General features: G+C 52.7%; 205 protein-coding genes and 2 tRNA genes (2 of these 207 cut by a window edge). 87 read left to right on the forward strand and 120 right to left on the reverse strand.

All coding sequences use genetic code 11. The features are described 5' to 3' along the window. From E0F26_RS00525 to E0F26_RS00600, 16 genes are all read right to left on the reverse strand, one after another. A protein-coding gene (locus E0F26_RS00525; protein ID WP_279242089.1) for an acetyl-CoA acetyltransferase crosses the window boundary here: on the reverse strand, positions 1 to 762 show its 5' portion. The gene continues 474 nt to the left of window position 1, outside the view; the window shows 762 of its 1,236 coding nt (coding positions 1–762); the start codon lies at positions 760 to 762; its stop codon lies beyond the left edge, outside the window. Between the two features lie 220 nt (positions 763 to 982). Beyond that, positions 983 to 1,058 (reverse strand) — tRNA-Lys (locus E0F26_RS00530). Between the two features lie 62 nt (positions 1,059 to 1,120). Next, positions 1,121 to 1,792 carry a 7-cyano-7-deazaguanine synthase QueC gene (gene queC / locus E0F26_RS00535; RefSeq protein WP_279242090.1) on the reverse strand — a complete coding sequence of 224 codons (672 nt, stop codon included), beginning with the start codon at positions 1,790 to 1,792 and terminating at the stop codon, positions 1,121 to 1,123. 8 nt (positions 1,793 to 1,800) lie between these two features. Then, complete coding sequence (gene queE, locus E0F26_RS00540; protein ID WP_279242091.1) at positions 1,801 to 2,445, reverse strand: 7-carboxy-7-deazaguanine synthase QueE; 645 nt, start codon at positions 2,443 to 2,445, stop codon at positions 1,801 to 1,803. 29 nt (positions 2,446 to 2,474) lie between these two features. After that, entirely contained in the window at positions 2,475 to 3,302 is an 828-nt protein-coding gene (gene ybgF / locus E0F26_RS00545) for a tol-pal system protein YbgF (protein ID WP_279242092.1), read from the reverse strand. Positions 3,303 to 3,308: 6 nt separating this feature from the next. Continuing rightward, entirely contained in the window at positions 3,309 to 3,875 is a 567-nt protein-coding gene (gene pal, locus E0F26_RS00550) for a peptidoglycan-associated lipoprotein Pal (protein WP_279242093.1), read from the reverse strand. Positions 3,876 to 3,963: 88 nt separating this feature from the next. After that, the gene (tolB, locus tag E0F26_RS00555) at positions 3,964 to 5,256 is read right to left on the reverse strand and encodes a Tol-Pal system beta propeller repeat protein TolB (protein ID WP_279242094.1); all 1,293 of its coding nucleotides are present in this window, start codon (positions 5,254 to 5,256) and stop codon (positions 3,964 to 3,966) included. Between the two features lie 2 nt (positions 5,257 to 5,258). Beyond that, on the reverse strand, positions 5,259 to 5,981 hold the full coding sequence (locus E0F26_RS00560) for an energy transducer TonB (protein WP_279242095.1): 723 nt from the start codon (positions 5,979 to 5,981) through the stop codon (positions 5,259 to 5,261). Further along, on the reverse strand, positions 5,978 to 6,397 hold the full coding sequence (gene tolR / locus E0F26_RS00565) for a protein TolR (protein ID WP_279242096.1): 420 nt from the start codon (positions 6,395 to 6,397) through the stop codon (positions 5,978 to 5,980). The genes E0F26_RS00560 and tolR overlap by 4 nt, the downstream gene beginning before the upstream one ends. Beyond that, entirely contained in the window at positions 6,394 to 7,098 is a 705-nt protein-coding gene (gene tolQ / locus E0F26_RS00570; RefSeq protein ID WP_279242097.1) for a protein TolQ, read from the reverse strand. Before tolQ ends, tolR begins: the two co-directional genes overlap by 4 nt. Further along, positions 7,088 to 7,516, reverse strand: coding sequence for a YbgC/FadM family acyl-CoA thioesterase (locus E0F26_RS00575; protein ID WP_279242098.1), 429 nt, complete (start codon positions 7,514 to 7,516; stop codon positions 7,088 to 7,090). The genes tolQ and E0F26_RS00575 overlap by 11 nt, the downstream gene beginning before the upstream one ends. Next, complete coding sequence (ruvB, locus tag E0F26_RS00580; protein ID WP_279242099.1) at positions 7,509 to 8,594, reverse strand: Holliday junction branch migration DNA helicase RuvB; 1,086 nt, start codon at positions 8,592 to 8,594, stop codon at positions 7,509 to 7,511. The genes E0F26_RS00575 and ruvB overlap by 8 nt, the downstream gene beginning before the upstream one ends. 27 nt (positions 8,595 to 8,621) lie before the next feature. Beyond that, a complete protein-coding gene (ruvA, locus tag E0F26_RS00585; RefSeq protein ID WP_279242100.1) occupies positions 8,622 to 9,230 on the reverse strand; it encodes a Holliday junction branch migration protein RuvA in 609 nt (202 codons plus the stop codon). Positions 9,231 to 9,252: 22 nt separating this feature from the next. Further along, positions 9,253 to 9,771, reverse strand: a complete 519-nt coding sequence (ruvC, locus tag E0F26_RS00590; RefSeq protein ID WP_279242101.1) for a crossover junction endodeoxyribonuclease RuvC — start codon at positions 9,769 to 9,771, stop codon at positions 9,253 to 9,255. Between the two features lie 65 nt (positions 9,772 to 9,836). Next, positions 9,837 to 11,603 (reverse strand): aspartate--tRNA ligase, encoded by a 1,767-nt coding sequence (aspS, locus tag E0F26_RS00595; RefSeq protein ID WP_279242102.1) that lies wholly within the window; start codon positions 11,601 to 11,603, stop codon positions 9,837 to 9,839. Positions 11,604 to 11,632: 29 nt separating this feature from the next. After that, the gene (locus tag E0F26_RS00600) at positions 11,633 to 11,929 is read right to left on the reverse strand and encodes an FmdB family zinc ribbon protein (protein ID WP_279242103.1); all 297 of its coding nucleotides are present in this window, start codon (positions 11,927 to 11,929) and stop codon (positions 11,633 to 11,635) included. Between the two features lie 279 nt (positions 11,930 to 12,208). On the opposite strand from E0F26_RS00600, the gene E0F26_RS00605 reads away from it, so the two are divergent. The 4 genes from E0F26_RS00605 (at position 12,209) to E0F26_RS00620 (ending at position 16,958) form a co-directional block, all read left to right on the forward strand. Then, entirely contained in the window at positions 12,209 to 13,912 is a 1,704-nt protein-coding gene (locus E0F26_RS00605) for a proline--tRNA ligase (RefSeq protein WP_279242104.1), read from the forward strand. A 106-nt stretch (positions 13,913 to 14,018) separates the two neighbouring features. Further along, complete coding sequence (locus E0F26_RS00610; protein ID WP_279242105.1) at positions 14,019 to 14,855, forward strand: helix-turn-helix transcriptional regulator; 837 nt, start codon at positions 14,019 to 14,021, stop codon at positions 14,853 to 14,855. Between the two features lie 247 nt (positions 14,856 to 15,102). Continuing rightward, the gene (locus tag E0F26_RS00615) at positions 15,103 to 16,443 is read left to right on the forward strand and encodes a glutamine synthetase family protein (protein ID WP_279242106.1); all 1,341 of its coding nucleotides are present in this window, start codon (positions 15,103 to 15,105) and stop codon (positions 16,441 to 16,443) included. 35 nt (positions 16,444 to 16,478) lie between these two features. Next, a complete protein-coding gene (locus E0F26_RS00620; protein WP_279242107.1) occupies positions 16,479 to 16,958 on the forward strand; it encodes a glutathione peroxidase in 480 nt (159 codons plus the stop codon). 80 nt (positions 16,959 to 17,038) lie between these two features. Here E0F26_RS00620 and E0F26_RS00625 read toward each other — a convergent pair whose 3' ends face one another. The 12 genes from E0F26_RS00625 to E0F26_RS00680 all read right to left on the reverse strand — a co-directional run bounded on the left by E0F26_RS00625 (position 17,039) and on the right by E0F26_RS00680 (position 28,386). Next, on the reverse strand, positions 17,039 to 18,616 hold the full coding sequence (locus E0F26_RS00625) for a peptide chain release factor 3 (RefSeq protein ID WP_279242108.1): 1,578 nt from the start codon (positions 18,614 to 18,616) through the stop codon (positions 17,039 to 17,041). 49 nt (positions 18,617 to 18,665) lie between these two features. Beyond that, on the reverse strand, positions 18,666 to 19,277 hold the full coding sequence (gene lipB, locus E0F26_RS00630; protein ID WP_279242109.1) for a lipoyl(octanoyl) transferase LipB: 612 nt from the start codon (positions 19,275 to 19,277) through the stop codon (positions 18,666 to 18,668). Positions 19,278 to 19,281: 4 nt separating this feature from the next. Beyond that, on the reverse strand, positions 19,282 to 19,551 hold the full coding sequence (locus E0F26_RS00635; RefSeq protein ID WP_279242110.1) for an HP0495 family protein: 270 nt from the start codon (positions 19,549 to 19,551) through the stop codon (positions 19,282 to 19,284). Between the two features lie 3 nt (positions 19,552 to 19,554). Then, on the reverse strand, positions 19,555 to 20,652 hold the full coding sequence (locus E0F26_RS00640; RefSeq protein WP_279242111.1) for a D-alanyl-D-alanine carboxypeptidase family protein: 1,098 nt from the start codon (positions 20,650 to 20,652) through the stop codon (positions 19,555 to 19,557). Between the two features lie 128 nt (positions 20,653 to 20,780). Then, a complete protein-coding gene (locus E0F26_RS00645; protein WP_279242112.1) occupies positions 20,781 to 21,563 on the reverse strand; it encodes a septal ring lytic transglycosylase RlpA family protein in 783 nt (260 codons plus the stop codon). After that, positions 21,560 to 22,540 (reverse strand): lytic murein transglycosylase B, encoded by a 981-nt coding sequence (mltB, locus tag E0F26_RS00650; protein ID WP_279242113.1) that lies wholly within the window; start codon positions 22,538 to 22,540, stop codon positions 21,560 to 21,562. Before mltB ends, E0F26_RS00645 begins: the two co-directional genes overlap by 4 nt. A gap of 66 nt (positions 22,541 to 22,606) precedes the next feature. Next, positions 22,607 to 23,755 carry a rod shape-determining protein RodA gene (rodA, locus tag E0F26_RS00655; RefSeq protein ID WP_279242114.1) on the reverse strand — a complete coding sequence of 383 codons (1,149 nt, stop codon included), beginning with the start codon at positions 23,753 to 23,755 and terminating at the stop codon, positions 22,607 to 22,609. Next, on the reverse strand, positions 23,745 to 25,589 hold the full coding sequence (mrdA, locus tag E0F26_RS00660; protein ID WP_279242115.1) for a penicillin-binding protein 2: 1,845 nt from the start codon (positions 25,587 to 25,589) through the stop codon (positions 23,745 to 23,747). Before mrdA ends, rodA begins: the two co-directional genes overlap by 11 nt. Before the next feature lie 46 nt (positions 25,590 to 25,635). After that, entirely contained in the window at positions 25,636 to 26,097 is a 462-nt protein-coding gene (gene rlmH / locus E0F26_RS00665) for a 23S rRNA (pseudouridine(1915)-N(3))-methyltransferase RlmH (protein ID WP_279242116.1), read from the reverse strand. A gap of 2 nt (positions 26,098 to 26,099) precedes the next feature. Then, entirely contained in the window at positions 26,100 to 26,453 is a 354-nt protein-coding gene (gene rsfS / locus E0F26_RS00670; RefSeq protein WP_279243238.1) for a ribosome silencing factor, read from the reverse strand. 45 nt (positions 26,454 to 26,498) lie between these two features. Next, positions 26,499 to 27,149, reverse strand: coding sequence for a nicotinate-nucleotide adenylyltransferase (gene nadD, locus E0F26_RS00675; protein WP_279242117.1), 651 nt, complete (start codon positions 27,147 to 27,149; stop codon positions 26,499 to 26,501). Beyond that, a complete protein-coding gene (locus E0F26_RS00680) occupies positions 27,130 to 28,386 on the reverse strand; it encodes a glutamate-5-semialdehyde dehydrogenase (RefSeq protein ID WP_279242118.1) in 1,257 nt (418 codons plus the stop codon). The genes nadD and E0F26_RS00680 overlap by 20 nt, the downstream gene beginning before the upstream one ends. A 90-nt stretch (positions 28,387 to 28,476) precedes the next feature. On the opposite strand from E0F26_RS00680, the gene E0F26_RS00685 reads away from it, so the two are divergent. Together E0F26_RS00685 and bfr are read left to right on the forward strand one after the other, a co-directional pair. After that, a complete protein-coding gene (locus E0F26_RS00685; RefSeq protein ID WP_279242119.1) occupies positions 28,477 to 28,674 on the forward strand; it encodes a (2Fe-2S)-binding protein in 198 nt (65 codons plus the stop codon). 136 nt (positions 28,675 to 28,810) lie between these two features. After that, positions 28,811 to 29,299, forward strand: coding sequence for a bacterioferritin (bfr, locus tag E0F26_RS00690; RefSeq protein WP_279242120.1), 489 nt, complete (start codon positions 28,811 to 28,813; stop codon positions 29,297 to 29,299). Between the two features lie 19 nt (positions 29,300 to 29,318). On the opposite strand, the gene grxD is transcribed toward bfr, so the two are convergent. Next, positions 29,319 to 29,642, reverse strand: coding sequence for a Grx4 family monothiol glutaredoxin (gene grxD, locus E0F26_RS00695; RefSeq protein WP_279242121.1), 324 nt, complete (start codon positions 29,640 to 29,642; stop codon positions 29,319 to 29,321). Positions 29,643 to 29,737: 95 nt separating this feature from the next. On the opposite strand from grxD, the gene E0F26_RS00700 reads away from it, so the two are divergent. The 4 genes from E0F26_RS00700 to E0F26_RS00715 all read left to right on the forward strand — a co-directional run bounded on the left by E0F26_RS00700 (position 29,738) and on the right by E0F26_RS00715 (position 36,327). Continuing rightward, positions 29,738 to 30,925, forward strand: coding sequence for an aspartate aminotransferase family protein (locus tag E0F26_RS00700; RefSeq protein ID WP_279242122.1), 1,188 nt, complete (start codon positions 29,738 to 29,740; stop codon positions 30,923 to 30,925). An 11-nt stretch (positions 30,926 to 30,936) separates the two neighbouring features. Beyond that, positions 30,937 to 31,842 carry an ornithine carbamoyltransferase gene (gene argF / locus E0F26_RS00705; RefSeq protein ID WP_279242123.1) on the forward strand — a complete coding sequence of 302 codons (906 nt, stop codon included), beginning with the start codon at positions 30,937 to 30,939 and terminating at the stop codon, positions 31,840 to 31,842. 333 nt (positions 31,843 to 32,175) lie between these two features. After that, on the forward strand, positions 32,176 to 35,064 hold the full coding sequence (locus E0F26_RS00710; protein ID WP_279242124.1) for a ribonucleoside-diphosphate reductase subunit alpha: 2,889 nt from the start codon (positions 32,176 to 32,178) through the stop codon (positions 35,062 to 35,064). A 24-nt stretch (positions 35,065 to 35,088) separates the two neighbouring features. Beyond that, positions 35,089 to 36,327 (forward strand): ribonucleotide-diphosphate reductase subunit beta, encoded by a 1,239-nt coding sequence (locus E0F26_RS00715; RefSeq protein WP_279243239.1) that lies wholly within the window; start codon positions 35,089 to 35,091, stop codon positions 36,325 to 36,327. A 331-nt stretch (positions 36,328 to 36,658) separates the two neighbouring features. On the opposite strand, the gene dinG is transcribed toward E0F26_RS00715, so the two are convergent. Both dinG and E0F26_RS00725 read right to left on the reverse strand, forming a co-directional pair. Beyond that, positions 36,659 to 38,740, reverse strand: coding sequence for an ATP-dependent DNA helicase DinG (gene dinG, locus E0F26_RS00720; RefSeq protein WP_279242125.1), 2,082 nt, complete (start codon positions 38,738 to 38,740; stop codon positions 36,659 to 36,661). 6 nt (positions 38,741 to 38,746) lie between these two features. Further along, on the reverse strand, positions 38,747 to 39,880 hold the full coding sequence (locus E0F26_RS00725) for a 1-acyl-sn-glycerol-3-phosphate acyltransferase (protein WP_279242126.1): 1,134 nt from the start codon (positions 39,878 to 39,880) through the stop codon (positions 38,747 to 38,749). A 138-nt stretch (positions 39,881 to 40,018) separates the two neighbouring features. Between E0F26_RS00725 and E0F26_RS00730 the strand changes: the two genes are divergently transcribed. The 4 genes from E0F26_RS00730 (at position 40,019) to E0F26_RS00745 (ending at position 43,167) form a co-directional block, all read left to right on the forward strand. After that, on the forward strand, positions 40,019 to 40,243 hold the full coding sequence (locus tag E0F26_RS00730) for a hypothetical protein (protein ID WP_279242127.1): 225 nt from the start codon (positions 40,019 to 40,021) through the stop codon (positions 40,241 to 40,243). A 91-nt stretch (positions 40,244 to 40,334) separates the two neighbouring features. Then, positions 40,335 to 40,598: a 30S ribosomal protein S20 gene (gene rpsT / locus E0F26_RS00735; RefSeq protein ID WP_279242128.1), complete on the forward strand. Its 264-nt coding sequence runs from the start codon at positions 40,335 to 40,337 to the stop codon at positions 40,596 to 40,598. Between the two features lie 95 nt (positions 40,599 to 40,693). After that, entirely contained in the window at positions 40,694 to 41,563 is an 870-nt protein-coding gene (hslO, locus tag E0F26_RS00740; RefSeq protein WP_279242129.1) for an Hsp33 family molecular chaperone HslO, read from the forward strand. Between the two features lie 44 nt (positions 41,564 to 41,607). Further along, positions 41,608 to 43,167 (forward strand): phosphoenolpyruvate carboxykinase, encoded by a 1,560-nt coding sequence (locus E0F26_RS00745; RefSeq protein ID WP_279242130.1) that lies wholly within the window; start codon positions 41,608 to 41,610, stop codon positions 43,165 to 43,167. A gap of 92 nt (positions 43,168 to 43,259) precedes the next feature. Here E0F26_RS00745 and E0F26_RS00750 read toward each other — a convergent pair whose 3' ends face one another. Both E0F26_RS00750 and E0F26_RS00755 read right to left on the reverse strand, forming a co-directional pair. Next, positions 43,260 to 46,364, reverse strand: a complete 3,105-nt coding sequence (locus tag E0F26_RS00750; protein WP_279242131.1) for an efflux RND transporter permease subunit — start codon at positions 46,362 to 46,364, stop codon at positions 43,260 to 43,262. A gap of 1 nt (position 46,365) precedes the next feature. Next, complete coding sequence (locus tag E0F26_RS00755) at positions 46,366 to 47,556, reverse strand: efflux RND transporter periplasmic adaptor subunit (RefSeq protein ID WP_279242132.1); 1,191 nt, start codon at positions 47,554 to 47,556, stop codon at positions 46,366 to 46,368. Between the two features lie 288 nt (positions 47,557 to 47,844). Here E0F26_RS00755 and E0F26_RS00760 point away from each other — a divergent pair, with 288 nt between their 5' ends. After that, entirely contained in the window at positions 47,845 to 48,324 is a 480-nt protein-coding gene (locus tag E0F26_RS00760; protein ID WP_279242133.1) for a peroxiredoxin, read from the forward strand. A 54-nt stretch (positions 48,325 to 48,378) separates the two neighbouring features. On the opposite strand, the gene E0F26_RS00765 is transcribed toward E0F26_RS00760, so the two are convergent. Continuing rightward, a complete protein-coding gene (locus tag E0F26_RS00765; RefSeq protein WP_279242134.1) occupies positions 48,379 to 49,776 on the reverse strand; it encodes an SLC13 family permease in 1,398 nt (465 codons plus the stop codon). A gap of 36 nt (positions 49,777 to 49,812) precedes the next feature. On the opposite strand from E0F26_RS00765, the gene moaA reads away from it, so the two are divergent. The 4 genes from moaA (at position 49,813) to gshA (ending at position 54,950) form a co-directional block, all read left to right on the forward strand. Further along, positions 49,813 to 50,814, forward strand: coding sequence for a GTP 3',8-cyclase MoaA (moaA, locus tag E0F26_RS00770; RefSeq protein WP_279242135.1), 1,002 nt, complete (start codon positions 49,813 to 49,815; stop codon positions 50,812 to 50,814). 19 nt (positions 50,815 to 50,833) lie between these two features. Continuing rightward, positions 50,834 to 51,784 carry an AAA family ATPase gene (locus E0F26_RS00775; protein WP_279242136.1) on the forward strand — a complete coding sequence of 317 codons (951 nt, stop codon included), beginning with the start codon at positions 50,834 to 50,836 and terminating at the stop codon, positions 51,782 to 51,784. A gap of 4 nt (positions 51,785 to 51,788) precedes the next feature. Further along, positions 51,789 to 53,216 (forward strand): VWA domain-containing protein, encoded by a 1,428-nt coding sequence (locus E0F26_RS00780; protein ID WP_279242137.1) that lies wholly within the window; start codon positions 51,789 to 51,791, stop codon positions 53,214 to 53,216. Between the two features lie 162 nt (positions 53,217 to 53,378). Continuing rightward, positions 53,379 to 54,950 (forward strand): glutamate--cysteine ligase, encoded by a 1,572-nt coding sequence (gene gshA / locus E0F26_RS00785; protein ID WP_279242138.1) that lies wholly within the window; start codon positions 53,379 to 53,381, stop codon positions 54,948 to 54,950. A gap of 75 nt (positions 54,951 to 55,025) precedes the next feature. On the opposite strand, the gene E0F26_RS00790 is transcribed toward gshA, so the two are convergent. From E0F26_RS00790 to E0F26_RS00800, 3 genes are all read right to left on the reverse strand, one after another. Next, the gene (locus E0F26_RS00790) at positions 55,026 to 55,766 is read right to left on the reverse strand and encodes a BamJ family beta-barrel-assembly machinery protein (protein ID WP_279242139.1); all 741 of its coding nucleotides are present in this window, start codon (positions 55,764 to 55,766) and stop codon (positions 55,026 to 55,028) included. 62 nt (positions 55,767 to 55,828) lie between these two features. After that, a complete protein-coding gene (locus tag E0F26_RS00795; protein ID WP_279242140.1) occupies positions 55,829 to 56,287 on the reverse strand; it encodes a TIGR02444 family protein in 459 nt (152 codons plus the stop codon). Further along, a complete protein-coding gene (locus E0F26_RS00800) occupies positions 56,280 to 56,552 on the reverse strand; it encodes a GIY-YIG nuclease family protein (protein WP_279242141.1) in 273 nt (90 codons plus the stop codon). Before E0F26_RS00800 ends, E0F26_RS00795 begins: the two co-directional genes overlap by 8 nt. A gap of 67 nt (positions 56,553 to 56,619) precedes the next feature. On the opposite strand from E0F26_RS00800, the gene trxA reads away from it, so the two are divergent. The 3 genes from trxA to ubiD all read left to right on the forward strand — a co-directional run bounded on the left by trxA (position 56,620) and on the right by ubiD (position 60,414). Further along, positions 56,620 to 56,946 carry a thioredoxin TrxA gene (gene trxA, locus E0F26_RS00805; RefSeq protein ID WP_279242142.1) on the forward strand — a complete coding sequence of 109 codons (327 nt, stop codon included), beginning with the start codon at positions 56,620 to 56,622 and terminating at the stop codon, positions 56,944 to 56,946. A gap of 570 nt (positions 56,947 to 57,516) precedes the next feature. Beyond that, positions 57,517 to 58,785 (forward strand): transcription termination factor Rho, encoded by a 1,269-nt coding sequence (gene rho, locus E0F26_RS00810; protein ID WP_279243240.1) that lies wholly within the window; start codon positions 57,517 to 57,519, stop codon positions 58,783 to 58,785. A 129-nt stretch (positions 58,786 to 58,914) separates the two neighbouring features. Beyond that, positions 58,915 to 60,414, forward strand: coding sequence for a 4-hydroxy-3-polyprenylbenzoate decarboxylase (gene ubiD / locus E0F26_RS00815; RefSeq protein WP_279242143.1), 1,500 nt, complete (start codon positions 58,915 to 58,917; stop codon positions 60,412 to 60,414). A 42-nt stretch (positions 60,415 to 60,456) separates the two neighbouring features. Here the strand turns inward: ubiD and E0F26_RS00820 are convergent, their stop codons facing one another. The 4 genes from E0F26_RS00820 to hemC are packed head-to-tail and all read right to left on the reverse strand — an operon-like array spanning position 60,457 to position 64,109. After that, complete coding sequence (locus E0F26_RS00820; protein ID WP_279242144.1) at positions 60,457 to 61,269, reverse strand: heme biosynthesis HemY N-terminal domain-containing protein; 813 nt, start codon at positions 61,267 to 61,269, stop codon at positions 60,457 to 60,459. Beyond that, positions 61,266 to 62,438, reverse strand: coding sequence for a uroporphyrinogen-III C-methyltransferase (locus tag E0F26_RS00825; protein ID WP_279242145.1), 1,173 nt, complete (start codon positions 62,436 to 62,438; stop codon positions 61,266 to 61,268). Before E0F26_RS00825 ends, E0F26_RS00820 begins: the two co-directional genes overlap by 4 nt. Positions 62,439 to 62,463: 25 nt before the next feature. Beyond that, the gene (locus E0F26_RS00830; protein WP_279242146.1) at positions 62,464 to 63,204 is read right to left on the reverse strand and encodes a uroporphyrinogen-III synthase; all 741 of its coding nucleotides are present in this window, start codon (positions 63,202 to 63,204) and stop codon (positions 62,464 to 62,466) included. Beyond that, the gene (hemC, locus tag E0F26_RS00835; protein ID WP_279242147.1) at positions 63,201 to 64,109 is read right to left on the reverse strand and encodes a hydroxymethylbilane synthase; all 909 of its coding nucleotides are present in this window, start codon (positions 64,107 to 64,109) and stop codon (positions 63,201 to 63,203) included. Before hemC ends, E0F26_RS00830 begins: the two co-directional genes overlap by 4 nt. A 111-nt stretch (positions 64,110 to 64,220) precedes the next feature. On the opposite strand from hemC, the gene argH reads away from it, so the two are divergent. Next, positions 64,221 to 65,624: an argininosuccinate lyase gene (argH, locus tag E0F26_RS00840; protein ID WP_279242148.1), complete on the forward strand. Its 1,404-nt coding sequence runs from the start codon at positions 64,221 to 64,223 to the stop codon at positions 65,622 to 65,624. A gap of 242 nt (positions 65,625 to 65,866) precedes the next feature. Here argH and E0F26_RS00845 read toward each other — a convergent pair whose 3' ends face one another. Both E0F26_RS00845 and cyaY read right to left on the reverse strand, forming a co-directional pair. Beyond that, positions 65,867 to 66,847, reverse strand: a complete 981-nt coding sequence (locus tag E0F26_RS00845; protein WP_279242149.1) for a DUF3187 family protein — start codon at positions 66,845 to 66,847, stop codon at positions 65,867 to 65,869. Then, positions 66,841 to 67,161 (reverse strand): iron donor protein CyaY, encoded by a 321-nt coding sequence (cyaY, locus tag E0F26_RS00850; protein WP_279242150.1) that lies wholly within the window; start codon positions 67,159 to 67,161, stop codon positions 66,841 to 66,843. Before cyaY ends, E0F26_RS00845 begins: the two co-directional genes overlap by 7 nt. A 245-nt stretch (positions 67,162 to 67,406) precedes the next feature. Here cyaY and lysA point away from each other — a divergent pair, with 245 nt between their 5' ends. The 5 genes from lysA to E0F26_RS00875 are packed head-to-tail and all read left to right on the forward strand — an operon-like array spanning position 67,407 to position 71,841. Beyond that, positions 67,407 to 68,684, forward strand: coding sequence for a diaminopimelate decarboxylase (gene lysA / locus E0F26_RS00855; RefSeq protein ID WP_279242151.1), 1,278 nt, complete (start codon positions 67,407 to 67,409; stop codon positions 68,682 to 68,684). Beyond that, positions 68,681 to 69,511 (forward strand): diaminopimelate epimerase, encoded by an 831-nt coding sequence (dapF, locus tag E0F26_RS00860; RefSeq protein ID WP_279242152.1) that lies wholly within the window; start codon positions 68,681 to 68,683, stop codon positions 69,509 to 69,511. The genes lysA and dapF overlap by 4 nt, the downstream gene beginning before the upstream one ends. A 5-nt stretch (positions 69,512 to 69,516) precedes the next feature. Next, positions 69,517 to 70,188, forward strand: a complete 672-nt coding sequence (locus tag E0F26_RS00865; RefSeq protein WP_279242153.1) for a DUF484 family protein — start codon at positions 69,517 to 69,519, stop codon at positions 70,186 to 70,188. 5 nt (positions 70,189 to 70,193) lie between these two features. Then, complete coding sequence (xerC, locus tag E0F26_RS00870; protein WP_279242154.1) at positions 70,194 to 71,117, forward strand: tyrosine recombinase XerC; 924 nt, start codon at positions 70,194 to 70,196, stop codon at positions 71,115 to 71,117. Positions 71,118 to 71,148: 31 nt separating this feature from the next. Continuing rightward, a complete protein-coding gene (locus E0F26_RS00875; RefSeq protein ID WP_279242155.1) occupies positions 71,149 to 71,841 on the forward strand; it encodes an HAD family hydrolase in 693 nt (230 codons plus the stop codon). On the opposite strand, the gene glnK is transcribed toward E0F26_RS00875, so the two are convergent. From glnK to E0F26_RS00895, 4 genes are all read right to left on the reverse strand, one after another. Next, a complete protein-coding gene (gene glnK, locus E0F26_RS00880) occupies positions 71,838 to 72,176 on the reverse strand; it encodes a P-II family nitrogen regulator (protein WP_279242156.1) in 339 nt (112 codons plus the stop codon). The genes E0F26_RS00875 and glnK overlap by 4 nt on opposite strands. A 146-nt stretch (positions 72,177 to 72,322) precedes the next feature. Next, on the reverse strand, positions 72,323 to 74,575 hold the full coding sequence (gene katG / locus E0F26_RS00885) for a catalase/peroxidase HPI (protein ID WP_279242157.1): 2,253 nt from the start codon (positions 74,573 to 74,575) through the stop codon (positions 72,323 to 72,325). Positions 74,576 to 74,880: 305 nt separating this feature from the next. Next, positions 74,881 to 76,107, reverse strand: coding sequence for an ammonium transporter family protein (locus E0F26_RS00890; RefSeq protein ID WP_279242158.1), 1,227 nt, complete (start codon positions 76,105 to 76,107; stop codon positions 74,881 to 74,883). An 18-nt stretch (positions 76,108 to 76,125) separates the two neighbouring features. Further along, entirely contained in the window at positions 76,126 to 76,464 is a 339-nt protein-coding gene (locus E0F26_RS00895; RefSeq protein WP_279242159.1) for a P-II family nitrogen regulator, read from the reverse strand. A 374-nt stretch (positions 76,465 to 76,838) separates the two neighbouring features. Between E0F26_RS00895 and E0F26_RS00900 the strand changes: the two genes are divergently transcribed. Both E0F26_RS00900 and E0F26_RS00905 read left to right on the forward strand, forming a co-directional pair. Beyond that, the gene (locus E0F26_RS00900; RefSeq protein WP_279242160.1) at positions 76,839 to 77,111 is read left to right on the forward strand and encodes an accessory factor UbiK family protein; all 273 of its coding nucleotides are present in this window, start codon (positions 76,839 to 76,841) and stop codon (positions 77,109 to 77,111) included. A gap of 43 nt (positions 77,112 to 77,154) precedes the next feature. Then, positions 77,155 to 78,639 (forward strand): YifB family Mg chelatase-like AAA ATPase, encoded by a 1,485-nt coding sequence (locus tag E0F26_RS00905; RefSeq protein ID WP_279242161.1) that lies wholly within the window; start codon positions 77,155 to 77,157, stop codon positions 78,637 to 78,639. A 38-nt stretch (positions 78,640 to 78,677) separates the two neighbouring features. On the opposite strand, the gene E0F26_RS00910 is transcribed toward E0F26_RS00905, so the two are convergent. Next, positions 78,678 to 79,076 carry a c-type cytochrome gene (locus tag E0F26_RS00910; RefSeq protein WP_279242162.1) on the reverse strand — a complete coding sequence of 133 codons (399 nt, stop codon included), beginning with the start codon at positions 79,074 to 79,076 and terminating at the stop codon, positions 78,678 to 78,680. 209 nt (positions 79,077 to 79,285) lie between these two features. On the opposite strand from E0F26_RS00910, the gene E0F26_RS00915 reads away from it, so the two are divergent. The 4 genes from E0F26_RS00915 (at position 79,286) to E0F26_RS00930 (ending at position 83,059) form a co-directional block, all read left to right on the forward strand. Then, positions 79,286 to 79,927 carry a glutathione S-transferase family protein gene (locus E0F26_RS00915; RefSeq protein WP_279242163.1) on the forward strand — a complete coding sequence of 214 codons (642 nt, stop codon included), beginning with the start codon at positions 79,286 to 79,288 and terminating at the stop codon, positions 79,925 to 79,927. Continuing rightward, positions 79,924 to 80,955 carry a DUF3080 family protein gene (locus E0F26_RS00920; RefSeq protein ID WP_279242164.1) on the forward strand — a complete coding sequence of 344 codons (1,032 nt, stop codon included), beginning with the start codon at positions 79,924 to 79,926 and terminating at the stop codon, positions 80,953 to 80,955. Before E0F26_RS00915 ends, E0F26_RS00920 begins: the two co-directional genes overlap by 4 nt. Before the next feature lie 85 nt (positions 80,956 to 81,040). After that, on the forward strand, positions 81,041 to 82,042 hold the full coding sequence (locus E0F26_RS00925; RefSeq protein WP_279242165.1) for a nitrilase-related carbon-nitrogen hydrolase: 1,002 nt from the start codon (positions 81,041 to 81,043) through the stop codon (positions 82,040 to 82,042). A gap of 15 nt (positions 82,043 to 82,057) precedes the next feature. Beyond that, positions 82,058 to 83,059 carry an agmatine deiminase family protein gene (locus E0F26_RS00930; protein WP_279242166.1) on the forward strand — a complete coding sequence of 334 codons (1,002 nt, stop codon included), beginning with the start codon at positions 82,058 to 82,060 and terminating at the stop codon, positions 83,057 to 83,059. Between the two features lie 88 nt (positions 83,060 to 83,147). Here E0F26_RS00930 and E0F26_RS00935 read toward each other — a convergent pair whose 3' ends face one another. Together E0F26_RS00935 and E0F26_RS00940 are read right to left on the reverse strand one after the other, a co-directional pair. After that, positions 83,148 to 83,468 (reverse strand): DUF6482 family protein, encoded by a 321-nt coding sequence (locus E0F26_RS00935; protein ID WP_279242167.1) that lies wholly within the window; start codon positions 83,466 to 83,468, stop codon positions 83,148 to 83,150. Between the two features lie 50 nt (positions 83,469 to 83,518). Further along, positions 83,519 to 84,367 (reverse strand): heme-dependent oxidative N-demethylase family protein, encoded by an 849-nt coding sequence (locus tag E0F26_RS00940; RefSeq protein ID WP_279242168.1) that lies wholly within the window; start codon positions 84,365 to 84,367, stop codon positions 83,519 to 83,521. Positions 84,368 to 84,373: 6 nt separating this feature from the next. Between E0F26_RS00940 and E0F26_RS00945 the strand changes: the two genes are divergently transcribed. From E0F26_RS00945 to E0F26_RS00970, 6 genes are all read left to right on the forward strand, one after another. After that, positions 84,374 to 85,288 (forward strand): GIY-YIG nuclease family protein, encoded by a 915-nt coding sequence (locus E0F26_RS00945; protein ID WP_279242169.1) that lies wholly within the window; start codon positions 84,374 to 84,376, stop codon positions 85,286 to 85,288. After that, positions 85,288 to 86,766: a cryptochrome/deoxyribodipyrimidine photo-lyase family protein gene (locus E0F26_RS00950; protein ID WP_279242170.1), complete on the forward strand. Its 1,479-nt coding sequence runs from the start codon at positions 85,288 to 85,290 to the stop codon at positions 86,764 to 86,766. The genes E0F26_RS00945 and E0F26_RS00950 overlap by 1 nt, the downstream gene beginning before the upstream one ends. 204 nt (positions 86,767 to 86,970) lie before the next feature. Next, positions 86,971 to 88,464 carry a protein adenylyltransferase SelO gene (locus E0F26_RS00955; RefSeq protein WP_279242171.1) on the forward strand — a complete coding sequence of 498 codons (1,494 nt, stop codon included), beginning with the start codon at positions 86,971 to 86,973 and terminating at the stop codon, positions 88,462 to 88,464. A 91-nt stretch (positions 88,465 to 88,555) separates the two neighbouring features. Continuing rightward, positions 88,556 to 90,190, forward strand: coding sequence for a tRNA-dihydrouridine synthase (locus E0F26_RS00960; RefSeq protein ID WP_279242172.1), 1,635 nt, complete (start codon positions 88,556 to 88,558; stop codon positions 90,188 to 90,190). Between the two features lie 132 nt (positions 90,191 to 90,322). After that, entirely contained in the window at positions 90,323 to 93,694 is a 3,372-nt protein-coding gene (locus E0F26_RS00965) for a beta propeller repeat protein (protein ID WP_279242173.1), read from the forward strand. A 144-nt stretch (positions 93,695 to 93,838) separates the two neighbouring features. Then, on the forward strand, positions 93,839 to 94,699 hold the full coding sequence (locus tag E0F26_RS00970) for a DUF1295 domain-containing protein (protein WP_279242174.1): 861 nt from the start codon (positions 93,839 to 93,841) through the stop codon (positions 94,697 to 94,699). A 100-nt stretch (positions 94,700 to 94,799) separates the two neighbouring features. Here the strand turns inward: E0F26_RS00970 and E0F26_RS00975 are convergent, their stop codons facing one another. The 5 genes from E0F26_RS00975 to E0F26_RS00995 form a co-directional block, all read right to left on the reverse strand. Further along, entirely contained in the window at positions 94,800 to 95,744 is a 945-nt protein-coding gene (locus E0F26_RS00975; RefSeq protein WP_279242175.1) for an NAD(P)H-dependent flavin oxidoreductase, read from the reverse strand. A gap of 260 nt (positions 95,745 to 96,004) precedes the next feature. Next, positions 96,005 to 96,976: a zinc metalloprotease gene (locus E0F26_RS00980; protein ID WP_279242176.1), complete on the reverse strand. Its 972-nt coding sequence runs from the start codon at positions 96,974 to 96,976 to the stop codon at positions 96,005 to 96,007. A gap of 174 nt (positions 96,977 to 97,150) precedes the next feature. Beyond that, positions 97,151 to 97,759: a 2-hydroxychromene-2-carboxylate isomerase gene (locus tag E0F26_RS00985; protein WP_279242177.1), complete on the reverse strand. Its 609-nt coding sequence runs from the start codon at positions 97,757 to 97,759 to the stop codon at positions 97,151 to 97,153. A gap of 203 nt (positions 97,760 to 97,962) precedes the next feature. Further along, entirely contained in the window at positions 97,963 to 98,376 is a 414-nt protein-coding gene (locus tag E0F26_RS00990) for a DUF4149 domain-containing protein (protein ID WP_279242178.1), read from the reverse strand. A 15-nt stretch (positions 98,377 to 98,391) separates the two neighbouring features. Next, entirely contained in the window at positions 98,392 to 98,568 is a 177-nt protein-coding gene (locus tag E0F26_RS00995; RefSeq protein ID WP_420887710.1) for a TIGR03643 family protein, read from the reverse strand. Between E0F26_RS00995 and E0F26_RS12510 the strand changes: the two genes are divergently transcribed. Then, the gene (locus E0F26_RS12510; RefSeq protein WP_420887711.1) at positions 98,522 to 98,668 is read left to right on the forward strand and encodes a hypothetical protein; all 147 of its coding nucleotides are present in this window, start codon (positions 98,522 to 98,524) and stop codon (positions 98,666 to 98,668) included. The two genes, E0F26_RS00995 and E0F26_RS12510, sit on opposite strands and share 47 nt — an antisense overlap. Before the next feature lie 108 nt (positions 98,669 to 98,776). Here E0F26_RS12510 and E0F26_RS01000 read toward each other — a convergent pair whose 3' ends face one another. After that, positions 98,777 to 100,561: a chorismate-binding protein gene (locus tag E0F26_RS01000; RefSeq protein ID WP_279242180.1), complete on the reverse strand. Its 1,785-nt coding sequence runs from the start codon at positions 100,559 to 100,561 to the stop codon at positions 98,777 to 98,779. A gap of 297 nt (positions 100,562 to 100,858) precedes the next feature. On the opposite strand from E0F26_RS01000, the gene E0F26_RS01005 reads away from it, so the two are divergent. Then, positions 100,859 to 101,305: a hypothetical protein gene (locus tag E0F26_RS01005; RefSeq protein ID WP_279242181.1), complete on the forward strand. Its 447-nt coding sequence runs from the start codon at positions 100,859 to 100,861 to the stop codon at positions 101,303 to 101,305. Positions 101,306 to 101,348: 43 nt separating this feature from the next. Here the strand turns inward: E0F26_RS01005 and E0F26_RS01010 are convergent, their stop codons facing one another. Continuing rightward, on the reverse strand, positions 101,349 to 102,410 hold the full coding sequence (locus tag E0F26_RS01010; protein ID WP_279242182.1) for a patatin-like phospholipase family protein: 1,062 nt from the start codon (positions 102,408 to 102,410) through the stop codon (positions 101,349 to 101,351). A gap of 154 nt (positions 102,411 to 102,564) precedes the next feature. Here E0F26_RS01010 and E0F26_RS01015 point away from each other — a divergent pair, with 154 nt between their 5' ends. After that, the gene (locus E0F26_RS01015; protein WP_279242183.1) at positions 102,565 to 103,743 is read left to right on the forward strand and encodes a M48 family metalloprotease; all 1,179 of its coding nucleotides are present in this window, start codon (positions 102,565 to 102,567) and stop codon (positions 103,741 to 103,743) included. Positions 103,744 to 103,746: 3 nt separating this feature from the next. Here E0F26_RS01015 and E0F26_RS01020 read toward each other — a convergent pair whose 3' ends face one another. Then, entirely contained in the window at positions 103,747 to 104,040 is a 294-nt protein-coding gene (locus E0F26_RS01020; protein ID WP_279242184.1) for a putative quinol monooxygenase, read from the reverse strand. Between the two features lie 347 nt (positions 104,041 to 104,387). Between E0F26_RS01020 and E0F26_RS01025 the strand changes: the two genes are divergently transcribed. The 5 genes from E0F26_RS01025 (at position 104,388) to E0F26_RS01045 (ending at position 108,276) form a co-directional block, all read left to right on the forward strand. Next, positions 104,388 to 105,062 carry a CvfB family protein gene (locus E0F26_RS01025; RefSeq protein ID WP_279242185.1) on the forward strand — a complete coding sequence of 225 codons (675 nt, stop codon included), beginning with the start codon at positions 104,388 to 104,390 and terminating at the stop codon, positions 105,060 to 105,062. Between the two features lie 157 nt (positions 105,063 to 105,219). After that, positions 105,220 to 106,782, forward strand: a complete 1,563-nt coding sequence (locus E0F26_RS01030) for a sulfatase family protein (protein WP_279242186.1) — start codon at positions 105,220 to 105,222, stop codon at positions 106,780 to 106,782. A 45-nt stretch (positions 106,783 to 106,827) separates the two neighbouring features. Beyond that, positions 106,828 to 107,220, forward strand: a complete 393-nt coding sequence (locus E0F26_RS01035) for a RidA family protein (RefSeq protein ID WP_279242187.1) — start codon at positions 106,828 to 106,830, stop codon at positions 107,218 to 107,220. A 13-nt stretch (positions 107,221 to 107,233) separates the two neighbouring features. Then, on the forward strand, positions 107,234 to 108,124 hold the full coding sequence (locus E0F26_RS01040; protein ID WP_279242188.1) for a phytanoyl-CoA dioxygenase family protein: 891 nt from the start codon (positions 107,234 to 107,236) through the stop codon (positions 108,122 to 108,124). 75 nt (positions 108,125 to 108,199) lie between these two features. Next, positions 108,200 to 108,276 (forward strand) — tRNA-Val (locus E0F26_RS01045). Between the two features lie 279 nt (positions 108,277 to 108,555). Here E0F26_RS01045 and E0F26_RS01050 read toward each other — a convergent pair. The 7 genes from E0F26_RS01050 to E0F26_RS01080 form a co-directional block, all read right to left on the reverse strand. Then, the gene (locus E0F26_RS01050) at positions 108,556 to 109,452 is read right to left on the reverse strand and encodes a hypothetical protein (RefSeq protein WP_279242189.1); all 897 of its coding nucleotides are present in this window, start codon (positions 109,450 to 109,452) and stop codon (positions 108,556 to 108,558) included. 475 nt (positions 109,453 to 109,927) lie between these two features. Beyond that, entirely contained in the window at positions 109,928 to 110,347 is a 420-nt protein-coding gene (locus tag E0F26_RS01055; protein WP_279242190.1) for a cupin domain-containing protein, read from the reverse strand. Between the two features lie 89 nt (positions 110,348 to 110,436). Then, positions 110,437 to 111,963 (reverse strand): class I adenylate-forming enzyme family protein, encoded by a 1,527-nt coding sequence (locus tag E0F26_RS01060; protein ID WP_279242191.1) that lies wholly within the window; start codon positions 111,961 to 111,963, stop codon positions 110,437 to 110,439. A gap of 97 nt (positions 111,964 to 112,060) precedes the next feature. Then, a complete protein-coding gene (locus tag E0F26_RS01065) occupies positions 112,061 to 113,941 on the reverse strand; it encodes an NAD(P)-binding protein (RefSeq protein WP_279242192.1) in 1,881 nt (626 codons plus the stop codon). Between the two features lie 20 nt (positions 113,942 to 113,961). After that, the gene (locus tag E0F26_RS01070) at positions 113,962 to 114,831 is read right to left on the reverse strand and encodes a cupin domain-containing protein (RefSeq protein ID WP_279242193.1); all 870 of its coding nucleotides are present in this window, start codon (positions 114,829 to 114,831) and stop codon (positions 113,962 to 113,964) included. 33 nt (positions 114,832 to 114,864) lie between these two features. Then, complete coding sequence (locus tag E0F26_RS01075; protein WP_279242194.1) at positions 114,865 to 117,009, reverse strand: TonB-dependent receptor; 2,145 nt, start codon at positions 117,007 to 117,009, stop codon at positions 114,865 to 114,867. Between the two features lie 85 nt (positions 117,010 to 117,094). After that, the gene (locus tag E0F26_RS01080) at positions 117,095 to 117,838 is read right to left on the reverse strand and encodes a hypothetical protein (RefSeq protein WP_279242195.1); all 744 of its coding nucleotides are present in this window, start codon (positions 117,836 to 117,838) and stop codon (positions 117,095 to 117,097) included. A gap of 111 nt (positions 117,839 to 117,949) precedes the next feature. On the opposite strand from E0F26_RS01080, the gene E0F26_RS01085 reads away from it, so the two are divergent. Further along, positions 117,950 to 119,869 carry an NAD(P)-binding protein gene (locus E0F26_RS01085; RefSeq protein WP_279242196.1) on the forward strand — a complete coding sequence of 640 codons (1,920 nt, stop codon included), beginning with the start codon at positions 117,950 to 117,952 and terminating at the stop codon, positions 119,867 to 119,869. A gap of 39 nt (positions 119,870 to 119,908) precedes the next feature. Here the strand turns inward: E0F26_RS01085 and E0F26_RS01090 are convergent, their stop codons facing one another. From E0F26_RS01090 to E0F26_RS01130, 9 genes are all read right to left on the reverse strand, one after another. Further along, positions 119,909 to 120,478, reverse strand: coding sequence for a TetR/AcrR family transcriptional regulator (locus E0F26_RS01090; protein ID WP_279242197.1), 570 nt, complete (start codon positions 120,476 to 120,478; stop codon positions 119,909 to 119,911). A 5-nt stretch (positions 120,479 to 120,483) separates the two neighbouring features. Next, the gene (locus E0F26_RS01095; RefSeq protein WP_279242198.1) at positions 120,484 to 120,654 is read right to left on the reverse strand and encodes a hypothetical protein; all 171 of its coding nucleotides are present in this window, start codon (positions 120,652 to 120,654) and stop codon (positions 120,484 to 120,486) included. Positions 120,655 to 120,733: 79 nt separating this feature from the next. After that, a complete protein-coding gene (locus tag E0F26_RS01100; RefSeq protein WP_279242199.1) occupies positions 120,734 to 121,744 on the reverse strand; it encodes an NADP-dependent oxidoreductase in 1,011 nt (336 codons plus the stop codon). A gap of 165 nt (positions 121,745 to 121,909) precedes the next feature. After that, positions 121,910 to 123,364: a coniferyl aldehyde dehydrogenase gene (locus E0F26_RS01105; RefSeq protein ID WP_279242200.1), complete on the reverse strand. Its 1,455-nt coding sequence runs from the start codon at positions 123,362 to 123,364 to the stop codon at positions 121,910 to 121,912. An 87-nt stretch (positions 123,365 to 123,451) separates the two neighbouring features. After that, positions 123,452 to 124,120 (reverse strand): TetR/AcrR family transcriptional regulator, encoded by a 669-nt coding sequence (locus tag E0F26_RS01110; protein ID WP_279242201.1) that lies wholly within the window; start codon positions 124,118 to 124,120, stop codon positions 123,452 to 123,454. Between the two features lie 451 nt (positions 124,121 to 124,571). Continuing rightward, positions 124,572 to 128,102, reverse strand: coding sequence for an indolepyruvate ferredoxin oxidoreductase family protein (locus tag E0F26_RS01115; RefSeq protein ID WP_279242202.1), 3,531 nt, complete (start codon positions 128,100 to 128,102; stop codon positions 124,572 to 124,574). Between the two features lie 292 nt (positions 128,103 to 128,394). After that, a complete protein-coding gene (locus E0F26_RS01120; RefSeq protein WP_279242203.1) occupies positions 128,395 to 130,020 on the reverse strand; it encodes an NHL repeat-containing protein in 1,626 nt (541 codons plus the stop codon). 57 nt (positions 130,021 to 130,077) lie between these two features. After that, positions 130,078 to 131,448, reverse strand: a complete 1,371-nt coding sequence (locus E0F26_RS01125; protein WP_279242204.1) for a serine hydrolase domain-containing protein — start codon at positions 131,446 to 131,448, stop codon at positions 130,078 to 130,080. Positions 131,449 to 131,759: 311 nt separating this feature from the next. Continuing rightward, on the reverse strand, positions 131,760 to 132,461 hold the full coding sequence (locus E0F26_RS01130; RefSeq protein WP_279242205.1) for a hypothetical protein: 702 nt from the start codon (positions 132,459 to 132,461) through the stop codon (positions 131,760 to 131,762). Positions 132,462 to 132,707: 246 nt separating this feature from the next. Here E0F26_RS01130 and E0F26_RS01135 point away from each other — a divergent pair, with 246 nt between their 5' ends. Then, positions 132,708 to 133,127 (forward strand): hypothetical protein, encoded by a 420-nt coding sequence (locus tag E0F26_RS01135; RefSeq protein WP_279242206.1) that lies wholly within the window; start codon positions 132,708 to 132,710, stop codon positions 133,125 to 133,127. A 51-nt stretch (positions 133,128 to 133,178) separates the two neighbouring features. Continuing rightward, positions 133,179 to 133,649 carry a nuclear transport factor 2 family protein gene (locus tag E0F26_RS01140; RefSeq protein ID WP_279242207.1) on the forward strand — a complete coding sequence of 157 codons (471 nt, stop codon included), beginning with the start codon at positions 133,179 to 133,181 and terminating at the stop codon, positions 133,647 to 133,649. A 155-nt stretch (positions 133,650 to 133,804) separates the two neighbouring features. Here E0F26_RS01140 and E0F26_RS01145 read toward each other — a convergent pair whose 3' ends face one another. The 5 genes from E0F26_RS01145 to E0F26_RS01165 form a co-directional block, all read right to left on the reverse strand. Further along, positions 133,805 to 134,254, reverse strand: coding sequence for a hypothetical protein (locus E0F26_RS01145; protein WP_279242208.1), 450 nt, complete (start codon positions 134,252 to 134,254; stop codon positions 133,805 to 133,807). A gap of 239 nt (positions 134,255 to 134,493) precedes the next feature. Further along, positions 134,494 to 136,323, reverse strand: a complete 1,830-nt coding sequence (gene sppA / locus E0F26_RS01150) for a signal peptide peptidase SppA (protein ID WP_279242209.1) — start codon at positions 136,321 to 136,323, stop codon at positions 134,494 to 134,496. 374 nt (positions 136,324 to 136,697) lie between these two features. Beyond that, positions 136,698 to 137,657 carry a glutathione S-transferase family protein gene (locus tag E0F26_RS01155; RefSeq protein ID WP_279242210.1) on the reverse strand — a complete coding sequence of 320 codons (960 nt, stop codon included), beginning with the start codon at positions 137,655 to 137,657 and terminating at the stop codon, positions 136,698 to 136,700. Beyond that, positions 137,650 to 138,045, reverse strand: a complete 396-nt coding sequence (locus tag E0F26_RS01160) for a DUF805 domain-containing protein (protein ID WP_279242211.1) — start codon at positions 138,043 to 138,045, stop codon at positions 137,650 to 137,652. The genes E0F26_RS01155 and E0F26_RS01160 overlap by 8 nt, the downstream gene beginning before the upstream one ends. Positions 138,046 to 138,228: 183 nt before the next feature. Continuing rightward, complete coding sequence (locus E0F26_RS01165) at positions 138,229 to 139,227, reverse strand: NADP-dependent oxidoreductase (RefSeq protein ID WP_279242212.1); 999 nt, start codon at positions 139,225 to 139,227, stop codon at positions 138,229 to 138,231. Positions 139,228 to 139,359: 132 nt separating this feature from the next. On the opposite strand from E0F26_RS01165, the gene E0F26_RS01170 reads away from it, so the two are divergent. From E0F26_RS01170 to yghU, 3 genes are all read left to right on the forward strand, one after another. After that, on the forward strand, positions 139,360 to 140,259 hold the full coding sequence (locus E0F26_RS01170) for a LysR family transcriptional regulator (protein WP_279242213.1): 900 nt from the start codon (positions 139,360 to 139,362) through the stop codon (positions 140,257 to 140,259). A gap of 368 nt (positions 140,260 to 140,627) precedes the next feature. Then, positions 140,628 to 140,960, forward strand: a complete 333-nt coding sequence (locus E0F26_RS01175; RefSeq protein ID WP_279242214.1) for a hypothetical protein — start codon at positions 140,628 to 140,630, stop codon at positions 140,958 to 140,960. A 313-nt stretch (positions 140,961 to 141,273) separates the two neighbouring features. After that, positions 141,274 to 142,155 (forward strand): glutathione-dependent disulfide-bond oxidoreductase, encoded by an 882-nt coding sequence (gene yghU, locus E0F26_RS01180; RefSeq protein ID WP_279242215.1) that lies wholly within the window; start codon positions 141,274 to 141,276, stop codon positions 142,153 to 142,155. A 64-nt stretch (positions 142,156 to 142,219) separates the two neighbouring features. Here yghU and E0F26_RS01185 read toward each other — a convergent pair whose 3' ends face one another. From E0F26_RS01185 to E0F26_RS01195, 3 genes are all read right to left on the reverse strand, one after another. Next, the gene (locus E0F26_RS01185) at positions 142,220 to 143,692 is read right to left on the reverse strand and encodes a flavin-containing monooxygenase (RefSeq protein WP_279242216.1); all 1,473 of its coding nucleotides are present in this window, start codon (positions 143,690 to 143,692) and stop codon (positions 142,220 to 142,222) included. 146 nt (positions 143,693 to 143,838) lie between these two features. Beyond that, complete coding sequence (locus tag E0F26_RS01190; RefSeq protein WP_279242217.1) at positions 143,839 to 144,939, reverse strand: zinc-dependent alcohol dehydrogenase family protein; 1,101 nt, start codon at positions 144,937 to 144,939, stop codon at positions 143,839 to 143,841. Positions 144,940 to 145,024: 85 nt separating this feature from the next. Beyond that, the gene (locus E0F26_RS01195; RefSeq protein ID WP_279242218.1) at positions 145,025 to 146,362 is read right to left on the reverse strand and encodes an NTP/NDP exchange transporter; all 1,338 of its coding nucleotides are present in this window, start codon (positions 146,360 to 146,362) and stop codon (positions 145,025 to 145,027) included. Between the two features lie 284 nt (positions 146,363 to 146,646). On the opposite strand from E0F26_RS01195, the gene E0F26_RS01200 reads away from it, so the two are divergent. From E0F26_RS01200 to E0F26_RS01210, 3 genes are all read left to right on the forward strand, one after another. Further along, positions 146,647 to 147,759 (forward strand): hypothetical protein, encoded by a 1,113-nt coding sequence (locus E0F26_RS01200; RefSeq protein ID WP_279242219.1) that lies wholly within the window; start codon positions 146,647 to 146,649, stop codon positions 147,757 to 147,759. A 319-nt stretch (positions 147,760 to 148,078) separates the two neighbouring features. Continuing rightward, positions 148,079 to 148,912, forward strand: coding sequence for an enoyl-CoA hydratase/isomerase family protein (locus E0F26_RS01205; protein ID WP_279242220.1), 834 nt, complete (start codon positions 148,079 to 148,081; stop codon positions 148,910 to 148,912). Positions 148,913 to 149,017: 105 nt separating this feature from the next. Further along, a complete protein-coding gene (locus E0F26_RS01210; RefSeq protein ID WP_279242221.1) occupies positions 149,018 to 150,649 on the forward strand; it encodes an acetate--CoA ligase in 1,632 nt (543 codons plus the stop codon). A gap of 46 nt (positions 150,650 to 150,695) precedes the next feature. Here E0F26_RS01210 and E0F26_RS01215 read toward each other — a convergent pair whose 3' ends face one another. The 5 genes from E0F26_RS01215 to E0F26_RS01235 form a co-directional block, all read right to left on the reverse strand. After that, a complete protein-coding gene (locus E0F26_RS01215; RefSeq protein WP_279242222.1) occupies positions 150,696 to 151,910 on the reverse strand; it encodes an alpha/beta fold hydrolase in 1,215 nt (404 codons plus the stop codon). Between the two features lie 346 nt (positions 151,911 to 152,256). After that, positions 152,257 to 152,649: a carboxymuconolactone decarboxylase family protein gene (locus E0F26_RS01220; RefSeq protein ID WP_279242223.1), complete on the reverse strand. Its 393-nt coding sequence runs from the start codon at positions 152,647 to 152,649 to the stop codon at positions 152,257 to 152,259. A gap of 77 nt (positions 152,650 to 152,726) precedes the next feature. Beyond that, on the reverse strand, positions 152,727 to 153,413 hold the full coding sequence (locus E0F26_RS01225; protein ID WP_279242224.1) for a hypothetical protein: 687 nt from the start codon (positions 153,411 to 153,413) through the stop codon (positions 152,727 to 152,729). Between the two features lie 18 nt (positions 153,414 to 153,431). Continuing rightward, positions 153,432 to 153,860 carry a hypothetical protein gene (locus E0F26_RS01230; RefSeq protein WP_279242225.1) on the reverse strand — a complete coding sequence of 143 codons (429 nt, stop codon included), beginning with the start codon at positions 153,858 to 153,860 and terminating at the stop codon, positions 153,432 to 153,434. A gap of 206 nt (positions 153,861 to 154,066) precedes the next feature. Continuing rightward, complete coding sequence (locus E0F26_RS01235; protein ID WP_279242226.1) at positions 154,067 to 154,804, reverse strand: PDZ domain-containing protein; 738 nt, start codon at positions 154,802 to 154,804, stop codon at positions 154,067 to 154,069. Positions 154,805 to 155,273: 469 nt separating this feature from the next. Here E0F26_RS01235 and E0F26_RS01240 point away from each other — a divergent pair, with 469 nt between their 5' ends. Then, positions 155,274 to 156,551, forward strand: a complete 1,278-nt coding sequence (locus E0F26_RS01240; RefSeq protein WP_279242227.1) for an inorganic phosphate transporter — start codon at positions 155,274 to 155,276, stop codon at positions 156,549 to 156,551. An 89-nt stretch (positions 156,552 to 156,640) separates the two neighbouring features. Here the strand turns inward: E0F26_RS01240 and E0F26_RS01245 are convergent, their stop codons facing one another. Beyond that, positions 156,641 to 157,480 (reverse strand): 2OG-Fe(II) oxygenase family protein, encoded by an 840-nt coding sequence (locus tag E0F26_RS01245; protein WP_279242228.1) that lies wholly within the window; start codon positions 157,478 to 157,480, stop codon positions 156,641 to 156,643. A 453-nt stretch (positions 157,481 to 157,933) separates the two neighbouring features. Between E0F26_RS01245 and E0F26_RS01250 the strand changes: the two genes are divergently transcribed. The 4 genes from E0F26_RS01250 to E0F26_RS01265 all read left to right on the forward strand — a co-directional run bounded on the left by E0F26_RS01250 (position 157,934) and on the right by E0F26_RS01265 (position 162,052). Then, complete coding sequence (locus tag E0F26_RS01250; RefSeq protein ID WP_279242229.1) at positions 157,934 to 159,061, forward strand: aminotransferase; 1,128 nt, start codon at positions 157,934 to 157,936, stop codon at positions 159,059 to 159,061. Positions 159,062 to 159,267: 206 nt separating this feature from the next. Further along, positions 159,268 to 160,443: an acetyl-CoA C-acetyltransferase gene (locus E0F26_RS01255; RefSeq protein WP_279242230.1), complete on the forward strand. Its 1,176-nt coding sequence runs from the start codon at positions 159,268 to 159,270 to the stop codon at positions 160,441 to 160,443. 93 nt (positions 160,444 to 160,536) lie between these two features. Next, entirely contained in the window at positions 160,537 to 160,707 is a 171-nt protein-coding gene (locus E0F26_RS01260; protein WP_279242231.1) for a hypothetical protein, read from the forward strand. A 304-nt stretch (positions 160,708 to 161,011) separates the two neighbouring features. Next, positions 161,012 to 162,052 (forward strand): endonuclease/exonuclease/phosphatase family protein, encoded by a 1,041-nt coding sequence (locus tag E0F26_RS01265; RefSeq protein ID WP_279242232.1) that lies wholly within the window; start codon positions 161,012 to 161,014, stop codon positions 162,050 to 162,052. 76 nt (positions 162,053 to 162,128) lie between these two features. Here E0F26_RS01265 and E0F26_RS01270 read toward each other — a convergent pair whose 3' ends face one another. Together E0F26_RS01270 and E0F26_RS01275 are read right to left on the reverse strand one after the other, a co-directional pair. Further along, the gene (locus tag E0F26_RS01270) at positions 162,129 to 163,664 is read right to left on the reverse strand and encodes a M20/M25/M40 family metallo-hydrolase (RefSeq protein ID WP_279242233.1); all 1,536 of its coding nucleotides are present in this window, start codon (positions 163,662 to 163,664) and stop codon (positions 162,129 to 162,131) included. Between the two features lie 144 nt (positions 163,665 to 163,808). Continuing rightward, positions 163,809 to 165,128 carry a malonyl-CoA decarboxylase gene (locus E0F26_RS01275; protein WP_279242234.1) on the reverse strand — a complete coding sequence of 440 codons (1,320 nt, stop codon included), beginning with the start codon at positions 165,126 to 165,128 and terminating at the stop codon, positions 163,809 to 163,811. 279 nt (positions 165,129 to 165,407) lie between these two features. Here E0F26_RS01275 and E0F26_RS01280 point away from each other — a divergent pair, with 279 nt between their 5' ends. The 11 genes from E0F26_RS01280 (at position 165,408) to E0F26_RS01330 (ending at position 178,854) form a co-directional block, all read left to right on the forward strand. Beyond that, complete coding sequence (locus tag E0F26_RS01280) at positions 165,408 to 167,078, forward strand: family 16 glycosylhydrolase (RefSeq protein ID WP_279242235.1); 1,671 nt, start codon at positions 165,408 to 165,410, stop codon at positions 167,076 to 167,078. Between the two features lie 155 nt (positions 167,079 to 167,233). Further along, entirely contained in the window at positions 167,234 to 169,348 is a 2,115-nt protein-coding gene (locus E0F26_RS01285) for a TonB-dependent receptor plug domain-containing protein (RefSeq protein ID WP_279242236.1), read from the forward strand. 113 nt (positions 169,349 to 169,461) lie between these two features. Continuing rightward, positions 169,462 to 170,172: an NUDIX hydrolase gene (locus E0F26_RS01290; protein WP_279242237.1), complete on the forward strand. Its 711-nt coding sequence runs from the start codon at positions 169,462 to 169,464 to the stop codon at positions 170,170 to 170,172. 155 nt (positions 170,173 to 170,327) lie between these two features. After that, a complete protein-coding gene (locus E0F26_RS01295) occupies positions 170,328 to 170,915 on the forward strand; it encodes a TetR/AcrR family transcriptional regulator (RefSeq protein WP_279242238.1) in 588 nt (195 codons plus the stop codon). 15 nt (positions 170,916 to 170,930) lie between these two features. Further along, positions 170,931 to 171,950 carry an NADP-dependent oxidoreductase gene (locus tag E0F26_RS01300; RefSeq protein WP_279242239.1) on the forward strand — a complete coding sequence of 340 codons (1,020 nt, stop codon included), beginning with the start codon at positions 170,931 to 170,933 and terminating at the stop codon, positions 171,948 to 171,950. 205 nt (positions 171,951 to 172,155) lie between these two features. Then, positions 172,156 to 173,289: an aromatic ring-hydroxylating oxygenase subunit alpha gene (locus E0F26_RS01305; RefSeq protein ID WP_279242240.1), complete on the forward strand. Its 1,134-nt coding sequence runs from the start codon at positions 172,156 to 172,158 to the stop codon at positions 173,287 to 173,289. Positions 173,290 to 173,372: 83 nt separating this feature from the next. After that, a complete protein-coding gene (locus E0F26_RS01310) occupies positions 173,373 to 174,542 on the forward strand; it encodes a phytanoyl-CoA dioxygenase family protein (protein ID WP_279242241.1) in 1,170 nt (389 codons plus the stop codon). Positions 174,543 to 174,851: 309 nt separating this feature from the next. Then, entirely contained in the window at positions 174,852 to 175,760 is a 909-nt protein-coding gene (locus E0F26_RS01315; RefSeq protein ID WP_279242242.1) for a DMT family transporter, read from the forward strand. 144 nt (positions 175,761 to 175,904) lie between these two features. Then, positions 175,905 to 176,888 carry an alpha/beta fold hydrolase gene (locus E0F26_RS01320; RefSeq protein WP_279242243.1) on the forward strand — a complete coding sequence of 328 codons (984 nt, stop codon included), beginning with the start codon at positions 175,905 to 175,907 and terminating at the stop codon, positions 176,886 to 176,888. A 208-nt stretch (positions 176,889 to 177,096) separates the two neighbouring features. Next, complete coding sequence (locus tag E0F26_RS01325) at positions 177,097 to 178,197, forward strand: DUF2891 domain-containing protein (RefSeq protein ID WP_279242244.1); 1,101 nt, start codon at positions 177,097 to 177,099, stop codon at positions 178,195 to 178,197. A 177-nt stretch (positions 178,198 to 178,374) separates the two neighbouring features. Continuing rightward, positions 178,375 to 178,854 carry a hypothetical protein gene (locus tag E0F26_RS01330; protein WP_279242245.1) on the forward strand — a complete coding sequence of 160 codons (480 nt, stop codon included), beginning with the start codon at positions 178,375 to 178,377 and terminating at the stop codon, positions 178,852 to 178,854. An 84-nt stretch (positions 178,855 to 178,938) separates the two neighbouring features. On the opposite strand, the gene thrS is transcribed toward E0F26_RS01330, so the two are convergent. Beyond that, positions 178,939 to 180,858: a threonine--tRNA ligase gene (thrS, locus tag E0F26_RS01335; RefSeq protein ID WP_279242246.1), complete on the reverse strand. Its 1,920-nt coding sequence runs from the start codon at positions 180,856 to 180,858 to the stop codon at positions 178,939 to 178,941. A gap of 303 nt (positions 180,859 to 181,161) precedes the next feature. Here thrS and E0F26_RS01340 point away from each other — a divergent pair, with 303 nt between their 5' ends. From E0F26_RS01340 to E0F26_RS01355, 4 genes are all read left to right on the forward strand, one after another. Then, positions 181,162 to 183,273: a prolyl oligopeptidase family serine peptidase gene (locus E0F26_RS01340; protein ID WP_279242247.1), complete on the forward strand. Its 2,112-nt coding sequence runs from the start codon at positions 181,162 to 181,164 to the stop codon at positions 183,271 to 183,273. A 167-nt stretch (positions 183,274 to 183,440) separates the two neighbouring features. After that, entirely contained in the window at positions 183,441 to 184,139 is a 699-nt protein-coding gene (locus E0F26_RS01345; RefSeq protein ID WP_279242248.1) for a DNA-3-methyladenine glycosylase I, read from the forward strand. 68 nt (positions 184,140 to 184,207) lie between these two features. After that, positions 184,208 to 186,229, forward strand: coding sequence for a copper amine oxidase (locus E0F26_RS01350; protein WP_279242249.1), 2,022 nt, complete (start codon positions 184,208 to 184,210; stop codon positions 186,227 to 186,229). Positions 186,230 to 186,348: 119 nt separating this feature from the next. Beyond that, positions 186,349 to 187,188, forward strand: coding sequence for an MOSC domain-containing protein (locus E0F26_RS01355; RefSeq protein WP_279242250.1), 840 nt, complete (start codon positions 186,349 to 186,351; stop codon positions 187,186 to 187,188). Between the two features lie 23 nt (positions 187,189 to 187,211). On the opposite strand, the gene E0F26_RS01360 is transcribed toward E0F26_RS01355, so the two are convergent. The 9 genes from E0F26_RS01360 to E0F26_RS01400 all read right to left on the reverse strand — a co-directional run bounded on the left by E0F26_RS01360 (position 187,212) and on the right by E0F26_RS01400 (position 195,730). Next, positions 187,212 to 188,525, reverse strand: coding sequence for an alkaline phosphatase PhoX (locus tag E0F26_RS01360; RefSeq protein ID WP_279242251.1), 1,314 nt, complete (start codon positions 188,523 to 188,525; stop codon positions 187,212 to 187,214). A gap of 116 nt (positions 188,526 to 188,641) precedes the next feature. Then, positions 188,642 to 189,535: a LysR family transcriptional regulator gene (locus E0F26_RS01365; protein WP_279242252.1), complete on the reverse strand. Its 894-nt coding sequence runs from the start codon at positions 189,533 to 189,535 to the stop codon at positions 188,642 to 188,644. A gap of 12 nt (positions 189,536 to 189,547) precedes the next feature. Beyond that, a complete protein-coding gene (locus E0F26_RS01370; RefSeq protein WP_279242253.1) occupies positions 189,548 to 189,838 on the reverse strand; it encodes a hypothetical protein in 291 nt (96 codons plus the stop codon). Between the two features lie 242 nt (positions 189,839 to 190,080). Continuing rightward, positions 190,081 to 190,770, reverse strand: coding sequence for a DUF1826 domain-containing protein (locus tag E0F26_RS01375; RefSeq protein ID WP_279242254.1), 690 nt, complete (start codon positions 190,768 to 190,770; stop codon positions 190,081 to 190,083). Beyond that, on the reverse strand, positions 190,770 to 191,969 hold the full coding sequence (gene zigA, locus E0F26_RS01380) for a zinc metallochaperone GTPase ZigA (protein WP_279243241.1): 1,200 nt from the start codon (positions 191,967 to 191,969) through the stop codon (positions 190,770 to 190,772). The genes E0F26_RS01375 and zigA overlap by 1 nt, the downstream gene beginning before the upstream one ends. A gap of 95 nt (positions 191,970 to 192,064) precedes the next feature. Further along, positions 192,065 to 192,466, reverse strand: a complete 402-nt coding sequence (locus E0F26_RS01385) for a MerC domain-containing protein (RefSeq protein WP_279242255.1) — start codon at positions 192,464 to 192,466, stop codon at positions 192,065 to 192,067. Between the two features lie 21 nt (positions 192,467 to 192,487). Beyond that, on the reverse strand, positions 192,488 to 192,946 hold the full coding sequence (locus E0F26_RS01390; protein ID WP_279242256.1) for a Fur family transcriptional regulator: 459 nt from the start codon (positions 192,944 to 192,946) through the stop codon (positions 192,488 to 192,490). Between the two features lie 161 nt (positions 192,947 to 193,107). Further along, positions 193,108 to 194,055, reverse strand: a complete 948-nt coding sequence (locus E0F26_RS01395) for an alpha/beta fold hydrolase (RefSeq protein ID WP_279242257.1) — start codon at positions 194,053 to 194,055, stop codon at positions 193,108 to 193,110. A 34-nt stretch (positions 194,056 to 194,089) separates the two neighbouring features. Next, on the reverse strand, positions 194,090 to 195,730 hold the full coding sequence (locus E0F26_RS01400) for a tetratricopeptide repeat protein (protein ID WP_279242258.1): 1,641 nt from the start codon (positions 195,728 to 195,730) through the stop codon (positions 194,090 to 194,092). Between the two features lie 433 nt (positions 195,731 to 196,163). Between E0F26_RS01400 and E0F26_RS01405 the strand changes: the two genes are divergently transcribed. Then, positions 196,164 to 197,507 (forward strand): oxygenase MpaB family protein, encoded by a 1,344-nt coding sequence (locus E0F26_RS01405; RefSeq protein ID WP_279242259.1) that lies wholly within the window; start codon positions 196,164 to 196,166, stop codon positions 197,505 to 197,507. Between the two features lie 44 nt (positions 197,508 to 197,551). On the opposite strand, the gene E0F26_RS01410 is transcribed toward E0F26_RS01405, so the two are convergent. The 3 genes from E0F26_RS01410 to E0F26_RS01420 form a co-directional block, all read right to left on the reverse strand. Further along, positions 197,552 to 198,379 carry an enoyl-CoA hydratase gene (locus tag E0F26_RS01410; RefSeq protein ID WP_279242260.1) on the reverse strand — a complete coding sequence of 276 codons (828 nt, stop codon included), beginning with the start codon at positions 198,377 to 198,379 and terminating at the stop codon, positions 197,552 to 197,554. 27 nt (positions 198,380 to 198,406) lie between these two features. Next, a complete protein-coding gene (locus E0F26_RS01415; protein WP_279242261.1) occupies positions 198,407 to 199,147 on the reverse strand; it encodes a VOC family protein in 741 nt (246 codons plus the stop codon). A gap of 148 nt (positions 199,148 to 199,295) precedes the next feature. Further along, positions 199,296 to 200,186 (reverse strand): aldo/keto reductase, encoded by an 891-nt coding sequence (locus tag E0F26_RS01420; protein ID WP_279242262.1) that lies wholly within the window; start codon positions 200,184 to 200,186, stop codon positions 199,296 to 199,298. A gap of 146 nt (positions 200,187 to 200,332) precedes the next feature. On the opposite strand from E0F26_RS01420, the gene E0F26_RS12495 reads away from it, so the two are divergent. Continuing rightward, positions 200,333 to 200,869 (forward strand): UGSC family (seleno)protein, encoded by a 537-nt coding sequence (locus E0F26_RS12495; RefSeq protein ID WP_320416192.1) that lies wholly within the window; start codon positions 200,333 to 200,335, stop codon positions 200,867 to 200,869. After that, positions 200,862 to 201,932, forward strand: a complete 1,071-nt coding sequence (locus E0F26_RS01435; protein ID WP_279242265.1) for a hypothetical protein — start codon at positions 200,862 to 200,864, stop codon at positions 201,930 to 201,932. The genes E0F26_RS12495 and E0F26_RS01435 overlap by 8 nt, the downstream gene beginning before the upstream one ends. 31 nt (positions 201,933 to 201,963) lie before the next feature. Here the strand turns inward: E0F26_RS01435 and E0F26_RS01440 are convergent, their stop codons facing one another. After that, positions 201,964 to 203,124: a galactokinase gene (locus tag E0F26_RS01440; RefSeq protein WP_279242266.1), complete on the reverse strand. Its 1,161-nt coding sequence runs from the start codon at positions 203,122 to 203,124 to the stop codon at positions 201,964 to 201,966. An 82-nt stretch (positions 203,125 to 203,206) separates the two neighbouring features. On the opposite strand from E0F26_RS01440, the gene E0F26_RS01445 reads away from it, so the two are divergent. After that, positions 203,207 to 204,265: an MBL fold metallo-hydrolase gene (locus E0F26_RS01445; RefSeq protein WP_279242267.1), complete on the forward strand. Its 1,059-nt coding sequence runs from the start codon at positions 203,207 to 203,209 to the stop codon at positions 204,263 to 204,265. Between the two features lie 43 nt (positions 204,266 to 204,308). On the opposite strand, the gene E0F26_RS01450 is transcribed toward E0F26_RS01445, so the two are convergent. The 6 genes from E0F26_RS01450 to E0F26_RS01475 form a co-directional block, all read right to left on the reverse strand. After that, positions 204,309 to 205,355: a UDP-glucose--hexose-1-phosphate uridylyltransferase gene (locus tag E0F26_RS01450; RefSeq protein WP_279242268.1), complete on the reverse strand. Its 1,047-nt coding sequence runs from the start codon at positions 205,353 to 205,355 to the stop codon at positions 204,309 to 204,311. Positions 205,356 to 205,365: 10 nt separating this feature from the next. Continuing rightward, positions 205,366 to 207,015, reverse strand: a complete 1,650-nt coding sequence (locus E0F26_RS01455) for a phosphodiesterase (RefSeq protein ID WP_279242269.1) — start codon at positions 207,013 to 207,015, stop codon at positions 205,366 to 205,368. A 73-nt stretch (positions 207,016 to 207,088) separates the two neighbouring features. Next, on the reverse strand, positions 207,089 to 209,335 hold the full coding sequence (locus E0F26_RS01460) for a molybdopterin-dependent oxidoreductase (RefSeq protein ID WP_279242270.1): 2,247 nt from the start codon (positions 209,333 to 209,335) through the stop codon (positions 207,089 to 207,091). A gap of 346 nt (positions 209,336 to 209,681) precedes the next feature. After that, positions 209,682 to 210,929, reverse strand: coding sequence for a glycine/sarcosine/betaine reductase selenoprotein B family protein (locus E0F26_RS01465; RefSeq protein WP_279242271.1), 1,248 nt, complete (start codon positions 210,927 to 210,929; stop codon positions 209,682 to 209,684). Between the two features lie 18 nt (positions 210,930 to 210,947). Then, a complete protein-coding gene (locus tag E0F26_RS01470; RefSeq protein ID WP_279242272.1) occupies positions 210,948 to 211,616 on the reverse strand; it encodes a TVP38/TMEM64 family protein in 669 nt (222 codons plus the stop codon). A 39-nt stretch (positions 211,617 to 211,655) separates the two neighbouring features. Further along, a complete protein-coding gene (locus tag E0F26_RS01475; protein ID WP_279242273.1) occupies positions 211,656 to 212,516 on the reverse strand; it encodes a TauD/TfdA dioxygenase family protein in 861 nt (286 codons plus the stop codon). A 160-nt stretch (positions 212,517 to 212,676) separates the two neighbouring features. Here E0F26_RS01475 and E0F26_RS01480 point away from each other — a divergent pair, with 160 nt between their 5' ends. Continuing rightward, positions 212,677 to 213,078, forward strand: coding sequence for a GFA family protein (locus E0F26_RS01480; RefSeq protein ID WP_279242274.1), 402 nt, complete (start codon positions 212,677 to 212,679; stop codon positions 213,076 to 213,078). Positions 213,079 to 213,099: 21 nt separating this feature from the next. Here the strand turns inward: E0F26_RS01480 and E0F26_RS01485 are convergent, their stop codons facing one another. From E0F26_RS01485 to E0F26_RS01500, 4 genes are all read right to left on the reverse strand, one after another. Then, entirely contained in the window at positions 213,100 to 213,573 is a 474-nt protein-coding gene (locus tag E0F26_RS01485; RefSeq protein ID WP_279242275.1) for a tRNA (cytidine(34)-2'-O)-methyltransferase, read from the reverse strand. A 73-nt stretch (positions 213,574 to 213,646) separates the two neighbouring features. Further along, a complete protein-coding gene (locus E0F26_RS01490; RefSeq protein WP_279242276.1) occupies positions 213,647 to 213,952 on the reverse strand; it encodes a putative quinol monooxygenase in 306 nt (101 codons plus the stop codon). Positions 213,953 to 214,009: 57 nt separating this feature from the next. Further along, the gene (locus E0F26_RS01495) at positions 214,010 to 215,650 is read right to left on the reverse strand and encodes a sulfatase-like hydrolase/transferase (RefSeq protein WP_279242277.1); all 1,641 of its coding nucleotides are present in this window, start codon (positions 215,648 to 215,650) and stop codon (positions 214,010 to 214,012) included. A gap of 121 nt (positions 215,651 to 215,771) precedes the next feature. Next, a complete protein-coding gene (locus tag E0F26_RS01500; RefSeq protein ID WP_279242278.1) occupies positions 215,772 to 217,511 on the reverse strand; it encodes a hypothetical protein in 1,740 nt (579 codons plus the stop codon). 140 nt (positions 217,512 to 217,651) lie between these two features. On the opposite strand from E0F26_RS01500, the gene E0F26_RS01505 reads away from it, so the two are divergent. Further along, positions 217,652 to 218,533, forward strand: a complete 882-nt coding sequence (locus tag E0F26_RS01505; protein ID WP_279242279.1) for an alpha/beta fold hydrolase — start codon at positions 217,652 to 217,654, stop codon at positions 218,531 to 218,533. Positions 218,534 to 218,591: 58 nt separating this feature from the next. After that, positions 218,592 to 219,272: an SDR family NAD(P)-dependent oxidoreductase gene (locus tag E0F26_RS01510; protein WP_279242280.1), complete on the forward strand. Its 681-nt coding sequence runs from the start codon at positions 218,592 to 218,594 to the stop codon at positions 219,270 to 219,272. 124 nt (positions 219,273 to 219,396) lie between these two features. On the opposite strand, the gene E0F26_RS01515 is transcribed toward E0F26_RS01510, so the two are convergent. Continuing rightward, positions 219,397 to 219,807, reverse strand: coding sequence for a GFA family protein (locus tag E0F26_RS01515; RefSeq protein WP_279242281.1), 411 nt, complete (start codon positions 219,805 to 219,807; stop codon positions 219,397 to 219,399). Between the two features lie 40 nt (positions 219,808 to 219,847). Then, positions 219,848 to 221,533, reverse strand: coding sequence for a formate--tetrahydrofolate ligase (locus E0F26_RS01520; protein WP_279242282.1), 1,686 nt, complete (start codon positions 221,531 to 221,533; stop codon positions 219,848 to 219,850). A gap of 238 nt (positions 221,534 to 221,771) precedes the next feature. On the opposite strand from E0F26_RS01520, the gene E0F26_RS01525 reads away from it, so the two are divergent. Then, complete coding sequence (locus tag E0F26_RS01525) at positions 221,772 to 223,058, forward strand: D-arabinono-1,4-lactone oxidase (protein WP_279242283.1); 1,287 nt, start codon at positions 221,772 to 221,774, stop codon at positions 223,056 to 223,058. After that, entirely contained in the window at positions 223,055 to 224,254 is a 1,200-nt protein-coding gene (locus E0F26_RS01530) for an alanine racemase (protein ID WP_279242284.1), read from the forward strand. The genes E0F26_RS01525 and E0F26_RS01530 overlap by 4 nt, the downstream gene beginning before the upstream one ends. Before the next feature lie 236 nt (positions 224,255 to 224,490). On the opposite strand, the gene E0F26_RS01535 is transcribed toward E0F26_RS01530, so the two are convergent. Together E0F26_RS01535 and E0F26_RS01540 are read right to left on the reverse strand one after the other, a co-directional pair. Beyond that, on the reverse strand, positions 224,491 to 226,065 hold the full coding sequence (locus E0F26_RS01535; protein WP_279242285.1) for an AbgT family transporter: 1,575 nt from the start codon (positions 226,063 to 226,065) through the stop codon (positions 224,491 to 224,493). A gap of 131 nt (positions 226,066 to 226,196) precedes the next feature. Then, positions 226,197 to 227,645 carry an amidase gene (locus E0F26_RS01540; RefSeq protein WP_279242286.1) on the reverse strand — a complete coding sequence of 483 codons (1,449 nt, stop codon included), beginning with the start codon at positions 227,643 to 227,645 and terminating at the stop codon, positions 226,197 to 226,199. A gap of 109 nt (positions 227,646 to 227,754) precedes the next feature. Between E0F26_RS01540 and E0F26_RS01545 the strand changes: the two genes are divergently transcribed. Then, positions 227,755 to 229,692, forward strand: a complete 1,938-nt coding sequence (locus tag E0F26_RS01545) for a glycoside hydrolase family 3 protein (protein WP_279242287.1) — start codon at positions 227,755 to 227,757, stop codon at positions 229,690 to 229,692. Positions 229,693 to 229,698: 6 nt separating this feature from the next. On the opposite strand, the gene E0F26_RS01550 is transcribed toward E0F26_RS01545, so the two are convergent. Together E0F26_RS01550 and E0F26_RS01555 are read right to left on the reverse strand one after the other, a co-directional pair. Beyond that, on the reverse strand, positions 229,699 to 229,911 hold the full coding sequence (locus E0F26_RS01550; RefSeq protein ID WP_279242288.1) for an acyl-CoA carboxylase biotin carboxyl carrier protein subunit: 213 nt from the start codon (positions 229,909 to 229,911) through the stop codon (positions 229,699 to 229,701). Positions 229,912 to 229,929: 18 nt separating this feature from the next. Further along, on the reverse strand, positions 229,930 to 230,686 hold the 3' portion of the coding sequence (locus E0F26_RS01555; RefSeq protein ID WP_279242289.1) for an acyl-CoA carboxylase subunit beta. The gene runs 797 nt beyond the window's last position; only the last 757 of its 1,554 coding nucleotides appear in the window; its start codon lies off the right edge, out of view; its stop codon occupies positions 229,930 to 229,932.

Raw genomic sequence — 230,686 nt, forward strand, 5'->3', positions numbered from 1 at the left:
TATGCGAGGGATATCCGCAAGCTTCAGACCCTGCTTCTCAGCGTGCGCCTTTGCGACATCCTCGTTGGCCAGAATGATACACGCGGCACCATCCGTAATTTGGCCACAATCGAGCTTGCGGACACGCCCTTCAATCACCGGATTGAGGGTGTCATCAGCGCTAAAGCTACCGTCGGCAAACTGCCACCCTCGAGTCTGAGCGTTGGGATTTAACTTAGCGTTGGCAAAATTTATTTCAGCAATGCGCGTCAAGTGCTCATCACGAATACCGTGTCGCATGTCGTACTCACGCGTTATGAGATCAAACATATAGGGCCACGGAAAGTCGCAGACTTGCGCCTCATGCCCCTTCCACGTCGCCGCGCCGAGATACTCTGCACCGGTCTTACCGTTAACATTTCGCATAAGCTCAAGGCCTAGAACGCAGGCGGTGGAGTAGTGGCCCGCTTCAATATCGCGCATGGCCCCCAATATGGCCATTGACCCTGATGCGCAAGCCGCCTCATGACGCGAGGTGGGGAGCATTGCGAGCTCTGGATAAACCTGTCCAAAGAAGCCGCCGATGAGCCCTTGTCCCGCAAACAAGTCAGCAACAAAATTCCCGACGTGACCTACTTCGATTTGACCTGGCTCGATGGCGGCATCCGAAATCGCGTCGCGCAGGACCTCAGAAAACATATCGTAGACTTCGAGATCCTCACGGGCCCAGTTTCTGGAAAAGTCAGTCTGGCTACCACCCAGTATGTAGACGGCCGTTCCCATTATTATGTCCTTCGATTCCCATCTATTCCTGTCACTTTAACCAGAGATGTGACCTGATGCGAACTTGCGGTCGACGAAGGAGAAATTGGCGAACAAACACGGGGCTTGCGCAACTGCGGGCTATTGATGGGTCAGATAGCGTTGATGCAAGCGCCTGATGCGCAAAGCATTCGTGCCGCTGCGCAAAAAAAAGCCACCCAATGGGTGGCTTTTTTAAAAATGGTGGGTCGTGCTGGGTTCGAACCAGCGACCAATTGGTTAAAAGCCAACTGCTCTACCGACTGAGCTAACGACCCGAAAACTGCTTCAAGAGGGCGCGAATCTTACGACTTACAGACAAAAAAGCAAGCCCTGAAAATTACCGATACCGTGTCGGGTCAACGACACCTGCATCCGAGAAGCCAGCGGCTCTAATACGACAACTATCGCAAACACCGCAGGCCCGTCCCTGCTCATCAGCTTGATAACAGGAAACGGTCATGGCGTAGTCAACCCCGTGCGCTATACCCCTTCTAATGATGTCCGATTTACTCAAGTGAATTAGCGGTGTTTTCAGCTCAATAGACGCGCCCTCTACACCCGCTTTAGTGGCTACACCTATAAGGTTTTGATACGCGGCAATGAATTCGGGACGACAATCTGGATAACCTGAGTAATCCACGGCGTTAACACCGATGTAAATCTCTGTGGCTTCAAGTACCTCTGCCCAACCCAGCGCAAGTGACAGAAAAACAGTATTGCGTGCCGGAACATAGGTGACAGGAATACCCTCCTGAGGGGTTGTTGGCACGTCAATATCCATATCGGTCAATGCCGATCCACCGATCGCGGACAGGTCCAGGGAGATCACTCGATGCACGACATCACCGTAGCTCGCCGCTATCGCTTTGGCCGCATTAAGCTCTGCACGATGACGCTGCCCATAATCAAAACTTAAGCTGTAGCACTCTCGAGACTGGCTGTGGGCCATCGCAAGCAGCGTCGCTGAGTCCAACCCCCCTGACGTTAAGATCACCGCCTTCGTCGTCATATCAGCTCCTAACGCCCCGGCTCATCGTTCCAGAGAATTTTATGCAATTGCATTTGGAAACGGACCGGAAGTCTGTCGGCTACAATCCAGTCAGCCAAATCTGACGCGGCGATATCATGATGCGAAGGAGAGAAGAGCACATCCGAAACGCGGCTAACAAGTGCGTACTCGTCGAGCTTGAACCTCGCCCACTCGTAATCCTCCCGGCTACAGATAACGAACTTCACTTGGTCGTTGGGCGTCAGCAACGCCACATTGCTCCAAAGATTCCGATGCGACTCTTTCGAGTCCGGCGTCTTGATATCCACGACACGACTGACCGTCGTTGGCGTGTCTTCAATCGACATGGCACCACTGGTCTCCAGTGACACATCAAAGCCCGCGTCGCAAAGCACGTTTAAAAGGTCATTGCAGGCGACTTGCGCCAGAGGCTCACCCCCGGTCACACAAATCGTCTTGCAATCGAAACCGCCAACGCTCTCTAGAATACTGTCAAAGGACATCATTGCGCCTCCCGAGAAGGCGTATTCCGTATCGCAATACTGGCAACGTAGGGGACAGCCGGTCAAACGCACGAACACCGTTGGCAAACCCGCAGAACGAGCCTCGCCCTGTAGCGAGTGAAATATTTCAGTGATGCGTAACTGAGACAAAATTAAGGACCCGCGAACTTATTTGGTAGCTACTGACTATCGAGGAAGTCTTTGGCGAGCTGCGCCGCTGGATGCCCGTCTGCACCGTATTCTGAAATGACGCGCTGCAAATACTCTCGTGAGCGCTCTTGATTCCCCTTAAGGGCATGCACCCGTCCCAACTTGTAAAGTGCATCGGGCACTTTGCGATCATTGGGGTACTGGTCTAGTAACACCTGAAAGTTTTGTCTGGCTGACTCTGGATCCACGGGCTCCACAACAAGGTACAGCTCACCCAACCAATAGTGCGCGTTGGGCGCAAAACGTCCAAACGGGTACTCACCAAGAAAAGCTGCAAAAGCCGTCAAGGCATCACTAAATTGACGCTCGCGCACCAATCCGTAAGCCGCTTGGTAGGCCTCCTGCTCGCCCATCTGGGGTGCCTTAAGGGGTTCCTCAGATCCCACATTGGAATCTCCCACCGCGACCGTGTCAGCCGGTGATATTGGATCGTCCGTGGCATTGATGCCCTCTCCCGACGCAATAGTTGCAAGGCGTCGATCGACTTCAACGTAACGCTCGAGCGACTGATCCTGCAAACGCGTAAGCAAACTCGCTTGCTCCTCGACCAAACCGTTAAGACGCCGGATCTCCTCTTCAAGTTGTTGGACCCGGAGCGCAAGCGAACGCGCATCTGAGCTCATGTCCGCTAACGGCTCTGGAGTGAGCGGTACGCCTGACGTGTCTGCCTGCACATAGGGCACGACGCTCGACGGGGCCTGAGCTCCCTGAAGCTCGAAACTCTGCGCAGCAACCTGATGGGTAAAAATAAAAAAGCCGGCGACCAGCGCCGGCTTTGTCAAACGTCTAGAGATCATAAAGCCTTACTTGATCTCCACGCGTCGATTCTTGCTCCAGCTCGACTCGCCCGAGCCGTAGGCAACCGGGTTTTCTTCGCCATAACTGATCGTTTCAATTCGGTATCCTGGTACACCACTCGCAACCATGTAGTCACGGACCGCATTGGCACGACGCTCACCCAACGCGAGGTTGTACTCGCGTGTTCCCCGCTCATCCGTGTGGCCTTCCAAACGAACGTTACCGCCATCAGCCATCATTAATGCAACGTGCGCATCAATGGCCGCGCGTGAGTCATCGGTCAACGATGAGCTATCGTAATCAAAGTAGAAAACGCTACCGACTGCAGAGGCTGCATCCATAAGGCGACGTTTTTCTTCACGCTTCTCAGCCATCGCCATGGCTTTCTGCTTTTCAACGGCGCGCTGCTCTGCGGCTGCCGCCTCCGCTGCTGCAACCTGCTCCGCCGCCGCACGTTCAGCCGCTGCCTGAGCTGCCGCCTCCTCTTTCGCCGCGTTACTTGAGCATGCGCTCACTAAAGCGGCCATCAAAACAACTGCAGCTGCTTTCCCCAAAGTGTTTTTCGTTGTCATGGCGTGTTTCCTACACAAAGTCTGGTTTTGTATTGCATATAATGTAGCGCATATATGTCTATTTGTTGAACGAAAGTGACGATTTTTCTTACCAACTAAACAACATTGGAGACCACGCGGGCTCTTGCACACTGCCGGAGCGAGCAGGAAGGCTAAATTTCACCCCTCCGTCAACGGCAACAGCACCTAACACGCTTCGTTCTCCTCGCTTTGTCGCGTAAATAACGAGAGATCCATTGGGCGCGATACTTGGACTCTCATCGAGTGACGTCTCCGTCAAAACAGTCATTCGCTCTGTAATCAAGTCAAAGACCCCGATATGAAAACGACCATCTCTCTGGTGAACGAGCGCAACGTTACGTCCATCCTCTGCGACGCGCGCACGCGCGTTGTAACGCCCTTCGAACGTTACACGTTCAACTTTCCCGGTGGCTAAGGTATATCGATAAATTTGAGGACGCCCTCCCCGGTCAGACGTGAAGAGCAGGGATTTTCCATCCGGCATCCAAGTCGGTTCGGTATCAATCGCATAATGACGCGTTAGTCGCGTCAGCTGCTTTGTTTCGAGATCAAGAAGGTATATGTCGGGGCTGCCGTCTTTGGACAACACAAGCGCCATTGATCTGCCGTCGGGTGACCATACGGGGGAGTTATTCAGGCCTCGGAAATTCGTAAGCTGTTCACGCGCCCCCGTCGCGAGCACTTGCCGATAAATCGCAGGCCGCGATGACTCAAACGAGACGTAAGCGACTTCCTTACCGTCAGGTGACCAACTCGGCGCCAAAATAGGATCTCGCCCTTCGAGTAGCACGATGGGACGCTGACCGTCGGCATCAGCAACCGTCAAGCGATAAAAGTCTTTTCCCTCAGGATTTCGGGTTACCGACACATAAATTAAGCGCGTCGCAAAGGCGCCTTGAATGCCCGTTAACTTCTCGTAAATAGCATCCGCAACACGGTGTGCCACCATTCTCGCCTCCGACTCGGGACCGGCCACCTGGGATGAGAAAAGCTCAGTCCCCCGATCGACATCGTAAAGTGCGAATTCAATACGCAGTTGCACACCTTTACTGACGCGGCCGATAACCAGATAACGCGCCGCAATGGCCCGCCAATCACGGTAGAAAATGTCTTCGGTACGTGTAGGCAAGCTCAACATATCGCGGCGACTAACAGGGCTGAACTGGCCGCTTCTGGCCAAGTCAGAGTCAATAATTTGAGCGAAGTCCACGGGCGCCGCGCCCAAACCGTCCCAAGCAAAGGGTGCCACTGCAATCGAGGTGGGGTTGTCGATGCCACGCGTCACCTGGATTTCGAGTTGTGCAACGGACGCGCCGCTAAAACAAAGAGCGCAGACAGTCAGGAAAATACGCAACAACATGATCAATACCTCAAATCCTCAGGACGGAACCGCAACGGGAAACGGCGAAAGTATCGCTCGAAATCAGAAATAGATAAAACCGCCACTTCGGGAAATTGACCCACGCGCTCAACAGCGGCAATCGCGCTGCGATCAAAGGCGTTACTCCCGCTTCCGGTCGCAACAGTAATACCCACCACCTCACCCGTGGGAACGAGGCTTATTGTCAGCAAGGCCTCCATGCCATTTCTTGCAGAAGCTGGACGCCGCCAATTTTGCGTGATGCGGGCTTGCATCAAAGCGGCCACCTGCTGAACTTCGTCAAGCGCATCCCCCTGATCAATAGACGCCATCTGAGGGAGTTCATCTAGCCCGGCCATCAACTCCTTCTGTAGCTCAGCGAGCCGGTCCTCTTGCAGCGAGTCAGGTGTGATCTCTTCGATCGGCTCCTTTGGTGGCTCAACGAGCGCCGGGACGACTGGCTTTGGCTCGAGCGGGGCAGGTTTTGGCTTGGGCTTGGGCTTGGGCTTGGGCTTCGGTTTGGGCTTTGGTTTGGGCTTTGGTTTGGGCGGGGACTTCTTGGGCGCTTTCAACGACACCAGCGATGCCTGAACCACTTGCGCTTTCGCGACGACCGTTGCCTCACTCGTGTTCCACTCTCCCTCTATGGCGACTAAAAAGGCCACGTGAACAAGGACAGCAACAAATAAAGGGACGGCGATAATGAGGACGCGATCAGAATTCACTGTCTTCTCGCCGGCGCCTCGGTGACCAACCCCACTGATGGCGCGCCCGCAGCCTGTAACTCTGACATAAGCGAGACCACTTCTCCGTAGGGTACTCTCGCATCACCCCACACCATCACTGCTTTATCAGGGTTGCGTTTTAGCACAGTGGCAACACGCTGGCGCACTGTCTCAATACTCAGTGCCTGGTCATCACTCGCGCCTAAATTGAGATACAGCTTCGCTTCGGCATCGATCGAGACAATCAAAGGCTCAGCATCACTGTCAGAGACCGGCGTTGAATTGGCTTTAGGCAAATCAACTTCCACGCCTTGCATCAATAACGGTGCCGTCGCCATAAAAATGACCAGCAACACCAGCATGACATCGATGTAAGGTACAACATTGATTTCAGCAACGGCGCGACGCGGTCTCACTGCCCACTCCCGCCTTTTTGCGCGTAGCTTTGCCGCTGCAGTAGGCCCGAGAACTCATCGACAAAGGCATCATAACGGTTGAGTAGCGCATCCACTCTTGCTGCAAACCGGTTGTAGGCCAATACAGCAGGAATGGCGGCAAAAAGCCCCATTGCCGTCGCGATGAGTGCTTCAGAAATGCCCGGTGCAACCGCAGCAAGCGTTGCTTGTGAGCTTGTCGCTAACCCTCTGAAGGAGTGCATAATCCCCCAAACAGTGCCAAATAGACCGATGTAGGGACTTGTAGATCCGACGGACGCCAAAAAGGGCAAATTGTGTTCCAGCCGATCGCTCTCTCGGGTAAGCGCCACGCGCATCGCGCGTCGTGATCCCTCGACAATCGCCTCGGCGTCCATGCTGGGTTGACGCGATAGCTTTGAAAACTCCTTGAAACCGGCACGAAATAGGGCTTCACCACCGGTGATATCAGCGCCCTCATCGATCGCATTAGAGCCCTCTCGATAGAGCTGTGCGAGATCCATTCCCGACCAAAATCTATCTTCAAAATCGAGGAGCTCTGCATCCGCACGACGTAAAATGATGACCCGCTGCACGATCATGAACCAGGATGTCACTGACGCAGCCACCAGAATGGCCATCACGAGCTTGACCGTGAAGCTAGCCCCTACTATTAGCTCGATTACACTCAGTTCATCTGTCATCTGTTACCTCTTTTGGTATTAGCGCCCCTTTGAGCACCTTCCTCAACCCGATCGGCATTCGCTTAGGCTTTCCGGTCTTTCCATCTGTTAACGCTGCGGTAACCTGACCGCGGGCCAACACCTGCTCCCCTCGAAGTACAGCTTGCTCAAAGACAATCGATGCACCACCTGCAGCGATGACTTTTGCGTTCGCGACCACCTCATCATCGAGCCTCGCAGGCAACAAATAATCAATGCTCGCGGAGGTCACTACAAATACTGATCCGTCCTCCATCACAGCGGTTTTATCGACTCCCATAGAACGGATAAGCTCTGTGCGAGCGCGTTCAAAATACTTTAAATAATTCACGTAGTAGACGATACCACCGGCATCCGTATCCTCGATGTAAATACGGATTGGCAAAGCAAACTCAAGCACCCTCTTTATCTCCAAGGTCCAACGCTAAATTGGTTGAGGCGGGCTCCGAGGTTTTGCCCAAGGACTCGCCCGACCTCGGCGCTGGTAACCCAAAATGTCGATAGGCCGCGTTCGTCGCTATGCGTCCGCGTGGCGTGCGAATAATGAGCCCCTGTTGAATCAAATAGGGCTCGATAACATCCTCGAGCGTCCCTCGCTCTTCAGATAGCGCAGCGGCCAAGCTGTCGATGCCAACTGGACCACCCTCAAACTTCTCAATGAGCGCCAGTAAAAAACGCCGGTCCAAATGATCGAAACCTTGATCATCAACACTCAGCATGTCGAGGGCCTGCTCCGCCATTTGCTTAGAAATTAGCCCGTCGCCTTTAACCTGAGCGTAATCTCGCACCCTTCGCATTAGACGATTCGCGATTCGAGGGGTACCTCTCGATCGCTTCGCGATTTCCAGTGCCCCGGCATCATCGGCCTCAACACCCAAGATCGATGCAGCGCGAGTAACGATATGCTTTAAATCTCCCACCTCGTAAAACTCTAAACGCTGCACGATGCCAAAGCGATCTCTAAGCGGTGACGTGAGAAGACCGGCTCGTGTCGTGGCGCCCACCAGCGTAAACGGCGGCAAATCGAGTTTAATAGAGCGTGCGGCGGGCCCCTCACCAATCATGATATCAAGCTGAAAATCCTCCATCGCGGGGTAGAGAATCTCCTCAACATAAGGACTCAAACGGTGAATCTCGTCGATGAACAAAACATCGTTAGGTTCGAGATTCGTCATGATAGCGGCAATGTCTCCGGCCTTCTCAAGCACGGGACCACTGGTCGTTTTCAGCTGCACGCCCATCTCATTTGCGACAATACTGGCCAGCGTGGTCTTGCCGAGGCCGGGGGGGCCAAATATGAGCGTATGGTCTAGTGGTTCTCCTCGCCCTTTAGCCGCTGACAGGAAGATTTCCATCTGTTCCTTGACAGCTGTCTGCCCAATGTAATCGTTTAATGTTTGCGGCCGAACCGCACGATCAAGTGCCGTTTCGCGATTGTCGGCGGTGTCACCCGCTACTAGTCGATCTGTCTCTATCACTATGACTTCCTCGCTAACGCCATTTCCTCACCGCATAGCTGACTGTAATGCAGCACGAATCAAACCCTCGCTCGTTTCGACATCCTCGGACTCGACAGCCGAAATGAGCCGCGAGGCTTCTGTCGGTTTGTATCCCAGTGCCACCAAGGCTTGCTCCGCTTCGCCACGGATATCCAATTTAGTATCTGAGGCAGGGGAAGCGACACCCTGAGTTGGCAATACATCCGAAAGCCACTGCCCAGCCTTGTCACGCATTTCAACAAGCAGCCGCTCGCCCGTTTTCTTACCTACACCAGGCAACGCCACCAGCGCATCGACATCATTTCGATTGAGACAAGCCGCAAACTGCTCGGTATCCATGCCAGAGAGTATCGCGAGCGCCAGCTTTGGACCTACGCCGTTTACTTTAATGAGATCTCGAAATAAACGCCGGTCAATCTCTCTGACAAAGCCGAAGAGCTGCTGTGCATCCTCCCGCACAACAAAATGGGTCAATAAAATGCATTCCTCGCCAACGCCCGGCAACTGATAGATCGTTGTCATGGGGACTCTGACTTCATAGCCAACGCCTCCGACGTCGATGATGACCTCTGGCGCTTGCTTGGCAATAATGATGCCGCGTAGTCGTTCGATCATGTGCTGTAAAACTCCTTGAGAACTACTTGAGCCGTCGCATCGCGAACGCCTGAGCTCCGGTCGCGCGTCGCACAGCCTCTCCGCTAATATGGCAAAGCGCCGCCGCAAGCGCGTCACTCGCATCCTCACCGGGCGTCGCAGGCAGTCGCAGCAGCCGCGTCACCATGTGCTGGACTTGGTCCTTTGTTGCGCCCCCAGTACCCACGACCGCCTGCTTTATTTGACGCGTTGCGTACTCAAAAACTTCTAGCTCACGGGTAGCGCAAATCACCATGGCGGCACCGCGTGCCTGCCCAAGCTTCAGGGCAGATCCGGCACTTTTATTCATGAAAACTTCTTCGATCGCAGCAACCGTTGGAGAAAACTCGTCAATAATCTCGTTGAGCGCTTGAGCCAACACTTTAAGGCGCAATGCTAAGGGCTCATCGACAGGCAACTTGATCACGCCACTACTGACGTACCGGTTACCCGCCTGTGTTACTTCGACAAGACCGAATCCCGTTTTACGGGATCCGGGATCGATACCAAGAATGACTGTCACCGATGACCTCCGCTCATAGCCTGATTGTGCGGCAAACAAGCAATAGAGTCATGTCATGGCAACAATTACTTTTCGGGGGTACGCAACCGTATACTGAGATCACGAAGCTGCTGCTCCGATACTTCTCCCGGTGCATCGGTCATGACGCACTGCGCTGACTGAGTCTTGGGGAAGGCAATCACGTCGCGAATGGATTGACCGTCAACCATGAGCATGACCAAGCGGTCCAAACCAAAGGCTAGTCCGCCATGAGGTGGTGCACCGTGTTTGAGTGCTGCCAACAAAAAGCCAAACTTGGCCTCCGCTTCCTCAGAGGAGATACCCAGCACATCGAACACCGCTTTCTGCATATCTTGGCGGTGTATTCGGATCGAGCCACCTCCAATTTCGCTGCCATTGAGCACCATGTCGTAAGCACGCGATAGCGCTTGCTGGGGTGCAGCTGTTAGTTCACCGACATCACACGAGGGTGCTGTAAACGGGTGGTGGATCGCCGTAAGCGAGCCATCGCCAGTCTCTTCAAACATAGGAAAATCGACAACCCACAGAGGCGCCCAGCCACTCCCAACAAGGCCCATCATTTCCGCGACCTTGAGTCTTAGAGCGCCCAAGGCATCGTTCACCACTTGGCGCTTATCAGCGCCAAAGAACACGATATCACCGTCTTCGAGGGCCAATCGCTCCACCAACTGATGGACTGTTGCTTCGGGCATAAATTTAAGGATCGGCGACTGCAAGCCTTCTACACCTGCGGCCTTGTCGTTCACTTTTATCCAAGCGAGACCGCGCGCACCGTAGTTGCCGACGTACTTAGTGAGCTCATCAATTTCTTTGCGGCTAATGGTGGAACCACCCGGCACACGGAGCGCGGCCACACGGCCTTTTACATCGTTTGCAGGCCCAGAGAACACCTTAAACTCAACGTCTTGCATTAAATCATCGATGGAGATGAGTTCCAGATCGATTCGCAGGTCGGGCTTGTCCGATCCAAACCGCTCCATGGCCTCGTGCCAAGTCATTTGCGGGAAATCACCTAAGTCCACATTTAAATGCTGCTTAAACAGGGTCTGAACCATGCCTTCGGTGAGCCGCATAACCTCACTCTCGTCGGTAAACGAGAGCTCTATATCAATTTGAGTAAATTCGGGTTGGCGATCTGCTCGAAGGTCCTCGTCGCGAAAACAACGCGCAATTTGGTAGTAACGATCAAAGCCAGAGACCATCAAAAGCTGCTTAAACAACTGCGGAGATTGTGGCAGCGCAAAGAATTTTGATGCATTCGTTCTACTGGGCACCAAATAATCGCGGGCACCCTCAGGTGTGGCGCGAGTCAATACGGGGGTTTCAATATCAAGGAACCCAGCAGACTCCAGGTAGCTTCTAATCGTTGACGTAATCTGAGATCGGCTAATTAAATTACGTTGCATCGACTCACGGCGAAGATCCATAAACCGGTAACGCAAACGGACATCTTCACCCACTGTTTGGTGCGCATCGAGTGGAAAAGGTGGTGGCGCTGATTCATTGAGTATGACCAGCTCTTTGCCCAGAATCTCAATATGCCCTGTCGCCATTGCGGGATTAACGGTCTCCGCCGAGCGCTCTCGAATTCGCCCCGTGATCTGAAGTACGTATTCACTACGAACTTTATCCGCCAGTGCGAAATGCTCCTTGGTATCGGGATCGAAGACCACCTGAACAATGCCGTCGCGATCACGCATATCCAAAAAGATGACCCCGCCGTGATCTCGACGCCGGTCAACCCAGCCACAAATTGTGACCGTCTCCCCGACAGAAACGTCTTTTGTTGCACCGCAATAATGTGTTCGCATGGTCATTCTCTAATTCACTTCCGGTCGGCCTAGTCCGCCGAGCTTTTCGTTGTGCTGGTCGCACTGCTAGATGAGGTGGCAGATGTACTGGAGCTCCCTGAATCAGATGTAGTGCTCGAGTCATTCACAAGATTCTTTTTCGCGCCGGTTTTAAAGTCGGTTTCATACCAACCCGATCCGGCCAGCCGAAAAGCCGGCGCCGATACTTTTTTCTTCAAAGACGCCGCACCGCATTCCGGACAGTCGGTCAACGGGGCATCCGATATTTTCTGCAATGCCTCCAGCGCGTTACCGCAGGCACCACATACGTATTCGTAAATTGGCATGCGAAGGTCTCTAAGAAATAAAACAGGACCGCTTTGTTGCGGCGGGCGCAAGATTACACTAATCGGCCGCCGAGGTTAATGGGAATACTGACCGTATGGTGCATCGCGCCGCAAAGCCCCATGAAAATCTTGATGCTTAAACCAAAGTATCAACAGGCAAAGGCGTTTTCTGGTGGCATTTATCATCGTCGTCCCGATCTATAGTGAAGAGAGGTTTGATACACTTCGCTCAGCCGTTGCCAATGAGACGGCGAGCACGCTTTTAAGAAGGTTCCCGCAATGCGATTTTCCCAATTCCCCATATCAACGACAAAAGAGACGCCCGCCGATGCCGAGGTTATCAGTCATCAACTGATGCTGCGCGCTGGACTCATCAAGCGCATTGCCGCCGGCATCTATACTTGGATGCCCTTGGGACTCAAGGTCGTTCGCAATGTTGAACGCGTCGTGCGAGAAGAAATGGAGAATGCCGGTGCCGTTGAGCTATCGATGCCGGTCGTTCAGCCCGCGGAGTTGTGGGAGGAATCGGGTCGATGGGAGCAATACGGACCCGAGCTTTGCCGACTCAAAGATCGTCACGATCGCGACTTCTGTCTTGGCCCGACTCACGAGGAAGTGATTACGGATCTCGCCAAAACCGAAATCAAAAGCTATAAGCGGCTGCCTTTAAATTTCTTTCAAATTCAAACGAAGTTTCGCGATGAGATTCGACCTCGTTTTGGTGTCATGCGCTCGCGCGAGTTTGTCATGAAAGACGCCTATTCATTTCACGAAAATCAAGACTCTCTCGAACAGACTTACTGGCGAATGCACGAAGCCTACTCCACTATTTTTGACCGACTTGGACTCGATTATCGTCCCGTAGAGGCCGACACGGGCTCCATCGGTGGCAGTCACTCCCACGAATTCCATATGTTGGCCGACTCAGGTGAAGACGATATTGCCTTTTCAACAGAGAGTGATTTCGCCGCCAACGTAGAACTTGCCGAAGCCTTGCTACCCGAACAAGTAAAGACTGATTTTGAGCCGCTAGAGTGCTTTGATACACCCGGCGCCAAAACCATCGAGGCCCTGGAGAAGCGCTACGGCGTTCCCGCAACCCATTCACTTAAGACGTTATTTGTCGAAGACGCGCAAGGCGAGCTCGTCGCACTCGTTTTACGGGGTGATCATCAGCTCAATGAAATTAAAGCCGAAAAAATCGATGGTCTGAGTCAGCCGCTTCGCATGGCGCAAGAGACTGCAGTAAAAACGGCCACCGGTGCATCCTTTGGCTCACTCGGACCTGTGAACCTCAACGCGCGAGTTGTGGTGGATCGCGCTGCATCGGTGCTCGTCAACTTCGTCTGCGGTGCCAACGAGGATGATAAACATTTGAAGAACGTCAACTGGGGTCGCGATATCGAACATTACGAAGTTGCTGACTTGCGGACCGTTGTGGCAGGTGACCCCAGCCCCTGTGGAGCGGGCGTACTCGAAATTAAACGCGGCATCGAAGTGGGCCACATTTTCCAGCTAGGAACAAAATACTCGGAAGCCATGAACGCCACGGTTCTCGATCAAAACGGCAAGTCAGTGCCTATGACAATGGGTTGCTATGGCATTGGGATTACGCGAATAGTCGCCGCCGCAATTGAGCAAAACCACGATGCCAACGGCATTATTTGGCCGGCGGCCATGGCGCCCTTTTCAGTCGTGCTGATTCCATTGGGTATGGAAAAGTCGGAAACGGTCGCCGCCGCCGCCCAAGCGCTTTATGCAGACCTGAAAGCTGCGGGTATCAACGTGGCGATGGATGATCGCAAGGAACGACCCGGGGTCAAATTCGCGGATTGCGAGCTCATTGGCATACCACTTCGGGTAACGATTGGTGAACGCTCCCTCAATGAAGGCGTTGTTGAAGTCCAGGGTCGGCGAGACAGCGAAGCCACAAACGTTACGATTGACGCTGCGGTGGCCTACGTGGTGGACGCGGTATCATAGTTTGGTGCGCAGACTTACGCTGTGACCGAGTTGGCAATCGCAACGACCGCGGTTGACCGCGGCTGATTAAGCTCTCAGTGTGAAGCCTAAGCAAAGGAGGACTCACGTGGACAGTAATGCATTTCAGCGCTGGAATAGCGACCTTGCTAATGTCATTGCCCATGTTGGAGACCCTATTTTCTTTCAGCAAGTATTTGCTGCGATCGAGGCGCAAGTGCCCGTGGCTTACCCTCAGGCATGGCTTTATCACAAGGATCTACCGCCTCAGTTGCTCGATCACAAAATTCCGAAGGACGCCTACGATTCTCAAGTGGACGAATATTTGGAGGGGCCTTATCGGGAAGACCCGTTTTTCAAAATCTCACTGAGCGCACCACGCAACAACTGTTATCGCTTGTCACGGCTTGTCACTGGGGACTTCGAGCAAAGCAGCTATCACAAAGACTATTACGCAAGCACAGGCACGGTCGACGAAGCCATTATCGTGACGCGTCTCACAGACGGTAGTGTTATCAACATCAGTCTAATGCGGCTGTTAAATCAGGGTGAATTCAGTGAGGACGAATACAATTGGTTGTGCAGCGTGAGTCAATGTCTTGCTGAGCTAATTGACTTGCATACACGCCGAGAAGAATTCGTCGAGAGTAACCTCCTACAACCTGGCGTCGACTACCACATTCAGCAGGGGTATGAGACGTTTGGAACAAGCTATGTCAGTGACCGGGAGCAAGAGGTCCTTGAGTTACTCCTGCGCGGGTACGGTGCAGATACGAGCGCCGAGAAACTTGATATCTCGCTTGAGACAGTGCGCAGACATCGTAAATCCATCTACAAAAAGCTCGATGTGAACAGCCAGGCCGACCTTTTCGCTCTGTTTATCAATGTCATTCCATACGTTGCAAAATCAAAAGGTGAGGATCCGCTGAAGGCCTACATGGGCTGACCAGCAGGGGCTAACAGACGGGAGAGCCGTGCCCCCTGGGCTGCCCTATTGCTCGCTCATCGCTTACTCAAGGTCCTTCATCGACACCCCCTTTATGGATAACACTGGCGTACCCAAACCCTGAGTGTGGCGAGCGGGCCCGTATTACGCCCCTTACCCAGCTTAGGTAGCAACTGCCCCAACTAGGGCATTGTCGCCACCGTCTCAAACACGCACCCTTTCGCCTTACTCACAGCAGGTGCGTCCTGTGTACACAACAAAACAATTTTTAAAGGCCTATCCCGATATCACCATGATTGAGGCGCTCATTACCGACTGCAATGGCATTGCACGGGGTAAATGGCTGCCCGTACAAAAGATGGTGGCGATAGAAAATCAAGGGCTTAAGTTGCCCAAGTCAGCCCTTGGGCTGGATGTCTGGGGCCGTGACATTCCCGAACTTGCACATGCTAATGGCGATATCGACGGCTACTGTCACCTCGTTGAAGGGTCATTGAGACCGCTACTTACCGAGCGAGGCGTGGACCAAGCACAAGTCATACTCACCATGTCGGATAAAGACGGCTCTCCGTTCATGGGAGATCCCCGGCAAGTGCTCGATGCCCTTGTTGGGCGCTTTACCGACAAGTCACTTAAACCCTGCATGGCGGTAGAGCTCGAATTCAGTCTACTGCCTCGACCAGAAACCAATGACTCGGTGGGCAGCGCGCTACGCGATCAAAATAGCGTTGGCGGCAACCTTTATGCGCTAAGCGAACTTGATTACCACGCGCCCCTGCTGGAAGCGCTGCGACAGGCGTTCGAAACGCAGGACCTCCCCTACGAGGGCATTATTAAAGAGTCGGCCCCCAGTCAGTTCGAGATCAACGTTGCACACAGTGATGATGTGATGCTACTCGCCGATCAAGTCGTTCGAATGCAGCGAACAATACGTTCCGTCGCAGCGCGACATGGCTTTATTGCCAGTTTCATGCCCAAGCCCATCGACAACGAGGCCGGGAACGGTCTCCACGTCCACTGCAGCCTCCTTGAAGAGAACGGTGTTAACGTCTTTGACAATGGGGAAGAAGAGGGCTCTGAGCTATTACACTATGCGGTAGCTGGATGCTTGGAGTTACTGCCCGCATCAATTCTGCTATTCGCACCGAGCTTTAATGCCTATCGCCGCTTTCAGCCCGGAAATCACGCGCCAACAGAGGCGACTTGGGGCTACGACAACCGGACAACAGCGCTCAGAATTCCCGAAAGCCCGGCACCAGCACGCCGAATTGAACACCGCGTAGCAGGGGCAGATGCAAACCCCTATCTCGTTCTCGCCGCTGTATTGGCAGGCATATGGCATGGTATCGAGAATAAGCTAAAGCCTCCGACAGCTATTGAGGGCAATGCCTGGGATCAGGCGATTGATGCACCCAAGCTCGCCACAACGATGGATCAAGCCATCGACGTCTTCCGCACAGAAAATCAATTGGCAGACTATTTAAGCGCCGAGTTTAAAACCCTGTTTTTAGCAACCAAGCAACAGGAGTGGGATGAGTTTTCTCGACGCGTCACCGAATTTGAACTGGAAACTTATTTGCGAATGTAGTTTGCTTTGCGCCTTCTGAATCAAAGGATAAAGCTATGACCAGCGTTTATGACTTCTCCGCCACCTTGGCTAACGGAAATGAAACATCATTAGCGGACTTTAAAGGCCAGGTGCTTTTGGTAGTAAACACAGCGTCAAAGTGTGGTTTCACACCCCAATACGAAGGCCTTGAAAAGCTCTACGCCGACCATAAGGACGCGGGCTTTTCCATTCTTGCGTTTCCGTGCAATCAGTTTGGCTCACAGGAGCCCGGCAGCACCGAGGAGATCGTCGAATTTTGCGAAACACGTTTCAGCACCAGCTTCCCGCTTTTCGAAAAAATCGAAGTCAACGGTAGTGGTGCGCATCCGCTATACAAGCACCTAAAGTCTGAAGTTAAAGGCATCATGGGAACTGCGGGCATCAAATGGAACTTCACGAAGTTCCTGATCAACCGTGACGGCGAGGTGGTTGCAAGATTCGGCTCACAGAAAAAACCTGCCGACATCGAAAAAGCGATCAAAGCGCTTCTGTGAAAAGCGGCGCGGGTACGGCGTCGGTCAGTAAGCCGACGTCGCCTTTCGTCAGCGAAAGCCGGAGCGCTTCCCTCTAGCCTTTAGTGTTCACGGGTTTCTCTGAATTTAATATCCGGCCATCGCTCCTGCATGAGGTTTAAGTTCACGCGTGTTGGGGCAAGGTAAGTAAGGTAACCGCCACCGTCCTCCGACAAGTGGTCCGACGCCTTTCTACGAAACTCCTCGAGCTTGCGGGGCTCATCTGCATCAAGCCATCGCGCCGTGTAAATATTGACAGGCTCATACAACGCATCGACCTTGTATTCGTCTTTCAGGCGGTGCGCCACTACATCGAACTGCAACTGCCCCACGGCACCGACGATCAAATCGGTCGAGTTCAACGGGGCAAAGACCTGCGTTGATCCCTCTTCTGACAACTGCTGCAAACCTTTTTGAAGCGCCTTCATTTTCATCGGGTCGGCGAGACGAATCTTACGGAAGAGCTCCGGGGCAAAATGCGGGATGCCGGTAAACTGAAGTGCTTCTCCTGACGTGAAGGTATCGCCAATTTGGATAGTACCGTGGTTGTGAAGCCCGATTATGTCCCCAGCCACTGCCAACTCGACCAGTTCACGCTCTCCAGCTTTAAACGAGACCGCGTCAGCAATGCGAATATCTTTTTCTATCCGCACATGCCGCATCTTCATTCCCTTTTCGTAGCGGCCTGAGCACACCCGCACAAAGGCAATACGATCTCTGTGCTTGGGATCCATGTTTGCCTGGATCTTAAATACAAAGCCTGAAAATGCACCCTCGGTGGGCGATACATCACGTGACTGAGTCATCCGGTGCTGTGGCTTAGGCGCCCATTCGACAAAGTCATCGAGCATTTCTCTTACCCCGAAATTACCCAGCGCCGTGCCAAAAAAGACGGGGGTTTGCTGACCTGCAAGGTAACGGTCTTTGTCAAAGGTATGACTTGCACCTCGCACCAACTCTATCTCGTCGCAAAAGTCGTCATACTCGTCATCCAGCAAGGCTCTCGCCTCGTCTGAATCCAAGCCATTAATCCGGGTGTCAGGTGGCAGCGTCTGCCCGTTACCCTGCTCGAAACAATGAATAGTGTCGGTGTACAGGTTGTAAACACCCTTGAAGAACTTTCCCATGCCAATGGGCCAGTTAATGGGCGCCGCCTCTATTTTCAAGACCTCTTCAATCTCATCCAGTAGCTCGATCGCATCGCGGATGTCGCGATCCAGCTTGTTAACAAAGCCGATAATTGGGGTATCGCGTAACCGACACACATTCATAAGTTTGATGGTTCGGTCTTCCACCCCCTTCGCGCCATCAACCACCATTAAAGCTGAATCGACAGCCGTTAGCGTGCGGTAGGTATCTTCGGAAAAGTCTTCGTGCCCTGGTGTGTCAAGCAGATTCACGGTGCGCGCTTTGTACGGAAACTGCATCACCGATGAGGTCACTGAAATACCACGCTCCTTCTCCATCGCCATCCAATCTGATGTCGCATGCGGACCGCGCTTCCCCTTAACAGACCCCGCCACCTGAATGGCGGACCCAAGCAATAACAGCTTCTCCGTGATGGTCGTCTTGCCCGCATCGGGGTGCGAGATAATAGCGAAGGTACGACGAGCGTTAATGGCGTTAGCGGTTTCTGACATGGGTCCTCCAATGACGCGACGGATTATGCCAGCTTCAACCTGAGAGTGTTTAACGCAGTGAGAGTTTTGACTGTAAATGCTGCACTAATCGTGTCGCCGCGTAAGACTGTTCGGGACAGACATCACCCAAAAGCCTTTTCAATGACGTCACTTGAAGTCCCGCGTAGCCGCACGGATTAATGCGTCCAAAATGGCTTAAATCAGGATCCACGTTCAACGAAAGTCCGTGATAACTGCATCCGCGACTGATCTTCAGCCCAAGCGCAGCGATTTTTTCCCCATCGACGTAAACACCAGGCGCCTTCGGGTCAGCAATAGCTTCAATTTTCAACTCCGCGAGATAGCTAACAATAGCGTTCTCAAGTGCTGTGACTAAATCGCGAACACCGAGCTTGGCACGTCGAATGTCGCACAGTACATAGATAACGATCTGCCCAGGGCCATGATAGGTCACTTGGCCACCACGATCTGTTTGAATGACCTCGATATCACCCGGCGCAAGAAGGTGTTCTGATTTACCTGAAATGCCTTGCGTAAAGATCGGTGGGTGCTCAAGAATCCAGAGCTCGTCAGGCGTGTCGGTACCACGCGCCTTGGTAAAGGCTTTCATCGCCTCTATGGTGGCGAGATACGGTACCTGACCTAATTCCCGGATCTGCATAGGATTAGATCACCATGGACACACGGCCCGAGGCAACTAATTCTGCATGGAGGGCTGAAAGCTGATCCTCCCCGGTCGCGATAATGTTGAACGTTATGGAGTCGAAAGTACCTGACCGACTACTCTTCGTAACGATATCGTCGTCAGTCAGGTCTGACGCGTGGCGCTCGACGATGGCACGAATCGCTGTTGCGTAGTCCGCCGTGGCCCTTCCGACAACCTTTACGGGATAGCGACAGGGGAACTCTATTTTGGGGGCTTGGGGTTCAGACACGCTTCAACCTACCAAGTTTTGAAACCACAACATCAGGGCATCGATAAGACGCTTAAAAAAGCTTCCGCTTTCAACGTCATCGAGCACCAGTAGCGGCGTTTCAAACAGCACTTCACCGTCGCGCGTGACGGTGACGCGGCCCATTTCATCTCCGCGCTTTAGGGGTGCTTCAAGCTGCTCATTGACCACAACCTCGATCGTTGCTTGTGAGCGCTCACGCGGAACCGTAAGAACAACCGACTCCAGAACGCCCCCGTGCACGGAGTCTGCGGCACCCTTCCAAACCTTGGGTTCTGCCAAGGTAACCTCAGCAGATAAAGGCCTCAGGTTCTGAAAGAATCGGAACCCATAATTAAGAAGACTCGCATTTTCAGACGTTCGTGTCCTCCGTGTGGCACTCCCCAAGACCACAGAAACCAAGCGCATATCATCGCGTTTTGCCGAGGCGACAAGCCCGTAACCAGCCTCGCTGGTATAGCCGGTTTTCAAGCCATCTACCGTGCTGTCGGTGCGCAGTAAACCGTTTCGGTTGTATTGCTTGATACCGTTATAGGTAAAGCTTTTTTCTTTATAAATTTTGTAGTGGTCAGGGTGATTATTGATCAGAGCAACTGAGAGCTTCGCGAGATCTCTCGCGGTGGTCCGATGCTCAGGATGAGGTAAACCGTGCGGGTTCCGATAGGTGGTGTTATCCAAGCCCAAATCCGCGGCGATCTGATTCATGACATCCACAAAGCTGGACTCCGTACCCGCAAGGTGCTCAGCCACAGCGACAGACGCGTCGTTACCTGACGAAATCACAACGCCGCGCTCTAGATCCTCAAGACTTACCGGCTTTCCAGGCTCAATCCACATCAGTGAGGACCCCTGAAACGTCGGATTTTGCGACCACGCGTTGCGACTAACTGTAATGATATCGTCTAACGATGCGCGGGCTGAGTCGACCTCCTCCGCCAGGACATACGACGTCATAATTTTGGTCAGACTCGCAGGAGGGAGCGAGAGGTCACCTTGATAATCGACAAGCACCTGTCCCGTTGTCGCATCCATCAAAAAATAGGCGTCAGCTGGCAGTTTCGGTGCGGGCGGTACCGCCGCCATGCCTGGACTCGCCAGTCCGAGACTTAACAGAACCAAAAAATGCCTTAGATGACAAAACCGCATCGTTTCCCTACCTTTTATCTGCACCCAGTTGCGGCGCTAGTGTATCAACTCAATCCAACAATAGCTCAAGGCAATCGCTGCCCCTCTGGTAATCCATTATTCCGGAGCGTCGATTGGATAAGACTGAGTTGCTCGGCGCTGTCAGTGCCTGTGACCGGACCCAAGCGCACTCTATAAATAAACCTTTGCCCGGAGGAGACTTCGGATACAGTCAATGCCACAGAGGAGCCCAAAACCTCACTCACAGCGGTGGCCATTGCCTCGGCAGACGCTCGAGTTTCGTAGGCGCCCAGTTGCAAGCGTCGGTAATCTGCGGACTCAGTCTCTCGCCAGTCATCCGTGCCCGACACATCAATAACGTCGATACGGACGCGAGTAGTGCCCTGATCCGCAAAGCCCAAACGCACGGCGACGCCGTAAGACACATCGATCAGTCTGTCATCAACAAAAGGGCCTCGATCATTGACACGCACAATCATCGACGCCTGATTATCGAGGTTAGTAATCCGCACAAAACTTGGAAGCGGCAGGGATTTGTGAGCCGCTGTCGCCCTGTAAACGTCGAAAACCTCTCCGTTTGACGTGAGCCTGCCCTGGAATTTCATACCGTACCAAGACGCAATGCCCTCCTCACTGTAGCCTTTGGCAGAGGACATAACCTCATATTGCTTGCCCAGCACCGTGTAGGGGCTTTTGTTCCCAGTCCTTGACACGGGATCAGCCGAGGGTATGGCCTCAATAACGGCACCTGCTGATATGGGAGGTGGCTCGTAATCCGAAGTGCGTGGCTCAGTACCGGCGCAGCTCGCAAGTACAGCGATTAAGGCAATTGCCCCAAAGCGCTTCACAGCATTTGCGCTCGCAGGGACTGACTCAGTTGGTAAACGGCCATGGCATACATCGCACTGTGGTTATAGCGAGTGATGACATAGAAGTTGTGAAGACCTATCCAATACTCGTCACCTTGTTTACCCTCAAACTCGATGGGCGTCCCCAAGGCTGTGGGCGTGGCCGCAACTCGGGCGTTTAAACCCAGCTCGGCCAATTCAGATAGTGTTTTCTTGGGTTTTAAACCTGCCTCAAAAATGACCGCGTCGCCGGAAAAGTCAGCTGCAGCGATCACCTCGCCTCCCGGTCGCCAACCGTGCGCGACAAAATAATTGGCTACACTCATGACGGCATCATTTGGATTGCGCCAAATATCAATCACACCGTCACCCTCAAAATCCTTTGCGTAGGCGGTGTAGCTCGAGGGCATAAATTGTCCCAACCCCATCGCACCTGCATAAGAGCCCTTCATTTCGGTGAGTGGGAGACCAGACTCGTAAGCCAACGTCAAAAATACTTCGAGCTCTTTGGTAAAGAACGGAGAACGCCTGGGATAGTCAAAGGCCAATGTTGTTAGGGCATCGATGACCCGGTAGCCGCCGGTGATCCGTCCGTAGTACGTCTCTACACCGATGATTGCTACGATGATTTCCGCGGGGACACCCGTTTCAGCACTCACTCGATCCAGTGCCTGACGATTTTCCCGCCAAAAGTTCAGGCCTTCTTTCGTCCGACGATCGGTGAGGAAGATATCCTGATACTCGGACCAAGGCTTACTTTTCTCGGCAGGACGAGAAATCGCTTTCAGAATGCTGTCTTGCTTGCTTGCCTCAGCCAGTGCCGCCTCCAACCATGCTCTGTCCACACCCTTAGCGGCTACCCGCTCGATCAAGACCGATGCATTAGGGTGATCTCGGTAATCCGCAAGAGCGCCAATCGAGTTCACGAAAAACACAAGGGCGACGGCGCCTCTTAACCAGCTATTTATCATCTGCATTCTTCGCTCCTGCACATCGTTGGATACATATCTTTTTTACTCTCATTCAATTGGCCAGGGCACCTATCATCGCATTGTGCGTGTCACAGGCTTATCCGTTGAAATTGCCATCAGAATGCCGAACGCCACCATCATAGACACCATAGCGGTCCCACCATAGCTCACCATGGGGAGAGGAACGCCGACCACAGGTAAGAGTCCGGAAACCATACCAAGGTTCACTACAAGACCAAAAAAGAAGGTCGTTACAAGCGCGCCGGCCAAAAGCCTTGCGAAACTCGACTGGGCATTCCAAGTGATAGCAAGCCCTCGAAGAAGAATCGCCGCGTAAAGTAAAAACAGCAGGCTAACGCCTCTAAAACCAAATTCTTCGGCCAAGACCGCGATAATGAAATCGGTGTGTCCCTCTGGCAGGAAATCGAGCTGAGCCTGACTCCCTCGTGTCCAACCCAAGCCTTCCCAACCACCAGAGCCAATCGCAGTCTTGGACTGGATGATATTCCACCCCGCGCCCAGACGATCGGACTCGGGGTTAAACAATGTCAGCACTCGTTGCTTTTGGTAGTCCTTTAAAACAAACACCCAGGCCGGCCAAATTGACAATACCGCGGCGATCAGTAACGACAGAATGTATCGCCATTGAATGCCTGCCATGTAAATGACGGCCAGACCACTACTCGCAACCAGTAATGAGGTTCCTAAATCGGGCTGTCGAAGAATCAGTAGCGAGGGCACCGCAACCATCAGTGCCGCGATCACAAGTGGCTTGGCACTCGGTGGTAACGCTTTTTTCGATAGCCACCAAGCAACAGCGAGGGGCATAGCAACCTTCATAATTTCTGACGGCTGAAATCGAATAAACCCAAGATTGAGCCATCGCTGAGCCCCCTTTGCACCAACCCCGAAAAAGGCCACGCCAATGAGAAGTGCGACGCCAATGGCAAAAATATAAGGCGACACTATTTTCAGTGTCTCGACACGAAGTTGCGCGGTGAGCAAGAGTACAAAGAACGCCACAAACAGGTTGCGGATTTGAGCTGTCATCATGACTTCTGATTGACCGCTTGCGCTGTAAAGCACGACCAAACCCGCCATACTTAAAGCAGCGAGCGGGATGAATAACCAAAGGTCGATGTGTAAAAATCGCAGGACTGCGATTCGCGACCCAAGGTCTCGCGAAGATACCTGTGACACCCGCTCGAAATCATGACTCATGGCGCGTCATCCAATAATCCAGCATGGATCGGGCAACGGGATAGGCGGAGCTACCACCGCCACTGTTTTCCGTTAGGACAGCAATTGCTATCTCTGGCGACTCAACGGGCGCAAACGCGATAAACCAACCATGGTTTCGTTGATACTCAGACAAGCTCTCCTCATCATACGTGGCGTCTTGGGCGATACCTACGACCTGAGCGGTGCCAGTCTTCCCGGCAACCGTATAGTCCAAACCTCGCCGCATCCCCGCCGCCGTTCCCCTGGGAGCAAATATGGTATCTACCATGCCTGCGACGATCTCATCCCAATATTCAGTCGGTGCCGATACCGACAACAGTGGCTCGGGAATCACCACCTCACCCGCAATCGACGCCACCAACTGGGGCTTGTATGCCGTACCACGCATTGCCACTGCGCTCGTCGCGACGGCCAACTGTAGCGGCGTCGCCAGCATATATCCCTGTCCGATTCCAACAATGAGGGTCTCTCCACCATACCAACTGCTGCCAATCGCCTCTCTTTTCCACTGAGCTGAAGGCAAGATACCCCGCTTTTCGCTGGGAAGGTCTACACCCGTTAGCGATCCGATCCCGAACTCGTAGAGCGAATCAGACAAGGCGTCGATACCCAGTCGGTTCGCCAACTCATAGAAGTAAACGTCACAGGATTGTGCGATAGAGTCCCGCAAGTTCATAAAGTCCGCATGACCCGTACCGCGAATACGCAGAATCCAGTCCCTATAGCGCCTATCATCACCCGGCAGCGTGTAGTAGCCGGGATCAGCGACTAGGGTATCAACGTCGATCACCCCTCTATTCAAACCCGCTAGACCAAGCATTGGTTTGATCGTCGAGGCTGGCGGGTATTGGCCTTGAATCACCCTGTTTAAAAGTGGTGCGTCACGCGAATCGCGAAGCAAGGCGTAGTCGCCGAAGCTTATGCCGTTGACAAACTTATTGGGGTCATAACCGGGATTGGAAAATGCTGCCAGAACGCCTCCAGAGCGGGTATCGATAGCGACGACCGCACCCCGCATATCACCAAGCGCCTCAGCTGCCACGCGCTGCAGCGCCACATCGAGGTGCAGCGCTAACTGAGACCCTGGCGTGGGCTCAATACGATCAACAACCTCAAGCTCTACCCCTCTCGCATTCGTTTCAATCCGACTGACACCAAGTTCACCACGGAGCCACTGCTCGTAATAAGCCTCAAGGCCCACCTTCCCAATGTGTGTAATACCTCGGTATTGCTCGGTGTCCGAAGGTGCGATGTCATCCTTACCAATACGCCCCACATAACCTAAGGCATGCCCAAGAAGGGGGCCCTCGGGATAATGGCGAGTAAGTTCTGAAAGAATAGACACACCTTCAAAGCGATGTTTGTTCACCGCTAAGAGGGCGCGCTCCGACTCATTGAGACGGTATTTAAGCGGTACCGGACTGAGAGGCCGTGTTCGTTTTCGGGTCTCTGAAAATAACGCGAGGTTATCTGGGGTCAGGGCAAGTAACTCGCTCAACGCGTCCAACGTGCCATCGAGATCGGTAATGCGCTCAGGGGTCAAAGCCAGTGTAAAGGAAGGCAAATTCTCCGCTACAAGGCGCCCCTCGCGATCGACAATAACGCCGCGCGTGGGCGCGACAGCGCGCACCGCAATTCGGTTCCGATCCGACTGCGCGCGAAACGTCTCGTTTTGGATTATCTGAAGATAAAAATACCGGTAAAGAAGCCCGGCCATAACCGCCAGCATAAGGACCGTGAGCACCACAATGCGCCCGTGTGTAAGGCGCGTCTCGCGCGCCCAGTCCTGCATCTGATTAAGCTGGCGTGCCATTTTGTGTCACCCCCCCCTCTGATCAAAGCTTACCGCAAGTAAACAACTATGCGCGATGGTAAGGATGCCCCGCATTAATCGACCATGCTCGATACAGTTGCTCAGCCAAAACCACCCGAACAAGCGGGTGAGGCAGCGTGATTCGTCCGAGTGACCACCGGGCAATGGCTTTCGCTTTGAGCTGTGGGTGAACCCCATCGGGTCCACCGATAACAAACGCCGTTTTCACCCCTTGATCCTGCCAAGATGCCATCGATTCAGCCATGAATTCTGTGGATATCGCCTTTCCGTCAACATCGAGGACAACGATTGACTCTTGGTCTTTTAGGCGACGCTCGATAGCCTGATACTCTTCGAGCATTCGGCTATCTGCCGTGTCTCTTGAGCGCTTGGAAGCCGGAATCTCACACCACTCAACGGAGAATTCGCGAGGCATCCGCTTGGCATATTCGTCCACTGCGCAACTCACCCAGTCAGGCATACGAGTGCCTACGGTGAGCACGCGCATACTTAATTCCGGGTGTCTGAGTGGGCTTCGTTCATTGGAACTGGAACTTCCTCGCCCGACCACAATCGCTCTAAGTCGTAAAAGCTTCGCGCCGCTGGTTGCATGACATGCACCACGACATCGCCTAAGTCTACGAGCACCCAGTCCGCGGCGTTCTCCCCCTCCACGCCGATAGGGGGCCAACCCGCTTCTTTTGCCTTAATGACAACATTATCGGCAAGCGACTTGACGTGGCGCGAAGAGTTTCCGCTCGCAACAACTAAATAATCCATTACCGAGCTAATACTGCGCACATCCAAGATTTTTGGATCAACAGCTTTTAGGTCTTCGAGTGCATCGACCACGAGGTCGGTCATAGGAGTGCTAGCGTGCGACAAAGATAAAGCCTCTTGGGAAAATGATTAGCGGTATAACCGGTGGTGCCTAATATACTCTATTACGGGCTCTGGGATCACCTGATTCAGCGCGTCGTGACCCTCTAGCCCACTGCGAAGCTGCGTTGACGATATATCGAGGAGTGCGCAATCCATGCGGGCAACCCCACCGCTGGGCATCGAGCCGACGATATCGCAATCTACTTGCGTCGATTTCAGCCACGCTTCCACCTCATGTTCAGGGGGCGGAAATGACCCTGGTCGTTTCGCAATAATAAGGTTGGTAAAAGAAACTATGTCCTTCCATCGCCGCCACTGATGGAGCGATGCCAAGCAATCGTCGCCAATAACAAAGTAGAGCCTCGCCTCACTACCAAACTCTCTACGTAAGGCCGAGAGGCTATCTACGGTGAATGATCGCCCCGCGCGATTAACTTCTCTTAAATCAAGCTCGAGTTCGGGAAACGCCTCAATTGCGAGCTCCAACATCGCCACCCGGTGACGGGCACTCACCGAATGCTGGGCCTTAAGGGGCGACTGCCCTGCCGGCATGAGGAACATATGATCCAGTTCAAGTCGTTGTTTCACGTCACGCGCTACGCGCAAGTGCCCGCAGTGCACAGGGTTGAAACTCCCACCCATGACACCAATACGACGCTTAGGCTCGGATATGACCATCACCTAACACTATGTATTTCTGACTGGTGAGTCCTTCCAAACCAACGGGACCTCGCGCGTGAATTTTATCGGTCGAGATGCCAATTTCAGCGCCCAATCCGTATTCAAAGCCGTCGGCAAATCGAGTCGACGCATTGACCATCACCGAGCTTGAATCGACCGCCCGGAGAAAACGCATGGCGCTCTGATGGCAGCTCGTGACGATGCCATCCGTGTGACCAGACCCATGTCTGGCTATGTGGGAAATGGCCTCCTCAACACCGCTAACAACTTTGACTGCCAAAATAGGGGCTAAGTACTCTTCGTCCCAGTCGTGCGCCGATGCCCGTGAGCAGCGCTCAGCTAATACCTTGTGTGTCGCCTCGCAGCCTCGCAATTCCACACCTTTTGCCAACAGCGGTTGTGCAATCGCCTCGAGCGTGTCGATCATTTTTTCGTCAACCAACAAGGTTTCCATCGTGTTGCAGGTGCCATATCGATGCGTTTTCGCATTTAACGCCAAAGCAATGGCCATCTCGGGATCGGCCTGAGCGTGAATGTAAAGATGACAGACGCCGTCGAGATGTTTGAGCACGGGCACCTTAGCTTCTCGGGCCACTCGCTCAATCAACCCCTTCCCGCCACGGGGAACGACCATATCAACGAGGCCCTCAAGACTCACTAAAGCAGAGACCGCACTTCGGTCTGTTGTATCGACAACTTGAACCGCCGCCTCTGGCAAACCTGCGGCTTTGAGACCGCTTTTTATACAGTCCGACAAAACCAGGTTTGAACGAATCGCCTCAGACCCTCCCCGCAACATCACCGCGTTGCCCGATTTCAGGCACAGGCTCGCCGCGTCTATGGTGACATTGGGTCGCGACTCGTAAATGATCCCGATCAACCCCAGAGGCACGCGCATCTTGCCAACTTGTATTCCCGATGTCATCGACTTGAGGTCTTCAATACCACCGATCGGGTCGGGCAACGAACGCACAATACTCAATGCATCCAACATACCGTCAATGCGGGCGTCATTGAGCTCGAGCCGATCGACGAGTGCAGCATCCAGCCCAGCGTCCGCGGCAGATTCAAGGTCAAGCTCATTCGCTTTGAGTAGCGCGGCCCTCGACGTTTCAAGCGCTTCAGCAATTTTGGTGAGCGCCTCATTTCGCTGAGACACAGGCGAATTGGCGATCGTTGGGCACGCAGCCTTTGCGGATGTTGCAAGATTTATTATGTGCTGCTGTACCGTCAATCCACCGCTCCGAAACCGAAAACGCAGAAGTATACGCTAGACTGACGATGCATTGTTGACAATAGTTCTCATTAGCATTACGTTTATCAAATGTATGTATGTATCTGCAAAGGCGTTACCGACCGAGCCATCCGCGAGCAAGTGGCGGCGGGTGCGCGTTCGTTCGCTGAGGTAAGCCGAGCCACCGGCTGCTCGACACAGTGCGGCAAGTGCTCTTGCTTTGCTGAGTCACTGGTGGATGAGGCAATGAGTCGCGGTGTTCAGATCCAAGCGGTACGGCAGAGCTAACTGCAAGCCTAAATACGACTGCGTTTGCGAATCGTTTCCATTATCTTTTCGTTATAAATCAACAAGTTAAGCTTTTAATGCGACCCCTCGTAGGGTATAGTCGGGCCTTTAAGAAAGCCACATTAGGACACAACGCATGAAAGGCAACGCAGACGTCATTCGTCATCTCAATAAAATTCTGTACAACGAGCTTGTCGCGATTAATCAATATTTCTTGCACGCTAAAATGTACAAAGACATGGGTCTTGTTGAGCTGGCAGAGCATGAGTATCACGAGTCAATCGATGAGATGAAGCACGCTGACGAGCTCGTCGAGAGAATTTTATTTCTCGAAGGCATTCCCAATTTGCAGGATCTTGGAAAGCTCCGAATCGGAGAAACACCGCGAGAGATGCTCGAATGTGATCTCCAGCTGGAACACGTAGCACACGAAGATCTCAAGGCAACCGTAAAGTGTTGCGAAGATGTGGGTGATTATGTGTCTCGCGATTTGGCTAAGCGTATTTTAGACGCCGAGGAAGAGCACATTGACTGGCTGGAAACACAGCTGTCCCTCATGGATCGCGTCGGCGAACAAAACTACCTGCAGACAGCAATGAAGACGGTTAAGCCCTCTGAGGGATAAGACCTGAGGGGCTCCGAGCTCAGGCTTCGGAGCCGCCCTCACCTACCACAACGTCTTTCAGCTCTCCGCTTGCGCCCATATCGCACACAATATCGCAACCGCCGATCAACTCACCGTCAACCCATAGCTGCGGAAATGTGGGCCAATTTCCGTAGGTGGGTAAATTCGCGCGAATTTCAGGATTACTTAAGACGTCAACGTACGCAAATTTCTCACCGCAACTCATCAAAGCCTGGACGGTTCTTGCAGAAAATCCACATTGGGGCTGATTTGGGGAACCTTTCATGTACAGAATCACTCGATTGCTCTCGATCTGATCCTTAATGGTCTCCATAATGTCCATTTACGCTCTCCGCGACGTCGTAGTGAAATGTTGTGGCCGACATCCTACCAGAAACTACTGGGTCATCGAGAGCAAAACCAACTTGGAATTCTGACATGTCTGCCATTATGTCTACCTACGGTCGCCTGCCTGTGGCGTTCGCATCGGGATCCGGCGCTGAGCTGTACGATCAAAATGGACACGCCTTTCTCGATGCGCTGTCGGGAATCGCCGTGACCAACTTGGGGCACTGCCACCCGAATGTCACGAGGGCCATCAAAGAACAAGCCGAAACGCTCCTACACACCTCAAATTTGTATGGCATTTCACAGCAGGAAAGACTGGCCACCGAACTCACTCAGCTGACGGGCATGAAGAAAGTATTCTTTTGCAACTCGGGCGCCGAAGCGAACGAAACAGCCATCAAGGTCGCGAGACGACACGGCGCGAATCAGGGAATAAAAGATCCGAAGATTGTGGTCATAGAAGGCGCGTTTCATGGCCGAACTATGGGCGCACTGTCTGCAACCGGAAGCGCTGCGATTCAAGAGGCATTTAAGCCCCTACTCCCTGGCTTTATTCGCATCGGACGAAACGACATTGAAGCTTTGGAAAACATTGCTAAAAACCACCGGGATGTCGTCGCGGTTCACCTTGAACCTATTCAAGGGGAGAGTGGTATTTGGCCGCTTAACACCGACTTTTTAAAGCGCGCTCGCACGCTGTGTGACGAGCACAACTGGCTTCTTAGTTTCGATGAAGTGCAATCAGGTAATGGACGCTGCGGTGCGCTTTATGTCTTTCAACGCCTGGGTGTCACCCCCGATGTACTTGCAACCGCAAAAGGACTTGGCAACGGTCTCCCGATTGGCGCGTGTATGACGAACGAGCGCGCAAGCGAGTTGCTCATCGCCGGCGACCACGGAACGACCTACGGGGGCAACCCAATCTGCTGTGCCGCAGCGAGCGCTGTCATCAATACACTCAGCGCGGAGCAATTATGGGACCAGGCCGACATTATCCGAGACGCGATTTTGAATGGCCTCTATGGCGAGCTACATGACGAAACGCTAGTAAAGGACGTTCGTGGATGCGGCCTTATGATCGGCATTGAACCGCGTACGCCAACGGCCGACATCGTACGCATGGCCTTGGACAGACGGATTTTACTCAACGTCGCCGGCGGTAATACGATTCGGTTACTACCACCTTTGGTCATGAACGCGGATCAAGCCAAGCGCGTAGGTGAGAATGTCGCTGATATTCTCAATACACTGGGTAACAACCCTCAAAGCAATTCTTAGGAGCCCGAACAATGAGCCGCATTCGTCATTTCCTCACATTGAATGATCTCTCTCGCGAAGAGCTCTTGGCATTGCTTAAGCGCGCGTCGGAACTAAAGGTTCTGCAGCGCAATGGCACGGCGCATGGCGCGTTAACCGGCAAAGTAATGGCGATGATCTTTGCAAAATCGTCTACGCGCACCCGTGTTTCATTTGAAGCGGGCATGACACAGCTGGGCGGTAGTGCCATGTTTCTGTCGCCAAATGACACGCAAATGGGGCGCGGTGAACCGATCAGTGACACGGCTAAGGTGATTTCATCGATGGTCGATATTGTCATGATCCGCACATTTGCCCACGCCGATGTTGAGCTATTTGCAAATCATTCCAGCGTTCCTGTGATCAACGCCCTCACCGACGACTATCACCCGTGTCAGCTTTTGGCAGACATGCAAACGTGGATAGAGCACCGCGGCGACGTTCAGGGGAAAACGGTTTGTTGGCTGGGGGATGGCAATAATATGTGTCAGTCCTATATCAATGCCGCCAAAATTTTGGGGTTTCACCTGAAGATCGCCTGCCCCGAGGGCTTTGAACCATCAGCCAAATTGATGGATAAGGCGCAAGGATACGCCACCATTGAGCACGACCCACGACGTGCGAGTGAAGGTGCACATTTATTGGTGACCGATGTCTGGGCTTCAATGGGTCAAGAGGACGAGGCGCGAATGCGCGAGCAAGCCTTATCGAATTATCAATTGAATCAAGACCTCTTAGATCTGGCAGACACCGAAGCGCTGTATTTTCACTGCCTGCCCGCGCATCGCGGCGAGGAGATCACAGCAGACCTCATGGATAATCCAAAATCTGTCATATGGGATGAAGCCGAAAATAGACTCCACGCACAAAAGGCATTGATCGAGTTTCTGCTGAGCTGACCCCCTCCCCTAGAAGATTCGCGCGAGAGCCCGCGCACCAACACATCAGTCCGCCATCATTCGATTAAGCAATAATTCGCGCCGGATACATCACTAATCCTTATGCAATAACGGGTGAAAGCTGGGCGCTTTGTGAGTTAGTACTAACTTTGATCGGCAGCACATCTTATCCACAGGAAATTCGCAGCTTATGGGGCTTGCATTCCACCCCTCTCCGCCCTATCTTGGGGGTGCAATTAAGAACGACCCCAAGATGTGGTGAAAATCAGTAAAACAGACACCACGTATCGAGCGGCCGTTTAACCACAGAAACGCACGTGAGGTTACAGCAGCATGCAGACAGGCAGTGAATCCGTAGGCAATCAAACGCCCGCAACCCCGCCCGTAACGGGCACACCAAGTCAGACACGGCTTGCAGCAACGGCTCCAGGACAAATGCGCGTCATAAAACGCAATGGAACCGTGGTCTCCTTCGAGGACAGCAAAATATCAGTAGCCATCACGAAAGCATTTCTCGCAGTAGAAGGCGGCACCGCAGCGGCGAGCTCGCGAATACACGAGACCGTTGCAAAACTGACCGAACAAGTTGTCGGAACATTTAAGCGTCGCATGCCCTCAGGTGGCACCATCCACATTGAGGACATTCAGGATCAAGTGGAACTCGCACTCATGCGAGCAGGCGAGCACCTAATTGCGCGCGATTACGTTATTTACCGCGAGTCACGCCGCCAAGCGCGCGTCGAGAAGGAAGCATTATCACCCGAGTCAGAGGCGGCAGCGGGCGCCATCAACGTTGTAGGCGCTGACGGCAATTCAAAGCCACTGGATATCGAGCGCATCCGCACCATTGTTGCTGAAGCCTGCATGGATCTCTCCGATGTAAGCGAAGCGGCGATTATCGATGAGGCGCTAAAAAACTTGTACAACGGTGTCACAGAGCACGAGCTCAGCACATCGCTCGTCATCACTGCTCGCACTATGATCGAGCAAGAGCCTAACTACTCCAGTGCCGCCGCGCGCTTACTGTTGGATAACTTGCGCGCCGAGGGCCTGAGCTTCCTCAACGTTGCGGACTCAGCAACACAAGGGGATATGGAAACCTATTACCCACAAGCGCTTAAGTCGTTTATCAGCCGTGGCATCGAGCTTGAGCTTCTAGCACCGAACCTCGCTGAATACGATCTCGACATGCTGGGTGAGGCTTTGTTGCCAGAGCGTGACCTACAATTTAGCTATCTGGGCCTTCAAACGCTCTACGATCGCTACTTTATTCACAGCGACGAGACGCGCTTCGAGCTCCCTCAGTTATTTTTCATGCGCGTCGCAATGGGTCTCGCAACGCGTGAAGAAGACAAGAACGCACGCGCCATCGAGTTCTATCAGCTTCTCTCTTCGTTCGATTACATGAGCTCAACACCTACGTTATTTAATTCGGGCACGCTTCGCCCGCAGCTCAGCTCTTGCTACCTCACGACCGTGCCTGATGACCTCCACGGGATCTACGGTGCGATTCAGGACAACGCAATGCTGTCCAAGTTTGCAGGCGGCCTCGGTAACGACTGGACCCCGGTGAGAGCGCTAGGCGCTTACATCAAGGGCACCAATGGTAAGAGTCAGGGTGTCGTTCCCTTCCTCAAGGTCGTCAACGATACGGCAGTGGCCGTCAATCAGGGCGGAAAGCGAAAGGGCGCGGTCTGTGCTTACCTCGAAACTTGGCACATGGATATCGAGGAATTCCTCGAACTTCGCAAAAACACGGGTGATGACCGTCGTCGTACGCACGATATGAATACGGCAAACTGGGTACCCGATCTATTCATGAAGCGTGTGTTCGAGGACGGTGATTGGACGCTCTTTTCACCCAACGACGTACCGGACCTGCACGACTTGTATGGCAGCGCGTTTGAAGAGCGCTATGCACAGTACGAAGAGCAGACGCGTAACGGTGAGTTAAAGCTATACAAGACGATGAAAGCACAAGCGCTATGGCGCAAGATGCTGGGTATGATCTTTGAGACAGGCCATCCGTGGATTACCTTCAAAGATCCGTGCAACATTCGCTCGCCACAGCAACATTGCGGTGTGGTCCACTCCTCGAACCTCTGCACAGAGATCACGCTCAATACGAGCAAGGATGAAATTGCAGTGTGTAACTTGGGGTCAGTCAACCTGCCGCAACATATTGAGAACGGCGAGCTCAATATCGATAAACTGCGAAAGACCGTTACGACGGCAATCCGCATGCTCGATAACGTGATCGATATTAATTATTACTCCGTCGAAACGTCAGAAAACTCCAATATGAAGCACCGACCCATTGGACTCGGTCTCATGGGTTTCCAGGACGCGCTGTACAAGACGGATATCTCCTACGCATCGGAGCAGGCCGTTGAATTCGCCGATAAATCGATGGAAGCCATCAGCTATTTTGCGATCAGTGCATCCACGGATCTTGCGGCTGAACGCGGCGCTTACTCAAGCTACGAAGGCTCGCTATGGAGCCAAGGTATTTTCCCCATTGATTCGCTCAACATGTTGGTCGAGCAACGAGGTTCGGAGTACATCTCGGTCAACCAAGACAGCAGTATGGATTGGGATGCACTGCGAGGTAAGGTAGCTCAGCAAGGTATGCGCAATTCAAACGTGATGGCCATTGCACCAACCGCCACCATTGCCAACATTACCGGCGTGTCGCAGTCTATTGAGCCGACCTACCAAAACCTGTACGTGAAGTCGAATCTGTCCGGCGAATTCACCGTGGTCAATCCCTATCTTGTGCGCGATTTAAAGGAACGCGGCTTGTGGGACAAAGTGATGGTCAATGACCTCAAATACTTCGATGGAAGCGTACAAGCCGTCGATCGAATCCCGGCTGATTTGAAAGCAAAGTACTCCACCGCATTTGAGATTGAGCCTCGGTGGTTGGTAGATAGCGCAAGTCGACGCCAGAAGTGGATCGATCAAGCCCAATCGCTCAACTTATACATCAATAATGCGAGTGGTAAAAAGCTGGACGTTACGTACCGAATGGCTTGGTTCAGCGGTTTAAAAACAACATACTATTTGCGCTCGTTAGCGGCGACCGGCACCGAGAAGTCGACGGTGAATACAGGGCAGTTGAATGCTGTATCACAGCAAGCAGCCGAGGCCGCCCCTGTTCAACCGGCGCCAGTACCAAAGGCGTGTTCGCTTGACGATCCAGATTGTGAAGCTTGTCAGTAACCAAATAAGGCAAAGGAGTTAATGATGCTTAATTGGGATGATTACAACGTAGCAGAGGGCGAAGCCCCTACTGCGGCACCACAACAACAAGCACCAGTGCAACCCGAGGTGGTCAACAAGGCGCTTGAAACACTTAACGAGCAGCCAGCCGAGTCGACAGCTGCAACAGATCAGGTAAAGGCTGCAGCCGACGCGATTGCTAACCTCGACGCAACCCGAGGGCTCGAAGAGCTCGAGATGGGCGCATCGCGCATCTCTGTTGATGAGAAAGCCATGATTAACTGTCGTGCGGACCTCAACCAACTGGTGCCTTTTAAGTATGACTGGGCGTGGCAGAAGTACTTGGATGGCTGCGCCAACCACTGGATGCCGCAAGAAATCAACATGACGGCTGACGTAGCAACGTGGAAAAGTGAAGACGGCTTAACAGAAGACGAGCGACGTATTGTCATGCGTTCGCTGGGGTACTTTTCTACCGCAGACTCACTAGTGGCTAACAACCTCGTGCTGGGTATTTATCGGCTAATCACTAATCCAGAGTGTCGGCAGTATCTGCTTCGGCAGGCGTTTGAAGAAGCGATCCATACTCACGCTTACCAATACTGTATCGAGTCACTCGGCATGGACGAAGGCGAAGTCTTTAACATGTACCGAGAGGTTCCTTCTGTCGCTAAAAAAGCGTCATGGTCGCTCGACAAAACCCAGGCCCTCTCTGACCCCAACTTCAACACGGGAACCACAGAGGATGATCAGCAAGTGCTGAGAAACCTCATTGGCTTCTACGGTGTAACCGAAGGCATTTTCTTCTACTGCGGCTTTACTCAAATTCTATCGATGGGTCGTCGCAATAAGATGACAGGCGTGGCGGAGCAGTTCCAATACATCCTGCGTGATGAATCAATGCACTTAAACTTTGGCATCGATGTGATCAATCAAATTAAGCTCGAAAATCCGCACTTGTGGACAGAAGAGTTTCAGCAAGAAGCGATTCAAATGATTCTTGAGGGCACGGCGCTTGAGATTGAATACGCCAGAGACACCATGCCACGTGGCGTACTTGGAATGAACGCAAGCATGATGGAAGAGTACCTGCAGTTCATTGCAAACCGCCGTCTCACTCAGCTAGGTCTTCCAGAGCAATTCCCTGGAGCACAGAATCCCTTCCCGTGGATGTCTGAGATCATGGACCTTCGCAAAGAGAAGAACTTCTTTGAAACACGCGTTATCGAGTACCAAACGGGTGGCGCACTCAGCTGGGACTAAAACAGCGGAATGTCTCTCTAAGCCCCACAACGAGTGGGGCTTTTTTTTGCCCAGAATTTGACCCCTCGTCAGTTCGGCTTCAGCCGAATACTCTTTGAGTGGATGATGAGCCGCAAAGCGCCTCACCGCTTGAGGCTTACGAGCCCTCTATAAACGTGCCTACTACAGCCCCGGAAATGGGTAACGGGACAGGGGCAACGGGAAAGGGGCAGCTAACTACGATACGTCAGGGCATCATGCGATAAGACACCGGTTTAACGAACCCCAAAGCCGCCTCACCAACAGCGCCTGCTTGATCAAAGCGGCGGTGAAAATAGGTGGACCCCCTTGCCTACCCCTGAATATCGAATGTAAAACGCGGAAGTGTCTCTAAGATAGCGCGACCGTACCGTTTATTTGCGATCCGGGTATCTAGAAGCGTTATGATCCCCTCGTCGGTTTCGGTCCTAAGTAACCTACCGCAAGCCTGAAGCAATCGTAACGAAGCGCTAGGCACCGTAAGCTCCATAAAGGAGTTCCTTCCCTCCGCCTCGAGCAGTTCGGCATGCGCCGCATCGATTGGGTTATCTGGCGCCGCAAATGGTAACTTCGCAATAATGACATGCTCGCAATACTCTCCGGGAAGATCGACGCCCTCCGCAAAACTCGCAAGACCAAAAATGACGGAGGGTAAGTTGTTATCAATGCGCTTTCGATGCTCAGCTATGATCTCTGCTTTGCTCATTACCCCCTGAATCAACAGTGAGTCACCAAACTTGGATTCGAGTGCCTCATGAACCTCTTGCAATTGACGCCTCGAGCTAAAAAGAACGAGGGTGCCCAGTCGCTCTTCGAGCAACAGAGGTAAGCGCTCAATTAGCTCGTCGGTGTGTTCGCCCGGGTTACTCGGATTACTGCGCATATCGGGGACGACAAACCGTCCACGTGAGGCGTCAAACGGACTCTCTACCCGCGCAAGTTTCGTGTCCTCTGGGAGGCCTGTCTGCTGCATTAGGTGCTCAAACGAGCCCAGAGCCGTCAGGGTTGCTGACGTCATAACCGCACCTGAGACACGATCCCACACGTGTTCTGACAAAATATCCCTTGCGTAAATGGGGCTTGCAAAACACTCAATGGAGCTCTCGTCTCCATAATGACGCATCCAGCGCGCCCAAGGTGTTCCATCCTGCGCTGCAGATTCTGCATAGCTGTCCCAGAGAGCAATTTGGCCCTCCGCGCGGGCAACCATAACCTGTAGATCATTAAGACTCGCTTCCCACGTTTCCCTGTCGTCAGCGTCCGCTTCCTCGAGTAGGGCTTCAACAAGACCCGCAAATGGGTTTAGCCGCTGACGATTGACTCGCCATAGATCGCGGAGGGCTGTCGCGCCCTCTCTGAGTTCACTTTGAACCACGCCAAACTCGAATCGCAAATCTGAGCGGGTATCAGTCCGGTCGTTCAAAAGCGACCAGCACAAACCAAACGTGTCGCGAGTCAACTGCAGTAAATCAGTCTGGTTCGCCGTGATAGCCGCGAGCGACTCAGGCCGAACATCATTCTCTACGAAAAACGTGTGCTTGCTCTCGAACCACTGTTGACTCTCCGCCAGATTATTCAGTGTTCTCCCACTGCGGGCGAAGCAAGCGAAGTGCTGTAAGCACTTCTCGGCAAGTTGATGTCCCTCATCAAAAATGTAAAAGCTGTCTTCCGGCGCTGACAGAATGAGTCCACCGCCCAAGCGAAAATCTGACAGCACAAGATCGTGATTGGTCACGATGACATCCGCCTCTTCCAACCCCTCTCTGGCACGAAAGAAACTGCAGCCCGTAATATGAGGGCAGCGACGACCCAAACACTGCGAGTGATCAGTCGTCACTGAGCGGATAACACTGGGCTCTAAGGCATCAGGCCAACTATCAAGGTCACCATCCCAACTGTCGTCACTTACTGCCATTAACATGGCGTCGTAAGTCCCCTGAGCCTCCTCGCCTTCGGGCAATTCTGCCTCATCTGGATACATCGACAACATAGGGGTATCCGGTGAACCCTGAATGAGCTGATCTAACTTGTACAAGCAGAGATAGCGACTTCTACCCTTCGCCAACTGGTAACTGAAGTTGATGCCACTATGGCGCTTTATCTCCGGGAGATCCTTGAGTATGAGCTGCTCCTGAAGTGCTATGGTCGCCGTCGCAATCACCAGCGTCTTAGCTTGCGCTTTTGCTACAGGCAATGCCGCTATAGTGTAAGCGATGGTTTTACCTGTACCCGTGCCAGCCTCTATCGCTAAAAACGGCGATCGCTCCGTGTCGCCCAAGGTGTTCGCAACCTCAGCAATCATTTGTCGCTGTCCCCAGCGTGGCTTTAGAGCCTTGGCTTGAGTGAGGTTGGAAAACGCATCACGGACAGATTGTCGTAGGTCTTCACTGAGCAAAGCTAATCAACTCTTCGCTAAATGATGAAGCCAATTGAAAACCGGCTTGGCGTACGCCGAAAGCGCCAGATTCCGTTCCAGAGGGGTCAGGCCGTCGAACCGCGCCATAAACTGAGCGTGAGAAATGGTGGCGGTAGGTACATCAGGACATTGAGTCATATTATCCCCACCCAATGCCTCGTAGGCCCAGATATTGGTTTGAAAGAGACGGTAGTTCTCGACCATTTGTTTGTCGATCGCCTCCACTGCCGCGGCAACTGATAACGTATCTTGGGTAAGCGGCGTCCCGAACTGCAGGTGCACACGCCCTTTCTCGTCGGTAATACCCGCTGCAATACTCTCAAGATCCTCAAATTGACGCTTTTGGTAGTTGTCACCTACTGCCAACTCCTGAGCCTTTCGAACATCGCAAGGATCAAGTTCGTAGGAAATAGTAATCGGCACAATATTGAGTTTTCCCAACACATCATCCGGCGACTCAAGTGGCTTATCACGCGACAGTGTCAGCATTTTTAGCACTGCGGCCTCGGTTCTGTCATTGCCATCTTTCGCGCGCCCTTCTCGGTGCGCAATCCAGAGTGAACCTCTGTTTTCCTCGATGGCACTGCGCATGAAGCTTGCTAGCTCCTTAGACGCTGCCAATTGTTGCTTAGGACCACTTAAATTACGTTTAACAATAAAGCTTTTATTAATTCGCATAAGGTGGGACACCCAAGGCTTCTGCAGTAGGTTGTCGCCAATTGCGATTTGCGCGGTTCGGTGGCCCTGTTCTACCAGCACGATATTGGCATAGGCGGAGTCCATGACAATGTCTCTGTGATTACTGATAAACAAATAAGAGCTCTCGGCAGACAGTTGCTCAATTCCGTCGCTGGTAAACACTGAAGTTGACGCCACAACTTTGTCTAGACGAGGTTTAACCAAACCCTGAAATGCCTCGACCGTGTCAACGCCCACCAACTGCTTTCTCAAGAAACGTCGAGCAAACAACCGCGCGACACCGGGAAGCCATTGAGCAACTTTATTGCCTCTCAACGCCATGAGCGTGTCGATGAATTCATTGTCTGATAAGAGCGCATCAACCACCGCACTGACTTCGGCATCTCGGTAAGGTCTTATCTCGCTGTAGAGGTCTGCCATTTAATTACTGCCGATATCGAATCAACCAATAAAGATTGATCGCTTTGAATCCCATTATTAACGCATTTGGCCTTTTCTAGCCTGCATATTCTGGTAGCATCGCCACCCGTCGTGAACCCTACCTGCGGAGAAGAAGAGATGGAAGCATCTAGCGCATATTTGATGTTTTTGGGAGTGTCCTGCTTGCTATTGAGTTGGGCGTTACTCCTCATAACAGCATGGAAAGAAGACTATGCATGGGGCATGTTCTCGCTCCTGTTGCCACCTGTTGGCTATGGCTACGCACTTTTCCGTTTTGCAGAAGCCAAAGAGACCCTTTTACTTGCCAGTGTTGGCTGGTTATTAGTCATCCTAGGGCTCTAACTTAGACATTATTACCGTATGGGCGCTGAGCGGTTGACATAGACATCGACCTCACCCAATATCTGCGCCCTTTGAATTCCGGAGAGATTTCGTGGCGAACTCACCACAGGCTCGTAAAAGAGCAAAACAGAACGACAAGCAACGCGCTCATAATGCAAGCCTACGCTCGCTCGTTCGCACCAAGATGAAGCAGGTTCTCGCTGCTGTAAGCGCTGGCGAACACGGCCCTGCGCAGGAAGCGTACAACAGTGCGGTCCCTGTCATTGACCGTATGGCCAACAAGGGCATCATCAAAAAGAATAAAGCGGCACGTCACAAGAGTCGTTTAAATGCAAAAGTTAAGGCGCTGGCATAACACCAACGCCTCGAGCCGTCATACAGCGGCTCGATTGTGAATATTCTACGCTAGTTTCCACGCTCCCCACTAAGCGAGCTTGTTAAACTAGCGGCATGTCTACTACAACCATCACCGACAACAGTTTCCGCTTCTTATTTGAAGACGCGGATGTGCGTGGTGAGACGGTTACCCTGCACCATGTTCTCAACGATCTTTACGCGGCCCATCCTTATGGAGACGGCGTTAAGCGTTTGCTCGGTGAGTTCGCTGCAGCGACAGTTGTCATCAGCAATAACCTGAAATTTAGAGGGCGCGTTGTGCTTCAAGGGCGCAGCGACGGACCGGTCTCACTTGTCATGGTTGAATGCTCCTCGGAGGGCCAAGTCAGAGGTCTGGCCAAGGGCCAACTAGACGCGCCACAAGGCCCCTTAAGTTCACTTCTGCCAAGCGGCGTTTTGACCCTGACGATCGAGCCTGAAACAGGACAGCGTTACCAAGGCGTCATCGCTGCACAACGCGACGAGCTGTGCGATGTGCTCAGCGATTACTTTGAGCAGAGCGAGCAGTTAGCCACCAAATTTTGGCTATCAACCGAGAACGGTGTCGCCGCGGCGCTGATGCTACAGCAGCTTCCAAAGCAAGTCGTTTCGGATGAGACGGTGCGGTTTGACCAGTGGCAGACGCTCTGCGCACTCGCTGACACCGTGACGGGGCGCGAACTCATAGCCGTGGGGACTGACCAACTTCTCTACCGACTTTTTAATGAATGGACAGTTAAGCGTTTCGAGCCCAAGGGGATCGTTTTCGAATGTAACTGCTCGAGTGAGCGAAGCTTAAATGCCATCCGCTTACTACCGAAACATGAGATCACTGAGCTCTTTGAGGAGCAAGAAACAGTGACGATGAACTGCGAAATGTGCAGCAAAAGCTACTCATATTCGTTATCCGACGTTAGACCAGAAGAGGAGCCTACTCTCCACTGATCTGGCACACGTTTTCTTCACACTCACACTGGAAGTAGACATAAATGACCGTTGAACAGAGTGCACAAGCACCGATCAAACACACAGACAACAATGCCGCTCAACTCATTGAAATGGCTTTGGACCGCAAAGAGGGCTGCTTAACCGACACCGGTGCGCTCCGGGTTGAAACGGGCCACAGAACGGGACGATCACCCGCTGATCGATTCATCGTCCGTGAGCCGTCTAGCGAAGACGCTGTTGAATGGGGCAGCGTGAATCGCGAGTTCTGCTCGGATAAATTTGACGCGCTGTGGGACCGGGTTAAGGCTCACGTCGCCAACAACGAACAGTGGGTACAGCACCTGCATGTCGGTGAGCATTCCGACCATTACCTTCCGGTAAGGGTTACGACGGGAACCGCATGGCAAAGCCTGTTCGGTCGCAATATGTTCATTCGTCCCGAAAACTACAACCCGTCAGATAAGGCCGAGTGGAAGATCTTAAATGTCGCAGATTTTGTCTGCGTGCCGGAGCGTGACGGTACAAATTCTGATGGTGTTGTGATCATTAACTTTGGTCAGCGCAAAGTGCTCATTGCGGGTATGCGCTATGCCGGCGAAATGAAAAAAGCCATGTTCTCGGTTCAGAATTTCCTGCTACCAGAAAAAGACGTTCTCCCAATGCACTGCTCAGCAAACATTGGCGATGAAGGTGACACCACGCTATTTTTCGGGCTATCCGGCACAGGAAAAACAACGCTTTCCGCCGATCCCGCACGCTATCTCATTGGCGACGATGAGCATGGCTGGTCCACGGGTTCCGTCTTTAATATCGAAGGTGGATGCTATGCCAAGACTATCGACCTAAGTCAGAAAAATGAGCCCATCATTTGGGATGCTATTCGCTTTGGTGCCATCGTTGAAAACGTGGCGCTCAATGAAGCCCGCCATGCGGACTATTCCAATACGTCGCTCACTGAGAACGGCCGATGTTGTTACCCGCTTTATCACGTCGAGAAACGCTCTGCGACTAACATGGGTGGCGAACCCAAATGCGTTATCTTCTTAACCTGCGATGTCTCCGGCGTCCTGCCGCCCGTTAGCTTATTATCAAAAGAAGCTGCCGCCTTTCACTTCTTGTCGGGCTACACCGCTCGCGTCGGCTCAACCGAATTGGGTGCTGAAGCGGGAATCCATCCGACGTTTAGTACCTGTTTTGGCGCACCGTTTATGCCAAGACCCGCCCAGGACTACGCCGATTTGTTGATGAAACGCATCGAAGATTTTGGGTCTCAGGTGTACTTGATTAACACCGGCTGGACCGGTGGATCAGGTGGCGCTAACGGCAAAGGCAGTCGCTTCCCCATCCCGGTGACCCGAGCCGTTGTAGCCGCAGCGCAAAGTGGCGCCCTTCTTGATGTCGAGACCAAACACATCGATGCGCTGAATCTTGATTTCCCAGTGAGCATTCCGGGCGTGACGGAGGAGTTCATTGACCCCAGAGCAAGCTGGGGTGATGACGCCGCCTACGATGCGCAAGCTAAGCAATTGGCCGGGTTGTTCACGGCGAATATTCAAAAATTTGATATCAGCGAGGCGATTATTGCGGCAGGTCCGAAATGAGGCCCGCTTGGGAAGACTGATGTTTTAAAAAGAAAAGGGGCCCAAGAGGCCCCTTTTTTTAACTCTTTTGTTCACTTCGCTGAGCTAGGCTCTCACGATGCCAGCGCCTTCGACCCTCTACGCGACAAGGTCCCGAACAGCCGGCCAAGATCGTCACCCAACAGATACAGCGCAGGGACCAGAACAAGTGTTACGCCCGTTGCAAACATAACGCCAAAGGACAAAGAGACAACCATAGGAATGAGGAACTGCGCCTGAACGCTTGTCTCCAACATGATAGGAACAAGCCCAACAAAGGTCGTTACCGACGTTAGAATAATCGGGCGAAAGCGGTCGGTGGCGCCCTGTAACAACGCACTCTCAAGGTCCATCCCCTCGGCTCGTAGATTGTTAATGCGGTCGATCAAAACGAGGTTGTCATTGACCACAACGCCTGCGCACGCGATCACACCCATGATGGAAAACATACTGACCTGCCATCCCAGCATCCAGTGCCCGAAGATGGCGCCCATCAATCCAAAGGGGACTGCAGTGAGAACGAGAAAGGGCTGCCAATACGATTTAAACGCAATCGCCATCAGTCCGAAAATAACGAGCATCGACAACATGCCCAGGTAAACCATGGCTTGCTGGAACTCTATTTCCTCCTGTAACTCCCCATCCATATTGATCGAGAGCCCCGGATACATCTGTAACCACATCGGCCCGTCGTTCTGCAAAATAGACTCAACGATGGCACGAGGCGCTGCCCCGTCATCAGCGACATCCGCCGCAACCTCGAGCGTCCTGAGGCGATTAACACGCTCTATCGATTGATAGCCCGTCTCGACGCGATAAGTCGCCACTGTCGAAAACGGCACCTCCCTACCACTACTGGTGCGAATGTACATCGAATTAATATTGGCGATGGCTCTGCGTTCGGACTCTGGGTATCGCACCATCACCCGCACATCTTCACCATCACGGGGAATACGCTGCACTTCCTCCCCATAAAATGCCTGCCGAATTTGTGTTGCCACATCAGCCAGGGTAATCCCCAAGTTTTCGGCCGCAGGCTTTAAGGAGAGAACAAGCTCCTCAAGCGGCGCATCGAAACTGTCGCTGATATCAAACACCCCAGGGTACCGCTCAAGCGATGATCGAACTTCTCCGGCCAGCAACTCCAAGTCAGCAATACTGTCTGACGCGAACTGCAATGTAATCGGCTTTCCCGGATCACGAATAGTGAAGTCAAAGCGAACATCCTTGGCCTCAGAAAGATCACCGAGTCGCTCACGCAAGCGCTTTGCAACCTCCTCTGTATCAAGGTCGTCGCTAACCGTTTGCATGACCAAATCGATTTTGTTGCCGCCCGCGACACCTAAAATATTATCGATCGCACCTGTTTCAGCAAATCGTGGCTGCGTGTTGTAGCTTGCTTTGATTTCCTCTGCCGCGTTAATCATTCGATCGCGCATCGCCTGCGTATCGCTAAATGCGCCGCCCTGTGGCATCTCAACATTGCCCACCACAAAGTCAGAATTAACACGCGGGAAAAAGGCGCTCTTTAGATAGCCGCCACCAAACAGCGCCAAGCTTAGGCACAGCATAACCAGGAAGAAACCGCCCACCATGGCATGGTTACGCAGGCATTTCTCAAGAAATGGCCGATAGCGATCGTTCGCAAACCACGACAAGCCATCAGCGCAGGCTCTGCGCGTTCGTCCGAGCCAGCTAGTGGGTGGCGTATCCGGTTCAGGCTTCATGTGCGCCAAGTGTGACGGCAAAATCAATAAACTCTCGATGAGTGAAAACGCCAAAGCCAGACAAACAACGACCGGAATACCCATCGAAGCGGGTCCCCACTCTCCAGGCAAAAAGAACATGGGTGCGAAAAAAACCATGGTGCTAATCACAGCGAAGACCACGGGTTTTACAACCTGCCTCGCGCCAACTAATGCCCCATGCTCACCGCTCAATCCACGACTTTGTGCTGAGTGCACCGACTCACCGACAATAATCGCATCGTCAACCACAATGCCTAACGTCAGTAAGAAGGCAAAGAGGGAGATCATATTCAGCCCCTGACCTGTATAGGGGAGCACAAACAAGGTCCCCATGTAGGCCACGACAATGCCGACCGAGACCCAAAATGCCAGCATCGGCCGCAAGAACAACATGAGAACGACAATAACGAGCACCAGCCCGCCCAAGCCATTCGATACTAGGGTTCTGACGCGCTCCTTGAACGACTTAGACGGATCCTGCCAGAACTCGAGCGAAACGCCTTCGGGTAGGGTCTGCGACCGCTCGGCAACCCATGCCTTAACCGTATCGGTTGTCAGGATAACGTCGGGGGAAGTCGTGACATAGACGTTCAAGCCAAGGGAGCGCTGACCGTTAAACTCAATGTCGACGTCAATATCTTCAAAGGTGTCCCTAATTGTGGCGACATCACTGAGTAAAAGCTCTTGTCCGGAGAGGTCACTGCGCAAAACAATCGACTCAAAATCAGCACGATCGTAGGCCTGACCACGAGTCTGGATAAGCAAATCGCCGCTCTCTCGCTTGACCGACCCTGCAGGCAGGTTGATCGATGCTCGCCTCACCGCATTGGCGAGCTGATCAAACGTAATCTGGTAGCGCTGAAGGCTCTCCTCGGCGACCTCAATTGACACTTCGTAGGGACGCGCGGTTTGAAGCTCAACAATCGAGACCCACGGCTGACGTACTAGCTCATCTCGCAACGTCTCGCCCAGCTGCTTCATCTCCCGCTCGCTGAGATCACCGTAAATTTGAACGCGACCCATTTGATGCCGGTAAGTCAATTCAGTGACGGTAGGTCGTTCTGCATCAGACGGAAACGTGCGGATTGCATCAACGCGGGTGTTGATATCGTTGGTTAGCTTTTGTGTTGGGTAGTCGCTCTCGACTTCCACCATAACGATAGCCAGTCCCTCTCGCGAGACGGAGCGAAGCTCTTCGATCCCATTTAGATCATGAACCGCCTCTTCTATCCTGACTGAGATTTGTTCCTCAACTTCACTCGGGCTTGCGCCGCGAAACTCCATTCGAATCTCGATCTGGTTTATTTCGGGCGTAGGGAAAAACTGCTTATCCAGCTTGGGGATACTGGCAAACCCGCCGATGATTAGAAGCACCATCAGTAAGTTCCCAGCGATAGGGTTTTTAATAAACCAAGTAACGGGCCCGTTCATATCAGTTAACCGCCATCACTTGAACGCGCAAACCTGGAAACAAGGTATTGTTCAGTTCTGCGACAACCACGTCACCCGAGGCAACACCCGACACCCAGACACGATCGCTGTCTCGATTAACAACGGAGACATCCTTGCGCTCCAAGGTGGATTGCTCGTTGACGACCAAAATATGCCCATCGGGACTCAGCGCCGTGTTTGAGAGCTCAATAACCTGCGGTACGGGACGACCTAAAATTTCAGCACTCGCGAAGACACCCGGTGTGAGCGCCGGTCTACCTGAGGCAAGCGCCGGGCTTCCACTAAACTCAACGATGAGATTCGCGACGCGACTGCGTCGATCGATTTCAGCTTCTGAGCGGACGATAGGTGCCGAGAAATTCCAAACCTTGTCACCAATATTGACCGTCACCGCTGCAGATGACCCCACCAAACCACCCGATGACGTAAGAAGTCTCTCCGGTAATAGCGCCAACTGCGCATCGGAAATGGGTAAGCGCAACTCCAATGCATCAATTGCATACACTTGCGCCAGCGGCGTCCCATTACCAACAAACTGCCCCACATCTGCGCGCTTTTGTAGGACGCGCCCATCGAAAGGCGCTCGAATAATGGTCCTCTCAAGTGCCAGTTGAGAGGCCGCAACATCGGCCTTGGCCGCGGTAACCGCCAGTTCCGCAGCTCTGAGCTGTGGCTTTCGTAAAAAGAGATCGTTAGCCTCAGCCGTGCCCAATTCCCGCCACTCTCTCGCAGCCTGCCGGCTCCTCCCGCGCTCCTCTGCTAGGCGCTGCTCTGCCTGAGCCAGTGAGGCCTGTGTTCTCGCGAGCGCGAATTCGTAGTCATCGGGTTCAATCGTGAGCAAAATATCGCCCGTCTGGAAGAATCCACCATCGGCAAAACTTTCACTCACCTCAACTACTTTGCCCGCAACTTGGGCGGCGAGGTCTACCTGCGTTTTTGCACTAATGGTGCCCTGCGTTCTCACGCGCAACTGATGCACAGCGGGCGCAGCGTCGATCACCTCAACCATCGGCGCAGGGCGCTCTGGAGGCGCACCCGCCTGGGGCTCGGACTTCGCCGTCAGCACTACCCAAGTCGCGACTAAACCAGCGAGCGTTGCAAGCACCGCAATCGCAATTTTTCGAATCGAAAGCCGCGAGACCACTGCGATTCCTTCGGCGGTGTCAGACATAGTTCATTCCAATATTAGTGAGAGCGTAGATTTGGGGACAAGACCACGTAAAAACAAGTGTGGCGTCTAGCTTTTGTCCCTTAGGTGTTACGACAATATACGCGAGAGATTGAAAGACCCGTCGCACGCTTAATACGAAAAAAATACAAGCGCAGATCCGCGTCTTGACCGCGTTAGATCCCCAGAAAAATAGTCTGAGGCCTTGCCTACCGGCACCGTTTTCGCTGACTATGGTGGATATCAACTATTACACACCATCTTCACTTTCTAACCTTTACGGAGACTCCAATGGCTCTTTCTTCTGGGGATAACGTCCCATCTTGTACGCTCTCGGTTATGGGCGATTCAGGCCCTACACCGCTCACCACAGACGATCTTTTCAACGGTAAGCGCGTTTTGCTGTTTGCTCTTCCAGGCGCCTTTACACCGGGCTGCTCAATGGCGCACCTGCCTGGCTACGTCGCTACAGCGGACAAAATTAAAGCGGCTGGCGTCGATACCATTGCATGCCTGTCGGTCAACGATGCCTTTGTTATGGGCGCATGGGGCGAGGCTCAGAACGCCAGTGAGATCGTTATGGTGGCTGACGGAAACTGCCAATTTACCGATGCGATGGGTCTGACACTGGACGGAACTGGCTTTGGAATGGGTAAGCGTAGCCAGCGGTATGCAATGATCGTAGACAACGGTGTTATCTCGCACATCAATGTCGAGGATGGGCCCGGTGTTGACGCAAGCTCCGCTGAGACAATGATGGCTTTACTCTAATTTTCCATTAGAGACAGTCCAAGGTGGTGAGGGCGTCACGTTAAAAAATTTCGGTTAGCGTGCCGCCGTCACCCCAAACACAACCGCACTGATTACCACAACACCCAGCACATTCACCCAAATGCCCCATCGCACCATGGTTTGAATGCCAATCTGCCCTGTCCCGAACACCACAGCATTCGGTGCTGTTGCAACAGGCAGCATGAAAGCGCAACTGGCGCTCATGGCTGCAGGAACCATCAAAATTAATGGATCAATCTGAGCCGCCATCGAAGCCGCCGCCAATATCGGCATTAGCAGCGCTGTGGTTGCGGTATTTGAGGTCGCCTCCGTAAGCGCGGTCACAAGAATCGCCACCATGACAATCGCAAAGAGCGTGGGGACTAACGCCAAGTTCGCGAGTAGCTCTCCTACCTGAGTACTCAATCCGGACGCAACAAACCCCTTAGCAAGCGTAATACCCCCGGCAAATAGCAACAGTACGCCCCAGGGTATCGCACTCGCTTGTTCCCAGCTGATAAGGGGTTCACCGGTCTTATCTCGGCTTACAAACATAGCAATCACAGCACAAAATGCGACCGCCGCATCATTGGCCATGGGCATATCAAGCCACTCGCGCCAGCCTCCAAAAGGCTCTGTACGTGTCATCCAGGCCAAGGCTGTGAGGGCGAATATAACGAGCACACGCTTCTCTGCGCTGCGCCACTCACCAATGTCAGGAAGCGCCACTGTGAGGTCATTGGGAACTTGCCGAGCGAGAAATAGCGCAATAGTTGGAACCATCAAAGCGACCACTGGAATTCCCCAAGTCATCCACTCGCTAAAGGAGACAGCCGTCCCGGTAGTCTCCTCGTAAACTTGCATAAAAATAAGCGTTGGCGGTGTCCCAATCGGCGTTCCTAGGCCACCAATGCTGCATGCCCATGCCAAACCTAATAACAGTGGTGGTGCGAGCGCCTTAGGGGCACTCGACGACGCGATAACGGCCAACGCTACCGGTAACAGCATCAAAACCGTCGCCGTATTCGAAATCCACATGCTGAGCAACGCGGCCGCCAACATAAAGCCTAGTATCAGCCTCCGCGGTTCGTTCGCACCCACAAGACGCACCACAGTCAGCGCTATACGCGTGTGTGCGCCCGTTGACTCCATTCCCTTTGACAAGAGAAAGCCGCCCATGAGAAGCAAAATGAGCGGCGACCCGTATGCTGCGCCGACATCTGCTGGACTAATCACACCCAGCAAGGGTAAGAGCGCCATGGGTACGAGTGATGTCACTGGAATGGGGATTGGCTCAAAAATCCACCAAAAAACGCAAAGTATTGCCACTGCGCTGGTCATAGAGGCCGCGTGTGACTGATCAAAGAGGTGGGATAGCAGACCTACCGTCACCGCGGCTACTAAACCGGGGATTATTGATGTACTCAAATTATACGAATTCGACTTCGGCATTGCGCACTACCCATACTTGTTCGTTACACTATCGGCATGAAATCTCAGCTGTCTCCCCTTGTCGATACCTTCGACCGTCGCATTCGTTATCTCAGATTATCCGTAACGGATCGTTGTGACTTCCGATGCCAGTATTGCATGACCGAGGAGATGCGTTTTTTACCACGCAAATCGGTGCTGTCCGAGGACGAGGTTATCCGACTAGCCACCTTATTTGTTGAGTTGGGTGTCGAAAAAATTCGTCTGACAGGCGGTGAGCCTCTGATCCGCCCCGACATCGTTGGTATTGCACGCAGGCTCAATACTATCGACGGACTCAAAGAACTCGTACTCACTACTAACGGCAGTCAACTGACGACTTTAGCCAAACCACTGGTGGACGCGGGCGTTTCACGGATCAACGTCAGCCTCGATACGCTTTGCGAACGACAATTCGCGGAACTCTCTCGCACGGGCCACCTTGATAAGGTTCTGCGTGGCATTGATGCTGCCATTGAGGCCGGATTTCAGCGGATCAGACTCAATACCGTGTTGTTAACCGGTCAGAACGAGCAACAAATTGAGCCGCTTCTCGACTATGCCTTGAAAAAGGGTATTGATATTGCCTTTATCGAAGAAATGCCAATGGGCCACATTACTCAAACTGAGCGCGAACTCAGTCTCGTACCCTCGGCTCAAGTGCTTGAAACAATTAAATCACGATTTTCTCTGTTGCCCATCGTTGGTGGCGCGGCGGACGGTCCTGCAAGGCGCTATGCCATTGAAGGGACCTCCACTGAGGTGGGCGTTATTTCCCCCATCACTCATAACTTTTGCGACTCTTGCAACCGGCTTCGAGTGACGCCTGACGGTAGACTCGTTTTGTGTCTAGGGCACGAAAACGCGCTAGATTTGCGGCAAATGCTCAGAAGCGACATGGATTCGTCCAGCTTGAAACGTGCAATTGTTGCCGCGCTTGCGTATAAACCCGAACGTCACGTGTTCGATCAACCAGACGAGCCTCAAGTTGTTCGCTTAATGAACGTCACGGGCGGTTGATCACAAACTAGGATTTTCTATGTCACACTCGTTTCCAAAGCTGGGGAGCGTCGAGAGTATTATCGAATCGCTTGCCGCCGAGGGCTATATCTGCAACGAACAGATAGCCACCGTCGTCTACTTAGCCGCCGCACTCGAAAAACCTATTCTGGTAGAGGGCCCCCCAGGCGTGGGTAAGACCGAACTTGCCAAAAGTTGTGCCGAACTTACCGGGGCTCCCCTGGTTAGACTGCAGTGCTACGAAGGTCTCGACGAGTCGAAAGCAATTTACGAGTGGAAGTACGGCAAGCAACTTCTCTACACCCAGCTGCTGAAAACGCAGTTAGCTGAAGTCATGGAGGGCGCTACAGGGCTCCGTGAGTCGATAGAGCGACTGCACAGTTTCGATGACGTTTTCTTCTCCAAAGAATTTTTGGAACCAAGACCCTTATTTCGAGCAATCGATGCCGATGACGGTGTTGTTCTACTGGTCGATGAGATTGACAAGGCTGACTTTGAATTTGAGTCGCTGTTACTAGAGGTGCTCTCGGACTTCCAAGTCTCTATTCCTGAGCTAGGCACCGTAAAAGGCCGCTCCAAGCCACTGGTCTTTTTAACCAGTAACGACACGCGCGATCTATCCGACGCCTTAAAACGGCGCTGTCTGCACCTCCATATCGACTTCCCCACCACAGAGCTGGAAGGGAAAATTGTCCGAGCGCGAGTACCGCAAATTACCGAAGCTATGACCGACCATCTCACATCCTTTGTGAGCAAAGTACGTGAACTCGATCTGAAGAAACTCCCTTCGGTTTCTGAGACCATCGATTGGGCGAAGAGCTTGGTCTTATTGCATGCTGATTCGCTAGATGAAGAACTTGTCCGCAGTTCCTTAAACGCACTCCTCAAATACGAGGACGATTTGAGTACCGTGGTAGACAATCTCACCGAATTACTTAGCCAAGACGTTAAGGCCTCCCAGGCCAGCTAACGCCATGAATGCGCCTCGAGGTCTCAGTCAAGACGCCCCTACCGACCGGCTATTAGCGTTTATTGAGTTTCTGAGAGGTCGAGACATCTTCATTTCACCGGCTGATTCCTTGGTCGCTATGGAAGTTGCAGGACTGGTGGGCTACGCCGATCGCAGACTGCTCAAGAACGGCTTGGGCAGTGCACTTGCGAAGTCCAAATTCGAGATAGAAATCTTCAACGAGGCTTTTGAGCAGTATTTTGGTGCGCCAGAAAATGACAAAAACACCGCGTCAAATAGGGACTCAAAAGAGGACGCAGAGAGCGAGCCGGCAAGCCCCGAACAACTAGGACAGCAACTTGCCCAGGCGCTTGAAGCGCAACCCGAGCTCTCAAAGAACTTATCAAGCGATCTTGTAGAAGCCTTAAAAAGCGGTGACGAAGCGGCTATTGCCATTGCCGTCGAAACCGCCGCGCAACAAGTTGATGTCTCGGCAATAAAACTCTTAACTCAGCGGGGGCAATACATCCGGAAAATGCTGGATGCACTGGGAGAACAAGCCTTAAGAGACGCGGCAGTTGAGTTAGAGAGTACCGAGCCTGCCGCCTTCGAGGCCGTGCAGGCACTTCGTGAGCAACTGCGAAACAAGGTCCGAGATCGTGTGGATCGCGCCTATATGGTCCACGCCAGTGGCGACGCTGAAGACATGCTCGATGAGGCGCTAAGCAACATGTCTCTGGGTAACGTTGACCAGCACCATCGAGCCCGACTTAAGCGTCTGCTTGAGAAGATGACACGCAAACTTGCAGCCAGGCACGGACGCATTCGAAAACGCGTTAAACGTGGACAACTCGCGATTGCACCCACACTTCGCAAAGCCATGGCGACCGACGGCGTCCCCTTCCAGCCTCAATGGCGGAAGAGCCTACGCAGAAAGCCTCAGATATTGATCCTCTGTGATGTCAGTGGCTCTGTCGCAGCCTACGCGAAGTTTCTACTGCTCTTTGTCCACTCGCTACAAGATATCCTGCCAAGGACGCGCAGCTTTGCGTTCTCATCAAACCTTGGTGAAGTGACCGACACGTTGCGCTCTCTGCCTGTTGAAATTGCCATCGAGCGTGTCAATTTGAAGTACGGCGGCGCCACCGACTACGCACGAGCCTTTGAGGACTTCGCCGCTCTGGCCATGGCGGATATCAATCGAGTCACCACCGTCATCGTTCTCGGTGACGCGCGGAACAACAACACCGATCCGCGACTGGACTTACTCGCCGAAATACGCGCTAAGTGTCGACAGCTGATTTGGCTCAACCCTGAGAGTCAGCGGAGCTGGAGCACAGGCGATTCGGAGATGGCGGGCGTTATGAAAAACTGCGACGTCACCGCGGAGTGCAGCACACTAAAGCAACTGGAGCGCGTCATCGACACGCTCTTGACCGAGCTGAATAGCTAAAAGATCGACGGTCATAAAGGTGTGCTCTACATGTCGGGCGATTCGTAGCTTATTGCTGTACCAACTCGCCTCATTGAGCGTACACTGCCGTGCGTCTTGTAGTGTGGATCCAAACACCTCGGAAAACGTACAAGACTCCAGTGGTAATGAAGGTACTGCAGCATGACGGCCGACGCGTTCAGAAACTTGATAGCGCAAACACGAGACAAGTCGTTTCTCGTCGCCCGGCGCGGCATCGAAAAAGAAGGTTTGCGCGTCTCGCGCGATACCCACCGTATTTCACAGCTACCCCATCCGACGGCGTTGGGCTCAGCGCTTACCCACAGCGCCATCACGACGGACTATTCCGAAGCATTGCTCGAGTTTATTACCGGCGTTCACGCGACACCCGAGTCAGCCCTCGAAGAGTTGTTTCATTTACATGCTTACACATCGCAGTCGCTGCCCGATGAAATTATCTGGAGCGCGAGCATGCCCGGTGAGCTAGAGGGCGAGGCGGATATCCCCATCGCGCACTACGGATCATCCAACATTGGGACAATGAAGCGCGTCTATCGAAATGGATTAGGGGCCCGCTACGGCAGAGCAATGCAAGCCATTGCAGGCATCCACTACAATTTCTCCCTGCCTGAGACGTTTTGGGAACTATCGCTCGCTCATTCTGAAACGACGTTATCGATTAAAGATTGGCGAACCCAAGGCTACCTCGCACTGATTAGAAACTTCCAGCGTCGTTTATGGCTCCTTAACTTTCTAACCGGGAGCTCTCCCGCGGTTAGCCGGTCTTTTCTCGCAGGCCAGGCACCAAAGCACCTGGTAGAAGGGCAGTCCAAAACCCTGATGAGTCGACACGCCACCTCGCTTCGTATGGGCGACTTGGGCTACACCAGCTCGGCACAGGACGGCTTGCAGATCTGTTACAACCAGCTTGAGACCTATATTCAAACGCTGACTGACGCCATCGTAGAACCCCATGAGCACTATGCTTCCTTGCCCCCTACGAGTCAGGGTGAGTTATTGCAGCTAAATCACGGCCTACTTCAAATTGAAAACGAGTTTTACAGTGCAATCCGACCCAAACGCGTGACCCAGTCTGGTGAGGCGCCGGTGCGAGCACTTAGAGCCCGGGGGATTGAGTACGTCGAAGTTCGTTGCCTTGACGTCAATCCATTTACCCCGCTGGGGATCGATGTGGACACAACGGCCCTTGTTGATACGTTCGTCCTGAGCTGCCTGCTTGAGGACAGTCCACTGTGTACTTCGCACTCTCGCAAGATCGACAACGAGAATAATCAGAGAGCACTCAATCAGGGTCGAAGTCCATCGCTTCGTTTACTTGACGACGCAGGCAATGAACAAACAGTGGTGGAAGCCTCCGCATCGATATTGATGTCGATGGAAGCCACAGCAGAGCTTCTCGATAGCGCTAATCAAACATCACGACATGTAGAAGCTGTAAACGCCGCTAGATCAAAAATCGTGGGTGATGAGGAGACGTACTCGGCGCGCGTGGTTCGTGAATTGGATGAGCAATCCGTCGATTACTCCACCTTGATGGGCGAGTATTCGAAGCGTTGGAATCGAATCTTCCAGGACTTCGCGCTACCGCTTAATGCAAGGACACAGCTAGCCGATGAAGCCATTGCTTCACTGCGCAAACAACGTGAAATAGAAAAGAGCGATACATCGACATTTGACGCCTTTTTGCAGGCTTTCTACACGCAATATCACTAATGCCTTTTGCGCAACGGCTTTTGGGGTAAGTCGAGCAGCGAGGGGCGGACCCCCCCGCTGCTCTCGTGTCACAACTTAGCTGCCAGCACCAACGACTGAAAGCAATTCAACTTTGAAGATCAAAACTTCATTGGGGCCGATTGCACCACCAGCACCGCCCGCACCATAAGCCAGCTCAGAAGGAATAGTGAGCTCGTACTCAGCTCCCTCACTCATCAATTGCAACGCCTCAGTCCAGCCGGGAATAACTTGTGTAACACCAAAAGTTACAGGCTGCCCTCGGCTGTAGCTGCTATCAAAGACCGTACCGTTAATCAGGCGCCCCTCGTAATGCACTTCGACAGAGTCTGCGGAGGTAGGCTTGGCGCCCGTGCCCGCTTTGACAACTCGGTACTGCAAGCCACTCTCTGTGACCTGTACACCCTCAGCGCTTGCGTTCTCTGCAAGAAACGCTTGACCCACCTCGAGATTACCCGACGCGGCAGCCTGCATCTCAGCTTCTTGCTCAGCCTGCATCTTCTCCTGCATGGCCATCATTTCAGCGTTAATTTCTTCATCGGTCATTTGTGCTTCTGCACCCGAGATAGCGTCTCGAATACCCTGCGCAAACGCATCTGCATCCAGCGGAACGCCTTCTGCCTTCATTCTACGTCCCATATTCAAGGCAATGCCGTAGCTAATGCGCTGATCCTGACTTTCTAAACTCATTTCAGTCGACTCCGTGGTTTGATCACAAGCGACCAAGCCCACGCCAATCAAAATGGCTAGCGCTGCGAATCGAAATTTAACTCCCGAGAAAAAACTCGCTTTAAACATGGCAGGTTGTCCTGTGTGTTGGTGAAAGAGAAACGCATACTACGCGCCTGAAAACGGCGTGGCTACTGCCCAAAAGCTGCAATCAAGCTGTCCAGGTCATCAGGGGCTGACAATGCTGTTATGAGACAAAGATTGGATTCAACAGAAATTGAGACTGACACCGAATACGAAAGCGTGAGGCAGTCGCACAAGAGCTTGGCTAAGGCCTTCTCTGCCTCCAGCTCCAATTGCAGCGCCTCAGTGTACAGTCGCGTGTATTCTTCGCCATCACGCCACACCACGCGCTGACGTCTAAGGGGCTGCAATATGTGCGCCACCCACGGCGCCATCGTGTGCTCCAACGTCTTCACTTCATCTGAGGTGAGTTGCCGCCCTCGCTCTGCTAACCAGGCGTAAAGCAGGGCTTGTACAACGACCAAGCCACTTGAATCCTGCAATGCAAGCAAACAATCACGTAAGGCGCGTGTCTCGTAGCGATTCAGTGCCCACGCCCAAAAGGTCTCATGCAAGCTGTCATCCATGGTTGGCCTCCAATCTTAATTTCGTGGATCGAGGACTTCTTCGCACAACATACTCACGCCGCTGAGCATGGGACCGATCGACACAGGCCTCAGACCAAACAAGACAGACAGGGCGTCGCCCACGGGTATAACCGGCGCCCCCTGCAATCTCGCCATTATGCTGGCGCAGTCTGCGAGGCAAATCTGTAGTCACCCCAGTGTAAAACGAGCCATCAGCGCAACGAACCAGATAAACGAACCATGTAGTAACATCTTCACCCGACATTCGACTCCAGCACTGTCATCCAAAGAAATTTTTTGAGAGTATATGTCGCGAAGCATTCGGAGGCACCATGAGCGAAAACATTACACACGTCAGTGACGCTGACTTTCAAAACGAAGTTCTATCTTCAGACGTCCCTGTCCTCGTTGATTTTTGGGCGGAATGGTGCGGGCCCTGCAAGATGATTGCACCCGTCCTAGAAGAAATCGCCAACGAGTACGGCGACAAACTCAAAGTCTGTAAAGTCGATGTTGACGCGAACCCTGACTTACCCGGTAAATTTGGTATTCGCGGTATTCCCACACTCATCGTATTCAAAGGCGGTAGTGCGGTGGAAACAAAGGTCGGTGCCCTCTCAAAGGCCCAACTTGCTGAGTTTGTAGACGGCTGCCTGTAAACCAGACTGCATCAGTTAAAATTCCTTTCAGATTCGGTAGACGCATCGCTTAAGCGGTGCTACCTTTCGTTTGTGGGCGATCTCTTCGCCCCTACCTTCCCCAGAAACGCCACTTTTAAAGATCAAATCTGCGTCGCTTGGGGTGTGCTCATTGGCAAATCATTTCCTTGGCCATAGCAAAAATAACCATTTACCCATTTCCCAAAGCCACAGGTAAAACCAGTGCAAGAAGAAGAAAACGTTAATCCCGAACTAGTCGCAGCGGTCGAATCGAATGCCACAGCTGAACCAACCGCTGAGTCTGTGACGCCGGAAGCTCCAGCCCAAAAGAGTCCAGCTCAAGAAGCCGCCGACGGCGAAGAGAAAGCTTCACGAACACTCAAGCTGAATCGATCTGCTGAGAGCGCAGCTGAGACTGCGAGCACAGATCAGGCTGCAGCTTCAGAGTCGGCAACCAACTCGGAAGCGGCCCCTGCTCAAGAAGACGGTGAGAATCAAGGCGGTGGACGTAACCGCAGGAACCGGAATCGCCGGAACCGTCGCGAGCCACATGTTCCCTCTGAAAACCCCATGAGCCTGACCGAGCTTAAGACGAAGTCGACACAAGAATTAATCGACATGGCGGCAGAGATGGGCATCGAGAACATGGCCCGGTCTCGCAAGCAAGACATTATTTTCTCGTTACTGAAGCGACATGCGAAGAGTGGCGAAGATATTTTCGGTGACGGCGTACTCGAAATCCTATCGGACGGCTTTGGTTTCTTAAGATCGGCAGACAGCTCCTTCCTCGCCGGGCCCGACGATATTTACGTAAGTCCAAGTCAAATTCGCCGCTTTAATTTGCGGACCGGTGACACGGTCACGGGGATGATTAGACCCCCAAAGGACTCCGAGCGTTATTTTGCCCTGTTGAAAGTCAGCGAAGTTAACTTTGAGTCGCCCGAGACGGCGAAGGCAAAAATTCTATTTGAGAACCTCACCCCATTGTTCCCCGACGAGCGCCTGACGCTGGAAAAAGGCAATGGCTCAACAGAGGATCTAACAGGTCGAATCATCGACTTGTGCTCGCCAATTGGTAAGGGGCAACGAGGCCTGCTCGTGGCACCGCCAAAGGCGGGTAAAACAATCATGATGCAAAGTGTTGCCCAGGCGATCATCAGCAATAACCCCGAGTGCTACATCATCGTTTTGCTGATCGACGAACGTCCTGAAGAAGTAACTGAAATGCAGCGCTCCGTTGGCGCTCGAGGCGCCGAAGTGGTTGCCTCTACGTTTGACGAGCCGCCTTCACGACACGTTCAAGTGGCTGATATGGTCATTGAGAAAGCAAAGCGCTTAGTTGAGCACAAGCGCGATGTCGTAATCTTACTCGACTCGATTACACGTCTGGCGCGCGCCTACAACACGGTCGTACCCAGCTCAGGAAAGGTCTTAACCGGTGGTGTTGACGCGCACGCGCTCGAGCGCCCGAAGCGTTTCTTTGGTGCAGCGCGTAATATCGAGGAAGGCGGCAGCCTCTCAATTATCGCAACAGCGCTCACTGAGACCGGCTCTAAGATGGATGAAGTTATCTACGAGGAGTTCAAAGGTACCGGTAACATGGAGCTGCACCTAGATCGCAAGATCTCGGAGAAGCGTGTGTACCCCGCTATTAATATTAGACGCTCAGGCACGCGCCGCGAGGAACTCCTGACGGGAGAAGACGAATTGCAGCGTATGTGGATTTTACGAAAGCTTCTCCATGGTATGGAGGACCTCCCCGCTATTGAGTTCCTGCAAGACAAACTCCGGGACACTAAGTCCAACGATGAGTTCTTCCGCTCTATGAAGCGGAAGTAAGTAGAGGGCGCCGTAAGGCGCCTTTTTGCTTTCTAAGCCCACCTTATTGCATGGCAGTTTTACGACGCCGCATCCACAGCCGTCTCTACTGTGTCATGCTAGGTACCGAAGGATATGTGAGATAACACTATGAAGTTTCGGGACCTCCGAGAGTTTCTTTCCATGCTGGAAGCCAGCGGTGATCTGGTGCGCATCAAAGAAGAAATTGACCCTAATCTGGAAATGACAGAAATAGCGGATCGCACCTTGCGAGGTGGTGGTCCTGCCCTGCTCTTTGAGAACCCCAAGGGTTACGACATGCCACTTCTCGCCAATCTATTTGGGACAGAGAAACGAGTGGCACAAGGAATGGGCGCAGACTCCATTGAAGCCCTCAGAGAAATCGGTGAGCTACTGGCCTATTTACGCCAACCCGATCCGCCGAAGGGAATGCGCGACCTAATTGACAAAGCGCCGCTGCTAAAGAAAGTTTTGAATATGGGGCCCAAGACAATCAGTCGCCCGCCCTGCCAAGACGTCGTTATCGACACAGACGCCATCGATCTAAACAAACTACCGATTCAAACTTGCTGGCCGGGCGATGTTGGTCCGCTGGTTACTTGGCCACTCGTTATCACGCGCGGACCCGAGAAACCACGCATGAACCTTGGCATTTACCGCATGCAACTGATTGGTCGCAACAAATTGATCATGCGCTGGCTGTCGCATCGAGGTGGTGCGCTTGATTTCAGAGACTGGTGTCTTAAGCGACCGGGCGAGCCTTATCCGGTTGCCATTGCGCTTGGTGCTGACCCTGCGACAACACTTGGCGCGGTAACGCCCGTTCCAGATGCGCTCTCCGAATATGCCTTCGCCGGCTTACTTCGCGGTGGCAAGACCGAGCTCGCAAATTGCCTGACGCAGCGTTGTAAAGATAACGAACTGCTCGTTCCCGCTAATTCTGAGATTATCTTAGAAGGCTACATTGACCCCGAGGAAATGGCTGACGAAGGCCCCTTTGGCGATCACACCGGTTATTACAACGAGGTAGAGAGCTTCCCTGTATTTACCGTAGAAAAAATGACAACACGGAAGAACCCCATATATCACAGCACCTACACTGGGCGTCCACCGGATGAGCCCGCGATCCTTGGCGTCGCGCTCAATGAGGTGTTTGTCCCATTACTACAAAAACAGTTCCCTGAGATTGTCGATTTTTATCTGCCACCCGAGGGCTGCTCATACCGAATGGCGGTTGTAAGCATGCGCAAAGAATATCCGGGACATGCTAAACGGGTGATGCTCGGCATATGGTCATTTTTGCGGCAGTTTATGTACACCAAGTTCATCATCGTCACCGATGAGGACGTCGATGTGCGCAACTGGGAAGACGTGGTTTGGGCGATGACGACGCGTATGGACCCACGCCGCGATTCCGTCTTTATCGACAATACACCCATTGATTACCTAGATTTTGCATCGCCCGTTGCCGGACTGGGCTCAAAAGTGGGCATGGATGCAACCAACAAATGGGAAGGTGAGACCGACCGTGAGTGGGGTAGCTCGATTCAAATGAGCGACGAGGTGAAAGCAAAAGTCGATGACTTGTGGGACTCCTTAGGCATTACGCTACCGGGTCGTCGAAAATAAGGCCCGCTGGCTTAAGATCAAAAGCCGTCGCCCTCGAGTCGCTTAAGCCCCACGCCGAAGTCTGCGAGCACCTAATGCCGTAATTAAGTGCTCCGACGCCTGCTTCTTATGCGCGTCGATTAACAGGTTATCGCCCGCGTCACCGGCTAGCGCATGAGCCTTCAGTAGCGTAAGCGCCAAGGACGCGGCCCCTCTGTCGTCAGTGGCTGCAATATTCGTAAGACGCTCCGCCAGTTGTTCTGCACTATTGGGCTGGTGAACGGCAAGGACGCCGTTCAAGGCATCGTACCAAGAGGCCCCGGCCGTCTCTAAAAGCACCACATCGACATCCTTTGTTGCACCCAGCTGATAAAGCCGCGAGACGTATTCAACCCTTAAGGCCTCATCAGCCTTGTCTGAGACCGCAACGCTGCTCCATACCTTGTTAAGTTGGCTGGGCTTTTGGCTCGCACGAATTTGCCGCACCAAAAGCCAGTGTCTTAACTGCTTGGTGCGCGACTCAGACTGCCAAGATGACTTCTCCAACTTACCCGCTTTACCTAACAGGCCTGCCGTATTTTCACTCAAAACATCGTCGAGGCTGGAGTGGATGAGTTCCAGATTCTGCTCCTCTTTGCGCCTGCCCAGCCAACGGCCAAACCCAGGGACAACTCCCAGTATGATCCTCACTAATTGTCCAACGAGACGTAAGAGAATCAATAGCCCTACAACAGCAAGGAACAAAGCCACCAAGCTTGTCTCAAGGCGGTAGCCACCCACTTGAAGCAACACATAACCTGGGTCCCGGGATACAAAAGACGCAAGCGCAACGCCCACGATTAACCCCGTGGCGATCAGCCACAACCACCGCTTCATTCGGGAACGCTCGCTGGCGCGTTATCGCCGAAATCAGTGCTAAAGAGCGCACTCGAATTTGTCGTGTCGGCACCATCAACGCGCTCGTTATTGATCACCCTGAGTGTCTCAAGTTCTGGCAATTCCAGCCTCAAAGACAGTGAGCTCAGAGCTGCTAACTCGTCGATAACGGCAACCACAGCGGGATCATCATTTGACGACAGAAGTTCTACCAGAATCACTTCGGCTCGCGCTAGGGAGTCTGCAAAGCTCACTGAATCTCTGATGAGCAAGGCCACTCGCGCCTGTTCAAGGTTGAGCTTTATGGAAAGGGCCGCAAAACGAGACCAATCCGAGGTGCTCGGCTTTTGCTGGGGCGATTCAAGCTCAGTGATAACAAAGTACGAAGCGAGCGTGTCAATCGCCTGCTCCCAGAGGGTCAGCGATACGCTTGTGTCGGCCGAAGTCTCGTCAGCATCGATAGGTGAAATAGCGTCCGATTCGGTCTCGCGGACCGAGGGGTCAAGGGCGCTTAAATCCAAGGTTAGAATTTGTCTATCCAGCGCTGACAGACGCCCCATCAATCCCACCATATCGAGCTTTTCAACCGCCCTTAACTGCGTTCGATCAAATGCAATGGCCGATCGAATAGCGCCCACATCGTCACCAGAATCGCTCTTTAGCAAACTGTCTGCTTGAGACAGCAGCGTCAAGGCACCACGCACATCCCCCGCGAACCGTAAGCGCTGACCTGAGAGGCGAATATTGAAAGTGGCCTCAGCACGCCTCCAAGTACTCTGATCGATTTTCGACATTCGATAGAGAAGATGATTCGCCTCATTAAGCTTACCTGCTGCACGCTGCTCAATATCGCGAATGGAATCCAGCTCTGCCGAGAGCCTCGTGGTGGCCGACTGTAAAGCCGCGGACGTGGCGTTTTCGCTCATCTTAATTTTAGTGTCGATAAGCGCCGTTAAATCGTTGGCTAAGGACTGATCTGCCTTTGCCAGGGAAGCGAGGTTTTGCTCCACCTCCGCTTGTTTAGCTTGGAAGGCTGCCACCTCCGGCCATACATAGATGTAACCCGCCGCACCACTGCCAATCAGTACAAGTAAAACCAGTAAGCGAACTAACCTACTCACCAATGATGGCGCTGGAGCTGGTTTATTGCGGGCGGTTTGCTCGCTCATGAAAATGTCCCTTTAAAAACATGACTTAGGACAGTGTAGACAATACCTCGAGTAACGCATCATCACTGGCCCCTGCCGCTACTATACGCGATTGCCAGCCCAGCTCTCGAGCCTGACTTTCAACGCGACCTGAAGGCAGTATGACCGTATGCTTCTCATGCGCGCTTACCCCATAAAGCGCGCAAAGTTCCTCGAGGCGCGAAAGCGTTTCACCGCTGGCAATATGAATATACCTTGGCTCTTGGCTTTCCAGCGCCTGCAAAACTGTACTCTGTGAGACGGATGGCCACACCCGCCGATAGCAATTCACCTCCACGACAGACAAGCCCTGTTCGTTAAGGGACGTACTTAGCAAGTCGCGCCCCCCTTCTCCCTTTATTAAGGCAATGCGATTAGGTAACTGCGATGAATCACTCTGTGTTGAGGCAAGCAGCTCGAGTAGCCCTTCGGAATCCTCGCGATCTGGACTGCTAGCGTCTATGCCTTGGTCAGCGAGCTGTTCTCGGGTCTTTCTCCCAACGGCCAGTACCTTGGTTGATGCCCTTTGGCACGCGCTCAGAACAAAACTGAGCCCGTGAGTCACAGCATTTGCTGATGTAAAGATGAAGACAGTGCTGTGCTCGAGCTCAGCTTCAACTGCAGACGCTATCGCCAACGGCTCTATCTTGAGTAATGGCAAGGCGGTGGCCGCGAAGCCCCTCTCTAAGAGGAGATCTAGTAGCCGTTTCGCATCAGGCTCGGCGCGTGTCAGAACTACATGGGTCACGATCTTGCTGCGGTAAGGATCTCTGCTGCGCCCATGTTCAGAAGCGATTCAGCCACTTCTAACCCCAATGCTTCTGGCTCCGTACCGCGCGCTTCTGCAGCGATAACGTTTGTACCATCGGGGGAACCGACGCGCGCGCGAAGCCACAGGCTATCGCCCTCAGTTACCGCAAAGCTGGCAATCGGCACGTCACAGCCTCCGTTCAACTTACGAACCACGGTTCGCTCAGCGATAACGCGCCGCGCTGTCTCGTTGTGCGCTAGCGGCGCAAGCAACTCAGCCACCCTCGAGTCCGAGGAACGGTACTCGATCCCAACAGCGCCCTGACCCCCAGCCGGGAGCAGGAAATCCTCATCGATTGCAGCGCCAATGCGCTCATCAAAGCCCAGTCGCTTAAGTCCCGCACAGGCCAAGATGATCGCATCGAACTCGCCGGCGTCGAGTTTGGCGAGCCGCGTATTGACGTTGCCTCTCAGGAAGCCAATATCGAGATCCGGGCGTCGCTGCATTACCTGACATGAACGGCGCAGACTCGAAGTGCCTAACTTCGCGCCATGCGGGAGCGCATCGAAACTATCAACACCAACCAGCGCATCGCGCGGATCCTCACGCTCGCAAATAACGCCCAGTGTTAGACCAGGTGGGAGCTCCATGGGAACATCTTTCATTGAGTGAACGGCAATATCGGCTCGCTCGTCCATCAAGGCTGTCTCCAACTCTTTAACGAACAGGCCTTTACCACCCACCTTATAAAGTGGCTTATCGAGCAGCTGATCGCCTCGTGACGTCATTCCCAAAAGCTTTACGTCGATACCGGGATGGTGACGCTTTAACTCTGCCTCAACAAAGTGCGCCTGCCATAGCGCGAGTGGACTTTCGCGCGTCGCGATCGTAATTGAGTTCATGCATCCCCCTGATGTTTTTATTTGCTGCTTTTGTTTTCAGCGTAACGCTTACACAAGCTGTCACCTGTACCTGATACAATAGCATTGTGTAAATTACGAGAAGTTTATCGCGTGTCCAGTTCTTTAGACAGTCATACTAGCCAAACTTGGGGCGGCAGATTCAGCGAGGCAACCGATGCCTTCGTGCAGGAATTTACCGCCTCGTATTCGTTTGATCACATTCTTGCGCACTACGACATACAAGGATCACGTGCGCATGCCGACATGTTAGCGGCCAGCGGCATTTTGAGCAGCGATGATCTGAAGGACATTCACCGAGGTCTCGATCAAGTGCTCACCGAGATCGACGCCGGTGAATTCCATTGGCAGGTAGCACTTGAAGATGTGCACATGAACATCGAGGCTCGACTCACTGAGATCATCGGTGATGCGGGCAAGCGGCTTCATACTGGGCGATCGCGTAACGATCAAGTTGCAACGGATATTCGACTGTATCTTCGTGCGGCAATTAACAGTATCCAAGGACAGCTGCGGCGTCTCAGAGCGGGATTAATTGATCAGGCTGAGACATATGCCGATACCGTTATGCCGGGCTTTACACACCTGCAGGTTGCTCAGCCCGTGACATTTGGCCACCACTTACTGGCGTGGAATGAGATGCTCGCGCGTGATGATGGACGGCTTACCGACTGCGCCGAACGCATGAATCAGTGTCCCCTAGGGGCCGCCGCGTTAGCGGGCACTTCTTACCCGATTAATCGACAGATGACCGCAGAGGCACTGGGCTTTACTGCGCCCACTGAAAATTCGCTGGACTCAGTCAGTGACAGAGACTTTGCGATCGAGTTCACCGCCGCCGCCGCTATCACCATGATGCACCTGTCGCGCATGGCTGAGGAGATGATTATTTGGACGAGTGCTCAATTCGCATTCGTCGATTTACCTGATCGCTTTTGCACCGGCTCCTCGATCATGCCTCAGAAGAAAAATCCTGATGTCCCAGAGTTAATTCGGGGGAAAGCTGGGCGAGTACAAGGTCATTTGGTCGCTTTAATTACGCTCATGAAAGGCCAACCACTCGCCTACAACAAGGACAACCAGGAAGACAAAGAACCGCTCTTTGATGCAGTAAAAACGCTTCACGATTCCCTGTTGGCGTTTGCCGACCTCGTGCCAGCAATGAAAGCCAAACCCGATTCAATGCGTCGTGCCGCCAGTTTGGGGCACCCGACGGCTACCGACCTCGCTGATTATCTTGTGCGCAAGGGCGTCGCTTTCCGAGACGCACACGAAATAGTGGGAACGGCTGTCGGAATGGCTGAAACACAGGGCAAAGATGTTGGTGAGCTGTCATTGGAAGAGCTGCAATCGCTCAGCGGTCTTATCGAGAGCGATGTATTTGAGGTGCTGACGCTTGAGGGCTCGGTGGCTGCTCGAGATCACATAGGGGGAACCGCGCCACGTCAGGTACGCGCCGCGGCTGAACGCGCTCGGGCAAAGCTGAGCGCGGTGTAGCCTGCGCTTTTTGGATAATCTCAAAGAATGGATTGTCCATTGCGGGTCGCCGGTGCTGCCATGACAAGTTGCGACCCTCACCGCTTCAGCTTTCAGCACAATTGAGCCGCTACTCTTACAGCGTCCGCATGGACATCATTTCGGGTCTTCCGCTGAGGCCAGTTAATATGAGGGTAAGCCCAGGGTCTGAAAAAACGGCCTAGGGCCTAAACTGGCCGACCTAGGTGCTTAAAATGACCGACCTAGGGTCTAAAATGAATAGACGCTTGGAAAATAATATCGGGGGCGCTTTCGACAACGATATCTTCCGCAAAACTTACATCGACCGCCCAGTTTTTATTAAGTTGACGGCGCAACCCTAGGCTCAGCATCGCTGCAGGCTCACCCAGCGCATCGGCAGAACTATTTAGCAGTGCACTATGGCTATCGATTTGCCCGATGAGCGCCCAGCGCTCGTTGAAATGCCACTCGGCCGAAAGTCCGCCAAACCATAGCCAATCTCTTTTCTGCGCGCCCAACAAATCGCTGTCGCCAACCGCAGTGACCCCTAACTGACCATGCCAGTAAAGCGGCAAATCACTCCGATGCGCACCACTGAAACGAGCGACACCATAGAAATCTGACGACCCACTCCCCGTCCAATCATCGGAGTTCCCCGTGTCCACTTTGTAACCAAGCGCGTAAGAAATGTGGGTATCGGTTTGTCGCTCTGCCATAAATGACATTTCAAACGTCGCATCCCCAAGCCCAGAAACCGACTCGACCAAGCCGACCTGCTGAGTAGGGTTGGTAAAGTGATACCGTAGCTCATCATCGGGCACGTTGCGTCGCCCTCCGTCGGGCATCCCAAAAAAATCGTGCCATCGATTCACATAGTCATCGGTAAAGCCGCCGCTATGCTTGGTCACCGGTATGACCGCACTTAGCTCCCAAGACGGTGAAACGCCCCAACGAAGCCTTAGACTGTGACGCTGAGTTTCGCCATCAAAAAAAACACTTTCGTCACCGTCCGCTTGTGAAACAAAGTGGGTCGCCACATCAGAGTGCAGGCTAACCGAAACCCCCTCGCGAATATCAGCTGAACGCTGTGAGGGCAGTGCGACCAATGCCGCAAGCGGTGACAGATTCTCTACCCACAAGGGCTCAAAAATAGGCTGAGCCTGCGAGAAAGGTGAAATGCAGAGCGCAAAGAGACTAAAACGCCTCCACCAGCTCCCTACCACGCGATAACTTCTCCCGCATGTTGAGCAAGCTCACTGGTGAGAAGTTCGCGGAAAGCACGGTTCGTTTTCGTATCAAACCAATCGTCATCGTCCTCGCGCCAGACGAAGTGAAAGCCACCCCCCGGAGTCGCCAACCACAGTTGTTCAACCGCTGGCTGACGCGAAAAGACAAAGACGACGCGGTTCACGAAAGTTACGTTTATAACGCCTTCGGCAACCGTTACGTCCGGATCGGACTCAAGCGCCTCCAACCGATTTTCAACCTCCTCGAAGGTGTCTTCGATGCACTCATAATAGCGGGCAGATGCGCTCATACGTCTCCTGAGACTCAATACTTAGCAGTGAATGGCTAGGAACATAAAGATAACGACTTCGCGCTTGCGAGTCACGGTAGCGTTGCAAACCAATGTTATACTCGCGTTTTATTTTTGGTGCGCTGAGTGAAAACGCTGACAACCCTTTCGATTATTTTTGCCTTGGCCCTGGCTTCGGCCTGTGGGCAACCTGGTGAGTTGCGTCGCCCCGCACCACAACCCCCCTCTTCTAACTAAACCTTACTATGTCATCAGATTTGAACCTTCCCAACGGCTTCGCTCGCCAAGCCGGCTCACTGTTTTGTGAAGATACACAGGTATCTGATCTAGCGGAGCAATTCGGAACACCGCTCTATATTTACTCGCAGACCGCGATTACCGACGCGTTTCTGACCTGGAAACAAGCCTTTGGAGACGCTCGCCATCTCGTTTGCTACGCCGTCAAAGCAAACTCGAATATTGCGATTCTACGACTGCTCGCGTCACTGGGTTCGGGCTTTGATATTGTCTCTGGAGGGGAGTTAGAACGGGTACTTACCGCAGGCGGTGATGCCGCTAAAGTGGTGTTCTCCGGTGTTGGGAAATCGCCCGCTGAAATAAGACGCGCGCTCGAAGTGGGAATCCGCTGCTTTAATGTGGAATCTTCAAGCGAGCTTTACCTCATAGAAAAAATTGCGAGCGAACGCGGTGACACCGCCCGTATTTCTATTCGCATCAACCCCGATGTCGATGCGAAAACGCACCCTTACATCTCCACGGGGCTCAAAGAGAATAAGTTCGGCGTCAACGCGCAACAGGCTTTAGAACTCTACCGGTACGCACAAGGCGCCTCTCATCTTCAACCCGTGGGTGTCGACTGCCATATTGGCAGTCAGCTGACAGAGGTCGCACCGTTCGTAGAATCGGTTCAGCACCTTCGTGATCTGGTACTCCAATTGCGTAAATCCGGCATCAATATTGAGCACATCGACATCGGTGGAGGACTGGGTATTCAGTACTCAGATGAAGCGATTCCAAGCCCATCAGAGCTAATATCAGCCGTGCGCGCCGAACTTGACCCGCTTGATGCTGAACTCATGATAGAACCAGGCCGATCCATTGTGGGAAATGCTGGCGCACTCCTCACCAAGGTGTTGGTTGAAAAAGCGGGAGACACAAAATATTTTGCCGTCGTGGATGCGGCGATGAACGATTTACTCAGACCCGCGCTTTACTCCGCGTGGCAAAACATCGTCGAAGTATCGGTGACGCAAGGTAGCGAAAAAAACACCTACGATATCGTCGGGCCCGTTTGCGAAACAGGCGACTTTCTAGGAAAAGAGCGAAGTTTATCTGCCCGCGAGGGCGACCTACTTGCGGTCATGGGGGCTGGTGCCTACAGCTTCTCTATGGCGTCTAATTACAATACCAGACCTCGTGCTGCCGAAATTTTAGTACACGGATCTCACACTCATATCATTCGACAGCGAGAAACGCTGTCGTCGCTCTGGCAGGATGAGCAAATACCAGAGGCGCTGCTATGAAACTTCACTTCACCAAAATGCACGGCGCAGGAAATGACTTTGTCGTTATCGATGCTGTGCGCGCAGCCATCAAGATAAATGAAGACCAGATTCGTAAAATTGCCGATCGGCAAACGGGTGTAGGTTGTGATCAGGTACTGCTAATCGAGCCACCCAAGCGCCCTGACGCTGATTTTGAGTACCGAATTTTCAACGCTGACGGCTCTCCTGCAGGGCAGTGTGGTAACGGCGCGAGGTGCGTTGGGCGATTTATTCATGAGCAGCGTCTGTCCGCAAAGTCGATAATTACGCTGCAAGTCGGCTCGGACCTGAGACGACTCGAGTTCGACGAGACGGGGAGCGTGAAAGCTGAGCTAGGTGCGCCTATTTTCGCGCCCGCTCAAATACCCTTTGCTGCTGATGAGGACGCGACTGAGCACGCACTCACGCTTGCCAATGTCACTGTAATGGCAGGCGTTGTGTCCGTAGGAAATCCTCACGCAGTGCTCCTGGTGGATGACATCGCAGCAACACCCGTTGAGAAAATAGGCCCCATGATTCAAAGCCTCGATGTGTTTCCCGAAGGTGTAAATGTTGGCTTTATGCAAGTTGAAAGCAACACCCAGGTAAAACTTCGTGTATTTGAGCGCGGTGCAGGTGAGACCTTGGCCTGCGGCTCAGGTGCCTGCGCAGCCGTGATTCACGGAATTCGGCTCGGGCAGCTTGCGAACAAGGTGACAGTATCGGTACCGGGGGGTAAGCTCGAAGTATCTTGGGACAACGGTGTGTCGTCAGTTTGGCTCTCAGGCCCAGCGGAAACCGTTTTTGAGGGGAAACTCAATCTCTAGCACGCATGATGGAATCTGACTCAACTAAAAACACCCCCAATGCGGACGACGTTATTCGCTTTCTTGCAGAGAATCCGAATTTCTTCGACCAGCACCCTGAAGCCCTCAGTGAGTTAAGTATCAGCCACGTAAGCGACGGCGCGGTGTCGCTGGTTGAGCGTCAGGTAGCGGTATTGCGCGAGAGAAATGCTGAATTGCGTCGACGCTTCGATCACCTCCTCGCAAGAGCCGAGCAAAACGAGGTACTGCTCAGCGCCACGCAAGAAGTTATTGCCTCGATGGCTGCGCGCGGCGAGCATGAGCAGTTCAGCACGCTATTCACTAGCCTCATGAAAAAGCATTTTGATATCGAATACGCGGTTTATCACGAGCTTGAGGACGACCTACCCTCGGATGCGACCAAAACGGCTAATCACCTTCTCGGTAGTAAAACAGCCACTAGCGGTCCCGTCAGATCCAATGAATTAACTGCACTTTTCGGCAGCGATGCAGGTGATGGATCTGCCGCCATTGCAAAAATAACGCCGCAGTCAGGTGGGCAGGCGTTTATTGCAGTGGGCTCATCGGATGCCACACGCTATAGCGCGGCCGACGGCACACTGTTTCTCGAATACCTTGCAAAGGTCATGGCCAGCTTGCCAATGGCCCGCTCACTCATGAGAAACAAAGCGGATTAATTGATTTGACCGCCGTCGACTTGACGCAAGGGGTATCCGAGTTTCTCCAGTATATTGGTGTCGTAAAGGGGTACTCCCCGCATACACTTGCCAACTATCGTCGGGACCTCGCCAAGCTCGTCAACTTCTGCTCTGAACAGGCCATCAATGATGCCTATGCCCTTGATCAGGCAGTGATTCGCCGATGGGTAGCCCAGCTGAGTCGCGAAAAACTGTCGGCCAATTCGATTCAGCGGCACTTGTCTGCCACACGGTCACTTTATAAATTTCTTGCTCGGCACCACAGTGACCTTCGAGATCCGACCGCTGGTGTGCGGGCGCCCCGGGCACCTCGAACACTCCCCAAAAGCCTGGAAGCCGACCAGGTTGGTCAGCTACTCAACCACCAAAGTGAAAATGCCTTTATGGCGCGTGACCACGCTATGGCCGAGCTGCTTTATTCCGCGGGATTGCGACTCTCAGAACTTGTTGGGGCGAATATCAACGACCTTGATGCGGGTGAAAAAATCATCACGGTGCTGGGTAAGGGACAGAAAACACGCATCGTCCCGGTAGGCGCTCCTGCCTTAGCGGCGATCGCGGAGTGGATGAAATATCGTCCCATGGGAGATGAGCGGCTGGGTTTTGACTCACCCCTTTTTGTAAGCAAACGAGGCACCCGTATCAGCCCTCGAAGCGTGCAGGAGCGCATCCGACAGCTCGCCGTGAAGCATGGTATGTCTCAGCGGATTCATCCTCACGTCTTGCGCCATGCTTTTGCCAGTCACCTGCTTGAATCGAGCGGTGATTTGAGAGCGGTACAAGAGCTACTGGGGCACGCAAACATTGCCACAACTCAAATCTATACCCATCTCGATTTCCAGCATCTAGCCAAAGTGTATGACCGGGCGCACCCGCGCGCGCAGCAAAGCAAGAAAGCCAAAACCTAATTCAACGAACCCACCTGAAAGCGAAGCCAACGTGACCGTATCCATTCTTTCATTCGATCTTGATGACACTGTGTGGGATCCGCGGCCCGCTTTAATCGCTGCAGACACTGCGCAGTGGAAATTTCTTGCAATCCAATTTCCCGCGCTGGCCGAGCATTTTACGAAAGATAGAGTGATGGGCTGCCGAAAGCACGTCATTGATAGCTCACCCCTGATCGTAGGCGACGTGACCGCGCTTCGAATCGAAGTAATGCGACAGCTTCTCTTATCGCTCGGGGTCGGCACTGACGTGGCACTTGAGGTGGCCAACGATGCCTTTGCCGCCTTCATGGCACGGAGAAACGACGTGATTTTGTTTCCTGATGCGCAGGAGGTCTTATCTCAGCTCGCCACTCAATTTACGCTCATAGCGATAACAAACGGTAATGCAGACGTGCACAAAACGTCTTTGGGGCCCTTCTTTCGCTCGGCCTTTCGGGCAGATGAGGTAGGAAGCGCCAAACCGGAGGCAAAAATCTTTGAGGTGGCAATGCGGTCTGTGGACTGCCTACCTTCCGAGATCATTCACATTGGTGACAGCATTGAAACGGACGTCAACGGTGCACTTAACGCGGGCATCACACCCGTATGGTTCAATCCTGAGGGCAAGGAAAATGGGTTAGGGGTAAACGAGGTGCGTTCACTGACAGAGCTTCCTGCCGTGATCGCCAGACTTAATGTTTAAATAGCCTCTTCACCGGTCTCACCCGTTCGAATACGAACAACCTGCTCAAGCTCAGAGACAAAAATCTTACCATCGCCAATTTTGCCCGTGCTCGCAGCCGCAATAATGGTATCGACAATTTGATCAAGCTGGTCCGCTGAGGTGGCAATCTCAAGTTTTAGCTTGGGTAGAAAATCAACAACATATTCGGCACCACGATAGAGCTCGGTATGACCGCGCTGACGACCAAAACCCTTCACCTCGGTAACCGTGACGCCCTGAACGCCAATCTCCGACAGCGCACTGCGCACATCATCTAACTTAAATGGTTTGATAATCGCGGTAACCAGTTTCATGACAACCTCTTCCAGATTTTACGTCCACATTATTGGTGCAGAGTATGGCCCAAGCTGAAGCGTTAATGAAGTAAGGAATAGTCGACTTGCGATAAAGCAAAAAAAAACCCGACCAAATGGCCGGGTTTGGTAAATGAAACAAGTGCTCAGCGGTTAGCGATAACGCCACCTGCGCGCTGAACGTTAAGATCAAAACGATCTGCCTGCATAACTTTGGTCCACGCCGCGGCAAAGTCACTGACGAACTTCGCCTCACCGTCGTCAGATCCATATACCTCCGAAATTGATCGAAGCTCAGAACTGGAGCCGAACATAAGGTCAATGGGCGTTGCGGACCAGCGACGGTCGCCTGTCTTTCGATCCCTTGCAATATAAACCCCCGGAAACTCTGTCGAAGCCGTCCATTCAACGCTCATATCAAGCAGATTCACAAAGAAATCATTACTCAACTGACCCTCCCGATCAGTCAAAACGCCGTGAGAGGACCCCGCAGTATTGGCGCCCAATACACGAAGGCCGCCAACCAACGCGGTCATCTCCGGTGGGGTCAAGTCGAGAAGGTTGGCTTTGTCGATCATCGCGCCAACCGGTGACATGTAATTGCGGTCCTCATCGTAGTAATTCCGGAACCCGTCAGCCACAGGCTCAAGCGCAGCGAAAGAATTGACATCGGTTTGCGCTTGAGACGCATCCATACGACCTGGCGTAAAGCCGATGGTAAGGTCATGACCACGCTCTGCCGCCGCACTTTCTATTGCCGCAGCGCCAGCCAGTACGATCATGTCTGCCATGCTTATGGCTCTCTTTCCTCGTGCGTTGTCATTGAACTGTGTCTGCACGGCCTCCAGTGCTGCGAGGGTCGATGCCAGCTCATCCGTGTCATTCACTTCCCACGAGTTCATGGGTGCAAGTCGAACGCGTGCACCGTTAGCACCCCCACGCATGTCACTGTCACGGTATGACGCAGCAGAAGCCCAAGCCGCCTTTACGAGTGATGACGTGCTCAGGCCAGAGGCCATGATGGCCTTCTTCAGCTTCTTAATATCGCGCTTGGTCACAAGATCGTGATCGACGGGGGGAATCGGGTCCTGCCACATCAACACTTCCTCGGGCACATCGACTCCTACATAACGCGCGCGCGGACCCATGTCACGGTGCGTGAGCTTGAACCACGCTCTTGCGAAGGCGTCCTCAAACTCAGCTGGATTTGCCAGGAAGCGTTGAGAGATTTCGCGATACGCCGGGTCAGCCTTTAGCGATAAATCCGTCGTAAACATGATCGGTGCATGCTTGATGTCCGGACGGTGAGCATCTGGCACCGTGTCAGCAGCTTGCCCATCTACGGGAATCCATTGAATCGCACCTGCGGGGCTACGCGTCATTTCCCAGTCAAAGGAAAACAAGTTTGCGAGGTAAAGCATACTCCAACGCGTTGGCGTCGCTGTCCATGCGCCTTCAAACCCTGAGGTTACCGTGTCCTCAGAATGGCCTTTGCCACACTTATTGTTCCAGCCAAAGCCTTGCTCTTCGAGTGCTTCACCCGCGGGCTCGACGCCCACACACTCGTCGGGTTTGTGTGCGCCGTGACCTTTACCAAAGGTGTGACCACCCGCAATAAGCGCGACTGTCTCGGCGTCGTTCATGGCCATTCGACCAAAGGTTTCGCGAATATCATGTGCGGCAAGGGCCGGATCAGGATTTCCATTTGGTCCCTCAGGATTCACGTAGATCAGTCCCATCTGTACGGCAGCAAGTGGGTTATCCAATTTGCGATCGCCCGTGTAACGCTCATCAGCCAGCATCACTTTCTCGGGTCCCCAATAAACAAGGTCGGGCTCCCAATCGTCCGTGCGACCGCCAGCAAATCCAAAGGTCTTAAAGCCCATATCCTCCATGGCAACGTTGCCAGCAAGAATCATAAGATCGGCCCAGCTAACACTGGCCCCATACGCCTTTTTTACGGGCCACAAGAGACGCCGCGCTTTGTCGAGGTTTCCGTTATCGGGCCAACTATTAAGCGGCTCAAAACGCTGCTGCCCACCTCCCGCTCCGCCGCGACCATCGGCAACGCGATAAGTACCCGCGCTGTGCCAGGCCATTCGAATAAATAAAGGTCCGTAGTGACCGTAATCCGCTGGCCACCAGTCCTGAGAATCCGTCAGCGTTGCTCGAATGTCGGCCTTTAACGCATTCAAATCGACGGTTGCAAACTCTGCTGCGTAGTTAAAGTCAGGACCGTAGGGATTTGACTCGGGTGAGTGCTGACGCAATGGCGTCAAATCAATACGCTCCGGCCACCAAAATTTAGGCGGTTTTGCAAAGGTATTTTCTGCCTGCACGGAGGCAGACAGCGCTGTGAATACTGCGAACCCTGCTAAGGCAAACTTCATAGCTTTCATGGTTAACACCTCAAAGTAAGTTTCATTATGGTTAGAGCCTGCGCCCAGACGAAGACCCACTCCCCTAAGCTAGTCGCTCATGATCAAACGGGCAAATCGAATAAATTAGCAGGGGCCATCGAAAATTTTGATGACGGCCTCGTTAATGGCGGTGGGTGCTGCCCTTAGGGCAAGGAGACATCGTCGCGCTGATAGTCGTTGGGGCGCACAGATTAACGATCTCGGGGATAAGAAAAACCGACATCTAGAGGAATTACAGACAAAAAAAGGGGGAGCAGAGCTCCCCCAAGGTCTCACTCAAACCACTATCGGCCGGTAGTAAACTCTGGATACGCTTCCAGACCACATTCAGAGATGTCGGAACCTTCGTACTCTTCTTCCTCGGAGACGCGGACTGGTGTAATGAACCCAATGACCTTGAACGTCACGAAGGAAGCAACGAAAACCCAACCAAAAATCGTCGCCGCACCAATCAACTGACCTGAGAAGGACGACGCTTCAGAGTTCGTGATAGGCACGAGTAGAAGGCCTAAGAGTCCAACTACGCCGTGGACTGATACAGCACCTACGGGATCGTCAAACTTCATCTTGTCCAGTGTGACGATTGAGAACACAACCAACGCACCGCCTAAGGCACCAAAGAGAGTCGCCTGAAGAGCAGTTGGTGTAGAGGGCTCAGCCGTGATGGCTACTAGGCCGGCAAGACAACCGTTGAGCGCCATAGTCAGGTCGAACTTTCCAAACATCAGCTTGGCGACCGTTAGCGCGGCAATACAACCACCCGCTGCGGCTGCGTTCGTATTCATAAATACGTTGGCCACTGCTGTTGCGTCGGAAACAGTTGCGGTAGCGAGTACCGAACCACCGTTGAATCCGAACCAGCCCATCCACAGGATGAACGTGCCCAAGGTCGCAAGCGGCATGTTCGCGCCGGGGATCGCATTCACTTTGCCGTCCGCGGTGTACTTACCCTTACGTGCACCGATGACCAGAACACCGGCAACACCTGCAGCGGCGCCTGCCATGTGGACAATGCCCGATCCAGCAAAGTCAGAGAACCCTAAGTCGCCAAGCGTGTACATTCCGAAGACAGGGTCACCACCCCACGTCCAATTACCTTCCATTGGGTAGATAACGCCCGTCATGACTACCGCGAAAATCAGGAATGCCAGTAACTTCATGCGTTCTGCCACTGCGCCCGATACGATCGACATGGCCGTCGCCACAAATACCACCTGGAAGAAGAAATCGGCAGAGGGCGCGTACCCATTGTCGAGGTTCTCCGCAGTGATGCCATCCAACATAAAGTTAGAAAGCGACGGATACATGATTTCGTATCCGACAAGCATGTACATCGTACAGGCCACCGCAAACAGCACGATGTTCTTTGTCAATATCTCGGTCGTGTTCTTACTGCGAACAAGGCCGGCTTCGAGCATGGCGAAACCTGCTGCCATCCACATAACTAGGGCGCCACACACCAAAAAATAAAAGGTGTTTAACGCGTAACTCAATTCAGCTGTAACTTCCATGATGATTCTCCTATTCGCTTAAAGCGCGTCGACACCGGTCTCACCGGTGCGGATACGAATGGACTGTTCAAGCGACGTGACAAAAATTTTGCCGTCACCGATGTTTCCGGTTTGAGCTGCACTGGAAATTGCTTCAATCGTCTGATCGAGCAACTCCTCTGATACAGCGACCTCTACCTTCGTTTTCGGTAAAAAATCGACCACATATTCAGCGCCTCGATAAAGCTCGGTGTGACCTTTTTGTCTACCGAAACCCTTTACCTCACTCACGGTGATTCCTTGTACCCCAATCGTAGAGAGTGCTTCTCGCACATCATCTAACTTGAAGGGTTTGATTACTGCGGTGACCATTTTCATTGGGTAATCTCCTTTTTAAATGGTTGCCAACGTTCCACGCGACTCAACGATGACCTTGCTGGGTGCCGCGGGGGCAGCTTTGCGGGCGCTTTTGATTCGCATTACTCGACTCCTGTGTTTGACCTCTCGCTGAGCGTGAGACCACGCAGCTTGGGACGCCATATGCATTGCGAGCAACGCGCCAACAAGATTAATTTGTTTAAAAACATATGCTTAAGAGTTTTCTTGTGCGAATAAAGGCCCTGTACGGGGAACCACACGACCATCAGCGCACCACAATAGTGCGAGCCCCGATGAAATCTGCACGTAATTGATGCAGTACATTCCGATGCAATTCCGGTAGTCTTTTCACTCTTGGCAGAGAGATGTTTTAAATGGCAAACAACGACCGAATTCCGGACCCTACAGAAGCGGCTAAAAACCTTTTTGGCTCGATTCTCAAAGAGGGCAAGACGCTCGCCGACGAGGTCTCAGGCAATGCCAAAGCAGTTGCCAAGTCAGCGCTTGGTAATCTCGATGTCGTCAGCCGAGACGAGTTTGACGCCCAAAGAGCTGTGCTGCTGCGAACCCGAGCTCGGGTTGAGCAGCTCGAAGCAGAAATCGAAACACTCCTGACGAAGCTAGACGAATTAGAAAAAAATAAGTAACACCCACCGGGACATGAGGTCCTGTGTATGACAAGGATGTCTTATGTCGCTTTCTCGCGTCGCGACGCGATCTCGCCTTGGTTTAAACGCCGTTTCGGTTCAGGTTGAAGTCCACCTAAGCCCCGGACTGCCCGCTATTGCGATGGTAGGTATGCCAGAGTCCGTCATGCGCGAGGCGAAAGAGCGCGTTCGAAGCGCTGTGATCTCATCGGGGTTTCGTTGGCCGGACAGTCGACTCACTATTAATATTGCGCCCGCCAGCACACCTAAATCGGGTGCGAGTTTTGACCTCCCTATTGCAATAGCCGTACTTATTGCCTCGGGGCAGCTATCGTCAAAACTTGCAGAGTCGGCCGAGTTTTACGGAGAGCTCAGTCTAAGTGGCGATGTGCTACCTACATCCGGTCTTCTCGCGGCGGCCTGGAGCAATCGCGACTCAACCACGCGATTATTCGCACCCAGGGCTAATGCGCCTCAAATGGCGTCGCTTGCGCAGCACGTTATGGCTGTCGACAACCTCAATGCGTTTAGAGAGCCGCATCGCCTCGACACCGTGAAGCATCCACAGCACATCACGACGCCTAGACCTTCTAGCAAACATCATTTACCCGCGGGCCAGCCTGAGCTTTGGCGGACGGCCACGCTCTGCGCATCGGGCGGCCACCATTTGCTGATATCCGGAGAACCCGGTGCCGGTAAAACCATGACAGCAAGATTGATCGGCGAATTACTTCCAGAACCAACGAAGCAAGATCAACTGGAATCCGCCTTGATTTTTGATGTCGCGGGTCAGACTTTTGATGGTCATCGACCACTGCGTGCACCGCATCACACGATCAGCTCAGCGGGACTGGTCGGCGGAACTCGGTATGCGACCCCGGGCGAAATAAGCCTCGCGCATACCGGGGTTTTATTCCTCGATGAGTTTCCCGAATTTTCACTCGCCACAATTGAAAATTTGCGACAACCAATGGAGTCGGGTGAAGTTCGGATTAGCAGAGCCGAGATAACACAAACCTACCCGGCGCGATTTCAACTCATTGCCGCCATGAATCCCTGCCCTTGTGGCTATCGAGACTCGCGATCTAAGGCATGTCGCTGCTCTAGCGCAGCGCTCGCACGCTACGACGCGAAGTTGTCGGGCCCCTTGCTCGATAGAATTGATCTTTTCGTTAACGTCTCGCGCTCAAAACTAGTCGATATCATGCAACAGACGAGCGAGCATCAAGAGCAGCTGATCAATTTGAAGGCTGTTGTTAACGCCGCCCATGAACGGCAAGTTTTGCGTCAGGGCTGTAGCAACGCGCGCATTGACGCAGCCGATCTCATCGATCTTTGCTCACTTAATCAAAAGACGCGGCAATGGCTGGTATTGACGGGGGAGAAATTAAAGCTCTCGGGGCGCAGTTTACATCGATGCCTGCGGGTCGGTAGGACCATTGCCGACATCGATGGTCGCGCAGAGGTGACCGAGGGTGATTTGAGCGAGGCCTTGGCCTATCGAAAGGACAGTGACCTCGTATCGTGAATGTGGGTTAGCCGACGTACTACCGGGCGAGGCGCCCTTTAGAATGTCGTGATGTACTCCGCAAGTTGTTGCATATCGTCATCACTCAGCATTGCCGCCTGTCCCCACATGAGTGCACTTTGCGCACCCACTGTTTCGTTGGCTTTGTACGCTGTAAGTCGTCCGATTATGTAGTCCGCATCTCGGCCCGCAAGTTGAGGACCAATGCCGCCACCACCATTTGGGCCATGGCATGCCGCACATCCGGCATATTTCGCTTCACCCGGCAATGCAGCGACTTCGGCTACATCCGCGCCGGCGGCCGCGCCACAATCTTCACCCGACACACAAACGGTTGAGAAAGACTTAATACGATCAGCAATGGCTGCACGCTGTTCGTCGGTTTGCGCGAATGCAGAAGCAGAAAGCGCTAATATGGTGACTAATAAATATCGCATGACTCAATAGACTCGGTTGACAGTTTTTCTGGAGCGCGGAGTATACAGACTAAACCGACCGTGAAAAAACTCGGTTGTCCAGATAATGCATATAACATTAGCGTTAGTTACGAACTTTAATGCCAATCGGGCGTATCACGCCTAATTGGGCGGACCAAAAATCACAAAACTCAAGCCGAGAATCAGCCCACAGCGAAGAGGCAAAAATAATGAAGCTCTATACCTTTGACCCTGCACCCAACCCCCAGCGCTTAAAAATGTTTATGGACTTCAAGGGAATCGACATCGATACACAGCAAGTCAATTTCCCCGAGGGCGAACAACGTACCGACGCCTACAAGGCCCTTGTTCCCAGCGGAACCGTACCCGCCCTCATACTCGACAACGGGCAGGTGCTTACTTCGGTGTTTGCCATCACACAGTATTTGGAAGCAATTCATCCACAAAAGCCCTTACTCGGTGAGTCAAATGAAGAACGCGCCGTTGTTCTGGATTGGAATCACAGACTGTTTAACGACGTCTTTCGCCCGACAGGTGATGCACTGAGAAACTCAAATCCTGCGTTTACGGGCCGTGCTTTACCGGGCACCCTTGATACTCAGCAGATACCCGAACTCGCCGACCGGGGCAAAGCGCAACTTCTTCACGCCTTTGAGACGCTCAACCGAGAGTTAGGGACACGACCTTTTGTCGCCGGCGACGCATTCACCATGGCCGATATCGACCTACTTGCGGTGATTAAGTTTGCTGGATGGGCGGCAAAGATCGTCCCTGATGAGAGTCAGAAAGACCTTCACGCATGGCAGGCACGCGCAGCATCAGCCTTCGAGGAAGGATGTGCTAGCGGGTGAAATGCTCGCTGCGCCAGATTACCGCCCGCGCCGTCGTCGCTTTGACGGCCTCGGCGGTTCTCGCCAGTTGCTCACCCACCGAGGTAGGCGTCAGTAAACTCGACAACTATGTGAAGCGATTGAGCACCGCCTCAAAGACGCCTGTCTCCGATGTGGCATCGGCTCGTATTGCTAAGCCGCCTGTCATTAACGAGCTCCCCGGGAAAGACGATGCAGACACATTAACTCTCATCGACTTCTTAGCCCTCAGCGGTTGCAAGCTCCAAGCTAATATCGCCAAACGCAATACAACGATGGGGCGTAATGCCTCTGTTTCCCAACACCTTATTTTTGACCTTGAGTTCATACGATTGGCGCCCTCGTGTATCGACAAGCTCCGATCTGACGAAGACAACGAGATTGCAGACCTCTTGGAAGCAAGCCTTGTTTCGCGCACTGAAAGTCTCGTCCATACACTTGCTCGTGGCGTCTTAGGCGGCTCCGAGTGGAGGGAGTTTTGGCGCATACCAGACTCACTAGGTGAGTACCCCTCACAGAGCAGTGGTGACGCAGCGCAGTCATTGTGGGAGCTATCACAGCGAGTAGAGCGCTTTCTAAACGGCACGTGGTCACCGTCAGATGAAAATTTAGAACCTCTCCTTGCCAAGGTCCGCGTCAACGCCGGTGGACAATTACTGCGCGCCGCTATGATTCAAGCGCGTGGATTAACGAAAGCTAATCGCATCCTGAGACAGGCAAGCGAAGCCGGGATGTATTGCTCACAGGGAAAGCTATCGGAGGCTGGCACGATATCGAAGACCGTTGTCGCGAAATATTTTGCTGGTGATGTGCAGGCTTGGTCCGCCGCTGTCGCACAGCGTCATTACGAGATCAATTCACCGATCATTGAGATGGAAGCCGCTCTGACGACGGCGCTATCTGATGATTACCTCTCATGGGCTGCAGCGAGAGACCTGCAATTGGGCGCTCTTTTTTCAGCTCCCCGGCAGCACGTGAGTATTATTCAGGCAGCGCTCGACAACTGCTAGATACCCTTTTGGAGGGACTCGCTCGCGACCAAGCTCTGATATATTTCATCGCTCATAACACTCGGAGTTCGAAGTAAGGTTATCCATGGTCAAGCTTATTTCTTCGTCACTTGAGCCCAGTCAATGTCCAGCAGTAGGGCGGGTACCGCGGACCTTATCCATCGGTCTTTATCAGATGAAGTGGTACGAAGATCCCGATACGCACCGTGAGCGGCTCGCTGCCGGCATTGAAGCCTGTGCAAAGGCTGGCGCCGACATCGTCTTTCTGCCTGAGCTCACGCTCAGCCGGTATCCCGCCGACACTCGCCCTGAAACGCCCTCAGACCGGGAGCCAGAATCGCTTCTTGACGGTCCCACCGTGGCCTTCGCGAAAAAGGCAGCGATTGACAATGGCGTCTTCGTCCAAGCATCACTTTACGAAGCGGTCGATAGGGGCGATGGTCTCGGGTTTAACACCGCTATTTTGGTTAACGCCCAAGGGGATTTAGTTGCAAAGACTCGTAAGCTCCACATCCCCGTCACCGAGGGGTACTTCGAGGATCACTACTTCGCGGAGGGGCCGAGTGAGACCCCCTATCCAGTTCATACAATCCGCCGTGGCGAGACCCTCATCAACGTTGGTTTACCTACCTGCTGGGACGAGTGGTTTCCAGAAGTTGCACGAAGCTACGGTCTTCAGGGTGCGGACATCCTTTCCTACCCAACCGCCATTGGTTCAGAGCCCGACCACCCAAGCTTTAACACACGCCCCTTGTGGCAAAAAGTGATTACAGGACATGCTATTGCAAACGGTCTTTTCATTGCCGTCCCCAATCGAACAGGTACTGAAGGTCTCATCACTTTCTACGGCGGCAGTTTTATTGTTGACCCCTTTGGTCGTATTTTAGCGGAGGCGCCCGAGGATGAAGAAGTGGCGCTGGTAGCGGAAATCGATATTGCGCACCGGCAGGATTGGCTGCAACTTTTCCCGTTTTTTGGCACGCGACGTCCCGATACTTATGCTGCGCTTACCAATCCCCGCATTAACCCGCGCAAAGAGGGTGGTGAAGGTGAGATGGGGCCGATACCGGGCCTTGCGTGGCGCTAAAATGGACCTAGACCTATGATCGATTGGCAGATGCCGCCAGAGTGGGCAGCGCACACGGCAACCTGGATGGGCTTTCCAACGGGCGCTTATGACACATCCGGCATTACTGATGAGGACGCCTTTGGTGCGTGGTCGTCGGTGGCAAACCGTATCTCAGAACATGAACCCGTGAACATGCTGTGCCACCCAGACCAGATAAGCATTGCCAAGCGGGCCTTGTCGTCGGCCGTCACCCTTCATCCGTTCGTGATTGATGACGCCTGGTTAAGAGACTCTGGCCCAACCTTTGTGACCGGAGACGGAAAGCTTGCTGGCATTGATTGGGTCTTCAATGGTTGGGGGGATCACACCGCCTTTGATTGGCGAAACGACGCCTTAGTAGCGAATCATATTATCGAACTCGTGGGCGCCTCGCGTGTGGGCTCTGAGCTCGTCAACGAAGGCGGGGGTATAACCGTAAACGGGACGGGCGATGTCATTCTGACCAAGACCGTGCAACTCGATCCCGGCCGCAATCCCACTCGGGATGCGCAATGGATTGAAGAAGAGATACACAAACGCTTAGGCAGCACGCGAGCGACCTGGTTTGAGCGTGGCTTGTGGCGAGATTATCAAGACCACGGCACGCGTGGACATGTCGATATGGTTGCAGCCTTTGCTCCCGATGGTTCTGTCCTGCTCCATCGGCAGTTTGATACAAGCCACCCTGACAACGCCCTATGGGACGAACACTGCAGTGTGCTCGAAGCCGCGGGATTCAAGGTGCGCGCCATGCCAGCCCCTCGAGTCACTCGCGACAATACAAGCTGGGTCGATTACAGCTACATCAACCACTACGTTGGAAATGGTTTTGTCCTGGTCCCAGGCTTCGCGGACCGCACCGATGAGCATGCGGTCGAGATATTGAAAGATCTGTATCCCGATCGGCATGTGGAGAGTCTAGATGCCCGCGTCATTTTCGCGATGGGAGGTGGTATCCACTGTATAACGCAACAACAGCCTGCGGTTTTGAACTAGGAAATGCGCTTGCCTAACTGCTTCAGGCTGGTCTGAACTGGCGCCAACATTTGGGTACGAGTACTCAACTGTATGACGGTGCCTGTTTTCAGTTAAGCCACTCAGGGAGCGGCTGATTGCCCAGCGACAACTCCATCGTGTTATCACCGACTTGCTGCGCCCCGCGCCCGACCATTTCATCGTAAGCACTGCGCTGGCGAAGTACCGCCTCGATCTGACCGAATTGTTTTATCTGGCGCTGCATCGAGAGCAAGTTTGTTGTTTTGAGCGGCTTACCGGTGTTGTCGGCAATGAGGTGCTCCTCGCCATCAATTTGCACGAAGGCGATGTAAAGGCTCAGATCCACCGACTCGATCACAAAACGATCGATGTTGGACTTGCGCTTAATCTCTTTCAGTTTGAGTTTCACCGGGCGTCTCACGAGGCAGCTCTCTAGGAGCACGTAATTACGCGGTAAAACTAAAGTTGGTTTTTTGCTCGCCAACGGGCTATTACCGGTGCCAATACATCCAGACCTTTGTATTTTTGCAGGTCCCTCGGCGCGTCATCGATCGCACTCCACAGCGACTCCAGGGCCCCCTCAATTGGCGCTAACGCCTTGAGCGAGCAAAGGTGAACACGGATCGTAAAGGCAATAGCACCGGACTGAGGCAGTCGACGCAATGACTGACGTTCTGCGCGATACCAAAGTTCACTGCTCTCATCGGAGACGTCCCAATGGTCACGCGATAAAAAGTGTGGGTGCGGTGTCACTGACCAGTTAAACCGTTGCACGGCACGATCACTGGGTAGGCGCGCAAAAAATCGATCGATCTGACCACCGATTTCACCATTGAGGCGCGGAATAGGACCATGGACTTGCGCCATCGTCAGACCAAGCTTTTCCTCGAGCCGCCAGTCACTTGGGCTACACAGTGACGCCGCCATTAAACGATAAACGCCCTGTTCATCTGGCAACATCACCACCAAGTCATCGGCGACGTTAAGTGACGCCTCCCATAACGCTTCGTAATCGGTCTTTGATACCTCGTTACCCGTTTCAAGCGCAACGAGCGATGCGAATTCGGTGGCCGCTTGAGTGCTTTCCTCAAGCACCTGATACACCCGGTCACCATAGCGCTCGCGCATTTTGAGTTTGTGAGCCCGCCATGAATGGGACGGATCAGCGTCGATCCAGCATCCCTCCATCGATGACAGACCCATTGCGACAATGCGTGGTTCTGCGCAGTGCGGTAAGAAACGGGGCGCAGGTTCTATCCGTGCAAAATCTGGACGGGGGTGTGTCGCCGTGTCGTCTTGGGGAATCATGCGCCCATGATGCCAGAGCTTGCCGATATCACCATCACTTCACGAGGAGAAACACTCGAAGAGCTTCCAAGTTACAGCGGCGTCTATCGGTTCTACTCGAACGAAGAGGCGCTATTATATGTGGGCAAAAGCGTGGACATCAAAGCCCGCGTTTACTCCCACTTTCAGGAAGGCCGAAAGCCGGGTCGGCATCAACGTATCATGACGCAGGTAGCGCGGATTGAGGCGCAGGCTACAGCTGGCGAGATTGGTGCCCTATTAGTTGAGAACGCCGCAATCAAAGCCGAGACGCCACTATACAACCGTCGTCAGCGACAAGTGCGGAAACTCTGGACCATTCACCTAACGCGCTCCAAAGATAACTTTTTGCAGCCCAATAGCGCTGATTTTTCACCTTGGGGTGAGCGCGCTCAGGACAGCTATGGACTCTTTCATAACCGACGCCACGTGGACAATACCATTCGAAGGCATGCGCGGGACCACGGGCTCTGCCTCCGAATGCTAGGGTTAGACGCGGGTAAAGGGCCTTGCTTTCAGTACCAACTGAAACGTTGCGATGGGGCTTGCGCGGGCGATGAAAGCGCTGAAGACCATAACGCGCGCTTGCTCTCCGTTCTGGATCGAGACCGCATTGCTGCATGGCCTTTTCCGGGGCCACTGCTCTTGGTTGAACGAAATATTCGTCCACTGCCCCAGCAACCCAAGGCGCAGTTTCATCTGGTGAATCATTGGTCATGGCTGGGCTGCTTCGATGACCCCCAGGCAGCACAAACCGGGTCGAAAGAGACGCGTGACACGGTGTTTGATCGCGATGCCTATCGCATGCTCATGAGTGCGCTGAGAAAGGGAAAAGTTGAATTGTTAGATGCCGAATCTCTGGCCGAGATGGATAACCCGATTCTCGCAGCGGCATTCGACTAATGGCGGTCAACGTTGTTTGGTTCAAGCGTGACCTTCGCCTGAGCGATCATGCCGCATTAGAGCGCGCTATCTCTCTAAATGCTGACACGCTTTTGCTCTATATTTTGGAGCCCGAGTTAGTTCAAGACCCACATTACCGAGGGCGTCACTGGCAGTTCATAGGCCAGTCGCTCACCGACATGCAAAAAACGCTTTCGTCATTTGGCCACCAACTCGAAGTCGTAGAGGGCAATGCACTTGAGGTACTGAAACGATTACATGAAGCGCGGGGCATAATGACGTTGCTCAGCTATGAGGAGACGGGCCTCGACGTAACCTTTCAACGTGACAGGAACGTAAGCGCTTTTTGCCAAAGCGCGGGTATTGATTGGCAAGAATTTCAAACGAACGGCATTCAGCGAAAACGAAAAGATCGTAAAGGTTGGAATCGGAGCTGGCATAAAGTGATGTCATCTGCATGCCACGATGTAAACCTTAAGGCGCTCAAAACCATGGCGCTCTCGGAACACGAAACGCTGCAGTCACTGCGCACAAAGCGATTTGAGAAGTGGCATCAAAAAAGGAGCGAGATGCAAGCAGGCGGCCCCACCGAGGCGTCTCGTGTGCTCAATAGCTTTCTCGATGACCGAGGCTGGGGCTATCAAAAATTCATCTCCAAGCCGGAAAAAAGTCGGGAGCATTGCTCTCGGTTATCGCCCTACCTCGCCTGGGGAAATTTAAGCATGCGCGAGGCTTATCAGGCGCTTCAACAGCAGGAAAAACGTCGAGGCTGGACGCGAGCTATGAGCGCCTTCGAGTCCCGACTCCACTGGCACTGTCACTTCATACAAAAATTTGAAATGGAGTGCCGGATGGAGTTTGAAGATATAAATCGTGGCTATGCGGCGCAACCGCGAGGTCAAGATGACGCTTTGGTAACCGCATGGAAGGACGGACTAACAGGCTACCCACTTATTGACGCGACCATGCGAGCGCTCAAGGTAACGGGGTACGCGAATTTCCGCTCCAGAGCCATGCTGGTAAGCTTCCTGACGCATCATCTCTGGCAGGACTGGCGGGCAGGTGTAACGCATCTGGGGTCTTTATTTCTCGACTTCGAGCCGGGCATTCATTACCCACAAATGCAAATGCAGGCCGGCGTTACCGGTATCAATACCATTCGTATCTACAATCCGATCAAGCAGTCACTTGACCATGACCCCGACGGCAATTTCATCCGAAAATGGGTGCCAGAACTGCGTGACTTGCCCACACCGCTGGTCCATCAACCGTGGCTCATGTCACCTATGGAACGGATGCTAGACCCTCTTAACTACCCCGACCCCGTCGTCGACCTTAAAGCTTCGTATAAGCGCGCTCGGGATACCTTATGGCAACTCAAAAGCGATCCAATGGTAGCCATCGAGAGAGAGCGTATACTCAGTCAGCATGTGGAGCGTCGTTATCAGAAGCGCTTTGAGGAAACCCAACGAGATTGACTCCTTGCGACGCATTACCCTAGGGCCGTCATGACGCGTGAGAGGCTAGGCTAAAGCAGTCGTGTAAACTGGACTTATCAAAGGCCATTTAATAACGGCCTGCAGGGGGGGGCATCAAAGCGATGCGTTGGTCTGGAGCGCCCCAAAAGTCACATCCAGTCCCGCAAGAAAACGACACAAGGCTTAGCCGAGGCATAAACCACTATGACCACCCTTCCAAATTGGGAACACAGCTATCAAGATCTGGGTTCGCTTTACACAAGCACTGCCGCCGCAGAGAAGGCCTCAAAACCTGAGTGGATGGCCTGGAATGAAGGGCTGGCAACATCACTTAAGTGGCCTGCGGCTTGGTCGAAAACAGACGAAGCGCTACAGGCCTTTAGCGGTCACAGCGAGTTAGCGGGAACGAAGCCCAGTGCCTCCGTCTACGCCGGCCACCAATTTGGTCAGTATAATCCTCAGCTGGGAGATGGCCGCGCCGTGCTCTTGGGTGAATGGGTTGTTGAAAATGGCAGCCGCTACGACATTCAGTTAAAAGGCGCTGGCCCCACACCCTACTCCCGTGGTGGTGACGGTCTATCACCCGTTGGTCCGGTAGTAAGGGAGTACTTACTTTCCGAGGCTATGCATTGCCTGGGTGTGCCATCGACTCGAGCACTTGCAGCCATTGCCACGGGCGATTCAGTCTACCGAAATGAACGAGAACCGGGCGCTGTCATGGTTCGTGTCGCTGACAGCCATCTCCGCTTCGGCAGTATCCAGTACTTCGCTATGACCCGAGACGGTGAAGGTTTATCTGAACTGGTTGGCTATGCAGCAAATCGTCACTACAAAGCGATGGTAGAAGCAAAAGGGGCAACAACAATCGGTCAACAGGCTGAGGTGCTGCTCGAGGAGACAGTTAAACGTATCGCATCACTCGTCGCGCACTGGCAGAGCCTGGGTTTCATTCACGGAGTCATGAACACCGACAATATGCTGCTTTCAGGCCAGACCATCGACTACGGTCCTTGCGCATTCGTCGACACTTACAAGGCCGATGCAAAATTCAGCGCTATCGACTCACAAGGCCGTTATCGGCTGTCAAACCAACCGGGTATCGCGCACTGGAATACGAGCGTTCTCGCGTCCTGTCTTCTTAAGGTGCTCAATAGCGAGGAGGACAAAGCCATCGCCTTTGCGCAAGCAGTCATCGACGAGTTCCCACGGTGGTATGCCGAGGCTTACAAAGCGCGTATGGCGGCAAAATTAGGCTTAGATGCCTTCCGAGAAGAAGACACCGCCTTGGTCGATAATTTCCTTCAAACGTTAGAGACGGATGCACTAGACCTCACACTCGCTTATCGCTGGTTAACTCATGAGGCGCTCGAGGACAGTCATCACACCCCGATGCATCAACTCTTCAAACCCTCGGATGCCTTGCTGAGCTGGCGCACACAGTGGGCGCGCCGCAGAGCCTCTAATAAGGCGTCGAGCAAGGAACTGAATGCCCGAATGGTCAGCGCAAACCCGGTCGTGATTCCACGAAATCATCAGGTAGCGGCAGCCATAGCCGATGCCGAGGTGGGTGACTACCAGACCCTACATCAGGCATTTGAGCGGTGGCAGTCTCCGTTTTCCTGGGAGACTCGCGATACAGAGTGGGCAGCAACACCGAGTTTGTCCGAGCAGGTGACTCGCACTTTTTGTGGTACTTAGACGCCATTAAAACCGTCGATATGCGGCGTAATCCCATGGCTGGAATGACGCGAGGGCTTTATAATCGCCGCGGCGAATGGGAGTGTATTGGGTGAAAACAGAATTTCTTGGAAAAACAGTCAGCGGGCCTTTCACAATTCCTTCAGGAATTGTCTCGACAGCGCCCAGCATTATCCAACGAATTTTTAATGACCTCCCCGAGATCGGCGTGGTTACCACCAAAAGCGTGGGCCCGTCTCCCCGCGCGGGAAACCGTGAACCTGTCTATTCACAATATGCACCGGGCTGTTTTGTCAACGCAGTGGGTCTCACCAACCCCGGTGCTGAAGAAGCGCGTAAGGGATTTGAGTCACTCATCGTACCCGACGACCGCTTCTTGTTGGTCTCAATCTTTGGCGGCAGTATCGAAGAGTTTGTCGAGGTCGCAAAGATTCTTGCCCCGGTAGCCGACGGCCTCGAGCTCAATCTCTCATGCCCGCACGCGCAGGGCTACGGTATGGCTATGGGCCAGGATCCTGAGATGGTTCGCGCCATTGTCAGTGCTGTAAAGGCCGCCGTTGATGTTCCCGTTATTCCTAAGCTGACACCGAATGTAGATCGTATTGAGGATATAGGCCAAGCGGCACTTGAAGCTGGCGCTGACGGTCTATGCGCCATTAATACCGTAGGACCTGGTTACACTGAGAGTCACGGTCACCCAGTGCTCAGTAATGGCATGGGCGGCATGTCAGGAAGTGGCGTTTTACCCACGGCACTAAAGTGCATTCGTGCGCTGAAGTCGATCACCGACAAGCCCATTATTGGCTGCGGTGGCTTGTCCACGGCTGAAGACTGCCGTTCCGCCTTAAACGCTGGGGCAAGTATTGTGGGCGTGGGCTCCGCGTTAAGCGGCATGGACACACAGGACATGAACGTCTACTTCAGGCAGCTCCAAGACGATATTGAATTCGGTAGCGACAAAGCGAGAGCCGGCCTCAATCTCGAGCTAGACATGGACTTTGCCCCCTTTAAAGTGGTCACCAACGAACCGGTATGCGACGACATCACCGTTGTGACCCTCGATGGCAACATCAATATTCAGCCGGGTGAGTACGTTTTCGTTTGGATACCCGGTGTCGGAGAAAAGCCTTTCTCATGCCTGACTGACGCACCACTTCGTCTCGCCGTTATCGACGTAGGTCAGTTCACGAGTGCCTGTTATCAACTCAAGCCTGGCGATGATGTCTACATTCGTGGGCCTCACGGTGCACCCGTCATGCCTCAAGAAAACGCCAATATTATCTGCGTTGCCGGAGGTACCGGCCTTGCCGCGGTTTATCAAATTGCACGCGACTTCGGCTCGGACGAAAACCCTGCTCAGATCTTTGCTGGCGCGCGCAGCGCCGACCGCCTTTACTTTACGGATGAATGCCGCGACATTGCCGATGTGCATATCGCAACAGACGACGGTAGTGCAGGCTTCAATGGGCGAGTGCCTGAAGCGCTTCGTTCTTACCTAGAAACCCTCGACAGTGAGACGTTGGCGCGCACTGAGTTCTACAACTGTGGACCAGAGCCCATGATTCATGCGGCAGAAGCTGTCCAACGTGACTTCGTCAGTGACTCACAAATGTTTAGCGCAATTGATTACACGACAAAGTGCGGTGTTGGCATATGCGGTGCCTGCGCATCACCTGATGGTCGACGTATTTGTGTAGACGGTCCGTTTATCAATACAGCGAGCTAAGCCGCCGCAGTCAGGGGTAGGCCCGCCTAAAACGTCACATTTGGCTGAGATGCCTCAGATTCAGTCCGAAAGAGTTGTTTGAATCACTGTCGATGTTACCTTCGAGGAAAAGAACCATCGAGGGAAGCAGTGATGTCACGTTCATTATGCGGTCTACTCTCAGGGGCAGCGCTTGCCCTCCTCACGACGATACCCGTCGCTTTCGCAGAACCCGTTAAAGAAAACATTGGCCTATTTGGTGGCTACGTAGCGGACATCCTCGCGCTTGACGACAGCGGTACAACCGAGTTGCTCATCGCAGTAGAAAACAGTCAGCGCGGTGTCTATCGCTATGACACCTCAAGCATGACTTGGGGTTCAGAGACTAACCCCCCGGGAACAGCACTGGCGGCTAGTGATAAAACACCCGGCTACGCAAGCCAACTAGAAGGCTACCCCGGTCAGCCAGAATTTGCGTTTGCAACCCTTAGCAATGATAGAACCGGTATGAATCGGCGTCTCTATGGGCACGCGGATTACGGCCGTGCCGTAACGGGCACTCTAGTTTGGGAGGAGATTAACGATCCAACGTCCGGAGCAACCTACGATGATGTTGTCATCATGCATGGACACGCCTCGGGTATGTACTTTGCGCAGAGGGATAAGATCAATGTAATCACTCGCTCGAGCGGTAGTTTGAGTATCTCGAGTATTTTTGAGATGAGCGATATCACCAGCTTGAGCTCTGCGATGGACTGGGAGGTGGTGGACTTTGCGCTAACCGACGTCAGTAAAGCTTATGTCGCAATTCGTAACGGCATGACCGATGCGTACCGACTCTATGAAATCAGCCCCTCTAGCGCACCAACCCGCATCACGCTTCCAGCCGCAGCACCTATCGAATTAAGAACAGGTGTCTGCCCGCTGTCAGACTGTGACGTCAAAGTGGAGTTGGTAACCACCGATTTAGCCGACGCAACGGGTGACACCCTTTACATTGCTGGCTCCTCTGTAAACGCGATGATTTTTAAGTCAACAGATGGAGGCTCGACTTGGGACCAAGGAGCTGATTTTCAGTGCATCAATAACACGGCCTGCGGTGGTGGTGAATTCTATGACGGGTACCCCCGTGGCGACGTTGCACGCTACAAGGGCACGGCAACAAGCGGCACAGAAAGTCGCTATGTCTTTATTGGTAGAGTTGTCTTCGACAACGATACGCCGAGCTCAGGCTGGCAGACAACGGCCAAACTCTCTACGACGGTGATGTCGAGCGGCAGCCCGGTGATCGTTGAATCTAATGCGAATGATCCTGCGGTTGAGCTTGACCCCAACGATTCAACAAAGGTCTACATCGCGACTGACCTTGCGATTGGAGAGATGACGCACACAACCGGCTACCTCAGCTCGGGAAGTGAGATTGCCGCAGCTCAAGGAATCGAAGGACTGATTATCAATGACCTGGATTATTTTGAGATCTCGCCTACCGAGAAGCATCTGTGGATCGCCACCAAGAGTGGGGCCGCTTTTGCACCTAACTATGATCCAACAAACCCAACGTCCGTTTCAGCAGCCTCAAGCTGGGTATTCCCTATTTTTGCAGGGGGTGATGGCGCGCCTCACAGAGCCGTCATCATTGATCCCAATGACAAAGCTAACGTGTTGATGGGGATTGGTTCGGTTTACCGAAATGAGACAGGAGACGGTATCGATCCGTCGAGCGGTGTGTATGACCCGGTTTTGGTAGCCGATAACTCGAACTGGTCGAGAGTGTTCGACCCTGAAAATTTTGCAACAGACCCCTCTGTCGACCCAACAACAACAGATCCACTTTTTGGTGACAACGTGATGCGTTCCTACGCGACGGCTCTTGAGTGGCAGACAAGCTCAGCAGGGAGCTGTGACCGTGCCTATCTCAGTATCGCTAATACTGATGAGGGCGAACAGGGGGGTATTTTCTACTCCGATGATGACGGTGGAACGTGGACCGCCGACACATTGAGCTCGGGTCGCTTTAGTGCGCCAGTCAATACACTACTGTCAAACGATAACTTCTTGTGGGCTGGCGTAGGCGACGAATTTGGGCGGTCCAGTCTCAGTGGCATCTACGCGCGGGTGAGCCTATGTGCCAGCAATGACTGGTGGAAACCGACACATACAGATCCCATCTTCACAGCGATTCAAGCCGACGACTATGTCGTTGCAATAGATGGTGCGACAACACCGTCAGAGGCCTCCATCACTGCTCGAGCCTATATTGGCTCAAACGAAATAGAGAGCACACCACCAACCTCTTCACCGACCTATCGAGTAACAAAGGCGGAGCTTCAAAACTCAACTAGCTGCTCGGGCTTCGCGTGCTGGCAATTCACCGATGTAACGCCCTCGAGTATTTATGGTCCGGTAAGTGCTGTCGCGGTTGATCCAAGCGACACAGCGCATGTTTGGGTGTCGTATTCAAACTGTATACAAGAGTCCACCGATGGTGGCTCTACGTGGTCCGACTTTGGCGGTGCTTGCACCGATGACCACGAGGACGTGGTGGCCTTGGTATATGACGACTTGATTGCAGGAACCTCGCAGGGCGCCTATGCCTATGCATCTGAGCCCTCGGAGGAGACCGATAGCGACGCGGACGGCGTTTCGGACGAAGAGGATGCCTTCCCAGACGATCCTGCAGCATCTGTGGATACCGATGAAGATGGTATGCCCGATGAATGGAACGCAGGTGCAACGGAGATCCAAATTTCAGAGTCCAGCCTGACGCTGGATGACGACGATGATAATGATGGCTTTACGGATGTGGAGGAGGCAGACGCAGGAACTGACCCCCAATCCGCCAATTCAACGCCTTTACCATCTGGACTGAGCATTGCACTCATCGCCGCCGTACTGAATACATCAGAAGAGGCGAGCTCACCCGCGAGCTTTGACTTCACCGCCGACTTTGAAAGCCAGGATCCGTCGGCGGACGCACCCGTTACGGGTTGGAGTGTTTACGTCAATGTCTTCACTGGCGATGCCTACGCCTATGGGTATGGATTTGACGCCAAAGTGAACGATGAGCAGGCACTGAACATCTCAGATGAAGTTGGTACCGGACAAGGAGCCCAATCCTTAAACGTCTATTCCGACTACAGTAATCGGGAGGCGCAAGAGAGCGGGCAACGTGTCGAGGTAAACGTTTATCGCGAGTTTACGATCGACGCTGCCGATACCGGTGACATTCGCTTCGAGTTCGACGCAAAACGCCCCTCAGATACATCCTTAGGCATCAATTCGCCGGGGTCAGCCGCGGGCTTTATTAAAATTCTTGACCCCAACAACGGCTATCAAACAGTCGTGTACGAGACGGTTGATACGACAAATATCTCATCGTCAACTTGGTCTCGTCTGGGAGTCGAAGTAACGCTGGATGGGGCTACGCAAGCTGGGCTGCTAATTCAGTTTGGCTTCACCGTATCGTCGACAAACGATGCTGCTTCAGGGGTTCTCTACGATAACGCCACAGCCTTTAGGAAATAGATATTCGGGTGGCAACCTCAGGTTGTCGCCCGAAATTTCCTTTTTGTTTCTCATGACCCCCTAGAAAAGGGAGATACGCTCACGCACTGCGGGCGGCGAGCTTTTTGTTTACACTGCCTGACGAAAATATTTGAGGGCAGCTTCATGGGCACAAAACTCGTATCAATTTCTGTTGTCGTCACGTTGACCGTTCTCGGTATCTCGTGGCTTGGCGATCAAACGGGCTCAAGCCTTTACGGACTGCCGCTCATGGCGGCAATGGCACTGGGTGTATTTATTGTTCAGTGGATTGGGCTTACACACGCGCGACTCTTTGAGACCGAGCACTACTTCGATTTAGTAGGAAGCCTGACGTATATCACCGTTACCATCCTCGCTATTCAGCAAGCGGCTGACTTTGGTCTACGACAACAACTGATTGCTGGGGCTGTCATTGTCTGGGCAGCGCGACTTGGACCGTTCCTCTTCATGCGGATCCAAAAAGCCGGAGAGGACCGTCGCTTCAGAAAGATCAAACTTTCCACACCGCGGTTTCTGCTTACATGGACCCTTCAGGGAACATGGGTATTCATTACGGCCGGTGCTGCCTTGGCCGCCATCATGACCCCAAACGCGAGCCCTCTCGGCAATGTTTTCTTTGTGGGTGTCGCAATGTGGGTTGTTGGTATGGGTATCGAGGTGATTGCCGACAACCAAAAGAGTGCGTTCAAAGCCAACCCTGTCAACGAAGGTAAATTCATCAACACCGGTATCTGGGCGCGCTCACAGCACCCTAACTACTTTGGGGAAATTTTGTTGTGGGCAGGTGTTGCCGTTATGGCCTTGCCCTCTCTGAGTGGCAGCGCTTACATCTTCTTGGTGTCGCCGTTCTTTGTTGCATTGCTGCTCACTAAAATTAGTGGCGTTCCGCTACTTCGTAAGTCTGGCGATGAGCGCTGGGGCGATGACCCCGAGTATCAAGCCTATCGGAAGAATACGCCGACTCTGATTCCTCGACTCTTTTGAGAAAGATACCGACACAAAAAAGCCGGCAATCGCCGGCTTTTTTATTTTTTGCCCCAACTAGCTACCGCCTTCATCTTTTGAAGACCGTTTAACCCTCTGCCTAAGCGTATTGCACTTGGAGACTCGCTAGGCAAGAGTGAAAACCTTCCATTGTAGTCTCCACAATCTCTTCGGCTGATCTGGCCTCATTGATTCTTCCCATCACCTGACCCGTCAAGGGGATGGCCGCCTCTAAATCACCGCCAAAGTAGAGATCAAGAATATTCGCCATGTGCTCAAACGGCTGGAACTGCCCCATGAGCTCAAGCTCACCAGTGCGCTCCGTCCGCATGGCACGAAGTGCCGGTCGACCCTGCTGGTTTAAAAACACGGTATCGGTCTCTTTACCTTCGTAAATCGCGTTCTTCCAGTTCGGATGAACTGGTGAGTCTGCACAGCTCAACATAGCGGTGCCCAGCTGGACCCCTTCGGCACCCATTGCAAATGCGGCGGCCATTGTGGGCCCATCGCAAATACCACCGGCGGCAATAATCGGGACCTCGGTGCGCTCGCGAATAAGTGGCAATAGAACCATAGTTGAAACCGGTCTGGGATTCTTGAAGCCGCCACCCTCGCCGCCCTCGACCACGAGGCCATCAACGCCAGCATCCAGGGCCTTAAGCGCCATATCTAAGGTGGGTACAACATGAAACACTTTGATTCCCGCCTCTTGAAATACGCGAGTGCATAAATCAGGGCTTCCTGACGAGGTCGTCACAAATTTGATGTCCTGCTCGATCACGAAATCGATCACGTTTGTGCCCTTCACAAACGCGAGTGCCACGTTCATCCCGAAAGGCTTATCGGTCATCTCATGCATCTTGGCGACTTCACCCTTGATCGCCTCAAAGTCACCCGAGGAAGTTTCGATAATACCCATCGCACCTGCGTTTGACACAGCAGAGGCCAGCTGAGCACGGGCTATCCAGCCCATGGGTGCTTGGAGAATCGGGTAGTCGACACCGGTCATCTCAGTGACGCGATTTTTAATAGGGGCTGGTTTCACATCGACCTCTTTTATTTTGAATCATAGGCGTCGCAACATACCGGACACAGATATTGGGTCAAGTGAGCGTCAAAAAAGCGAAATTGGCAGCGAGAAAAAAATGAAGCCATGTACGTTTGGAGGAGGCGCAGACATCATTCGGAACGCTTTAAGGTGTATTGAGTAGGGGTGGTAATTCCCTACTCGTTCACCACGAGGGCTAGGTTAATCACACTAAATTTCGCATTGCCCCAAGAATCCCTCAAGGCAATGCGATGATCTTAAATAGCATCGAGATTCCGATAAGTCAGACTTTGTTCGTACGCACGCTCAACTTGTCCGCTTGAGAACCGGAACATACAGGAGTCGTCGGTGTAATCCATATAGTTGAACACATCATCGTCTGGAGACTTCCTACAGCTATCGGTACCGACAGGGCAACCGTAGTTGGGGGAGCGGACTGCTGGCGTATCTGCTACGAAGTCTCCACCTCCACGACAGCCGCCTTGGAAGGTGTGATAAAGACCCAACCAATGACCTACTTCGTGAACTGTTGTGTCACCGCCGTTGTATGGCTCAGCAATGCCGCCTGGAAGCGAGGCCCCTAAGACGACAATGCCGTCGTTGCTCGGTGCACTCGTGTAAGAGCTTGGGAACGTCGCCCAGCCTAATAAGCCACCACCTGGATTACTAACATAAATATTGAGATCACCCCGATCACCGCGGCGAAGCGATGATTTCATTTGCGCTTCCGCGGCACTTCCCGGTCCGGCGGTGTACCAACTTGTATTGTCGTAGCGGTCGATCCCACCGATCTGCTGGAAATAATAGGGCGTTGAAGAAAAGGCCGCATTGAGCACCTGAATCTGCTCTAAGACCTGTGAATCGCTTGCCGGGCAAGAACCGCCACTCGTGCAAATCACATTGATGTAAGTCTCAATAACGATAGATCCCGGACTTGGAACCGTTGTTGTCGGCGGCTCTTCACCGCCACCACCGCCACCGCCATTGCCATTGCCATTACCACCTCCAGGGCGATCAGGCTTCTTTCCGTTTTTCACTTGACGTAAAAGGTCTCTAAAGCGCTTTTCTTCTTTAGCCGCTTTTGCCGCACCTGGGTGCTCGGTACCACAGCGAAGAAATTTTGCGTTGCTATTGGCATTCTCGATTGCAGAGTCACTGGGACCAGCAAGCAAGTTTGGGGCATTTGACGCGGATGCTATGGCAACCGCAAGAGGGAGAAGTAATCTCATGCTATGCGCTCCTCTACGTGCAGACCCAGTCCCTTCCTATCCCTGGTTTCTGCGTAAAAAAAAGCGCATCCATGCAATGTAGTCGTTAACTACAACGTCAACACTATAAGAATTTTCCTTTGCGTACCACTATCACACTTCAAAAGTTCGCCTCTGATCCAGACGTCAGAGCTCTTAAACCCGGTGTTGTATCCACCACTCCATCTCTTCAATGTGGTCTTTGCCGAAGAACTGCTCGTCGCCAACGAAGAAAGCAGGAATTCCAAAGACACCGCGATCAACGGCCCCTTGTGTATTGGCAACCAAAGCCGCTTTTACCTCAGGGTCCTGCGTTGCCTCCAATAAACCTTGCCCATCAAAGCCCGCATCATTAAAAGCTTTAACGAACACCTCTGGGTCATCCATCTTCAAACCGTTTTCCCACATCATTTTAACGCCCGCCTCGACATATGCGGTGACATCATTGTCGCGTCCATAAGCAACGCATGCGCGCATCAAAAGTAGGGTGTTAACGGGAAAATGCGGGTTCATCGTAAATTTAGTGAACCCATGGCGGTCGCAATAACGCTCCATTTCACGCATAAACATAGCGTTTTTTCCGGCGACGCCTGCGAAATTCATCATGGGCGGCTGATTGTTAGTCGACTTGAAGATACCGCCGAGTAGGCAGGGGGTGATCTCGAGTGTTGCGCCCGTTCGTTGAGCTACATCTTTAACCGTGAAATAAGACAAGTAGGCATTTGGACTGCCAAAGTCAAAAATAAACTCGATGGTTTTACTCATGGGGATCCCTCACTGTCTTATTTTATTCAGATGCTTAGTAGGCCAATAAACCTCTCGCATGTCCATGAGGGACTCCCGAAATAAACCAAGCGATGCAGGCATACCCGCGAAAACATGAAAACCTTGGAAAACTCGGGGGCTGTCGATACGACAAGGGGGAATCACTTCGTTGGCGAGAAGTCCTTCCCCTAAAAGGGCCAGTCTCAAGCGAACAAAATAACCAACAGACCAACCAACTGCAGCATATTAATAAGCACAGACAGCTTGTGCCCGCGATCAAATCGAGTGCCCGCGGCAGCATCCCCAGCAAGCTGCGCGTCACGCGCATCATTAATTTTTGGAACAAGCGACTGCCGAACCCACAGCGTACTCAAAGCCACCGCTAAACAGACGGTTGCAGGAACGCTCAGCACTAACCCCACCCCCCCTTGGTAAAGGGCAAAAGCGAGTGCACTTAGCGTAATCATAAAAACGTAATAGCGCGGGAACATCGACCGTAAAAACTGCCCTGCCTCAACTTCGGGCAATGACGTGAATACAATAGGCGCCACGACAATGGGGAAAAAAAGCATCCCGCCTAGCAGCAATAAAACGACCGCATTCGCCAGCTCAATCATCTGTCATCCTTTATTTCAGCGCTTATATTGGGTCGGGCAGTATCCGCGTCCCACGTCAAAACCACGTAACTTTCTGTGCTTGGTAACCCGGCCAGAGACCCTTTTTCGCCACAAACGAAACGAACTTGGCTTCATGGTGCGTCGCATGAGTTTGATTGTTTCAGGTTCGCTGAGTCCAAACGTCGCTTCTATTACCTCAAACGGTGTTCGATCCTCCCACGCCATTTCAACGACACGAGATATGTCAGATTCGGAAAGTGCCGCTGCAGGATTACTCATGCGGCAAGATTAACAACCCGAGAAGGCGCCCAACCTTGCCGTTAGGGCTTTGTTCGGGTTCTTTGTTGGAGGGGTGGCCGACAACAGCTCAGTCCGGCCCGGACTCATCATTCGAAAGCAATTAAGCGGAGTCTGCATGCAAAACGGCCCTGCGCCAGCCGCGTAACGAGTTGATCAGCCAAAACGCTTCAACTGCTCCCAGCTCGGTGACCGGCAATGCGCGCTCGGTAATCTTTCGCTCATTAAGTAATTCATCCCGCAAGACACCGGGTAACAAACCATCACCGAGCGGCGGCGTAAACAGCTCACCGCCAACTTGATAAACAATGTTCGCGATCGCACTCTCGGTAACATTACCCACGGTATTGAACATAATAGGCTCGCAACCGGCAGGAGTCTCTCGCACCGCACGATCATAAGCCTCACGTCGACTCGTCTTGTGCGCAAGGTAGGCGTCATCGGCTTCGACAGCGGACTGAACCAGGGCCAACTCAACGACAGGGTATTCGCTGGATAAGCTCGTTTGCGATGAACTGAGCTCGATCGGTTCACAGCGATGGGTGATTGCACCACTTCGTGCGAGTTGCAGGCGCAACCGGAGCGTCTGAGTCTCTGAGTCACTGGAAGTCGCTCCCTCGGCCACTTCACTCAGGAGCGCATCGAGGTAGGTCTCGGCTGCATGGATATCAAACGCAAACGACCAGTACGCTGCCGACTTTGCGAGTCGCGATAGATGACGCGCACGGCGCGGGATCGCCCCACTGACGATGCCCATGGTCTCGAACAAATGAAATGCGGGATCAGGCTGCTTGAGAATTCTCGCTTTTGTTTTGAGCTCTTCGAACTCCTCAGTAGGCTCTGAATCCCAGACGATGCCACAGCCTGAGCCAAAGCGACTGTCTCCTGTGGCTGACGCGCTCCATGCAGTGCGTATCGCCACATTGAAGCAGACTGACCCGGAGGGCTTAATCCGACCGACCGCTCCTGTGTAAATCTCTCGAGGATCGTCTTCTAAACTATGAATGACATCGAGCGCTGCACGTTTTGGCGCACCCGTAATCGAAGCGGCAGGAAAGAGTGCCCGGAAAATCTCAGCAAGACTGGCATCCACCTCGCTTTTCACGGTAGAGGTCATTTGCCAAACGCTGGGGTAACGCTCCACACCAAAAAGTTCGTCCACCGACACCTTCCCAGTGGCCGAAATGCGCGCTAAGTCATTTCGTACCATGTCCGTGATCATGACGTTTTCAGCCCGATTCTTTCGCGAGTGCTTCAACCAGCGAGCGCTGGATTCATCCGCCGTAGCATCGGTCCGACGACCAACGGTACCTTTCATCGGCTTACTGCAAACGACCCCCTCCTCTCGTTCAAAAAAGAGCTCGGGTGATGCTGAACATATCGTCAGCTCAGGTCCTTCGAGGTACACCGCGTAAGGCATATCCTGCGACCACCGCGCAAAGTCAGCGAGCGTCACGATCTCACCCTGACGCATGCGCGATGTCAGGTTGATCTGATAAACCTCGCCGGCGCCAATCATCTGGCGAATGGCGTCAACCTTAGACTCAAAAGAGCTTTGGCTTTCTCGTAGCTCCCAGTTATCGGGCGATGCACTCTCAGGCGCATACAGTCCACCCAGTGAATCAAGACGGGTCTCGTCAGAAAAGAGCGCAAAGCACACGAGGGGAATATCAATATCACGCTTCGGGAATTTACTATCGAAGGCATGGCTCGCCTCGTAGGCCACATATCCTACTGCGTGTAACGCCTCAGATTGTGCGCGTCGCTCGGCGGCTTCAATCGCACCCAACACCCCAGCGTGTTCAGTGGCAAGCACTACATCGACACAATTGGTCAACAGTGACCAATCACTGGCATCTGGGTTCCTGACTATTGCGCGCTCAAACATATAACAAATTTTCGACGATGAAATACGACTGCTCTTGCAGATACGGTATTGGCCGCAAGTTGGCGCAAGAAGGGGGCGAAGTATGAAGTTTTCCCTCGATAATTGCGACTGATGGCCACCCAAAACCCGCCACCAGACCCACACTGGAATTCAATGCGCGCAATGATCTGTTGGTAGAGTTAAAAAATCAGTAAACTCGGGAGCACTCGGGTATGTCCTGAAGAATGTTGGCGGTCTCATTTAGCCCAGTCGCATGCGATGTTGCCGCCACGTAGAAATGATAAACGGCGCTGAAAGATGAAAATTAATCTCCTCGAACCTTCTCATTTAGACTGGCAGAACTACGGCCCAGATACTCGGTTTAGCTACCCTATCGGCTACTCGGGCGCGCTCCTGAGCTACGACGGTAAAGACCACATAGATTTACTGTACCGCTGGGAACCTGGGAAGTACTGCCACTTCCATCGTCACCTTTGCGAGGTCCGCTCAACCGTGCTCGCTGGCTCACTTGAGGTCGTAACGTTCGAGGACGGTAAAGAAGTCTCATCCATTGTTCGCGAGGTAGGTAGCTACTCGCACATGCCTCAAGGCGATGTTCACATGGAGCGCGGAGGCCCCGAGGGCGCTGTGGTGTTGTTTAACCTCTATGCGCCCGACGGTCGACTGACCGAAATGCTCGATGAGACTGGAACGACCTTAAAAACGCTCACCATCGGATCAGTGCTCAAACAATTTGCGCACTAACACGATCCCGTTAAAGCATAGGTCGGCTAGGTCGCTGTAACGACTAAAGTTTAATGGCGCCTGACAGTGGGTTGGAACCGTTGATCAATTGGTGGAATTCGTCAGCCAATCGCTGTGACTCATCCACGCACCTATGCCAATAGGTCTCTCTTACCGACTCAGGAATTTTCCCAAAGTCGCGGCGGTCGGGAATTTTTCCAAACGGGAGGGACGCGATGAACTCATCTGTTGGGCAGATCATGATCAACTGATCGACGGAAACCTGTTGGTCCGCCCGCCAGGGCAAAAACTTATCGAACCAACCCACTGTCGTGCGATTACTAAAGTGCGGATATAACCAAACTTCATCTCTGGGTAAGCGTTGCAAATCGAAGTGATAGTCGATGATGCCACCGTCCCAAAAAGCGCCCTTTCCTGCGCCTTCTATCTCATATACTCCCTCAAACACATAAGGAATAGCGCCACTTGCCATCAAGGCGTGGAACACATTTGCCTCGCTCAGCCCAACGTACTGGGTATCAAAACCGTCTAACAGAGGACGTAGCGGCGACGCCTGCTCTGGTGCAAAGACCACACGTTGAAATGAGGCAGGAAGTGTTCTGCGGCTCACGGCATTTCCCAAAGCGGCCATTCCCATGCCTGCTATGAGACGCTTGCCCGGCTGTTGAGCGTTCAAGCCCTTACCACGCGCTGTCACAATGTGGGAGCGAAGCCAAGGGTGCGTAGCGACAGAATGCCCGCCCTGCTCTCCCAGTAGCGAATTCATCAACCAGAGCGCGACTTGGGTAATCTCCGGCACACTGGGCTTCGCTGATCGATAAGACTGCGCCAAATAGGCCTTCTCAAACCGGTCGTAGGCCTCAACTGGGTCGGGCTGCGCCATAGCAGCGTGGCGCCAAGAACCGATCGACGAACCCACGGCATCCAGCGGCCTGCTGCGACCGGCCAAAAGATCGGCAATAAGCACGCGGTCCATACGACCCAATATCAACCACTTTGGGCCACCGGATGCGCCAATAAGGCCATCGATTAGGTCGGCGTGCCAACCTTCAGACTCAAGACGTTTCGCTGCCGTTTTCCCCACTCTAAGTTCGAGGGCTTTCATTAAGGATCCTTTTTGGAGTGGGTTATGCTCACCTTTTAGGGATACGCGACAAGCTTTATGATGGCTTCATGCAACAGTTAACTGTCGCTGACCGCGCAGTTGCAAGCTGTCGCAAGCGCGACTTGGACAATAAGAAAAATTTGAGGCAAACACCATGGCTTTTGATGCCATCTCCGCAACAAACGCGTACATCGACTCCCTAGGAACGGAGGCACTAGCTCAGGCGGCGGCCTACACGGCGGGCAATCACTGGCTCATACTTTGGTCACTTTTGGCGACTGTAGTCTCCACCTCGCTTATTGTTCGAAGCGGAATATTAGTCGCGCTCTCAAACAAACTCTCTCAGAGAGGCGCGTTTAATCGTGCCTTTCGGATCAGTGCAGCGTTCATCGTGTTGTCAGCCATTATTGAGTTGCCCTGGACGATTTACACGCGCTGGTATCGCCAGACCCAATATGACATGACGACTCAACCACTTGGCGACTTCTTGGGTCAATCTGGTTTGGGACTTGCGCTCAGCGCGGTGCTTATGGGGTTATTGCTGGCAACCTTCTACGTACTAATTAAAAAAGCAGGCCAGCTTTGGTGGGCATGGTTTGGGGGGATAACCGCAAGCCTAGTCGCAACCATGATGTTGCTTGGGCCGTCTTTAATTCAACCCTTGTTCAACGAATACACGCCCGTGCCCGAGGGAGAGGTCAAAGAAGCCATAGAAGCGCTTGCGCTTGAAGCCAACATTCCCACAAATCGGATCTTCATGTACGACGGGTCTCGCCAGTCGAATAACTTTACAGCAAACGTTTCAGGCATTGGCTCTTCCGCCAGAATTGCAATTTCCGATATTGCGCTGAAAGAGGCTAATCTTGACGAGGTCAAAGCCGTCACGGGCCATGAGATTGGGCACTATGTCTCAGGGCATATTTGGTGGGTCGTGTTTCTTTTGAGCGGCGAGGTTGTCATCGCTTTCTTGCTTGCAGACAGACTTTTCAAACCGGTTGCGCGTGTTTTTGGGGCTGATGAGAACATTCAAAATCCCGCGAGCGTACCCATTCTGATATTGCTTGTCGGTGTCCTGCTGACACTGTTTGAACCCATCAACAACAGCCTGACACGAATGAACGAAGCTGACGCTGATCGATATTCGCTTGAAAATGTGGGATTACCCGACGGACTTGCCTCGGCGCTCGTTAAAACCGCTGAATATCGCGATCCTCGGCCGGGCCAACTCCAAGAGCTTCTTTTTTACACGCACCCATCAGTTGAGAGTCGGGTACGGATGGCAATGGAGTGGAAAGGGGAGCAACTCGCGACGGAGTTACTCCCGGAAAATTAAGGTCTATTCGATACCGTCGAGGTATTCGACATCAGGACGACCACCGACAAGACCGGCTAACTTAACGTTGGCTGCCTTGAAGTAGTCTGTCTGTCCATGCGCTTCCAAGGCCGCTTGATCAGTATAGGACTCCAGAACTTTGTATACCTGTGGGTCCGTTTTACTTCGGTTCAATGCATAGAAGCGGCACCCCGGTTCATTGGCCAGAACCTGTGCAGCGAGCTCCATGAACACCGCTTCGAACTCATCGTTTTTCCCCGCTTGAACTGGGATCGTTGCAATAACACCTACGGCCATGACTGTTTCCTTATTATTGAGATTAAAGACAAGTCGACCAGCCTACTGGCAAGGTTGGCCATTGCCCAGCCAATTTTGATATTCGCACCTCTCATTGTGAGTGATTAGGGCAATCTGAACAGAACCGACCGTTTTTTGGGGCCACATGAGCTTTCAAGGCGTACCATGGGCAACTGATATCGCGTCGACTTGCTTATCGGCGTATCGAAACAGATTCGCGAGGGGTTTGGTCTCAGCGCACGAGCTGATCAGCGCACGCCTCGCGGGTCCGATAGACCTTGGAAAGGACACATCGTGATTATCTCATCTAGTAATTGACGATTTCACGGACGGGAGAAAAAGAAAGCGTGAGCGAAGACTCCACACTGACCATAGGTCAGGTTGCCTGGCTAAAAGTGGTAGACGTTAATCACCTAGGCGCGTTCGTCGACTGGGGGTTAAGCAAAGATCTATTTATTCCCTTCGCCGAGCAGCAGCACCCGTTGCGGCCCGGATCGTTCACCCTGGTCAAGATATATCTTGATAATCAGGGGCGTCCGGCAGGTTCAACTCGTATAGACCACTGGATTGAAGACACGGCAACCGACCTGTCCATAGGCCAAGAGGTTTCGTTACTCATCGCGGAACAGACTGACCTCGGTTTCAAGGCCGTTATTAACCATCAATTTTGGGGGTTACTCTACAGCAACGAACTCTATCGTAGAGTTCGAAAGGGTCAGATTGTCACAGGGTATATTCAGCGGATTCGAGACGATGGGAAAATCGATTTAACCCTTAATCAACCCGGATTTAGTGAGTCTAAAATTGAGGCGCTAGCGCGCGAGATAGAAAACACGTTACATGCGAACTCAGGATTTTTAGCACTGAATGACAAAAGCCCTCCCCCTGAGATTTATGCGGCCTTTGGCGTGAGTAAAAAGGTGTTTAAGCAAGCTGTAGGGGCGCTCTATAAAGCTCAGAAAATCACCATTGAATCCGGGGGCCTTCGATCAACTGACAGTGCGCCCGAGAGCGGTGCCTAGAGTAGACTCAACCTGCTGACGCATGAAAACTGCGCAGCGCCATCACAACCAGACGCCGCTACCGAGCGCATCTTGATCACTGCGCCTTGCCACGTATCAAAATTGTGGTGTATGTGAGACAAATACAGTGGGTAACGGATGGATTGCTTAACAGTCGATGAGATCTATAAAAAGAATGTGCGGTCGTTCTTTCTTAGGCCGCTTTCCGGGGTTTTTAGACGTCCTAAAACCTCTTGTTTATGGTTGTTTGCTGTCGGCGCTAGCACCTGCTGCAACGAGTGACACCGGAGCACCTACAACCACGCCTAACATCGTTATTTTGTTCACTGATGACCTCGGTTGGGGCGACCTGGGGGCCTTTGGTCATCCTTACATCAAGACTCCATCGATCGATCAGTTAGCAGCGGAAGGACAGCAGTGGACTGATTTTTATGTTCCCGCACCGGTCTGCTCGCCAAGTCGCGCCGCACTCCTGACGGGGAGGCATCCTGTTAGAACGGGGCTTTATGGCGTGGGAACACCCGTCATGTTTCCCGGAGATACCCGCGGTATTCCGCATTCAGAGGTCACACTCGCTGAGGCCCTTAAAGCAAAAGGCTACAGCACCGCCATCATGGGCAAATGGCATCTGGGCGACGCCCCCGACTTCTTTCCAACCCGCCACGGGTTTGACTACTGGTTCGGCATCCCCTACTCCAACGATATGCAGTTTGCCGGACGGCCCGGTGTCGAAGACCTGTTCCGACTCCAGCAGGCCGGCAAGACCAATGAGCTGATGCAAATCTTCAGCGATTTCCTTAAGAGCTTTGAAGCACCCGATTATCGGGACTACAACCTACCGCTGTGGCGAAGTCGGTGCTCCAACTTAGGTTGTACCGATGAGTTACTCGAGCAACCGGCGGTTCAACCCACGCTCACAACTCGGCTGACCAAAGAAGCAGTGCAGTTCATCAACGCACAAGGCGATGAGCCTTTCTTTTTATATCTGCCTTACACCATGCCCCATTTACCCATTTTTGCCGACACACCGTTTCAAGGAAAAAGTCTCGCCGGGCCCTATGGCGACACCGTTGAAGAAATTGACTGGAGTGTCGGTGAAATTATCAAAGCGCTTGAAGCTCGCGGCGTGAGCGACAATACCCTCGTCTTTTTCTCAAGTGACAACGGCCCGTGGCAATCCGCCAGTACGGAGTTTGCCGGCAGCGCCGGCCCGTTCAAGGGCTCCAAGCAAGAGGTATACGAAGGCGGCGTTCGGGTACCGACGGTGTTCTGGTGGCCAGGCAAGATCACCCCCAAAGTCACCGCTGAAATTGGGAGTGTGCTCGACCTTTTTGCAACCATCTCAGCCGTCACCGGTATTGATGGGTCAACCGCAGTCGACGGATTTGACTTATCCAGTGCACTTTTTAGGGGTGGGGCCGGCCCTCGAGATGAGGTGGCGCTGTATCGCAAAGGAGAGCTGCGAGCCTACCGAAAAGGTGACTACAAGCTGCATCTGTTTGACCGTGCAGAGGGAGGTGAGCCCCTTGAGACACCAGAGCTATATAACCTCAAGCGAGACTTGGCGGAGCGCGAAAACCTCGCGACGGAGCAGCCCGACACCCTCAGGGCTCTTAACGCCGCGGTCGCCAAGCATCAGGCTGCAATGGAGCGAAAACCACCACTCTTCGATCAACGTTTTCTCGAACTCATCCATAATGATAGGGTAAGTGAGCAATAGGCATCCCTAAGTTGCTATAAAAATAAAAACACGGGAGAAATCCGCATGACGATTGAGAAAAAGCTATTTAGAAACGGCCCCTATGCTGACCTGTTCAGTCAGGGTGTCCAGGTCGGCAAGTCACTCCACCTAGCCGGTCAAGTTGGTACCGATGCCACAGGCAGGGCACCTGAGAGCCTGGTCGAGCAAATGCAACACGCTTATCAACACGTTGAGTCGGTGCTAAATGAGTTCGACTGCACCATGGATAACGTGGTGGAAGAAACGTGGTTCGTTACCGACATGCATGAATGTATGTCACAGGTCGAGGCACTCTTTACCGCACGGCAGATGATCTACGGTAAAACGCCCGAAGTCGCTCAAACCGTTGTTCAGGTGGTCGCACTGGTCGATCCGTCTTTCAAGATCGAAATTAAGTGCGTTGCCATTACGGAATAAAAGGAGCGAGGACATGCCAGAGTTACTACACCTCCCTGCCAACGCTGATGCCAGCGCCATCGTCGCAGCCCTTGAGCAAGATGGCGCAGTCATCTTGGACAACGTCATCAGTCCCGAGTTTATCGCAGCACTGCGTGAAGAGACCGACCCGTACATGGATAGCACCAGTAACGGCGAAGACCCCTTCGCAGGTTTCAAAACAACTCGTACCGGCGGTCTGTTAGTTCGCTCAGAAAAGTGCCGTGAACTCATAGAGCACGCGACGATTCTGGACCCCTGCCGCGAGTTCCTCGCGCCTTTCTGCGAGAAGGTGCAGCTGCACCTCACCCAGATTATCCGCATTCGCCCCGGCGAAACGGCGCAAGCGATTCACCGAGATAAGTGGGCGTGGGGCAAGCATCTGTCGCACCTTGAGCCTCAGTTCAACACCATTTGGGCATTGACGGACTTCACCGCCGAAAACGGCGCAACACAAGTGGTCCCCGGCAGCACGAAATGGCCCGATGGCCAAGACATAAAGCCTGATCAAGTAACTAAAGCCGAGATGAAAGCCGGCTCGGTGCTGATCTACTCGGGCTCGGTCTTCCATGGTGGCGGTGCCAACAACAGCGACGGCGACCGCATTGGTATCAATATTACCTATGCACTGGGCTGGCTCAGGCAAGAGGAAAACCAGTACTTGAGCTGCCCGCCCGAGTTAGCAAAAGACCTCAGCCGCACACTACAAGAGCTCGCAGGCTACGCCATGGGTCAGTATGCACTGGGTTACTACACGCCCCCCGGTGCGCCTGGCGAGGAGCCTGAAGTGGTTCCGCCACAATATGCGCTGGGTGTGCGCCAAGACCTCTCGAGCATGGGGGGAACCGGTGATTTGGAGGCATTACAAAAGGCTCTGAAGACCTAAAGCGGAGTGAGGACAGCTTGTCAGCATGAGTGCTTGAGGTAGACGAAGACTCCCCTTATACTCTGCCGCCCCAATAGGACCATAGCTCAGTTGGTTAGAGCGCTACCTTGACATGGTAGAGGTCGCCAGTTCGAATCTGGCTGGTCCTACCAAACATGAAAGAGCCCGCTGCAAGCGGGCTTTTTTGTGTTTGAAGGGTTACAACACTCTCGAGCTGGCGAAGCCAGTCGAAAAACGCGACCTTAGGAGCGTTTAGTCTGCCGTAGCAAAGCGAAGGCGCCCGCAGGGTTCAATCGGCAGAGGCAATGGCGATTGAAGACAATCTGGTTGGTCCTACTAACCTTTGAATCAGGGGGCGCAGAAATCCCTTCTGAGGGTATCGGTCTACTACCGATAAAGAGAGGTTCAAATAACTACTTTCCTGTCAGATATCAGCGCCCGCTGGTACTGACCCTAACTGCCGTGTAGGGATTTAGATCTCCATTGGGGTCGACTAATCGCCCCTCTGGAAAACTCACTGCCACAGCCGGGTCGCCCGTATCGAGGCAAAGGAAATGGTTGTTATCCCTGTCCCCTAGTTCTGCTAAGGCGATCGGGGTAACCTCAACAAGAAATCCATCCGATTGCTGCACCTCCACACGATAAAGCTTGCGCTCCGCCTCACCAGCTTCACCGCGATCGGGTCGGCGTACACCGCCGTTCCAGGTAACTCGAATTATTTGTCTAACCCCTTGCGGGCACCGAGTGGAATTGGTTTCTTGCGTCCATTGTTTTTTCGGGACGGGTTCAGCCAACACTAGGGAAGGACCCTCAGCGAGAGGCGTAACGTCTACGTGTGTTCCCTTGAAGTTAATTGTGGGCGAACCATCTGAAAGCAGCTCACCTACCACCTTGGCTGACAAGGGTGGGTTGTCCGGCGCATCGCCAAATTCGCCAATGAGTAGCACGGTTCTCAGTTCGCCCGCGTCCTGTGCCGGTCGTAGAGTCACGCATTTGGGGGTGTGGGCCTCACCCGACTTCGAGGTCACTTCAAAGTCCTCGGGCTGTAGCGTGTCAGCGTCAAGCGTTTGTGAGAACACAACAGGCATGCCGTCCTCGCCAGACGCGCCCCAGCACAGCCTGTTTGCTGCAAAGGGTAGATTGTTATCGAGCCCGAAGAAGGCTGATAACAAACGTGCTTCTTGTTGTTGCGCTCCGATTAGCGATGATTCGGACAATGAATCCTGCTCTGCAAGTGAGGTGGAGCTGGTTGCCACCAGACCTAGGGTGGCCGCTATGGCGGCGAGAAACTGGGTGCTCTGGTCCTTACTCACTGTGTAGCTTTTCATCCTTGTCTCCTTTGTTTGCAAACAGCGCCTCGCAACTGGATCGCTAATCAACTAAACATCAACGAATAGCTCTTCTAAAAAGCGGGTCCTAATATTTTTTGGAAAAATCAAACACAGCGGCAAGCGAGAAACGATTCACTCCGTTCTATCGTCTTGTGAAGAGTCGCTGCTAAACACTCTCAGTGGACGCCTGTAGTGTTATTTCTGTTTTAAGCTGTGTACGTTTGTGCATCCGTCTATATTGACATGGTAAAGGTCGCCAGTCCGAAAAACGCGACCTTAGGAGCGTTTGGTCCGCCAGAGCAAAGCGAAGGCGCCCGCAGGGTTCAATCGCCAGAGGCAATGGCGATTGAAGACAATCTGGCTGGTCCTACCAAATTTCTAAGCCTCAGATTAATGCTATTGAGAGACGGTGACGGATGATATCCAACAAACCCTCCTCAACCGCATCAGTATTGCTGATTAAAGCAGTAACTCAATCGTTGTGGTTTCGCATTAATTCAGTGTCCACCACGATCAGCTCTCGATAGCGCTCGGGCATTTCCCATCCACCGATATAGCCCTTGGGCACTATCAGCGACTCACCGGCTTTGTAAGTGTACTCACCTCCGCTATCGGGCCTTAGAATCAAAGTACCCTCGAGAACCGTTATAAACTCATCATAGACAGAGCCCTCGATTCTGACCTTGCCCGGCTTTGATTCATACACCGACACCATGATATTGCCCGTGTGGAAATTATAGGTTCTGAACCCTGTGGATTTGCCCTCACCCGTTATACCTTCACCCTCGAACTCTGCCGGGTCACCTGTAACCAGCCCCTCGCCATCGAGAAAATGCTGGGCAATAGAAATAGGTAGCGCCGAATCGGGGTTCTTAGACTTCTTTTCACTCATCTCGTGATCTCGTCAACTACCTTACATAGAAAAGGGTACTGTCCTGACTCACTCAAGGTCCGACCTTAAAAATGCGTAAGACCCTGGTGTTAATGCTCATCCAGTGTGCGCAGCTCACGGCGCATAACCTTCCCGGTACTGGTTTTGGGTAGATCGTCAACGAACTGAACGGCCCGAGGGACTTTGTAAGCTGCCAAGTGCTCGCGGCAATAGTCGACAATCGCCTGTTCGGAAGGTGCTACACCGACCCTAGGCACAATATAGGCCTTCGCCAGCTCACCTTTTTTAGCATCGGGAACGCTGCCTACAGCGACCAATGCGACGTCTGGGTGACCTGCAACCACGCGCTCAATTTCTGCCGGATAGACGTTGTAGCCTGCAGTGAGAATCATGTCTTTCTTCCGATCCACAATGAACACACAGCCATCATCGTCCATGGAAGCGAGATCCCCCGTGTGCAGCCAGCCATCGGGTTCGATTGTTTCCTGTGTCGCTTTGTCATTGCCGTAATAACCCTGCATTACAATGCCGCCCCTAATCATCAACTCCCCGACTTCACCTGCCGGCAGGGTTTTATTCGCATCCTCAGCGTCGGCAATCCGAGCCTCTGTGTAAGGAAGTGCGACACCGATTGATCCGTGCTTCACCGGGCCATTAGATGCAAATGTGGTTCCGAGTCCACCCAACTCAGTCATTCCCCACAGCTCGATAAGAGGGCAGCCAAAGCGCGCTTCAACCTCCTCCATTTTCGGCTTGGGCATGGTCTGCCCACCCACGGTACAACAACGAAGCGATGACAGGTCATACCGATCTAAGTCCGGATGGTTCAGCAGGAACATGAACATCGTTGGCACACCCTCGAACATCGTTGCTCTGTGTGTCTGAATACTTTCTAACACTGCCTGTTCATCGAATACGGGGTGTAACACCAAGGTCATACCCGACTGAACTGCACCACTCATCACCACATTGCCATATACGTGAGGGCAAGGAAGTGCCGTGACTACAGTGTCTCGGTCAGAGCGCTGGTGCATCAGCGCCGTCATCGCCACGTTGAGAACGATACTCCTGTGCGAAAGGCAGGCGCCTTTCGGATGGCCAGTCGTACCAGAGGTATAACCGATGGTAGATAAACTATCTGGGTCGATCTCACCCATAGTGAACTCGTCGCTTGCGGACGCGAGTAAATCGTTGAATGAGAGCGTGTCATCGGGTAATGCACTGTCACCAAATGCAATCAACTGTTTAACACTGGAGTGAGCTTTTACGCCCGCGATCGATAGGGCTTTTTCGCGGGAGGCTATGACGACAGTGGCACCGCAATCATTCGCCACGAACTCCACTTCTGACGGAGTGAGCATGACATTGATGGGGTTGATCACTGCTCCTGTTTTCAGCGCGCCATAATAGCTAACCACCCACTCCCAGCAGTTACCTGAATAGAGAGTGACTCGATCACCTGACGTCACTCCAAGAGAAGCAAGCGCGTTAGCAAAGCAATTAGATAGCCGATTCAGTTCGTTAAATGTCAGCGTTTTATCAGGACAGATCAGTGCTGTTTTATCGCCAAATTGCGCCGCTGCTTCAGCAGGGATATGACCAATCGATGGCGCCATTATCTCACCTCGCTCTGTGTTCGGTTTTTGGCGTTTTCACAGTCACCAAAAATGTTTGCTGTAATGTGTCACCTACGGAGTAAACACGTCGACTTCGTCACAAGATCTCATTCACGGCTCTGATAGCCGCGTCGATCGCGGACTGCACGTACGCGTGTGCCTCCGTATCGGAGTTGGCGATGCTGATTCGACCAATAGGCGCCCTAGCCAATTCATGAGGGGCCTGCCCCGGCGACCACTTTGGATCGTGTAAATCCATGTACTCGTAGGCGTACCCATGCGCCCAGCGATTTACGGTGATTGCCTCGACATCGGTCTTAGCATCGAAGCCCGAAGATCCAAACATACCGGTTAGCTGGCTTAGGGTAGCGGCCTCAATCTCATCGAACGACATGGAGAGCAAACGGTGCCGCCCCTGCCGACATAGATCACGGGCTGATTCTCCGCCGGTAGCCTCCGGTGCAGGTGCACTGATCATCCACACAACCAGCGGGTCATCATCCCCGGTCGGAGCTTCATAACCCCCGAGACTCAACGGTGGCGCCGAGGCCACGAGGCTATAGAACGATCCCGGGCACTGATAACCCGACACAGCTTGTTTTCGCACCGCAGTCCCAGAGCGTAAAAGGACATTGGTGCAAATAAACGGGACTTTTACGCCATAGGCGAGATTCTCCCGCTGCTCAACTGGAAGTTCAGGGCAAAGACTTGGCACCATACCAGCGTAGCCGGCAAGAATACTGGAACGACACCGCACCACACGGTTCTTGCCGTCAACGACATAAGCCACATCAACCAATCCATCGTCTCGATTTGTGACGTTCACGGCGGTTGAATTGAGGCGCAATCGGACACTAGCCTCCTCGCGATCGAGACCACCGTAATCAACAACTCTCGTCACAATACTCTCGGCGGCATCGCCCGACACCGCACTGGGAATAAGATGACTAACCAATAATCTGGCGACAGAGGCGTTGCCGTCGGGAAATATCGGGTAGCGATAGAGATCAGGGTCAACCTCCTCTGCCTCATTGGCATCAGGCGCAGGCGGCGTGACACTGGTTGCGCCCGGGGCACCTGCTTTCAGTGCTTCGGAAATCGAAACACTTTTTGCACTGACGCCAAATAGGGCCTTAATCCAAGGCTCTACAATTTTAATTCCGCTTTCTGACATGCCGACTCGCTCCGACAAGAACGTGGCATAGGCGGTCTCATGCAGGAACTGTTCTCGCTCCTCATTAGGGATGCCCTTCAAAAAGTCCGTCTGTGCACCAATGAGGGCTATCAATCCGGCCTCATCCGCCGCGGCCAACTCGAGCGATCGAACTGCGGCAGAAAAATCGCCAAAACCAGCCCACGTGAGATTCCAGGGGCCATTGATAGATCTATCGGCACCAAACTCATCGGCATTGAGATACAAACCGTGCTCGGACAAGGGGTCGCTGATCATGTATTGCGGGGCAATCGCCCGCCTTAGGCCCACAAAGTCAACGCCGATCTCCTCGAGCAACGCCAGAGCCGCATCGCCCATGGCTCCCTGCTCCAAGTTAAGGCTTCCACCCACGCCCAAAAGGGTCCTACCGTCAAGAGAGAACTCATTGCGTTTGGCATGACCGCCAAAATCATCATGGTTGTCGAGTATCAGAATTTTCGCGTCTGGCCCGGCGCGTTTTTTATAGAGGTAGGCTGCGGTTAGACCGCTGATACCCGCACCCACGACCACCAAGTCGTAGAGGGTATCAACCGGCGCGAAGTCGGTTGGACGCTGTCCGTATCGGGCCAAGGCGTGCGCCACTTCATAAGCGCCTGGATGATTACCCCGCATCCCGGTCAGCGAGGGTGGATACACCACATGCGAAAATGCCTGACCAGAGTTGGCCGAACTGATTAAAGGCGATAGCGCCATACCACCAGCCACCAGAGCGACACCATCGAGGAAATCTCGACGCGATATCTCTCGTTTACCGCCTTTTTTCATACAGCTATCACCCTAATGCCTTAACCCTCTGCCTCGTTCCAGGCAGCAGTCTCCACAACAATTTTTTCAAGGTATTGTTCAGGCATATCCCAGGTGCCGGTCCACCCTTTTGGCACCAGAAAGCCGTCACCGACACCAAAGGTTTGACTGCTGCCATCATCGGAGGTAAGAACTACCTGACCCTGCAGAACAAGGACATACTCATCGTAGGGGAACGGTGCGGCCACCGTCAGACGAGCCGCGTCAGCACCGTAAAGTGCGGCGACCACTTCCCCTTCATGCAACACCTTCTGGGCATGCTTATTCACCCCAGTGACAACAACACCCTCTGGCCACGGTGGCAATGCTTCCAAGGTATCTTCTCGCAGTGTATCCACCCGCAAGGGCAGTACCTTAGGGTCAGCCTCACCTGTGGGGCGTGTGGAACCAAACGTGGAAGCAAAAGTGCTTTCGCTTTGATTCCACGCCGCCGTCTCTACAACGATCAACTCTCGAAAAGGGCTAGGCATGTCCCAGGTACCCATCCACCCCTTGGGCACCAGGAAATGATCATTCGGTCCATAGACCTGACGATCGCCTGCGACGGAAGTCAGGACGACTGTCCCCTCGAGCACCCGCACGAACTCATCGTACGGATAAGGCTCATTAATGCCGATAACAGCAGGCACTGACTCATAAATGACGACAACAAACTCGCCCTCATGAAGCACTTTTTGCCCATGAGCACTTTCACCGGATATAAGCATGCTTTCTGGCCAGGGTGGCAATGCTTGCACGGGCTCCGTCATTAAGGACTCTGTCCTAAGTGGCAGTATGGAGGAGTCAGCTTGTGAGAGTGGAGCCATTAAAGTAACCGCCAATACAAGAATGAACGTCAGTCGTTTAGTCATTGAATACCCCTATGTAAGCAGACACGAAACCGATCAAAAACGCATGTTCAATTCAGCTCTGATCATCCGCTTGTAACCCCAATGCAGCATAGGCCCCCAGCCAAAGTCCCCCCGTAGCGTCGCGTAATCTTTATCAGTCAGGTTATCGACTGCGATTGCGAAGTCCCAGGCTTCACTGCCCGCTACGTAGGTAACCTTTGCGTTCATGACCCCATAACCATCCTCTTCCAAGAAGTTATCCATGTCATGGAAATAGTCGCCTGTGTAGTTGTACATGGCGAACCAATTGAGAGTGCCGTTGGCAAAGGGTTGGTCAACCATAGCGCCCAGCGAATAGGTCGATTGGGGTGCGTACGCCAAGGTCTGACCCTTGAGCGCTCCAGAACCGACCTCCGCTTCGGAGTTCGCATAGTTCGCCATGAGTAGGACGCTGTCATTGGGCGCGTAATTGAGTTCAACCTCAAAGCCTCGCGAGTCGACGTCTCCCGCGTTAGCGATTTGTAGCCCCGTCTCAAGTGTCAAAGTCGCGAATTGCAGCGCCTCATAGTCGATAACGTAGAACGAGCCATTTAACTGCATCCGCCCCTCCATCATTGTCGACTTGAAGCCTAGCTCGTAGGCAGTACTGGTCTCAGGATCGAAATCGACGATGGTCTCGGCAATAAAATCACCATCTAAGTCAGCGACTGAGGTATTAAAACCGCCGCCTTTATAGCCCTGCGAAACGCTCGCGAACATCATCGTGTCGTCACTAACGTTGTATTGAGCGATGAAGCGCGAGGTAAGCTCATCCCATTCTTTTGTCTCACAGAGCTCGCCAGGTGTCGGTCCGCCAGCCTCACCAAAATCATCCTGTAAGGTGTTTGTACACCAGTCCTTATCATCGGAGCTCCATCGAGCACCCGCGGTCAGTGCTAGTTGATCAGATGCCTGCCAGGTGATGTCGCCGTAAATCCCCATTGATTCATTTTCTGCTTTGCTGGAGATGCGTTGGCTTCCGACCGGAAAACCGAGCGCCGTGGCTACGTAGTCAACTTCCCATCGGGAATTGTCTAAATCCTCGCTGTAATAACTCACGCCTGCGAACCAGTCGATGGCCTCGGAACCTCCACTCAACCGAAATTCTTGATAAAACGAGTCGGCATCACCTCCAAGACCCACGGGTATATCGAGACCGCCCACCGCCCCGCCAGGAACGCCAAAGACAGCCTCGTCGATGGTAATATCGTCGGCTGTTCCATCAACGTCCTCAAAGTAATCATTTTCACCGGTTCGCGAGTCTGTTATCGATACCAAGGTCAGTGACTCGCTCAACGACCAGGTCAAGCGCAGGCCAAAGCCGTCGTCTTTATTTTGCTCAAAGTTGGGCTGGTTAATGGCAAAACGATCCGGATACTCAACACCCGGTTGAGCCGGGTTGGTAAGGATGCTCACAGCGCTGGTGTAGTTTGTTTCGGCATCGCCCTTGTTGTATTTAAAGAGCGCTTCGAGGTTGTCAGAAATATCCCACCGAGCCGATAAGCGCAATACGTCACTCTCGGTATACATTTCTTGACCGCTGTTTACCTCGGTCCACATTCCCTCCCACTTTTGGTTTTGATAGGCGAGACGCAATGCAAACGAGTCACTGAGCGCCCAGTTTCCCACTAGCTCATAACGCCGCTGACCTTCGTCACCCATCGACAAGCCGAGGTGGAGCTCATCTTCATCACCCGGCTTATTTGTCACCAAACTGATCGCACCTGCGGCCGCATTTCTTCCAAAAAGCGTGCCTTGAGGACCCTTCACCACCTCGATGCGGTTGATGTCAAAAAAGTTACTGGTCGCAAAGATATTACGGCCCACGTAAGCGTCATCAATAAACACCCCGACTGAGGGTTCCGAACCAATGGTCCAGTCGTTGCTACCAATTCCGCGAATGGCCCATGTGTTCGTCGCCAAGCCATAATCAGCACCGCTTAAGCCAGCGACCATCGGAATGACTTCGGTGATCGTATTGACGCTTGTTTGCTCAAGTAGCTCTTGGTCGATGGCACTGATCGAGATCGGCACCTCCTGAAGGCTTTGCTCACGTTTCTGCGCCGTAACCAACACTTCCTCGAGTTGTGCGAAAGCAGAATTCGCTGTGAATAACACCGCGATAACAATAGAAATCTGTTTTTTATTAAAATTTTTCATAGTCTTATCTCCTTGCAAGGGAAAAGTATGCTGGGGTAAACACATCCCCATGTGGACGCCTGTAGACGCTCTCGAGTTAGGGGAGTCACCCTCCCAAAGGTGTTCGGTCACGCCTGAAAATGGCGAGCATGACGAGCAGTAAAAAGAGGAGTGGTATGAACGTGATGCCAAACACCATCTCGATATCGGCAGCGCCAATCACGCCGGTGAGCAACAACATCAGAGCGACGTGAAAGCCCAGGCCAAACAGACCCAGCGACGCAGCTGTAATGGTTGAAAGTTTGTCTATACGGTCTACCGCGCCCATCATCAGGACAGCAAAAAGTGCGTAGAGCCAAAACCCGAGGTAATCGAAAGAGGTATATAGAGAAAAGGGTATGGACACGTTCAATAGCGGGAGCAGTGTCTCAGCCATTTCGGAACCCGAGCCCCCTGTGACGGATGCCTCAGTTAACATCGGTATCGTCCAGATTGCCATGAACTTCGGAATTGCAAATGCCATGGTTGCCATGGCCACTGCACCAACAGCGAGGATGACCCTCAACGGCGCGACGTGGCGTGCGCGCAACGCAATAGCAAGAAAGAAGCCCGAAAGGCTCAGCATTGCGATGATCTGATTCACCCAGCCCGCGACAAACGACCCCATATTTTCAGCGAGCCAAGCCAGCCTCTCGGTGTCCGTGGCATTTGCTCCAGCGGGCGCATCCAAAGGAAGTAGCGCGGCCGAAAAACCTGTGAGGATGCACAGAATGACCGTGACGAAGCCGAATTGATTAAGACTGCGATCAAACGATGCATCAACCGTAATATTTGACGTGGTGCTCTGCATTTATTCTTATTCTCCGTATCCTGTTGGACCTTTTCTGGGCCGGGATAAAAGCTTTTACATGTCAAGTGACAGGTTATAACATGTCATTTGACATGCTGGCAAGGTTGACCAATGAGCTACAAAATTACGCGCAGGGATTTAGTCGGGGGTATCGCCATCGGCGCTGGGGGACTGCTACTCGGTGGATGCAACAAAAAGTCGACTTCGCCGACTGAAACAGCCGCACGTCCTACCCCTCACTCGAGAAACTACTCGGGCTACTACCCACCCACAGAAACCGGTATGCGCGGCAGCCATGAGGGCTCCTACGAGGTCGCACATGCCTTGAGTTGGCGTGGAGAAAAGCCAAGTGCTTATCGGTCACTGGACGAACACTACGACCTTGCCGTTGTGGGCGCTGGCATGAGCGGCTTAGCCGCTGCGCACTTCTTTCAGAAAAAGATGGGGCCGGATGCGCGGATTCTTATTTTGGACAACCACGACGATTTTGGCGGGCATGCAAAACGCAATGAGTTTCATCAAGACGGCCGAATGATGGTCAGTCTTGGCGGTGCTCAGAATATTGAGTGGCTGTCTTACAGCGATGAAGCGGCCCAGCTAATGAGCGATATTGGTCTCAATGAGGATTTCCTTGACCTAATGGCCGAGCGCACCGCCGCTGACTTGGCTCTGGTGGGGAATCTGGATGCCAACAACGGTGTGGCACTTCCTGGGGAGGCCGGTCATACCATGGTGAGTGGAAATTGGAATAACGTGATGTTTGGCGCGGACGGTTACGACGACGTCATTGCATCCCTTCCCCTACCAGAAGACGAGAAGAGGAAACTCACCGCGTTCTGGGGAGGCAAGCAAGATTTCCTGGATGAGCTATCCATGAGCGAGAAGTGGGACTACATCAACTCGGTAAGCTACAACCAATACCTGATAGATAAGGTGGGCTTGTTACCCTCTACCCTACCTATACTCAATGCAATCATCCTCCACCTCAGTGGCATGTCAGGTTGGAATCTAACGGTTGGAGAAGCCATTCTAGGCGGCGGAAGCGGTATCAAGTCAATGGGGTGGTTCGGTAAGGCCACAGCCAAAATAGGCGGCGCCTTTCTCGACAGTCTTCTGTATACACGCATGTTCCCTGACGGAAATGCGTCGGTAGCCCGCTTACTAGTCCGGCACTTGATTCCCGAGGCGGCACCTGACGCCACGGGCCCGGAAAATATCGTCGCAGCGCGATTCAACTACGACGCGCTGGACCGGGAGGACCATCGGGTGCGGCTGCGTCTTAACAGCACGGTGGTTGGGGTCAGAGAGTTGCCTTCGTCGAAAGTTGAAGTGGACTACGTTGAGCGAGGAGAGGCTAAACGTGTCACCGCATCGCATTGCATCATGGCCTGTTATAACGGGCTCATCCCTGATATTTGCCCTGAAATGCCGGAGACACAAAAAGAGGGTCTGCGGTATGGCGTCAAAACCCCATTTGTCTACGCCAACGTGCAACTTCGTGACGGAGAGGCTTTTTCACAGGCGGGCGCCACGCTTTTTCAATGCCCTTACGACCCCTTTCAGTGGGTAAGCTGCGCGCCCACGGTGAGCGTGGGTGGTTATGAACCTCCCCGAGATCCCAGTGACCCTATGGTCATGTTTATGATGCATTCCCCCATGTCACAGGACGCACCCGACGCGGGCGTATCGGTACGAGATCAACTTCGGTCGGCTCGTACGCAGATATACAGCACACGTTTCGAGGACTATGAACAGAAGATCCGGGCTCAACTCCAATCGATGCTCGGGCAATATGGCTTTAATCATGCATCGGATATTCAGGCAATTACGGTCAACCGAATACCCCACGGATACGCTTACCCTTACGTAAAGCTAGATGACCCCGACTGGGAGCCTGGACAGGCGCCTCATGAAATTGGTCGAGCACAATTTGGTCGTATCTCTGTGGCCAACACAGACTCGGAAGCAGTCCCGCTGATGGATGCCGCCTTCGACGCCGCCTATCGTGCTGTCGAAGAGCAGACGGTCTAAAAATGACCTAACCCGGTCTACTACGGTCGGTTGTGTCTGTCACGCGCGTGAGTAGCGCTGGGCGGCAAAACTTAGAATTACCTCGCGAACCGATGATCGGTCCGTCCTCCAGCGGCGACCTGCCCCCATGAATAATGATTCGCCCTCGATCATACTCATAATGGCCAATGCCTCTGATCGTGGGTGCTTGACACCGCAGGCCGCGATTTTCGTCTCCAAGATCAATAAGAACTTGGCGTAAACATCCTCGAGTAAGTCGGAAACGAGGGGCTCTACCTGCTCCATCGCCCATAATTGAGCCCAGAGTCGATCGCTGAACAACCCATCTAACGTACCGACATGCTCATCCAGCATAAATTCAACCAGATCTGGAATGGTGGCATCATCACTGGACCAACCACCGGACTCGAACGCCGCGGTAATTTCAGAATCAATGTAATTCACCAGTTCCGTTAATAATATGTCCCAGGTCCGAAAGTGGTATTGCAGTGCGCCTAGCTTCATTCCACTCGCCCGCGCCAAGGCTCGCATGCTGAGACTGCCATAGCCCTCATCGGCAATCAGCTCTATCGCATGTCGCAAGATCTCGATCTTTTTATCGGCTGCCATAGGGTTTACCCAAAATGCTTTATGTCTTTAGAGTCGCTCAGCTCATTGTCAGTTGCCATACTTTTATTTCCAAGCTGGCTGATTAATGGCGTTTCAAAGCGCGTTACTGCTGCCTCGAAAAGGTATCGCTCAAAAATCGGCACCGCGGATGCCAAAGAAGGGATGAGCACATTCATGGAAAAACGCAAACCCCTCTTCAATCAATGATTGGTTTGGACGTGATGGGTGTCATAGATACCCCTTCGGCGCTCGCCGCTAGTCAATTTTTAGCAATTGCTTGCCAAGATTTTGACCGGTGTATAGCCGCTGTAAGGTGGCTGGGATATTGTCAAAGCCCTCCTGCACGTCGACCTGATAAATGAGATCGCCTGATGAGACCCAGGTCATTAATTCCTGAATGGCTTCCATCGCTCTTGGCATGTAATCCAAAATGATGAAACCTTCCATTCGCGCTCGGTTAATGGTCAGATTCGATAGATTGGCGGGACCGGGCGCGGGCGTGTCTGCGTTGTAGCCAGAGATGCTCCCACACAAGACAACACGGGCGCGCAAATTAACGTGGTCTAAAGCCGCCTCTAGGATAGAGCCGCCGACGTTGTCAAAGAACACGTCCCAATTATCGGGGCAATGGCGCGCAAGTTGCTCACTAACATCTTCATTTTTATAGTCGATGACAGCATCGAAGCCCGCAGTCTCTTTTAACCACCGACACTTATCTGGGCCTCCCGCGATTCCGACCACGCGGCACCCCTTGAGTTTTGCAATCTGACCAACGAAAGAACCCGTTGAACCTGCAGCGCCAGACACTAGGACGGTCTCACCGGCTTTAGGCTGACCCACTTCCAAAAGACCAAAGTACGCCGTGAGTCCAGTAATACCTAAGACCGACAGCATCATTTCCGGCGACACCCCGGGTGGCAATTTCACAAGGCCCATGGGGCCTTCACCAGGGGCTGCGACGACATAATCCTGCCAATAGCCGGTTGTTTGTACGAGGTCACCCACTTGATAGTCGGCGTGTCGCGAATCAACGACCTCACCAACAGAGCCAGCTCGCATCGGAGCGCCGATAGCCACTGGCGGCAAATATGCTTCTCGATCCACCATCCAATTTCTTTGAGCGGGGTCAAACGATAAAAAGAGATTTTTGACCAGCACCTCATCATTCTTGGGCGCTGGAATCGGAGTTTCGACGTACTCAAAATTGTGGGGGCCGACCATGCCTGACGGTCGCTGGGCGAGTAGCCATTGGCGATTAATTGTCACAATAACGCTCCTAATAAAGTGTCGATGTTCAATGCTAGGGTTCTTGCAATGCTCTGATGATCTAGCCGCGATTTTTTGATCGTTAGCGCTGCGGTCAGAAGGCTAGGCTTGGGCCGCAGCCTTCCACTTCGATTCTGAAGCACAAGTCAGGGCCCTCAGGTTTTTTTAGATAGCACCCAAAATTTTGGCGATGTTCTTTCGGAACTTATCGCCAAAGGGCGGGCGGGCGCCGATAATAGGCAAAATATCGATCATCGTTTGACTGTAAATTGCGCGGCTGTGGCTCATATTTTTAAAGCCTTCAGGGCCATGGTAAGCGCCCATCCCAGAGGCGCCTACTCCACCAAAAGGCAGGTCCTCCTGCACGTAATGCAGCGTAATGTCGTTGATACAAGCACCACCACTGGGTACGTGATGGAGCAAGTACTCCTGTTCAACTTTATCTTTGCCAAAGTAATAAAGGGCGAGGGGGTTACGACGGGGTTCAACCTTGTTAGGTACTTCGGTGATATCGGTATAAGTCATTACCGGCAAAATGGGACCAAAAATCTCCTCATGCATGACCTGCATGTCTTCCGTCACATTCTGCAGAATGTGCAGTGGCATGCGACGGTTGTTTTCAGAGGCTCGGGTCTTGTCAGCACCAACAATCGTGAGCTTAGCGCCCTTCGCCACTGCATCATCAATGTAGCCCTTAAGTCTTGCGAAGTGTCTTTCATCAAAAACTCCCGCGTAGTCTGTATTCTCCGTGATATTGGGATACATCGACTGTGTCTCGTGAATAACCCGCGCGATCAGCTGCTCTTCTAGTTCTTCGGGCACTAAGACGTAATCAGGCGAGAGGCAAAGTTGTCCACCATTTAACAACTTGCCGAATGTTAGGCGTGTCCCCGCGAGATCAAGCCTTGCACTGCGACCGATGACAACGGGGGACTTGCCGCCTAGCTCTAACGTAACTGGCACCAAATTCTTTGATGCGGATTGCATCACTTTAGCACCAATGCGAGTAGAGCCAGTGAACAGCAAATGATCGAAAGGCAATTCCCCAAATTGCTGGCTAACAGCCGCTCCTCCCGTTACGACAGCAACTTCCTCTTCGGAGAAATAGCGGGGCATTACTTCGGCAAACAAAGCCGCTGTTTCAGGCACGAACTCAGAAGGTTTTAGTATGGCTCGATTACCCGCAGCCAGCGCACTCGTCAATGGGGCAACCGTGAGGCCAAAGGGCAGATTCCAAGGAGAAATGATGCCAACAACCCCCTTCGGGTAGTATCGGACTTGGCTCTTTCCACCCAAAAAATTCATGGGTTTATTGGCGCTTCGCTTTTCAGGTTTCATCCACGCTTTCAAGTGTTTCATCGAATAGTCGATGGCCTCGACCTTTGACGCAAACTCTGAAAACAAGCTGAACTCGTAAGATCGAGCGTCGTTAAACTCGCGTTTGGTAGTGGCAGCAAAGGCTGTTTTGTTTTCAATGATGAGCGCCTTGAGTCTCTTAAGTCGGTCAATGCGCGTTGCATAGGTGACCTCGCCCTCGGCACGAAAGTCACTTCGTTGCCGTTCGACGAGTGCGTTGAGATTTTGTTCTGTAACCGGTGCGATTCTATCGTGTTCTGTCATGCCCATTACGTTTCTCCAAGTGCGCTCTTGAGTGTCTGGTGAGTAATTAGCTGCGACTTACCCAAGCGTTTGCTGTGTTGAATTGGTTTAAGGATTCAGCGAGGCCTCCGCACGGATGCTCTCTATGATGCGAACCGCGTTTTTAATAAAAAGCGGTTCAGACGAAAAACTAGCAATCAAATTCTGCACTTCGGAGGGCAGTGCCTCGTCAGCCAGCGAAGGGCTCTGGTCGGTCTGCGTTGCACCGATCAGTAACACCCCCATTGTTTTCACGACCTCAATCGCTTGATCCGTGCTCAACTGAAGCGCTGCGGCTGATCGTTTCGCAACTCCGTCTACCTGCTCTATAAAAATTTGCTTTGATTCGATCACCCGAGGAATCGCAACATTGTGCTCAATGACGTGTTCGAGTCGGATAAGTAACGGCAAGAAGACGCCATCAGCGAGCGCCGTGCGGTAGAGCAGTCCGGCATAAGACTCACTGGTCATGTCGTCTGATAGCGCATTGATAAAGCCCTGGCTCCATCGCATTAAACTTTGGTCATAGAGGCTGAGAAAGAGCGCTTCTCTGGTTTCGAAGTACAGGTAGATCGTGCCTTTGGCGATACCACTTCTTTTGCCGAGCTTCGCCATAGAAAATGCTTCATAGCCTACCTCTTTAAAGTAGGTTTCAGCGGCTTCTAAAACGACTTGCCGCCGGAGCGCTTTCTGTTCCGTGCTCCTCGCTCTCTGGTTAATCGCAATCACTGTGCTCATTGGCATCTCCGCAGTGCTTTGTTGACCGGTTGTTTATAAAGCGAGAGGTCTATCTCATATTATTTAACTGACCATCGGTCGACTATATAGCTGACCGATGGTCAATTCAAGCGTTGATGACGTGGCACTCAATGGTGGACGACCCCTTGTGATGTCCTAACCTGTCTTAGTGAGTCGCTAAAGCTTCGAGATGGTAGAGGTCGCCAGTTCGAAAAACGCGACCTTAGGCGCGTTTGCTCTGCCGGAACAAAGCGAAGGCGCCCGCAGGGCTCAATCGCCAGAGGCAATGGCCATTGAAGGCAATCTGGCTGGTCCTACCAAATTTTTAAGTTGCTGTTTTTACTCAATTTTATTTTATTTTTCGCTGAATCGTCGCGTGTTGTGGCGAATTTCTGCCGCCTCGCTCTAGCGCACGGCCAAAGTCGGAGAGATAGGCGCGGCAGTGCGTGTGTCATTGAGCGCTTGTGTGGGTGACCTCCAAATATTGAGGGTCACCGCGGAATTCCCTCAGATACAGTGACCTTGCTGAAAGCAGCGCTTCTCGATTTCTGGCCTTAACATGGCCGTAACCACGTAACTGCTCCGGCAGCTTCATTAATTGGTTCGCTGCACGGTAGTTATCAGGCGTTAGATGATCGCAGACTAAAGCCAGGTCTGCTTGATAACGCGCCAGATCTTCCCTCTCCTGCCTGCGCTCACTTGTGAGTGCGAAAACATCCCATGGTGTTCCGCGGAGGTACTTGAGCTTGGCGAGTATGCGAAATACGGGCATGAGCCAGGGACCGAACTCGTATTTTTTGACTTTACCCGTCGTTGGGTTGGCTCTGCTTAATAGAGGCGGCGCCAAATGAAATTTGATTGAGTAATTGCCTGTGAACTGTGTATCGAGCTTTGCACGAAAGGCATCATCACTGTGCAGTCGTGCCACTTCATATTCGTCTTTATAGGCCATGAGCTTGAAGAGTTGCTGAGCGACGGTATGAGTAAGTGAATCCTCCGCTTCCGAGTCGCAGTCCACTGAACGCACATTTTCAATTTGAGCGAGATAGCGCCGTGCATACCCCACAGATTGATAGGCCACCAGCCGTTGAAAGCGGTCCTCAATCATTTGATCCAGCGTAAAGTCGGCGTCGGTGTTTGACGATTCGTTAGCTAACAGCGACTCAACCAGCTCAGGTTGATTGGCAAACCGGCGGCCAAGGAGGAACGCACTTTTATTAAATTCAACGGCCACCCCGTTCAATTCGATCGCGCATTCCAGTGCCGCCTCACCTACCGGCACCCAGCCGCGCTGCCAGGCATACCCAAGCATGAAAAGATTGGTACCAATGGCGTCTCCCGTTAACTGCAGGGCGATCTCGGAGGCATGAACAAACTCCAGTTGCTCACCCACTTCCGCGACGACCTTTTGCCTCATGCCCTCTGACGGGAAATGTGCATCTGGATCCCGAACAAACTCAGCTGTAGGCTGCTCGTTGTCGTTAATCACTGCATGGGTTCGCCCGTGAGCGACCTTACCCATGGCCTCATACCCCGTGCTCACCACTAGATCACATGCAATGAGCAGGTCGGCTTCTCCAGCGGGGATACGAACCGCTTTGATTTGCTCCTGCGAGTTGGCGACGCGCACATGACTGACTACCGCACCGAATTTTTGTGCGAGTCCTGTCTGATTTAAGGTGGCACAACCTTTGCCCTCGATATGCGCAGCCATGGCAATCAGCGATGTAATCGTTAATACCCCCGTGCCGCCAACACCTGCCACAACCGTATTCCAGGGTTGATCGAGAACCGGCAAATCGGGCGTGGGCAGTGGGTCGAAGATAGGCTCCACCGATTGCGCTGGCTGCGCTTTGCGCAGCTCTCCACCGATTACCGACACGAAGCTCGGGCAAAACCCTTTTAGGCAGCTGAAGTCATGGTTGCAGGCACTTTGATCGATCTCGCGCTTTCTGCCCAATGCCGTCTGCTTAGGGAGCACCGAGAGGCAGTTGGATTCGACACTACAGTCACCGCAGCCTTCGCAAACCGCCTCATTGATCACAACACGACGATCGGCTTTACGTATTTTTCCTTTCTTACGACGGCGTCTTTTTTCTGCAGCACAGGTCTGTTGATACACAATAACGGAGGTTCCCTCGAACGCTCTGAGCTCCAACATCAACGCTTCGTATTGGTCACGATGCGACAAGCTAAAGCCGGGTATAGCGTCAAATTTCCCAACCCACTCTTTAGGGGCATCGGAGACCAGCGCGATACGTCGGACGCCCTCGCCGCTTAACTGACAGATCAGATCGTCTACGCTCAAAGAACCATCGACGGGTTGTCCACCGGTCATCGCGACTGCGTCGTTGTAGAGGATCTTGTAGGTGATGTTCACCCCGGCGGCGACGGCCGCACGAATCGCCAGTATGCCGGAGTGGAAATAAGTGCCGTCGCCCAAGTTCTGAAACACGTGCTGGGTATCGGTAAACGGTGCCTGACCGATCCAGGTCGCGCCCTCGCCACCCATTTGGGTGAAGGTATGCGTGGAGCGATCTGGCATCCAGGTAGCCATGTAGTGACAACCAATACCGCCCAGCGCATGACTGCCCTGGGGCACTTTGGTAGAGGTGTTATGAGGGCATCCGGAACAAAAATGAGGAACGCGTTCGATGGTTTGGTAGGGCGCAGCGAGCGACTTTTCTTTTTCCTCAATCCAACGGATACGTTGCTCCAATAGTTCACTGGAAAAGAATCGTCGAATCCGATCGGCGATGACCAGTGCGATCATTGCCGGTGTCAGCTCTCCCACATTCGGCATCAGATCTCGACCATCCTCATCGAACTCGCCAATCACCCTAGGGCGGCTGCCAACAGGGTAGTTATAGAGCTGAGAGGTCAGTTGATCCTCAATGATGGAGCGTTTCTCTTCAACAACCAGAATCTCTTCAAGACCCTCGGCGAAGTCGTGGGTGAGGCGCGGTTCCAGCGGCCAAGGCATTCCAACCTTGAAAACTCTAATGCCGATTTCGGCGGCAATGGCTTCCGTAATACCCATGTCCTCAAGTGCCTGCATCACGTCGAGGTATGCCTTGCCGGAGGTAATGATGCCAAAGCGAGCGTTGGGGCTATCGAGTACGACTCGATTCAGACGGTTAACCCTGGCGAACTCGCGGGCGGCATAGATTTTATATTTGTTGAGGCGGAGCTCCTGCTCCAGCGGCTTGTCAGGCCATCTGGCGTGAACACCGTCGAGTGGTAATTCAAATTCTTCTGGGATGATGATGTCCACTCGGTCAGAATCAATGTCAGCAGAAATCGCTGAGTCCATATTTTCCGTGATGGCCTTCAATCCGACCCAACACCCTGAATACCTGGACAGCTCCCAGCCGAAAATACCTAGGTCCAGCACCTCCTGCACATTAGCTGGTGCCAACACGGGGACAGAGGCTCCAATAAACATGTGTTCCGACTGGTGGGGCAATGTAGAGGACTTGCAGGCGTGATCATCCCCTGCCACAGCAAGTACGCCTCCGTAGCGAGATGTACCAAAGGCGTTAGCGTGTTTGATGACGTCCATACTTCGGTCGACACCGGGCCCTTTGCCGTACCACATGCCAAAAACACCATCGAAACGCGCCCCCTCGAACAGGTTCGTCTGTTGACTGCCCCATACCGACGTGGCGGCAAGGTCTTCATTCACTCCCGGCTGGAAGTGAATCTGATGGGCGTCGAGGTACGCTGAGGCTTTCCACATGGCTTGATCGACGCCGCCCAGTGGGCTGCCGCGATAGCCAGAAACGAAACCCGCGGTGTTCAGGCCGCGCCGCAAATCCCTTTTTCTTTGAATCATCGGAAGACGGACGAGGGCCTCAATGCCTGTCATATAGGCGCTTGTATGGTCGTTAGTGTATTTGTCGTCCAGTGACACTTTCCGCAGCGCCGATCGCTGTGCCTGCCCCATGTGTTTGCCCTTTCGCGAAAGTATGACTGTGGACATTATGGGTCGCGAAGATCAGAAAATTTATTTTAAAAACCGGAATATGCGCCATATTTTGCATATTTTATGCTGCAATTTCGCATAATTAGAATTTCTATTCTTAGCGTTAGATTCCACCGGGAAGAAGTGGCCGAGCGTACTTCAGAAAGACGCCAGTTCGATAATCGCGACCTTAGGAGCGTTTAGTCGGGCGCAGTAAAGCGAAGGCGCCCGGAGGGTTCAATCAACATAGGCCAATTCGGTTGAAGATTACCCGGTAAGTCCTACCACCGCGTGGCTGGCATTCAGGTTGTCACAAAGAGATTCGATAGATAGCACGTTCTCGCTCGTCAGTCGCGAACAGTGCCCCCGCATGAATCGTAAGTCCATTGAAAACCATAGAGGGCGGTTGCGCAGGCGTGGCTGCGGGACTGCCCGGGGTCAAGGTGGCTATAACCTGGGTACCCGATGCATCATGACGCTTTATTTCGCCCGTATCGCCCTCGTAAATGAAGATTGTCTGCTCCAAAACAGCGATGCCCTCGGGTGAGTTAAGACCTGCCACAATGACTTCCTGATTACCCGAACTATCAACCGCCACGATTTCTCCCCGCTTGCGATCAGATACCAGCAATCGGTCGCCATAATGTACAACGTGGGTTGGTGCATCAAAGTCGTCCGACAAGACAGAAACAAGCGAGCCGTCATCTGCAAATAGCGAAAGCGTATTGTCACCGTGGAGCGTAACGGCATAGTGATCGCCAAATTTTACTGCCGAGACCGGTATATTTAGGGTGGTTAAAGCCAGCGTTATTTCACCCGAGATCGGGTCAAGCACCTTCACCGTGTTATCCAGCCAGCTGGTCAGCAATAAATCTGCGCCGTGATTCGCAATCGCGGTCGCCGTGCCGATGGGTGCAAACTGAAAAATATTTCTCAGCGTCCAAACATCATCGCCCGTGCGCGCATTAACCGCTCGAACGGACTGAATGTCAGCAACGACGAGATTGCCCTCAAGAACCACCAGCCCACCAGGGTGTGATAAGCCACCGGGTAAAACTTCCTCAACGCCTTCAGACGTGACCTTGCTAATGAAACCATCGGCATAACTCGACACGAACAAGTTATCCGCCTTATCGAAGGCAAAGTTATCAAGGCCTTGAGATAACGTGGCAACTACTGCGTTGCGACCATCGGCCTCTTGCCTAATCACCTCACCGGAGCCCGTATCAAGAATGTGGAGACGCCCTTGCGAATCAAATTTTACGGCAGCAGGCACCATAAGGCCGGTTACCTCAGTACGTGACTCTCCCGTTTCAACGTCAACACTTATCACTTCGCCGTTGAACCAACGGGGTCCATAAAGTCGACCGTCAGGGCCCCAATCCATGCCATTGAGACCACAACCCGGCCCCAGGTCATCACGAATTGAGCGCGCAGGTGCAGTGCCCGAAGGGTCAACTTCATAAAGCCCCGTACCAAAGAAGCATTGGGAAACGAAAAGACGATCGTCATCGGAGAACGTAATGGGATTGACGCCGGGGCCAAGCTCCGCGGCCGTCACCAACGTACCGTTACTAAGGAAGCCCGCAACTTGACCGGTTAGAATGCTAGTCCAGTAAAAGTCGCCCTCAGAATTAAAAGCAACGTCGTCAGGACCAAATACACCTTGGGCCGGCCCGTATTCAGATACTATTTTTTTTGCCTGAGTATCGACCACCGAAATTGTCGATCCAATGACCGAAGCGGCATATAACAAACCGTCTGGCCCAAAGTGAATGCCGTTTACGCCAGAAATCTTTGCACCTGACTTGAACAAAAGAGGCGAGGTTCGCTCCTTCGTTATCGGGGCAGCAGCATCCCTGTTTTTGTCCGTACAGGCGACTACCAAAAATAAGGCCAATGCAGCCGCAAGGTGTGTTCTTTTGATGCCTATCACTGTCTGTCTCCAAATGTCTCTTCAAACAAAAAAGTGCAGCAACCTACAGTGAGCAGGTCAATCAGCAGCCTCTTTTGCAATCAGGTAATCCGCCACCGCCTGATATGCCGGTAAAGAATGAGGGTCTATTGCTGCGTTAAAGGAAATAGGATGGGATGCAAAGCGCGCAATCACCATATCCGCTGCCGGGTCGACATAAATCGCTTGCCCGTGGATGCCACGCGCACTGTAAGCGCCGTTATCGTTGTGAAGAGACCACCACTGACTGCGATAACTCCCACCAGGAAGCGTTTTATACCCCGCCTCTTTAAATTTAGCGCGCGCGCCGCCTTGGGTTATCGAGGCGACGGCGGCGGATGGGATCACCTGCTTCCCCTGCCAGACGCCCTGCTGCAACATCGTCTGACCAAAACGCGCAGCGTCCCGTAAAGATAAGTTAAGACCTCCCGCGGCAAACGGCGTCCCAAGACTATCCACCATCATGTCAGCCTCCTGCTCCATACCCAGGGGCTTCCAAATCCTCTCAGAGAGATGGTCGATGAAGTCTTGCCCACTCGCTCGCGCAATGACCCACGTTAGTACGTCAGTATTGATCGACTTGTAGACAAATTTCTCACCGTGTCTCCCGTCTTGCTCTACCCCCTGTAGGAACTCGTAGAGCGAACGAGGACCTGTGTAGCTCGCAGGTTTGGGCGCTGGATTACCTGCAGCCGCATACAACCATATATCTGAGTCCGGATCCGCGTAGTTTTCGTTGTAATCGAGAGCCGTCGTCATATCCATTACTTGGCGTAATGTGGCGCTCCCAAACGCCGATTGAGTCAACTCAGGAACGTACTCACTGACACGCTTTTGGTCATCTAAAGTCCCTTCAGCGATGAGCATCTCTCCGATAACCCCCACAAAGGATTTCGTCACAGACATCGCGCCGTGGCGTCCCGAACGGTCGAGGCATCCGGAGTAATATTCATAAACAATTTCACCGCGATGCATAACGACAATTCCATCGGTGTAGTTAGCGGCCAGTGACGCTTCCCATGTCATTAACTCGTTAGCACCGATAGGTGTAAATGTGACCGAATCGATAGTGGGGTCGAGCGATACAGGGAGTGCAGAAATCGGATCTAAGCCTCGGCTAACACCTCTAGTCGCTTGGAGCTGCCTGAAGTGGCAAAACGTCCACCGGAGCTTTGGAAAGGAAAAATAGTCGCTAGAGGGCTGACCAATCACTTTATCTGGTTGAGGCGGAAAGCCCTGCATCCAACCCATATTTCTTGGATCTGACGCTATGGCATCCGATGGCTGAGTGAGTGCACTTGGCGCGCTCAGTAAAGACATGACCAGTGCAGCTAAGTAAACACATCGACTCGTCAGTGACCCACGACGACGTGCAGTCAAAACAGTGCGCTTATTGATTTTGAGCGACATAAATAAAATCCTTGTGAGAAAGCGGCCACTACCCTCAGCCTTAAGGAAAAGCCCCAGCCTTTATCTCGCACAGTCGGCTAAAAGACCATCCCCTTTTCACTATTTATTCTATGCGCGGCCTGCCAGTGTGGCGAGGACCGTGGTCCTTAACAAGCGCGTTGCTATGCTATTGATCGAACGATAGGCGCCGCGGAGCTACCGAGGGCGCAAATTCCTTCAGAGAAAAACCTATTCGCTTGTTTCAGATAATCACGCGAGTCTATTTAGTAAAAAGCCCGCATAAAGCGGGCTTACTAAGAAGCATCGGTTGCCTATTTTGTGTAATAGACAGGAACGCCCTGAATCGATGCAACAGGGCTTACTTGACCTACCGCCGACATTTGCAGGGCAAGAAACTCTTCACTACTTGCTATAGCGTCGTTCGATTTCGCCATGGTCTGCCAATCTTTCCATGACATGACGTAGTGTATGTTGCCGGTGCCACCAACACCCTCGTTGTAAATGTTGATCTTGGCGCCTAAGCCTTCATGAATCGCCTTAGCGCTCATAAACGTCTCATAAATCTTCGGCATCATCCCGGGTGTGGGTCGCCAAATGAAAACCCTGAATGGACCATCGTCAGCGAAACTCGCGGCTGTGACAGACGCATCCCAATTCAACCCCTCCAAAGACATCACGAGTTCACCCGACGGTGTTTTGGTTACCTCATTGACGAAGGCCATCCACTCATCGCTACTGTTGTAAGCCTTTGTAGTTGCCCACTCTGAACTGCTATCCCAGCGAAGGACATAGTCGAATGAAGCACCGCCAGGCACGCCGACATCCATTTGAAAAATGCCCACTTTAGCGCCACTTTTCTCGTGAAGCTTGGCGGCTTGAAGCAGTGCACCCACAAGCTGCTCGCCCTTTCCTTCCAGTGCCTGCCACCTAAAAACTTCCAAGCGCTCAGCAAGCGCAGTGAGTGGAGTACTGATTACCGCTAGACACAAAAACAATCGTAATGCTCGTTTCATAACCCTCTCCCAAATGTTGTTAAACGTCGGCAGATGCCGATGACTTCACGCTAGCAACATCGTGAGATAGAGACCAATAAACCACCAACAAACCAATTTATTACGACAAACACGACAAAATATAGACAAATAACCACGCCAATACCCTATGGTGAATAAGCGTCCCTAGGCCACGACATAGAACAACCTAGAGTGAAGTCAGATCGTGGGGCGTCTCCCATCAAAAAAAGCTAAGGAGAAAGTGTAATGAAACATTTTATTTTTGCCGTAATAGCCACTGTCTTTTGCATGAACGTCAACGCTGAAGCGCTCACATTAGAAAAACGACAACCCGATACGGTTATGAACGTGACGACGTTGACACTTGGAGATGATGAGTCAGTCATTAATGCCGAGGGGGACATGGGCGTATACGGGCGGGTATATGTGACGTTCCGATTGACCTATGACGAGGGACGCACGGGTGGCACTGTCTACGGGTCGGGTCGCGGCGCCGTCGGAAATGACATCGCGGTTGGCAACTTTTCAGGGCGCTGGGACATACAAGACGGCACTGTGACAATGCGACATGTTGTCTCGCTAAACGACGGCACCGTCAACCTCGATATCGTGACGTTTAGACCGGTCGATCGCGAGCTCATCATTCGCGCGTACGTTCTCAAGTAGCCATCAATATCAAACAACTCGGGACGGACAGTTCCGCGAACTGGAGTCAATATGAAGCCTATTCAATCTTTTGCAGTCATTCTATTTCTGTTAGTTGGTGCACCTCTCTCATTCGCCGATACAGCGCAAGAAATTCGAGACGTTGTGGAGGCCAATATGGCCTTCACCAATAAAAACCTCTCTCAGGATCCGATGCGCATCTCGTCCGGTGGATCTAAGGAGTTCTTCTCCAGTGGCGGACTTCTCAACACACTCACTAGGAATGGCGATAACCCGGACTTTGAGTTCTTCTCGGGGTCCGTGAAACACATTGAAGTAGTGGTTTTGGTAGAAGGAAAAGCCGCTATCGCCCACTATTATCAAGAGGCCGCTATGAAGCCAAAAGGTCTACCGGCGGTGCCAAATTACCGCACGAGAGTGACGCAGGCATATGTTAAGGAGGACGGCATGTGGCGAGTCAAAGCAGCACACTGGTCGCCACTTCAAGGCGGGGCAGGCACCTCTCAAACCGTCGTAAAATAAACACACGGTTTTTTATTGGGACCCACAAGAGGAGGCCCCCCTTCTAGCGCCTGTTCTCGGCCAGAAGACATTACCAAACGAGAAGCCCTCTCTGAGGGCAATAAAAAAGGGGCATTTAATGCCCCTTTTCTTACACCGGTTATATCAAACCGACACTACTTGTATTGAACACGTGAAAGTACCTTTCGGTCGACAATCTCTCGATATTCTTCGTAGCCTTGAGAGATTTCTTGGTTTTCTTCCTCATTACTCTCAAAGCGCTTGGTCATCTCAGCGACCATCTTCTGGTACTGCTCAGCATTTTGCTGCATGGCGCCCATATTCTCATAAGTAACGGTTAAGAATACGTTTGGTGAGTCCGCGACATTAGCAGCCCACACTGCGAAGTTTTTAATCGCACCCTGATCCTTCAAAACCTGCATCGAATTGACCCAAGTGCCTTCAAGTCTCGTCAGATAACCGTCGACATAATTAGGCTTTACAGCAATAACCGTGAGCTCAGTCACCTCTTGGCTTAAGTCATAGTCTTCCCAAATCTCCGCTGTTGCAGTGAGGGAAGTTCCAATCATGACGCTTGCTACCAACATGCTTAAAAAATACTTCATTGATTACCCCTTTATTTTATAGATCGGCAAACCCCGACCTAATCAAGCTAACAACCTCGACAGGAGAAAGCGAACTTGTGGGGAAAATAGTCATGAAGGTGACAATCACTAGTAGCTCCGTGACGAGTTTCGTGCGTTTTGATTGGGCAGAGGCCACCCGTTAGAAGGCGTATCTCAAACGTTTTTAGTCCGCCGCAACGAAGACAACCCCCCAAGAAAAGCAAACTCATCCAGCCGGGCTAATCAAGATCCACCAAGCAGTCCTTGCATGTAAACAATGCCTTTGGCTCACGAATATCTATTAATGTTTCATAGAGTTTTGAAATGCCATCCAGCGCGGATAACACCCTAGGCTCCCCAAGAGAAACATCGAAGTTCTCCAGTAATTCTTTGAGAATCAGCTCTTCAGGCGACAGTTCTTGGCCATAATATTCAACTTTGTAATCGTCTATTTCTGCCGACTCGGCTGCATAGGCGATTGCTGAATCAATACCGCCAATCTCATCGACCAACCCTATTTCTAGCGCGTCGGTCGCAAGCCAGACTCGACCGCCCGCGACGGCTTTGATGTCTTCGTATGACTTAGATCGTGACTCGGCTACGAAATTTACAAATCGATCGTAGGCATCAGCGCCCCAGCTGGCGAAGATCTTATCGAGATCATCGTCAATGGGCTGGGTCAGATCCCAGCCCCCGTGCTTGGAGGTAACGACACCATCGAAATTGACGCCGATGTAATCCATGGCGTTTTCAAAGGTGGGCAGAGCGATTGCCACACCGATAGAGCCGGTAATTGTTGTCGGTTCGGCAAAAATAAAGTCAGCAGGTGTTGAGATATAAACACCACCGGATGCAGCGTAATCACCCATAGAAACGATAACTTTAAGTCCTTTATTTTTAGCTGCACGCAACTCATCTCTCATCATTTCACTGGCGATAATCGATCCGCCAGGACTGTTAACTCGAAAGACAATCGCTTTGGTGTTTTCGTCTTCATGTGCGGACCTAATTTGTTTCACTACACCATTTGCCCCAGCAACGCCTTGGGAGATATCCCCTTCCATGATCGTGCCTTCAGCGGTAATGACCGCTATTTGGTTGCCGCTCTCGGAGATGTCGTCGTCGATTTGCTTAGAATATTCGCTATAGGAGATAGTCTTATACGTTTCAGTCTCAGACTCCTCGTCCAGACCAAACTCTTCAATCATGTATTGCCGAAATTCCGGAAATGATTTGGTGCCGTCAATAATATTGTTCGCCTGCGCATAGGCGATGTTTCCTATGGCAGCTTCGCCAAAGAATCCGACGTAGTCATCTGCAAACGATTGGATATCATCTGCTTGAATACCCCTTCCCTCTGCCATGAGAGACTTCATTTCATCCCAAATAGGGAACAACAAGGCTTCTCTCTGCATCCGGTCGTTGTCAGACATGTTCGACCGCCAGTTTGTTTCAGTTGCCGACTTAAAGTCTCCCTGTGAGTAATTATGGAAATTAATCTTAAGGTTCTCGAACAGATCTTTATTGTAGTTTCTCATTCCCCCGAGACCCCTAACGCTGATGCTCCCAACAGGATGCACCCAGATCTCAGACGCTTGAGAAGCCATGAGATAAGACGTTGTAGACAGTCGATCGTTGAAGGCAATGACTCGCTTTCCAGATTCACGAAGTGCTTTTAGTTCTTTGGCGATATTGATTGCCGTCGTCGGCCCCGCAAAGTCGGTCGATGAGAAATCGATAACGACCGCAGGAATATCACTATCTTCAGCCGCCGCCCGAATAAGTTTTATCAGATCCCTTGTTTGGATCTGCTCAGCCGACGGATCGCCGCCAACGTTAAATAAAAAGTCCGAGTTGAACGCCTCTTGATCAACAACGCTCCCCGCGGGATCGATAAACAACACCCTGCCACTTGGATCTTTAACATCCGGTCCCGAGGAAAACAGCGCCCCAGCTACCGCAATGATCAAGAACAACAAAATAAGGGCGGTGCCCAGATCCAAAATGATTGTTCTTACTTTTTGTAAAAAGAGACTGAACGTGGAGATGAAAGATTTGAGCGCACTCATACGTGATTTCCTAATTTATGCATACAATACTGCCCGTAGGCTTTGTTGATCGGGGTAGCCGCGCTTGCGTCGCATCTTAGACCCGGCGATACGAGGCCTGCCATTAACACCGCTGTGACGTTTCCCATGTTTCCCTGCAACTTCGTTAGCGACACTGTTTGCGACACTGTTTTCAACACTATGGATGACGGCAGCGAGGATACTCCCGTGCGGTCAGCCGACCGTGTAACAAATTTGCGCTATCTCGCTACAAGAAAAACACACTCAATGTAACGTAAACGTATCACTCTGACTTGGGGAAGTAAACGTTACATACAAGGAGGTATAAAAGAATCTCTGAAAGAAATGATTGTTTCGCCAACCGGTCGCTGCACTCAAAGGTCTCGCTTGAGTCCAATCGCCTTTAACAACTTATAGCGAATAGCCGGAAGCACAACCTTTCGGCCAACCTTCGACCACTGAACAACCCCCTTTTGAAACGAATCTCTCGCGAAGAGCTTTTCAGCGTAAGCAGAAATGATCGAGTCTTCCTCCCACAATAGCGGTTGCAGCCCTAACCATCTTAAACGATACAGAACCGCTCCCCATTGAATATCGGCGAGACTAAAGGTATCGCTTGCCAGCCAGCCGCCTTTGTTGAAGGGCCCAGTCTGAAGCTGGGTCTGGAGCTCGACAAGCTCAGCTTTCGTCGCGCTGATGATGGCAGGTATCTGACCCGCCGTGACCATTGCACCCTGTGTCGCCTCAATAACCGCCCGCTTTTTTTCGTAAGCCGCCCTGAGTGTGGGGTCGTTTTTATAGGTCTCGATTAAACCCGACAGCAGCTCGACTTTTTTTTGATGGTAGCTCCCGCCCTGAGAGGCACCCCCTATTGGGAAGGGCTTTTTAACGCCCTCTATTTCCCCGTAAGTAAGCGCTTCTATAAATAAGTCTGCCGCCCTATCAACCCAATCATTAACGCAGGCCCCCTCCTCCTCAGAGGTTTCGAAGCATTTGTTGGTAGGACCAAAACGAGACGCCAATGTATTGAGTATGTTGATCGTATCTGTTGAAACGTTGCCATCGATGACCAGTGTCGGCACCACGCATCGAGAATTAATTCGCACGTAACTCGGTGAAAACTGCTGTTGGAGCGGCAGCAAAATAACGTGCGAGTGCCATTTAACCCCTAGCTCCTCCAGTCCCTGACGCACTTTTTGAGAATCTAAAGACAAAGGGAAATGATAAAGATGAATACCTTTTGCCGGCGCCCACTGATTAGGCACGTCGGTCAATGGAGCATCAACGAGCGCCGGATCGGTCGCATAAACCGGCTTTAGCCGTAAATCAGCCACGAGAGGGTCTACACAGCAGAGGCATGAGATATAGCCAGCCGACAACAGGGATCGGCAACACCCATAGAACGCACCACCAGCCTGACTTGCCCACATCGTGCAGGCGCCTAACAGTAACCGCCACGGTCGGTGTGGCCATGATGGGTCGATACATGAGCACCAATATACCTACCTCAGGGTCAACCATCCCCATCGGTATGAACTGCCCCAATGGCAGCTCACGAATATCGACTGTGGAATCGACAAAGCGTTGATCAACAAACGCTACAACGAGGTACAACAGCATAAACAACAGCATGAAGTACCAAAAATCAGATCGCGATGATCGACCGTTGAAATCTAAACAACGTGAAAAACCTGCTATCGATGCATGAATGAATCGCTTCATACGATCATTAGTAACACGATGAATGACCGCTTGTCACAATAGCCCTAGCCAAAATTGGCGTTACCCGGGCAGGCAATTCAAGGCCGTTGCCTACTCGTCAACTGATCTCTAATTAAGCGCACTGACACTGAAAACGCCTCAAGTGCTCGGGAACTCGCACGGCTAACCGCTCGCAGGCTTTACCTATAGTTTCACAATCAACTTGCCGCGATTACCGCCAGTGAAGAACAGGTTTAGGCCTTCAATTGAAGACTCGAGTCCCTCGAGTACGTGACTTCGGTATTTCACTTTGCCGGACATGACGTAGGGTGCCAGCTGTTCAAGTAGTGCCGGTATCTCCTCGTAGTGATCGGGCACGGTGAAGCCGCGAATCGTTAAGCGCTTCTTAACAATCGGTATCCAGTTGGGACCCGCCGAGGGCTCTTCGGCAATGTAATCAGCAATCATGCCGCAAACCACCATTCGCCCGTGGGCATTCATCGCATCAAAAACCGCGTGCTGAATGGCGCCGCCGGTATTTTCAAAATAGATATCAACACCGTTGGGAGCTAACTCCGCCAGCTTTGACGGAAGATCGTCAGACTTATAATTGATGGCACCGTCGAACCCTAAGTCATCAACAATCCAAGAACACTTCTCATCGTCACCGGCCACACCGATGACCCGCAGACCGTCAGCTTTTGCCAACTGTCCAACGAGAGAGCCGACCGATCCAGCTGCGCCGCTGACAACCAATGTTTCACCCGCTTTGGGGTCGCCAAATCCATACAGGCCCTTCATCGCAGTAATGCCAGGAAGCGCAAAAATTGACAGCACGGTCTCTTCATCAACACCCTCGGGGACCTTACTTAAACCTGCACCGTCGCTAAGGCTGTACTCAGTCCAGCCCATCATGCCTCGCACTCTGTCACCGACCTCAAAGTCGGGATGCTGACTCTCAATGACTTGTCCAATACCGGAGGAGCGCATAACCTCGCCTAACCCGACCGGAGGCACATAACTTTCGGTATCGGGGCTCATCCAGCCAATCATGGCCGGATCAAGCGACATGTGAGTCTGTTTCACAAGCAACTGACCAGCACCCGCAGACGGCACTTCCTTAGTAACGACCTCAAAAAGGTCACGGGTAATGGGGCCGGGTGTCGGTCGTGCGGCGAGATTAATCTGTGTATACAAAGTCATTGGAGCGCCCTGATTGGTCATAGTGTTTTTCGCTGATATTTAAGTATTAACGTACTTAAAACGATGATATATAAGCTCGACTTGCTAGTTCTTTTGTCGAAAAGACAACAATTAAGGGGTATCAAAGCGCGAATGGACCAACTACTGGCTCTTAAGTATTTTTGTAAAGTCGCAGAAACCGGCAGTTTCACAAGTGCCGCAACAGCGTTTTCTGTTCCCCCCTCTTCCATATCTCGTCGCATCTCTGATCTTGAGACGAGCTTGGGAACGCACTTGCTGACCCGAAGCACACGTGTGGTAAAACTCACCGAAATTGGTACGGCTTACCTAGAGCAGGTTAAAGAAATTCTGGTGCAGCTTGAGTTAAGTAATGAGTCGGTCAAGAGCTATCAGTCACGCCCGATGGGGCAATTAAAAATAAGCAGCATGGTGAGTTTTGGCGAGCGAATGCTGTTCCCAGTACTCGATGAATTCAGCGCCCTCTACCCCGACATTACTCTCGACATCAGCCTCTCGGACGAACTTTCGTCACTGGCAAACGACGATGTCGACGTTGCCATTCGGGGTGGCTACGCACCGGATGAACGGATACATGCGATCAAATTGATGCCCAATGATTTTATACCTGTCGCCTCCCCAAGCTATCTGGCAGCCCAGGGCACACCGGAGGACGGCTTTGCGCTTCGTAATCACTTGGGCTTATTTTTTCGAACACCCCGAGGTCCATCGCCATGGCTACTGGAAGTTGACGATCAGTGGCATGACGTCTCGGGTCAACCCGCCGTGATTTCAAACAACGCTAACTGGCTAATGAAGCAAGGACTAGAGGGCAAAGGCATCATGATGGCACCTCGCTGGTCACTGGAAGGAGATCTAATGTCGGGTGCATTGGTAGAGCTCCTAACCGATGCTGCGCTGAGCGTTAACCAAAACCCAAATATGGGCATTTATCTGCTTTACCAAAAGCCCAAATACCTCGTGCCAAAAGTGAAGGTGTTTATCGACTTTCTCGTTGAAAAGCTCATGGCGTAACAGGTACCTAGATAACATGTTCCACCCTGTCAGGTAGCTGGCGCTATGGGTTCACCTCGGGGCACATTCTCGGCTCACACGCTCACGTCATTTCCCTGTTTTAGGATGCAAACACGGCGCAATAACGGGTGTGACATCGAGATATTTTTCGCAAAATATGACACGCCATCGATCGAGAATTTCACTGGATCAAGGGCCTATTTATTGAGCAATTTGGAATGACCTTCCTCTCCCGTATCGGCGGCTTGAACTTATCGAGCGTTTTTAGCTCTAAAGAAGTGCATTGACTGTAGCGGCCGCCAATTTTTAGCACGGTGGTCTGGGGCAGGAGTGATGCGGAAAACTTAAATTACAATAAGGATAAATAAATGAACGTTAATCAAATCATCACCATTGTTGGTATTATCGTGGCCATTGTCGCCGTGTTTGTCGAACAAGTAGCGGCCATGTCGGGTCTTGTGCTTGTGGTATTAGGTCTCATCAGCGGGTTCATGAGCCCGGCCGCTGACATGGTAGGACGAATGGCCTACACAGTTGCCGCCGTTGCAATGCCAACCGCTGCCAATTCACTCGATGCTATTCCCGCGGTCGGTGCACCGTTGAATGCCATTATCGACAACATCGCCGTAATGCTCGCTGGTATGGTCGTTGCGAACTTCCTACTCGCTGTGAAGGACTCCGCAGCAGGCTCTAACGACTAAATAAACAGACTACCTGACGTGGTTACCACGTCAGGTAGTTCCCCAAGAGCTCGGATTCAGCGCTTCAAGAGGGCAACCCGTTACAGTACGTAAAGCGATGTTTGCCACAAATTAGTCACTGCGCGAGCACCCGATAGCGCATCGGCTCGCCGAAGTCCCAACGTGTCATCTAATCTACGCACCTCGCGCTTTTGAACTCAGCTGAGTGCCCGCTTTCACCCTTGAATAGCAAAGGGGTTGTGTCCACAGAATTGACACTGAGCTCGCTTAGCTGAGATTGTATTGACCAATAAAACGCGAGAGATCATTCCCCATGAGCGATACGTATGAGCCCCCTAAGGTCTGGGAGTGGAAGAAAGACAGTAATCAAGCCTTTGCTAACATCAACCGCCCTACGGCCGGCGCTCAGCAAGAAAAAGAATTGCCGATCGGTAAGCACCCACTTCAGCTGCATTCCCTTGGAACCCCCAATGGCGTGAAGGTTACAATCATGCTCGAAGAACTCCTAGCAAAGGGACACAACGGTGCTGAATACGATGCGTGGCTGGTTAATATTGGCGATGGTTCCCAGTTCGGTAGCGGCTTCGTTGCGGCCAATCCCAACTCAAAGATTCCAGCGCTTGTTGATCACAGCGAGGAGCCACCCCTTAGGGTTTTCGAGTCTGGGTCAATTCTGCTCTACCTCGCCGATAAGTTTCGCGAGTTCATTCCCCAGGATCACGCGGGAAGAACTGAGTGTTTGAACTGGCTATTCTGGCAAATGGGCGCAACACCGATGTTAGGCGGTGGGTTTGGTCACTTCTACGCCTACGCTCCGATAAAAATCGAATACGCGATTGACCGGTACGCCATGGAAGTGAAGCGTCAGCTCGATCTGCTGGATAAGCGGTTAGCAGACAACCGATACATCTGCGGTGATGAGTACACCATTGCCGATATGGCCATCTACCCTTGGTATGGGTCAGTGATTGAAGGAAAAGCGTATAACGCCGCTGAGTTCCTGGAAGCACACACCTACACCAATCTAAAGCGGTATACGGATGAGATATCTCAGCGGCCTGCCGTAAAACGGGGTCGTATGGTTAACCGACCGTACGGTGCTAAATCCTCGCAGCTACTCGAGAGGCATGACGCCAGTGATTTCGAGCTGCGCACCCAGGACATACTTAATCCAGATCCGCCCGCAGAGGGCTAGCCAGCGGCGGACATCCGTATCGTTCAGATCAACGGTATGCAGCCAACCGTCAGGTACGAGCGGGCTAACAAAACTGATATTCGTTAGGGTTAATGCGTCGAGTGCGGCGCTTATACTCCAGCCACGGGCCCGGCCAATTGTTAGTGTTAACTCCGTCCTTGGTCACGTACCAGCTCTCGCATCCACCCTGCGTCCACACACTTTTTGCACTGCGCTCTTCCATCTCGTCTCGCCATTGGTCGAGTACTTCAGATTTCAAATCAAGGTATCGGTGGCCACCCGCCTGCAGTCGATTGATCGCGTCAAGGATATAGTTGTACTGACATTCGTTAGAGTACGGGACGGAACCAGCCCCATGATTGGTATTAGGGCCGTACATGATGAACATGTTTGGAAACCCCGAAACTGTTGTTCCGAGATAAGCCTCCGGCCTATCGCCCCAGGTTTCTCCAAGCTCACGGCCCTCCAGACCAAAAATCTTCATCGGCGCCACAAAATCGAGGGGCTTAAATCCGGTGCCCCAAATAATCACATCTGCGGGTCGCTCTCGGCCTTCTCGGTCAACCAAACCATTGGCTGTCACACGGGGCGCATCACCATGAATAAGCTCAACGTTTGCGCGTTTCAGCGTGGGATACCAGTCGTTGGTGAACAAGGCTCGCTTGCAGCCGATATCATAATCAGGCGTCGCCTTGGCATGTAGCTCCGGATGATCACCCAGCTCCTTTTTTCGGTAAGCATTCGCTGCTTTCATCATGGGTTTCAAGACCCAATGACGGCCGGTGAAGCCATAGGTCAAAAGCTCGAAAACCGAAAGAAAAAACAGTCGGCTCAAACTAATACGAGCTGGAAAACGTCGAAAAAATCGCTTTTCCCACTCAGGATACTCTCGGTCTAATTTATGCAAAATCCAGGGCGCTGATCGCTGATAAATATCCACCTGAGCAGCTTGTTTAGCAATCTCTGGAGTAAATTGAATCGCACTGGCACCCGTACCGACTACAGCCACACGTTTGCCACTTAAATTCAAAGAATGATCCCAATTTGCCGAGTGAAAACTGGGACCTTGAAATTCAGCGATACCCTCAAGATCTGGAATCGAAGGATTTGAGAGTTGACCGCAAGCAGAGATGAGAAAATCGAAATTTCGCACCTGTCCGTCGCTACTCGCGACCCGCCATGATCCTGTCTGAGCATCAAAATGAGCGCTCTCAACCCCCGTGTTAAGCCGGAGATATTGGCGAACGTTGAAGTCGTCAACAATATTATTCAAGTATTGCGCTATATCAGCCTGAGGCGCATATCGGCGCGACCATTGTGTTCCGGGCGCGAACGAAAAGGAGTAGACATGAGAGGGGACATCGCAAGCAGCACCAGGATAGTGGTTGGAATGCCATACCCCGCCAACACCGTCACCGCGCTCGAATAAGGTAATGTCCGTGATTCCCGCCTTTACGAGCCGAATGGCCGCTCCGACTCCACCGAATCCTGCACCGACAATCGCGGCTGAAAACGCTCTTTTGGGTTGACCGGCCATCTAGTTCCACCTTTCTTAAAAGTTCTAGCTCTGTCGCTTTAAGGACCGTCGCTGCCGGGCAGGCGAATGACAACACGCACTGGCGTCAGCGTTATCCTTTTAACGCAGAGGTTACTGTCTCGTCAAAGACCCAACCACGGGGTGGATTAAAGGGGGCTCGGAACGATCAGTACCTTGCCATTCCTGCCGCCTTGCTTCGACCGCGTCACGGCTTGCTTAATCTCATCGATCGTATAGCGCGAATCGATGTCAGCTTTTAACGTGCCGTTTACAATGAGCGGAATCACCTGCCCAAAAGCCGCTTGCTTCTCTTGCATGCTGGCCGTCTGATACCACTTATACAACCAGAATCCGCGCAGGCGCGTGTCATTGCCAATGAGCATGCCTGTATTCAGAGTGGCGGGGCGTCCGGAAAGCACCCCAAAGGTGACCAGCGTGCCTCCGTAACCGAGGCTGTCATAAAGTCGAGCGAACGTGTCGCCACCCACAGGATCGAGCGCTAAAACAATCGGCTCATTATTAGTGGCTTTAGCGATATCGGCCGCTAAATTTGGCCCATCGATGAGGACAACATCCGCGCCTTTGGCCATTAACTCTTCCGCCAAACCCTCACGCCGAACAATATTGACGGTTTTGATACCGCGCTGTTTGGCCAGCTGAATGACGTAACCCCCGACGGCGGAGTTTGCGGCACTCTGTGCAATCCATTGACCCTCTGCCACATCCGTATACGTGGTCAGCATAAGCAGCGCAGTCAGCGGATTAACCGCGGCCATGGCCAGCTGCTCAATGACATCCGCACCAACGGGGCCAAGATCAGGAAGCGGCAGAAAGCCTGCTGCCGGAGCGACCAGTTCTTCCGCCCACGTATTACCACTCGCAAGAAGAACCAGTTGTCCCACCTTTAACGCCTGAACGCCCTCGGAGATCTCCGTAACGCGACCAATACCCTCACTGCCGGGACGTGCAGGTAATACAGGATCAACCCCATAATTACCCGCGATCTGCAGAAGATCGGAAGGGTTAATGGGTGATGCAAGTACTTTGACTCGGACTTCACCTGGACTTAAGGCAAGCGGTGCCTCTGTCTTTACTTCAAGCACCGCCGCGGGGTCACCCATCTGGCTGTAGCCAATGTGCTTTACTTGAGTACCCTCATGCATCAAACCCTCGTGATGGCCTGCCGAAGCGAGACCGCTTAAGCCAAGAAGAAACGCCAACAAGGCAGTCTTTGCAATATTGTTCATAATGAATTCCATTAGTCGTTGTTCGTCCGTTTTTGTCTAAAGTGAGTCGGCTCGTCGATAAGACGACCGATACAAAATAAAAAATCTATGGTTCATTTATCGAGCGCCCTGGAGAATCTGACGTCGCATCGACGGTAGACTCTGCATCGTCGCGCTCAAACCAACGTCCAAGATAGATACCCACGAGTGACCAGAGCGCGGCAATGCCCGCACCGACCGCAGCAACAGCGGCCAATCCGAGCCCCAAACCTTGCGTCAAGCCTGTAAACAGCCACGCCATGAGCATGTCCCCGCCGCGATAAGCGACAATATCGATCACAGGCTTTGCCTTAAATCGTGTTTCACGATCAACGCGGGTAAACAGCATTTCACGAGCAGGTCGCGTTACGGCGTAGTTACCGGCACGACGCACGATTTGAAGAGCAATCACGACGCCGAGCAAAGGCGAAATAGCCAATGCCAGTAATCCAACACAAATCACTATTGGGACCAACGCAATGGTCGCCGGCATCCCCAATTTACTCACCAGTCGACCGGTCACAAACAACCCGGTCGAAATCGACAAAATATTTACGGCTAAATCCATCTGAGCCCAGACCGCCGTGCGCTCGGATCGCGTTAAATCGCTCAGAAGGTTTTTGAGCTCAAAGTAAACAAAGGAGCTAATACCCGTATACAGAAAAATAAACAGCCCAATCGAAAGCAAATACGGATTAGAAAAGAACAACCTAAATCCTGCAAAAGGGTTTCCACCAAGGGCAGGGCTCGGCATTGCGGTGCCACCCACCTGAGGGCCATGACCTTCCAATTTCAAGGACTGCAGATAAAAGATGAGCGGAATGGTCATCAATAACATGACGCTGGCAATCAACATTAGTTTGTCGGTGCCTAACGATGCAGAGAAAAAGGCAGGAATAGAGGGGCCCAAGAGACCTCCAACGCTTGCGCCCGCCGCGATAACGCCAAAAAGTCGACCGGCCTGCTCCTTCGAGAAAAGCTCGGACATAAAGCTCCAAAACACCGAGATATGAAAGAGGCTAAACACGCTGACCCAGACATAAAACGCTTTGTCGATGAAGGTCCGTTCGACTTGATAAGAGCCCAAAACATAAAACATGACGAATGACGCAGCGAAAAAGCCATAGGTGATTGGCACGAGCAAGCGGAACCTAAAGCGAGAAACTGCAAGGCCATAGAGGGCGACAACTCCAGTACTAATAAAGAAGTTCAGTGTCCACAACCAGCTGACCTCGGCGTCGGTCCAATCGCTCGCCATGCCATCGCGCACCGGCCTGAGAATGTAGTAGGCCGACATCAGCACGACCACAAACAAAAACGAACTGACTACGGCGGCCAGCTCTCGCTCTTTAATCATCGAGGCGGTTCTGAAAAACCGCGCGATGACATTGTTATGTTCAGTCATTGCGATTTCCTACGATGACCCGCATGTAGACGTCTAAGGTCATCTCGGCTCTTTTGCTTGCGGGGCTCTGTCGATAGCCTGTTACGCATTATTGTCAGGCGCTCGGACCAAAATAAAGCACATAATGGGCGAAGGTTTATTGCCATAAAGACAACAGTTCAGCGTCGGTTTTGTCGGACTTACTAGAAATAAATCGTTATTGAACGACCAAGACGTGGCATTAAATTCTGTCGCCTGCTACCCCTAGTAGTCATACAACTCAACGAGTGTAGACCGGAGGCGCTATGGATTGGAGTCAGGATTTAGGCGGCATCAAACTTGGTATGCGGCGAGAATCTGAGGCGCCCGAAGATATCGTCTTAGAGTTCGACATCCAAGATAGAGCTCTTTTGAAAGATAAGCCCGTGCTGAAGATTGACGTGGTCACTCAGCGGCTGGAAGAGAAATGGCAGGGTTTAATTTTTAAAGGCGGCAACAAAGCTACCAAAACAATTTTCAAAGGTACGCTGCCAATCGACACTCCCAGGCAAACCTTCGAAATTAAGAACCAACCCTTCTATGACTTTAAAGGAAAAGAGATTGAATCGTTTTGCATTGCAAAACTCTCTCACGCTGGTGCAACAGGTGAGCAACGTGTCCCTAATGCACTTCCCTACCCGGTCTCAAACCTCAACGACGCGACCGGTATCGTCGATCCGAAAGACACGTTTGATTCGTCCGCAAACTTCGCACGGCTAACCAAACAAACAAGAATCAACACGTATTTGCTGCAATTGCTGTTAGCGGGCCTGGCTGCTTGGACGCTTCATTGGGGAATATCGGGGGAGATTTGGGAATGGGGAGGTGGGAAGAGTAAAGGCGATCCCGTTATGCTTTGGATTTTTGCCCTGGTCCTCATGGTCGGCGGCATCTACAAAGTAAGACAGAAAGCACTTTCGAAATACATATCCATCGACAAGTCGAAAACCTCCCGACTTAAATTGGAGCCTGGCAAGACTTACTCACTTGCAGAGGTCATGGATGGGGAAGTAGAAATTGACATTGAAGACGCTCTCTTCCGTATCGTTTGCTGCAACAGGGAGCGATATCAGTACTTGATGACCCAAAGTAGAAGCCGAGATTGGATATCTATGCACCGTGACTTCAACGGACACGTCATTTACGAACGAAAGGTGTCTCGGATCGCAGCGGGAAGTAGGCTGGCGGATTACCTCCCAAAACAACACGACATCTCGTTTGATGTCATGTTCAGAAATTTATATCCGCAGGCCTTAGTATCAAAAAACTATGGCGTTTCCATCTACTGGGAGATTCAAGTCATACACGACGAGCTCGTTGACCTAGAAATACCGATTGCAGGGATCGACAGAGATTGGCCTTTTGAGCATTTCGCCTGAATCGATATAAATCGAACCCCACACATTGCATGAGCCACTTTCTACCCGTAACAGCGAGATTTCAGTGGGTTGAGCGGGATTAGCAGCACGAGTCTATCGTCTTAATATCGAGCCCCCCAATACGGCTTTGGATATTGAAGACGTGGGCATAGGTTCGTTTTTATAGGGTGCGCGATAGGTACCGATGACCTAACTTGCCCAAGCCATACCCTAAGTAACACCGACACACTCATGATAGTCTGATTCAGTGCAGTACATCGTTTAAACAATTTACGTAACAAACTTGAATAGCCAATTTGAATAAAAAGAGCCTCATCCAATGAGTGACATTCCAATGATTACAGTCTCGCAAACAGGCCGAGTGCTAAACATCACATTAAACCGGCCCGACGATCTCAATCCGCTTTGCTGGCAGGTACTCAATGAACTCAAAACGGTGTTAGACGGCGTCCTTAAGGACGATACCGTTGGCGTGGTTGTCATAGGGGCTGCGGGCAAAGCATTTTCAACAGGCTATGACTTGCGTGAGGAGCACTGGATTACCTCTCAATACCCCGCCAACTTTGAAGATCATGTTGACATTCGACAGGACAGAGACGATGTCCACACCATTGTCGATTACTGGATGAAGCTGTGGCGTTACCCCAAACCCATCATTGCGAAAGTACAGGGTGACTGCTTATCGGGTGCCGGGGAGCTGCTGGGAGTTTGCGATCTCGCCATTGTGAGCGAGCGCGCGAGATTTGGTCATCCCGCTGGACGAGATCTCGGAATACCGCCGTCCATCATGTTCTGGCCAATGCTCATTGGCTTACGAAAGACGAAAGAATTGCTTTATACGTCGCGACTTATCAGTGCCACAGAGGCACAACAAATTGGCCTGGTAAATGAAGTGGTTCCGCATGAGCAGTTGGATGATCGCGTCGCAATGACAGCGGCTCATATCGCCAGAGCACCCAGCGACAATTTATCTATCCTAAAGGAAGTCTCAAATACATGGTTTGAAAACATGGGTATGGAGAGCTCGGTGAGGCGCGGTGCAGATTTAGACGCTATCTACCATCAGTTCGATAGTTTCAAAGACTTCTTTCGCACGCTGAGGAACGAGGGTGTTAAAGCAGCTTTCAAAAAACGCCGTGATCTCTTCGGTTGATCCGCAACAGTCACGCGAGCCGGTGTCTGAAACCCTCAATCCACCGTATAGAAAAGAAAAAAAAGAACAACCACACACCTTTGGATAAAAAAATAGGAGTGGCTAATGGACCTTCCAGTTGGTGAGAGTTACGAGGATATCTGCAGTAAATTTCACTGGGATATTCCCGAGTACTTCAACATTGCGGATGTCGTCTGCGATCGCTGGGCTGACGACGCAGGTCGCATTGCGATATCGCATGAGAGCCTCGACGGGTCAGTTAAAGACTTTACCTTTGCAGAGATTAAGAGCCACTCGAATCAACTCGCGAATCTGCTTAGTAGCCTGGGCTTAACGAAAGGAGATCGTGCGCTCATATTACTCACGCAATCGCCCGAGTGTGCAATCTCGCACCTCGCCTGCTTTAAATCGGGAGTGATCTCTTGTCTCGCCTCGGTACTCTTTGGGCCCGATGCGATAGCGCATCGACTGACTAGCACAGGCGCAAAGGTTTGTATTACCAACAAAGCAAATCTGCAAAAAGTGCAAAGTGTGCGCGGCGCATGCTCGTCGCTGAAACATATTTTGGTAGTCGATGACGCGTCACCGAACGACGCGCTATCTCTATGGCGTTCTATTGCAGATCAGCCGTCGCATTTTGATACTGTTAAAACGCGCAGCGAGGACACTGCCTGGATTAGCTTCACATCCGGGACAACCGGGCAGCCTAAAGGTGTCTTGATGCCACATCGGGTGCTACTCGGCAACAAACCGCTTTTTGAGTATTACTACGACTATGGTCCTAGGGACGGCGATACGCTCTGGTCACCTGCCGATTGGGCGTGGATAGCCGGTCTGATTAACATTCTACTCATTGGGTGGTACTCAGGCTGCAGAGTTGTCTCAACCGACATGGAGGGCTTTAACGCGCAGTCTGCCTTTCGCATTTTAGGTCAACACAATATTACTGTCTCTCTACTGACACCCACTGTACTCAAACTCATGCGACAAATTGACTCTGAGGAGTCCCCTGACCTTAAGCTACGCGTTGTACTCAGCGGTGGCGAGGCCGTAGGCAAAGAACTGGCACTGTGGGCCGATGAACGCTTTGGCCTGACCATTAGCGAGGGTTTCGGACAAACTGAGTGTAACGGGATGATTGGCACCAATCCGCGGCTCATGCAGGTTCGACACGGCTCTTTGGGTAAGGCCATGCCGGGCTCGATTTGCGCCATCGTCGATGATGAGGGTTATGAAGTTCAACGCGGCATTCAGGGCAACATTGCGATCAAAGGGCCACATCCCGCCATGTTCTCAGGCTACTTAGATAACCCCGAAGCGACCAAGGGTAAATTTATTAATGGCTGGATGATCACAGGCGATCTAGGCGAGCAGGATGAGGACGGTTTTTTGTGGTTCCACGGCCGTACGGATGACGTCATTACAAGCTCCGGATACCGAATTGGACCTACGGAAATTGAGGACTGCCTGCTTAAAAGCCCTTCTGTTCAGCTCGCAGCTGTCATTGGTGTCCCCGATGACACCCGCACCGAACTGATAAAGGCCTTTATTGTCGTGTCTGAAAATACAGAGCCAAGCGACGCGCTGGCTGAGTCCCTGAAGGCGCTGGTAAGGGAGCACCTCGCCAAACATGAAGTTCCAAGGCTGATAGAGTTTGTCGATAGTCTTCCTATGACAACAACAGGGAAAATTATGCGTCGCACACTGCGCGACCGTGAAATATCAATCACACCGTAACGGCGACCAAATTTTCGATCCCTCGAGACTCAGCAGCAGCGTCTGGTTAAATCTGTTCGCAGTTCCCTGCAACGCCCTGGCCAGCAAATAAGGCTCCGACAAACGGAAGGGAGTCTGAGGTGGAAGGCAGTACGACCCCCCTGTGATCTAAGTCGGGGTAAAACTGAGATTGCACAGTAGTACCGGCCTTACAAAGCGCTATTTTTAGCGCTTTCTGCATTCGTGGTGGCGTATCGTTGTCTTTACCACCCGTACCGAAAAAAAGCGGTACCGGTAGGTTGAGATGGGGGTAACCCATCGCATTAAACGCCTTTTTCAAGCCGACTCTAGGGTTTTTCTTAAAACTATTTCGGCGAGACAGCGCAGAATTGATCACCTCCTTTTTGAGACTCGCGTAACAGAGATCATCGGCACGCTGAGCAATGGGACGCGCGTAATCAGTCAGATAATCAAACATGTTAAAGCTAGGGTCTACTTGCTCAGCTAAGGTCATGACAAGGAAGGTATAACCAAGGAGTGGATCAGGCCTGTCGACTACATTCAGGCGATCCAGCGCGTTGAGTGCTGCGGGTGTAAAGTAAGGTGCCCCAGTTGCTACGACGCCGACCAATTGGATTTCCGGCGCGTAATACGGCGCGTACCCTCCCGTTGCAATTGCAGCCGCCGCTCCCTGTGACTGACCAAATAAAACCACCTTTTTCGAAAGCGGGAAATCAGCTCCCTGAACCGCCTTTATGATATCGAGGTTGCTGTAAGCCGCAGCGCGGGTGTGGAGATAGGGATGCGTTCCTTTAGTCCCTAAACCCTGATAATCAGACGCGACAACAGCGTAGCCACGAGCCAAGTAACGATTAAGATAGTCTTCGTCTTGTGACTGTCTACCGTTCCACGACGGCGCACACCGGTCTGCAATACCCACGGTGCCATGGGTCCAGGCCATCAGAGGCCAACCACCGTCAGGTGGATTCCCTTTTGGAAGAAAGAGCGCGCCGGACACTGTGGTTATGCCACCCTCTTCCAGCCCATCTGTCGCGGTGTATAGCAGTCGAACTTGTATGCCCCCATACTCCAGACGCTGCCGCTCATCGAGCGCTTCTGTCCGCACTAGAAGCCCCGGTGCACTCTGCAATTCTGAGTCAGTGACGTAAAAATCTGATAAGAAACTATCGCCCAAAGTAAAGCGGTCATGAGGAGTCTCGGCACTTACAGGGGCGGCGGCGATGGCAGCCATTAAGATCAGCTTGGAAAAAATTGTTTTCATATTTCTCGCCTCAGGATCCGACTGTAAGAGTGAGGAAGTGAACGCCCCGAGGTACCAGAAAGTGATCGCTTAGTTGAAGAAATGAACACATCGACCCTGCGAGCGTAGGCTGCAACAAACGGCGCCTTCATCCTAGCAAAAAGATAAATACTTGAAGTTCAAAGGCCTTCACTGGTCACAATGGAACTTGGAAATAAGATCGTCAAGCGTTGAAACTCCTAGCGTGCAGATATGTAGACACGCATCTCGCAGCGAGTGCTCCTCTCTTTATAAGAACAGCGCCCTTAGACATCGCAGATATAAAAAAGGCCGCTTCCGCGGCCTTTAGGCTGGATATAACGCCCAGCTACTTGAACATGTTTAGAAACGTGTCCATATCAAATTGATTGCCGTAGAGCATGGCGCTGTTAAGTGAAACATCGGCAGCAATCGCGACAGCAGTTTTTATCTCTTCATCGGTTGCGCCAGCCGCCTTTGCAAACGCAGTATGCGCGGGAATGCAGTACTCACACCTTATCGCCACGGATGCCGAGAGCGCTGCGAGCTGTGCATACTTAAGGGGGATGGCCCCATTAAATACGTTTTTTTCCACCGCTTCATAATAGTCGGCTGTGGCGTCTTGTTGAGCAGCCGGATGGAGCGCAACAAACGGATTGGCAGTTTTAACGTCTCTCATCTTTTCATCAGCATGCACATTTATTGCCATCACTGTAAAAATGAGGGTGATTAAATATTTCATGTTCTTCTCCAAGTGGTTAAGTCAGCAACACAAGAAGGCCCCGCAAAAGCAGGGCCTTTGCGTTCAGCAAGCTGACGCTACATTGCTGCGGCGTAATAGGTTTGGCAAACCATGGAGAATCCGTGGGTCATCTCCCGTTTACCCTCAACTTTTGAGATGATCTCGGCCACCCAGGGTTCGGAACGGGCATCTAACATGCGCCCAACTTCAGCCGCGGAGACCGAGCCGAATGACGTCATAATGGTGCCTGTAGTGGCACCCGTGTCGCCCATAAAAACTTGCATCGAAACGTCGTAACCACGCTTCTTCATCTCGGCGTGTAACTCATCCAACACCGCGATATAGCCACCGGGATTATCTGTCTTCACATAAAGGTTGTAGTAGTGGCCCGTGTCAGTGACCTCTGCCGCACGAACAATCCGCCAGTTATCCCATGTGCGAACCGTGCGTTCGACATTCATATTCGCGACGGCCTCGCGAACCGTTGGGTTCATGGGGTCGCTACTCCAGGTACTTTCCTGCGAATCAAAAAAGGACCATAGATAATGATCGCCCATTTGCTCAGCACCCGATGTGGGTGAGCACAGACCCATTGCCATCGCACCGTTAGCTTTTGAAATGGCTTCAGCATTACTTTTAGCCCACCCAGCGTAGCCGGCGGGGTCGCTGGTATTGACTGTGATAAGTGACATCACCGGCTCGGCTTGCACAAACGCGCCAGAACAGAGCGCGATGGCGCCCAAAACATTACGGAATCTCTTCATTTTTATTATCTCCATTTATTATTTGACCGGGGCAACGTTGAACTTCAGGGTTTTATTCACCATATCAAGCTCGCCTGTGGCGACATTGATGAGCCCATTTGAAACAGCGTCAAAGGTAAATAAGTCAAATACCTTCCCGTTTTTCTTCCAAACGCCTTGTAGGGTGGCGGTGACCACTTCTTCGCCGCTTTGAGTCCATCCGTAACCCGTGAACTCACCCATATCCTCAAGACCCAGCTTATTGGTAAACAACCAATTACCATAAACACGACCATAGGGACCCGCCTCTCCCGAGGCAGTCAGATGGTAGTTAACGCCATCTGTGGTCGAGACTGAATCAATGGTGAAATCGCCTACGAATGACTCACCTAGCTTGAGATCCTGTCCAAGTGACAGGGGTGAAACTGCTATTACCGCTAATACTGCCAAGAACTTAAATACTCTCATTTACTTCTCCTCGGTATTGCGCGCTTCAGTTAAAGCGTGGTGTGAACCACGCCGTTCATATCGCGGCATTTTTTACCGCGGTTTTTCCGGTACAACCACTTTCATTGCCCTTTTGGCAGCCCAGTGACTTTGCCAACTGACCTGATTTTGGGGCAAAACCTTTAACAGTCTTGCCGTTAATCGAGAGGCCGTGGCGCTACAAAAAACTATCGGCTAATAGAGTAGCCCTGCTGCTCAAGGATAAAGCGGTCCTCTCGCATGTTTGCTACCGCCGTTACGAGGCCATCCTCATTAAATTGAAAGCGCGTAACCACATGACTCTCGATAAGCTGGCCTGTCACGTCGTCGGTGTTTGCAATGGTGGTCCATGCGTATGCAACACCCTCGCTCGCCACAACCTCGTTAAGCGTAAAGGACTCATCACCCCAATCTTCTGGATCGCCTGAGGCCATCCAATCCAACATGTCTGCCTTTGAAATTGTCGAGACGATCTTGCCGCGCTTTACTGCAATATCGAGAGATTCGTCACCGCGTGTGATGACAGCTGAAACTTCTTCGCCCGGAGCGCCACGAAAACTCAAAGCCCCTGAGTCACGATTCTCCGCATTAACGGCCACACCACGAACAGCGGTGAACTCATCACCCAACTCAAGGACACTCGCAGCAGGGCTATCCGGGACAATTGTTTCGACGATCATCCGACCTGACTCGTCCGTATTGTCATAGGTAAAGCCAAAGCCCACATATCGAGGGCGGTAGAACAATCCGTCTTCCGCCATATATTGTTCGACCGCACCGATGGTAGCCTCTTGTCCTATCTGGCCTGCCTCGATCCACGCTTTCGCAACGTCCGCATTTGACACTTTCTCTGAGACGTCACTGCACCCATTCATTCCCAACAAACTGGCGCCACAGACAAGCGCCATTCCAATTTTATACTTCATACCAGCCCCCTAAAAATGATTGATGTCGACACATCTCTGTGCGCCGGCATAAAAAAGCTAGCAACTCCGTATCAGAAGGGCCATAAAATAAGGTCTGCCAACCCAAAAACCGACAATTACGACAAAACATGGACAACTATGGGTGGACGCCGTCATAGGTACTTGTATCTGCTAATCGCACCACATTCATCCAGAGACAGCCGTTAAAAAAGGCCCTCCTGCAATGGACGTTGTTCATTTATAAAGATTAGAGGCTTTGCGACAAACCATAGCGCTCTAAAATTCTCAGCTGACGCTCAAGACGGACTTTTCGCCTTTGGTGCTCACCTCTCTCGCAAACAACGACGCTAAGCGGCTAACAAATACTCAAGACCTCTGACAGCTATTACATAAAAGTTTAACATTGCACTTGTTTAATTCATGCCAAGAAAACTAATTAAGAAAATGCGCCCGAACAGGATCGTCTAAAATGGAAATCATAGCGTCACACGGCTTTATACTGCTCACGCTTGCATGTGTCTTCGGCCTGTTCATGGCCTGGGGTATTGGTGCAAATGATGTGGCAAATGCCATGGGTACCTCTGTAGGTTCGAGGGCGCTGACATTGAAGCAAGCCATCATCATCGCCGCTATTTTCGAGTTCGCGGGTGCATACCTTGCGGGTGGCGAGGTGACCTCGACCATCCGAAAAGGAATTATCGATCCTGCGGTACTTACCGACACGCCGGAGTTACTGGTATTTGGCATGCTGTCCGCGCTACTCGCCGCGGCTACGTGGCTTCTAATTGCCAGCATTAAAGGGTGGCCAGTCTCCACTACACACTCCATTGTTGGTGCCATTGTGGGCTTTGCGGCAGTGGGTATTTCTGTCGATTCAGTCGCCTGGGGTAAGGTCGGGCAAATCGCTGCGAGTTGGGTAGTGTCTCCATTACTTGCAGGTTCAATGGCCTTCGCGCTCATCGTCTCTGTCCAAAAGCTGATCTTCGACCATGAGAATACCTTTGAGCGTGCACGCAAGTATGTGCCTATCTACATGTGGATAGTTGGCTTCATGATTTGCATGGTGACGTTACTCAAGGGCCTGAAACACATCGGCGTCGACCTTGACCTAGGTATGGGCTCAAAGTTTGTCAACGCCATGGTTATTTCCGCTCTCGTTGGCTTTGTAATTGCCGGTATCGGCGCGGCATTGCTAAGGAACATCAAGACATCGGGTGACATAAATAGCACGGAAAACATTGAGCGAATTTTTGGTGTCCTGATGATCTTCACTGCCTGCGGTATGGCGTTTGCTCACGGCTCAAATGATGTTGCTAATGCAGTCGGGCCTTTGGCCGCCGTTGTAAGCACTGTTCAGTCAGGCGGTATCATTGGCGCTAAGGCCGCTTTGCCTTGGTGGGTACTTGCGATTGGTGGCGCCGGTATCGTTACGGGTCTCGCAACTTACGGGTGGCGCGTAATTCAAACTATCGGCAAAAAGATAACAGAGTTAACGCCCAGTAGAGGGTTTGCAGCCGAGCTCGCGGCAGCCTCCACTGTGGTGTTGGCATCCGCCACTGGCTTACCTATTTCCACTACGCACACGCTGGTCGGTGCTGTGCTCGGTGTCGGGCTAGCTCGCGGTGTTGAAGCGCTTAATTTGAGGACCGTAGGTGCCATCTTCGCCTCCTGGCTGGTCACACTGCCAGCAGGTGCCGGCCTGGCGATTATCTTCTTCTACATACTGTCTGCTGTTTTTGGGGCCTAAACACGAGGCAACAATTTGCCTACCCCCCTAACCTAAACGAGTAAGGGGAAATTAGACGGGCATTAACGTAATGCGGCCGTGACATACGTCTAGTTATCTTCGGTTAATTTATGCTCAAGTGATTCAAATAGCCGATGGACTGTGGAAGATCCCTGGCGCCTGCCTTGGCTGTCATATTGCTGAAGGTAGCCATCGAGACAAGGGTTTGCAAAGTAGACAATACTATGGCGCACCGGGTTCGATGCTGACTGCGTCGTGACACGATGCACAATAGCCGAGACCGTCCGATCTGAACGTTGTGTGATGAAATTCAGTGCCTCGCCAAAGTTAATCACCAAGTGACCCTCCAGCACGGGCACATCCACAAACGAACCATCGAGTTCGACTTGAAGCCCCGGAGCTGTCGCATCTAAGATCGTTACAAACCCATAGTCTGTATGAGGCCGCAGGCCTAAGTCGGGCTCGCGCGTATCGTAGTGAACAAAGTTGAGGAATGCGGTGCCCTCACCCGCGGCATAACCGCCGGAAGCCGGACCCCAATGCTGCTCTGGAATCCCCGACTGGTGAAAAACCTCTCGAACAATACCTATCCCTATTTCATCTAGCTTACGGCCAAAATTCGCGATCTCTGGCGGATAGTGCTCATCCCAGCGATGGCGTTGCAGAGCAAGCTTAGTCTGTTGGTTATTTTCAAGAGAAATGAAACCTTCTAGCTCGCCATACTTTGGAATTTCACGATACGGACTATCCGGAAATGAGAGCCCCTCACCAAAGCAACGGACCTTGTCTAGCTCAAGTGATCTCGGCGCTCTCAGGTAGAAGACCCCTATCTGCCAAGCGCGATCCTGATCCTCAGTCGTCTCAAAGATCAGGCGCTGTGACGCATCGATGGTAGCGACGGGAAGGCTTACACGTGGGCTCATAGCCATCTAAAGGTGCCTGCCGCGCAGTATTCGTTGAACCACTGGGTAGGCACCTTCAGCCCTGCTCGGCCAGAGGTCAGGCATACCGCAGTGGACTGCCACATACTTTATGAGCACGTCTGATACCTTTTCAACGTTAACCCCTCACCTTTACTGAAGCCCTTCGATTCTTCGCACATGACCTTAACTTGGCAATGAGGCATACGATCGTGACAAATGGATGGCCTACATCTTAGCTTCTTATGGGCTCGCCATAACGCTTTGCACGGGTACAGCGTCCACGGCAATTTAGCGGAGTGTAAATCTCGCCATGCTCCTGATCGCCGTTTGAACCCTGAATCTACCGTTTTGCTGTCCCTATCTCGCCTGTTATTTGATGTCCTTTGAGCACCTTATTCGATAGATTATGGAGTTGTAACCTACCCTCAAAAAAGAGCGACATAGTCAGCGAGGCCATACATGCAAATAGAGCCCTTCAAAGTCGAAATTTGGATGAACGAGTGGGAAACTCAATGTACTTACAACTTGGCGGAAACGTGTGTTGCGAGTATCACCGTTGAGGAATTACTGGCTCTCTCGGGTGGCAGCGCTGACGACCTCTCGGGTCTATTGCAGATGAAGCTCACCTATGGCGATATCGAGGGCTCACCAAGATTACGAACGGCCATTGCTAACCTCTACGCCAACCAATGCATCGAAGATATTACAGTCACCCACGGCACTATCGCGGCCAACATGCTCGTTCACAAAGCTATCGTTGAACCCGGTGATCATGTGCTTTCCATCGTGCCGACCTACCAACAGCATTATTCCATTCCAAAGAGTATTCAGGCCGATGTCACAACGCTGGCGCTTCGTGAGGAAGATGGTTTCCTGCCTAACCTTGAGGCATTGAAAGCATTGGTAAAGCCCAACACCAAACTGATTGCCTTTACTAATCCCAACAATCCAACAGGGGCGCTCATTGAACGCCCTATGCTTGAGGATATGGTAGATATCGCAGACTCGGTGGGTGCCTACTTACTGTGCGATGAGGTCTACCGCGGAACGGCCCAAGTCGGTGATGGCATGTCACCCTCAATCGTAGACTTATATGCAAAAGGCATCAGTACCGCAGGGATGTCTAAAGTATTTTCATTGGCCGGCCTGAGGGTCGGTTGGGTAATCGCACCTCAAGAGGTGAGGGAGCAGGTCCTGATTCACAGAGACTACGACACGATCTCTGTCGGCATGATCAACGACCACTTTGCGGCAATAGCGCTCGAGCATGCAGACGAGGTGCTTGCACGCAGTCACGAGATCACGCGCGGGAACCTTGCACTTCTCGAGGCATGGATTGCAAAGGAACCCAAGGTTAGCTGGGTCAAGCCCCGCGCAGGAACCACCGCCATGTTGAAACTTAATATTCCCGTCACCGCCCGGGAGTTCTGCATCGATTTAGTCACGAAAACGGGCGTGATGCTGACACCAGGAGATGCCTTCGACATGGAAGGCTATGCACGAATTGGTTTCGCAAATGATACGCAAACCCTCACAGAGGGCCTCGCGGCCTTATCCGAGTATTTGGCGACGCACTATTCGACCTGAAGACACCGCTTTGCATCTCTGTCCTCTTGCTCACAAAAACGAACCGTAAAAGCCCTTTTGAGACACGTACAATAAAGCGAATTCCAACGGCGGGGGGGATGTGCGGGCTTTGTACTCGTGTCTTATCAGGTATATTGGGACGTGTATGGACTCGCCGCAGGCGACCGTTGATCAATAAAAACAACGAAATAGGAAGGTAACTCACTATGGCTGAAGCCTATATAGTCGCAGCAAAACGCACCGCCGGAGGTCGCAAAGGCGGCGCACTCGCAGACTGGCATCCGGGCGATCTTGGCGCACAAACCCTCAACGCAATCGTTGACGATAGCAAAGTCGATCCCTCGGCAATTGAGGACGTTATCGTTGGTTGTGTTTCGCAAGCGGGTGAGCAGTCTAATCAGATCGGTCGCACGGCCGTACTTGCTTCAAATCTTCCGCAAAGCGTTCCTGCAGTGACAATCGACCGACAATGCGGCTCGTCACAACAAAGCATCCAATTTGCTGCGCAAGCGATCATGTCCGGTACGCAAGACCTCGTCATTGCCGCAGGCATCGAGAGTATGTCTCGCTGTCCCATGGGTATTAATGCGCGCGCAGGGAAGGTCTTTGACGTACCGACCGACCCAACCCCTCAGTCAGTGAAAGACCAATATGGCATTCGACATTTTAGCCAGTTCATGGGCGCTGAAATGATTGCGAAAAAATACGGACACACTAAAGAAGCACTCGATGCGTATTCGGTTCGAAGCCATCAGCGCGGGCGAGACGCGCGAAACGCAGGCGCATTCGAAAAAGAAATCGTAGCGATCATGGGCCGAACAGCTGACGGTGGGTCCGCCATGCACCAACACGACGAAGGTATTCGTGATGACGCCAGCATGGAAGGTATGGCGCAGCTCAAAATATTGATGGAGGACGGCGCACTGACCGCCGCGAATGCGAGTCAAATTTGTGATGGCTCATCTGCTGTCATGCTCGCGTCAGAGCAAGCGCTGAAGGACCATAACCTCACCCCTCTTGCTCGCATTCACAACCTCACAGTGACGGCAGGTGATCCTGTAATCATGCTGGAGGAGCCGTTATTTGCAACTGACCGAGCGCTCAAGCGTGCAGGGATGGGTATCAGCGACATAGACTTGTATGAGGTAAACGAAGCGTTCGCACCGATTCCCATGGCATGGCTGGCACACACAGGTGCTGACCCCGAAAAACTCAACGTTAATGGTGGCGCGATTGCCCTGGGTCACCCGCTGGGAGCCACCGGTACGAAGCTAATGACAACCCTGGTCCACGCACTGCATGCGCGGGGCAAAAAGTGGGGCTTGCAAACGATGTGCGAGGGCGGTGGTATTGCCAATGTCACCATCGTCGAGGCGCTGTAAATGACGAAAGCGGGTGTATCGCCACCCGCATTTGCACTCACTGCATAAAAAAGGTTGAATGTAGCCAAGCCATAAAAATAATCAGGCAATACAATGGAAACAGATGTTCTGGGCAAGTGCCTCAGCGCACTCTTAATAGCCGCCGTCGCGGCCTGTTTTTTTGCGGCCAATGGCATGTTCTACGAGGCGCTCGTTGTGCAACTCAATGAGTGGGCAGATGGTCAAGCAGCCGTAGCGTCGAGCGCGTCTTCTTTTTATCGCTAGCGCGGTGCTGACTGGGCGCAGCCAAAACAAAACGAGCAAGCAACTCCCCACTGATCGTCGGCGCTATAACAGCACCTCTTTTCGAACTTGTTTTTTACAGCAAGAAAAAACTCACGCAGTAAACGCTAGACGCGTTTAGTCCATGCGCGTTGGGTTGCTACTCGCTCAGAAGCCGATGCATAGCATAGGGTGCATCATAATAGTCACGGATGTTTTTCAGGAGATAGCTCGGCTGGCTGAGTCCTGCTAACGTTGCGACCTCTCTTCCAGTCCTTAGAGCGGGCCCATGCTTAACGACATGCCAATGAAGATATCGACTCAACTACCGAATGCTGCTCTGCGCTTTGTTCTCGTTATCTCACTCTTTGCAACCCCGCTTGACGTCATAGCGGCACCTGTCAGCATCATGACCTTTAACGTCGAAAACCTGTTCGACACCACCCATGACGCCGGCAAGAACGATGAAACCTACTTACCCGCGTCCCAGAAAACCGGGAGCGCTCACGTTGAAAAATGTACGAGGATTTCGGTACGTCGCTGGCGAGAACAATGCCTTTACTGGGATTGGAGTGAAGCAGTCGTTGATCGAAAACTTGATGCGGTGGCTAAGGCCATTAAGCAAGTCAACGATGGACACGGGCCTGACATCATTGCACTTCAGGAAGTAGAGAATGTTCGCATCTTGGAGCGTCTCCGCTTGGACTACCTAGAGGGCCTGGGTTACCAACCCGCCGTCCTTCTTGAAGGAAAGGATAAGCGCGGTATCGATGTGGCCTTTTTGTCTAAGTTCCCGGCCACAGACGCAACACTACACCCCATTACCTTTCCCTCAGCGCTTAAAGCGCGGGCAGGTGACACGCGTCCGATTCTAGAGGCAACATTTCAACTTCCCAATGGCGTTTCTCTCACGGGTTTCAGCGTCCATTTTCCAGCCCCCTACCACCCCACTGAAATGCGCGAGGTCGCCTATACCCGACTGAACGCACTTGTTGAATCGCTTCCCAAAGACCGCGCTTTTTTTGCCGCGGGCGATTTCAACACAACGCGCGAGGAGAACAGCAAAAAAAATATGTTAGCGCGCTGGGTGAGGCCTACTTGGCAGGTGGCTCACGACCTCTGCGAGGGGTGTCCGGGCACCAGCTACTACCCACCTAAAGATGATTGGTCTTTTCTTGATATGGTGCTGTGGGGGAAAACCTCGGGATGGACAGTGACAGAGAGTTTTCTTGCCAACAAATCGTCTGAACAAATGACCGCCAAAGGCACGCCGAAACGATTTCAACTCCCCGAAGCATCCGGTGTTTCGGATCATTGGCCCCTTGTCATGGTGGTGGAGACCCCGTAACGAATTCATAGCGCTCGCGACGGCTTTTGAGTCTGAGACGAGAAGCGGCAGGACCCCAAACCAGGCGCGTCCCGCGCTAGCGTGGTCTTTGAGCCAAGCCGGCCAAGACCTCTGCATACATTTCAATGGCACTAAAGAGATTAGCAAGTCTCAGATTCTCGTCGCGCCCGTGTTGATTATTATCGTGGTTTGCTACGGGCAGGATCACGATGGGTGCGTCTAAATTATCCTCAAACAGATAAATAGGGAGTGACCCTCCCATTGTGGGTGTAACGAGTGTCTCTTGGTCTCCCAGTCGATCCAGAATGCCCTTCAACTGTGATACCGCGGGTGTCTCTATGGGTGTTCTAAAAGCGCGATAACCCCCAGGTCGAGCTACCATTTTGACGTGCTTCTCTCTGGCAGTTCCGAGCGCCGGCTCTTTTGCCGATACGGTCATCCCCATGCGCTCAAAGTGCGCTTTCAACGACGCTAAAACCGCCTCAGGTTTTTGTCCTGGTACGAGCCTGAGATTAAGTGACGCGTCGGCTGAGGGCTCGATGATATTCCTAGCCTCGGCGCCCACACCCCCGCCTGATAAACCCCGTACAACAATAGCCGGGCGCATAATGGCATTCTCAAGCCGCTCGCCTGCGAATTCACTTTCACTGAGTCCCAAGTCCCGCTTGATCAACGCATCGACCCGGGGCATCGCTGACACTGCTGCGACCTCTTGCGCTGAAATGGGTCGTACATCGTCAGTGTATCCCTTCACGGTTATCCGCCCGGATTGATCCTTAAGCGACACCAACAACCGCATCAACGTCTCGCTAGGATTAGCCGCCCAATTGCCATAATGACCCGAATGGAGGGGCCGGTTAGGGCCGTAAGTTGTGAGATCGACTGTCATGCTGCCACGCACCCCAAGCACTAGCTGACGCCGACCTGACTGATGCATGGGACCATCACAAAACAGCAAGAGATCAGCTTCCACGTCGCTGGCAACCTCGGCAAGCACTCCTGCGAGTGTTGGACTGCCTCGCTCTTCCTCTCCGTCAAGAAACAACTTGATTGTGATATCGGGCATGTCGCCTGATGCAACCAACGCATCGATCGCTGCCATAAGCGCAATCACGGGCGCTTTATCATCGCCAGCGGAACGAGCAACAACTCGCCATTGGGGATCGAATACATCCTGCTCCCAAGGCAACATGTATGCACCGGCCGCAAGCGGATTGTCGCTCCACAAAGTCGGCTCAAAGGGCGGTGAGGACCATTGACTGGGAATCACCGGTTGCCCGTCAAAATGGGCATAAATCAGAACGCTTGGCGCACCCTCAGCCCCTAAGCGCTCCGCAATAACGTACGGCGCACCACCCGCTGAAATGACTTTCGATGAGAAGCCGCGCTTTGCTATGTATCGCTGAATAAACTCAGCATTTACCTGCATGTCGGCATAATTGGCAGCGACGTTAGGAAGACTCAGAAAAGCGCGAAAGTCAGACACAATACGCGCGGTCTCAGCTTGGTGATAAGCCCTGGCAATCTGCGCCGCGTCTTGTGAAAACGAGGCGTGGGACATCACCAGCACCAAGCAACCGATCAACCTTAAAACCACACCTCGACTCGTCATTTATCTTATCTACCCTTTGTTTTACGCAATTCGAGAAACACCGAGATCGCAAACCGAATCTGCCTCGGCGACACATGAATTTTGATACCCAATGCCTCCCAATTTCGCCCGAGGATCGTTTGCTTCTCAGGGCACGTTAATCGGTTACTGCAACAACCGATTAACTTGCTTGGATCTCGCTACTTTACCTTCGTCAAAGTAACTGTCGTGGTTTTCCTCGATACTCTCAAGATCATAAAGGTAGTTCACCATGATGCCGGCTGACTGAGCGAGCCCACGTTCACTCAAATCGGCGGCCCAGTTGATGCCCTGCAAGCTCGCGCCGTTCCCCAAATGAAAGCGCGCCACGGGATCTAAGGCGAGGTGGTTTTTACGCGCATTAATAAGATAGTGAGCACACAAACCTACCGCTGACTCCCAACGACGGTCCCGCGTGTCACGACCTTCTGACGCCGCAAGTTCTCGCAGCCCCTCAACTTCGGCCTCCCCTCTCTCCGCTGCCAGCCACTTTGCAAAGCCCGGCACAGGTGACAGGGTGATGAAGCGTTTCATAAGCGGGTAGCGCTTACCCACCTCTTTCACAACCTGCTTGATTAAGAAGTTACCAAATGACACCCCAGCCAGACCTGGATGGCAGTTACTGATCGAATAAAAAACCACCGTATCAAGCTCACTGGCATCACTGGGTTCCTTGGTTTTTTCAATAATTGGACCGATAGCCGCAGGTGTTCCTGCCGTAATTGCGACTTCCACAAATACCAGCGGATCGTCGGGCATCGTCGGGTGAAAAAACGCAAAGCACATGCGGTTATCGCTCAATCTTGACCTAAGGTCGTCCCAGCCCGTTATCGCATGAACCGACTCGTAGCGAATTATGCGCTCCAGCACGGCAGCCGGAGACTGCCAATCGATGACACTTAATTGTAGAAAGCCACGATTAAACCAAGAAATGAAGAGCTGTTTGAGATCTGCCTCTACCACCTGCAGATCAGGGTGCGTCTTCCTTAGGCGAAGCAATTCGCCACGCATCTTGACTAAGGTCGGTGTCGCGTTGGGCGCCATATTCATCCGACGAAACAATTTTACTCTGGGCGCTTCTATCGCCTTTGAAAGCCTCATCAAGTGTTCGCCGGTAGCACTCTCCTGATATTGCTGAGCAGCTGCGACCACCTCGTCTGAGTCCACACTAAATTGCTGTGACAAGGCTTCAAAAAAAAGAATCCTGTTTTGTTCATCCAATTCGCGATAATCATCAACCACCTCACAAGCCAAGGCCAAACCGGAGGCCTCGCCACGGTGGTGTAGAAGCTGCCTACACTTGTCGACTAACCCGCTCGATGGGGATTGTGCGGTATCTCTTCGACGACGAGCGAGAATATCTCTTCCAACGTTAATAACGGAGTGAAGCAACCCTGTAATACCCAGCGTATCTGGCTGTGGTTCGACAGTATTTTTGACTTCCATAGTACTGACCCCGGCTCATCGCTCCTCGTGTCGACCCCCTTAATATAGCGAAGCTAATGCGTTATCTCACGCTCGAATTGCGCGTTCATTGGTGAATTAATTAAACGAGAGAAATCCTTATAGTCGCGTTGAGAAGTCGCTTAATCTCAAAGCTAGACACACAAAAATTTGCTTTGATATTGTCAGCGAATGATGACGCTTAATTTAATGACTCATAGGCCGGTGACTGGTTTGCTACGCTCGAAACACAGCGCAGCCGCACGAGCTATTTATCCTCTTATGACAGCGGTTTTTATCACTGTTTTTTGTCACGCCGGTGCAGTCGCCTCTGACCTAACCTTACCGGTTGTGGATGCGCTCGGCGTTGGACCAACATGGGATGGTGGCGTTGCGGCATTCGATCAAGAAATAGACTTTGCCAGTTGTATCGAAGATGCCGGTATGGGTTGCCCAAACGTGAGCTGGTCCGTAGTCGAAAGTGACGACAGCCCGTTCCTTCGTTTTGAATATCCGGGTACGGGTCAGCTGGCAGGTGTATATTTTAAAGCCTCAATTCCCCAAGACTTTCGCGTTTTTCAAGGTGGAACCCTTGAAATCGAGGCACGAGCCTCGGAACCCGATACAGGTCTCACCATAAAGGTTGATTGTGAATGGCCCTGCTCCTCAGGGGAAATTCGCTTACCGGAACCACTGAGCGATGACTGGACAACCATCAGCATCAGTGTTGATGATCTGACGCTTGGTGGTCTTGATCTTCAGGCGGTTGATACAGGCCTTGTATTTTGGCCAAGCGATCTCGGCTTAGTGTCCATAGATATTAAGCGCATCGTATGGCGCATGACGCCTGCATCAGCAGCACTGCAGCGAGGCACAGGTGGCCCGCTTCTGCTGGTAAATAACCTTAGTGGCGAGGAAAACACCTCTCCCATCGAATATGCGGATATGCAGCTCTTGTGGGCAGATGAGTTCGATAGTAACGAGGTAAACCTTCGAGACTGGAACTTCGATATTGGCGATAACGGCTGGGGAAATGACGAGTGGCAGTACTACCAACCCCAAAATGCCACACTGCAAAACGGTCATCTCGTCATCACCGCACGCGAGCAACGTGTTGGTGCGTCTACCTACACTTCTACGCGAATGAAAACCGAGGGGGAGGTTGAGTTTACCTATGCTCGGGTTGATATCCGTGCTGCCCTTCCAGAAGGTCAAGGTATCTGGCCCGCTCTTTGGGCGCTCGGCGCGAACTTTCGACAGGTCGGCTGGCCGAAAACAGGCGAGCTCGACATCATGGAAATGATTGGGGGCAAAGGCCGCGAGAACACCGTTCACGGAACGATGCATTGGAATCGTGGTGGCCTCTCAGCACCCTACTCACATACGTATCAAGGCGGCGCCTATCGATTAGATTCCGGTCAGTTCTCCGATGGGTTTCATGTATTCAGTATGATCCGCACGGCTGAGGGAGTTACTTGGTTAGTCGATGATCAGCCCTTTTACACCTATCGATTTTCGGACGCGCCCGACTACGAAGCGTTCCAAAAACCCTTTTTCCTGATCTTTAACATAGCAGTCGGTGGTCGCTGGCCGGGCTACCCCGATGACAGCACGCGCTTTCCACAGCGACTTGTTGTCGACTACGTAAGAATATTTGGCGCAAAAGCCAGTGATGAGGACTCCGACGGTGACGGCGTTGAGGATCCCCTTGATGATCTGCCTCTCGATCCTAATGACACAGTCGACACAGACCGCGACGGGGTGGGGAATGCAGAGGACGACGACGATGACGGTGACGGCTACGCGGATTTAGTGGATGCATATCCACTCGATGCAACCAAATGGTTAGTCAATCAAATTAGCGAAGAGACCGACGATGCCTCCCGGTCTCGCTTTTTAATAACGCTGGCAGCGGTGCTGTTTAGTAAGCGCAATACCCAAGCGACCCCCTGATCATCTAGTCAATGATCACTGACTCAATAATAAGCGAAAGGCCACTCAGCATTCTCGCAATGCCCCTACCCGCCTTATGCCCCTTGAGTCAGCACTTTGGCCACTGTCGCACCGCAGACCTAATGCGGATGGGGGATAACGGATAGGCGGGGGCCGTGTATAGTTTTAGCCGTGTCTCCGATTTTGTTCCGATCATGCCGTCGACCGTGAGTCTTTTTAATCATTATGTTGGTCGATTGTTGACCGCCGTACTCCCACTGGTACTTGCTACTACCAGCTGGTCGGCTACAGGGAATTCGAACAGCGTACGCCAGACCTACCTACCCGATGACTTTGTGCGCTTCGCGCCGCGGTCAGCACTGGATATGGTTAGGCAAATTCCTGGGTTCAGCGTAAACGATGGAGACGGTGAGCGTGGCTTTGGCCAGGCTGACACGAACGTCCTGATCAACAACCGACGCGTCTCCGGGAAATCCAATGGCCCTCGACAAGCGCTTGAACGTCTCTCAGTAGAGAGTGTGATTCGGTTAGAAATTCTCGACGGTGCCAGCCTAGATATTGGTGGCCTGTCAGGCCAAGTGCTCAATGTGGTCACGTCATCTCAAAAACAGATTTCGGGGCGATACAGCTACTCTCCGAGGGTTCGCCCGACAGGCGAGAGCTCAGAAGAGCGCTGGCGAGAATTTAGCGTTTCGTTGACGGGTAGTAGCGAAGGCGCTGATTGGACGCTTGGGATCGCCAATGAGCAACGCTCATTTGGTGACTACGGCCCTGAGGTCATCGCGGATGGTACAGGACGTATCGTTGAATATCGTGAAGAAACAGGACGACGCCAGTTCGATCGCCCCAATATTTCCGGGTCTTACTCGCGACAAAGCGCATCGGGTAACACCTTTAATATTGTGGGAGAGCTCAATGGCTTTTACTCAGACGAACAAGAAGTATCAGACCGGGGTTCGGGCACGCCCGCCGCAAATACACGCCAACTTAAACGCTCAGAGGACGAATACAACTATGAGTTAGGGACTGATTATGAAATCGCTCTCGGTTCAGGTCAGTTAAAACTCATCGCATTACACCGTTTCGAACACAGCCCCACCCTGGATCGTGTCGATACCCTCTTCGCGGATGGGCGGTCTGAAGGTTCGGTTTTCGATCGCATAGCTGACGAGGCCGAATCCATTTTGCGAGCAGAGTACGCCTTTAGCGGGCTCGATAGTCAGTGGCGCTGGGCGCTCGAAGGCACCGAAAATTACCTCGATATCGACGCAGGCCTCACAGAGCTAAATAGCGCAGGTCAATTTGTGCCGGTGCCGCTCGACGGTGCGAACTCGCGGGTTGAGGAAACCCGAGCCGAAACAACACTGAATGTATCCCATCAACTTAGTAACAACATGACAGCGCAAGCTACTCTCGGCGTCGAGTACTCAGAAATTCGTCAAACAGGAAACACGAAAGTAGTGCGTGATTTCGTTCGCCCGAAGGGATTTATCTCACTGAACTACAAGCCGAGCGAAACACTTTTTCTATCCGCAAAGCTCGAACGCTATGTTGGGCAGCTTCGATTTTTTGACTTCATAGCCTCAGTCGATGTCAATCAAGAGCGAGAGGATGTCACCAATATAAATCTTGTGCCGCCCCAGGGATGGCTCCTTGAGGTGGAGGCACAGAGGTCGCTTGGCGCGCTTGGTAATACGACCTTCAATCTGTTCTTTGAGGACATTGAAGACATTGTTGATCGCATCCCAATTGAAGGCGGTGGGCAGGCACCAGGTAACATAAATACAGCAAAACGCTACGGCGGGTCTTTTGAAGCCACTTTTTTGTCGGATGACTTTCTTTGGAAAGGAGGTAGAGCAGACCTTTCATTTGATTACTCAAAATCACGTGTGCGCGATCCCATCTTGGGTACATCACGAGCAATTGGTAACGACTTCCGCAAATCCTACCGACTAGACCTGCGCCAAGATTTTGAAGATTCGTCATGGGCGATCGGTGGCGCAATCGATTACAGCGAGGTTTACCCGTCAGTCAGAATTGATGAGATAAGCTTCTACAATCAGAGCCCAGAAATTCTTAATCTCTATTTGGAAAATAAAGACGTTGGCGGCCTGACGATTAGGGCGAACATTTGGAACCTTTTGGGTGCCAAAAACAGACTAGAGCGAACAATCTACAGTGACCGTCTGTCAGGTGATGTCGCATTTTCGGAAAAACGAAGCCGAAGCTTCGGCTACTCGTACACCTTAACAATAGAGGGTACATTTTAAGCCTCGCGTTTGATTTCCTGTTCTGAGAACCGCCGACAGATACCTAAGGTGCAGTAAATTCAGAATAGGCAATTGAGTCCGCAAACAAAAAAAGGCAAAACAGGAACTGCAAAATGAGCGAAGTAAAGTCCCTCCGACCCGCAAGCACCGTTGTTCTCTTACGTGATACTGAGGGTGGTCTAGAGACACTCATGCTCAAGCGCAATAAAGCATTGATGTTCGCCGGAGGGCTATGGGTTTTCCCGGGGGGCGCCATCGATCAAGCCGATATAGACGCCGGTCAAGGTGATCCTGACGCCGCAGCGCGCATTGCCGCAGCGCGCGAAGCTCAGGAGGAGTGCGGTCTCACACCCGACCTAAACAACATGATTCAGCTCAGCCAATGGACCACACCGACGGCCGAGCCAAAGCGATTTCAGACATGGATTTTTGCAGCACCTATAGCGCATGACCACGCCGTTACGATTGATGGCGGCGAAATCCATGACCATGAATGGATGCGAGTTGCAGATGTTGTCAAGGCGCACAAGTCCGGTGAAATGGGCATGATGCCCCCGACATACATCACGTTATGCAGCTTACTGGGCTACCAAAATACAGCGGAGATGATCGAGGGAGAGAGGCCAGTCGCACCCCCCGAGGTGCTTCCAATTTTCGCCAAAGAGGGTGATAGCGTCCTGGTCATGTTTAAAGGTGACGCAGGCTACGAAAACGGCGAGAGTACAACCCCTGGCGCGCGACACCGCGCCGTTATGCATGATGGCAGTTGGGAGTACCTGTACGAAGGTGTTTCTGAGGCGCAACCCAGCTTCGTCCAGCGGTAGTTGTTTGCTGACTTCACATCTCGTCTGTTAGCGAACTCAAAGGACAGATTACCGCAGCGTTTTAAGCTATTTTTTCTTACCTGACCGCAAGACGCTTTACTCATTACAGTAGCCCGCTATTATAAGCAGCATTAAGTAATAGCGAGCACATCACGATGCTACGAAAACGAACGCGTCTCACCCCAGATGCGAGAGCAGATCAACTGCTTGATTGTGCAGCGACTCTGATATGTCGTAACGGACTCGCCACCTTTACGATAGAGAGTCTTGCTAAGGAGGCATCTGTCTCAGTGCCTTTGGTTTACAACTATTTCTCGAGTCGAGTGATATTGCTACAGGCTCTTTTGAAGCGAGAGTATGCACGCTTTGGTGAAAAAACAGAGAAAGCCGTATCAAACGCCAAAACCTTCCGAGATATTGTTCACGTCGCGGTAACTAGCAACTTTGAGCACAATGCGCCGGGTACAGTGCTCCCAATGCTTATCACTCAGCCTGAAATTGCCTGCGTAATTCAAAGCGAGCTTAAGAAAAACGGGCGGAATGCCGCCAGCTTTTTAATTGAGCGTACCGCGAGTCATTATCAGCTCGACGTAAACCGCGCACGGTTGATTGTTGAGCTCTCTAAGGGCGCCGCTTGGGCAGCCGCCGAGTGGACGGGAAAACGAAATAACAACCAAGAAGAAACCATAGACCAGACTGTCGATTACATCATCGCAGGGATCGAACAACTCACTCGGGCATAGATAAGGCATAACGAAATGACAATTAATCGGCAGTGGCGATTAGCAAAACGTCCAGTAGGAATGGTGGGACCGAATAATTTTGAATTTATCGAGACTACGGTCCCAAAAGTTCAGGCACAGCAGATCCTGATAAAAAATCTCTATTTCTCCTTCGACCCCACCCAACGAGGCTGGATGGTTGATCAACCGAGTTATTTGCCCCCAGTCGCGCTTGGTGAGGTCATGCGAGCCGGTACCGTTGGCCAGGTAGTGCTATCTAACCATGACGATTTCTCAGAAGGAGATCTCGTCCAGACCATGGGCGGTTGGCAGGATTATGCCGTCATTACCCCAGGTGAAGGCGTCATGGGCGTTACGAAGGTTCCCGAGGGCGTCACACCGGAAATGATGCTTTCTGTCATCGGTTTAACCGGCATTACCGCGTACTTCGGCCTACTCGAATTAGGTCAGCCAAAGGCGGGCGAAACGGTGTTGGTCTCAGGTGCTGCCGGTGCCACGGGCTCTGTTGCCAGTCAGATTGCCAAGATCAAAGGGTGCCGTGTTGTCGGCATCGCGGGTGGCCCGGAGAAATGCGAGTGGCTGACCGAAGTGGCCGGGCTGGACGCCGCTATCGATTACAAGCAGGGTAACTTGGATGAGCAAATTGCCGAAGCCTGCCCTGATAAGTGGGATGTCTTTTTTGACAACGTCGGCGGCGACACGCTCGAAGCTGCCCTCAATCACCTGAATCTCTATTCCCGCGTCGTTATGTGCGGTGGTATCTCTGGCTACAACGCAGAAGAACCGATCCCCGGGCCTTCGAACCTCATGAATCTCGTGACAAACCGAGCCCGCATGGAAGGGTTCATTATCCTCGATTACATGCCCAGGGCAATGGAAGCCATTCAGGACCTCATGGGTTGGGTGATGTCTGGCGATCTGAAATTTCAGGTGGATGTACAAGAGGGATTTGAAAATATCCCGGACACACTTCGCCGTCTCTATACGGGTGAAAACCACGGAAAGCAGTTGCTCAAACTAGCGGATCCGTCCTAACGAAAAGGAGCAGAGTTGTTGCATGGCTCTCCAGAGCACCCCAAATGATTCGCTCCAGACAACGTATGAGACATTCTCAATCTTACAAATGAAGCATCGTGACTCCAGTCACAGTCGATGAGTACCAAGGTCTAGTCATCATTGCATTCGTTGAATAGATTCGCGACAAGACCACTGCTTAAACAAAAGAAGAGAACAAGACAGTATGGATAACAACAACGCCGGCTTATTAGAAACCAATGACGTCATTGACCGCGTTTTTACGCATATCGACAACGGTACGACCGATCTTGGAACCATACAGTGGCATGAGCCAGTAGCGCACTACACAAGCGATGACCGCTACGAGCAAGAGGTCGCACTGCTGCGGCAGCGGCCGGTCGTATTTTGCCCATCAGCGGCTATTCCAGATGCTGGGAGTTTTATCTCACGGACCGCAGCAGGCACACCCCTACTTGTCGTTAGAGACAACGACTTAAAGGTTCGCGCTTTTATCAATGCCTGTCGTCACCGAGGCATGAAAGTAGCGTCGGGCCAAGGATGTAAACGTACCTTTTCCTGCCCCTATCACGGGTGGACCTACAACCTCGATGGATCGCTTCGCGGCGTACCCGGCGAGGAAGCCTTCCCCGATCTGGAAAAGGAAACAGCGGGATTAAAGGAACTCTTCGCGATTGAACTGGGCGGGTTGGTTTATGTGCAACAGGAGGGAACCCCGAAGCTCGAAACGCTCGATACCGCGCTGAATTTTTTCGAACCCTCCCAGCCACTCATTCATCAGAGCGACACCCTTGATGAGGCCAACTGGAAGCTCCTAACGGAAACGCTACTCGAGGGTTATCACATCAAGTCGCTGCACCGCGAAAGCTTCTATCCCTTCGGGCTGGACAACGTGAATGTGGTCGAATCATTCGGTCAAAATTCACGCGTCGTATACCCGTTTAAGCGCATCGAGAAGCTGCGCGCTGTATCTCGTGATGACCGTGAGATCGAAGGGTTTGCAACCCTCGTCTACCACCTATTTCCAAACGTCAGCGTCTCGGTGCTGTCGAAGCATACGAGTGTCACCATCATTGAACCGTTGTCACCGTCTCGCACACAGATGTTCTCCTACTACATTAAACACGGCGCTAAAAGTGGTGTTGAAGTCAGTCATGAGGAGGCGATGCGGGATGTCGAATTTGTGAACCAATCAGGTCAAGAGGAAGATCGTGCGGCCGCAAGGGATATTCAAGAAACCGTCTCTACCTCAGCTAATTCACACTTAACGTTTGGCTATTTTGAGAAGGCAATCGTCAGCTTCCACCAACAACTTCATCGAGAGTTGGGAGAGGTATAGACGACGTTACTCCATGTTGCACTCACTTACCGCAGCATTAATATTGTCCGCTTTGAAGCAAAATAAATTGGGGGGAAAGCACCGTGCAAGACATTTCCAAATCGATTGAGGCCTGTGCGGCACACTATGGCGAGCAGGCGGAGGCTATGCGTGACTACCTCGTAGCGGGAGAGCGCGCGGCTCTCGCTTTGGATAACCGTGGGCCCATTGAATTTGATGACTCCGGCAGACTGGCACAGCACATACTAGACGCCTACTCCAACTATGGGTTTTATGTCTTTACCAACGTCCTCAGCGAAGAGGAGTGTGATGATATTGAGGCCGATATGGTATCGCTCAAAGCATCATTCCCTGTCTCACCCGACAGCAGCTTCGATGCCAATGGCAACCCCGCGCTCGGTTCCGGCTCGCAGACCCCTCATCTCGTTTGGTCAAAGCCGCTGGGTGACCCACTCGGTGGTACACAGCTGGCAAACGGTCGGCATCAAGTCAAAATGTTCGAGCCCGAGGCGACGGTGGAAACACCGGCGGCGTCACCCTTCATCCTGCTCGGTTCACTGCGGTTCTCAGACGCCTGCTTGCGGACCTATGCTCAGCCAGAACTTCTTCGGGTTGCGGAAGCGATAAACGGTGCAGACTTTACCCCTTTTAACGAAGCCTTGTTCATAAAAGAGCCCGGCATTGGTGCTGCCGTTTCGTGGCATCAAGACGGCGTAACGCACTGGGAAAGCCCCGACTTTGACGAAAATATTCATGGCTTTAACTTTATGGCACAGCTTTATGGGAGCACCGCGGTAAATGGCGTATGGGTTCTACCGGGCAGCCACAAGCTTGGCAAAATTGACATCAGTGAGTTGGTGGGCGCAGCGGGAAGTGAGCGCATCGACGGCGCTGTCCCACTCGTATGTGATCGCGGGGACGTTGTCATTTGCAACCGCCAAGCACTGCACGGCTCTTTCCCAAACAGTGGTTTCGAGCCTCGGCTGACCGTCAACTTCGGTTTTCACAAACGATCATCTGTACTGGGTGTAAAAGGTGGCGGCATACATAGCGATGCACAAGTGTTCGACGAAGCCACGATTGCGCGACGTTCCAAGGTGCTTGGTTACGCTATTGCCGCCCGAAAAGAGCGCTACCCGAGTGAGGAGCCATACCGCTACGAGCCCTTTGAGGCGGCGGGACTATCGTTCGACTGGGACGATGCAGCGCGCCAAGACATGCACGACTACAACCGTGACGACATAAGTATCTAAACACCTATTTCGCGGAATCTTTACGAGGTGGCGCTATGTCACCTCGGAAGTCTTAACATAGCGCCTTGTTCTTACGCTCACAGCTCTATTAACCGCGATACCCCATCGCGTGTTTTCCTGCACTTAAAAGGTGTGAACCGCCCTCGCTCAACGCCTCTCTTACACCCACAGATTGGCGTTTAAAAAAATAATACGCTCCTCAAATAGTGACGTAGAGAGCCACAAAGGTCAGACTAGCGCCCGTCGGACTCAAGGTTCTCCCGTCACCTGACCGACTCGTGCATTTATACCCAGGGTTAATCATTCGCCATGCCGTTAAAACACAGTCACTTTCTACCGATCGCCCTTGCTCTGGCCGGCGTCTTTCTTTTTTCGGTTATGGATGCGGTCATGAAGGCGCAGGCACTTGCAATGGGAACCTTTAGCGCGATGTTTTGGCGAAACGCCATGGGGGCCCTTTTTGCCGCAACACTGTATCTGCCCTTCCGACCCAAGAAGCCCAGTGAGGCGGCCTTTAAATTACATGTGGGTCGGTCGGCCTTGACCGCCGTTATGATGTACTTATTCTTTTTTGGCCTGACTCGGATACCGCTAGCGCAGGCGATTGGACTCACCTTTATTGCACCCATTATTGCGCTATTTTTGGCCGCACCCTTCTTGGGTGAGCGCATTGGACCCAACGTGAAACTTGCAGCTCTTTTGGGCTTTGGAGGCGTAATGGTTGTGGTTGGCGGCGATCTCCTGAGCATCAATGCGAACACCGATCTACTTGGTGTGTCCGCCATTGTGGCCTTTTCCGTTATGTACGCGATCAACCTTATTCTGCAGCGTAAGTTGGCGCTCATCGCAAAGCCCAAAGAAATTACCTTTTATCAAAATACCTTCGTCCTCTTGCTCATGATCCCGTTTGCGCCACTGCTGCTTTTGATGCCCGCCAATGAGCTGCAGTGGGGCGGTGCCATACTCGCCGGTCTTGTTGCCATTGGCTCGCTCATCCTAATGTCGATTGCCTATCGTCGTGCCGAGGCACAGCAATTAATCACCACTGAATACACCGCTTTCATCTGGGCCGCTCTGTTCGGCTGGTGGATTTTTGGCGAAACGGTGAGTCCTCAAACCTTGGTAGGAACGGGTCTAATCATGCTCGGTTGCATCGTAAGCGCGCGAAAAGCAACGCCGAGATTCGGTCACACACCGACAGAAGAGCCATCACCCTAACCAGCGTGAGTGACGCACGAGGAACTTACCGATCAATTTTTTCTATAGTATGTGCGATCCCAATGCGGGGTAGCGCTCGTATAGGGACCACACCTTAGCCACCTTAATCAACAAACGCGGTTCCCAAGGGGCGCACGGATAGCTATGAAAACTCAGGTAACAACGGTTTGCGATCTCGAAAAAGAACTCCCACCGGATGCACCCGATGCGCCAAAGTGGTTGGTCAAAGCGCTGCAAGTGCCTCGCGAAGAGGGCTTCATCGAATCACAGGGCTGCGACGTGCACTACTTCCGATGGGGCAACCCAGAGAACCCCCCTTTGATATTGATGCACGGTTTCCTAGCGCATGCCCGATGCATGGCGTTCATCGCCCCGTTTCTGGCAGAGAACTACCACGTTGTTGCTTATGATTTAACGGGTATGGGCGATTCCGGCGTTCGCGACGCGTACCCCGACAGTGTCCGCGCACAAGAGGTGGTCGACGTTGCGCAGAAGACAGGGCTGTTTGAGCACGCCCAAAAGCCTATTGTTATTGCGCATTCCTATGGCGGCCATGTCGGCCTTACTGCGATGAATGAGCACCACTCTCTGTTTGGTGGCTTAATCATCTGCGACTTAATGGTACTGCGTCTCGAGCGGCTTAAAGCCCACTTCGCTGGTGGCCGACCTCTGCGCTCAGATCCAAACCGACCCAATCGGGTGTACCCTGACTACGCCGCCGCCAAGGCACGCTTTGTGCTCTCGCCCAACCAACCCTGTGGCGAGCCCTATCTTTTCGATTACATGGCCTTTCACTCCCTTAAAGAAGTTGAGGGTGGCTGGACATGGAAATTTGATACGAGCGTCTTCGACAGCGACTTTTCGGTCCGAGACCGCATACTGCATCAAGCAGAAGCTGTGGTCGCGGCACCGGGACGCAAGGCTTATATCTACGGCCAAGAGAGCCTGCTGTTTGATGATGACTCCGCCGACTACGTTCGCGAGATGGGTGGCACGGACATGCCATTTATTGGTGTTCCCGGTGCACGACATCACCTCATGCTCGATGAGCCCATCGCCTTCGTTAGCACACTGCGCTCCGTCCTCGCCCTCTGGTCTGCGAGTGAAGAATCCGAAGCCTCTAGATAAGTGTGTGCACCTGATTGAAGTGACACCCGCGTGAAATCTAAGGCTTCGCTTTCTAGGTGTATGTGGCCTGCCCATACCCCATGAATAACGAAATTCGCGACATCTGCACACCTAACACTAATAGGCAGGGTCCTCGCTCGCCAATCGCCCATGTCTGTTGTGGATGAGTTAGGCTCTTAACTTTGGTCATTCGCGAGCGCTTCAAAGTATGAAATCTACTCTTATTCTGAGCTTACTTCTTTTTAGCGGTCTCACGCTCGCAAGTGATCCGAACGCCGAGCAAAGCTACGCCAAGGTGTTTTCTAATCTTGCAATGGACTGTGTTCACAAGGAGTACAGCAACAAAATTGCTCACTTCATGCACAGTGATGACGATTTAAAACCACCTCGAGAACTGTATCCGGCGTTTTACGGCTGCTTCGATTGGCACTCCTCGGTGCATGGCCATTGGCTGTTGGTGAGGCTGCTGAATACACATGAAGACGACGTCGATAGCGCCGCAATCATACAATCGCTGGATATGAGCTTTACTGAAGAAAATCTGGCGGGTGAGCTTGCGAGTTATTCTCGACCGGGCATGAAATCATTCGAACGGCCCTATGGTATAGCTTGGTTACTTCAGCTTACCGCTGAGTTGAGGCAATCGAGTCGGCCAGAGGCTCAGCGCTGGCTTCGCTTTTTATTGCCACTAGAGCGGCAGGCCGTCGCCAATGTCAGTGAGTGGTTGCCTAAACTCTCGTTTCCGATTCGAACCGGCGAGCACAGCCAAACCGCATTCGCCTTTGGTCTCATGTTGGACTGGGCTGAAATTGCCGCGGATGAGAAATTCCATTCGCTGTTGAAAGCCCGAATTCGTGAACTCTATGCAGGCGATGTCGACTGTCCCTTGGCTTATGAGCCCTCAGGACAAGACTTCCTATCACCTTGCATTGCCGAGGCTGATCTCATGCGACGGGTATTCACCCGGACAGAATTTGCCGAATGGTTAACGCTTTTTTTCCCGACGCTGTCTGCCGAAACCGGTAGCGATTGGCTAGCTCCAGCCGTTGTCACGGATAAAACCGATGGCAAACTCGCGCATCTTGACGGCCTCAACACGAGTCGTGCTTGGATGCTTGAGGGAATTATTCTCGGACTACCATCGGGCGATGAACGACGCGCACCGCTCCGCGTGGCCGCTGAAGCGCACCGAAAGGCTGGCCTCGATGCTGTGTTAGGCGACATGCACTACATGGGGAGCCATTGGCTCGGTAGTTTTGCCACCTATCTCGAGACGGCTCGCGGCCACTCGCCAGGGGCAAACCGTTAAGTTATTTATCGCAGCAAGCCCCAGACCCTGACAGGTAGCGTCGTGACCTATTAGACGCGCTACGAACAGACCTCGCTTTGTCATGAGGCAGTAACTTTCTTTTTAAATGAGAATGATTTGCATTTACATTAAAGAGCCGTTACTGTCCTCGAAGACACATAACCCCGGGCATCCATTATGCAGACCTTTTTAACGCCCTCTTTCTTAGAAAAAGAGGAGATGCGCCTTTTATGCAAGGACGCCATCACCTCCGATCTGTCATGGAGCGCCTATATCGAAACCGGTATTCACCTGCTCAACGCGGGCGAAGAGAGCGCCGCGTTTATGGAGTTAGGAGGCGCCTTGCAAATTGCGCATAAGCAAGTGTGCACAACCCCCGCGCCAACTTGGCGCTGGGCAATGCGACTAACAGAGAGCGCCAACCTCCTGGTCATCACCCTAAATTTACTCGAATGCGAGCGCCTTATTGACCCTTTCTTGCACAATATGCACAGCCAAATCGCGGTACTTCCGCCGCTCGTTGGTTGTCCCCAGGGTAAAAATAAGACGTGGTTATGCAACTGGTGTAAATCAATGAATTGCCCTCGTCGACAAGCGCAGCTCGCCGCGATGTACGCGCATCAAGCACGGCGTCAGGGGCAAAAGGCCCTGCATTAACGAGCAAGATCAGTTAGATCAATTAACCCGACTTCGATCCAGTAGGCCCATCAACAGAGCGCCTAGCAGGCGCTCAATCCTAGATCAGCGAAGCATTACCAAATCATCAGCGAGCTTATTGGCAAAGTCATCAACGGACATGGTACCCAAATCATCACCCTTTTGGGTTCTGACAGCGATCTCCCCATTGTCCATTTCGCGATGGCCTGCCACCAACAAGTAAGGCGTCGCCTGAAGCGTGTGCTCACGAATCTTAAAACCGATCTTCTCGTTTCGAAGGTCAGTGGTAACACGAATGCCTCGCGCTTTTAGACGCTTCTCGACGTCTTTGACGTAGTCATCCTGCTTATCGGTAATTGTCATTAGGACCGCTTGAACCGGCGACAACCATACGGGGAATTTCCCCTCGTAATGCTCAATGAGAATACCAATGAAGCGCTCTAATGAACCAAACAGCGCTCGGTGCAACATGACAGGACGCTTGTCACGGCTCCCGTCCTCGTCCACGTAACTGATGTCAAAGCGCTCAGGCAAATTCATATCAACCTGCAAGGTGCCACACTGCCAGTCCCGTCCAATCGCATCGCGCAATACAAATTCAAGCTTAGGCCCGTAGAAGGCGCCCTCTCCTGGGAAGAGAATGTAGTCCAAGCCCATAACATCGAGCGCGTTACTGAGTGCGCCCTCGAGCTTGTCCCATACCTCGTCACTACCGATACGGTTCTCGGGGCGAGTCGAAAGCTTGATAATGACATCGTCAAAACCGAAGTCTTTGTAGATATCGAGCACCAGTCTGACCACGTCGATGCACTCCTGCTCCATTTGCGGCTCGGTGCAGTAAATGTGCGCATCATCTTGGGTAAAGTGGCGTACACGCATTAGTCCGTGAAGTGCACCCGATGGTTCGTAGCGGTGTACTTTTCCAAACTCAGCCATACGCAATGGGAGATCACGATAACTCTTTAGACCCTGGGCAAACATCGATACTGACCCCGGGCAGTTCATGGGCTTTAGCGCAAAGATCCGCTCGTCCTCAGTTTGCGTTGAGAACATATTTTCACGGTAATTAAACCAGTGACCCGAGGTTTCCCAGAGGCTTCGATCCATTACGTCTGGCGTGTTGACCTCAACGTAGCCAGCCTCGTCCTGACGCTGACGCATGTAATCGAGTAGCTGCCGAAATAGCGTCCAGCCCTTGGGATGCCAGAAAACCGAGCCTGGCGCATCGTCGCTGAAATGGAAGAAATCGAGTTTACGACCAATTTTTCGATGATCTCGCTTCTCCGCTTCCTCAAGCTGCGTCAGATGTTTGTTGAGTTCCTTCTTGTCGCGCCAGGCTGTGCCATAAATCCGTTGTAAGGTCGCGTTATTCGAGTCACCGCGCCAATAAGCGCCGGCAAGCTTCATCAACTTGAAAGCTTTCGGTAGCTTGCCTGTACTCGGCAAGTGAGGCCCTCGACAAACGTCGAACCAATCACCCTGACGGTAGACTGATACTTCCTCTCCGTCCGGGATGATGTCTTCGATGATCTCGACTTTGTAGCGCTCACCAATGTCACCAAAGGTATGCTTTGCGGTGTCACGATCCCAGACCTCACGCGTAATCGCTAAATCACGATCAACGATTTCAGTCATTCGGTCTTCAATCTTGGTGAGGTCATCCGCCGAGAAAGGTGTCTCACGCGCAAAATCGTAATAGAAGCCGTCATCAATGGCGGGGCCAATCGTCACCTGTGTCCCCGGAAACAGTTCTTGCACTGCCTGGGCCATCACATGGGCTGCGTCGTGGCGAATCAGCTCAAGAGCCTCATCGCTCTTTGCCGTGATGATCGAGAGTGCGGCGTCGTCTGCCATAACAAATGACGTATCGACCATCTCGCCATTCACTTTTCCTGCCAGAGCGGCCTTCGCAAGACCCGGCCCAATATCGGCAGCAACATCAAAAACAGAAACGGGAGTATCGAATTGACGAGACGATCCGTCAGGAAGCGTAATTTGCGGCATGTTTGTTACCTCGGTCAGTGGCGGCCCACACTAAAGGCTGCTTGGCTAATATTTGGGGTGTCCTACGCGGTGCGAAGTATATGTTGAATTCGCCATTAGCGTAAGCCAATGCCCTTGGAGGGGCGCCGGAAGTGTCATTATTGCGATCATTTTCCCTCTTAGTAAGCATGAGATGGCAGCCGGAATCTTGGGTTGGCGCGCATCTACAGTGCGTTAAGAGGATGAATATGATTAAAGAAACCACTACCCTCGGTCAAAAAATAGCGATAAGTATTTTCGCCGAGGTCAGGACAAGGAGGCACCGTGCTTCAGATTACACACTCCCCCCACTCCCTTAATGCGCTGAGAAAAATCGGTCGACGCCTGCTTGCGGCAACGCTTATTTGGATCCCCACGCTTGGGTTCTCCGCTGAGGAATCGCTTCGCCCTTTCAACGCCATGGATGTCTTCGACCTTGAATGGGTAAGTGACCCACAAGTTTCACCTGATGGGAATCGTGTTGTCTATGTGAGACGTTCAAACGACATCATGAGCGACCGCACCCGTTCTCACCTCTGGCGCATCGATACTGACGGCAATAACCACCGCCCATTGTTATCAAATAACGACAATGCTTACTCACCAAGATGGTCGCCAGATGGCAACCGGCTCGCGTTCATATCCTCTTCCACGGGCTCGTCGCAAATTCATGTGAGATGGATGGATAATGGCGATGTGGCTGTCGTAACCCATCTTCAGTCCTCGCCGTTGAACTTGAGTTGGTCACCTGACGGCAGGTGGTTGGCATTCACCCTGTCCGTCAAGGCGCCAACAGAACCGATGGTCAAGCCGCGATCAAAGCCCAAGGGTGCAACGTGGGCGGATAAGCCTATTACCGTGAGCACCACTCGCTATCAGTACGATGGCCGGGGAATCGTTGCCCCCTCTTACCGGCATGTCTTTGTCGTCCCCGCCGAGGGCGGCTCAGCTCGACAACTTACAACAGGTAACTTTAACCACAGCGGCGCCCTGAGCTGGTCTTCCGACAGCCAACAGATTTTCTTCTCCGCTTACCGACAAGATGATTGGGAACTGGTTAGCGGTGAGGCGGACATCTATGCGGTTGATATTGCAAGTAAGACGTTGACCCAAATCACACGTGAACCGGGTGCAGAGCGCAACCCACAGGTTTCACCCAATGGCCGCATGCTGACGTTTACTCACCAAGTACGGCGTCCGTTGGCGTTCACACCGGACAAAATAGCGGTCAGTAAACTCGATGGCTCTGATCTTCAGATTATCAGCGGCGACCTCGACGGTGATGCCAGCGGATTGATTTGGTCGAAAGACAGCCAGTCCATTTTTTATCTCTACGATGAACGTGGTGAGCGAAAAATAGGTAAAGCGAGCCTTAAAGGTGAGCTCCGCAAGGTCGTATCGGGACTGGGCGGTACAACCATTGGTAGACCCTACCTGTCCGGTGGTTTCCACGTGGCTAGCAATACGATTGCCTTCACGCGAGGACGTTCCGATCGACCGGCTGATCTCGCCATAATGAAAAAGGGAAAGACACGCGTCATCACCTCACTAAACGAGGACGTTCTCCCATTTCGACAGCTCGGCAAGGTTCAAGAGCTCGTCTACACCTCGTCACACGATGCTCAGGAGATTCAGGGCTGGTACATCACGCCACCTAACTTTGATCCCAACAAGAAGTACCCGTTGATTTTAGAGATCCATGGGGGACCGCACTTAGCCTACGGACCCAACTTCTCCGCCGAGCTTCAGATGATGGCGGCACAAGGCTATGTTGTCTTTTATGACAATCATCGGGGTAGTCTGTCCTATGGCGAAGACTTTGCTCTTTTGCTGCAGTACAAATACTCAAGCAAAGAAGACTTTGCCGATCACATGTCCGGCATTGATGCCTTGATTAAGAAAGGCTTTATCGATGACCGCAATCTGTTCATCGCGGGCGGGAGCGCAGGCGGTATCGCCGCGGCCTACGCGATTGGTCTTACCGATCGGTTCAACGCGGCTGTTGCCGCCAAGCCTGTCATTAATTGGGTCAGTAAAACACTCACTGCTGACTCAATGGTTGGCCAGATTTACCATCAATTTCCGGGCCCACCGTGGGAACACCTTGATCACTATTGGAAACGCTCCCCCTTATCACTCATTGGTAATGTCACAACCCCAACTATGTTGTTAACGGGCGAAAACGATCGACGCACCCCCATGTCAGAAACAGAGCAGTTCTATCAGGCGCTTCGCTTGAAAGGTGTCGATAGCGTCATGATTCGCATGCCGGGCGCATCCCACGGCATCGCGAGTCGACCCTCTAGGTTGGTGAGTAAGGTCGATCACATTCTTGCCTGGTTTGAACGCTATAAAAAGGCAGACGATGCAGCAGAGAAAGGGGCTAAAGACGATTGAGCCTTGGGCTGTACGTTATCCAGAAGGTTGAGCAACAAAAACACTTGGCCGATGCAGACCTGCTGTTGGCCTCAAACGGCTAAGGTAGTGCGTCCGACTAAAAAATATGAAACGCTCACAACTTCTTACAACTTCTCACCACACCATAGCGGGGAACGGTCTACCTCATGATGAACACGCCAAGCTACGATGAACTGTATCAGCGCGCCTGCGAGCGCAAAGGCGGCGAGGCCGAAGTGGAGGCGCTCCTCCCCACCTCGGCTACCAAACAGCAATTAACGCGCCTAGGTTCAGATCGATACCTCGCCGAGTTCACACGTAAAATTTTTCAGTCCGGGTTTGTATGGCGCATCGTTAACAACAAATGGCCCAACTTCGAAGAAGTCTTTTGGAATTTCGATATCGAGCGCTTACTGATGATGCCGGAGGATATGCTCGAGCGAAAAGCGAGCGACCCCGGCATTATTCGCAACTACAACAAAGTCAAAACGGTGCTGCAGAACGCGGTCATGATTTCGGACACCGAGCGACGCGTAGATTCAAGCTTTGGTGAATTCATTGCCAACTGGCCGGAAGACGACGTCATCAGCCTTTGGGTCTATCTTAAAAAGCATGGGAGCCGACTAGGTGGTAATACCGGTCCCTATGCGTTGCGCACATTGGGTGTGGACACCTTCCTAATGACAGTAGACGTCGAGACCTTTTTACGTAATCACAACATCGTCGATTCGGGCACACACAGCCTTCGGGCGCTAAAGGCGACGCAACACTATTTCAACGAACTTCGTGAAGAGAGTGGCAGAAGTCTGTCGCAACTCAGCCGCTTGGTGTCCCTAGGCATTGGAAAGAACTTCACCGATGACTAGATATAGGCCCTTCACCTTCGGTTATGAGATAGAGTGATATAAATAAATCTTACAACGCCGAGGGAACAATGAAACCTGGATACCTAGCACCGCTTTTAATGCTGTTCTTCCTGGCTGCCTGCACAGCCGAAAAGACCCCCGAAACGGCGCAAGTGGGGACCCCATTGTCGCCGTGGCATTCCTTAACCGAAGAGGAAATTAAAACAGCGGCTGCAGCCTTAATCGGCCGCGAAGGTAATGCCATTGTCATCAATCGAATCAGCCTAAAAGAGCCGAATAAGCAGGCCGCAAAGGCGTGGCAATCGAACGAGCTGGCACAACGTGGCGCAGACTTACTCTTCCGGTCCGGTAAATCCTCCTTTCGAGCAAGCTTTGATTTCGGCTCGAACACACTAAGCACGCCAACCCAGCTTACGACAGGTCAGTCCATGCTGGTGGGTGAGGAGCTCTTTGGAGCTGTTGAGAAAGTGAGTGCGTTGCCCCAAATAGTCGATGCAGTCAGCCAACGCGGCATTGACCCCGACTATGCCATTTGTCTTCCACGCACCATAGGGCGCTTTTATGCGGACATCGCCGATCCGATTAATGATCGAATGGCACGCTTTGACTGTTTCAACATCCGGGGGCAAGGCGGCTTAGGTATTTTACCTACCACCAGCGCCTACGCACGCCCCATCGAAGGGCTCAGCGTGTTATTTGATGTCGAGGAAAACCGCGTCATTGACATCACCGATACGTATGCGGGCGCCGAAGCTCCACCGGCTGACTTTGAGGTCCTCGAGCTCGATGAGGACACGCTCGACACCCGAACACCACTTCGACCTATTACCATTACACAGTCAGAAGGCCGCAATTTCAGTGTGAGCGGCAGTCAAATCGATTGGCAAGGTTGGCAATTCCACCTTCGCTTTGATCCGAGACAAGGCACCGTCCTCAATAATATTGGCTACGTGAACGGGGAGACGTTTCGACCCATTGCCTACGAGATAGCCATGTCGGAAATGTTTGTGCCCTATCAGGATCCAGACACCCATTGGTTCTACCGCGCGTATTTCGACATGGGCGAGTATGGCTTTGGCAACATGGCAACCGAACTCAAGGGCAACGACTGCCCCGCTAACGCCGTTTACCAAGATGTCGTATTACACACAGGAGGCGGCGATCCCGTTGCCGCGCCCAACCGTGTGTGCATTTTCGAATTCGACCCTGGCTACCCGAGTTGGCGTCACAGCGAATCGCTTCTTGAAGACGTGCCAGGGCTGGTTACGCACAACGCTCGACGCGCAACCAATTTAGTCGTTCGTATGGTCGCTGTAATAGGCAACTATGACTACTTCCAAGATTATATTTTTCAGCAAGATGGGCGAATAAGAATTCGCCTTATCTCAACGGGCATTGATGCCACGAAGGGCGTCTTCGCGAAATCGCTCAGTGACTCGGGTGCGCTCGACGAAACAGCGTACGGAACACTGATTGCACCTCTCCGTTTGGGCGTTAACCACGACCACTTCTTCAGCTACCGAATCGATATGGATGTCGATGGCACAGAGAATAATTTTCTTCGGCAAAAACTCGTTGCCGAAACTCAACCCAGCGATGCGGCACGCCAAGGTATTTGGCGGGTCCAGACAGAACAGGTTGCGACAGAGCAAGCGGCACAGACCGTTATGCGTGTAGAAAAGCCTGCGCTTCTCACCTTTGCCAGTCACAGTACCGTGAACCAGATGGGCTACCCCACTGCTTATCAACTCATGTTTCCAAACATTCGACCTTTGGTCACACCAGAGGATCCGATCTATCAGCGGGCTGGCTTTTTAAAGAATAATTTATGGGTGACTCGCTACCAGCCAGATGAAATTTTTTCAGCCGGTATTGCAGTCAATCAGTCGGAAAACGGTGTAGGTCTCCCTGTCTACGCCCAGGACAACGAGTCGATCGAAAACACAGATATCGTGGCCTGGCCCACAATCGGCTTTCATCACGTGCCGATGGCAGAGGATTGGCCGGTCATGCCGGCAAAAGTTGACGAAATCGTACTGAAACCGAGGAATTTCTTCGATCGTAACCCAGCGTTAGATGTTCCAAATTAAAGTGCTTGCTCGCACAACTGCCGAGACGCCACTTGGTTGTGAAGGCTCTGTGAGGTCGGTGACTCAGCCCTTGGTGCTTCGATACACTGAGCACGCTTTCAGACTCAAACGAGAGACGCATGCCAAACATTAAACTGAAACAGATTTTTCGTTATCCAGTGAAGTCCATGCTGGGCGAATCGTTGACCACCGTCACCCTTGGCGAAAAGGGAATTGAGGGTGACCGAGCCTGGGCCACCCGCGATGAAGTCCGAGGCGGCATTAGGGGCGCTAAGAAACTCCCTCAACTTATGTCCTTTCAGGCCACATCAGTGTCCGGAAACACCGCAGAAATTACCGCCCCCGACGGCGAGACCTGCCAAACCAACACCGATGCGATCAACGGGTGGCTATCAGAAAAGCTCAGTCATGACGTCACGCTATGGCCAATCATGCCCGCAGACAACCTAGACCACTATCGTCGCGGCGCACCCGACTCTGAAGATTTCGAACAAGAGTTACGCGAATTATTCGGTCGACTTCCCGACGAGCCATTGCCCGACTTGAGTGCCTTTGCCGAGGTCCTAGAATTCGAATCGCCGCCCGGCACCTATTTCGATGCGTTTCCTATCATGCTGATGACCCAGCAGTCCCTAGATACACTAAACCAACGCGCACCTGGCTCAACATTTGATCAGCGCCGCTTTCGTGCCAATCTCCTGCTCGAGGTTGAAGGTTCTAATGAACCGTTCCCCGAGCAGGCGTGGATTGGCAAGGAACTGCATATCGGTGATGTGGTTTTAAAAATTATCGACACCTGCCCGCGCTGCTCCATGACCACCCACGCTACGGCAGAACTCCCCCGCGATACTGACGTCATGCGGCATTTAGTGGCAGAGGCGGAGGGCAACCTTGGGGTATATGCCAAAGTGGTACGTGCGGGTGCTGTCGCAGTTAATCAGTCCATTACGCTCGCTTAGCGTCTTATGCTGGACTGTCCAACTCAAGCAGTTAGGTCAATCACTCCCGCGTTAAACTGATCCCAAGGACCGGTAATCGCTAGTGTCTTAGTCGGCGAATAGACGTTTACAAACAGCACGTTGCCATCGGGTGAAAAACACGCCCCTGCCATTTCAGTCTGAAGATTTAATCGGGCGAGCGGATAAGCATAGCCATCGGTTGTAATGCCGCGCAGGTAATTATCGACTCTGGCCGTGTACTGGTCCTCACAAACAATTAGGTGTCCGTTGGGCGCGACCGTCAGATTATCGCCAAAATTAAATTGATTGTGGGAAACACTCTCAAAAAAGAGCGCTATTTGATCCGTCTCACCGGAGGCACTGAGCGAAAGTTTGAAGATCTGCCCAAGCCCAGCCTGACCACCACTTGTTGAGCAAAAATACGCTTCGGCATTTCCCATGTGAATGCCCTCACCTCTCGCAATCAAGCTCGCACCTCTTGCTGCAGCGCGCATTCGGAGATCGTCTTTAGGGGAGTCGACACCGTCGAGATCCAACCAGCGCACCGTCGCGGGTATCGCTTGCTCTACCTGCTGACCGGACCAGTTCCTCAAATCGGGAATCCCTACCACCTGCATGGCCTGTAACCGGCCGCCCTCTGAAAGCGTCCCTGGGACGTGCGGCTTGAACCGATAGAGAACACTGTCATCTCGATCTTCAGTGAGGTAAACAAAACCTGTAGCGGGGTCGACACAGGCAGCCTCATGGTTAAAACGTCCCATCGCTGATAGCTGTGTGGGTGCACTCAGACCTCGTGCATTAGCAGGAACCTCGAAAACCCAACCGTGGGAGCGGTCGAGACCCTCGCCGAACATCGCCCCAGGCCCGGCTGTTGACTCTTCACACGTAAGCCAACTGCCCCAAGGCGTTACGCCGCCCGAACAATTTCGTAGGGTGCCTCCCAGCGAGCGAAATTGATCGCGCACCTTAAGCGACTTAGCATCCAGTACAACATGGGTGGTACCGCCCGGAATGTACCTGCCGTCTTTCTTGCCAAATCCTTTAAAGAATTCACCGCCTGAGTCATCCGTGGCGATAAGTTCGTGATTGCGCACCAAGGCGAGGCGGCCATCATCCAGCTCGAAACAGCCCATGCCGTCGGCTTTATCGGGCACGCTTGCGCCATCGGTCATTTCGTCACCGAAACTGGAGATAATCCGATAGCTAAACCCATTAGGCAGGTCGAGAAGTCCGCGAGGGTCAGGCACCAAATTGCCGTAGCCGATCGCGCGCGAGAAAGGCTGATTGGGTAGGGGGCGAGTCACGCACCCACTGGCCGACAAGGCCAAAAACGCCATGCTCGTCGCGTTTAAAAAAGTACGTCTTTTCATAGTCTTGTTTGATTCACCGCTGCGACCCTGCCACGCGGCTAAAGACTAGCAAACATTGAGCACTAACACCCACACGCAGTGGGCTAGCTTGTCTCCCTACCCGCCCAATTATCAGGCCAGCTATTCTCAACTTCGAGAAGGTGTTTGAACAAGGCGCGCACTCGAGCACTCTGCCGCAAATCTTTGTGATAGAGCAGCCAGACATATCGGAAAGGGACACTCTCCGTCTGAGGCAGACGAACGACATCATCTAAATCTGAGACCGTACAACAGGGTAGCGCCGCCACACCCATTTGATTCGCTACGGCACCCAATCTCGGTATCACGCCGTCAACAGAATGCTTAACTCTGATACCAAGCTCTGACTGGGTCGGGAGTTCAGTCGGTAATGCCTCGGCCGTATCGATAAGGGTTAGTTCCCGCTTCCCGAGTCGGGCGTCCGCTAACAGCTGTTTGTGGACGTATAAGCCCACGGAAAGCAGACCTAATTTCACACCAACAATGTCCTTCGGCGGGCGTTGATCGATCTTCAGCCCGCGTACCGCAAAGTCCGCCTCTCGTCTCGAAAGGTCGACGTTTTCATTAGATGACTTGACGTCTAATTGGATACGCGGATAGGTCTTGGAGAAGTCATGGAGCTTCTCAAAAAGAAGACGGTTCATGGGCTGAAAATCTGCGATCGATACTTTCAGCTTCCCCGCTAGGAGTGCATCTCTGCCGGTAAGCCGCAGCTGCCCGTCAGAGATGGTGTCCTCTACCGTCTTTGCGATTGGCAACAGCTCCTCACAAAGCGCTGTTGCCAGGAGGCCATCGGGTGTTCGATCAAAAAGGCGTCCTTCAATGGCTGCTTCCAGCGTTTCCAGACGCCTTGCTATGGTGCTGTTACTCACGCCCAGTGCAGATGCCGCCATGCGCGTGGAGCCGTGCCGACTGCAGGCCAACACCACTTTTAAATCATCCCAACTGAGCTCCTGCATAGTTACCCTTACTTACGAGAGCGGTGCGCCTTCTTTGTCGGTCAAAACAAATGCACCGTCTGCGACTTTACACAACACGCGCTGGCGTGAAGCGCCATCGGGTACCACCGATAATTTAACGGTAAGCGTCCCTTTGTACTTTTTGCTTCCCTTCATTTTGATGCGTGTTTCGCTACCAAATTTCTCACGAACCTCAGCCTTGCACTGCCCATAGGCTTCGTTGACCGAGGTAGCCGCGCTTGCGTCGAAACTAAGACCCAAAGATACGAGGCCTACCATTAATACCGCTTTGAAGTTTTCCATTTTCAGCTGCTCCTTAATTAGCGTCACTACGGATGACGGTGGCAAGGATACGCGTGTACGAGCGGCTTAGCGTGTAACGAAATCGCTCTCGCCCGCTCCAAAAATGGAACACTGAATGCCTCATAGACGTAAAGTGTAAGATATTAATAATAGAATGGATGTGATTAATGCGGCCATCATTTATCTAAGCACCGTCTGCGACCTATCAAGGGCACTCGCGTATAGCGCTAAAACGTGATTAGTCAGTTACCGAAATCGACGGTCAGCAACAGTCGGTGGGTGTTATCCGGCACACTGGGCGACCGGTGTACAACACCGAAGCCCTCATTACCCTCCCAGGCCTCACCTTTGAAAAGTGCGACATCACCTGTATTCAATTGTGCAATGTCACGATCTTGTTTGTAGAGGCCGCCTTGTCTATTTTCGATCCCCGGCGTGACCGCACCCAGCTTTGACCGATCCGCTTTATCATTTGGCAACCACTCGGTGGCAATCCCAACGTAAGTCGTGATCAGTCTGCAAGGCACGCGGTCGACATGAAATTTCGGACACATCTGGCCTTGCAGCGCCGTTAAGCGGAAGCCGACACGAGGAAGCTCAAAGAGCACACAAAACATCTCTACCAGCTCTGCCATATCCTTCACTAAGGGGGAGCCCTGATCGACACGCAACGCGGATATGATTGACTGCTGAATCGTCTCGGGAGACGCCATAAGGCTGAGCTGCAACGTCGGATCTCTTTCGAGCCATTTTGCGGATTCAGACCGGCATTCACCGTCGAGCTTGCGACGCCAGATTGCAAGATTTGTATCCGAGCCGTAGATCTGAGTTAAAACTGACAGATCATTCGATGCGACGGCGCCTTTTGACGGTTGATCTATTGCAACAGCCGCGTAGTCACCTGTTGAGGCCTGACTAACATTCGCCTGCATTAGGCGCCCTCCCACACAGGAAAGGGATCGGGCAAGGTTTCCCAAAATTGGCGGCCCGCAAACATTTCTTCGTCATTGAGCAGACAGTCATCCAAAGCGCTGCGAACGCTCGGCTCATCAAGCCCCTGACCAATAAATACCAACTCTTGACGCATATCACCAAAAGGCTCTTCCCAACTCTTCTCAATGCTGGCTAGGTATTCAGGGTCATCGGGCCAGCGCGACCGAGGTACTGCGGACCAAAACATGCCCCCAAACCCATAACGGGCAATACCCCCGGCCTGACTCCACTGACCCGCAAACTCAGGCCGAGTCGCCAACCAAAAGTAGCCTTTTGATCGGAGCAACTTCCCGTAACGCTCGGTACCGTGGAGAAACGCGAAGAATTTTTCCGGATGAAACGGTCTTCGCGCCTGGTAGCTAAAACTGGAAATACCGTACTCTTCGGTTTCAGGTACGTGCTCACCCCGTATTTCTGCCAGCCACCCCGGTGCTTGCTGCGCGCGTTCAAAATCAAAACTGCCTGTACTCAGAACGGCATCGACATCGACGTTGCCGTTTGCAATAGGAATGATCTGGGCGTGCGTATTCAGCGTTTTCAGTATGGCTTCTAATCGGCTGACATCTTCACTCGACGCCAGGTCCGTTTTGCTCACTAAAATTACGTCGGCAAACTCAACCTGATCAACCAGCAGGTCAGCAACGCTCCGCTCATCCTCATCGCCGAGCGACTCCTGTGTATCCTGCAAGTATTTAGCTTCTTCGTAATCTTTCAGGAAATTGACCGCATCGACCACCGTGACCATCGTGTCAAGGTCGGCCACATCAGACAGTGATACCCCGTCCTCGTCGGCAAAGGTAAATGTCTCGGCCACAGGGAGCGGCTCAGAAATCCCTGTCGACTCAATTACCAAGTAGTCGAAGCGCCCAGCCTTTGCCAGATTATTAACTTCCTCCAGCAGGTCTTCTCGGAGGGTGCAACAGATGCAGCCATTACTCATCTCCACCAGTTTTTCTTCACTGCGATTTAATGACACTTCATTTTGAACCACCGCAGAGTCGATATTGATCTCACTCATGTCATTGACGATAACTGCAACCCGCTTACCGTCGCGATTGTTCAAAATGTGACTGAGAACCGTTGTTTTTCCAGCGCCGAGAAACCCTGAAAGAACGGTTACCGGTAACTTCTTCATCATTCCCATCGCGGTCAATCCTCTACCTCGTATAACCCAAAAATTTAATGATACAAAGTATCAATATGGAGCCAAAAAAATAGCTTAGCCAAGTAGCGTTAAGAGGGGCTATGGCAATCCAACGAACGACAGGTTCGCATATTGGCGATATGACTCGCGGCAATGATTGATGCGCCAACGATCGTCATCGGCGTCTCAAGCGCCTCAGTCCCCACCAGAAGCGGAAACAGCAAAATAGCGATACCCAGGACCCCCAAAGCCAATATCCAAAATCGTTTATGGCTTCCACAACCCATTGTCAGGGCAAACATACTGACCGGCACTGCAAACATAACCGCGAGTTGATGCACCCACTCCTGCGCAAAATAGCTGACTAACACGCTTGGAAAGAGCACGAGTGCAACGGGCAGGAGCAAGCAGTGGACAAGACATACAACAGATAAGCCGATCGCCGCAGAGTCAGCGTTCGCCCGAGACAGGAAACTAGCGTTACTAAACATATTCATAAAACCACAATGCTCTTAACGGCATTCGCCGCAGACACCGGAAAATTCCAGTTGTCGGGAACTCAATTTAAACCCTTCGGCGCCTGCAACATGATTCAAAGAATCCATCATTGCCTCAGACATTTCGACTTCTTTTACGCGTGCACACTGATCACAGATTAGGAAATGGACTCGCTGAAAGTGCTTTGGGCAACAGTCAATGTGGGAGCATGCAATGTACTTTTTAGAACTTACCAACCGGTGAGCCAGTTGTTGATCAACCAAAAAATCGAGGATTCTATACATAGACATCGCGGGCATCGCTTCCTCGCGCTCTGCATTACATATCTCAAGCAATCCATAAGCGGATATGGGTTCTGATACTTCGACCAACGCCCGCAAGACTTGGCGCCTTAGTGGCGTAAGTCGCGAACCCCGATCGCGACAACGGCCCTCGGCTTTTGTAATCACAGACTCTAGATATGACACGTGCATCCCTCTTAATGCACTAATGATACATTATATCTTTAATGACAGAAACCGACATCGTACGGCGTCACTAGCGAGTACTCAGATGTAAAAGACCGGGTATGAATCGTAGCTACTAACGTTGAAGCAAAGCATGAGTAACGTTGAAGCAAAGCGTGAGTGCCGATCTACAACGCTAAGACCTCAGTTAAAATCGCTTCGAACTGTTGAGGGTTTTCCATGTGCGGCAGGTGCCCCGAATCCCTCACAAAATATTCTTGGCGCTTGGGGAGCAGTCGTTGAATTTTCTCCGCAAACGCCGCATAAACCACAACCGTATCGCTATCACCCCAAATCGTCGTCACTGGTATCTCAGAGGCCTGCAGCATCGAGTGAATGCGATCTAACTCCTGCGAATCATGATTTTTACGCGTCGAGATCAGCGCCCGAGCGAAGCCTTTGTGCACTAAGAGCTCGGCATACCGATCGTCCCAGTCTTGAAAATTCGTGGGATCCTTAAAGTCTGATAGCTGACCTGCGGGTAGCTCGGGATACTTCGCAACCAACGCATCCACCTCCTGCTGGCTGACTGAAGTATCGTCTGCTCGCTTTACCTCGCGAAAACCCGAGGATGCAACGTAGACCAGTCGCGCCACGCGCTCGGGGGCAATCCCTGCGATTTGAGAAACGACACGGCCACCATTTGATAAGCCAAAGAACGCAGCACGCTCGACACCCAACTTATCGAGAAGCTCTAATACCTGCGTTGCAAAAAGATGATCGGTATACGGCACATCCGGATTATCCGAAAACCCCCTGCCGTAAAGATCAAGCATAATGACGCAACGACCTTTGCTTGCGAGGAAGTCATAGGTTGGGTCCCAAATGTACGACGGCACCGAAAACCCGTGAACTAGGACGTCAGGCGTGTCGCAATTTACTCGATCCGTTTTGCGATAATACGTAAAGCCCTCAGAGAGCCGTGTGAATACGCCACCGGAGGGCAAGATAACGGACGCTCTAAAATCCGCCCCTTTAACCACTGATTCGTAATGCTGATCGCCCATGACTGGCGCGACGAAACCTACTAGCAGGCTCGCTACGAGTGCTTTCGACCAAGTTAAAACTGCGTTCACAAAAACCCACCTCGCAAAAACAATGTATGCCCCCTCATATGACGGCAGGGGCAGTCAGTGTGATATCGGCGTTAGACCAAACTTTTTTCCATGCATCGTGAGCGCTCTCAGCTGCCGCAGACTTACCTTGCGCCTCTAGAGCTGTCGCTAGACCAAATAGAGACCAACCATTATTTTGGTGCCATCTCAAATCGCGCCTAAATACAGCTTCAGCCTCGGCAGCACGACCGGCCTTTAACAGTGCAGCACCCAAATACAAACGCATAGATTGTGGCCAATCAGGCGGCTCCGTGTAGTTATTCGTATCCTCTAATGCCACACCCTTCTCGAAGGCAGAAATAGCACCGTCTAAATCACCTTGTGCCATTTTTATCTCACCCTCAAGCGCATGCGCTGCGAGTGCCAACAACTCAGCTGTTGCCGTAGCACCCGCGCGATTCACTGACACATCGGGCGATGCCGCAATGCGCTCGATATTCGCTAATTCTTCGGTGGCGTTTACAAAATTGCCCTTAGCGACGTGCGCACTGCCCTTCACGTAGGACAGAACACCGGTCAGATAGGGCGTCGAATTGGTAAGTGGTTCAATGGCGAGCACTTCATCCCACTTGCCAAAAATCTTCAACGTGACCCAGGGCGCAGCGACACGCTTTTGCATCCTTCCCATTGGTGTGCCGTGACGACTAATAGCTTCTGCCATTTGCTTTGCCGATTTGATAGCAAGCTCTGAGCTACCCTGCATGGTCGCTGCATAGCGAACAAAGTCGAGTGCGTGCCCAGCATGTATTTTGTGCGACAGTGGGTAGGTGCCTATATTGGGAAGCGGTCGATCACCCCAATGCTCTGCGAACTCTTTATCCACGGCGAGCGAGCGAAGATTGTTGTCAATGGCTCGCTGATAATCACCCACACGAACGAAAATGTGCGCGGGCATGTGCACCACGTGCCCCCCAATGGGCAGAGTTGCCTCTAAAGCATCCGCAGACACCATAGCCCGCTCGGGTTCAAGCGATGCTTCGATGAGGTGAATATGAAGATGGTAAACCCCAGGGTGTGGATCGCCAGTGTTGATCACATGCTCAAGCGCCTCGGCGACGGCCAACGTCTCGCCTTTGGCATCACCGTTTTTGTCCCAATAATCCCAGCGCCGAATCGACATAAAGCTACCGGCATAGAGCGCCGCGATATCGGGATCATCTGGGTACTGCTCATTCAAACTACGCATCGCTGCAAGATAAGCCTGATCCCGCTCGCGGGGATCAGGAATACTTTCAGCATCATAGAAAACAAACAGCGCCTTGATCAGCGAGGCCTCCATTGCGGTGGCACGATCGATACGAGCAAGCGCCGCTTTAATGGCTTTTAAACCTGCACCTTGAGGATCATCGGGCATCTGTGCGTAACGGGAATTGGGGTTGGGTCCTGCCGCGTGAGCAATTCCCCAAAAGGGCATGGGATGCTCTGGCGCTAGCCTCGATGCTTCTTGGTACGAAGCAATGGACTCGGGGAAATAAAAACCCCAGGCAAAGCGTAAGCCTTGATCAAAAAATTGTTGCGCCGCCGTGTCACCGACAGAGATGGTCCGCGAGTAGGAACCCGACTTAGGCATCAGGATTGCAGACGACGATGTCTCTTGGCCAAACGCGGTACTCGAGGCAATTAACAGCACACTCACAAACAAGCGCTTCAAAAATATCATGCCCACCTCACGTAGATTATTTTGTTCTATTAAGCCTAACGGTAACCCGCGCGGCTCGGGGGCGCCAGCATTCGCGACCCGCCACCCTGTCACGCTCAGCCTCATATCCACCTCTCGCTTACAACAATCGCGTTCTGATACACGCGTGCTGATAATCGATGGCGTAATCGTCGAAAAAAGCAGTTCAGTCAGTTGGTTTGAGTTCTTATGCGAAAAATAGCTAGGTCGACTTTAAGCAGTGCTGTGAAAGCGCATCACAGGCTTACGGTCGACCTCAACACGTTATTGGCACTGCGCAACCAGTTGCAGTTAATGTCCGTAACTGTCTAAGGTCTGAAGGTGCAGCGGGCTTGGGTTTTACCGAAAGACAAATTTGGCCGCGACCTTGGATAATTGGGAGTCAGCGCGAATGGAACAAACAAATCGAACCGGTTTTGCAGACGCCGTTACTCAGCAGAAAACTCGCATACCGGAAATCTATGGCAGTGTGGACTTCAACCAGTACCCCGAGCGCTATGTCTCCGACTTTAATCTCGACGCGCTTCGACCCTCGAGACACCGCGACTACTGTGAACGCGTTCTTCAAAACGCTGACCTGAGGGACCGAATTCGCAAATACACGATGATGGGTGACGCGGTGGCCGATGCCTATGCGGCGTTAATACCTAAATACGGATTCAGAGCATTGGTGACGATGCTTGAAACAGCCTGCGAAAAGGGGCTTGAGAACGTGGAAGATCCACCCAAGGAGCTCAGCGATTTCATAGGCGCCATGGAAGCTACGCCCGACTGGGTGGATATGGCGCTTATTGAAGAAGGTGCCAAGCACGAGCGTGTCCCACTTGCCACGATATCCCCCTTTGCCATCCGCGGCGCGTTCATCGCCACTTTTATGAATAAGTACACTGCCCTGCCAATGACAATGACGGGCACGCTAACTGATGACAAATCAGTTCGCCGGGTCTTTGAGACCGCCAGCTTTTTTACAGCAACGGCCATGCCGCATGCGATGGCGCGTTTTAACCCTGGCTTTAAGGCAGCTGCAAAAGTGCGGCTCATGCATTCCATGGTGCGCTTTAATATCATGCGAACCGGAAAATGGGATGTATCCACATACGGCATTCCGATTCCGCAGGTTGATCAGATGCCGGCGGGGCTTATCGGTATCTTTCTGCTGTCCTACAAGCTTTTGGCGCAAGGTCGTACCGATTTCACGCCCGCCGAGCGTGCGCGTGTTGAAATGGCGAGATACCGATGTTTCCTATTGGGTCTGCCCGAAGAACTTTTAGGTGAAACACCGCAGGAAATCGTTGATCTAATGACAGCGAGGGGTATGTCTCTGCGCGAGACCTATGACGATGAAACGTGCGGTGAATTGGTACGAGGTACGATGGATGCCGAGCTGTTCACTGACCCGAGTGCAATGGGGCGCTTCCATCGATGGATGGAACGCGGTTTTTCTAAATACTTCCTGATAAAAAACTTCTGCGAAGGTAAAACCGCTCGCGCAAACGCCATGGGCGTGCATTTTGGCTTTAATGACAAAATTGCCACAGCCTGCGCGCTAGCTACCATCGTAGGGAGCTCCAATCTTTGCAGTGTCGGCATGAAAATCCCGGTAATTCGCAATTGGCTCGACCAGCGATTAACGCGCAAGTTGGAACAGTTACTTAAAACCTACGGCCACGCCGATTTTATTACCGATGCCAGCGAGTACAAGCTAGTAGGTGCCTCGCCGTCGGTGGGTAGCTAGCGGCTTTCAGCGCTTAAGCCCGCGGGTTGAATCCCGCACTTTGACTACCGCCCTTCAAATACTGGGGCGCGCTTTTCGATAAATGCTTCAACCGCGTTTTTATGATCATCAGTCCCGCCGCAATGGATATGGTGCGAGGCTTCCAAATCGAGACAATCATGAACATCGGCCGATGTAAGGGCGCGTGCAAGATTCTCTTTCATGTAACTGTAGGCAACCGTGGGGCCGTTGGCTAATTTCTGCGCTATGCCGGCCGCACTTTCCTGCAACGCTTCAGGCTCAACCACCCAATTGGTGAGACCCAAGTCCTCAGCCTCTTTTGCACTGATTCGATCGGAGAGGAAATACAGTTCGCGCGCTTTGGCGGTCCCCACAAGCTGCGACATAAAGAGCGAACCGCCGTAATCCCCCGCAAAGCCCACTTTGGCAAACGCCGTTGTCATAAACGCGGTCGATGACATGATTCTCAGATCACACGCGAGGGCAATCGAAAGACCTGCACCTGCAGCCGGCCCCGGTAAGACCGCCAGGGTGGGCTTAGGCATTTTATACAGTCGACCACTGGTGGCGCGCTGGTTTAAGCGCTGCCTCTGAATGAGCGTATCCAACGTACTTTTTGCGCCGTTGGAATTTGTTTCTGACATGGCTTTCACGTCACCGCCGGCACAAAACGCAGCCCCTGTTCCTGTGATAACCACGCACCGAACCTCGGGATTAATTTCCCCATCGGCGAGCTGACTACCCAGTGCCTGAAGAAGCTCACTCGATAGCGCATTTCGTGCCTCGGGTCGATTGAACGTCAGAGTGAGAATGCCTCCCGTGAGATTCGCAAGTAAGTGATCTGTTCCCGTATCGATTACCCCTGACGACATTTTCCCTCCCAATTCTCTAAGGACCGCTCAACAAAAATTAAACTCTACGCCACAGACACTGACAACACGATCGCGTCGACTCAAGCCAAGCTCGTCTGCAACGGCGCAGATAGCCCGAAAGTCTAGGGTGTCAAAGTCGATGGCTCTGAGTGCTGGCTCGTTGGATTTCGAATCGAGAACAAAACGAATCTCGGTATTTCCCAGCGACAAGCACCAATGTTTGCCGTCTTGCTGCAGCGCTTTACCATAAGCTTTGGCCCAGCAATTTCCTGTCTCCCGCGGGCTATCCGAAGCTATCTCCACAGCCTTTATGTCACCCACATGTCTCGCCGCGCGTGCCTCCCAACCATCACCCGCCCACAGCCATGACTCAGGCGGTGTCATTTCGTCGAGAGAAGGAATGGCGCCAGGAACGTCTTTAGGGTGCAAATGAATAGCCTTTGCGACGCCGCGATCATCTGAGAAAACGGTGCGAATGCCTGTGTGTTCGAGCCGCTTTTTCTCACGCTCAAGATCTTCCACCTGTACGATCACCATATAACCGCCATCAGTGCCGCGCCGCTCTAAGAAACGACCCGCTGCTGCGCCTGGCTGAGCAGGACTGACCACCTCAAGGAAAGTATCGCCAACTGTGTAGAGCCGATTTTGTAGCCCGAAGTAAATGATCTCACGATCGATATAACCCTCAGCACAACCTAACAGCCGACACAGCGTCTCATCAGCCATCATAAGGTCTGAAGAAGCCAGGGCTACTTGTCTTATCCGCATCCACTACCCCTCACCTTTTGCAGGTTACTGCTACCGCGGAATCGCTACACTCTCCACCACAACTCGCCGCATTCAAATAGTGCGCACATCAAAATAGAGCGCTTCAATTCGCGCAATTATTATGTCCACCGTCACTCGTCCTTCTCGATCACGGCACCTCGTGACCCAGTGCGGACTCGTAAAGAAAGAACCAATCCTGTCGGTCAAGCTCTACCTTCTCGGCGTCGGACAGCATGGAAATTCTCTCCAGATTATTGGTTCCCATCACCGGCGTAATCCTCGCTGGATGAGCTAATAAAAATGCGGCAGCGACCGCCGCACGGTCAACATCAAAGCGCTTAGCAATGGCATCGAGGCGACGCGTCAACTCATTCGATGCAGTCATCAAATCGCCTCCCCCGAGAGGCGACCACGCCATGACCACATGATCGTGTTGTTGATGAAACGCCAGATCACCATTGATAAAAGGGGACGTTTCTTTGAGGCTTAGCTCGATCTGATTAGTGACCAGTTTGTGCCGCATAGCGGACTGGAGTAACTGCCAATCCCAGGGTCTAAAATTGGAAACCCCCACAGCACGCGCTTTTCCGTCATCAATCAAAGCATCGAGCGCTGACCCGGTCTCGTGATGGTCCATTAGCGGGTCGGGGCGATGAATCAGTACGACGTCGACAAAGTCGGTTCCTAAGGCTGTAAGCGACTGGTTCACACTCTCGTGAATATGCGCTCTGGTTGTATCGTAGTGCTTTACTCGTGCGCCTGAGTGACGACCCGCGTCAATAACGATGTCGCACTTGGTGATAATTTCCATTTGATGGCGAAGAGAGGGATTAGCTTTCAGCGCAGTCCCCATCACGTCTTCTGCTGTGTAGCCGCCGTAAATATCTGCCTGATCAAAGGTCGTAATACCCTGGCCAAGCGCCGCCTGAATTTTAGCTTCAACGTGCTTCACTGAAATATCAGCATCATCCGCTAAGCGCCACATTCCATAAACGAGCCGGCTGAATTCCAATCCATCAGCAATCTGAAGACGTTCCATAGTTTCCCCTTCAAGTGTGCCAATCAGTCTACGCCTTAATCATCGTAAAGTGTTGCCCGATCGTCCCGTGAGGCACTGACAGCTCTGGTAGCCTTGACACAACCGTCAGGGTTGGCGATAAAGACATTAAGAGATTGAGGTTTTTCATGATTGAATTTCTAAACCCAGATGCGGCCGTTGGTGTTGAGCAAACACCCTACAATTTGTCGGTGTCCGTCGACGGTAGTGCGCAAACGACCATCGGCTTGTTGGCCAATGGATTCCCTGACTCCGTGGAATTTCTTAACCAAGTTGGCGAGGCCGTAGCCCGTCGCAGACCCGGCATCAATCTCAAAGCCTATAACAAAGGAAATGCCACCATCGCTGCACCTGAGAAGCTGCTTGGGGAAATTGGTGGCGACTGCGTTGGCGTCATCGCAGCCTACGGGCACTGAGGCTCCTGCACTACCGGCACCGTGCGTGACGGCATAAACCTCGCAAAACTGGGTATTCCTGCAGTGGCACTAGTCACCGAGGAGTTTTGGTCCCAAGGCAACTTTGTTGCCGAATCACTCGGCATGTCTGACGTGCCTCGTGTTCAACTCCCCCACCCTGTTGCCGGTACGGGTTCTCAGAATATGACAGCGGTTGCCGATTCAGTGGCCGAGCAAATTCTGACGGCGCTTGAGGCGACAAGTGACTGATATTCTCTCCGCACGCGACGAGGAAGCGGCTCTTGAGGAACTCCACCGTCTAGGCTGCACGGATGGTTTGCCGGTTGTTATTCCCACCGCAGAACGTGTTTCTCGAATGGTGCTGGCCTCGGGGCTCGATGCGGACATGATGCTGGGAACAATGGGGCCTGGACACGGCATTGCCACCGTCGAAAAGGTCGCGATTGCCGCCGTTATGGCGGGATGTAAGCCAGATTACATGCCGGTTGTCGTGGCGGCTGTTAAAGCCGTCATCGAACCCGAGTTCGACCTCACCGAAATGCAGGCCACCACGCACTGCACGGCACCCTTGATTATCGTCAATGGACCTGCGAGACACACCTGCGGACCTATTGCATCAGGCACGGGCGCCCTCGGCCCAGGCCACCGAGCGAACGCGACGATCGGTCGAGCGCTCAGACTCACTATGATCAATATTGGCAAGGCACGACCTGGCAGCTCTGATATGGCGCTCCTAGGTCATCCGGGAAAGTTCACCTTCTGTCTTGCAGAGGATGAGGAAGCCAGTCCTTTCACCCCACTTCACGTCAGCCGCGGCTTTGAGGCAGACGACAGTGTCGTAACTGTATTAGGTGCAGAGGCGCCCCACTCAGTTATCTATGCGGGTAATGGCGACGACCCCAATAGCTACAAATCCTTACTTGAGTTGCTGGCGATGGGACTTGCAAACCCCCCGAGTAATAACGGCACACTCACCGGCGGCTGCGCCACGGTCGTTCTTAACCCAGAGCACACAGCTATTTTGCATGGTGCCGGACTGACACGTGAGGACATCGCGCAAGAGCTGTATGAGCGTAGCTTTGTAGAAGCGAGTATCGTCAAGCGCCTATTCAGCCAATTCGCTGGGGCAAATCCGCAAGATCGCATGGCATTTAAAGGTCCGGAGCAAATTTTAATCCTGCAGGCGGGCGGCTCAGGCGTGTATTCGATGGTTATGCCATCTTGGTGTGTGGGAGCACACGCTAACGCAGCCGTCAGTGTTAAAGTGGAAGCTGATCTGTTCTGCGAGATCCCGGGTCTAGCAACTGCCTGAGTACCCGTGCCGATTAGAGGCGTCTCGTGTCTCAGTTAGCCAACACTTCGCCGGCTTCGCCGTTACCATCCAGCACAAACATCTCTGGGTTGAGGCTAAAGCGCTCTGTGTAGGTGAGCAACTGTTCGCGTAACGTGTCGATCGAGTCTTTGTGAATGAGTGTCACGGTGCATCCACCAAACCCGGCGCCCGTCATGCGAGCCCCCAAAACACCCTCAACGCCACTTGCAATGTCAACCAGACAGTCGAGCTCAGCACAGCTCACCTCAAAGTCGTCTCGCAATGACAGATGTGATTGCGTCATCAGCGCGCCAAATTGGGTCAAGTTTCCCGCCCCAAGGGCCGCTGAGGCATCAAGCACGCGTGCAGTCTCTGTAATAACGTGACGGCAACGGCGGTACACCACCTCAGACAGCTCGCCACCACAGGCCTCGAGTGCCTCAATACTTACATCCCGAAGTGCCTCAACGGTCGGATCCTTTTGTTTAAAGACTAAGACACCGTCCTCGCATTGTGATCGGCGCTCATTGTAGGCAGAGGACGCGAGCTCACGTTTGACCTCGCTGGAAATAATCACAATGCGGTAGTCACCCAGTGCCACAGGGATGCTCACATGTGACAACGTTCTGCAATCGAGCAGCAAAGCATGACCTTTGCGCCCAAGACCACTGGCGAATTGATCCATGATGCCGCACATAACACCGGCATAACGGTGCTCGACGCGCTGGCATAGAATTGCAATGTCGATACGACTCATCTCAAACTTGAAAATCGTTTGAAGCGCCACCGCGGTCGCAATTTCAAGTGCCGCTGAAGAACTCAGTCCAGCGCCCAAGTTTAAATTACCGTCGATCACTGCCTCAAACCCTGTCGAGATCAATCCAAGCAATCTCAGCTCTTCCACAACGCCTAAGACATAACACGACCAATGACCGGGTTCGGGCCTCTTAAAATCCCCCAACGAAACGTCAATCAGCTCGCCGAACCGGCTTGAGGCAATTCTAACTCGCTGATCCACTCGCGGACGGATACCTAGGTAGACCCCCCGGTCGACCGTCATAGGAAGAACGAAGCCGTCGTTAAAGTCGGTGTATTCACCAATGAGATTGACCCGCCCCGGCGCCATAATCACCCGGACGCCGTCCGCTGAACCAAAGGTATCTGAAAAATAAAGCCGAACCGTGTCGAGCATAGAGTCTTCTCAATGTGAGTTAGTACACGGGCCATAACACCGCATGGATGATCGCCTCCTCAAAGCTCCGCGTAAATTGCGCATGAAAACTACGATGTATCAAAAACTTCAACGCGTACATTTTGTGCCGATCTTGATGGCCTTGATGTTATCAGCTTGCGGCCTTGTGAGCGCAAAGCCCTACCCAGTCAGTGACCATTCCGATGGATCGCGGTTTTATAACCGAGATGGATCCGACAAGGGTTTAAGCGATATTAGCCGCTTCTTGTGGGAGAGTCTGTGGAATGAGTCGGAGTGGCCAGAAGCTCTTGCCAACCCCCCAGCACCGCCCATCCCCGATCGTGTTGAGCAGGGCATTCACACCACGCACATCAACCATGCAACGGTGCTGATACAGGTCGGCGGGCTGAATATCCTCACGGACCCGATTTGGTCCGAGCGCGCCAGCCCTGTCACCTTTGCCGGTCCGAAACGAATTCGACCGCCTGGCGTTGCGATCAGCGATCTGCCGGAGATAGATCTCATACTGATCAGCCATAACCACTACGACCACCTCGACACTGAGACACTGAAACAGTTGCGCCAGCGACAAAACAAGGAACCTGTCATCGTATCTGGCCTCGGCAATGCGGCATTACTGAGGTCAATTGGCTACGAACAAGCGATCGAACTCGATTGGCGCGACAGCACGGCTGTCGAGAATGCCACAGTGCATTTTGTTGAGTGCCAACACCGATCGGCTCGAGGTGTCTTCGACCAAATGCGGACATTGTGGGGATCCTTTGTCGTAGAGACGAGCGAGGGGAATATCTACTTTGCTGGGGATACGGGCTATTCGCCGCACTTCAAGGAACAAGGTGAACGCTTTGGCTCCTTCGCATTAAGTATTATCCCTATTGGCGCTTATGAGCCACGATGGTTTATGCAGGACATCCACTTAAATCCCAAAGAGGCCGTTCAAGCGCACATTGACCTTAACAGTAACCAGAGCGTAGGCATGCATTTTGGCGTCTTCCAATTAACCTGGGAGCCCGTGAATCAACCGCTAGTCGACTTAGATACTGCGTTGCGAGACGCCGAGATTGACGCGGAGAGCTTCTGGGCCTTGGAGCCCGGGCAAGCTCGGACCATCAGCCGCTGAGTGGGCGCTGACCCCAATCCATCCGGTGACAACAGCTTAGCCGTTAGCGCGTTTTGTAATGCACCTGTGAAACAGCGCGCAGTCTCGCGGCGCTCTCTTCTGGCGTTAAATCACGCTGCGGCTCAGCTAACATCTCATAGCCCACCATAAACTTTTTCACGGTCGCTGAGCGTAGTAAAGGCGGGTAGAAATGCATGTGCCAATCCCACTGGGGGTAGTCTGCCCCGTCCGTTGGCGACTGATGCATACCCGCTGAATAAGGGAAGCTGCACTCGAAAAGATTGTCATATCGGGTGGTCAGGTTCTTAATAATATCGGCAAGGGCGGAGCGTTCTTGTGTTGTCATCTCACCAAGATGACGCACCTGCCGCTTACACATCACAAGCGCCTCGAAAGGCCAATTAGCCCAAAACGGTACGAGAGCGACGAAACTTTGATTTTCACAAATAATCCGCTCACCGCGTTCCTGCTCGACCCGCCAGTAATCGCCCAATAATGTCCGACCCGTTTTTTCGAGGTGTTCTCGCATTCGCTCAGACTCGAGTCGAACCTCATCCGGGATACTTCGCTGCGCCCAAATTTGACCGTGAGGATGAGGATTACTGCACCCCATGATCTCGCCCTTATTTTCAAATATTTGAACGTGGTTAATGTTCTCTGTGGCGCTCAGCTCAAGGTACTGAGAGGTCCAGAGGTCCACCACTAAGCGGATATCTTCTACTGGCATCTCTGGCAGAGTTAGGTCGTGACGCGGCGAGAAACAGATCACCCGGCAAATGCCCGACTCGCCCTCGGAACGCAACAGTTCATGCTCATCGATGCGGTCCATAGACCCGTCAGGCAGCAGCGCGCTGAAGTCATTCTGAAAAACATGCGGCCCCGTGTAGACAGGGTTGCGCTCGCCACCGGCCCGTTCGTTGCCTGGGCAAAGGTAACAACCAGGGTCGAACGCAGCCCTCGAATCGCTGATCGTCGATTCTTGCTTTCCCTGCCAAGGACGCTGCGTACGATGTGGCGAGACCAATACCCAACGGCCGGTCAGCGGATTAAATCGGCGGTGAGAGTACTGGCTGGTATCGAAGGTGCCCAAAAGATGTTACTCAGCTCAAAAGAAGTTTAATCACGCTTTGCATACGCCCATCTTCGAGGTCTGCCGCGTCATGTCCTCCACAGTTAACCAGCTGTGCCACCACTTCGCTAGGCGTAATGTCCAATAATGTAAACCCGTTGATCTCCTGGGTCGCCGATAAGGTTTTGGTTCGTAACCAACCCGGTTGATTCGCTAAAATACCCCTCGCAAACGACGGCCAGGTAGCGGTAGACGTGCTGACGGGACCGACCAACAACGAGATCACGGGGCCGCCAGGAAGATCCTCAGCTCCCGATGCTTCAATCGCAATTGCGCCTTGCGCATGGATATCACCCGAAAACGTAAACCGAGAACCTTGTCGTGACGAGAGCGCCTTCACCAATCGCTGGTGCTGTAACCACCAGCCTCGCTGCCATAGGTATTTTTGTGCACGCGTCGTGAGCGCACCTTTGGTGGCACCATCGAAGTTGAGTTCGTTGGTAACCAGACCTTCAAACCCTCTCGGCGCAACAACATCGGGATACCATTCGCGCCATTTACCTGCCGTCCAGCCTATCGGATGCGACGGTACTAGCGCGAAGTGTTTAGCTGGAGAGCGGTTGATGCGACCAAGCACCCACTGTTCGATCGCTTCCGGGAACAGTCGTGCATTGTTTATATCCTGACCCTCGCGGTTATCCTCCGTAACATCCAAGCTGTCGGTCAAGGACAGCTCGCCTGCGCAATCGAGTAACGGAGCCTCGAATAGGTTTCCATATTTGAACAAGCCAAACGATCTAGCGGCATCAGGTGCCGGCGCGTAGGGCAGCGCAGGATAGTAGAGGTCAGCGACGGCGCTGTGCGCGTCACGGCTGAACGCGTCAGCTGGAAAGGTGACAAGATCTTTTTCCGCGTCGTCGTTCTCAAAGTAATCGTGATCATCGGAAATAAAGAAGACGGGGGTAGATCGGAATCGTGTGCCGTATAGCTCGGCAATCTGCTCGTCAGCAATGCGCTTGAGCACAGCCTCGTTCGCCGATCCAATTAACGGTAAATCTCGATCAAAGGTCCCGTATTTGACGCGAAGATAAGCGCCAATAACCCAGCGAATCAGCGCTGATTTGCGACGCCCCAGAGGCGGTTTACTACCGCCACGAAGATCCCAATAAATATGATCGCCAATGGCAATGACTGCATCAGGCTCTCGCGACAGCAGGTCATCAAATAGCCTCTGACGAAAGGCATGCGGCTTGAAGTACTCAAGACCATTAAAGCCAAATGCGTCACCCCCTCCCGCGCAAGTAAATGTAGCCAACCTGAGCGCGTCGACATCGGCATCTTCTGCAGGAAAGGTACTAAGGGACCACGCCTCGCCCACCCACGTTTCGCCATCAATGAGCTGCAACTTAAATTGGGTATCGGGCACGAGGTCTTCTATAAAAAAGGACCAGTGGCATCCATGAGTGTCGCGTTTCGTACCCGCATAGACCTGGTCGTTAACACGCAGAAAAAGCGCGTCAGCAGGCTTAACAATGGAACAGGTTAGTGCGATCGTGGTGTCAGTTACACTCGGCAAAATATGCCTTATCGTCTGACGAGCGCCCGGGGTGCATCCGACCAAGCTCAGAAGCGGAGCACATGCTGCGGCGCCAGCAAGTAGTGTTCGACGAACTAACTTCACCTACAAGAGCACCTTAATACGAAACACCCTTTCAGCAGCGAGCCTCGCCAAAATGCGTTGCTTAATACCAATGTCAGGCTACCGCCTCGATTCTTGCCGGCACAAACTTATGGTGTGGCGTACCCGCAAATTTATCGCAGTCGGCAAGCGACGTTAGCTCATTGGGCGCAACACCCGATCGCGTGCCATCCTCATTATCGAGACCAAAACCATTCGGGATTGCGACATGACCCGGCAACATTCGGTCAGTCACCTCGACTCGGGCCATCGCGGACCCGACCGCCGTCACAATACGTGCTTGATCACCAGTCTCCAGGCCAATATCAGCCGCATCGTCTGGACTGATTCTAAGCGACCCGTCGGGATCCTTCCGGCGCCAGCCAAAATCACGGTAAATGGTATTGGCGGTGTAATCTCGACGCTCGCCCGCACTGAGTGCAAACGGGAACTCGGTTGATGCCCTTTGTATAGGCCCTGCTTCGAGAACCGACAGCTCATCGAGCAGCGAGGGCAATGCCAGTTGGATGCCTCCCTCTTGCCCCATTCTTTCCCACGCAGTCGACATGTCGTCTCGCGAGAATACGACACCGGAGTGGCCGGCAATAATGGCATCAAACAGCTTTTCGGCCTGCGTGATCGGGTCACCTTCATAGCCGGCACGCGCCAAGCTCGCGCTGTCTCGCATGGCAAAACCGAGCGTCAGTGGCCACATAACCGCGCCCTCTTTTGCCCCCTCGGGTAATACTTCGCCGAGCGTTCGATAGAGAATAACCGGTGCAAGTTTGGACACCATGCCGTCCTCGGCCATCGCCTGCATGAACCGTTCGCGGAACGCCGCTCTCCCCCCATCTCTTAATAAGCCGCGCAGCTCGTCCACCAACTCGGTTGGCATCACGCCTGCCGCCTCAACAAGGCGCGCGTGAATCTCAGCCTCTGACAGCGACTCTCCCAGTGGTTCGAACAGTGGCTTTCGTAAGTGAAAATAATTTTCAGGGAATTCAAAGTTGAAGAATGTTGCCTCCCACTTCTCAAACTGGGTAGAGGCAGGTAGTACGTAATCGGCCTCACGTGCGCTTTCGGTCATCGCGATATCGATGGCCACCACCAACTCCATTGAGCGAAGCGCCTCGCGCATGCGGTTGCTGTCAGCCAATGAGTGCACGGGATTCGCTGACTCGATGAGCATGGCGCGGTAACGGTCGGGATGATCCGTGAGAATCTCATCAGCAATAACATTACAGGGCACCATACCGCTGATAATGGGTGCCTTAGCCACAGGCGTTTTACGAGAGCTCCGACCACTGCCCGCGATATTCTGTAAGTACGCAGGCACATACTGACCGCCTTCCTTGCCAAAGTGTCCGCAGAGAACCCAAACCAGTTTTTCAAGGTAGCTAATGAGGGTTGAGTGGTGATTCATCTGAACCCCCAAGTCCTCGAACATGGCCATGCCTTTGGCATTCGCAATGGCGTCTACCGCTGTACGGACTTCCTCCACCGTCAGCCCGGCATGCGCGCAATAATCCGCTACTGAAATATCAGCAAAGGCACTTTTGATCTCCTCAATGCCTTGCGTGTGCTCCTCGACCCACGCTGAGGCATGGCGCTCGTCCTGAATGAGCATGGCCACCATTGCTGCGAGCATCCATGCATCCGTTCCGGGTTTCACTCGAAGGTGAATGTCGGCCATTTTCGCCGTTTCCGTCACCACCGGATCGACAACAATCATGGTTTTACTCGGGTCTTTCGCGAAGTCGCGCAGGAATACACGCGCTCTGGGAATACCGTGGGTGTGCCAGGGGTTTTTACCTAGAAAAAACGCAACGTCGCAGTGGTGGAAGTCCCCTTTGACCATGGACCCAAACATCTGACCGTTGACCCAAAACTCACCGGTCTTTTCCTGCGCCAATGCACTGGAGCGGTAGACGCTACCCAGTACTGACCGAGTCGCACTTGAGTAGGCGCCGGGCAAGTGATTTCCCTGACCGCCACCACCGTAATAAAAGATCTTGTCACCGCCGTGTGTATCGCGAATGGCGGCGAAGCGCTCCATGATTTCACGGGTCGCTGTGTCCCAATCGATCTCCTCGAACGAGCCGTCGGACTTGCGCCGGAGGGGCGAAGTTATGCGGTCTTTGCCGTTTTGATAGTGATTTAAGCCTGACGCCTTCTGGCAGAGGTAGCCTTTCGACGCGGGGTGATCCTCGTCCCCACGAATACGCACAATCTCGCGATCACTTTCGCCGCCGGCCTGAACTTTGATGCCACAGTTCAGCTCACAGAGGATGCATGCGCTGGTCATCCATTCTTCGTTAGACATGATTAATCTCCGAGTGTTTTGGGCAACGCTACCTCGTTATTATTTATTTACGTTGGGAAAACAAGACTATCTCATTGCAGGTCAGACAACAGCCTTTTATGGATTATGGCGCCTGCATGGGAGACGGCAATCAAGGCGGGTTAGCAACTAAAGGGCCGCAGCGTCGCTGCGCGATGCCCTGCAGAAGCGCCTAGCTACAGATCCCGCATGAGCCTTATCGCTAGCTGCTGTGGTTTCGCGCCGTTGGCAAGCGAAACGGCCCGACGTGTGGGCACGTAGCGGTCTGGTCCCTCTGGATTATTTGGCTCTTCTGCTTGGTTGTCTCAGAGACATACCATGTGCTGACTTAATCACTGTCCACGATGGGGTTCGCCGCTTTCACATAAGCACCGTCTTTATCGATTGCCCAGTTCCCGGTCGATCGCTTGAGTTGCTCCCGCGAGGCAATGACCCGAATAAACGGGTGGTTAGGATCCTTCGCTTCGAAGTGATTAACGTAATGAACAATCAATTCTCCCAGCACCGTGTCATCAAAAATCAGTGCATCCGAATAACCCGCTTCATAGTCGCCCGGCTGCGCGGTAATGGCTTCTGAATAAAACGACTTAAGATCCTCGAGCGCCATTTTTAACCACAAAGGCTCAGGGAACGACTGCGTAACGTCATCAGCCCAGGACGTCAAACCCTCAACGATGTCGGGAATAGGAGACTCACATACCCCAACCGTTGTGCGTCCTCGCCGCTTTAAACTAAGTTCATACCAAGGGGTTAACGCACCGACTTCTTGAGAAAGACGTCCCAGCCAGGACTCGTCATCGCGCTTGCGCTGAAAACTCACGGGGCAGGCAGGCGGTGGTGTATCGATGTCAGGGAGGTCGATGGGATAGTCCTTGAGAACCGGCCCCTGCTCAGCGTCGAGTAATGCCAAGGCACGCTTTATGACCCCGGTTTGAAAAGCTTTATCAGAAGGTTTCCCAAGTGGTCTACCCAACGGAAAACTGACCCAGAGAATACGCGGTGGCTTCATGGCCTCGGCAATTTCACGGAACAGGGCAATGCCCGCGGTCTGAATGCCCTCAGACTCAAGGTAGTAGGAAATACCGCAGACAGTCCTCGAGCAGTTGGGACAAACAGGGACAATGAAGGCGGCATCAACACCGTCAGCCTTCAGTAGCTTTGCGAGACCTCGCACATTGGCTTCGTAGACATCGGGCAGCATACCGCCACCCATAAAACTGTAATTGACGTCCGCGAGACGACCAATGACTCCCTCTGACTCAAGCTCTTTGAATCGATCAACAGGGAACACCACGTTGATATCTTCCTGAAAACCGCTTCGGTCGTAATTCACCGAGGCGTGGGTCATTAAGATGTCAGACGAGGCAAGGTCTCTCGGTAAGGCTCGGTAGCTCGAATCGGCAAATTCGAAGTTAGTGTCCTCGCGAAAATTAAGCCCTGCGGTGGTGATGATCGCGATTTTCTTTTCCGAGAGAGGCTTAGTGTTTGCCACCCAGGGGAGCTCACCCAAGGGAGGCAGTAGCTTGCTCATTAGGTGATTGCGCTCGTACTCAGGCAGATCCACTAGCTTTACCATCGCGATACAAACCCCACGTTACGTGTCCAAACCAAGCAGTAGTCGTCGTGTCTTACGATGAAGGAACGGAAGAATCATCAGCACGACGCAGCCAAGCGTAATTTGCGCGATGAGCCAGAGATCAAACTCGAGCACGGCACCTCCGAGAACCGCATAGATACTCGCTCGAATCGGTGAAGCAACCATCATAGTCATTACAAACTTTGCAAACTGAAATCGGACCGCGCCCGCCACGATGGTCATGGGGCTCTGTGGCCCGAGCGGGTGCACTGTGATGAGAAAAAGTGCGGGCACCCCACTGCGCGACAAAATGCGTTGCATCCGCTCGTTTTTGTCACCCAGTCGCTTCGTGACCCAGTCACTTCCCAGGTAGTAACCTAATCCGTACTGAACGACGCCCGAGAGCGTCAGCCCTACGCCTCCCCAAATGATGGCTTCAGTCAGCCCAAATGCGACGCCACCGAGCGTGAGTACGACGTGTGTTGAGAGGCCGAGAAAAAGCCGAATCACCACGAGAACCACGTAGGCCAGAGGGCCCCACCAGCCTATGGCGTCAATCCAATCACGAAAATCATGAACCGAGTCGAGTGTCAGCTCGATACCAAAATAATCAGCCAATAGACGGCCGACCATCACTAGCGCTATCAATGCGCCAATAAAGGTAAAGAGTGGCAACCACCCTCTCATGAAAAACCTCGCAAAACGCACCTCATAAATAGCGATCCCTCAAGCGGTGCGCGCTAATACCTGACAGCGGAGCAATAGCCGCCGCTGTGAAGGGTCTATCGACGTTCGCTTGTGCAGACACCGTCGATTATCCCAAATGATCACATCACCTGGCGTCCAGTTCTGCTCGACAACGAAACCGGCGGGAATCGCATAGGACCACAACTCATCGAGCAAAGCCTCACTTTCATCCAACGACAGACCGGGAATGTATGCCCACTCGCGACGCCCTAGATACAAACAAGCCTCCCCCGTCTCATTATGTTTTCGAACGATCGGATGAACGGCACCCGGCGCATCTCGAGGATCATCAAACCGCTCGAAACCCGGCCTTAACTTGCCAACACTGTCGTGCGCCGCATTGTGCTTTATCGTCAAGCCGTCGATACGCTGGCGTAGCGTATCGGGCAGCGACGCGAGCGCCGCGCGCTGATCGGCAAAATAGGTATCGCCGCCATTTTGCGGAATCTCAACACCGAGCAAGACACTGGCGGGCGGGGGTAGCTCGACGTAGGTCATATCGGAATGCCACGTTGCTTCGGCGTCACCCAAGCCGCCGATGGGTTTCCCGTCGACCTTGATATTCGAGATAGGCGTCACGAAGAGATTGCCCAGCCGCGCCTTTTGCTCCTCGGTCATACGCCCTGTAGGAATTTGCTCCAGTGGTCCAAAGCGCTGGCTGAACGCCTGAAGCGAGTCCTTGTTGAGTGTCTGTCCTTTAAACCGGAGCACACCGAAGGTTAACCATGCGTGGTAAATCGCTTCAAAACCGTTATCTGTGAGGTTCGCGAGATCGACACCTGTGATATCTGCACCAAAACCGTTGCAATCAGGACCTTGGCAAATAGGAAACACGTTCATCGGTCGTTGGCCTTTCTGTTATTAGCTATGTCGCACTAACGATTACGGTTATACGATGTAGGGACATTTGTGGCCATCTCATTTTGGCCAATGGCAAATAATATGGCATGCGCTATGTCAAAATAAAAGAGCGCTCATTTGAGAAGGAAGCACCTCACTAATGAACATCGACGGAGCCTGCCATTGCGGCAACATTACCTGGAAAGCGGTTGCGAACCCCGACATGGTCGCCATCTGTTACTGCACCGACTGTCAGACTTTCGGATCATCAGCCTTTCAATATACCGCCCGTATCAAGCGCGATGACTTCGAAATCACTAGCGGGAAACTGAAAGAGTACGGAAAGCTCGCCGACAGTGGTAACGAGCGCTATTACAGTTTCTGTGGCGATTGTGGCTCGGGTGTGCATACCAGCAACATCGATGGTCAAGGCTTGTTGTCCCTGCGCTTGGGTGGCTGCCACCAGAAGGATTTACTGCCTCCCAAGCTACAGATTTGGTGTTGTTCCGCCCCCTCCTGGGTATCGGTGGAGAGCGATATCAAACTCGACAAGCAAGGCTAGAGAGCTGTTTATCGGGATCGTTTATCTACCGGCGTAACCTAGCTGTCGCCAGGCCTCAAAAACGGCAACCGCAACGGCGTTCGATAGGTTGAGACTTCGGCTACCCGGCAGCATGGGTAAACGAACAATATGACTAGGGTCAAAGAGTGCAAGCAACTCGGGTGACAAGCCTTTGGTTTCGGAGCCAAAAACCAGTGAGTCACCGGGCTGGTATGTGAGATCGGAGTGAGCCACCTCGCCACAGGTCTCTACCGCGATGAGTCGACGATCCCCGTTAGCATCAACATAACTTGGCAGCGAGTCCCAGGTTCGAACATTGGCAAACTCATGATAATCGAGCCCTGCACGGCGCAGCCGTTTGTCGTCCATCTCAAACCCCAGAGGCTTGATGATATGAAGCGACGCCCCCGTATTGGCACAGAGGCGAATGATATTGCCCGTATTGGGCGGAATCTCGGGCTGGCAAAGTACGATGTGCAGCGTCGGCTCGCTCATTAAAAAAATCCCGTTTTTAATTCGGTGTCCGCAAGAGACACGAGGCCACCTGAGCGAGCGACGAATACCCTACTTACAAATCGAGCTTAGCACCCAGCCGCTGAATGGTAACGCCATTATCCCAGCCCCCATCGATGATGCTCGCCGTCGCCTCTTTGATGCCAGTATCGATGCGCCACTGAAGGTAAGCATCGTAGTGGGCAACGCTCTCCCACTCTTCGATGAGTGTGTAGGTATTGGCCGACTCCTCAACATAAACATCAAGACCAATACAGCCGTCAAAGCCCCGTGTCGCACCCAGCGATGCCTTGAATACCTCGGCCATCTGGGCGAGCTTCCCTTCTTGTGCTTTAAAGTGCGCAATGATTATTGCTGCCATGACTTTCCCCCTCGTTAGCTACACCTTTGATATCTATCACCCCTTTTCGTTAATGGGTCAAGACTCGTCGTCTTTGATACAGACACCGAAACTCCACCAGCGCTTTGAGCAGGCATACACCAATCGACCTCGCTGCCCGTGCTGCATATCCAAAATACGTTGAATCGATTCGGTGGGTGCCATGCCTAAGATTTCGTGGTCCTGCAATTCATCGAGGGGTCGCGGATAACTTGCCCAGTCTCTGGGTGGACGCCACCCCGGAGGAGGAATCAGCACCGATCGCGTTCCGCTGATCGGGTAAAGGGCGCGCCAATCAACTATCGCCCGCGCCATCTTATCGACCACGTCGGGGTACTCGGACGCTAAATTACTGTATTCGTTTGGATCCTCTGCAATGCGGAACAAATAGTTGGTCACCGAGGTCGAGAGCTGATCCTGCTCCATTTCTTGGACCAACTTCCACTCATCATCGAAGGCCGTAAGCTTAAAACTCCCATAAATCGGTATCTCGGAAGCGAACATCACAAGCTCGTCACGCTGATGAACGACGCCCTCTTTTATCGACGGCCACATACTTTTCCCGTCAAACTTAAAGGTATTTCGGGTCTCAATACCCGCTGCATCAGCCAGTGTTGGGAAAACATCCATCACGGTCATGACTTGATCAAATGTCTGCGCAGGCGCCAACTGCTCAGGCCAACGCATCAGTGATACAACGCGAATACCACCCTCAAACGTCTCTCCTTTGCCGCCGCGCAGCGGCGCATTATCGGCGCCTCCGTAGGAATAAGCCGCACCACCGTTATCGCTGAAAAACAGTACGATGGTGTTCTCTGCGAGGCCCTCCGCGTCGAGCGTATCTAGGACCTGACCGATTGCCTGATCCATGGCGTCTACGACCGCGGCATACATGGGACGAGCGCTTTCGCGCATCATCAGCTTCGACATGCGACGTGTGGAATCCGTCTGGTTAGACCGCGCGGGTGCCAGGTCGGTTTCAATATCTCTGTACTTCTCTTTCAGTTCCTCTGGTGCATCGAGTGGCGTGTGAGGTGCAATGAAAGGCATGTACACGAAAAAGGGCTTTTCCTTATCGCGTTCTCGAATATACCGACTGACCTCATCAGCGAGCAGGTAAGTTTCGTACCCCTCATCGTCAATGGAGACACCGTTTTCCTGAAAATCCTTGCCGCCGACATTGGCAAAAGGCGGATAAAAGCCAACCTCGGTGTGAAGGTGCCCATAAAAGTGCTCAAAGCCGCGCTGGTTTGGGTGGTAAGTCATCTGGGCATGGCCCAAATGCCACTTCCCAACCATTGCTGTCTGGTATCCCGCCGCTTGAAATGACTGCGGCATAAAATGCTCAGCCGGATTCACACCGATATTATCCCAGGGAAGAATGACACCGTAGGCAATGCCCAAGCGCATCGGATCGCGCCCTGTCATGAGGGCCGCGCGGGTCGGTGAACAAATGGGCGTCGTATAAAAGCGGTTTAGCTGAACACCCTGCTCTGCGAGTTTATCAAGCGATGGCGTATCGATATTCCCACCGTGGTAGCCCACGTCGGCCCAGCCTAAGTCATCTGCCACCATGACGATTACATTTGGACGATCAACATCGCTAGCGAGAGCAGGGGGAGCGAGGCTGAGAGATAAGAGGACTGTTATGAAACCAAGAGAACGAATTAGCGCACACATATTTTTGTCTTTTATCGTTTTTATAAAATAGTCGAGAGCGGTTTGGCCCTCTTCACAAGCGATACTCTCTCCGAATCAGAAATTGAGCAACGCACAAACGGACGTGAAAACGTAGCGTCACTCATTCCCCCCGACGGCTAACCGGTGTCAATCGGACACGCCCCCAAGGTGTTCCGTAGTGAATACGCCCGTCTTCATCGATAGACGTTCCGGAGTACATTACGTTGTAGCGCTGCCCGCCGATAACATAATGAAAGTCGGCTTCACCGGTACTCCAGTCCAGTGCTTCAAGCGTGAACCGGTTATCTCTGGCACCGATGAAGTAGACCCGGTCTGACAATATGCCCACCGTCGGCACACTGCTGGGCGAGCTGATCTCCCGGTTAACCCATGCGTAATCAAGGGTCTGCGTGTCCGGATTCCAGATAAATTTCTGAAGCCCATAGGGCTGATACTCGGGATGACTACCCAGGTAACCCACTAACAGCCCCGTAGCGCGCTCCGGTAGATACCAGGGAATATTTCGCGGCGCGTTATTGACGACCATCGCACCATAGCCAGACACCACAACGGATTGCTCTGATTGAATCTGTGTAAGCGATGCGTCACCCATCGTCACCGGTAATTGGCCAGCAATTCGTCGATTAGGTGTATTGGGGAGCTGTTGCCAATTTTGGGGAATACCGTTTCGCCAAAAAAGGAGCATGTTCATTTGAGGCTGGCCATCTGTGATGACAACAAACTGATCCTCCTCGCCAAAGCCCATCAGCGAGGGTGTTGCTCCGGTACCGTGTCCCCAGCCGTTTAAGTACTCGGCTGTCCACGCACCGTCGGTTTCATTGACACTCAACCGGTCTCCCGTCCATATCACTTTGTGCATATGCGATTGTGAGGCAATGTAAATACCGCCATCCTCGTCAATAGCAAACGCATTGCGAATCCAGCCATAACCCGTGGGCTTCGTTGCTTTGTCCTCGGCGCCCTCGCTGTGCTTTAAGCGCACCCAATGAAATTGACTAAGATCACGACTCACCGCAACGATGTAGCCATGTTCAGTGGCTGCAATCAGCCAACCGTCATAGGTCATGCTCAGTCCCATAACAGGACCTGTTACCGAATCGGGAAATTGGAATTCACCCTTTTTAACAATTCGTGAGCGAGAATCGCGGGGGTCCTCATCCCCAAACACCAATATTTGCCCGGTTTTACTCCCAATGTAATAGTTGTGATCACGATCGAGCACCGTGTATAGATTGGCGAGATCTCGCAGTTTCCCCGCTTCCTGAAACGCATGAATCAGTGCAAAAAACCCCGAGTTGTTCTCGTCAAAACGCGCGATAGACGCCTCAGCTCTCGCCTCGTCGTAGTACGTTGTGCCCGGAAAAGGGTACTCGTCGATCATCTCGTAGGTGTCGTAATCGACTTTTACAATGCGATCGATACCGTTACCCCAAAAGACACGCTTACCGTCGGCATACTCACCTGAGATCACCTGCCCAAAGTGTGCAGGTCCTGTATGCAAATACTGGATTTCATGATCGCCAAGTTGGCGTGATAAACCCGAAGGACCTGCCAACATCTGCGCGTCTTGTTGCGCGGGATCGTTGTGTGCCATGGCATTGTGACTGTCGGCTAAAAAGAGATTCCGACTCGGTAGGTTTGCGGCCGCGGCTGTTTCTAATAAAAACACCTCGGTGAGGACCAAGAACAACCAGATAACACGTGAAACGCTCGCACGAGAAAAGCCTCGAAGACGCCGGATCGCGGGGGATTGGAAGGTTGAGACCACCCCACTCGTCGGGGGTTTAGAGTGCGAATGAATCTGCTCAGGCCCCGGTGAAATTCTGCCTATCGTGCTCATTATTATATTCATCACTGTCTGCACACGAAGACTCTACGATACTTTTATCAAAAAAGAACAGGGACGGTGTTTGAGCCGACATATTGATTTAGCCGTGAAACTCGCTGAAGCTTCCAGACAAATAATAAAAGAGTGTTTGGATGGAGCGCCTTTTCACACTGAACAATGGAGAACTGTGCTTTACGGCCGTCGAAGAAGGTCAAGGCCCTTTGGTACTGTGTCTTCATGGATTTCCTGACTGCTATAAGTCCTTTCGGTACCAGCTGCCTCTTCTCGCAGAGCAAGGCTATCGTGCTATTTCGGTCAGTCTTCGTGGGTATGAGCCAAGCTCCCAACCCGTTGAGGGGGATTACTCCCTCGAGTCAATAGCCAGTGACGTCATTGCCTTTATGGACGAGCTGGGGGAGGAAAAGGCACATCTTGTTGGCCATGACTGGGGCGCCGCTATTGTCTACACCGCAGGTGCTGCAGCACCGGAACGATTTTACAGCCTTACCACGATGGCCGTACCGCACTCGGGCCGCTTCGTGAACGATGCGTTTTTCAAACCAAAACAGGCCTTACTGTCGTGGTATATGGTGTTTTTCCAACTGCGGGGCATTGCCGATTTTACGGTTCGACGAGATAACTTCGCCTTCATCCGCTGGCTATGGAAGGTGTGGAGCCCTAACTGGCATCCCGGTGAGGAAGCCTTATCAGAGGTACTCGATACCCTTCGACAACCCGGCGTACAGCGAGCCTCTCTGGCCTACTATCGTGAGGCGTTGAGTCCAAAACAACTTCCACTGACCCCAGCACGAAGAGCCGCCAACGCCTACCCGGTCCCCGTACCCACGCTCGCGATAACTGGCAGAAATGATGGCTGTATCGATAGCGATATTTTCCAGGCCCTGTGCAAAAGCGAAGACTTCCCCATGGGCCTTGAGGTACGTGTTGTTGAGAACGCAGGTCACTTCCTACACCAGGAGCAGCCGGAGGCCGTCAATGAACTTCTGTTGAGTTGGCTCCGCCGGCACCCGTGATCCGATCACTGGCAAAAATCAAAGAATAAAGACACCTAAGACAAGGAAACCAAAGATCATGCATAAGCGCTTAGACGGGAAACGGGTTTTGATCACGCAAGCCAATGACTACATGGGTCCCGCCATTAGTGAATTGTTTTCGGAGCACGGAGCCGAGGTCATTGCCGATACCCGCGATCTGACCCAAGCGGGCGCGGTCGAGTCGCTCATTGAAGCCGTCGGGGACATAGACGTGCTCGTCGCGAATCTAGCCGCTTCCGCTCATTTAGGCTTGTCCGTTACAGAAACGGATGACGCGACGTGGGCTCAAGCGTTTGATGTGATGGTACACCCGCTGCATCGGCTCTTCAGATCGGTGCTACCCCAAATGTATCAGCGCGAGCACGGGAAAATCGTCGTCATTGGGAGTGCGACCGGACTCAAGGCCCTTGAGGGTGTCGTTGCCTATGGTGCCGCTCGACATGCGCAGGTTGGCTACGTTCGAGCAGCCGGCATTGAAGCTGCACGACACAATGTCCAGATCAATTTAATCGCACAAAACTTTGTGGAGAACCCCGCGTACTTTCCGCCTGAGTTCACCGAAACAGATGCGTTCAAGCAGTTACTTGCAACACATGTCCCGCTGGGAAGATTAGCAACAGCCCAAGAAGACGCACTGTTCGCACTTTTCCTCGCATCAGACGAGAGTGACTTTTTTGTCGGTCAAGCCATACCCTTCAGCGGTGGTTGGGTACAGTAACGAAGCCAAGCAATGGGCTCGTACTCATTGAAACAGGGGCCGAAACGCCCCATCAAAAGGCGCTTTTAAATGCAGTCGCATGAACACCAAAGCACTGCATCAGGCGTTCGCTGGCTAGCCAGTCTCAGCCAGGCGGATTTTGCTCAAACGCCGGCACATCAGGATTCAACTCAACCCAACCCTGCTTAGCACTAGACCAGCAGTGGAACATGGCGACAAAATCATCAGTATCGTCCAAGGTGCCGGTTTTTAAATAGGCCATTTCGGGTTGCGCAGATATTTCAGAATACAAAGGCGATCCACAGGTACCGCAAAAAAAGCGCTTAACCGTGTTGCCCGTATCCGTGTCGCTGTCCTCGTACAAAGACAACTCACCTGAAAACGCGAGGTCCGCCTTTTGAAAAGCGGCGAGCGTAGAAAACGCCGTGCCCGCTTGCTTCTGACAGTTTTTACAATGACAGACACCTGTCATTAAGGGATCCGCATTTGCCTCATACCGCACTTTGCCGCATAGACACCCGCCGCTTCTCGCCATGGTCTTTCCTCGCTGCTTTGCTCGAACGTAGTCGACCTAATCAGAACAAACCAACGATCTGCCCGTCAACAACGTCGATATTTTGGCTGGCAGGTACCTTAGGGAGGCCCGGCATTGTCATGACATCACCACAAATGGCTACGACGAAACCGGCACCAACTGACAGCCTGACCTCGCGAATGTCCATCGAGTGCCCCGAAGGCGCGCCTTTGAGCGCTGGATCTGTCGAAAATGAGTACGGCGTTTTGGCAATGCAGACGGGTAAATGTCCGTAGCCGCCTTCGGTGAGCTCACGCAGGCGATCGCGCACTTTACTGCTACCGGTAATCTCTGAGGCACCATAAATTGTGGTCGCGACCGACTCGATTTTGTCCCAAAGGGTTGCCGAATCTTCGTAAACAAATGAATTGTGAGGGGCATTAGCCGGGGTAGTGTCACCCTCACAGATCTCAGCCACCATCTGTGCGAGCTCAGTCGCTCCGGCGCCACCGTTCGCCCAGTGGCTCGATAGCGCCACCTGAATACCACGAACGCGGCAATGCTCGACAATGAGGTCAATTTCCGCCTCGGTATCCGCAATGAACTGATTAATGGATACAACCGCTGGGACACCGTAGTTGTCGCGAATATTCGTGATGTGCCGATCAAGATTAGTAAGCCCCTTTTCCAGCGCAGAGAGGTTTTCATCACTGAGGTTTTCTCTCGCCACACCACCGTGGAATTTGAGCGCCCTCACCGTTGCGACTAGGACAGCTGCGGAGGGACGAATGCCCGCCGATCGACACTTAATATCGATAAACTTCTCCGCCCCTAAGTCAGCCCCGAAACCTGCTTCAGTGACGACGTAGTCGGCCAGGCGCAGGCCAGCTGTGGTCGCGATCACGCTGTTACAGCCATGCGCAATATTCGCGAAAGGTCCGCCATGGACAAAGGCTGGTGTGCCCTCGAGTGTTTGAACCAAATTTGGTGCTAACGCGTCTTTGAGGACTGCAGTGAGCGCACCCTCTGCTTTTAGGTCAGCCGCGGTCACCGGCTGGCGATCGCGAGTGTACGCCACAACAATACGACCCAAGCGCGCTTTCAAATCGTCGAGGTCAGTCGCTAAGCAGAAGATCGCCATAATTTCAGAGGCAACAACAATGTCGAAACCGTCTTGTCGCGGATAACCATTTCCAGGGCCACCCAGCGACACCGTAATGTCACGAAGCGCCCGGTCATTCATATCGAGGACCCGCTTCCAGGTGACTCGTCGCACATCGATGTCCAATGCATTACCGTGGTGCACATGATTATCTAAGAGTGCGGCCAACAAATTGTTCGCAACGCCAATGGCGTGCAAGTCGCCATTGAAATGCAGGTTAATATCCTCCATTGGGATGACCTGCGCGTGACCACCACCGGCAGCACCACCCTTCATACCAAAGACGGGACCTAAAGACGGTTCACGCAAACAAATAACGGCATCTTTACCGATTTGCTTTAAGGCATCGCCCAGCCCGACTGTTGTCGTGGTCTTCCCCTCACCCGCCGGGGTTGGACTAATTGCAGTCACCAAAACCATCCGAGCAGAATCACGAATAGGCTGCTCTAGCAGCCAGTCGAGGTTAACCTTGCCTTTGATACGACCATAAGGCTCAAGCGCCTCCTCCGGAATGTGGAGTTGATCGGCAATTTGCGCGATCGGCCGAGGTGTCGCTGCTTGAGCGATTTCAATATCAGATGCCATGATGGAGTCCCCTGGTTCAGCTTTTTATTAGTCGTTTTTAGCCGATGTTATGTATCGCGCCACGCTAAAACCAAACCTTGCCGCGAGCAATAGATTGGAACTGATAATTTCAGTGAAAAGTTGGCCTAAATCAGGGTGGGCTTAAGCCCCCTATTGCCTGTGGGTGTGAGAGTCGCGGGCCACATGATCAATATGCTACCGTCCTCGTTGACGAGCCAAATAAAAACACGCAAGAACAATGACAGACTCGGTAAGTTCAAACTGGCAAAACTGGTCAAAATCGCTACCGCCATCCAAGGCGGAGGTGCACACCCCTGAGAGTATCGACGCGCTCTCGACACTACTGAAGGCACACAAAAGCGGTGTTCGCCCCGCAGGTTCGGGTCACAGCTGGATGCCGCTCATTCCGAGCAAAACTGCCATCGTAAAACTCGACCACTTCGCCGGCGTCGGTGATGTGGATCCTCAGACACAACAAGCCTGGCTCGGTGCAGGCGGGCGGCTCCACGACCTCTCACCCGCCTTGGCAGACAGGGGTTATGCTTTCAGAAACCTCGGTGATATCGACGTGCAAACGCTGGCCGGCGCCACCAGTACAGGTACGCACGGCACAGGCCAGACGCTACCGGGACTCGCAGCGGACATTCAAGGTCTTCGCTTGGTGACAGGCACGGGTGAGCACATTGAGATAAGCGCCGATGACAATCCAGAGTGGCTTGATGGCGGGCGGGTGGCTCTGGGCGCACTTGGCATTCTCACTGAGATAAAGATGCAGCTGGTCGAGCGCTTTAAATTGCACCGCCAGGTTTGGCCCGAGTCGCATGCACACACCCTTGAGCATGCCGAGCGCTATTGGCGGGAAAACCGTAACTTCGAGTTTTTCTATATCCCCTTTTCCGATACGGATTTATTGATAACACACAACACAAGTGACGCACCGGTGACACCGCCTTTGGATGATGACAGCACCTCTGCGGTAATGGAGCTTAAATCGCTACGTGATGCGCTGAAGTGGTGCTCACCGCTTCGACGCTGGCTGTTGAAACGCGCAATTTCAAAAGCGCCAACAGAAAATATCGTGGGTGAGAGCTGGGATATGCTCGCCAGCGAGCGAAATGTGCTGTTCAACGAAATGGAGTACCACCTTCCTGTCGACAAAGGCCTGGAGGCCCTGGAGGAAGTTCGTCACTACATCGAGAAAAAGCGGCCGGATGTGTTTTTTCCCTTCGAGGCACGACAAACCGCCAGCGACACCGCTTGGTTATCGCCTTTTAACGGTGGCGGGCGCATTTCAATCGCGGTGCACTGCTATCATAAGGACGCTTTCGATTTCCTCTTTACCGATGTCGAACCGATTTTCCAAAAATACGGTGGCCGACCACATTGGGGGAAGCTCAATAGTATGACGGCCGAACAGGCACGCGCTTGGTACCCAAATTTTGAGAAATTCGCGGCGCTGAGACGCGAGCTTGACCCCGATGGACGATTACTCAACGGTTACTTGTCGGACTTATTTTTGAGATGAGTAATAACCCCTTGTCCGCTAACTACTTTCAACAGCTCCACAGCGCGTTAGTGCGCGCGCAATTAGCCGAGCCGCTCTTGGTCATCGATCGCGACCGCCTTGACACCAATATCAATACCCTCCGAGCGGCACTCCCCACGGGTATGGCCTATCGTATTGTTGCAAAATCGCTGCCGTGTGCACCGCTTATCGAGCACATTGCGCATCGCATGGGTACAAACAGGCTTATGAGCTTTAATACCAATATGGTTGAGCAGCTGCTAGCGACCATGCCAACGGCTGATCAGCTACTTGGAAAACCTATTCCAATTACCGCGGTTCAGGGTGTTTTTAGTCGCGCGAATACATCCACAGCCGCACTGCTTCAACATCAGGTGCAGTGGCTAGTTGATACCCCCAAACGTCTGATGCAATACGAGGACTTTGCCGCAAGCAGCCAGCTAAATCTCCGAATTAATCTTGAGATTGACGTGGGATTACACCGCGGTGGAATGGAGCCCGGAGCATCACTGGCATCTGCCCTTGAGATCATCGACAAAAGCCAGAACCTTCATCTATCTGGACTGATGGGCTACGAGCCGCATCTTACCAAGCTCCCAAATCTTGCAGGCTGGCCCAAACGGGCCAAGCAAGGTGCAGCCGATCGCTTTCGTGAGGCGCTTACCCAAGTCTCTGCGATTTTTGGGGAGGACTGTAGCAAGACAATAGTCAGGAATATGGCCGGCAGCCCCACCTTTAAGCTTTACGAAGACACAGAACTTGCCAATGAGATTGCAGCAGGCTCGGCGCTGGTAAAGCCCAGCGACTTCGATTTACCCATTCTCAAAGACTTTTTACCCGCAAGCTTCATTGCCACGCCGGCCATTAAGGTGAGTGCCGGTGTTCGCCTCCCAGGCCTTGAATATGCAAATCGTGCGCTGGGTAAACCCCAGTCAGGAAAAACGATATTCCTGCACGGTGGTTATTGGAAAGCCGATCCCGTCTATCCCAGAGGCCTCAAGAACAGCAGTCTATTTGGTCGCTCCAGTAACCAGGAAATGCTGGTGGCACCCAAGAACGCCTCAATTAACGTCGACGATTTTGTTTTCTTGCGCCCAACACAAAGCGAAGCCGTTTTTCTCCAGTTCCCCAAACTCCTCATTTTTTCAGAAGGGGAAATTAAGGATATCTGGTCTCCGCTGGCAGTTACCGCTTAAAAATCGACACCAAGATCGCGACAGTGTCGTCGCCTAAGCCGCCTAAGCGATCGCCTGAAGGTTTTAAGCGACCTATTCTCACCGCGCTTAGCTTGCCGGCCAAGCAGGCCTAATCGATTTACGGCATACGCTCGATTCACACCGCTTGGCCCCTCGCACACTCACTTTGCTAGCGAAAGCCCCTGGGCGGCATTCGCACTGAAGAGGCCCAAAAGGCTCACGACAGATCCGATCCCTTACATTGAATAGAACACGCTTGCACCCGGGCCAAGTGGCAAGTCGAGAACGACCCAGAAAATCGTCATCGCAAGTCCCGATATCAGTAAACCGATCGAATAAGGCAGCATCGTGGCCGCCAAGCTTCCGAGACCAAAGTTACTCTGCCACCGCTGACAGAAAATTAAGATCAACGGGAAGTACACCATCAGCGGCGTGATGATATTGGTTGCACCGTCACCCACACGGTAGGCGGCTGTCGCCATCTCGGGTGAAATACCCAGGAGCATGAGCATCGGCACCATCACTGGCGCAATCAGTGCCCATTTTGCACTCGCAGAGCCGACAAAAAGGTTGAGCAGAGACGAGACCAGAATAATGGATGTAAGCAACGCCCAGGCGGGCATGTTCGTCGAGCTTAAAAAGTCAGCGCCATGAACCGCTAAAATCAGCCCTAAGTTGGACCACGAAAACATGGCCACGAAGTGTGCAGCTGCGAACGCCAGCACCAAATAGTAGGCTAAGTCTTCCATTGCACCGGTCATCATCTTCACAAGATCGCGGTGATCGTTAATGGTGCCAGCGCCCTTCCCGTAGGCCCATCCGGCCAGCAAGAAAAGCACAAAAAATGCTGCTACGAGACTTTTATAAAATGGCGCCATTTGCGCTTCGGCTGATGCGCTCTCGTCAATCAGCGGTGTGCCCGGACCAATCGTGAAATAGGTCCAGAGGCCAACCACAAATAGCACCGCCCACCCGGCATTCTTAAGACCCTTGCGCTCTGCATCGGTTAGCGGGCGATCACTTTCATCTTCGGCCCCGGTAGCCGCTGCAAACGATGGGTCAAAGGCCCCCAAGCGAGGCTCGATCATTCGGTCAGTGACGTACCAGATGACCGGTAAAAAGACGAAAGTCATACCCGCAATAAAGAACCAGTTGCCAGCAATATTTGCTGTGAAACCATCGAATACGGTGGCCACGCTTGCTTCGGTAATGCCGAACAGTAGGGCGTCCAGCTGACCCGGTAATAAGTTTGCAGAGAAACCACCTGAAACCCCTGCGAACGCCGCAGCGATGCCAGCGATCGGATGCCTTCCTGCCGCGTGAAAGATGATGCCCGCTAGGGGAATTAGGACCACATACGCAGCGTCGGCCGCGAGATTCCCAATCATACCCACGAGCACAACCGTCGGTGTTAAAAGCGCATTGGGCACGTCCCGAACGCCGGCTCGCATGGCCGTACCAAATAGACCCACGCGCTCGGCAACACCCGCACCTAACATCACCACCAGCACATAACCCAGGGGGTGGAAGTGTGTGAAGGTCTTGGGCATATCCACCCAGAGCTTAGCGATGTTCTCAGCAGAAAGGAGGCTCGTGGCGGAGATGATTTGATTTGTCCCCGTCGCGGGATCAATTTTTGTCGGGTGTGCGGCCGAAACACCGGTCATTGCCGCCAGCACCGAGATGGCAACCAGACCGAGAATCAGCCAGAAAAATAAAAAGACAGGATCTGGCAGTTTATTGCCGCTGCGCTCTATCCAACCTAAAAATCCACCCATGCCCTGCTGGGCATCGCTCGTCGACGTATTCATGGTGTGCTCCCCAGTCGCTGAATCGAGTGACTCAACGTGCCATGTATTTTTTGATTTCCTCGGGCAGTGTACCCGTGTCGCTTTTCATTGCCAGCCAATCCATCCATCCGCACACCAAGGTGAGTCGCCTTTTACTGATAGCCCTCGGCCAACGTCGTGACATGCCCCGCCTCCTCTAACCAGCGCGCCACCGCCATCGTCGTTCTATCCGCATATTCAGGGCCAATAATCTGAAGCCCAAAAGGTAGGCCATCACTGTGCCTACCGACGGGCACTGCTGTGGATGGCAGCCCACAGAGGGTGGCTACCCCGGCCCAGACCACATTATCTGAATAGGGCCGAGCGTCTCCGTTGACCCATATTTTGCGGGCGCCATACGACGTCTCCTGATCATGTTGCATTGCAGTGGTGGGTGTAACGGGACAAATGAGGACATCGTAATTCTCAAAGAAAGAACGCCATTGATCTCCTATGTGCGCACGGATTTCATTCCACACTAACCACTCCCGATGCACCAAGAGAGCGCCGCGAGCCTGCAGCGTACTCGGCGACTTATCTTCAGGGTCACTGGCGCCCGCGATCTGCTGCATGAGGTTCATCTCGCGTGGACCAAATCCCGACGCAATAATGGGCGATAAGTGCATCAGGTACGTCTCATGATGCTCAGCCAAACTAAAACTGGGCCTCGCTTCTTCCACGCAGGCACCCATGACTTCAAGCGTGCGCGCAGCTTGCTCGATACCTAAAAGGATTTCTCGATCTACAGGACAATAATCATCACCTAGCCACAGTCCAACTCTGACCTGTTTCAGTGAATCTACTCGTGAGGCGGGCAATTCAAGCCGCAGACCTGAGCCGCGTTGTTCATCGAGACCCACTGTGAGGTCAAACGCCAACTCAAGGTCATCAACGGAACGCGCCAATGGTCCCATTACAGTTAAGGCGCCGGTTGTTCTGGCACCATGCCTTGGGGGCACATGCCCTCGCTGCGGGATAATGTCAAAGGTTGGCTTGTGGCCAAACAGCCCACAGAAATGGGAGGGTGTGCGAATTGACCCACCGATATCGCTACCAAACTCGAGAGGCGTCATTCCCGATGCCAAAGCCGCTGCAGCACCCCCGGAGGAGCCTCCGGGCGTGCGAGCAACATCGTGCGGGTTATTGGTCGTCCCGTGGATCGCGTTATAGGTTTGAAGGTCAGCACAGTGAAGCGGCGTATTTGTCTTACCTAAAATAATCGCCCCTGCTGCTCGCAATCGCTGAACAACAACCGCATCCCTATCGGAGACTCGTCCTTTGAAAGGAAGATGCCCGACCTCACAGGTAAGACCGGTCACCTCGTAGGCATCTTTGATGGTCATCGGTAATCCATGGAGAGCACCCAAAGGCTCTCCGCGTCGCACCTTCTTATCCGCCTGTCGAGCCTCGTCGAGTGCAGCCTCAAATCGTTCTGCAATCACTGCATTGATCGTTGGGTTGTGCTTCTCAATTCGGTCTATGTAGAACTGTGTTACTTCAACGGATGAAAGCTCTCCCGTCCCCATACGCATAGCAAGTTCTTTAGCGCTGGTATTCAGCATGTTGTCTTGCTCCTTGCCGTTGTTTTTATTGGACGCTCGGGGCCATGCGTTTTACCTTAACCCAACCGGTCGTGACTGAATACTTCCGACGGGGGCAGGAGGTCTTCATATGAAAACAATAATTAAGCTTGTGGTTCGCGTTTTGATCATTGCTGTCGTTGTTGCAGCACTTTACGCCGCGAACCTTTTCCTAAAACCCATCAGCAAGATGAAAGCGTCGCTCGCACAGTCATCGATCGCCCCAAGCATCAGGGCGGATGGAGAGGCTTTTCGCGACTTAAACCGCAACGGCTCGCTTGACCCCTACGAGGATTACCGCATCGCAACGGCCGATCGGGTAGAAGATCTCTTAAGTCAAATGACCCTCGAAGAAAAAGTCGGTCAAATGTTTCACCCGCCCGTGCTGGTTGAGCCAGACCCCCTATTCCGAGTCTTTCTTGAAGCGATGAATGCGGGTACCGCCATCGAGGAACTCATTACACGGAAATCACTGACTCACTTTAATTTTTATGGCGGTGCCAGCCCAGAGAACATCGCCAAGCGACTCAACGAATTGCAGCAAGTTGCCGAACGTACACGTCTCGGTATTCCACTCTCTATCAGTAGCGACCCGGTTCACGAAGTCCCGAGGGGCGGCGGGATTGCTTCGTTTACATTAAGCGGCGTCTCTAAATGGCCATCGCAGCTAGGCTTTGCTGCCGGCCGCGACGCGAGCATGCTCGAGGCCTTTGGCAAAATCGCTGCTGCTGAGTACCGCGCGATGGGCTTCACCACAGCGCTCCACCCCATGAGCGACATGGCAACCGAGCCACGATGGGCAAGAAACTTTGGCACCTTTGGCTCAAATGCAGCGCTGTCAGCTGAAATGACCGTTGCCTATATGAAAGGCTTTCAGGGAGAGAGCCTGAGCAATCGAAGCGTCATGACCATGGTCAAACATTTCCCGGGCGGCGGACCCCAGTTGGATGGTCTAGACCCACACCTCAAATCTGGCGAGAGCCAGGTATATCCGGGTAACAACTTTGACTATCACCTCGCCCCCTTTATCGCCGCCATTGAGAACGACATGCGTGTCGTCATGCCCTATTACGGCATTCCCACCGGGCAGACCGATGAGGACGTAGCCATGGCATTCAATCGTTACATTTTGACCGACCTCCTCCGCGACGAGCTCGGCTTTGAGGGTGTCATCTGTACCGACTGGGGGGTTATTACGGGTCGCATATGGGGCGTTGAGCCACTCACCGTGGAAGAACGTTATCTCAAATCGATCGAGGCTGGTGTTGATCAATACGGCGGGGAGAGCGAGCCCGAATACATCGTGGATTTGGTGAATCAAGGGGTCATTAGCGAAGTACGCATCGACGAGTCAGTTCGCAGAATTTTGAAAAACAAATTCGACCTAGGGCTTTTCGAGTCGCCGTTCGTCGATGAAACCGCAGTTGAAGAGGCAGTGAATCTGCCCCAGTACGTCGCACTCGGAATGACCGCGCAGCGAAACGCTGTGGTGTTGCTGGACAATGGTAGTAGCGCGCTACCATTAGCCGCTGAGACACGGATCTTCGTCGATGGCCTAGAGCCCAGTGTCGCAGCCAACTACGGAACGGTAGTCGATACACCCGAGCAGGCCGACGTCGTATTGCTATTCCTCAACACCGTCTTTAATGGCAACCAACCAGCCGGTACCGACAGCACCTTCGATCAGATGATGGCCACACGCTTTCCCGACACCAATCTTGCGTTTAGCGATGAGATTCTTGCCAAAGCCGCGTCCTACAGTGATGTCAGTCAGCTGGTGACCTTGGTTGACCTCAACCGACCCGCGGTCCTGACCGAACTTAAGGGCATGAGTGGCGCGCTGGTAGGAACCTTTGGGGTATCCGATGAAGCCATGCTGGATATCCTCTTCGGCAAGCACAATCCAGTGGGCAAACTCCCATTTGAACTTCCCTCCTCGATGGCCGAGGTCGAAGCGCAGTTAGAGGACGTGCCAGACGATACTGCCAACCCGCTGTTTCCCTATGGCTGGGGTTTGAGCTATCAGTAGAGCGAACTACTCGATTTCGAGAGCCAGATCGTCCTCAGAAACAGCATCACCCTCGGCGATATGTAGCGCGGTGATCGTACCTGAGTGAGGTGCCTCGTAGGGCACCTCCATCTTCATCACTTCAAGGATAAACAGGGTCTGACCTTCTTCGACTGCATCCCCCTCTGCGACAAGAAGCTTCCAAACAGAGCCACCGGTCTCTAATTCAATTTTTGTCATTGTTCTCTCCAGTGCGTCTCAAGGTCTAATAGCAAACGCTGTGGGACCCAAGAGTTCGGGTAATAGCGGTTGTACCCGCACCAACCACTTACACAGTTCGGGTCGTGTCTCCCGCGGGTCGATTAGGTCATGAACCGCCAGCGCCTCCGCACGGGGAAACGGCGACTGTTTTGCGGCTAACATCTCTTCGAGTTCGCGACGCTTGGCATCAGGATCGGGTGCTGCCTCGATCTCACGGCGGAAGGCCACAGCAACGCCACCCTCGACCGGCAGAGGTCCGCTCTCAGCCGATGGCCAGGCCAGTACGTACGCCTCGGGACCATAGTGCGCTGCCTGCGCAACGCCAAACGAGCGGCGCACCATAACTGCGGCCCAGGGCACGGTGGTCATTGCGGCTGTCAGCACCGCAGACGTCCCGTGCCGAATCGTCGCCTCTTGCTCGGCCTGGCTACCAATCATGAATCCGGGCTCATCCACCAAGGTGATTATCGGGAAACTGAAGGTCTCACAAAGTTCCATAAACCGACGCGCTTTATGTGCGCCGTCTGCGGTCATGGAGCCCGCGAGGAATTTACAGTCGTTACCCCAAACCCCAACCGTCTGCCCGTTTAGCCGCGCAAGTCCAGTGATCTGGGAACGGCCATAGCCTTTACCCATTTCAAAAAAACTACCCTCATCAAAAACGGCTTTGATGACCTTGCGCATCTCGAACGCTACACGTCGATCACGCGGCACGACTTCAAGTAGCGACTCCTCGCAGCGATCGACGGGGTCA

The organism is Candidatus Paraluminiphilus aquimaris (genome assembly GCF_026230195.1).
GTDB classification, from domain to species: domain Bacteria; phylum Pseudomonadota; class Gammaproteobacteria; order Pseudomonadales; family Halieaceae; genus Luminiphilus; species Luminiphilus aquimaris.

What these genes read in the sequence shown, in the direction of transcription:
- queC (WP_279242090.1), bottom strand. Translation starts at nt 1,792, where the DNA reads ATGACGACGAAGGCGGTGATCTTAACGTCAGGGGGGTTGGACTCAGCG.
- ybgF (WP_279242092.1), bottom strand. Translation starts at nt 3,302, where the DNA reads ATGATCTCTAGACGTTTGACAAAGCCGGCGCTGGTCGCCGGCTTTTTT.
- pal (WP_279242093.1), bottom strand. Translation starts at nt 3,875, where the DNA reads ATGACAACGAAAAACACTTTGGGGAAAGCAGCTGCAGTTGTTTTGATG.
- tolB (WP_279242094.1), bottom strand. Translation starts at nt 5,256, where the DNA reads ATGTTGTTGCGTATTTTCCTGACTGTCTGCGCTCTTTGTTTTAGCGGC.
- tolQ (WP_279242097.1), bottom strand. Translation starts at nt 7,098, where the DNA reads ATGACAGATGAACTGAGTGTAATCGAGCTAATAGTAGGGGCTAGCTTC.
- ruvA (WP_279242100.1), bottom strand. Translation starts at nt 9,230, where the DNA reads ATGATCGAACGACTACGCGGCATCATTATTGCCAAGCAAGCGCCAGAG.
- aspS (WP_279242102.1), bottom strand. Translation starts at nt 11,603, where the DNA reads ATGCGAACACATTATTGCGGTGCAACAAAAGACGTTTCTGTCGGGGAG.
- E0F26_RS00600 (WP_279242103.1), bottom strand. Translation starts at nt 11,929, where the DNA reads ATGCCAATTTACGAATACGTATGTGGTGCCTGCGGTAACGCGCTGGAG.
- E0F26_RS00605 (WP_279242104.1), top strand. Translation starts at nt 12,209, where the DNA reads ATGCGATTTTCCCAATTCCCCATATCAACGACAAAAGAGACGCCCGCC.
- E0F26_RS00620 (WP_279242107.1), top strand. Translation starts at nt 16,479, where the DNA reads ATGACCAGCGTTTATGACTTCTCCGCCACCTTGGCTAACGGAAATGAA.
- E0F26_RS00625 (WP_279242108.1), bottom strand. Translation starts at nt 18,616, where the DNA reads ATGTCAGAAACCGCTAACGCCATTAACGCTCGTCGTACCTTCGCTATT.
- lipB (WP_279242109.1), bottom strand. Translation starts at nt 19,277, where the DNA reads ATGCAGATCCGGGAATTAGGTCAGGTACCGTATCTCGCCACCATAGAG.
- E0F26_RS00640 (WP_279242111.1), bottom strand. Translation starts at nt 20,652, where the DNA reads ATGGCGGCGGTACCGCCCGCACCGAAACTGCCAGCTGACGCCTATTTT.
- mltB (WP_279242113.1), bottom strand. Translation starts at nt 22,540, where the DNA reads ATGCAGATGATAAATAGCTGGTTAAGAGGCGCCGTCGCCCTTGTGTTT.
- rodA (WP_279242114.1), bottom strand. Translation starts at nt 23,755, where the DNA reads ATGAGTCATGATTTCGAGCGGGTGTCACAGGTATCTTCGCGAGACCTT.
- mrdA (WP_279242115.1), bottom strand. Translation starts at nt 25,589, where the DNA reads ATGGCACGCCAGCTTAATCAGATGCAGGACTGGGCGCGCGAGACGCGC.
- rlmH (WP_279242116.1), bottom strand. Translation starts at nt 26,097, where the DNA reads ATGCGCGTGCTCACCGTAGGCACTCGTATGCCTGACTGGGTGAGTTGC.
- rsfS (WP_279243238.1), bottom strand. Translation starts at nt 26,453, where the DNA reads ATGACCGACCTCGTGGTCGATGCACTCGAAGACCTAAAAGCTGTTGAT.
- nadD (WP_279242117.1), bottom strand. Translation starts at nt 27,149, where the DNA reads ATGGTCATATCCGAGCCTAAGCGTCGTATTGGTGTCATGGGTGGGAGT.
- E0F26_RS00685 (WP_279242119.1), top strand. Translation starts at nt 28,477, where the DNA reads ATGTATGTATGTATCTGCAAAGGCGTTACCGACCGAGCCATCCGCGAG.
- bfr (WP_279242120.1), top strand. Translation starts at nt 28,811, where the DNA reads ATGAAAGGCAACGCAGACGTCATTCGTCATCTCAATAAAATTCTGTAC.
- grxD (WP_279242121.1), bottom strand. Translation starts at nt 29,642, where the DNA reads ATGGACATTATGGAGACCATTAAGGATCAGATCGAGAGCAATCGAGTG.
- E0F26_RS00700 (WP_279242122.1), top strand. Translation starts at nt 29,738, where the DNA reads ATGTCTGCCATTATGTCTACCTACGGTCGCCTGCCTGTGGCGTTCGCA.
- argF (WP_279242123.1), top strand. Translation starts at nt 30,937, where the DNA reads ATGAGCCGCATTCGTCATTTCCTCACATTGAATGATCTCTCTCGCGAA.
- E0F26_RS00710 (WP_279242124.1), top strand. Translation starts at nt 32,176, where the DNA reads ATGCAGACAGGCAGTGAATCCGTAGGCAATCAAACGCCCGCAACCCCG.
- E0F26_RS00715 (WP_279243239.1), top strand. Translation starts at nt 35,089, where the DNA reads ATGCTTAATTGGGATGATTACAACGTAGCAGAGGGCGAAGCCCCTACT.
- E0F26_RS00725 (WP_279242126.1), bottom strand. Translation starts at nt 39,880, where the DNA reads ATGGCAGACCTCTACAGCGAGATAAGACCTTACCGAGATGCCGAAGTC.
- E0F26_RS00730 (WP_279242127.1), top strand. Translation starts at nt 40,019, where the DNA reads ATGGAAGCATCTAGCGCATATTTGATGTTTTTGGGAGTGTCCTGCTTG.
- hslO (WP_279242129.1), top strand. Translation starts at nt 40,694, where the DNA reads ATGTCTACTACAACCATCACCGACAACAGTTTCCGCTTCTTATTTGAA.
- E0F26_RS00745 (WP_279242130.1), top strand. Translation starts at nt 41,608, where the DNA reads ATGACCGTTGAACAGAGTGCACAAGCACCGATCAAACACACAGACAAC.
- E0F26_RS00750 (WP_279242131.1), bottom strand. Translation starts at nt 46,364, where the DNA reads ATGAACGGGCCCGTTACTTGGTTTATTAAAAACCCTATCGCTGGGAAC.
- E0F26_RS00755 (WP_279242132.1), bottom strand. Translation starts at nt 47,556, where the DNA reads ATGTCTGACACCGCCGAAGGAATCGCAGTGGTCTCGCGGCTTTCGATT.
- E0F26_RS00760 (WP_279242133.1), top strand. Translation starts at nt 47,845, where the DNA reads ATGGCTCTTTCTTCTGGGGATAACGTCCCATCTTGTACGCTCTCGGTT.
- E0F26_RS00765 (WP_279242134.1), bottom strand. Translation starts at nt 49,776, where the DNA reads ATGCCGAAGTCGAATTCGTATAATTTGAGTACATCAATAATCCCCGGT.
- moaA (WP_279242135.1), top strand. Translation starts at nt 49,813, where the DNA reads ATGAAATCTCAGCTGTCTCCCCTTGTCGATACCTTCGACCGTCGCATT.
- E0F26_RS00775 (WP_279242136.1), top strand. Translation starts at nt 50,834, where the DNA reads ATGTCACACTCGTTTCCAAAGCTGGGGAGCGTCGAGAGTATTATCGAA.
- E0F26_RS00780 (WP_279242137.1), top strand. Translation starts at nt 51,789, where the DNA reads ATGAATGCGCCTCGAGGTCTCAGTCAAGACGCCCCTACCGACCGGCTA.
- gshA (WP_279242138.1), top strand. Translation starts at nt 53,379, where the DNA reads ATGACGGCCGACGCGTTCAGAAACTTGATAGCGCAAACACGAGACAAG.
- E0F26_RS00790 (WP_279242139.1), bottom strand. Translation starts at nt 55,766, where the DNA reads ATGTTTAAAGCGAGTTTTTTCTCGGGAGTTAAATTTCGATTCGCAGCG.
- E0F26_RS00795 (WP_279242140.1), bottom strand. Translation starts at nt 56,287, where the DNA reads ATGGATGACAGCTTGCATGAGACCTTTTGGGCGTGGGCACTGAATCGC.
- E0F26_RS00800 (WP_279242141.1), bottom strand. Translation starts at nt 56,552, where the DNA reads ATGTCGGGTGAAGATGTTACTACATGGTTCGTTTATCTGGTTCGTTGC.
- trxA (WP_279242142.1), top strand. Translation starts at nt 56,620, where the DNA reads ATGAGCGAAAACATTACACACGTCAGTGACGCTGACTTTCAAAACGAA.
- rho (WP_279243240.1), top strand. Translation starts at nt 57,517, where the DNA reads ATGAGCCTGACCGAGCTTAAGACGAAGTCGACACAAGAATTAATCGAC.
- ubiD (WP_279242143.1), top strand. Translation starts at nt 58,915, where the DNA reads ATGAAGTTTCGGGACCTCCGAGAGTTTCTTTCCATGCTGGAAGCCAGC.
- E0F26_RS00820 (WP_279242144.1), bottom strand. Translation starts at nt 61,269, where the DNA reads ATGAAGCGGTGGTTGTGGCTGATCGCCACGGGGTTAATCGTGGGCGTT.
- E0F26_RS00825 (WP_279242145.1), bottom strand. Translation starts at nt 62,438, where the DNA reads ATGAGCGAGCAAACCGCCCGCAATAAACCAGCTCCAGCGCCATCATTG.
- hemC (WP_279242147.1), bottom strand. Translation starts at nt 64,109, where the DNA reads ATGAACTCAATTACGATCGCGACGCGCGAAAGTCCACTCGCGCTATGG.
- cyaY (WP_279242150.1), bottom strand. Translation starts at nt 67,161, where the DNA reads ATGAGCGCATCTGCCCGCTATTATGAGTGCATCGAAGACACCTTCGAG.
- lysA (WP_279242151.1), top strand. Translation starts at nt 67,407, where the DNA reads ATGTCATCAGATTTGAACCTTCCCAACGGCTTCGCTCGCCAAGCCGGC.
- dapF (WP_279242152.1), top strand. Translation starts at nt 68,681, where the DNA reads ATGAAACTTCACTTCACCAAAATGCACGGCGCAGGAAATGACTTTGTC.
- E0F26_RS00865 (WP_279242153.1), top strand. Translation starts at nt 69,517, where the DNA reads ATGATGGAATCTGACTCAACTAAAAACACCCCCAATGCGGACGACGTT.
- glnK (WP_279242156.1), bottom strand. Translation starts at nt 72,176, where the DNA reads ATGAAACTGGTTACCGCGATTATCAAACCATTTAAGTTAGATGATGTG.
- katG (WP_279242157.1), bottom strand. Translation starts at nt 74,575, where the DNA reads ATGAAAGCTATGAAGTTTGCCTTAGCAGGGTTCGCAGTATTCACAGCG.
- E0F26_RS00890 (WP_279242158.1), bottom strand. Translation starts at nt 76,107, where the DNA reads ATGGAAGTTACAGCTGAATTGAGTTACGCGTTAAACACCTTTTATTTT.
- E0F26_RS00895 (WP_279242159.1), bottom strand. Translation starts at nt 76,464, where the DNA reads ATGAAAATGGTCACCGCAGTAATCAAACCCTTCAAGTTAGATGATGTG.
- E0F26_RS00900 (WP_279242160.1), top strand. Translation starts at nt 76,839, where the DNA reads ATGGCAAACAACGACCGAATTCCGGACCCTACAGAAGCGGCTAAAAAC.
- E0F26_RS00905 (WP_279242161.1), top strand. Translation starts at nt 77,155, where the DNA reads ATGTCGCTTTCTCGCGTCGCGACGCGATCTCGCCTTGGTTTAAACGCC.
- E0F26_RS00910 (WP_279242162.1), bottom strand. Translation starts at nt 79,076, where the DNA reads ATGCGATATTTATTAGTCACCATATTAGCGCTTTCTGCTTCTGCATTC.
- E0F26_RS00915 (WP_279242163.1), top strand. Translation starts at nt 79,286, where the DNA reads ATGAAGCTCTATACCTTTGACCCTGCACCCAACCCCCAGCGCTTAAAA.
- E0F26_RS00925 (WP_279242165.1), top strand. Translation starts at nt 81,041, where the DNA reads ATGGTCAAGCTTATTTCTTCGTCACTTGAGCCCAGTCAATGTCCAGCA.
- E0F26_RS00930 (WP_279242166.1), top strand. Translation starts at nt 82,058, where the DNA reads ATGATCGATTGGCAGATGCCGCCAGAGTGGGCAGCGCACACGGCAACC.
- E0F26_RS00940 (WP_279242168.1), bottom strand. Translation starts at nt 84,367, where the DNA reads ATGATTCCCCAAGACGACACGGCGACACACCCCCGTCCAGATTTTGCA.
- E0F26_RS00945 (WP_279242169.1), top strand. Translation starts at nt 84,374, where the DNA reads ATGATGCCAGAGCTTGCCGATATCACCATCACTTCACGAGGAGAAACA.
- E0F26_RS00950 (WP_279242170.1), top strand. Translation starts at nt 85,288, where the DNA reads ATGGCGGTCAACGTTGTTTGGTTCAAGCGTGACCTTCGCCTGAGCGAT.
- E0F26_RS00955 (WP_279242171.1), top strand. Translation starts at nt 86,971, where the DNA reads ATGACCACCCTTCCAAATTGGGAACACAGCTATCAAGATCTGGGTTCG.
- E0F26_RS00965 (WP_279242173.1), top strand. Translation starts at nt 90,323, where the DNA reads ATGTCACGTTCATTATGCGGTCTACTCTCAGGGGCAGCGCTTGCCCTC.
- E0F26_RS00970 (WP_279242174.1), top strand. Translation starts at nt 93,839, where the DNA reads ATGGGCACAAAACTCGTATCAATTTCTGTTGTCGTCACGTTGACCGTT.
- E0F26_RS00980 (WP_279242176.1), bottom strand. Translation starts at nt 96,976, where the DNA reads ATGAGATTACTTCTCCCTCTTGCGGTTGCCATAGCATCCGCGTCAAAT.
- E0F26_RS00985 (WP_279242177.1), bottom strand. Translation starts at nt 97,759, where the DNA reads ATGAGTAAAACCATCGAGTTTATTTTTGACTTTGGCAGTCCAAATGCC.
- E0F26_RS00990 (WP_279242178.1), bottom strand. Translation starts at nt 98,376, where the DNA reads ATGATTGAGCTGGCGAATGCGGTCGTTTTATTGCTGCTAGGCGGGATG.
- E0F26_RS12510 (WP_420887711.1), top strand. Translation starts at nt 98,522, where the DNA reads ATGAGTTTGATTGTTTCAGGTTCGCTGAGTCCAAACGTCGCTTCTATT.
- E0F26_RS01000 (WP_279242180.1), bottom strand. Translation starts at nt 100,561, where the DNA reads ATGTTTGAGCGCGCAATAGTCAGGAACCCAGATGCCAGTGATTGGTCA.
- E0F26_RS01005 (WP_279242181.1), top strand. Translation starts at nt 100,859, where the DNA reads ATGAAAATTAATCTCCTCGAACCTTCTCATTTAGACTGGCAGAACTAC.
- E0F26_RS01010 (WP_279242182.1), bottom strand. Translation starts at nt 102,410, where the DNA reads ATGAAAGCCCTCGAACTTAGAGTGGGGAAAACGGCAGCGAAACGTCTT.
- E0F26_RS01015 (WP_279242183.1), top strand. Translation starts at nt 102,565, where the DNA reads ATGGCTTTTGATGCCATCTCCGCAACAAACGCGTACATCGACTCCCTA.
- E0F26_RS01020 (WP_279242184.1), bottom strand. Translation starts at nt 104,040, where the DNA reads ATGGCCGTAGGTGTTATTGCAACGATCCCAGTTCAAGCGGGGAAAAAC.
- E0F26_RS01030 (WP_279242186.1), top strand. Translation starts at nt 105,220, where the DNA reads ATGAGATCTATAAAAAGAATGTGCGGTCGTTCTTTCTTAGGCCGCTTT.
- E0F26_RS01035 (WP_279242187.1), top strand. Translation starts at nt 106,828, where the DNA reads ATGACGATTGAGAAAAAGCTATTTAGAAACGGCCCCTATGCTGACCTG.
- E0F26_RS01040 (WP_279242188.1), top strand. Translation starts at nt 107,234, where the DNA reads ATGCCAGAGTTACTACACCTCCCTGCCAACGCTGATGCCAGCGCCATC.
- E0F26_RS01050 (WP_279242189.1), bottom strand. Translation starts at nt 109,452, where the DNA reads ATGAAAAGCTACACAGTGAGTAAGGACCAGAGCACCCAGTTTCTCGCC.
- E0F26_RS01055 (WP_279242190.1), bottom strand. Translation starts at nt 110,347, where the DNA reads ATGAGTGAAAAGAAGTCTAAGAACCCCGATTCGGCGCTACCTATTTCT.
- E0F26_RS01060 (WP_279242191.1), bottom strand. Translation starts at nt 111,963, where the DNA reads ATGGCGCCATCGATTGGTCATATCCCTGCTGAAGCAGCGGCGCAATTT.
- E0F26_RS01065 (WP_279242192.1), bottom strand. Translation starts at nt 113,941, where the DNA reads ATGAAAAAAGGCGGTAAACGAGAGATATCGCGTCGAGATTTCCTCGAT.
- E0F26_RS01070 (WP_279242193.1), bottom strand. Translation starts at nt 114,831, where the DNA reads ATGACTAAACGACTGACGTTCATTCTTGTATTGGCGGTTACTTTAATG.
- E0F26_RS01075 (WP_279242194.1), bottom strand. Translation starts at nt 117,009, where the DNA reads ATGAAAAATTTTAATAAAAAACAGATTTCTATTGTTATCGCGGTGTTA.
- E0F26_RS01080 (WP_279242195.1), bottom strand. Translation starts at nt 117,838, where the DNA reads ATGCAGAGCACCACGTCAAATATTACGGTTGATGCATCGTTTGATCGC.
- E0F26_RS01085 (WP_279242196.1), top strand. Translation starts at nt 117,950, where the DNA reads ATGAGCTACAAAATTACGCGCAGGGATTTAGTCGGGGGTATCGCCATC.
- E0F26_RS01090 (WP_279242197.1), bottom strand. Translation starts at nt 120,478, where the DNA reads ATGGCAGCCGATAAAAAGATCGAGATCTTGCGACATGCGATAGAGCTG.
- E0F26_RS01095 (WP_279242198.1), bottom strand. Translation starts at nt 120,654, where the DNA reads ATGAATGTGCTCATCCCTTCTTTGGCATCCGCGGTGCCGATTTTTGAG.
- E0F26_RS01105 (WP_279242200.1), bottom strand. Translation starts at nt 123,364, where the DNA reads ATGACAGAACACGATAGAATCGCACCGGTTACAGAACAAAATCTCAAC.
- E0F26_RS01110 (WP_279242201.1), bottom strand. Translation starts at nt 124,120, where the DNA reads ATGAGCACAGTGATTGCGATTAACCAGAGAGCGAGGAGCACGGAACAG.
- E0F26_RS01115 (WP_279242202.1), bottom strand. Translation starts at nt 128,102, where the DNA reads ATGTCCACAGTCATACTTTCGCGAAAGGGCAAACACATGGGGCAGGCA.
- E0F26_RS01125 (WP_279242204.1), bottom strand. Translation starts at nt 131,448, where the DNA reads ATGTCGCTCAAAATCAATAAGCGCACTGTTTTGACTGCACGTCGTCGT.
- E0F26_RS01130 (WP_279242205.1), bottom strand. Translation starts at nt 132,461, where the DNA reads ATGAAACGAGCATTACGATTGTTTTTGTGTCTAGCGGTAATCAGTACT.
- E0F26_RS01135 (WP_279242206.1), top strand. Translation starts at nt 132,708, where the DNA reads ATGAAACATTTTATTTTTGCCGTAATAGCCACTGTCTTTTGCATGAAC.
- E0F26_RS01140 (WP_279242207.1), top strand. Translation starts at nt 133,179, where the DNA reads ATGAAGCCTATTCAATCTTTTGCAGTCATTCTATTTCTGTTAGTTGGT.
- E0F26_RS01145 (WP_279242208.1), bottom strand. Translation starts at nt 134,254, where the DNA reads ATGAAGTATTTTTTAAGCATGTTGGTAGCAAGCGTCATGATTGGAACT.
- sppA (WP_279242209.1), bottom strand. Translation starts at nt 136,323, where the DNA reads ATGAGTGCGCTCAAATCTTTCATCTCCACGTTCAGTCTCTTTTTACAA.
- E0F26_RS01160 (WP_279242211.1), bottom strand. Translation starts at nt 138,045, where the DNA reads ATGAAGCGATTCATTCATGCATCGATAGCAGGTTTTTCACGTTGTTTA.
- E0F26_RS01165 (WP_279242212.1), bottom strand. Translation starts at nt 139,227, where the DNA reads ATGACTTTGTATACACAGATTAATCTCGCCGCACGACCGACACCCGGC.
- E0F26_RS01170 (WP_279242213.1), top strand. Translation starts at nt 139,360, where the DNA reads ATGGACCAACTACTGGCTCTTAAGTATTTTTGTAAAGTCGCAGAAACC.
- E0F26_RS01175 (WP_279242214.1), top strand. Translation starts at nt 140,628, where the DNA reads ATGAACGTTAATCAAATCATCACCATTGTTGGTATTATCGTGGCCATT.
- yghU (WP_279242215.1), top strand. Translation starts at nt 141,274, where the DNA reads ATGAGCGATACGTATGAGCCCCCTAAGGTCTGGGAGTGGAAGAAAGAC.
- E0F26_RS01185 (WP_279242216.1), bottom strand. Translation starts at nt 143,692, where the DNA reads ATGGCCGGTCAACCCAAAAGAGCGTTTTCAGCCGCGATTGTCGGTGCA.
- E0F26_RS01190 (WP_279242217.1), bottom strand. Translation starts at nt 144,939, where the DNA reads ATGAACAATATTGCAAAGACTGCCTTGTTGGCGTTTCTTCTTGGCTTA.
- E0F26_RS01195 (WP_279242218.1), bottom strand. Translation starts at nt 146,362, where the DNA reads ATGACTGAACATAACAATGTCATCGCGCGGTTTTTCAGAACCGCCTCG.
- E0F26_RS01200 (WP_279242219.1), top strand. Translation starts at nt 146,647, where the DNA reads ATGGATTGGAGTCAGGATTTAGGCGGCATCAAACTTGGTATGCGGCGA.
- E0F26_RS01205 (WP_279242220.1), top strand. Translation starts at nt 148,079, where the DNA reads ATGAGTGACATTCCAATGATTACAGTCTCGCAAACAGGCCGAGTGCTA.
- E0F26_RS01210 (WP_279242221.1), top strand. Translation starts at nt 149,018, where the DNA reads ATGGACCTTCCAGTTGGTGAGAGTTACGAGGATATCTGCAGTAAATTT.
- E0F26_RS01215 (WP_279242222.1), bottom strand. Translation starts at nt 151,910, where the DNA reads ATGAAAACAATTTTTTCCAAGCTGATCTTAATGGCTGCCATCGCCGCC.
- E0F26_RS01220 (WP_279242223.1), bottom strand. Translation starts at nt 152,649, where the DNA reads ATGAAATATTTAATCACCCTCATTTTTACAGTGATGGCAATAAATGTG.
- E0F26_RS01225 (WP_279242224.1), bottom strand. Translation starts at nt 153,413, where the DNA reads ATGAAGAGATTCCGTAATGTTTTGGGCGCCATCGCGCTCTGTTCTGGC.
- E0F26_RS01230 (WP_279242225.1), bottom strand. Translation starts at nt 153,860, where the DNA reads ATGAGAGTATTTAAGTTCTTGGCAGTATTAGCGGTAATAGCAGTTTCA.
- E0F26_RS01235 (WP_279242226.1), bottom strand. Translation starts at nt 154,804, where the DNA reads ATGAAGTATAAAATTGGAATGGCGCTTGTCTGTGGCGCCAGTTTGTTG.
- E0F26_RS01240 (WP_279242227.1), top strand. Translation starts at nt 155,274, where the DNA reads ATGGAAATCATAGCGTCACACGGCTTTATACTGCTCACGCTTGCATGT.
- E0F26_RS01245 (WP_279242228.1), bottom strand. Translation starts at nt 157,480, where the DNA reads ATGGCTATGAGCCCACGTGTAAGCCTTCCCGTCGCTACCATCGATGCG.
- E0F26_RS01250 (WP_279242229.1), top strand. Translation starts at nt 157,934, where the DNA reads ATGCAAATAGAGCCCTTCAAAGTCGAAATTTGGATGAACGAGTGGGAA.
- E0F26_RS01255 (WP_279242230.1), top strand. Translation starts at nt 159,268, where the DNA reads ATGGCTGAAGCCTATATAGTCGCAGCAAAACGCACCGCCGGAGGTCGC.
- E0F26_RS01260 (WP_279242231.1), top strand. Translation starts at nt 160,537, where the DNA reads ATGGAAACAGATGTTCTGGGCAAGTGCCTCAGCGCACTCTTAATAGCC.
- E0F26_RS01265 (WP_279242232.1), top strand. Translation starts at nt 161,012, where the DNA reads ATGAAGATATCGACTCAACTACCGAATGCTGCTCTGCGCTTTGTTCTC.
- E0F26_RS01270 (WP_279242233.1), bottom strand. Translation starts at nt 163,664, where the DNA reads ATGACGAGTCGAGGTGTGGTTTTAAGGTTGATCGGTTGCTTGGTGCTG.
- E0F26_RS01275 (WP_279242234.1), bottom strand. Translation starts at nt 165,128, where the DNA reads ATGGAAGTCAAAAATACTGTCGAACCACAGCCAGATACGCTGGGTATT.
- E0F26_RS01280 (WP_279242235.1), top strand. Translation starts at nt 165,408, where the DNA reads ATGACAGCGGTTTTTATCACTGTTTTTTGTCACGCCGGTGCAGTCGCC.
- E0F26_RS01290 (WP_279242237.1), top strand. Translation starts at nt 169,462, where the DNA reads ATGAGCGAAGTAAAGTCCCTCCGACCCGCAAGCACCGTTGTTCTCTTA.
- E0F26_RS01295 (WP_279242238.1), top strand. Translation starts at nt 170,328, where the DNA reads ATGCTACGAAAACGAACGCGTCTCACCCCAGATGCGAGAGCAGATCAA.
- E0F26_RS01300 (WP_279242239.1), top strand. Translation starts at nt 170,931, where the DNA reads ATGACAATTAATCGGCAGTGGCGATTAGCAAAACGTCCAGTAGGAATG.
- E0F26_RS01305 (WP_279242240.1), top strand. Translation starts at nt 172,156, where the DNA reads ATGGATAACAACAACGCCGGCTTATTAGAAACCAATGACGTCATTGAC.
- E0F26_RS01315 (WP_279242242.1), top strand. Translation starts at nt 174,852, where the DNA reads ATGCCGTTAAAACACAGTCACTTTCTACCGATCGCCCTTGCTCTGGCC.
- E0F26_RS01320 (WP_279242243.1), top strand. Translation starts at nt 175,905, where the DNA reads ATGAAAACTCAGGTAACAACGGTTTGCGATCTCGAAAAAGAACTCCCA.
- E0F26_RS01325 (WP_279242244.1), top strand. Translation starts at nt 177,097, where the DNA reads ATGAAATCTACTCTTATTCTGAGCTTACTTCTTTTTAGCGGTCTCACG.
- E0F26_RS01330 (WP_279242245.1), top strand. Translation starts at nt 178,375, where the DNA reads ATGCAGACCTTTTTAACGCCCTCTTTCTTAGAAAAAGAGGAGATGCGC.
- thrS (WP_279242246.1), bottom strand. Translation starts at nt 180,858, where the DNA reads ATGCCGCAAATTACGCTTCCTGACGGATCGTCTCGTCAATTCGATACT.
- E0F26_RS01345 (WP_279242248.1), top strand. Translation starts at nt 183,441, where the DNA reads ATGATGAACACGCCAAGCTACGATGAACTGTATCAGCGCGCCTGCGAG.
- E0F26_RS01350 (WP_279242249.1), top strand. Translation starts at nt 184,208, where the DNA reads ATGAAACCTGGATACCTAGCACCGCTTTTAATGCTGTTCTTCCTGGCT.
- E0F26_RS01355 (WP_279242250.1), top strand. Translation starts at nt 186,349, where the DNA reads ATGCCAAACATTAAACTGAAACAGATTTTTCGTTATCCAGTGAAGTCC.
- E0F26_RS01360 (WP_279242251.1), bottom strand. Translation starts at nt 188,525, where the DNA reads ATGGCGTTTTTGGCCTTGTCGGCCAGTGGGTGCGTGACTCGCCCCCTA.
- E0F26_RS01365 (WP_279242252.1), bottom strand. Translation starts at nt 189,535, where the DNA reads ATGCAGGAGCTCAGTTGGGATGATTTAAAAGTGGTGTTGGCCTGCAGT.
- E0F26_RS01370 (WP_279242253.1), bottom strand. Translation starts at nt 189,838, where the DNA reads ATGGAAAACTTCAAAGCGGTATTAATGGTAGGCCTCGTATCTTTGGGT.
- E0F26_RS01375 (WP_279242254.1), bottom strand. Translation starts at nt 190,770, where the DNA reads ATGCAGGCGAATGTTAGTCAGGCCTCAACAGGTGACTACGCGGCTGTT.
- zigA (WP_279243241.1), bottom strand. Translation starts at nt 191,969, where the DNA reads ATGATGAAGAAGTTACCGGTAACCGTTCTTTCAGGGTTTCTCGGCGCT.
- E0F26_RS01385 (WP_279242255.1), bottom strand. Translation starts at nt 192,466, where the DNA reads ATGTTTAGTAACGCTAGTTTCCTGTCTCGGGCGAACGCTGACTCTGCG.
- E0F26_RS01390 (WP_279242256.1), bottom strand. Translation starts at nt 192,946, where the DNA reads ATGCACGTGTCATATCTAGAGTCTGTGATTACAAAAGCCGAGGGCCGT.
- E0F26_RS01405 (WP_279242259.1), top strand. Translation starts at nt 196,164, where the DNA reads ATGGAACAAACAAATCGAACCGGTTTTGCAGACGCCGTTACTCAGCAG.
- E0F26_RS01410 (WP_279242260.1), bottom strand. Translation starts at nt 198,379, where the DNA reads ATGTCGTCAGGGGTAATCGATACGGGAACAGATCACTTACTTGCGAAT.
- E0F26_RS01415 (WP_279242261.1), bottom strand. Translation starts at nt 199,147, where the DNA reads ATGCGGATAAGACAAGTAGCCCTGGCTTCTTCAGACCTTATGATGGCT.
- E0F26_RS01420 (WP_279242262.1), bottom strand. Translation starts at nt 200,186, where the DNA reads ATGGAACGTCTTCAGATTGCTGATGGATTGGAATTCAGCCGGCTCGTT.
- E0F26_RS01440 (WP_279242266.1), bottom strand. Translation starts at nt 203,124, where the DNA reads ATGCTCGACACGGTTCGGCTTTATTTTTCAGATACCTTTGGTTCAGCG.
- E0F26_RS01445 (WP_279242267.1), top strand. Translation starts at nt 203,207, where the DNA reads ATGAAAACTACGATGTATCAAAAACTTCAACGCGTACATTTTGTGCCG.
- E0F26_RS01460 (WP_279242270.1), bottom strand. Translation starts at nt 209,335, where the DNA reads ATGTCTAACGAAGAATGGATGACCAGCGCATGCATCCTCTGTGAGCTG.
- E0F26_RS01465 (WP_279242271.1), bottom strand. Translation starts at nt 210,929, where the DNA reads ATGGTAAAGCTAGTGGATCTGCCTGAGTACGAGCGCAATCACCTAATG.
- E0F26_RS01470 (WP_279242272.1), bottom strand. Translation starts at nt 211,616, where the DNA reads ATGAGAGGGTGGTTGCCACTCTTTACCTTTATTGGCGCATTGATAGCG.
- E0F26_RS01475 (WP_279242273.1), bottom strand. Translation starts at nt 212,516, where the DNA reads ATGAACGTGTTTCCTATTTGCCAAGGTCCTGATTGCAACGGTTTTGGT.
- E0F26_RS01480 (WP_279242274.1), top strand. Translation starts at nt 212,677, where the DNA reads ATGAACATCGACGGAGCCTGCCATTGCGGCAACATTACCTGGAAAGCG.
- E0F26_RS01485 (WP_279242275.1), bottom strand. Translation starts at nt 213,573, where the DNA reads ATGAGCGAGCCGACGCTGCACATCGTACTTTGCCAGCCCGAGATTCCG.
- E0F26_RS01490 (WP_279242276.1), bottom strand. Translation starts at nt 213,952, where the DNA reads ATGGCAGCAATAATCATTGCGCACTTTAAAGCACAAGAAGGGAAGCTC.
- E0F26_RS01495 (WP_279242277.1), bottom strand. Translation starts at nt 215,650, where the DNA reads ATGTGTGCGCTAATTCGTTCTCTTGGTTTCATAACAGTCCTCTTATCT.
- E0F26_RS01500 (WP_279242278.1), bottom strand. Translation starts at nt 217,511, where the DNA reads ATGAGCACGATAGGCAGAATTTCACCGGGGCCTGAGCAGATTCATTCG.
- E0F26_RS01505 (WP_279242279.1), top strand. Translation starts at nt 217,652, where the DNA reads ATGGAGCGCCTTTTCACACTGAACAATGGAGAACTGTGCTTTACGGCC.
- E0F26_RS01510 (WP_279242280.1), top strand. Translation starts at nt 218,592, where the DNA reads ATGCATAAGCGCTTAGACGGGAAACGGGTTTTGATCACGCAAGCCAAT.
- E0F26_RS01515 (WP_279242281.1), bottom strand. Translation starts at nt 219,807, where the DNA reads ATGGCGAGAAGCGGCGGGTGTCTATGCGGCAAAGTGCGGTATGAGGCA.
- E0F26_RS01520 (WP_279242282.1), bottom strand. Translation starts at nt 221,533, where the DNA reads ATGGCATCTGATATTGAAATCGCTCAAGCAGCGACACCTCGGCCGATC.
- E0F26_RS01525 (WP_279242283.1), top strand. Translation starts at nt 221,772, where the DNA reads ATGACAGACTCGGTAAGTTCAAACTGGCAAAACTGGTCAAAATCGCTA.
- E0F26_RS01530 (WP_279242284.1), top strand. Translation starts at nt 223,055, where the DNA reads ATGAGTAATAACCCCTTGTCCGCTAACTACTTTCAACAGCTCCACAGC.
- E0F26_RS01535 (WP_279242285.1), bottom strand. Translation starts at nt 226,065, where the DNA reads ATGAATACGTCGACGAGCGATGCCCAGCAGGGCATGGGTGGATTTTTA.
- E0F26_RS01540 (WP_279242286.1), bottom strand. Translation starts at nt 227,645, where the DNA reads ATGCTGAATACCAGCGCTAAAGAACTTGCTATGCGTATGGGGACGGGA.
- E0F26_RS01545 (WP_279242287.1), top strand. Translation starts at nt 227,755, where the DNA reads ATGAAAACAATAATTAAGCTTGTGGTTCGCGTTTTGATCATTGCTGTC.
- E0F26_RS01550 (WP_279242288.1), bottom strand. Translation starts at nt 229,911, where the DNA reads ATGACAAAAATTGAATTAGAGACCGGTGGCTCTGTTTGGAAGCTTCTT.